The following is a 218,669-nucleotide window of genomic DNA, read 5'->3' as shown; positions in this document are numbered from 1 at the left end:
GGAATTTGACAATGTCGCCGATTGTGCAACCTCAGAGGTCACCATCACCGGCGGCGTCGGCAACGAAGCCTGTGGTTTGGGGTTCTCGCCAAACGGCACATCCGCGTTGGTCCGAAGCACAATTCCGAACAGTGCGGACAGCTTCTGGACGGCCACGTTCTCGACGCTGATGGAGAACGTCTCGGTCGATCTGGGTGACAACGGTTCAGACGCGGATCGGCTGTTCCTCAGTGCATTCGACGCCGCCAACACGCTGCTGGAAACCGTGACACTCGACATCTCGTCGAGCAGCGTGACCATGCACACGTTGACTCTTCTTTCCACGAACATTGCGAGCATCACGTTCGGTACGACCGGTGAGTTGGGTCTCGGCGGTATATATGCCGACAACCTGAGCTTCACTCAGGTCGCGGCAATACCGCTGCCAGCCGGCGGCTTGCTTCTGCTTGGTGGTTTGGCAGGGTTGATCGCAGCGCGGCGACGCCCGGCCTGAGACAGCGAAAACACGCCACGATGCTGAGCCTTCGGGCTCAGCATTTTTGTGTCTGCGGCCCTTCTTTTCGGCGTCAGGTGGCCCGCATTGTCCGGCAAGGGCGACGGGCGGAAATTGCGTTTCCAGACGACGACATCCCCCTCCCCAACCTTTGATCGCGTGTTCCGGATTCGCCAACCGCATCGACCATGCCGCTGTTTTGCATCCATTTTTTTCAGTAGCGGCTCTTTCGTCGGGCGGGCCCTTTGACTTGCATCGTCGATGCGCAACCGCCCCACCCAAGCAGATGCCCGCAAGATAAGGCGTCACCTCCGCCGTTGAACAGTCCCGCACCGGCGACCGACGCAGATTGCGCGCCCCCTCAATTCCTGACACCCTCGCGCTCATGACGACGCCCGTGACCTTGCCGCTTTGGCTCTTCCTGCTGATCCTGCTGTTCGCGGCGGTGACCTTCGCGTCGCACTTCCTGTTTCCCTCCGTCCGCTGGTTCCTGCGCCGCCGCCTCGAAAATGCCGTGGCCGAGCTAAACAAACGCCTCAAGAACCCGATCCAGCCGTTCAAACTCGCCCGCCGCATGGATACCGTCCGCCGCCTCGTTTACGACCCCGAGGTTGCGCAGGCGATCGTCGAACATGCCCGCGAAAAAGGCGTGCGTGAAGACGTCGCCGCCCAAACCGCCGAGCGTTACGCCCGTGAGATCGTGCCGGGCTTCTCCGCCTTCACCTACTTTGCCTTCGCCATTCGCGCCGCCCGCTTCCTGTCGCAATCCCTCTACCGGGTGCGCCTCACCAACCCAAATTCCGACGCGCTCGAAGCGATCCCCAACAGCGACACGGTCATCTTCGTGATGAACCACCGCTCCAACATGGATTATGTGCTGGTCACCTGGCTGGTGGCCGAACGCTCTGCGTTGGCCTATGCGGTCGGCGAATGGGCCCGCGTCTGGCCCCTGCGCACCCTCGTGCGCGCGCTCGGCGGATACTTCATCCGCCGCCGCCACAACAACCCGCTCTACCGCAAGGTGCTGGCCCGCTACGTGCAGATGGCGACCGAGGCGGGCGTGACCCAGGCCGTCTTCCCCGAGGGCGGGCTGTCGCGCACCGGTGGCCTGGGCAAGCCGAAACTGGGCCTTATCTCCTATATCCTCGACGGTTTCACGCCGGGCAAGTCGCGCAACGTCACCTTCGTGCCGGTCGCCATCAATTATGACCGCGTGATGGAGGACCGGAACCTGATCGCCGCCCAAAACGGCGGCACCGGCGGCTTCCGATTCTCGCTGCTGCCGATCTACCGCTACCTGCGCCGCCAGATCTGGCACCGCCTCACCGGCAAATTCCACCGCTATGGCTATGCCGCCGTCTCTTTCGGGGACCCCCTGTCGCTCAAGGATTTCCTGGCCGAGCCCCACGCCGACGACGCCGAAGCCCTGGGCCGCGCCCTCATGTCCCGTATCGCCGCCGTCACCCCCATCGTGCCCGTGCCCCTGGTGGCCCACGCCCTGAAGGGCGGCGCCCGCACGTCGCAGGCCCTCAAAGCCGCCGTTCAGGACCGCGTAGACCGGGCCTCGGCCCGGGACACAGGCATCCACCTCGCCCGCGAGGATCTGGATTACACCATCGAAGCCGGCCTGCGCGCCCTGATGGAACGCGGGTTCGTGGAGCGCTCGGGCGATGCCCTGACCGTGACCGAACGTGGCGTGTCCGTCGTCGACTACTACGCAGCCAGCGTGGCGCATCTGCTGGACGCAGAGGTGCGGGAGAACGCGGCCGAATGAAGGTCATTGAAGACTCCCCTCAACGGTTCGTCGTGACCAGCCGCCGAAAAATCATCGCCGATCTCGCAAGCCTGTTTTTTCTCAGCGTGGGCGCACTCATCGCCTATGCAATGACGCAGGAGAACATGCGCGATATCCTGAACGTGTTCGCGCTCTTTCTTGGTCTGCTTTTCAACGGGATCGGCGCATTCGGGCTATTCCATAATGCCTCTGACGAAGCCGTGTTGGATGCCACAACCCGGACCATAACGATCAAGCGGCACAGGCTGACAGGTCGTGACACCTTGGCGATCCCGTTCTCCGAGTTGGCGGATATCTTCGTCCACGAGGACGACGACATGCACACCATCGCCTTCTCTGTGAAGGGCCGCGACAACATCCTGCTGGAAACGGCCTTCAGCGGGAATCGGAAGGTGGCCCCCCTCGCGCGTCGCATGCGTGACTGGCTTGACGCACAAACAGCGCCATAAGACACACGCGCCCTAATGCGACATAAAATTACCCAAACTGCCAATTTCAGGTTGCATTATTGCGCGACCATTTATATCTCTCGCAACAGCAGCATTTGATTCCGCAGTGCGGCATCACGTGAAGGACACGTAACATGACGGAGAGCACAATGGCCCTGGACGCCCCCACCGCCCCCTACGACGCGCCGATGAAGGACCTCTACGAGATGGGCGAAATGCCCCCCATGGGCTACGTGCCGCCCAAGATGTACGCCTGGACCATCCGTCGTGAACGCCACGGCGAGCCAGACAAGGCGTTCGAGGTCGAGGTCGTCGATACCCCCGTGCTCGACAGCCACGAAGTGCTGGTCCTCGTGATGGCGGCGGGCGTGAACTACAACGGCGTCTGGGCGGGCCTCGGCCAGCCGATCTCTCCCTTCGACGGCCACGGCGCGGACTACCACATCGCGGGCTCCGACGCTTCCGGCATCGTCTGGGCCGTGGGCGACAAGGTGAAGCGCTGGAAAGTGGGCGACGAGGTTGTCGTTCACTGCAACCAGGACGACGGCGATGATGAGGAGTGTAACGGCGGCGATCCGATGTTCTCCACCTCCCAGCGCATTTGGGGGTATGAGACCCCCGACGGCTCCTTTGCGCAGTTCACCAACGTGCAGGCGCAGCAGCTTATGCCGCGCCCCAAGCACCTGACTTGGGAAGAAAGCGCCTGCTACACCCTGACGCTCGCCACCGCCTACCGGATGCTGTTCGGCCATGAACCCCACGATCTCAAGCCCGGCCAGAACGTCCTGATCTGGGGCGCGTCCGGTGGCCTCGGCTCCTACGCGATCCAACTGGCCAACACGGCGGGCGCCAATGCCATCGCGGTGATTTCCGATGAGACCAAGCGCGATTTCGTCCTGGGCCTCGGCGCCAAGGGCGTCATCAACCGCAAGGATTTCAACTGCTGGGGCCAACTGCCCACCGTGAACACGCCGGAATATGCCGAGTGGTTCAAGGAAGCCCGCAAATTCGGCAAGGCGATCTGGGACATCACCGGCAAGGGCGTGAACGTCGACATGGTGTTCGAGCATCCCGGCGAGGCGACCTTCCCGGTGTCGACCCTGGTATGCAAGAAGGGCGGCATGGTCGTGATCTGCGCCGGCACCACCGGCTTCAACTGCACCTTCGACGTGCGCTACATGTGGATGCACCAGAAGCGCCTTCAGGGCTCCCACTTCGCGCACCTGAAACAAGCCTCTGCCGCGAACCAGTTGATGGTGCAACAGCGCCTCGACCCCTGCATGTCCGAGGTTTTCCCCTGGGAAGAGCTTCCCGGCGCGCACACCAAAATGCTCCGAAATGAGCACAAGCCCGGCAACATGTCCGTGCTGGTCCAAGCCCCGCGCACAGGCCTGCGGACGCTGGAAGACGTGCTGGAGGCCGGGCCGAAGGGCTAATTCCACACGACCACATCTAACCCCAAGACTGACCTGCGCCGAAGACACTCGGCGCAGGTTTTTTTTTGCTCTCCGGTTTATTTTCCCAACGTGGTCGGTAAACTCACCTCAAATAAAACAGTGAGCGTCTTGATTTGGAAATCATCTACGTTGTTGCCGTCGCGGGATGCACAATCGTCATCTACTTTCTACTTGATCGCGGCAGTAAAAAGAGTCCGCCACCCTCGGATCACGTCCCATCAGACCATCGCGCGCGCAAGCCGACATTCCATCATGCACCAACGCCGACGCCTTCACAGGCAAAGCGTCCCACGCCACGTGCGCCTACGGCAAGGCATGACCATTTCTCTGAAAAAACAGCGACGCCGGTTCCGCAACCCACTTTCCTGAAAGGAAAAGCCTATATCGTCGATGGGGACACGCTCCGCATCCAGAAAACCCAGATCCGTCTTTTTGGGGTCGACGCGCTTGAAATGAACCACCCCTTTGGCAAGAAGGCCAAGTGGGCCATGTTTGAATTGTGTAAAAATCAGATCGTGACGGCGGAGATTACGGAAATCGATGACCATGGGCGAACTGTTGCGAAATGCACGTTGAGCGACGGGCGTGATTTGTCCGCTGAATTGGTGAAACAGGGCCTTGCTCTGGATTGGGCAAAATATTCGGGCGGCATTTACCGCGCTATGGAAACACCGGACGCACGCAAGAAACTCTGGCTGGCCGATGCTCGGCAAAAAGGGCGGATGCATGTGTGGGAAGCGTTTGACGCCAAAAAGAGAGCAAAGGCGGCCGGCGGTTCGACATGACGGGAGCGCCGTCAACCTTTCCTTAACCCTGCCACAGCATAACCATCCCCGCTGCAGCAACAGGACGGTACGCTCCTGATCATAGACCACCCCGACGTCCCTGTCCTCAAGTAGCCGAAAGGCGATAGGACATTGAAAGAACGGGTGCAGACCAGGTTGCCAGATCACAAGCTTAACGGGGGCAGAACCCCCTATGGCCGCCGGGTCTAACCACCCCGGCGCACGCAAACCGCTCCGCCTCTCGGCGGCGCCGCCACTTCTATGCTTCCACGGATGCCCGGATCGCCCGGATATTCTCGCCATAAGGCGCCGGATCATCCACCGATCCGCCCCGGAACACAGCCGAGCCTGCCACAAGCACATCCGCGCCCGCCCGGGCCACCAGCGGAGCCGTCTTCGCGTCCACGCCGCCGTCGATCTCGATATGCACCTCCCGGTCGCCGATCATCTTGCGCAGGGTGTCGATCTTCGACGTCATGTCGATGAACGACTGCCCGCCGAAACCGGGGTTCACCGTCATCACGCAAACCAGGTCACACATGTCCAACACATGGGCGATGGAGGACGCGGGCGTGCCGGGGTTCAGCGCGACACCGGCCTTCATCCCCGCGCCTCGAATGGCCTGCAACGTGCGGTGAATGTGGGGCCCGGCCTCCACATGCGCGGTCAGCACATCCGCCCCCGCATCGGCATAGGCGTCGATATAGGCATCGACCGGAGAGATCATCAGATGCACGTCCATCACCGTGCTCACGTGCTTGCGCAGCGCCTTCACCATCGGCGGGCCAAACGTCAGGTTGGGCACGAAATGCCCGTCCATCACGTCAATGTGGATCCAGTCCGCGCCCTGGGCCTCCACCGCGCGAACCTCCGCCCCGAAGTTGGCGAAATCGGCGGCAAGGATGGATGGGGCGATCTTGATGGAACGGTCGAATGGCATGGCAGCACCTCCTGTTTGCGGGTCCGCTGGACCCTGCACGGCTGTTTGCGGCCCTGTTAGCCCCTGCCCTGCCCCTTGGCAAACCCCACCGTCGCGCGCACTGTCCGCAGCATCGTAACCCGGAGGCCATTGATGACCGCACAATATCTCACTGCCCTTGCCCTTGTCGCGATCGGCGGGGCCTGCATCGCCACGCAGGCGGTGGTCAACGGAAGGCTCAGCACACATGTCGGTGATCCTGTCACGGCGACGGCGATCTCGTTCATAGTGGCCGCGATATTGCTAAGCGTCATTGTCGTGGCGCGGGGCACGGTGCCCTCTGCGGCGGCCCTGTCCACCGTGCCGTGGTGGGCCTGGATCGGTGGGGCGCTTGGCGCGTTCTACGTGTTTTCCACCGTCGCATCGGTCGGCACGTTGGGCGTGCTGACCCTGATGGCAGCGCTGATCTTCGGCCAGGTGTTGACGGCACTGATCCTGGATGCTGTCGGCGCCTTCGGCCTACAGGTGCGCGACATCAGCTGGACGCGGATCCTCGCCGTGGTGATGGTGGCGGGCGGGCTTTTGTTATCACGGGTTTGATTTTTGACCGTTTGGTCAAGCTTGCCTTTTGCGCGGCCCCATGGGACGCTGCGTCGACACCAGAAAAGGCCCCGGTGATGCAGCAGACCACAACCGCCCCGCCCCTGCACAACGACCAGCTTCCCCAAGTCCACCTGCCCCGCAACGCAGGCATGGATCTGGATATGGATCTTGTGGCGCGCGTGCAGGCCAATACCTCGGCGATTGAACGCCGCGCGGCGACCCTGCCGGGGCGGCGCACCGTCAAGAAGGCCTATCAGGCCGCGTGGCTGGCGAAGGCCGTGACCTGCATCGACCTGACGACGCTCTCGGGCGACGACACGCCGGGCCGCGTCCGGCGGCTTTGCGCCAAAGCCCGACAGCCGGTGCGCGCCGATATCCTTGACGCGCTCGGCCTGCCCGCCATCACCACCGGGGCGGTCTGCGTCTACCACGAGATGATCGAAACCGCGGTCGAGGCGTTGGAGGGCACCGGCATTCCCGTGGCCGCCGTCTCTACCGGGTTTCCGGCGGGCCTGTCGCCGTTCCACCTGCGGGTGGCCGAGATCGAGGAGAGCGTGAAGGCGGGCGCCGCCGAGATCGACATCGTGATCTCTCGCCGCCACGTGCTGACGGGCGACTGGCAGGCGCTTTACGACGAGATGCGCACCTTCCGCGCCGCCTGCGGCGAGGCGCACGTCAAGGCGATCCTGGCCACCGGAGAGCTGGGGACGCTTCGCAATGTCGCCCGCGCCAGCCTGATCTGCATGATGGCGGGCGCCGATTTCATCAAGACCTCCACCGGTAAGGAAAGCGTCAACGCCACCCTGCCCGTGTCCCTCACCATGCTGCGCGCGATCCGCCAGTACGAGGCACTGACCGGCTTCAAGGTCGGCTACAAACCGGCGGGCGGGATCAGCAAGGCCAAGGATGCGCTCGTCTACCTATCCCTGATGAAAGAGGAACTCGGCAACCGCTGGCTGCAACCCGACCTCTTCCGCTTCGGCGCGTCCTCCCTTCTGGGCGATATCGAACGGCAATTGGAACACCACGTCACCGGAGCTTATTCGGCCGGATATCGGCACGGAATTGGCTGACGCGAACCGCAACTTGCTTCTGGGTCTGGATTTATGAACACCGAATGGATCATTGTCATCACACTTGCCGCCATCCTTGGCATCGTGGCACGGCGGATGAGATCTACCATGAAGGCCGCGACCTCCGCCTTTTCGGAAGCGGAGTTGGAGGAATACCGTGCGCTCAACAAGTCCACGGCCCAGGATGTGGCCAACATACCGGACAAGTTCGGCCCCCTGCGTGACGCCGCAAAGGCGGTGACCAAACTCTATTACATCGCAATGAGTGTCACGGTTTGTGCCATCGTGCTTTACGTGTTCATTTGACCCATGGCCATCGACCTCAACCTCATCCTGCTGATCATCGTCGTCGTCACCTGCATGTGGCTGATGCTGCGTGTCTCGCGCCCCCTGCGCGCGGAAGCCGCCAAGCTGACCGTGGATCAGGCCCGCACCTTCCACCAGAAGTACCGCAACAAGGCCAACCGCGCCGACATGCCGCCCGAGTTCCGCGCCGTGGCCGAGGCCAGCGACCGCGCCCGCCCCGTTACCATCGCCGCCTGCGCCGCCAGTGCGGCCTCCATCGCCGCCTACATCTTCATCGGGGGATAACCCATGACCACCGCAGAGATTTTCGAAACCATGGACTACGGCCCCGCCCCTGAAAGCGCGTCCGAGGCGCATGCCTGGCTGGCCGATCGTGGCGGCATCGCGGGCCCGTTCATCGGCGGCAAATGGGGGCCGCTGCGCGATGATTTCGCCTCCAACAACCCCGCCACGGGCGAGAAGCTGGCAGGCGTCACCAAGACCACGGCAGAAGAGGTGGAAGCCGCCGTAAAAGCCGCCCGCCGCGCGCAGTCCGCCTGGGAGAAGGACCATACCAAACGTGCCCGCGTGCTCTATGCCATCGCGCGGGTGATGCAGAAACATTCCCGCCTGTTGGCGACGATGGAGACGCTGGACAACGGCAAACCGATCCGTGAGGCCCGCGACATCGATATCCCGCTGGCGATCCGCCATTTCTACTACCACGCGGGCCTCGCGCAACTGCTGCCCACGGAAATGCCCGGCCATTCGGCGCTTGGCGTTTGTGGCCAGATCATCCCCTGGAACTTCCCGCTCTTGATGCTGGCCTGGAAGATCGCGCCCGCGCTGGCGGCGGGCAACACGGTGGTGCTGAAGCCCGCTGAATACACCTCGCTGTCGGCCATGGTCTTCGCCGAGATCTGTACGGAGGCAGGCGTGCCACCGGGCGTGGTGAACATCATCACCGGCGATGGCGACACAGGTGCCGCCCTGGTGGCCGCCGACGTCGACAAGATCGCCTTCACCGGCTCCACCGATGTGGGCCGCCTGATCCGCGAACAGACCGCAGGCACGGGCAAGAGCCTGACATTGGAGTTGGGCGGAAAATCCCCCTACATCGTCTTCGACGACGCCGACATCGACTCTGCCATCGAAGGCCTCGTGGACGCGATCTGGTTCAATCAGGGCCAGGTCTGCTGCGCGGGCTCGCGCCTGTTGGTGCAGGAAAACATCGCCGATGATTTCCACGCGCGGCTGTGCGCCCGCATGGCGACGCTCCGCATCGGCGACCCAATGGACAAATGCATCGATGTGGGCGCCATCGTGGACCCGGTGCAACACGCCGCCATCACGCGCCTGGTCAGCGCGTCGGACGGCGAGATCTACCACGCCCCCGGCCCGATCCCCGAGGGCGGCTGCTTCTATCCACCAACGCTGATCACCGGGCTGCATACGGCCTCGCCCCTGATGCAAGAGGAAATCTTCGGGCCGGTCCTCGTCTCCACCACCTTCCGCACGCCTGCGGAGGCCGTCGAAGTGGCCAACAACACGCGCTACGGCCTGGCGGCGACCCTGTGGACGGAAAACGTGAACCTCGCGCTGGATATCGCGCCCAAGCTGGTGGCCGGTGTGGTTTGGGTGAACGCCACGAACCTCTTCGATGCGGCGGCCCCCTTCGGCGGCGTCCGCGAAAGCGGCTTCGGGCGTGAAGGCGGATGGGAAGGCCTTGGCGCTTACCTGAAGAGCGACGCGAAACTGACGGCGGCAAAGGCCATCGCAGTGCCGGAGGCACCCGCGACGTCCGCAGTCGCGGACCTCGACCGGACCGCGAAAATGTATATCGGCGGCAAGCAGGCGCGGCCCGATGGGGGCTATTCAACGGCCCACTACTCGCGCAAGGGCGTGCTTCTGGGGCATACCGGCCAAGGCAACCGCAAGGACATCCGCAACGCGGTGGAGGCCGCGCGCGGGGCCGCCAAATGGAGCGGGTCCACGGGGCATCTGCGGGCGCAGATCCTCTATTACCTGGCCGAGAACCTGTCGGCGCGCGCGGATGAATTCGCCGACCGGATCGGCACCTCCATCGGCACCTCGCACGGCAAGGCCACGGCAGAGGTGACGGCCACCATCGACCAGCTGTTCACCGCAGCCGCCTGGGCCGACAAGTTCGACGGGTCCACCAAGGGCGTCCCGCTGCGGGGCGTGGCGCTGGCCATGAAAGAGCCTGTCGGCATCGTCGGCGCCCTCGCGCCCGACGACGCGCCCCTCCTCGCGTCTACGACGCTCCTCGCAGCGGCGCTGGCGATGGGCAACCGGATCGTGCTGGCACCGTCACAGGCAGCCCCCCTGGTGATGACGGACCTCTACCAGGTGCTGGAAACGTCAGATGTCCCCGCGGGCGTCGTCAATATCGTGACCGGAAACCACATGGACCTCGCGCCGACATTGGCTGGGCATATGGAGGTCGACGCGCTTTGGGCGTTCTCGCCGCACGTGGATCCGACAGCGCTTGAGAAGGCCTCTGCCAACAACCTCAAACGCACCTGGACAAACACCGGCGGCAACCCCGACTGGACCGCCCCCAACCTGCGCCCTTTCCTTGACGCGGGAACGGAGACCAAAACCATCTGGATCCCCTACGGCGAATAGCCCCCCGGAACCCGCGTCACCGCTCGGTCCCGGGGCGCACCGCTCCGTCCTTCATCTTGCCAAATACAACTCAAACCCCAGGCCTGGCCCCCGCGCAGGCGTCGCCAATCCGGGTGCCCGCCTGCGTTACCGCCCGCTGAGCCGATCCTTGAGCTTTGCCCACCGCACAGCCGTGCCATCGACGAGAGGCGCGATCACGCGGTCCTCGAACCGCTCCCACATACGCCAGATCAAGAAGATCAGCGCCGCCAGGATCAGCAGGATCACGATATTGGTCCAGGGGATCAGGCGAACGTCCGGGCCATCGACCGGGCGCACGGACACGGCATTGGGGTAGGCCGTCGGGAAATGCAGCCTCCAGCCGTAATGGGTTATGGCAACCCACTGCGGGTCCGCCGCGGTCGACACCAGGTTCGTTGCCTCTGCCTGCAAATCCGCCGTATCCAGTTTGAAGTAGGGCGGCCAGCCAAAGCCGGTATCCTCGTTGCGATAGACCATGACGCGGCCGGGCTCGGTGACCTCTCCGGCGGCGTTCACCTCGTCAGGGAACACGGTGTTGATGAACCGGATATCGCGATTGCTTCCGGCGGCGGCAAGCGCGCCCCCCTCGCCATCAGCATAGAACCAGCGGTTCCACGAGGTGAATTCCTCGCGCACCGATTCAGTGCCGGTAATCCGAACGATGTCGCGCTGCGGCAGCGTGTAGTGGGCGAAGGCCCCAAGAATCGACAACACGATCAGCAGAATGATAATCCGGGGCCAGCGCATCGGCAGCTTTCCTTCAGTTGCTCAGCCAGACAAAGGCCACGAGTCCGACCAAAGGCATGACATAGACGCCCAGAACCAGCCAGACCCTTATGCGAGAGACCTTGAGGCCAAGACGCTCATCCACCCAGGCATCGCGGTCGCCGGGGCGACCCTCTCGCACCCAGTCCTCTTCCAACGTCATCCGCGCGCCGGACCGAAGGTAGAAGAACAGGCAGATGTAGACGACGCTCAACGCCACCATCATGATGATCGCAACCCGGCCCAATCCAAGCATCTTTCGCGTCTCCCTATTTGCGCTTTGCTACATATAGGCCATGGCGCGGGTGAATGGCAGGGCTTGCGGCGACTTCGCGCGGGGGCCAAGCTGCGCCCATGTCTGACACCGCCCTTCTTGCTGCCGTTGCAGCCCGCCGGGACGCGCTGATCGCGCTGACCCAGGACCTGATCCGTTTCCCGACCCTGAACCCACCGGGGCTGCAGTATCTTGAGATCTGCGAATACCTGGCCGACCGCCTGCGCGCCCAGGGCTTCACGGTGGAGATGATCCGCGCCCACGGGGCAATCGCCGACAGTGACACCTATCCGCGCTGGAACATGGTCGCTCGGCTGGAGCGGGGGCCCGGGGAATGTGTGCATTTCAACAGCCACCACGATGTCGTCGCCGTGGGCCACGGCTGGACCCGTGATCCGTTTGGCGGCGAATTGGACGGCGACAGGATCTACGGGCGCGGGGCCTGCGACATGAAGGGCGGGCTGGCGGCCAGCATCATCGCGGCCGAGGCCTTCATCGCCACCCACCCCGACTTCAACGGCGCGATCGAGATTTCAGCGACGGCGGACGAGGAATCGGGCGGCTATGGCGGTGTCGCCTATCTGGCCGAGCAGGGGTATTTCCATCCCGACAGGGTGCAGCACGTCATCATCCCCGAACCGCTCAACAAGGATCGCATCTGCCTGGGTCATCGCGGCGTCTGGTGGGCCGAGATCGAGACCCACGGCCGCATTGCCCACGGCTCCATGCCGTTCCTTGGCGATTGCGCCGTGCGCCATATGGGTGCCGTTCTGGCGGAAATGGAGGCGTCGCTTTTCCCCCTTCTCGCCACCAAACGCACCGACATGCCCGTGGTGCCCGAGGGCGCGAAACAATCGACGATGAACATCAATGCAATCCACGGCGGGGAACCGGTGCAGGAGGCCGATTACACCGGCCTGCCCGCCGCCTGCGTGCCGGATCGCTGCAAGATCACCATCGACCGCCGCTACCTGATTGAAGAAAATGAGGGCGAGGTGCGGGCCGAGATCATCGCCGTGCTGGAGAAGGTGAAGGCAGAGCGCCCCGATTTCCACTACGAGTTGAACGAGCTATGGAGCGTCTCGCCCACGATGACGGACCGCAACGCGCCGGTGGTGAAAACGGTAGAGGCCGCAATTTCCAAAGTGTTGGAAACGCAGGCAGAATTCGTCGTATCGCCCGGCACCTACGACCAGAAACACATCGACCGGATCGGCACGCTGAAGAACTGCATCGCGTATGGGCCGGGTATCCTGGACCTTGCGCATCAACCCGACGAATGGGTCGGTGTCCAGGACATGGAGGACAGCGCCAAGGTCATGGCGCTGACGCTGGCGGAGCTTCTTTTATAAGAAGTTACGCGTATTCCGCAAAGCCAAGGTGCCGCAAGGCGCGGGCGGCAAGGTGGCTGGCCGCTTCGTCACCCGCGATCAACAACTCATTGAGCTGTTTAACCAAGGGGCTCAAGGTCTTGGCCGAGGCCTGATCCTGAATGAAAGCTGCAATCTTCTCTCTGTCGATCGACAGAATCTCTTCCGGACTTGGCATGGGTAATCCCTCCCCCAACAAAGTGACCGTCGCGCTTGGGAAAAAGTTAACCCGATTCTCTCCCTCCGTCTTTCGTTTTGTAACGAAACTGAAACGAATTTGACTTACCCACAGGCCTCGCCCAAATTCCGGGCACCTTGTGCGGTTCGGGCGTTGGCCGCTAAACATCGGACGCACAAAAAGAATTGGATCGCCCCCGATGTCAGAGTCCAAGACCTTCGATCACCTTCTGCTTGGCGTTGGCGCGATGAAGGCGGGCACGACGTGGATCTTCGACGCGCTGCATCGGCATCCCGACATCCACTTTTGCCGCGAGAAAGAGATCCATTACCTTTACGCGCAGCATGTGAACCCCGGCATCCTGTCCGATCACGCAAGGATGCGGCGGGCGCGGGGCTACCTGCATTTCGACCCCGACCGCTCGTCCATGCCGGTGCTGCAAAAGCGGGTGGAATGGACGGCGAACTGGCTGAAAGGCCCGGTCAACGACGCCTGGTTCAACAGCCTGTTCCTGCACAAGGGCGCGGCGACATGGGTTGCGGATTTCTCAAACATGGGCGCCCTGGTGCCCGAAGAAGGGTGGGCGAAGCTGCATGCCCGCACGGCCAAGCTGCGCGTCGTCTACACCCTGCGCGAGCCGTTGGATCGCCTCTGGAGCCACGTGAGGTTCCACCTGAAGATGCAAGACGCCAGCGAGAAGCTTCAGGAATGGACCCTGGATGAGTTGGAGGACCACGTGCGCCGGGGCGCCGACTACCTGCAACATAACGACTACGCCGCCGCGATCACGCGGATGCAGGCCGCACTGCCGCCGGAATGCCTGCACATCGACGTCTTCGACCGCATCCCGTCCGCGCCCCGCGCCTTCATCGCGGATATCGAGCGGTTTCTGGAGGTCACGCCCTTTGATCTGCCCGACGCGATCATCGAACGCGTGGTCAACCCCTCCCCCTCGCACCCGATGCCCGAAGGCTTCGCCGAGAGGTTTGCCGAGGATGTCGCCCAGCAGATCGAGGGGCTGCGCGCGTTGGGCGTCACGGTGCCCGACAGCTGGGGGTAACTTTTCAGTAGGCGTCCCGCCTTCCCTGCGGCACAATGGGGGAAAATCGACCTCAGGGAGAGAGATCATGACCAAAGCCCTTCACTTGGGCGCCGCTGTGCTGGCGCTGACCGCCGGTGCCGCCATGGCGCAGCAGACCTCCATCACCATCGGGATGCAGCTGGAGCCGCCGATGCTGGACCCCACGGGCGGTGCTGCCGCCGCGATTGACGAGGTGGTCTATTCCAACGTGTTCGAGGGGCTGACCCGGTTTGCCGCCGACGGATCGGTTATTCCGGGCCTCGCGGGGACGTGGGAAATTTCCGAGGATGGCACGGTCTACACCTTCACCTTGCGCGACGGCGTGTCCTTCCATGACGGTGCGGCAATGACAGCCGACGACGTGGTCTTCAGCCTCGACCGCGCGCGCGCGGAGGGATCGACCAATGCGCAAGCCGCGCTGTTCGAAAATATCGTCAGTGTAGAAGCGATGGACGACCTGACAGTCGTCGTCACTTTGGACGGACCCGACGGCGCGTTCCTTTTTGACATGGCATGGGGCGACGCGGTGATCGTGGACCCGGCCTCCGCCGAGACCAACGCAACCAACCCCATCGGCACCGGGGCCTTCGCCTTCGGCGAGTGGCGTCAGGGCGACAGCATCACCCTGACCCGCAACGACAATTACTGGGGCGAGCCCGCCGCGCTAACCGACGTCACCTTCCGTTTCATCAGCGATCCCAACGCCGCGTTGGCGGCGATGATGGCGGGCGATGTGGACGCCTTCCCGGTGTTTCCCGCGCCTGAAAACCTCGCGCAGTTCGAGGCAGACCCCCGCTTCAACGTCATCGTCGGATCGACCGAAGGCGAGACGATCCTTGCGATGAACAACCAGACGCTGACAGACCCCCGCGTCCGCCAAGCCATTACCCATGCAATCAACCGCCAGGACATCATCGACGGCGCGATGTTCGGCTACGGCACGCCCATCGGCACCCACTTTGCCCCCCACAACCCGGATTATGTGGATCTGACCGCGCAATCGGCCTTCGACCCCGAGCGCGCCCGCGAATTGCTGGCCGAGGCGGGCGCCGAGGACCTGACCCTGCGCCTGATGCTGCCGCCGCCGTCCTACGCGCGGCGCGGCGGGGAAATCATCGCCAGCCAGCTGCGCGATGTGGGCATCAATACCGAGATCACCAACCTCGAATGGGCCGGCTGGCTGGAGCAGGTGTTTCGCGGCTACGACTTTGACCTGACCATCGTCAGCCACACAGAGCCCGCCGACATCAACATCTACGCCCGCCCCGAATACTACTTCCAGTACGACAACGCCGAGTTCCAGGCCCTGATGGAAGAGCTTTCCGTCACCACCGACCCGGCCGAGCGCACGCGCATCAACCAGGAAGCGCAGCGGATGATCGCGGACGATTACGTCAACGCCTATCTGTTCCAACTGGCGAAAACCGGCGTGGCCAACGCCAATATCGAGGGCCTGTGGGAAAACTCACCGACACAGGCCACCGATCTGACGGCGGTGCGCTGGACCCAATAAGACCCGCGCCGGGGGCCGCGCGCCCCCGGCCCGCTTGCCTCCGGTGTCCCTCGGGGCTTGCCCCCGCTTCTGCACGCCGATGCCAAGACGCGGCACCGGAGCCGCACCGCCGCTGCTTCCACCTTTCCGCAAACGTTGAGCAGTCGCCGCATCATGGATAAGATCAGCGCCGTTTTGCTATGTCATGGGGGTGTCATTTCGGCAGTGTAGCCCCAAGGGTGAACATGATCTTACCAAGGAATTCGCCATGATGCTGACCTCCCGCCTCTCGACCGCTACGGCGTTGGTGCTTTGCCTGACCGCCCCCGCCTTTGCCGAGACCTTTATGGTGACAAATTTCGCGCCCACGGGGCCGGGGTCGTTGCAGGCGGCGCTGGACGCGGCGGGGGCGTCGAATGAACGTTCGGTGATCTTGGTGACTGAAGCGGACGGCACGATCACGACGCCGACGGGCCTGCGCTATGAGGGCGCGGCCCCCGTGGTGATCATGGGCAACGGCGTCACCATCGCCTCGCCCAACGATGTGACCCTGCTGACGGCCATCGGCCCGCAGGTCCTGGCAATCTTCGCCACGCAGTTCACCGGGCCGGGCGGCTATTCGATCGCCGATCAGGGCACGGCGGCGGGCCGGGGCATCTTCCTTGACGTGGCCGAGGACGCGGCGGGCGTGGTCAGCCTTGTGCTGACCAATGTGGCCGTCTCGGGCGTGGCGGGGCATGGCGTCCACGTCTCGGACTGCACGCTGGCAGAGGCCTGCGGCGGCGGCGAAGGCGGCGCGGGGGAAGGCTCGGACGCATCGATCCGGGTGGAATTGAACCGCGTGCGCATCGCGGACGTGGGCCAGGGCAGTTTCGACGCCGACGGCTTGCGCGTCGACGAACGCGGCCCCGGCAGCATCGACCTGACCGGCGTCAATTTCCAGGCCACCGGCGTGGGCGCCGACGGAATCGAGTTGGACGAGGGCCAGGAAGGCGACGTGACCGTCGACATGATCCGCGCTGATTTCATCGAGAACGGCACCTATTGCGACCCCGCCGTGCTGGAGGCGTATCTGCCGGAACAATCGGAAGGCGAATTTCAGGAACTCGAGATCGCCGTCGTCGACCTGCCGCAACCCAGCCCCGACACGCCCGACATGAGCTGTTTCGAGTTGGAGCTGGACATCTTTGAGGACGGCAGCGTCGAGGCATATGAATATTCGATCGACGTGGACGACGGGTTGGACATCGACGAAGCGGGCCCCGGCAGCATCATCGCGACCTTCTCCATCGGGCAGATGCTGGCCAACTTCGACGAAGGCTTCGACTTCGACGAGGCCGGTCCCGGCGACATCGACGTGGTTTTCACCGGCATCATCGCCAACGGCAACATCGACGACGCGATCAAGCTGAGCGAGGCAGGGCCGGGCAGCGTGTACGTGACGGCGACGACGGTGGAAGCGTCCTCCAACGGCGGCATCGGAATCGTCGCCGAGGAGGAGGACCGGGGCGATCTGTTCATGGCGCTGATCAGCTCGGCCACCGCCGGGAACGACGGCGGCGAATTGGGCGTGGAAGCGGTGCAGGACGACGAGGGCGTGGGCAACGTCTACGTCATCGACAGTGAAATCGCCGACGGGATCGAAACCGACGGCGCGACGATCGACGCGGATTAACGGGCGTTGCGCCGGGGGACCGCCCCCCGGCGCGGTCTTCTAGCCCACGACGTTGAAATCGGGGCCATAGGGGTAGCCGGTGATGTTCTCGGCCCCGTCCTCGGTCACGATCAGGATGTCATGTTCGCGGTAGCCCCCCGCGCCGGGCTGGCCTTCGGGGATGGTCAGCATCGGCTCCATGGAGATCACCATGCCGGGCTCCAGCACCGTGTCGATGTCTTCGCGCAACTCCAGCCCCGCCTCACGCCCGTAGTAGTGGCTGAGCACGCCGAAGGAATGGCCGTAGCCGAAGGAGCGGTATTGCAGCAGGTCTTTTTCCGCGAACAGCGCGTTCACGCCGTGGGTGATCTGGGCGCAGGACGCGCCCGGTTTGATCAGGGAAATCCCCAACTCATGGGCGGCGATATTGGCCTCCCAGATCTTGAGGGAGGCGGCGTCGACCTCTTCCACGAACAGCGTCCGTTCCAGCGCCGTGTAGTAGCCCGAGATCATCGGGAAGGTATTGAGCGACAGGATATCACCCCGGCCAAGCGCCCGCGCGGTGACGGGGTTATGGGCACCGTCAGTGTTGAGGCCGGACTGGAACCAGACCCAGGTGTCGCGGTATTCGGCGTCGGGGAATTCATCGGCGATGTGCAATTCCATCGCGTCCCGGCCCGCCATGCAAACGTCAATTTCCCGCGCCCCTGCGCGCACGGCGTCCCGGATCGCATAGCCGCCCACGTCCGCCGTGGCCGCCCCCGCGCGGATCAACGCGCGCTCCGCATCGGATTTCATCATCCGCTGGACCATGGTGGCGGGCGCGATATCGACCGTGCTGGCGGGCTTGAGGAAGTCGCCCATCAGCCCGAATTGCGCCAGTGACATGTGATCGCCCTCGTACCCCACGGCGCGGCCCTCCCCGGCGACGTGGCGAATGGTGCGCCAATAATTGTTCCGCTCCCAATCGGTGTAGGTCAGCGCCTCGTGGGCGCAGCGGCGCCAGGGCTGGCCCGCGTCGATGCCCGCGCTGATCACCACGCTGCGGTCGGCGGTAACGACCAGCCCGTAAGGCCGCCCGAACGCGCAATAAAGGAAGCCCGAATAATAGGCGATGTTGTGCATCGAGGTCAGCACGGCCACCTCCACGCCGTCCCGCGCCATGATCGCGCGAAGCCCACGCAGGCGCGTGTCGTATTCGGCCAGATCGAACGGCAAAGCCGCCTTGGTGCCGTTGTGCATTTCATAGAACTGGGGGCGCTGCATGGCGGACCCTCCTTTTTACAAGAGGCCCGGGCGTGCAGGGCAGTATGGCCTATGGGAGCGACGCCATCGTCCCAGCCGTGACAAAGCCATAGCCAAAAACGCGCCGCCCTGGCAAGGGCTATGGCCCATCGCCCGCTGTCGGCTTAACGTCATCCCATGACCCGCTACCTCCTCTTTCGCGCCCTGTCGTTGAGCCTCAGCCTGATCGTGGCCAGCGCCGTGATCTTCGCGGTGATCGAGGTCATTCCCGGCGACCCCGCCGCCTTCATGTTGGGCCTTAACGCGACCGATGAGGCGATCGCAAACCTGCGCGCCGAACTGGGGTTGGAGGGCGGCCTGATCCCGCGCTACGTCAGTTGGGTCACCGGGATGCTGCAAGGCGATTTCGGCACGTCCTACAATTACCGCGTGCCGGTGGCCGAGTTGATCGCGGACCGGATCTGGGTTTCGGTCCCACTGGCGGTTCTGGCACTGATCCTGTCGACGCTGATCGCCGTGCCGGTGGGCGTTCTGGCCGCCGCCAACCGGGGCCGCGCGGGCGATTACGCGACGATGGGTGTCACGCAACTGGGCATCGCGGTGCCGAATTTCTGGTTCGCCATGGTCCTTGTGCTGCTGTTCGCGGTGCAGCGCCCGTGGTTCCCCTCGGGCGGTTTCGCGGGCTGGGATGATCCCTGGGCGGCGCTGCGGTCCCTGACCCTGCCCGCGATCGCCCTGGCCCTGCCGCAGGCCGCCATCCTGGCGCGCGTCATGCGCTCGGCCCTGATCGAGACGCTGGACCAGGACTACATCCGCACCGCCCGCGCCAAGGGCCTTTCGCAGCGCCAAAGCATCCTGCGCCATGCGCTTCGCAACGCGCTGATCCCGGTTCTCACGATCATCGGGCTACAGTTCAGCTTCCTGCTGGCGGGCGCCATCATCATCGAGAATGTCTTCTACATTCCGGGTCTGGGGCGGCTGATCTTCCAGGGCATCACCCAGCGCGATCTGATCGTGGTGGAAAGCGTCACCATGCTGCTGGTCTTCGCCGTGATCGTCGTGACCTTCCTGGTGGACATCGCCTATACCCTCGTGGACCCAAGGCTGCGCCGATCATGAGACATGTGCCTTTTGCCCTTATCTTCGGCACGATCATCACCGCGTTTTTCATCGCCGTGGCCCTGCTGTCGCTGGTCTGGACGCCCTATGACACCGCCAGTCTGCGGATCCCGGACCGCTTGCTTCCAAGCTCTGCCGCCCATTGGTTCGGCACCGATCAATTCGGGCGTGACCTGTTGTCGATGTTGATGGAGGGCACCCAGACCTCCATCGCCGTGGCGCTGTTGGCGGTGGGCATCGGGGTATGCGTCGGCGTGCCCCTGGGCCTTGCGGCGGCGGCATCTCACAATTCGGGGCGCGCGTCCCTGCTGGACGAGCTGATCATGCGCGGCAACGACCTGATCTTCGCCTTCCCCTCGCTGGTGATCGCGATCCTGATCACGGCGATCTACGGCCCCTCTGCCACCAACGCGATCCTGGCCATCGGCATCTTCAACATCCCCGTCTTCGCCCGTGTCGCCCGGGGCGGCGCGCTGCCGATCTGGACGCTGGATTACATTCTGGCCGCACGCACCGCCGGAAAAACCCGCGCCCGCATCAGCGCGGAGCATATCCTGCCCAACATCGCCAACCTGTTGATCGTGCAGGCCACGATCCAGTTCTCCCTGGGGATTCTGGCCGAAGCGGGCCTGTCCTACGTCGGCCTTGGCGCGCAGCCGCCCACGGCGTCCCTTGGCAAGATGCTGGCCGATGCGCAGACGATGATCTATTCCCACGCGCACCTGGCGCTGCTGCCGGGGCTGTCGATCGTGCTGCTGGTTCTGGGCCTGAACCTGATGGGCGACGGCTTGCGCGACGCGCTGGACCCGCGCCTGCGGCGGGCCCGGGAAGGATCAGGCAAATGATCGACGTGGACGGCCTTGGCCTGCACATCGGGCGCACGCAGATCCTGAACGGGGTCTCGTTCTCCATCGCCCCGCGTGAGATCTTTGGACTGGTCGGCGAAAGCGGTTCGGGCAAGTCGATGACCGCGCTGGCGCTGATGGGGCTGTTGCCCGGGCGCGCGGTGACCGATGGTGCGGCGCATCTTGACGGCGTGGACATGCTCGCGCTGGATGAACCGGACCTGCAAAAGGTGCGTGGCAACGACATCGCGATGATCTTTCAAGAGCCGATGACCGCCCTCAACCCGGTGCAGACCATCGGCGATCAGGTGGCCGAAACGCTGCTGATCCACCGCGCGGCACCCCGCGCGGAGGCAATGCGCATCGCCCGCGACCGACTGGATCGCGTTGGTCTGAGGCACATCGCGCTGGACCGCTACCCGCACGAGTTGTCGGGCGGCCAGCGACAGCGCGTCTGCATCGCCAGCGCCATCGCGCTGCACCCCCGCCTGTTGATCGCGGATGAGCCGACGACGGCACTGGATGTCACCACGCAGGCGCAGATCCTTGATTTGCTTAGGGAATTGGTGGCCGAAGAAAACATGTCCCTGCTGCTGATAACCCACGATCTGGCCGTTGTCTCGGACATGGCGGACCGTATTGCGGTCATGCAAAAGGGCCAGATTGTCGAGCAAGGGCCAACCGCGCAGGTCCTGCGCGACAAGGCCCACCCCTACACCCGCGCGCTGTTTGCTGCCTCGTCCCACCAGCCCGAGCGCGCGGCAGAGGCCACGGACGACGCGATCCTCTCGGTCCAGAACGTCCACCGCCATTACCCCGGCCCCCGCCAAGGGTTCCACCGCGGCGCGCCCGTCACGGCCGTCAACGGCGTTTCCTTCGCGGTACGGCGGGGGGAAAGCCTGGGGCTGGTGGGCGAGAGCGGCTGCGGGAAATCCACCCTGACCCGCGCCATTCTGGGCCTTGATCCCGTGACCTCGGGGACCATCACGCTGAATGGCCACGACGTCTCGCCGACCATGCCCCGCGCCCTGCGCGCTGATGTGCAGGTGGTGTTCCAGGACCCTTACGGCAGCTTCAACCCGCGCTGGCGCGTGGATCGGATCGTGACCGAGCCGTTCCACCTGCTCGACACCAAGCCCGAGAGGGGCCCCGCCGTGGCCGAGGCCCTGCGCGCCGTGCGCCTGTCGCCCGAGGATGCGCAGAAATACCCCCACGAGTTTTCCGGCGGGCAGCGTCAGCGCATCGCCATCGCGAGGGCGTTGATCACCCGGCCCAAACTGCTGGTGCTGGATGAGGCAGTCAGCGCGCTGGATGTCTCTGTCCGGGCGCAGATCCTTGATCTGCTGGCTGATCTTCAGACGGATTTCGGCCTCAGCTTCCTGTTCATCTCCCATGATCTGACCGTCGTGCGCGCGATCACCGACCGCGTTTTGGTCATGCAGGCGGGTGAGATCGTCGAACAAGGCACGACCGAGGCCGTGTTCACGGACCCGCAACACCCCTACACCAAGACCCTTCTGACCGCCGCCCCCCGGCTGCCCGACACTCTCGGAGACCGCAATGCAACCATGGTTTGACCCCTCCCTCCTGTTCATCAACGGCACCTGGCGCGCCTGTGCCAGCGGAGAGACCCTGCCCGTCATCAACCCCTCCACCGGCGAGGAATTCGCGCGCATCGCGCGGGGCGGGGGCGCGGATGTGGACGCAGCCGTCGAAGCCGCTTCAGCCGCGTTGGCAGGCCCATGGGGCGCCCTGACCGCCGCCGAGCGGGGGCGCATCCTGTTGCGTCTGAGCCACCTGGTTCTGGACCACGCCGAGGCATTGGCCGAGATGGAAGCCACAGACGTCGGCAAACCCCTGACCCAGGCCAAAGCCGATGTCATCGCCTTAGCGCGATACTGCGAGTTCTACGGCGGGGCCGCCGACAAGTTGACCGGTCAGACGATCCCCTTCCAGCAGGGCTACACCGTCTACACCCTGCGCGAGCCGCACGGGGTCACGGGCCACATCATCCCGTGGAACTACCCGATGCAGATCATCGGGCGCTCTATCGGGGCGGCGCTGGCCACCGGCAACGCCTGTGTCCTGAAACCCGCCGAGGACGCCTGCCTGACGGCGCTGGCCTTCGCCGACCTCGCCCATCAAGCGGGCCTGCCTGCGGGGGCGTTGAACGTTGTGCCGGGTCTGGGGACAGAGGCGGGCGCGGCGCTGACCGCCCACCCGGACGTGCGGCATCTGTCGTTCACCGGCTCCGTCGCCACGGGCAAGCGCGTGCAGATCGCGGCCGCCGAGAACATCGTCCCCGTCACGCTGGAGTTGGGCGGCAAATCCCCGCAGATCGTGTTTGCGGATGCGGATCTGGACAAGGCCCTGCCGTTTCTGGTGAACGCCGGGATCCAGAACGCGGGCCAGACCTGCTCGGCGGGTTCCCGCATCCTGGTGCAGCGCGAGATCCACGATCAGCTGGCCGCGCGCCTCAGCGCCGAGATCAGCGCCCTCACCATCGCCCCTGCGATGGAGGATGCCCGCCTCGGCCCGCTGGTCTCGGCCCGGCAAAAGGCCATCGTCGAGGGCTTTCTGGCGCAAGCCACGCCGGACCAGATCCTTGCCCAGGCCTCCGTGCCCGAAGGCCTGCCCGAGGGTGGCAATTACGTCGCGCCCACGCTGATCGGGAACATCGCCCCGGATCACCCGCTGGCCCAGAACGAGATCTTCGGGCCCGTGCAGGTGTTGATCCCGTTTGACGATGAAGACGACGCGGTGCAGATCGCCAACGGCACGAAATACGGGCTTGTCGCCAGCGTCTGGAGCGCCGATGGCGGCCGCCAGATGCGGCTGGCCAAGCGGCTGCACGCGGGCCAGGTGTTCCTGAACAACTATGGCGCGGCGGGCGGGGTTGAATTGCCCTTTGGCGGCGTCGGCCATTCGGGCCACGGGCGGGAAAAGGGGTTCGAGGCGATGTATGCGTTCACCACCCTCAAGACGGTCGCGGCGCATCACGGCTGAAGGTGGTGCGGGGGGCAAGGTCGCCATGGGGGGCCAGCCCCCCAACCCCCGGAGTTGTACGGGCAAGATGAAGGCGCTCACACACCTGATCGGGCATGGACGGACCGAGGGGGCGCGGTTAACCTTGATATTGGGTAAAGGGAGATCGGGGCGGAATGGGCAAGTTTCCAACGTTTTTTCTGCTGCTGGTCATGGCGGCCCTGGCAGCGGCGCTGTTTGGCGCGTTGCACAACCAGTTGAGCTACACCGTGGGGCCCACGTATTTCACCGAATTCAAGTTCATCCAGTTCAACATCGGTGAGGCGCTGTCGCCCCGCGTTGGGGCGGCTGTGGTGGGCGTGCTGGCCAGTTGGTGGATGGGGCCCTTGATCGGCCTGCCCGCGTTTCTTTATGGCCTTTTTGCCGTGCCGAACGCGCGCAGCTATCTTGGGGCTGGGTTGGGCGCTGTCTTTCTTGTCATTCTGCTGGCCACCTTCGGCGCACTGGCGGGGTTGTTGGGCGGGTTGGTCGCCGACAGCACGGGGCTGCTGGACGAGATGATCCGCTTTCCCAATGGTCCGACACGTCAGGACCTGCTGCGCGCGGGGTTCATGCACGACGCCAGCTACATTGCGGGCGCGCTTGGGCTGATCGCCGCGTTTTTCCCGATGCGCCATGCGCGCAAGATAGATACGGCCCGTGCCCGGAAGGAGGCTTCTGATGCGACTTGAAGGAAAAACCGCCATCGTGACCGGGGCTGCATCCGGCTTCGGCGCAGGCATCGCACGGATTTTCGCGCGCGAGGGGGCCTCTGTGATGGTGGCCGACCTTAACGAGGCGGCCGCGAGCGCCATTGCCGATGAAATCGGCGGGGCGGCGATCCGCACGGATGTATCAAAGGGGGCGGATGTGGCGGCCATGGCACAGGCCGCGATGGACCGATGGGGGCGGATCGACATCGTGGTGAACAACGCAGGGATCACCCATCTGCCGACGCCGCTGGAGGAGGTCAGCGAAGAAGAGTTCGACCGGGTGCTGGCCGTCAACGCCAAGTCCGTCTACCTGACCGCACGCGAGATCGTGCCGCACATGAAGGCGGCGCGGGCGGGCGCGATCCTGAACATCGCCTCTACCGCCGGGCTGTCGCCGCGCCCGAACCTGAACTGGTACAACGCGTCCAAGGGCTGGATGATCACGGCCACGAAGACCATGGCAGTAGAACTGGCGCCCTTCGGCATCCGGGTGAACGCGTTGTGTCCCGTGGCGGGCGAGACGCCGCTGCTGGCGAGCTTCATGGGCGAAGACACGCCGGAAATCCGCGCCAAGTTCCTGGCGACGATCCCCCTGGGGCGCTTCAGCCAGCCCGAGGACATGGGCGAGGCGGCGGCGTTCCTATGCTCGGACGCGGCCTCGATGATCACCGGCGTGGCGCTGGAAGTGGACGGGGGGCGATGCATATGAAGGCGATCAATCTTGCGGAGAAGCTGGCGCAATTCAACAACCACTGGAGCCCGAAGATCGTGGGCGCGTTCAACGGCCACGATCTGATGGTCGTGAAGGTAGAAGGCGAGTTCGTCTGGCATTCGCACCCTGACACGGACGATCTGTTTCTGGTTCTGAAAGGCGAGATCGATATCGAGATGCGCGACGGCACGGTGACGCTTCGCGAAGGAGAGATGTTCGTGGTGCCTGCGGGAGTGGAACATCGCCCCGTCGCACGGTCCGAGGCGCATCTGCTGCTGATCGAGCCCGCGGGCACGCCGAACACGGGCGACCCCGCGACCGCCGTTGTAAAGGACACGCTGTGACCCGCATCACGCGCCAGGATCTGCCTGCTGATATCGCCGTCTTTGCCGGTGACTTCGCCAGCCAGCCGCTGGTCTTCGCACATCTGCTGGACGTCGCACCGGGGTTGGACCTGACCCATGTGGAGGTGATCCAGCGCAGCCATGGCCTGCGTCTGGGGGCATATTTCGAGGGCGCGACGGTGGCGTCGCTTGCCGCGAAGGGCCGCACCCTCGTCCTGATCCTGCCTGCGGCCCATGAGGGCGTGGCCTGCCCCGTGGTACAGACCGCGCATCTGACGCCCCTGGGCAGCTTCCGCGGGACCGTCCCGCACCTGAGCGCCACGCCATGATGGTGCCGGGGCCGCGCAATTTGATCACCGATGTGGCGGGCCTGCGGGTGGGCAATGCCCAGGACGACGGCATCAAGACCGGGGCGACCGTGCTGGTCGGGGACGCGCCATTCGTGGCGGGCGTCCATGTCATGGGCGGGGCACCGGGCACGCGCGAAACGGACCTGCTGGCCCCCGACAAGACGGTGCAACAGGCCGATGCGCTGGTACTGTCGGGGGGATCGGCCTTTGGCCTCGACGCGGCCTCTGGCGTAGCGGACGGATTGCGCACGCAGGGGCGCGGCTTTGCGGTCGGGGATCAGGTGGTGCCGATCGTGCCCGCCGCGATCCTGTTCGACCTGATCAATGGCGGCGACAAGACCTGGACGGAAAACCCCTACAAAGCGCTGGGGCGCGCGGCCTTGGCAAACGCGGACATGGATTTCGCGCTTGGCAGCGTCGGTGCGGGCACCGGCGCGCTGATCGCGGATCTCAAGGGGGGGCTCGGCTCGGCTTCTTTGCGGGTGGGGCCCTATACCGTGGGCGCGCTGGTGGCGGTGAACGCGCTGGGGCGCGTCACGGTGGGGGACAGCAAGCATTTCTGGGCGGCTCCGTTCGAGATGGGGAAAGAGTTCGGCGGCCGCGGGCCCGCACCAACCTTTGACCCCCACGTCATGCCGCCCGTCAAAGGCAGGGCGCAGAACACGACGATCGCGATTGTTGCCACGGATGCCGCGCTGACTCAGGCCCAGGCCACCCGCATGGCCGTGGCCGCCCACGATGGCATGGCCCGCGCGATCTACCCCAGCCACACGCCGATGGACGGCGACCTTGTGTTTGCGGCGGCGATGGGGACGGTTGAGGGAGAGGCCGATACGCTGATGCTTGGGCACGCGGCGGCGATTTGCCTGTCGCGTGCCATCGCGCGGGGGGTGTTCGAGGCGACGCCCTCAGCCACCGACCCTCTCCCGACCTACCGCGCCACCTTTGGGTAGGGCAAACCGCCCACTGCCGATGTCCCACGAAAAAAGGCCCCGCCGTTTCCGCCAGGGCCTTCCAATTCCGTGACACACGCTTAGTGCAGCTGGCGCCCGACCTCGTCGATCGCTTCATCGATCATCTTGTTCTGATCGGCAGCGCTGGTGCCACCCGCAATAACCTCGGCCGCGGCAGCCACGGCCGCAGAGGCGGCGCTGTCGCGCACGGCCCGGCTGGCTTTCGCCTCGGCCGATGCGATCTGATCCTCGGCCGCCGCAAGACGGCGGGTGATCGAGCGTTCGATCTCGGCTTTCGCCTGCTGTGCCGCCGTTTCAGCGTTCACACGGGCCTCGGTCACGATGCGGGCAGATTGCTCTTCCACTTCGCGGGCCTTGCGCTCGTAGGAGGCGAGAAGCGTTTGCGCCTCTTCGCGCAGCGCGCGGGCCTCGTCCAGTTCGGACCGGATGCCCTCGGCGCGCTGATCCAGCATGCCGCCCAACATCTTCGGCACGCCGAAGTAGAACAGGATCGCAAGGAACAACAGGAAGCCCAGAAGGACGACCCAATCGGTGTTGCCCAAGGACGGATCGAACAGACCGTGGGGGCTGTCATAGGCTTCTGCGGCAAGCGCGGGCGAGGCCGCGAGGGTGAGAAGGATGGTCAAATAACGCATGGTCTTACCCTCTCACTCGGTTCGCAACGGCGCTGGCGATGGCGGCGGCGTCCACATCCTTGCCCGGCCCGAGGGCGCGGACGATCTCGGTCGCGACATCACGGGCGACTTCTTCTGCCGTGGCCATGGCGCTTGCCTCGATCTCGGCGATGCGGGCTTCCCCTTCGGCGGCGCGGGCCGCGATCTGGGCGTCAGCCTTGTCGATCTCGACCTGCAAGGACGCCTGGATTTCCTCGCGGGTTTCCTGGGCGATCTTGGAGGCCTCTGCCCGGGCGTTGGCCAGCGCAGCGTTATAATTCTCTTCGGCTTCCGCGGCCTGACGCTTCAGGTCTTCGGCGGTGGCCAAGTCGTTGGTCAGCGTGCCCTGACGCTCGGCGATGACCGAGGAAATCCGCGGCAGCGCGATCTTGGCGAGGATGAAGTAGATCGCCAGAAGCGTAAGCACCAACCAGAAAACCTGATTGTCGAATGTCGCGATGTCCAGCTGCGGCATGCCAGCCGCATCGGTCGCACCGTGGTCCGTGCCGATGGCAACCTCAAGGCCGGCCTCAAGCCCGCCATGGGCGTCATCGCCGTGGCCTGCATTTTCGGCTTCGTCAGCCATGGTGTTCCTCCAACCGGATTTGGGGTTTTACGGTGGCGCGCTACCCGTGGATAGCGCGCCGAACGTAAGGATCGTCTATTCGCATTTTGGCCCCATCGGGGACCGGGGGTCTAGGTCTTAGACAGCGAACATCAGCAGCAGGGCGACGAGGAAGGCGAAGATGCCCAGTGCCTCGGCGAACGCGATGCCGATGAAGAGAGTTGCGGTCTGGCCAGCAGCCGCAGACGGGTTGCGCAGGGCGCCGGCGAGGAAGTTGCCAGCAACATGGCCCACACCGATAGCGGCGGCACCAGAACCGATGGCGGCCAGGCCGGCACCGATGAATTGACCCATTTGTGCGATATCGCCTTCCATGATGTATCTCCTTACGATTTTATTTTGGAAGTTGGTTCTCTCGGACCGGGCAGCGCGCCCGGTCTGAATTAGTGAGCGGGGTGAAGCGCGTCCTTCAAGTAAACGCACGTCAGGATTGTGAAAACGTAGGCCTGGATGGCCGACACGAGGACTTCAAGGCCGTAGATTGCGACCACGCCAATGATCGGCGCGATACCCGCAAGGCCAAGGGCACCCGCGAAACCGGCGAACACTTTCAGAACCGCGTGACCTGCCATGACGTTGCCTGCCAGACGAATGGAGTGGCTGACGGGGCGCACGAAGTAGGAAATCAGCTCGATGATGGCCAGGATCGGGCGCAGCACCAGCGGCGCTGAGGACACCCAGAAAAGACCAAGGAACCCGATGCCGTTCTTCACGAAGCCCAGGATCGTGACCGTCAAGAACACCGCCATGGCCAACACGGCCGTTACGGCGATGTGAGATGTCGTGGTGAAGCTGGTGGGGATCAGGCCCAGGAAGTTGGCGAAGAGGATGTAGAGGAATAGCGTGAAGATGTAGGGGAAGTAGGGCAGCGCGTCCTTGCCTGCCACGTCTTCCACCATCTGGCGCACGAAGCCGTAGGCCAGTTCCGCCATCGACTGGCTGCGCGACGGGATCACCGCCCGGCCGCGTGTGCCCCAGACCATCAGCGCGATGACGCAGAGGACCGACAGCGCCATCCAGAGCGTTGCATTGGTGATCGTGAACATGCCCACCGGGCCGTCACCAAACAGCGGCGACACCACGAACTGGTCCATCGGGTGGATCGCCAGACCGCCGGTGTAGTCGTCGAGGTAGGCGGCGATGAAGCCCAGAACGGCAAGGCCGATCAGAACAAAGGCGACCATGCGGCCTGCGCCGCCTTTTGCGTCCGTGTTGGTGCTTTCAGTCGCCATCCCGCGTCCCCGTTTCCTGTCCTGCGCCCGATTTCACGTCGGCGCGCGTCTTCTGTGCTTCGCGCTCCAGCGCGTCTCGCTGAAGTTCATTGGCCGAGCGGATCATCGTCTTGATCCCGGCAATGAGCCCCAAAATGACAAACACGACCATCAGCCACGGTGTGGTGCCCAACAGCGTGTCGAGCCCGTAGCCTATGCCGAAGCCAATGCCCAATCCGGCCACCAGCTCGATCACCATCCGCCACGCCAGTTGCGCTTGGGAGTGATGCTCTTCCGCCTTCGTGCGGTTTGGGTTGGCCCGGGACTTTGCCGCCGCGATCCGCGCTTCTAACGCGGCCATGCGGTCTTCGTCGCTTTGGGCCATCACCATCTCGCCTCCGGTGGGAAGGTTGCGCGGAAGCTAGGCCGGGTGAGCGGCAGAGTCAACGCGGGATGAAGCCCTTTAAGATGCTGTTATATATGGCTATTTTTCAGGGACCACCTCCAAGCGCCGCCCGATGCTGCACAACAGCATATTCAACCAAACGGTTGACGATTGCGCGTCGTGCCCCCTACTGGCCCCATGGCCCTGTCTTACAAACCCTCGCTCGACACGACTTTTGCGGCCCTGGCCGACCCGACGCGGCGGGCAATCCTGTCGATGCTGCTGGAGGATGACATGGCCGTCACCGATGTGGCCGAACCGTTCGAGATGTCGCTTGCCGCGATCTCCAAGCACCTGGGCGTGCTGACGGCGGCGGGCCTGATCACGCAGGAAAAGCGGGGCCGGGTGAAGTGGTGCAAGTTGGAGCCCGACGCGCTGAAGGTGGCTTCTGTCTGGATGCAGGGGTTTGGGCAATTCGAACCCGTCGACGTGGACGCGTTCGAACGCTGGCTCGGACAAGAGGGCCTGTCCGAGGTGGATGGTGTCGACGACGGGACCGCGCCCTAAGGCCGTACGACCCCGGTGGCGTCAGGCGATGCCCGCAAGGCGCAGGACGGCAAGGACGACAACAATGAGGCCGATGATAGTAAGTATTCCACGCATTGCGGACGCTCCTTTTGATACGATCTACTAGGACAACGAAGCTGAACACGCCCCGGTTCCCTGCGCGGGCGGATTGAATCCCGACGGGGCCGCCCCCTGGCCCGATTTGCGCCCTTTGACCTGCGTCCACGTCCGCGCGCTACAGAAAGGAACTTACCATGGCCCGCACCCTTGCCTTGTTGATGTCACTCGCAGCCGCCCCTGCCTTTGCGCAGGCCACCTGCGAGGCGCCCACCGGCCCGATCGAGACCTGCCTTGTGGGGGCCTGGGTCGGGTCCTCCACCATCCCCGATGCGCTGCAACGCGCGATGAATTCGATGCCCGACGCCGTGCGCGCCAATTTCAGCAGCATCGGTGCGCCGGTCGGCATGATCATCTACGACGACGGCTTCTTCGAGACGTTCCCCCTGGGCGTCGAGGGCGCGGCCCAGTTCCAGGACAGTGACGGGGATCTGACGACATTCGAGATGACCGGCCAGACCGTCACCACCGCAGGCTACATCAGCGCCATCGGCGGCACGCTGGACCTGTGCTACCTGCCCGGCGCACAAGGCAACCTGAACGGAGAGATGACAGTCACCACCGATGGCACCAGCACCACCGTGCCGCTGTTCGCCATACCGGAAAACACCTTCAACCCGGTGATCACCTATACCTGTATCGGGGACAACCTGGTGCAGAACGTGGCCCTGCCCGCGCCCATCGGCACCATCACCTACGATCTGATCCGTGTGCCGCTGGCGGCTTTCCCCTTCGCGCGCGGCGCGCCGGCGGAATGACTTAGGCCGCCTTCAGCACGGCACGGATATACTTGGCGGCACTGCGGCAATGGCTCGGCCCCGCCGCCTCGGCATAGCGCCCCCGGGTCCAACCTGTCCCGCCGGGCATCGCCCCGCCATAAAGCGTGGCGTCATCCGCCGCCGCGATCCACGCCCGCAACCGCGCCTGTTCGCGCGCCAGCCAATCGCGGGCCTCGGTCCACGAAAGATCCGCGTAGCGCGCCCTCAGGCCCGCATTATACGGCTTGAGCTGGTTCCACTTCACCCCGTGGTCCGGCATCTGCGCCGCCTCCCCCTCGTCCAGCCACTGGAAAAACAGCCCGACCCAATGGGCCCGGTGGCACAGGATATCGCGGACCGATGGGTCTTCGCCCTGGGGCGCACAGGCGATGTCTTCCGGCACCTTGTCCAGAAGCGCGCTCAGCTTGGCCCATTCGCGGTCGGTCACGGCCAGAAGGTCCTTGTGGGTGGTGGCAGCGGGCATGGCGGGTCTCCTTTCGGACACCCTACCCGACCGGGCGACGCCCGACCTTGATCCGCCTCAATCCTTGAGCAGCATCAAAAGCGCCGTGATCGTCAACGCAACACCCACCAGCACCAGGCCCGCCGGGACGGGCTGGCCCAGGGCGATCTCCCACAAGATCACCCACGACGGCGTCAAGTAGGTGTAGGCCATCACCTTGGACGACGGCAGCCTGAGCGAGGCGAACTGGATCAAAAACACCGTGGCCGCGCTGGCGAAAACGGCGGTGTAGGCGATCGCGATCCAGACCATGGGGCGCAAGCCTGCCCAATCAGCCGCCGCGATCTCACCCATCCCCCAGATCGTGATGACGCCCGCACAGGCGACCAGCGTCAGGAACGAGAACACCAACACCGGCTCGCCCCGGTTCAGCACCCGCACCAAGGGCGTGTAGAGTGCGTGGCCGATGCAGCCGACAAAGTAGATCGCCTCGCCGCGCCCCACCTCGAACGCCATCAACGCCGACAGGTCGGCGCGGAAAATCACCCAAGCCGCCCCAGCCGCCCCGATCGCCAAAGCCGCCGCAATGCGCGGGCTGACGACCTGGCGCAGCAACAGCCAGCCAAAAAACGCGCTCATCACCGGGGTCAGCGTGAACACAGCCGCGGCCGAGACCGGCGGCGCCGTCTTCAACCCCTCGAACATCAGCACGAAATAGAACGCGAAAATACCGCCCAGTACCAGATACCGCCACGGCGCGCCCAAAGCCGCGCGTGGCACGCCGCCGCGCGCGAAAACCACTGCCCCCATGATCAGGGCCGCAATCCCGAACCGCACCGCGTTCAGGGCCGTCGGGGCCAATTCGTCCGCCACCTGACCGCCAAGCGAGAACGACCCCGCCACCAGCGCCGAGAACACCAGCATCGCCAGATGTCCCCCGCGCGCCGAGCCGATGGCCGCCGTCACCACGAACGACGCTCCGACTTCATCTTGCCCAGAAAACTCCGGGGGAGGTCGCGCCCCCTGGGGCGCGGGCGGGGGCAGCGCCCCCTACCGACCTCGACCCCATGGGATCGCGTCACACCACATCCCAGGTCTTCACCTGCTCCTTGAGGTGACGCACGAACGTCTGAACCTTTGCGGTACGATGCAGGTCCATGTGCGTGACAAGCCAGATCTTTGCGGTCCAGTCCTCCAACGGGGGCAAGACCTCGACCAGATCGGCGGTGCGCTCCCGGTCCCAGGACGCTACGAAACCGATGCCGATGCCCGCCACGACCGCCTCTTTCGCGGCTGACATGGAGGACGCCCGGAAATAGATCGACGACGTGGGCACCGTGTCCGCCAGCCACTTGAAATAGGGGGCGCGGGGCGTCTCTTCGGTAGAGCCCACGAAACGATGATCGGCCAGGTTGTCCCCGGTCAGGACCCCGAAACGCTCCACATACCCTTTGCTGGCCACCAGCCGCAGGGTTTGGGTGAAGAAGGGCTGCACGATGTTGTCGGGCTGATCGGGCAATTTGCCCGCGCGGATCGCCACGTGGGCCTCGCCGTATTCCAACCGGAACAGACGTGTATCGCTTACCAGCCGCACCCTCAGGTCGGTGTGGCGTTCCTGGAATAGACCAATGGTGGGCACCAGAAGCGGCGAAAGCGCGTCAAGCGACGTCACGATCAACTCGCCCGTCACCTCATCGCCCCGGCCCTTGATCCGGCCCGCAAGCTGGGTGAACTGGTCGTCAGTCTGGCCGGCCACGGCCAGCAAGTCCTGGCCCGCCTCTGTCGCCGTGTACCCGCGCGCATGGCGTTGGAACAGCTTTGCACCAAGCCGCTGCTCCAGCGCGTCGATATGGCGGATCACCGTTGCGTGGTGCACGCCCAGGGCTTCGGCAGCGCCGGAAACGGTGCCGACTTTCGCAACCTGGAAAGCGGTGCGCACTTCATCCCAATTGTCCATCGGCTTTTTGTGCGCTCCATCACCAATTCCAGCGTTACGGCCACAATGCGTGCATGGCTCCGCAAAAGCAATGGGTCGCTGGTCTGTGCATTTACGCGCAGAACATTCGCAAAATCACAGATTGTGTGAACCAAAGTGAAGGTCCACATCGATTTCTATCGACTTCACTGACGCAACAGGATCCAACCCCCATGACCCATATTCTTCGCATCGACGCCTCCGCCCGCCGGGCGGGCTCTGTCTCCCGCGATCTGACGGACCAGATCATCACACAGATGGGCGCCGCCACTGTCACCACCCGTGACCTTGCCACAGGCATCCCGCTACTTGAGGAGGCGTGGATCGGTGCCAACTTCACGCCTGCCGACCAACGCACGCCCGAACAAGCCGCGACGCTGGCCTTGTCCGATACGCTGGTGGCCGAGATCAAGGCCGCTGACACGCTGGTGATCGGCGTGCCGATCTACAATTTCGGCGTCCCCGCCGCCCTGAAAGCCTGGGTGGATCAGGTCGCCCGCGCGGGCGTCACCTTCCAGTATTCCGAGACCGGGCCAAAGGGCCTGCTGGAAGGCAAACGCGCGGTGTTGGTCATTGCATCGGGCGGCACGGAATCGGGTTCTGACATCGATTTCGCCACCAACTACATGCGCCATGTGCTGGGGTTCATCGGCATCACCGCCATCGATGTCGTAACAGCCGACCGCCTGATGGTTGACGCAGACGCGGCGATGAAAACCGCCCAAGACCAAATCGGCGCGCTGGCGGCGTAGTCCACCCATGGCGGCGGCGCGGGGGACCTGTCGTTCCCCGCGCTTTGCGCTCTGCATCTCGTATGCTAGCGTCGAGGCCATGCGCATCTTCGCTCTCATCGCCCTCTGCCTCGCGACGCCGGCCAGCGCGCAGACCTGCACCTTGGAATTCACCATCGAGGTCACCCAGGGCGTGGGCTTGATCCGCCCGGGCACGGAACTGCCCGGATCGGCGGAATTCGTGACCAGCGGTCAGACGTTTCGGCAAGAAGGCGGCACGATGGCCCATTACGCGACCGGTCAGATGACCATCGGTGACGGGATCACCGGCGAGATCTGGACGCTTATCACCACCTCGCGCGGGTCGGCGGCCGATCTGGTGGGCGTCTATGCCCATGACGTCGAAGGCTTCTCTTTCGCGGGTCAGGATTTTGACGGCCCGATGGCCCTGACCCTGTTTGGCCCGCCCGGCACGCGCCCCACCGCGACGCCCCCGGTCATGCAGGTCGAATGGGACGAGATGAATCTGCGCCGTGCGTTCATGCTCCATGCCGATGGAGATATGCTGGCGGGCGATGTGATTGACCTGACGGTCGAGTGTATCTGAGGGTGCGTCCCCGAACCGGATGGACCGCCCGCAGACCCGATAGGCCGGGCGTCCGAATGATTGACTCCCCCCGCGTTTGCCCCTATCCCCCGCCACAATAGCCGGAAAGCCAAGCTTCCCGGTCCCGCGCGCGTTCGTAGGATCGCCCCCCGTCAGCGAGTTTCGCCCACGGGGGTTGTTTTGCATTTGACGCCCGCCTGGGACTTGGGGATTTGGCCGCAAAGCCCCACTTCATGGGTTTGACCGGATCGTAGAAAAGGGGCCGCGCCCATGTTTGAGAACCTCTCTGAACGCCTTTCCGGCGTCTTCGACCGCCTCACCAAGCAGGGTGCGTTGTCCGAGGATGACGTCCGCACCGCCCTGCGCGAAGTGCGCGTGGCCCTGCTGGAGGCCGATGTTTCCCTGCCCGTCGCGCGCAGCTTCATCAAGAACGTGGAGAAGAAGGCCACGGGCGCTGCTGTCACCAAGTCGATCACGCCCGGCCAACAGGTCGTCAAGATCGTCCATGACGAGCTGATCGCCACCCTGCGTGGTGAGGGCGACCCCGGCGCGTTGAAGATCGACAATCCCCCCGCGCCGATCCTGATGGTCGGCCTGCAAGGCTCGGGCAAGACGACGACGACGGCCAAGCTTGCGAAGCGGTTGAAAGAGCGTGAGGGCAAGAAGGTGTTGATGGCGTCGCTTGACACCAACCGCCCGGCGGCGATGGAGCAGTTGGCCATTCTGGGTATGCAGATCGGCGTTGACACCCTGCCGATTGTCCCCGGCGAGGACCCCGTGCAAATCGCCAAGCGCGCCAAGACGCAGGCCTCGCTGGCGGGCTACGATGTCTATATGCTCGACACGGCGGGCCGGTTGCACATCGACGCGGAACTGATCGCGCAGGCGGCGGCGGTACGCGACGTGGCCAACCCGCGTGAGACGCTTCTGGTCGTCGACGGTCTGACCGGTCAGGACGCGGTGAACGTCGCCACGGAATTCGACGACAAGATCGGCGTCACCGGCGTCGTGCTGACGCGGATGGACGGCGACGGGCGCGGCGGTGCGGCGCTGTCGATGCGCGAGATCACCGGCAAGCCGATCCGCTTCGTCGGCCTCGGCGAGAAGATGGACGCCATCGAAACGTTCGAGCCGGAACGCATCGCGGGCCGCATCCTTGGCATGGGCGACATCGTGGCGCTGGTCGAGAAGGCGCAGGAAACCCTGGAGGCCGAACAGGCCGAGCGCATGATGAAGCGCTTCCAGAAGGGTCAGTTCAACATGAACGACCTGAAGGGGCAGCTGGACCAGATGCAGAAGATGGGCGGCATGCAGGGCATGATGGGTATGATGCCCGGCATGGCCAAGATGTCGAAGCAGATCGAAGAGGCCGGTTTTGACGACAAGACCATCGTCCGTCAGATCGCCTTGATCCAGTCCATGACCAAACGCGAGCGCGCCAATCCCGCCCTGCTGCAGGCCTCGCGCAAGAAGCGCATCGCCAAGGGCGCGGGTCAAGAGGTGTCTGACCTCAACAAGCTGCTGAAGATGCACCGCCAGATGGCGGACGCGATGAAGAAGATGGGCAAGATGGGCAAGAAAGGCCTGATGCGCGGCGGCCTCGGCGCGCTCATGGGCAAGGGTGGCGGCATGCCTGCGGGCATGGGCGACATGGGCGGCATGGACGCACGCGCGCTGGAGAAGGCGGCCAAGCAGATGGGCGCAGGCGGCGGTTTGCCGGGCCTGGGCGGCCCCGGTGGTTTGGGCGGCGACCTGAGCGGGCTGGGCAAGAAGAAGTGACAGCCGTGCACCTGCACATATCAACCCAATCCACAGGGTTATCCGCAGCACCATGCGTGGACTATTGCACTTTGGCGATATCTGTCGAGGTGCGGCCATGACCCTTCACCTTGTGGATAACTTCACGCTCACGACCGAGCGTCTGACCCTGTGCCCTGCCGTGGCGGCGGACCTTGTCGACTATCGCCGTTTCTACGCCGTATCCGACGTGTTGGTCGGGAACTATCGCGGCGGACGCAGCGACGCCGAGGTGGCGGGCATCCTTGACCGCAATATCACCCATTGGGCGAACAAGGGTTTCGGGGTATTCTCCGTGCGTCGGACCGGCGACGGCGCCTTCGTGGGTGGCGCGGGCCTCGCGCACCCCGATGATTGGCCAAGCCACGAATTGACCTGGTGGCTGATGCCCGACGCACGCGGGACCGGCTACGCGACCGAGGCGAGCCGCGCGATCATCGAGTGGGCCTACACGGTGCTTGGCTGGCCGCGGGTCGAGACCCACATGCGCGATGGCAACTCGGCAGCCCACGCGCTTGCCAAACGCCTCGGCGGTACGCTTGACCGGCGCGTGGTCTTCCCCGATGGCGTCACGCGCGACGTCTATCTTCTGCCCCGGCAGGTGTCGGCATGATGATGATCCCCACCCTCCTGTCCGAGCGCCTGACGCTCCGCGCGCCCTCCCTCGGGGATTTCGAGGCCATCGCCGCCTTCCGCGCGTCGGACCGCGCGGCCTTCGTCGGCGGCCCCTCGACCGAGGCGCAAAGCTGGCAATACCTTGCCGCGATGATCGGCCATTGGCACCTGCGCGGCTATGGCCGCTGGATCGTGGCCGAGACCGGGAATGAAGACGTGGCCCTTGGCATTGTCGGCCCGCTCTGCCCCGTCGACTGGCCCGAGCCCGAGATCGCGTGGACGATGTTCGAGGCCGGCGAAGGCGAGGGATACGCCTACGAGGCGACCCTGCTGGCGCGCGATTTCGCCTACCAGACGCTGGACTGGACGACCGCCGCAAGCTTCGTGAACGCTGCGAATAGCCGCTCCATCGCGCTGGCCGAAAAGCTTGGTTGCCACCGCGAAGGGTCGTTTGAACACGGTGTCTTTGGGACCATGGACATCTGGCGCCACCCCTCCCCCGAGGAGGTGCTGGCATGATCCCCGTGTTGCACACAGAGCGGCTGACCCTGCGCGGCCCCGAGGCAGCGGACTGGCCCGCTTTCCGCGATTACTTCGCAAGCGAGCGGGCTGCCTACACCGGCGGGCCGAAGGACGAAAAACAGGCGTGGATGGTCTTCGCCGCCGAGTTCGGCCACTGGGCCCTGCATGGCTTCGGCATGTGGACGGTGACGCTGGAGGGTACGCCGATAGGGCTTGTCGGCTGCTGGTATCCGGCGGGCTGGCCCGAGAAGGAAATCGGCTGGCTGATCTGGGACGGATATGAGGGCAAGGGCTACGCGTTCGAGGCGGCGCGCGCCGTCCGCATGCAATGCTATGGCCCGCTCGGATGGTCCACCGCCGTCAGCTACATCCACCGCGACAACGCCCGCTCCATCGCGCTGGCCGAGCGTCTTGGCTGCACCCGCGATGCGGAAGCACTCCACCCCAACCCCGATGCGCTGGTCTTCCGGCACCCGGCCCCGGCGGAGGTCGCGGCATGACAACGCTCACCACAGATCGCCTGACCCTGCGCCCCGTCAGCGCCGCCGATTGGCCCCTCTATGAGCGTTGGCACGGCGACGATGCCAGCAAGGCGTGGGACGCGTTCACCGGCGACATCGGCCACTGGGTCGTGAAGGGCTTCGGCTGGTTCATCGCCCGCAAAGGCGACACGGCGGTGGGCAATGTCGCCGTGCATTACCGCCCCGAACACGCCGATCTGGAACTGGCATGGAACACCTATGACGGCCACCGCGGCGCGGGCTACGCGCCCGAGGCCGCGCGCGCCGTACGCGACTGGGCGATTGCCCATGTGCATGCGCCCCGCCTTGTCAGCTACATCACCCGAACCAACACCGCGTCCCAGCGCGTGGCCCAGAAGCTGGGGGCCGTGCCTACGGGCCAAGCCGCAGCTCATAGTGCCACCTGCGACGTCTGGGACCACCTATGGAGAGCATCATGACCCAAGACACCGCCGCCCGCGCGGCCGAGATCTTGCGCGGCCACCGCGAAAGCATCGACCGCCTTGATGCGATCCTGATCTACACCCTGGGTGAGCGGTTCAAGCACACCCAAGCGGTCGGCCGCCTCAAGGCCGAACACGACCTTCCCCCGTCCGATCCGTCGCGTGAAGCGACCCAGATCGCGCGGTTAGAAGATTTGGCAAACCGGGCCGATCTGGACCCGGAATTCGCCAAAAAACTCCTGCGCTTCGTCATCGATGAAGTCATTCGACACCACGAACAACACCAATCCTGAGGGCCAGAGCCCGATCAAATTCACTAGGAGAAACTACACAATGGCCATGAAAATTCGTCTCGCCCGCGGCGGCTCCAAGAAGCGTCCGTTCTACCGCATCGTCGCCTCCGACAGCCGCATGCCCCGCGACGGCCGCTTCATCGAGAAGCTCGGCACCTACAACCCCCTTCTGCCCAAGGACAGCGAAGAGCGCGTGAAAATGGACATGGAGCGCGTGCAGCATTGGCTGGACCAGGGCGCACAGCCCACCGACCGCGTGAGCCGCTTCCTGGAAGCCGCTGGCGTCACGCCCAAGAAAGAGCGCGCCAACATGAAGAAAGCGCAGCCCGGCAAGAAAGCCGTCGAGCGTGCCGAAGAGAAAGCCGCCAAGGCAGCCGCCGCCGCTGAGGCCGCCGCCGCCCCGGCAGAGGCCCCGGCAGAAGAGCCTGCAGCAGCCGAAGAAGCCGCCGCAGAAGAGTAAGCCCACGTGCTGGGGCTTCTTGGCCTTGGCGTCACCATCGGGCTGGTCCTGATGGTGGCCTCCGGGCGAAAGACGATCCGCTGGCTGGGGGCGGGGCTTTGCGCCCTGTCCCTGCCGGCCCTTATCGGCATGACTGTCGTCCTGCGCCTCTCATCTCGTCCGCCCCCTTTGCCAGAGGTCCGCGGCCCCCAGACCCATACCGTCACCTGACACCGGAGGTTCCCATGGCCAATCCCGACCACGTTTGTGTTGGCGCGATCTCCGGATCGTTTGGTGTGCGCGGCGAAGTGCGCCTGAAAAGCTTCTGCGCCGAGCCGTCTGACATCGCCTCCTACGGCCCCCTCTCGACCGAGGATGGCGCGGCCTCCTATACCGTCGAACTGACGCGCCCGGTGAAATCCGGCTATGCGGCGATGCTGTCGGGCGTGAAAACCAAGGAAGACGCCGACGCCCTGCGCGGCGTTCGGCTTTACGCCCCCCGCGCGGCCCTGCCGTCACTTCCCGATGATGAATTCTACCACGCCGACCTTGTCGGCCTTACGGTCCTCGACACCGGCGGTGAGATCCTGGGCAAGATCGCCTCGGTGGCCAATCACGGCGCAGGCGACATCATCGAGATCAGCGGACCGGGCCTTGGCTCTGGCCTCCTGGTCCCCTTCACGCTGGCCGCCGTTCCCACCGTGGACCTCGCCGCGGGCCGGGCAATCGTCGACATGCCCGAGGGGCTGATCGGCGGCGAAAAACCGGACACGCCCAGCACCCCGCCACTGGGCCAGGACTTCGACTAGGGCACACCCAGTCTCCACGGGGGTCCCTTTCATCTTGCCTGAAAACTCTGGGGGTCCAAGGGGGTAAAACCCCCTTGCTCTGGCGACGCCGCAGGCGGCGCAATCCCTCACGCCAACCGCTCACGCCAATCCCTCACGTCAACCGCTCAGGCCAACCGCTTACGCCTACCGTTTAGGCCCGAATGCGCCAGCCGGTCTTGAAGATCCAGCCGATCACCAAGATGCAGGTCCCCGTGAAGCCCAGGATCGCCACGATGGACCACCCCAGTGCCACGTCGGCCACCCCGAAGAAGCTCCACCGAAACCCCGAGATCAGGTAGACCACCGGGTTGAACAGCGTCACCGTTTGCCAGGATTCAGGCAGCATCGAGATGGAGTAGAACGCCCCCCCAAGGAACACGAGGGGCGTGACGGCCAGCAGCGGGATCAGCTGCAACTGCTCGAAATTCTGCGCCCAGATGCCGATGATGAAGCCAAACAGGCTGAAGCTCAGGCAGGTGAGGACAAGGAACGTCAGCATCCACAGGGGATGCATGATCTGCAAATCCACAAAGAAGAACGCGGTGCCGAGGATGATCAACCCGATCGTGAAACTCTTGGTCGCCGCCGCCAGCACGTAGCCCGCCGTGATCTCCAGAAAGCTCGCGGGCGCGGACAGCAGCTCGTAGATCGTGCCGATGAACTTGGGGAAGTAGATGCCGAAGCTGGCGTTGGAAATCGACTGGGTCAACACCGTTAGCATGATCAGGCCCGGCACGATGAACGCGCCATAGCTGACGCCTTCGACCTGGTCGATGCGCGACCCGATCGCCGTGCCGAACACGATGAAGTAAAGTGACGTGGACAGGACCGGCGAGACGATGGATTGCGCCAGCGTGCGGAACGTGCGCGCCATCTCGAAGACGTAGATGGACCGAATGGCTTGAAGGTTCATGCGCCCTCTCCTTCCTTGACGAGGCCCACGAAGATTTCCTCCAGGCTGCTCTGCTTGGTTTCCACGTCGGACACGTGCAAGCCCTCGGCCTGCAAGGCGGTCAGAAGCCGGACGATCCCGGTGCGCTCTGCGCGCGTGTCATAGCGGTAGATCAGGCGGGTGCCGCCCGGCTCCAGCTCCAGATCGAAGCTGGTCAGCGCCGCGGGAACGGTATCGACGGCATCGGTCAGATCAAGGCGCAATTCCTTCTGGCCCATCCGCGCCATCAGGTCGCCCTTCTCTTCCACCAGCAGGATACGGCCCTTGTTGATCACGCCAACCCGGTCGGCCATCGCCTCGGCCTCTTCGATGTAATGGGTTGTCAGGATGATCGTGACGCCGCTGTCGCTGAGGTCGCGCACGATTTCCCACATGTCGCGGCGCAATTCCACGTCGACACCTGCCGTCGGCTCATCCAGGAACAGCACGCGCGGCTCGTGGGACAGCGCCTTTGCGATCAGCACCCGCCGTTTCATGCCGCCCGACAGCGTACGGATCGCGTCGTCCTTCTTGTCCCACAAAGACAGCTGCCGCAGGATTTTTTCCAGATAGGCATCGTCGCGCGGCTTCCCGAACAACCCGCGCGAAAAACGGACCGTGTTGATCACCTTTTCAAACGGCTCCAGATTGATCTCTTGTGGCACGAGGCCAATCAGCTTGCGCGCCTCGCGGTAGTTTTCCTGCGTGTCGTGCCCCCCCACGGACACCGTGCCAGATGTGGGTTGCACGATCCCGCAGATCGTTGAAATCAGGGTGGTTTTCCCCGCACCATTGGGGCCGAGCAGGGCCAGGATCTCGCCCTCGTTGATCTCCAGCGACACCGCATCCAGCGCCGTGAAGCCGCCGTCGTAGGTCTTGGTCAGGCGATCAACTGATAGGATGGATGTCATGGGAGGCCTCCTTGCGCGAGCGAGCAATCTAGGGCGCTACACCGCGTGCCACAAGGTGCACCTATGCGATACATCTGCGCGCAAACGCACGGACTGCGGGTTTCTCTCCGTTTGGCGTCCAGCCCCCGGGGCTTACACAGACAGCCTCACTTGCCTCTGCATAGGAATTTCAGAATGCTTTTCGTTTATGCCGCCGTCGGCGCCGTCGTTTCCGTCATCACCCTGCTTGTCATGCGCGCCATGAAGGCCAGAGACGAGAAGTAATTGATCGCCCCCGCCCGCCCGCGTAGACGGGCGGGATGACACACCCTCCTGCCAAACCCCCCCCCTCCAGATCTCATGGACGGCTGTCCCAATCGGCCAGCCTGAAACCGCGCGAGTTGATGACCGACCGCCCCCGCCTTGCCAAAGCCTGGTGCGCCAAGGTCATCACGCTTTTCCCGGAGACGTTCCCCGGCGTCCTTGGCGCGTCCCTGACGGGCAAGGCCCTGCAAAAGGGCCTGTGGGCCTTGGAGACGGTGGATTTGCGCACCTTTGGTGTCGGCAAGCATCGGCAGGTGGACGACACCCCCGCCGGCGGCGGCGCGGGTCTGGTCCTGAAGCCCGACGTCATGGCGCGCGCGCTGGATATGGCCGGGGCTGGCACGCCTGCGGATCGGGCCGAGTGGCCGATTGTCTATTTGACGCCACGCGGCAAACCCTTCACCCAAGCCGATGCCGAGCGGTTCGCGGGATGCAAAGGCATGACGCTGGTCTGCGGCCGCTTCGAAGGCCTCGACCAACGGGTGATTGACCACTACGGCATGGAAGAAATCTGCGTCGGTGACGCCGTGCTCACGGGCGGAGAGATCGCCGCGCAACTGGTCCTCGACGCCACCACCCGCCTGATCCCCGGCGTGTTGGGCAATGCGGAGTCGACACAAGAAGAGAGCTTCTCCGACGGCCTGCTCGAACACCCCCAATACACCAAGCCTGCCAACTGGCGCGGGCATGAGATCCCACCGGTGTTGCTGTCAGGTGACCACGGGAAAGTCGCGGCGTGGCGGAAAGAACAGGCCGAGGCGCTGACCCAGGCGCGGCGACCGGATTTATGGGCGGCACACACACCAAGTGCTGAAACGGATCAGTAAGTGCAGTGCGGGACTTTTTTCTTGGCTCTACCGTCGCACTCACCTGATGCGGCAGTCTGTGCGCCTCGAAAATGATAGCAATTGGAAAAGCACTATCAACGACTATGGGGAAGTTCTCTGGGTTCTGGGAATCGTAGTGTTAGAAATCCGGGCCACAGAGGACATCAAAAAGCGCGCATTTTGGCAGACGTCGTTCACAATGTTCCCGCCAATATAGCAGCTAGGAGGCCCAATAATGAAATCAAAGTTACGATGATGGAAATTGCACAACGACACGGCGCAGAGGGCTACTTTGAACGGCTATTCAAAACGGCAGAGTCCAAGTGAGGCAGACCTAGGGCCAAATGCCCTGTGCGGCGCCAGACTCCCATGCCTTAACCCCTTGCCCCACACCCCCACCGCGCTTATACGCGGCCTGTTCGCGGTTGGAATCAGCCTGTGGACCTTGGTGCTATGGGTGATCCGCGAAGTTTCGGCGCGGGCGATAGCCTCGGCACCACCCAACGAATGAAGCATGCGCCACCTCTGGCGGGCATCTGTCGCGAGACACATGGACCCGGTCGAAAATCAGAGCTCTAGGGCAGACGAAAAATCAAGCGGTCAAACCGCGATACATAAGGAGCGTTTCAGATGAACCTGATCGCAGAACTGGAAGCCGAGCAAGTCGCAGCGCTCGGCCACGACATTCCGGATTTCAAGGCGGGCGACACCGTTCGCGTCGGCTTCCGGGTGACGGAAGGCACACGTACCCGTGTGCAGAACTACGAAGGCGTCTGCATCGCGCGCAAGAACGGCCACGGCATCGCCGGGTCCTTCACCGTGCGCAAGATCTCCTTCGGTGAGGGCGTGGAGCGTGTGTTCCCCCTGCATTCCACCAACATCGACAGCATCACCGTTGTCCGCCGTGGCCGTGTGCGTCGCGCCAAGCTGTACTACCTGCGCACCCGTCGCGGTAAGTCTGCGCGTATCGCCGAGGACACCACCTACAAGCCGCGCAAAAGCGCATCTGCATAAGGAGATCACGAGATGAAAAAGGACCTGCATCCCGAGTACCACGTGATCAACGTGAAGATGACCAACGGTGACATCGTTGAAATGCGCTCGATCTGGGGCGCTGAAGGCGACACGCTGGCGCTCGACATCGACCCCACGGTGCACCCCGCCTGGACCGGCGGCGGCGCCCGTCTTCTGGACACCGGCGGCCGTGTGTCGAAGTTCAAGAAAAAGTACGAAGGTCTGGGCTTCTAAAAGCCTTTGGACATGTCGGAATGAAAGCGCCGCTCCCTCCGGGGGCGGCGTTTTTTGTTGTGCTGGCGGGCGTCATTGTCAGACGCCGCGCGTGGGGCGATGTGGGGATTGAGTTGTATCTGGCAAGATGAAGGGAGGCGGAGCGCGCGGCGGCTGGCGTCAGGCCTCGCCTTGGCGGCAGGCCGTTGCGATCGCCGCCAAGTGGCGCATATCGGTGCCGCAGCATCCGCCGAGAACGCGGATCTGTGTGAACCTCTGGCGCAGGGCCGAGAGTTGCTGTCCAAGTTCCGCCGGGTTGCCGTCGTCGAGCGTTTCGGCGTTGTCCAGTTCTTCGTGGCTACAGCGCGAGGCATTGGCGACCAGACCGCCGATGCGGTCCATCCAGGGGGCTGCGTGGAGGGTATCGGTGAAGTGATCGGGGTGGGCACAGTTGATCATGTAGTAGGCGGGGGTGCCATCGGTCTTCGCGTCGACCTGGGTTATGGCATCGGGCAGGGTCATGCCGGTGGGCAGGCGGCCGTCGCGTTCGACGGTGAAGGCGATGACAACGGGGAGGTCATGGGCCCTGGCCGCGTGCGCGATGCCGATGGCCTCTGCCGCGTAGGCCAGCGTGTAGGCGCTGACCATGTCGGGCGGTGTCTGCGCCACGGCGGCGATTTGCTCGGCGTGGTAGGCTTCCGCCTCGGGCACGGTCATCTGCGCGTCCGGCGCATAGGCATCCGAGCGGGGGCCAATGTTGAGGCTGAGGCAGAGGGGCACGTCCGGGGCCCCGGCTTTCGCCTCTGCCATACCGGCCACGGCATCGCGGTTGATCTGCGCCAGGTGCTCTGGCCCGTAGCCCAGGGGCGCCGCACGGTCGCGGTTCGCGACCCAGGTGGGGCTTTCCAGGATGACGCCATGGCCGGACCTGCGCCCCAAGGCGATCATGTCGTCATAGTAGCGGCGCAGAAGGGCGCGCCCCGCAGGTGTTTCCACCATCGGGAAAGAGGCAAATCCCGGCAACTCATGGCCGTGGGTGAAGATCAGGTCCGTCTCCATGCCAAGGTAGGCGAGAAACAGGTCCGGTGTCGCGGGCAAGCCCCTCATGCGGCGAAGCCCTGAACCGGGGCCGCCTTGGCAAACAGCGGACGGCGCGTGGCCGCCGCGCGGCGGGCCTCCTGCTTGGCGCCGCTGCGCATCAGGCACAGAAGCCACGTCAGTTCCAACAGGTCCCGCTGCGCCTTCGACCCACCCAAGCGCGCGTGGTCGGCCATCACCGGCGTCAGATCCTGCACCGCACCCGCCCAGTCGCCGCGCGCCACTGCGCCCCAGGCCCGCGCCACAGGCTGCACCAGTTCGGCCGCATAGCCCTTGGAGGCTTCGGTGAGTTTGGCCAATGCCGCCCCCTCGCCCGCCATCGCATGGGCCAGCGCCGCGTGCATATCGGCGAAGCTTTGCGTCGGGTTGGGGAAATACTGCGTCGCATAGGCGCTGAGCTTGCGCCAATCTTCGGCCTCCACCGCCGCCCCGGCCATCTCTGCCCGCCAAAGCAGCGCCGCCCCGTCGGTCAACACATTGATCGGCAAGGCGTGGCTCGCCTCAGGGGCAATATCGCGGCGGTAATGGCCCCACATCGCGTCCCAATCGCCGTCCTGCAACGCCCAAAGCGCCTGATGCCATGACAAATGCCCGTGCAGCACCGCCTCGGGCGCGTAGCCGTCCATCCAATCGTCCAGATAGGCGCGCCCCTCTGCGGTGCGCCCCTCCTCATACAGGGCGTGGGCCTTGAAGTGAGAGCCGTTTGCATTGGCGTTGTTGCGGGCCAGCGACGCCTCCATCATCTCCAACGCGGCACCCGTCTGGCCCACTTCCGTCAGGGACAGCGCATGCATCGACCCCATCCACCAATCGTCGCCATAGTGCGGCAGCAGCGCGCCGGTGTAGGCCAGCAGCGCCGCCTCGCGCCCCGGTTCGCCGGAAAACCCGATCAGCCCGAAGATATTGGTGCAGACCTGCGCCACCATGGCGTCGCGGGGGTGGTCCAGCACGTGGGCCTCCACCGCCGCGCGCGCCTCAACCGGTTTGCCTGCGAACAGCAGGTCGAACATGGCGATATGGGCTTTCTCGCGCTCTGACACGCCGTCTGCCAGCGCCGTGGCGCGTGCCATCAGTGGCTTGATCGCGCCCATGTCGCCCGCATACATCGCCGCACGGGCCGCGCCCACATGGGCCAGCGCAAAGCCCTCATCCGCCGCAATGGCCTCCGCGAAGGCGGCTTGCGCGCCCTCGGTCGCGGCCAGAATGTGGTCCACACCCACGTCGTAGGCGGTGGCCGCAGCTGCGCTGGATGTGCTCAAGGTGTTCCCATAGCGGTCCTGCTGCATACCCGTGCCCTCCTGCGCGTTGCGGCAAAAGGGTCGCACGGACAAGGCGATCCGTCCAGCAAACTCGGCTTTGCGCTTAACAATGCCGTCGCGCGCGGCCTATATACGTGCAGGACGGCCCAATTGAAACGAGGCCGCACGGCAGCAAAGCGGGACACAGGCATGGCGCATATCATTGTTCTCGGGAACGAGAAGGGCGGTTCAGGCAAATCCACCACTTCCATGCACATCGCGACGGCGCTTGCGCGCTTGGGCCATGTGGTCGGCGGGCTTGATCTGGACCTGCGGCAGCGCAGCTTCCATCGCTACCTCGACAACCGCCGCGCCACGGCCGAGCGCAAGGGGCTGGACCTTGCCTGCCCGCTGATCCTCGACCTACCCGATGCCTCGCCCGAGGATCTGCCCGAAGGCGTCAACATCTACGACCACCGCCTGTCCGCCGCCGTGGCCGAGCAGGAAAGCCGCTGCGATTTCATCGTCATCGACTGCCCCGGCAGCCACACGCGCCTGTCCCAGGTCGCCCACAGCCTTGCCGATACCCTCGTGACGCCCCTGAACGACAGCTTCGTGGATTTCGACCTTCTGGCGAAGATCGACCCGGAAACCTATGCCCTCAAAGGTCCGTCGGTCTATTCCGAGATGGTCTGGCACGCCCGCCAATTGCGCGCGAAAGCAGGCCTGCAACCCACCGATTGGGTCGTGGTTCGCAATCGCCTGCCCGCGCAACAGATGCACAACAAGGCCAAGATGGGCCGCGCGCTGGAGGAACTCTCCAAGCGCATCGGCTTCCGCGTCGCCCCCGGCTTCTCCGAGCGGGTCATCTTCCGCGAGCTTTTCCCCACCGGCATGACCCTGCTGGACCTGCGCGACATGGGGGTGGAACGAATGAACATCTCCAACGTCGCCGCCCGCCAGGAATTGCGCGATCTGATCACCGCCCTGAACCTGCCCGGCGTCACGCCAGACTTCTAGACGCTTGCGCCTTCCCTACCCGACCGCGTATGCGATGGCGGCACGCAGGGCGTCGGAGGGAAGACATGCGCAAGGTTCTGGATCGGTTAGTACGACCTTTTGGGCTAAAGGTCATCAAGGCCCATCAGGCCGAGATGGTATATCAGCACGACTACAGCGGCGGCTATGACGAGTATCGTGCCACTCAAATCCATCACAACAAGCGCAAGTTGGAAAATGTCTGGGCCGATGACATCACCCTGTCTGCGATCGCCGCTGACCTGAAAGCCCACGGTCTTGGGGCGACGGGCGTGTGCCACGGCGCGCGCAACGGGTACGAGGTGGAATGGCTCCGCAAGGAATTGGATGGCGACGTTATCGGCACCGACATCTCGGACACCGCGACGCAGTTCCCCAACATGCATGTCTGGGATTTTCAGGACGTGAACCCGGAGTGGGCCAACAAGTTCGACTTCATCTACACCAATTCGCTGGATCAGGCGATGGAGCCACAACGCGCCCTCGAGTCGTGGGTGCAACAACTGACGCCCAAGGGCCGCATCTATATCGAACACACCATGGCCCATTCGCCCTCTGGTGCGGGTGAAATGGACCCGTTCGGAGCCCATCCCATGGCCATGCCCTACCTGTTGTTCACCTGGGGCCGTGGCCTCTACAAGCTGGCCGATATCCTTGAGGTGGGCGAGAAGCAGAACAACCGCATGAAGGCCTGGGTGTTCGTGGTGGAACGCGCCTAGTCGTAGCGCAGCTCGGTCGCCTTGCCGCGGAAGATCACGTAGGCCAGAACGGAATACCCGGCGATCACCGGCACCACGAAGCAGGCACCCACAAGGATGATCAGCAGGCTTTCGGGCGCGGCGGCGGCCTCGTAGATCGTCAGCCGCTCGGGCACCACGTAGGGGTAGAAGCTGTAGGCCAGCCCCACATAAGCCAGTGAAAACAACCCCGTCGCCACCGCAAACGGTTGCCACGACCGCACATCGCCCGCGAACGGCATTTGCCGCACCATCCGCCAGAGCCACGCGACCAAAAGGCCCGAGATGATCGGGATCGGCGCCAGCCATAGCGCCTCGGGAAACTGCAACCAGCGGTCAAAGATCCGCACCGACACCAGCGGCGTCGCCAAGGATACCGCGCCGATGCCAAGGATCACGCCCCAAAGGCTTTCGCGCGCCCACCGGACCGCGCGTATCTGCAACATGCCCTCCGTCTTGTGGATCAACCACGTCGCGCCAATGAAGCTGTATCCCACCGTCAGGAACACGGCCGTGAGGCCTGCGAAGGCGTAGGTGGCCCATGTCTGCTCCAACCCCATGATGTAAAGCCCCAGCATGAAGCCTTGGGACAAGGCCGTCATGGTAGAGCCCACGAAGAACAGGTTGTTCCACAACGCCTTGTGTTTCGCATGGGCCTTGGCCCGGAACTCAAACGCCACGCCGCGCAGGATCAACCCGATCAGCATGAGGAACACCGGCAGGTACAGCGCCGTCAGGATCATCCCGTGGGCCGTGGGGAAGGCCACCAGAAGCAGCCCCACCGCCAGCACCAGCCACGTCTCGTTGGCGTCCCAGAACGGCCCGATGGAGCCGATCATGCGGTCCTTTTCCACATCTCCGGCGAAGGGAAACAGGATGCCGACGCCAAGGTCGAAGCCGTCCAGCACCACGTAAACAAGGATCGAGAACCCCATCAGCGAGGCAAACGCCCAGGGCAGCCACTCGGCGGGGTTTGCGAAATCAGGGAACATCAGATCACTCCGCCGGTTGCAGCATGGCGACCTGCGCCTTGCCCGAATGGGACATGTCGATCGCGCGGCCATCGTCGCCCCGCGCGGCCTTGCGCGCGAGGTAGACGATAACGCTGATATAGGCGAACAGCAGCAGGCCGTAGACCACGAGGTAGCCAATCAGCGTCCCGGCGACCATCGGTGCGGGCACATCGGCCACGGCCATCTCGGTCGTCATCACGCCCTGCACCAGCCACGGCTGGCGGCCGATCTCGGTCGTGTACCAGCCCGCCAGCGTGGCAACCCAGCCGCTGAAGGCCATCGGCACCAGCGCCCAGAAGAACGGCTTGGGCAGGCCCTCCACCGCCAGCCAATGGCCGGCAGCCGGGTCGACATGCATCCGGCGGCGCTTCCACATCATGAAGACCGTGGCCCACGACAACAGCAGCATCGCGACGCCCGTGCCGATCATCGTGCGGAACGACCAGAACACCGGCAGGACGGGCGGATGCATCACCGTGCCATCCTCGGCCACGAAGTCGTTCAGGCCCTGCACGACGCCGCCCGCATGGTGCGTCAGGATGATCGAGGCGAGGTTGGGGATCGCCACCTCGAACCGGTTCTCGCGCGCCGCCTCGTCGGGGATCGCGAACAGCAGAAGCGGCTGGTTCGGGCCGGTTTCCCAGATCCCTTCCATCGCGGCGATCTTCTGGGGCTGATGCTCCAGCGTGTTCAACCCGTGCATATCGCCCATGTAGATCTGCACCGGGATCAGGCAGGCGCCGATGGTCACGCCCACCTTCAACGCCGTGCGCGCATCGCGCGACCGATCGCCGATCAACCAGCGGAACGCCGAGACGCCCGCGATCAGGAACGCCACCGTCAGGCCGCTTGCCAGCAGCATGTGGGCAAAGCGGTAGGGCATGGAGGGGTTGAAGATGATTGCCCACCAATCGGTGGCAAAGGCCACGCCGTCCACCATCTCGAACCCCTGCGGCGTGTGCATCCAACTGTTGAGCACGATGATCCAGAACGCCGACACGGTCGTGCCGAACGCCACAAGGAACGTCGCCAGCATGTGCAACCAAGCGGGCACGCGAGAGAACCCGAACAGCATGATGCCGACGAAGGCGGCTTCCAAGAAGAACGCTGTCAGCACCTCGTAGGCCAGAAGCGGCCCCGCGATATTGCCGACGGTTTCCATGAAGCCCGGCCAGTTAGTGCCGAACTGGAACGACATGGTAATGCCGCTGACCACGCCCATGGCGAACGACAGGGCGAAGACCTTCACCCAGAAGCGGTAGATGTTCATCCACTTCTCGTCGCCGGTCTGCGCAAAGCGCACCCGGAAGAACAGCAGCACCCACCCCAGTGCGATCGTGATCGTCGGGAACAGGATGTGAAACGAGATATTGGCCGCGAATTGAATGCGGCTGAGAATGAGGGCGTCGAGGGCTTCCATATTCTGTGTCCTCTTACTTGCGTTTGGTCAGGGCGAAAGCGCCGCTGGTCTTGTCGATCAACCCGGCAATCTTGCTGCCCAGGGTCATCATCTTCACAAGCCGTTCGGTCTCCAGCTTCTCCATGTCGTCGTAGAAGCCGGTCATCAGCTCGATCATTTCGCGAAGTTCGGCGATGCGCGCCTCGGCGTAGTCGTCGCCTTTGGGCCCGGTCATCTCCAACTCGCGCAGCTTGGTCAGGGTCGGGTCGATCTCGCGCTTCTTGCGCTCGGCGATGAGGATGCGGGTGATTTCCCACAGATCCTCGGGCGTGGTGAAATAGTCGCGGCGGTCACCGGGGACATGGCGCAACCGCACGAGGTTCCAGGCCTGCAACTCCTTCAGCCCCATCGAGGTGTTCGAGCGGCTGACCCCCAGCCCATCGGTGATCTGCTCCGCGTTCAGCGGCTTGGACGACAGGAAAAGCAGGGCATAGATCTGCCCCACGGTGCGGTTGATCCCCCACCGGCTGCCCATTTCGCCAAAGTGCAGGACGAACTCCTGCTGTAGATTCGTAAGGTTCATGTGCCACCTTCTCGCGTCGGACATCAGTCATGTCGGACATTTCAGTAATTTCTGAAATTGAAGTAACTCTTGCAGGTGCAAAGGCAACGCAGATCGGTGCGACATTCTGGTCCCGTGCCGGTTTAGGGGCGTTTAACAACGTTTAAGGCGCCTCTTAAGGACGTACAAGACCGGGTCCGGCCATAACGGGTGCATCAGATCACATCCAATAAGGACCCCGTCCCATGGCCACGCTTTCAACCAACACCACCCAGATTTCCGCCCGCCCCTTGCTTGCCGCCCTCGCGCGTCTGGCCCAAAACCTCAAGCCGACGCCCAAAACGGCGCAACAGCTTCTTGCCGCCCAAAGCCGCCACGAAGCGGCCCGCGCCCGCGTCGATCATCTGCTGCGTTAGTCTGGAAACCCGCAACCCGTCAGCGCGTCACAGATCAGCGCGTGATAGGCTGCACTGTGCTGCGGACGCGTGCTTCGGAACGTTGAAACCGACATATCAGGCACTCTGCGGCGCAACCAATCCGCCATCTCCTGCGCCTCTTTGCGCCGCCCCAGCGCCCAATAGGCACCGATCAACCCGATCTGGTTGGACGCGAATTCCGGATACTCCGCCCGCGCCTGTTCGTACAAAAGCACGGCCGCCTCCAGATCGCCCTTCTGCATCAGGGCATTGGCGATGCCGCAGTTGATGACCGCGATATGGGGGTGCAGCGGGCTCAACCGCTTGGCGCGCTCAAGGCTGGCAATCGCGGCATCGTCCTGGTTCATGTAGACATGGACCCAACCCAGCAGCATTGCGACCGTGCCCGAGTTGGGGTTCAGAACTTCGGCACGCTGCAAGGCGGCCAGACCCTCCTCATAGGCGCGCCCGATATAGGCGATGTAATGGCCCGCATAGCACAGAGCCAACGGGTCATTGGTTCCCGAATCCAGCACCTGCCGCGCTTGTGGCAATGCGGCCTGCGCCTTCTCAAACGTCCAGAACCGCGTCGCAAAGGCCGCCGTATGGGCGTAACAGACCAACGCTTTCGCCTGTAGGTAGTCTGGATCAAGTTCCAACGCGCGGTGCAGCAAATCCAACCCATCGATCAAGTTGTGTGAGGCGTTCAGTTTCCAGACCATGGGGGCCGCGCGCAGGCACAGCTCATAGGCGCTCAGGCTGGCTGTTGGTTTGCCTGTGGCACGCACCGCCTCCGCCCAGATCAGCTTCGGCTCCAACGCGCCCGCCACGCTTTCGGCCACCCGGTCCTGGAGGTCGAAAATATCGCCCATCTCACCGTCAAAACGGTCCTGCCAGATCATACGGCCCGTCTCGGCCTCCACCAGTTGGGTGAAGATCCTGATCCGGTCGCCCGCCGCCTGAATGCTGCCCTCCAGCACATAGCGCACGCCCAATTCCCGGCCGACCTCCGCCAGATCCACCGCGCGGCCCTTGTAGGTGAAGGTAGAGGTCGAGGACGTCACGAAGAACGACCCCACCCGCCCCAGGGCCGAGGTGATCTCGGTGACGATGCCGTCCACCAGATATTCCTTGTCGGCGCTGCCGGTGAGGTTCGCGAAGGGCAGAACCGCCAGCGAAGGGATGGCGGGCACCGCTGGCCCCTCCACCACCACGGGCGCGGCACCCATGGTCAACCGATAGCCGACGCCCGGCACCGTCTTGATCGCCTCGCGCCCCAGCGCCTTGCGCAACCCGGTGATCTGCACCGACAGGTTGCCCTCTTCCACCACCATGCCCTGCCAGACATGGTCCAAAAGCTCCGCCTTGGACACGACGCGGTCCGCGTTGGCGTGCAGGTAGGCCAGCACATCGAACGCCCTCGCCCCAAGCACCACGTCTTCCCCGTCAAGCGTTACGCGCCGTTGGTCCTCGAATACCTCAAGCTTCATTTGCCGGGGCCGCCGCGTTGCACAAAGGGTCCCGCCAGCGATGCATGGCAAGGGGAGGCCTGTCAAACTTGATCGCTACCCTGCCGCCGCCAGGGCCAGACCATCGACCACCGCCGTGAAAGCGTTGGAGCGCAAGACCGTCGCGCGTCTGCACGTCACCTGCGCCTCCTCGGCGATGAACCCCATCAGGCTGGAGCCGCCCACAAGGATGATCCGCCCGATGTCCTCGCCATCGACCCCGGCCTGGGCCAGCGTCTCGGCCATCGCGTCGCGCAGCAGGTCCCGCGTGGGCGCCAGGACGGCGTTCAACCCGCCGCGGTCCAGCGCCACGTGCATACCCCGTTCCACCATGCCCATGTCGATCGCGGCACCCGCCCCGCCGTCGTTTGCAGCGATCTTTCCGCGTTCCACCGCGAAGGCCAGTTCGTGGCCCAACTCCAGCTCCAGCACCTCTTTGAAACGGTCCATGGCGGCCTTGTCGACCGCGTGGCGGGCCATGTCGGCAACCAGGCGGCGGGTGTCCTGGGTGTAGAGGAACGGGATCTGCGCCCAGGTCGACAGCTCCACGTAGGGCGCGCGGGGCACCGGCAGAAGGCCCGCGCCCATCGTGCGGCGCAGCTTTCCGCCAAGGCCCAACACCGGCATCGCGTGGGCCATGGAGACGGCATGGTCAAAGTCCGTGCCCCCCAGACGGATGCCATGGCTGGCCAGAATGCGGAACCCATTGCCCCCGCCCTCGAACACCGAGAAATCCGAGGTGCCGCCGCCGGTATCCACGATCAGGCCCATGCCCCCGCCCATTCCCTGGCAGGCAATCGCGGCGGCCTCTGGCTCGGGCAGGAAATCCACGTGGTCGAACCCGGCGGCATGATAGCAGCCCCGCAGGTCAGCCTCTGCCTGCGCATCGCGGGAGGGATCGTCGCTGTGGAAATGCACCGGACGGCCCGACAGGGCGTGGGTAAGGACAAGGCCGGTCTGCGCCTCCGCGCGCGCGCGGATCACCGACAGGAACGCCGTGATCACCTCGGCCACCGATCGCCTGCGCCCGCTGATCAACCGCGTCTCATGGACCAGCGGCACGCCAAGGATGCTCTTGAGCGCCCGCATGTAACGCCCCTCTTCCCCATCGATCAGCGCCTGCGCGGCGCTTGTGCCGATCTGCATCCGTCCGCCGCCTTCGGGGAAGAACACCGCCGTCGGCAGGGTCGCTTCACCGTCCTCGACCGCGATGCGCACCAATGCGCCATCCCGGATCAGGGCGGCGGCAGAATTGGAGGTTCCGAAATCCACGGCCAAGGTGGCGGGCTTGGTGGCGGGCTGGATCACAGGAGGTCTCGAACGTCAGGGATGGGCCAAGCGGCGTAGCCGAGTTTCCGTGATCCCGCAACCCGGCCCGCAACCCGACCCGCCCCTTGTTCAATGGGCCTCGAAGAAACTGATAACCGCCTGCGCAATCATGGCGTGCTCTGCGCGCCGTGCATCGGTGCCGTCTTCGCAGACCATCGTATCATCCGGCTCTTCTTCCCGCAGGATGTCCAATCCCTGCGCCGTGCAAACCCCAAGGAAGTCAAAATGCGCGAGGGTCTCGGGCTCCAGATACGGCGTGCCCTCCGGTAACATCTCGACCAAGGCGCGAGATTCCAGATCAAGATTCAGGCCCGAGTTCGCAATCGGCGCGCCGATCACCAGCATCGGCGTCTCGATGGTGGCGAAGCTTTCGGGCGCAAACGCCTGCGTGCCGCCAAGGTCGAACACCGCGATCCCGGCAAGGCGCGGATCGGAGCAATCCTGTGCAATGGTCACGCGATCCGCCTCGGACTGCGCCACGTCCCACATCGAAAGGATGCCGCAGACCAGGTCATCGGCGCCGTCAGCGCAAAAGGCATCGATCCGCGCCGGGTCATAGCGCGCACCCGCCAGCATCACTGCCGTCAGACCGCCCAACGAGTGGCCCGCCATGTAGATCCGATCCGGGTCCACCTGCGGGCCGACCGCAGCGTCAGCAAGGATATGATCGATGGTCCGGGTGATGTCCCGAGGCCGCTCCCACATCTCGCGGGCATCGTCGGGGTCGCGCAGGAAGGTGGAGGTGCCGGGGTGGTCGATGGCGGCCACGATATAGCCCGCCTGGGACAGCTCGGCTGCCAGCCACGCCTGATTGCGGGCGTTGCCGTACATGCCGTGCGACAGGACAACCAGCGGCCTCAGCCCCTCGGCAGGGGCGGCATGGGGGATCACGCGAATGGCTTCCCACACAGCATTGCCGTGGGCGCGGACCAGGCCGTCCTCGGCCTCGGTCGGATACCACAGGAAACCGTCCAGCGGGCGGGCGTCATCGGCAACGCGCAGCTCCATCAGGCCGGTGCGGAACACCTCGGTGCCGTGGGCGGCGGTTGAAAAGGCGGCGGCGGCAAGAACGGCGGCGGTAAGGATTGGCGTTTGGCTCAGCATTGGGTAGTCTCCGGGATTGGGTGGATGATGGCGCTGAATGTCACCACATTCCCCTTGAAAACAACGGGTTGAGCCCTCGCATCGCGTCCCGGATCCTGATGCAGGACACCCCTGGCGCGATAAAGGACACCCCCGCGCGCGATTAAGGACACGAAGCGACCCATGCAGGCCCTGCCGCTCCCGATCCTCAGCTTCGTCCTGTCCGCTGCCGCCTGCGTGATGATCTGGCGGCTAGAGGTCGGCAGCGCCCTTGCGCGCGGCCTGTTCACCGCCGTCTTCGCCCTGATCGCCGCCACAACGCTGCTGACCGGCCTGCGCTTCGGCTATGGCGTCGAAAGCTTCGCGCCCGTGCAACGGGTGGTCCCGCTTTTCATCGGGCCGCTGATCTATCTGGGCTTCCTCGCCTACACCCGCCCGCCTGCGCAAATGCGCCGCCCCATCGTGCTGCATCTGTCGATTTGGGCCATCGTGGCGGTCCTGCCGCAGGTCATACCCTCCGTCCGGGTCGGCTATGATGCGGCCATTGCGGTCAGCTATCTGGTCGCCGCCATCGGAATTCTGCAGATATGGAGGCGCGGGGCCGACGCGCTGGCGCTGGCCCCGTTGGAGCTGACACGCGGCTTGCGGGTGTGGATGCTGGTGGCCGCGTCGATGCTGGCGGTGATGTTGGTCTTCGACGCGGCCATCGCCGTCAGCTTCGCCACCGGTCAGCGGGAGGAGGCTTTGACGCTGATCTCGGCGGGCTCTGTCGTTTCGGCCCTGGGCCTGCTGGCCGCGATCATCAGCTTTTCCAATCGCCGCACGCCCGAGGCCGCAATCAGCCCGCCCCCCGCCGCCCCAACCGCCACCGTCCCGGATGAGGCCAGGCAACTAGAGCACCGCACCAAAGAGCTGTTGGTCGACACGCGGCTGTTCCTTGATACCGACCTGACGCTGGACCGTTTGGCCAAGCGCCTGCATGTCCCCGCCCGCGCCCTGTCGGAGGCGATCAACCAGACCCAGAATATGAACGTCTCGCAATACGTGAACAGCTTTCGCCTGACCCACGCCGCGCAGTTGCTGGCGACGACGGATCTGACCGTCACCCAAGTGACCGAACACTCCGGCTTCCTCACCCGATCCAATTTCTACCGAGAGTTCGAGCGCGTCTTCGCCATGTCCCCAACGGCATATCGCAAGGCGAAGAAGTCCTAATCCGACACCCACTCAAAGGCATCGCCCTTGGCACGGATCCGCCCGATGGACGGCAGCTGGAAGTGCGTCCCCAGGATGCGCGCGCCGCTGTCCGACACCGTCTCCAACAAGTGCCTGCGCGAGGTTACGGCCTGTTCTGCATCAGCATCATAGACGAAATGCCATTCGGGATAGGCGCATTGCGGCGTGATGTGCAGCGCGTCGCCGGTGATCACTGCCTCTTGCCCGCACGACCGGATGCGCACGCTGACGTGGCCGGGTGTGTGCCCCGGTGTCGGGATCAGGTCGATCAGATCACCAAGCTTGTGATCCGCCGTGACCTGCTCGGCCTGACCCGCCGCGATCACCGGCAGAATGCTTTCGGCGTAAGAGGCGTGGGGCTCGGGCATAGCCTCGTACATGGCGATATCCGCGCCGGGCATCAGGTAGCGGGCGTTGGGGAAGGTCGGCACCCAGCGCCCGTCGACCTTTTGCGTGTTCCAGCCGATGTGATCGGCATGCAGATGCGTGCACATGACGTAATCCACATCGTCCGGCCCGATCCCCGCCGCCATCAGCGCCGCCATGAACCGCCCATCCGCGCGCATGTGCCAATCCGGGAAGGTGGCGGTCTTGTGGTTGCCGACACAGGCGTCGACCAGCACGATCGCGTCGGGCGTCTTCAGCACGAACCCCTGCACCGGCAGGATCACCCGGCCCGTGTCCGCCTGGATCACGCCGGGGGCCAAGGCCTCGATCACCTCGGCCACGTCCTCACCCGCCGTGGGGAACAGCGACGTCGCCTCCCGGAAAGGGCCGTTCATCTCCAGAATACGCCAGACCTCGACGTCACCGATTTTGCACAGCATGCGCGCGCTCCCTTGGTTGAGGGGTCAGGCTACACCGGAATGCCGCGCGGGCAAGTGTTCGCCTTCGCGGACCACGCCGCTTATGGTGTTGGCAACCGCTTCGATTCCAAGGACTCACCCCCATGTCGCTTAATCCCCTGACCCTTGGCGCCCTTGTCGCCGATGCCGCCGCCATGGGCCTGCACTGGATCTACGACCAGCAACAGATCGCCCGCGTCGCCCCGCACGAGCCCGAGTTCCGCCAGCCCTCGCTCGCCCATTACGACAACGTCAAAGGCTACTACGCCCATCCCACGCGCCGCTCCGGCGACCAGTCGCAATACGGAGAGCAGGTCCTTGTGATGCACCGCTCGCTTGTGGACGGGGCCTATGACCACGCGGCTTACGCCCGCGCCTTCCACAACCATTTCGGCTATGGCGGGGCCTATGTGGGCTACATTGACCGCGCCACCCGTGAAAGCCTCAACAACGCCATCGGGGTGGAGGATCTGACGACCGCCAAGGGATCAGACGATGTGCAACTGCCCGCCATCGCCAAACTGCCGCCGCTGGTCGCCGCGATGCTGGACGCCCCGGATAAGGCGTTTTTCGCCGCCGTCGACAGCGCCGTCGCCGTCACCAACGAGAACGAGACATCGCGTGAATATGGCCGCATCGCCGCCGCCATGATGCGCGCCGCAGGGCGCGGCGCGTCCGCCGAAGAGGTCGTTGCCGCAGGCCGTGCGCAAGCCGGGTCCGAGGCCGCCGCCCTGATCGATGAGGCGGCGGGAATGACAGGCACCTCCTCCAACCCCGTGGCCGAACACTTTGGCATGGCCTGCTATCTGACGTCAGGCCTCCCCGTGGTCGTGCACAACATCCTGTTGTCCCAAAGCTTCGCCGAGGCCGTGCGCCGCAACATCTACGCCGGCGGCGACACCTGCGGCCGCGCGATCCTTCTGGGCGCCGTCATGGGTGCGTTGCATGGGGAAGGGACCGAAACGGGCATCCCGCAAAAATGGGTGGGGTATCTGACGGCGGATCTCAGCGGCTGACCCAACTAGCCTTTCAGATCGCCTTGGTGACGACCAAAAGCACGACCAACGCCACAAGGCACAAACCCGCAGGAAATACGTACCGTGTCGCCTTGTCCGGGTGCGACCCGTTTTCCCACGCCTTGCGGCGCAAGCGTCCTGTGATCATCCCGTGAAGACCCGACAGGATCAACACCAGAAAGATCTTCGCCGACAACCAGGGTTGGCCGAACCAGCCCCCCTGGATCGCGATGGTCAAGCCGAACACCCAGACCAGCAACATCGCGGGCGTTGTGACCCGGCGATCAAAGGCGGTGATCGCGGGAAGCGCCGCGGGCGACGGGGTGCGCAGGCTCATGGCGGCCACGGTCATGCCTGCAATCCAGACAATCACCGAGACGATGTGAACGGTTTTTGCGATGTCATAAAGCGTCATGTGTCCTCACCTGCGAACCCTCGGGCCAGCCATCTTTCGTTGACGAACCCCGCGAACGGGATCATCGCCCCCAGAACCAGCCGACCCGCCCCCCAGCCGTTGACCAGCCCTTCCGCCCAGGATCGGATCACGATCCAGATGAAAAACAGGAAGACGATCCCGTGGATCGGCCCCATGATCGAGGTCGCGGCGGGGATATCAGCCAGTCGTTTGAGCGGCATGGCGATGCAGATCAGCGACGCCAGCGTGACCGCCTCTGCGAAGGCAGCATAGCGCAGCTCTTGCGCGCCGGTCATTCCACCTCGCGCAGCATAGCTTCAATATGGGACACGCGCTTTTCCAAGTCCCGGTTCTGTTCGGTCAGGGCGGTCAGTCGGACGTCGATGTCCGTACTCCGCGCCGCTTCGGCCCGGTCGCGCAACAACTGCGCGCCGTATTTCATGGCAAAGATCACCAGGATCACCAGGAGGATGATAATCGTCATGGTGAATGGCATCGTGCTGCGCTCAAGCATCAAAGTCTCCATCTTTTCGGGTGGCAGGGGACTCGGACCCTGCTTGTGTGTCGGCAATCGCCGCAGGTGTCAGGGGGAGATCGAAGGACACGATCTGGAAAAAGTTGGCAGACTTGCCGTTGTCCGCCGTGCCCGTCTTGCTGGTCACAAGTTGCGCGTCCTCCAGCTTGCGCAAGTGCATTTTCAGCAAAGGGCGGCTGATACCCGCCGCGCGGGCAAGCTCGCTCACGTAGTGCGGGCCGTGCTGATGAAGGCGGGCCACGATCCACAAACGCACCGGATTGGCCAAGGCCTGTAGCTGAGGAAGGAGTGTGTCAGAACGGATCATACCTGCGCATCCTATTGCGTCATATTTTTCTTACATGTTATATTTTTCTTACGCAATAAATCTTTGACACCCAAGCAACAAAAAAGGCCCCACCGTTTCCAGTGGGGCCTTCTTCAATTCTGTGGCCTAAGCTCAGTCGTCCTGCTTCAGCGCCGCGCCAAGGATATCGCCCAGCGATGCACCGGAGTCAGAGGAGCCGAACTGTTCCACGGCCTCTTTCTCTTCCGCGATCTCACGCGCCTTGATCGACAGACCCAGACGGCGGGACTTGGCGTCGATGTTGGTGACGCGGACGTCCAGCTTGTCGCCAACCTGGAAACGCTCGGGGCGCTGCTCGGACCGGTCACGCGACAGGTCGGAACGACGGATGAAGGACTTCATGCCTTCGTAATCCACCTCGATGCCGCCCTCTTCGATCGCCGTCACTTCGACGGTGATGATCGAGCCGCGCTTGACGCCTTCGATGGTCTCGCCGAAGGGATCGCCGTCAACTGCCTTGATGGACAGCGAAATGCGCTCCTTGTCGGTGTCGACCTCGGTGACGACGGCCTTCACGATGTCGCCCTTGCGGAACTCACCGATCATGTCTTCGCCACGGCCTTCCCACGTCAGGTCGGACAGGTGGACCATGCCGTCGATCTCGCCTTCAAGACCCACGAACAGACCAAACTCGGTGATGTTCTTGACTTCACCTTCAACCTGCGTGCCCTCGGGATGGCTCTCGGCGAACACTTCCCAGGGGTTGCGCTGGGTTTGCTTGAGGCCAAGCGAGACGCGACGCTTCACGGTGTCGATCTCCAGCACCATCACTTCAACTTCCTGCGAAGTGGAAACGATCTTGCCCGGATGTACGTTCTTCTTGGTCCAGGACATCTCGGACACGTGCACGAGGCCCTCAACACCGGCTTCCAGCTCAACAAACGCACCGTAATCGGTGATGTTCGTCACGCGGCCCGTGTGGACGGTATCCAGCGCGTACTTGGCCGCGACGGCATCCCACGGGTCGTCCTGCAACTGCTTCATGCCAAGGCTGATGCGGTGCGTCTCTTTGTTGACCTTGATCACCTGCACCTTGACGGTCTCGCCAATGGTCAGGATCTCCTTGGGGTCGTTGACGCGGCGCCATGCCATGTCGGTCACGTGCAGCAGGCCGTCCACACCGCCCAGGTCGACGAAGGCGCCGTACTCAGTGATGTTCTTGACCACGCCGTCCACGACGTCGCCCTCGTTCAGCTTGCCGATCACCTCGGCGCGCTGCTCGGCACGGGACTCTTCAAGGATCGCACGGCGCGAGACAACGATGTTGCCCCGGCGACGGTCCATCTTCAGGATCTGGAACGGCTGCTTGAGGCCCATCAGCGGACCCGCATCGCGGACGGGACGGACATCGACCTGCGAACCCGGCAAGAACGCAACCGCGCCACCCAGATCCACGGTGAAACCACCCTTCACGCGGCCAAAGATCGCGCCTTCGACACGGTCTTCTGCGGCATAGGCCTTCTCCAGACGGTCCCAGGCGGCTTCGCGGCGGGCCATTTCGTGCGACAGCACGGCCTCGCCCCGGGCGTTCTCGACGTTGCGCAAGAACACTTCGACCTGGTCACCCACATTGATGTTGGGTGCTTCGCCGGGATTCGCAAATTCTTTAAGCTCGACACGGCCTTCCATCTTGTAGCCGACGTCGATGATGGCTTGGCCCGCTTCGATTGCGATAACCTTGCCCATGACCACCGAGCCTTCGTCCGGCGTGTCGATTTCGAAGCTTTCGTTAAGGAGGGCTTCGAATTCCTCCATTGATGCTGTTGCCATGTGGCGTCTGTTTCCTATCAATTTGATGCTGGCCGCGCGGTTGTCTCCGCCGGTCTTGGTTTATTTGCCCTACCGCGCTTCGCGCTACTTGAGGGCGGTTGGTCGTCTTATTGCGCTACCGCCCTTCGGGCTACTTGAGCGCGGGAAATCCCCTGTGGTGCCGCCGAAAACGAAAGAAGGTGGGAACGCATCCCACCTGCCTGATCCTCCGCCCCCGGTTTATACACCGCCTTGGGCTGGCGCGCGTATAGCCGGGGTTTTCCTTGTTTGCAAGGGGCGCGGGACTCTCGCGTAGCCGGTCCAGCGTCGTCGCGCGGGGCGGCGATCCACGCCAAGTCGCTAGGCACTTTATGGCAGCCAAACACACTCCGCCCGGACGGCAACGCGAGACGCTAGCAAAATCGCCCGTTGCCCGGCAGGCTCTTTTGCAGCGCAAAAGATGCCGAGAGGGGCCCCGAGGGGGGCGAGACGGCCCCTAACGGCAGATTTGACAAAGCCAAATCGCCTGACAGGCAATGGATGGACCGGCGGCCCAAGGGCCTTGGTTCCGGTCCGGGTGAGCTAGCCAGCGACGAGGCTATGGACGTGATCGAGCATGGATTGGTGCCTGGGGATGTACCAAGGGGCGAGGCTAAACACTATTGCAGTCGTGTTGAGCAAATCGCCAAGCCGAAGTTGTGCAGGAAGGCGATATCTTTGTTCGGATAGTTCGCTCAATTCCATGCAATGACGTGCAACGAAATGTTCCATCGCGGGACGGATATGTTTCTCCACATCGTTTTCCCAGTCTTCACCAACGGCAGCCTGCCGAACATTCCTCTCAATTTCTTCGCCAATATCAGGATGGATACGTGCGCGAAGGAGGGCTTCGTTGGCTGCAAATCGTGGTCCATCAACAGCGTTCACAAACCCCAACCAAACCAACAACGGCACATCCACTGGCAACCCCTGATACGCCCGCACCGCCAATTCCACCCGCAACAACACCCCCTTGATCTGCCGCATCGACAGCCCGCTCAGTGGCGCGAGATCCGCCGCCACCTGAGCCGCACGCTCAATCGTAAACTCCGGCCCCTCGCCGAACGGTACGTCCGGCTTCGGCAACTCCATCGCAAAGGCCCGTGCCGCCTCGGCAATCTTCTCCTCCGGCGCGGGCAACGTCAGCCGCATGTCCACGAACTTGTCCAAATACGGCTCCCGCGCCGCGTCGTCCTTCTCGTCGTGCCACCCCACAAACCGATGCGCCGCGATGCGCTCCAGATGCTCGGCGTTCACCATGAGCACGAAGACATAGCCCTTCTCATCGAACACCAGCTTCATCGATTCCAATAACTGAATCGCATAGTCGGGGTGGCAGCGGTCCAATTCGTCAATCAGGATCACCACGCGCTTATTGGGTTTCCCCTCGGTCAAAGCCTCCAGCAGGCCCTTGAGCTGCGCGGGCAACTCCTGCCGCGCCTTCTCTGCCGCCAATTGCGCGCCGATCATCTTCTTGGCGGCTTTCGACAACCCTTCGCCCGCGCCCTCGACCAGATCGTCCAACAAGTCCGGCGTGTCATCATCAGTTAGAATGCCGTCCGCCGCCTCGATCACGCCGTCCACGGCCTTACCCATGACCATGCCGCCAACGGACCGCGCTGCAACCCCGCCCCACTTCTTGGTTTCGTCCCAGAATTTTTTGGCCCGCGCGCCATCAGGCTCCCCCAATGCCCCCACCAACGCCCCGATGAACGTCACCACCGGATCGCCCGAGTGGTCCGACTGCCGCGCGTCAATCTCCACCACGACCTCGCCCGCCTCGCGCAATTGCCCGGCCCAACGCTTGCGAAAGAACGTCTTGCCCCGTCCGAACCCAGCCTCGATGGAGATGACCTTCGGCCCCTCCATCGACTGCACCAGCTTGGTGAAGGTCTCTCCCAGGGCCTCAAACCCCAGGTGGTCGTCATCAAAGGTTTTCTTAGTCATACCGCGCCCCGCATGTCGTCTGGATGGCCGACGAAATTACGAAGACCAAGACGCCTCAGGCAAGCCCCGCGCCAGTCTGCCTTTGAGGTCTTTAGACCCCCTGAAAAGTCGTCAACAAAAGGTTAAGAAAACTAATTTATATAATCAAATCAATACTTAGCAACCATGCTCAACCTTGAGCACCCCTGCTCGCAGGACGCCGAATTACGCCGCCTCACGCATTTTTTCTGGACTGAACGGCGGCAATCGCGGCCGCAATCGCAGCCTCCGCAGACATTTCGCTGGTGTCGAGCGTCAGGGCATCGTCGGCGGCGATCATCGGCGCCGTGGCGCGTTCCGTGTCGCGGGCATCGCGGGCGCGGACATCGGCCAGAACGGTGTCGTATTCGGCCTCAAGCCCGCGACCCATCAGCTCGTCCAAGCGGCGCTTCGCGCGCACTTCGGCGCTGGCGGTCACGAACAGCTTCACCTCGGCACGGGGGCAGATGACGGTGCCGATGTCGCGCCCGTCCAGAACCGCGCCGCCGATGCGGTGGGCAAAGGCGCGCTGGAACGCCAGCAGGGCATCGCGCACCTCGGGGATCACCGCGACCTTGGAGGCGGCCTGCGCCACATCGGGCGCGCGCAGGGCGTCGGGATCGGCCAGATCCTCGGGCGTCAGGGCAAGGGCGGCATCTTCGGCCCGCTCGCCCCGCAACATGCGCGCCCCCACGGCACGGTACAAAAGCCCCGTATCCAGATGTGCAAACCCGAAGTGATCGGCGACCGCGCGCCCGATCGTTCCCTTGCCCGCCGCGGCGGGCCCATCAATGGCGACTGTAAACCTCATGGACGCTTGGTTGTCACAAATATGGCCCCCAGTGCAATCGCGCTGATTATCAAAAATCCATATTTCGCCACCGTTGCCTGACTGGCCGCGACAATCATCTCGTCCGTCGGCGCCGCGTGCAGCAGGATCGCGGCCACGCGCGCGTTCTCCAACAGATCCGTCGCCAGATAGGCGACGGGCAGGATCGCCAGCGCCCTCCAGGGTCCGGACGCGCGGCGCAGCATCAGCCATGACAGAAGCGCCGCCAAACAGATCGGGAAGATCGTATCGAGCAGACGCACATCAGCCAAGTAGACCTGCCGCGCCTCATCCGAGAGGGCGCTTAGAAAGGCCTGCCCTTCCGCCGCCGTGTAGCCGAAAAAGCGCGAGTCGAAAGGGTGGAGGCCCCCGGCGCCGGGGATCAGCTCCACATACCAAAGCCAGGCCAAGCCGCTGTAAAGAATGCCCGTCAACAGCGCGAGGCCCTTGATTGCGCGTGTGCCGGTCATGGCAACACGCGTGCCGTCATGACGTGATACGCCCCACGGGGGCAGGCTCCGCTCCGTTCGGTCATGGCTATCGCTCCCGCTGTGCGCAACGCCCATCCTGCGAGGCGACGCGGAAAGCGTCAAGGAGCGGTGGGATCAGGCGAAGCCGCGTCATCGGGCGCAGCGCTGGCGTCCATCTCTTGGCGCACCTCACGACGCAGCGCGCGCGACGGCGGGCAGACCTCTTGCATGAACGTCCACAAGTGCCCGGCCAGTTGTTCCTGCTCCATCCCGTAGAGAATGAACTGCCCCTCGCGCTTGCGCCAGATCAAGCCCGCCGATTCGAGGATCGACGAATGAATGTTGAATAGAGGAAGTGCAAGGGATGGCCGACGGAGGAATGCTGAAAGCGACGGATCGCGTGCCCCCCTGCGAGGCAGCTCTGCCGTTGCAGGGCGCGTCGTTTGGGCCCCCACGAAATCCCTGTGGTTCAGCTCCATGGCGCTGGCCGGGATCATCGGCGTGGTGGCCTTCCCGTCATGGGCGGTGGCGGGCGTGACCTTCGTCCTGATGCTGCTGACGCTGTGCCTTGGGCATTCCGTCGGCATGCACCGCTTACTGATCCACCGTAGCTTCGCCGCCCCGCGCTGGCTGGAATACACGCTGGTCTATCTCGGCACGTTGGTCGACATGGCGGGCCCCATCGGGATGTTCCACATCCACGAGATGCGCGAGCAGCAGCAGCAACAACCCGATTGCCATTCCTTCGCCAAACATGACGTGGGCTTCTGGTGCGATGCCCTGTGGCAGATGCATTGTGCACAGCGCCTGGACCATCCGCCCGCGCTGCACATCGAGGACCGCGTGACGAACGACCCGTTCTACCGCTGGCTGGAGGCCACATGGCGCCGGCAGCAGCTTCCCCTGGCGACACTTCTGTTCGCCATCGGCGGCGTGCGACGTGAAGGGCCCCGCGTCCGAGCCCGCCCGCGACGGTCTGGCGCGCGTCCCGGTAGATGCAAGCAACCACCACGCCCACACCATCGCGGCAGAGTAACACCCCCCGGCGCGCCTTCCGGTCAGCGGTTCGAAAGCTCCAGCCGCGCGCCAAGCGCCTTCATGAGCGGCTCGAAAATCGGGAAAGAGGTGGCGATGGGGCCGCAATCATCGATGGTGATGCCCTTCTGGCTGGCAAAGCCCGCGCAGAGGAACGACATCGCGATGCGGTGGTCCAGATGGGTGGCAACGGTCGCGCCGCCCGCCACACCGCCGGGGCCACGCCCGTGAACGATCCACCAATCGGGGCCATCCTCAACCTCGATACCATTAAGGCGTAAGCCGTCCGCCATGGCGGCGATCCGGTCGCTTTCCTTCACCCGCAACTCCTTGACGCCCCGCATCACCGTTTGCCCTTCGGCATTGGCCGCAACGATCGACAGGATAGGATATTCGTCAATCATGCTCGCGGCGCGCTCTGGCGGTACCTCGATGCCCTTCATGTTGGGCGAGAAACGCGCGCGCAAATCTGCCACCGGTTCACCGCCCTCTTCACGCGGGTTCTCGTAGGTCAGGTCCGCGCCCATGTCTCGCAGGGTCTCGAACAGACCCGCCCGCGTTGGGTTGAGGCCGATGTTGGGCACCAACACGTCTGACCCTTCTGTGATCAGCGCCGCGCAAACCGGGAAGGCGGCCGAACTGGGATCGCGCGGCACCGCGATGACCTGCGGGCGCAATTCTGGCTGGCCCTGCAACGTGATCACCCGGCCCTCATCCGTCACCTCGGTGGAGATCGTCGCACCGAAGCCTGCCAGCATCCGTTCACTGTGGTCGCGCGTGGCTTCCGCCTCGATCACCACGGTCTCACCGGGGGCATTCAAACCGGCCAGCAATACCGCGGATTTGACCTGCGCCGAGGGCACCGGCGTCGCATAGCGCACCGGCATCGGCTGCGCCGCACCGACCAAGGTCATGGGCAAGCGGCCCTGCGCGCGTCCATAGGCTTGCGTGCCAAACAGCGCCAACGGATCCGTGACCCGCGCCATGGGGCGCGAGCGCAAAGACGCATCGCCGGTGAACGTCACGGAAATCGGCGTCGTGGCCATCGCGCCCATCAACAAGCGCACCCCGGTGCCCGAATTACCGCAATCGAGCACGTCTTCCGGCTCTGCAAAGCCACCGACGCCGACACCATGGATCGACCAGGTTCCGTCATCCTCGCGCGTGACCTGCGCCCCGAACGCCCGCATGGCACTGGCCGTGTCCAACACGTCCTGCCCCTCCAGAAGCCCCGTCACGCGGGTCTCGCCAACGGCCATGGCGCCGAAGATCAAAGACCGGTGCGAGATCGACTTGTCGCCCGGCACCTCCGCCACGCCCTTCAGGGCTCCCCCCTTGCGGGATGTCATCGGTTTGGGATCACCATGGCTGGACATATCCGTCTCTCCCTCTCGTGTGGCAAGGCGTCAAGCCCACTTACCTATCGGCCTGATACCTTCGACGCCAAGGGGCGTCCACTCCCCAAACGGGCTTTCAGCTCTCCCCGGCCCCGAAGGCCACCGACCTGCGCCAAAACCGTGGGCAAAGGTGTGATAAGGGGTTAACGGGGTCTTAACAGATTCTATTTTTCGCTATTTTTCCGTGGCTTACGTCCTTGCTCAAGCTTGAGCAGCCCAGTCTAGCCGCGCGTTTTTCGAAACGTCATGTAATGGGGCGCCCGGCCCTCGCGCAGCGCCTTCTGCTCGTAGCGGGTCGACAACCAGTCGCCCCAAGGCTCCCGCCAATCCTGCGCGGTCTCGGCCAACCACTCGAACCCTGCCTTCGGGACCTCTTCCATGGTCTGGCGCACGTAGTCCTTGATGTCCGTCGCGACCCTGAATTTTGCCCCCTCTTTCAACACCCGGTGAAGCGGCTCCAGATGCTCCGCCGTCACGAAGCGACGACGATGGTGGCGCGCCTTGGGCCAGGGGTCAGGATACAGCAGGAACGCCTTTGAGATTGACCCTTCCGGCAAGACATCAAACAAATCGCGCGCGTCGCCCGGATAGACGGCAAGGTTCGAAACCCCCGCTTCCCGGATCTTCCCAAGCAGCATGGCGACACCATTGATGTACGGCTCACACCCGATGATCGCGACGTCCGGATTGCTGGCAGCCTGATGCACCATATGCTCGCCGCCGCCAAAGCCGACCTCCAGCCACACATCCTTGCCGCCGAACCGCTTGTCGAGGTCCAACGGTACCCGGTCAGGGTTCACGTCCCAATCAACCGCGCCGGGCGACAGGCGTGCCAAATCCTCTGCCAGATAACGTTCTTGGCTATCGCGGAGGTCATGGCCCTTGCGGCGGCCATAGAAATTGCGGTGCGGGCGGTTGGGATGCGGGTCAGTCATGATGGCGGCGGAGTAGCTTGATCCTGTCCCCGGCTCAAGCCTCACCGCGCAAGCGGCGCGCCTCCAAACGCGCCCGTAGCCACAAAGCGCCTGTGAAGAACCCGAATGCCACGACAATGTATCCGACATGCAGCAGCCAGAACTGCCCGTCACTCAGGCGCAATTCAGGCCGATCGCTGCGCATCCCCAACCCGGTCCAGATAATGAAAACGCTCAACAGAACCGAGGCAGGGAACGCGATACGCAGCGCCTCGCCCCATCCCATCATACGGGCTTCCCGCCGCGCGAACAAACGCCCCACAGCTACTGTCGGGACAATCGCCCAAACCAGAAGCGCAACGCCGCCGCCGAACCCGTTCCCGAAGCGCGAGCCCCAGCCATCGGCTATCGTCACCAGGAACAGATAGATCACCAACAGAACCGTTGAAAGAAAAAGCCCCAGCACATGGCGCAATCCATAGCGCCAGAGCTGGGGCTTCTCTTGTTCCACCACCGAATGTAGCCGCGCTTAAAGCGCCGCCTTGATCGCGTCGGCCAGATCGATCTTTTCCCACGAGAAGCCGCCGTCGGCCTCAGGGGCGCGGCCAAAGTGGCCGTAGGCCGCCGTGCGCGCGTAGATCGGGCGGTTCATGCCAAGGTGCGTGCGGATCCCGCGCGGCGTCAGGTCCATGACCTCGGCCAGGGCGCGCTCGATCTCGGCTTCGTGGACCTGCCCGGTCTGATGCGTGTCGCAATAGATCGACAGCGGCTTGGCAACGCCGATGGCATAGCTCAGCTGGATCGTGCAGCGATGCGCCAGGCCCGCAGCCACCACGTTCTTCGCCAGATAGCGCGCGGCATAAGCCGCCGAGCGGTCCACCTTGGTCGGATCCTTGCCCGAGAACGCACCGCCCCCATGGGGCGCGGCACCGCCGTAAGTGTCCACGATGATCTTGCGGCCCGTCAGGCCCGCGTCGCCATCGGGCCCGCCAATGACGAACTTGCCCGTGGGGTTCACGTGCCATTCGGTATCGGCGGAAATCCAACCCTCGGGCAATTCCTCGCGGATGTAAGGCTCCACGATTGCGCGCACGTCCGCCGATGTCAGCGACTCGTCCAGATGCTGGGTCGACAGAACGATAGAGCTGACACCCACAGGCATCCCGTCCACGTAGCGCACCGATAGCTGAGATTTCGCATCTGGGCCAAGGACCGCCTGCTCACCCGATTTGCGCACATCCGCCAACCGCTTGAGAATTGCGTGGGCGTAGTGGATCGGGGCGGGCATCAACTCGGGCGTCTCGGCCACGGCATAACCAAACATGATACCCTGGTCGCCAGCGCCTTCATCCTTGTTGTCGGCCGCATCGACGCCTTGTGCGATGTGGGCGGATTGCTCGTGCAGCAGGTTGGTGATTTCCACCGTCTCGTGGTGAAACTTGTCCTGCTCGTAGCCGATTTCCTTGATGCAGGCGCGCACGATGGGGTCCACTTTGCCCATGTATTCGTGCAACTTGTCCTGATCGCTCAACCCCACTTCACCGCCGATGACAACGCGGTTGGTGGTGGCGAAGGTCTCACACGCGACGCGCGCTTCGGGCTCTTCGGACAGGAATGCATCGAGGATTGCGTCGGAAATCCGGTCGCAGACCTTATCGGGGTGGCCCTCGGACACGGATTCCGAGGTGAACAGGTAGTTATTACGCGCCATGGGGAGTGCTCCATTAATATTTCCCCCACGCCAGGAAGCCGTTGTGGAGGGGTTATCCGCCGCTTACGCGCCTTTCACGCCGCAATCAATGGGGCGAACGGGCGCGCGCGACGGCTAGTCCGGACAATGTGACAAATATCGCAAGAATCAGCGCTGGCAGGTCGCCTGTTCGGGCATAAAGCGTTGGCGGCAAGGCAGGTGGCAGACGGGCGTCAAGGGTACCCTGGGTGTCCATTGGCAGGGAATGGGTCACCTCGCCCCGCGCATCGATCACAGCCGAGACGCCCGTGTTGGCGGCCCGGATCAGGGGCAAGCCCTGTTCCGCCGCGCGCAGGCGCGCCAGCGCGAGGTGTTGGTAGGGCATGGCGAAACTGCCGAACCAGGCATCATTGGTAACCTGCACCATCCAATCAGGGCGGGCGACCGCACGGATGTAGCCCGGAAAAATCGCCTCGTAGCAAATCATCGGGAAGGCGCGCCCAAGCGGGCCCAGATCCATCACGCCCGGACCCTCCCCCGGACGATACCCCCCCGACAGCTGCTGAGCGAGGCCTTGCAGGCCAAGGGCCTCCGCCCGTCCGCGCAGGGGCAGGTATTCGCCGAAGGGCACAAGGTGGTGCTTATCGTAAACGCTGGCGATACCGCCATCCGCCGCCAGATACGCCAGCATGTTGCGTGGCTCCAGCCCCGCATAGCGTTGACCGCCGATCAACACCTCGGCCCCGCCAGCGGCCTCCGCGATCCGCGCGCGCGCGAGGTCGGAGCGGTCCAGGATCTCGGGCAGGCTGGTCTCGGGCCAGATCACCAGATCCGGTGCGCCAAGCGGCCCCGGCGCGCTGGCCGTGAGTGTCAGGCCACGCTCAAAGAACACCGGGACCATGTCGCGCTGCCATTTCAGATGCTGGGGGGCATTGATCTGCACGATACGCAAAACGGGGGCTTCCGCCGCGGGCGCGGGCGCGGGGGCGGCCATGGGGACAAGGCCAAGAGCCAGCCCGAAGGCAAGCGGCACCCCCGCCCACGTCGGCCCCTTGTAGAGGTAGATCACGGCAGAGGCTGCCGACACAAACAGGACCAGTAGCGTCAATCCATGCGGACCCACATGGGCCGACAGGGCCAGCGCCTGGCTGTCGATCAAGCCGTGGCCGGGCTGCGCCCATGGCAGTCCCGTGAAGATGTGACCGCGAAGCGCCTCCAAAAGAGTCAATAGCCCGGCAAAGACCCACGCGCGCCCGGGGCCTTCGCTGACCCGTGCCGCGGCCCATCCGGCCAGCCCCCAGAACAGCGCCAAGCCCCCCGCCAACAGGACGAGGGCGAAGGGGGCCATCCAGCCCGTTACGGCGGCATCCACGAAAAACGGTTGCACGATCCAATGCATCGAGACGCCAAACCACCCCACGCCAGCGGCCCACGCCCGCCAAGCCGCGCCGCGCGGCGTCTCGGCCGTGGCCACAAGCGCCGCGATCAGCGCGAAGGCAGCAAAGATCGCGTACCACGCATTGAACGGCGGCAAGGCCAACGCCGCCACGCCCCCCGCGAAGACCGCCAGCGCGCGGGCCTGCCAGCGACCGAGTGATGTCACTCAGCGGCCTCGGACGGCAGCCGAACGCGCAGGCGCTTGATGCGGCGGGGATCTGCATCGATCACCTCGAACTCCACGCCTGAGGGATGTGGCACGACCTCTCCCCGCGCAGGCACGCGGCCCGTCAGAAGGAATACGAGGCCGCCAAGGGTGTCGACCTCTTCCTCTTCCTCCTCATCAACCAGATCCAGCCCGATCTCGGATTCGAATTCATCAAGCGGCGCGCGTGCCAGCGCCAGAAAGGCGCCATCTTCTTCCTTGATCCAAGGCTGCGCCTCTTCGATGTCGTGTTCATCCTCGATCTCGCCAATGACCTGTTCGATCAGATCCTCGATGGTCAGCAGACCGTCCACACCGCCGTATTCGTCGATCACCAGCGCCATGTGGATCCGATCCGCCTGCATCTTGGTCAGCAGCACACCGATGGGCATCGAGGGCGGCACATAAAGCACGGGCCGCAAGCTTTCGGACAGGATGAAGGGCTCATCGCCGCCGTTGAACCCATAGCTCAACGCGATGTCCTTGAGGTGGACCAGGCCAATAGGCTCGTCCAGCGTCCCGTCGTAGACCGGCAGGCGCGTCAGGCCGCTGTCGCGAAACACCTGCACCAGATCGGGCAGGTTTGTATCACTGGCAACCGAGGTGATCTCGGCCCGTGGAATCGCCACATCCTCCACCCGCATCCGTCGCAGGTTGGAGATGCCGGGCAACCGGGGGCCGAGCGTTTGAGGGGTAGATGGATCATCGGGCAGAACCTCGTCATCGGGGTCTGTCCCCGACGTTTCGGCGCCGAAAAAACGGGCGAAAAACCCGGGCCTCTGGGCCGGGGAATCTTCGTCGGTCTCATATTCGCTGGGTGGCGCGCCACGCGCCGCGGGAGACGACGGATCAGGGTTTGAGCTCATGGCTCCTTTCCAAAAGTAAAACCGGGCCGAAATCGCCCCTACACATTCAATATGGGTCAGGGACCCCTAGTCTGGCAAGTATCCGCGTCTCTGTCGCCTCCATTAGCGTGGCGTCCGGGTCGGTTTCGTGGTCGAAACCAAGACAATGCAACAGGCCATGCACAAGCAAATGGGTCACGTGATCGGCAAACGGTTTGCCGCCGTCGCGCGCCTCGCGCGCGCAGGTTTCATAGGCCAGCGCCAGATCGCCGAGTTCTTCCAGAAGGCCAGCAAGATCAGGCATCGTGCCGGGAACGTCCGGCGCGCGGTCCTCGGTGGGCCAACTTAGCACGTTTGTCGCCGTGGGCTTGCCGCGGAATTCGGTGTTCAGCGTGGCGATGCGGACATCGTCGCAGGCCAGGATCGAGAGCGCGAAGGCATCAGGATCAAGCGACAGATCCCGCAATGCCTCGGTGAAAGCCGCTTGCGCCAGCCCCTCAAGATCAAGCGCGTCCCACTGCGGCGCTTCTGTCAGAATATCGATCTCCATGGCGCGGACTTAGGGCGCTGCGGTGGTTTGCGCAACGCATCTTACGGAAGGAATGCGGACCAAATCGAAACAAACGCCCCAATTTGACCACATTGTTTCGCCATCGTCGGGGATCAAACAAGAATCAAAACGTGCGAGGCAGGCCCATGAACACGACAGGCATATTAATGGACATGAGTCGCGCCATCGCAGACTTTCAGCATCTTGAGCTGTTCTTGGCCCTCACCGTCATTGGATGGATTTCCGTATCGTGGCTGCTGCGCAAACGCGAGAAAGACAACTAAACCCTCGACACCAAGGCCCCTTCTAGCCGCATGTGGCTAGCCGACAGGTCCGTCCTTGTCGTAGGCCTGAATGATCTTGGCGACCATGTGGTGACGCACGACGTCCTTGGCGGTGAAGTAGTTGAAGCCGATCCCGGGCACATCCTTGAGAATGCGTTCCGCATCGGACAGGCCCGAGGTCACGCCACGCGGCAGGTCCACCTGCGTGCGGTCCCCGGTAATTACCATGCGGGACCCCTGCCCCAACCGCGTCAGGAACATCTTCATCTGCATCGAGGTCGCATTCTGCGCCTCGTCCAGCACCACATAGGCGTTCGACAGAGTCCGACCGCGCATGAAAGCCAGCGGCGCGATCTCGATGGTCTTTTCCTCAATCAGCTTCGCCAATTGCTTGCCCGGCAGAAAGTCATTCAGCGCGTCATAGAGCGGCTGCATGTAGGGATCGACCTTGTCCTTCATGTCGCCGGGAAGGAAGCCGAGGCGCTCACCAGCTTCAACCGCCGGTCGGCTCAGAATGATCTTGTCGACATGACCGCTCATCATCTGGTTCACGGCAACGGCGACGGCGATATAGGTCTTGCCTGTGCCGGCGGGCCCGATGCCAAAAGCCAATTCGTTGTCATACAGCGCACGGACGTAGTCCTGCTGCGCCTTGGTGCGCGGCTCGACCGTTTTCTTGCGGGTACCGATCTCCAGCGTGCCGCCCTTGAACATCTCGATCTGGTCACCGTCGCGCACGCCCGTTCCAGCCGCCGATCCGCCCATCCGCACGGCCGCGTCGATATCACCGGGTTCCACCTGCTTGCCCTGCTCCAACCTCTCGTAAAGGCCCTGAAGGACCTCGGCTGCGCGGTCACGCGCCTCGCCCAGGATCGCCAGGATATTTCCGCGCCGATTGATCTGGACCGAGACCAACTGCTCGACCTGCGCCAGGTTGCGGTCGTATTCGCCGCAAAGTTCGATTAGCAGCCGATTGTCAGAAAACTCTATGGTTCGCTCAAGGGATTCGGGGGCAACAGACGGGGCGCTGGACGGGTCCGAGGGGGGCAGCGTGTTGATTGCCAAAGACTTCTCCGGTTGGGCTGAGGCGTCCCGGACCACCCGAGGCGCGCGATGGATCGAGTCTGGCGTCAGGGCGGGGTGTTGTCCACACACCAAAGAGGTCTGTCACCAATATTTCGTATGCATGGGCCCAATGGACCACCAACCCTGCCCCCTTTTAACGCAAAACGGGCGACCCAAGGGCCACCCGTTCGCAAACAACTGGTGCGCGGTCAGTTGCGGATGCGCGGCACGCGATCCGCAATGCCCGGGCTCCCCGATGAGTAATCGCCGATGATCGAGCCGCGCGGCGCGGGTTCGGTGCAGACCGGCAGACCCGAGCGCGGGTCCAGACGGCGCGACCAATAACCTTCAAGGCCGTCGTCGATCATCCAGATATGGCAGCCATCGGGATCGATATAAATGCCCGCCTCAAGCCGCGAAAGCGATCCCGCATCCCGACCCCGGTCTTCACCGATGGCGACCACCGGCGGCTCGCCATTGGGACCGACGCGGGCAGGGCCCACGCCTTCGAAGTTCTCTACACAGCCCATCAAGGCCAGAGGTGCCGCGATCAGCAAAGGAAGTTTAAACATGTTCATCTTGTAGTCCCTTCCTCCGCCTTAGCGGTAGCACACGATTTCGACGCGGCGGTTGCGCTGCATGTTCGCAGCCGAATCGTTCGGTGCGACGGGGCGACGCTCGCCATATCCGATTTCACGGGCGATGCGCGCCCCGACGGAACGGGCTACGTTGGCCACGGCAGCGGCACGACGCTCGCTCAGGCGCATATTGTATTCGTCCGAGGCGCGGCTGTCGGTGTGGCCGTAGATGGCGTAGGCATAGGCCCCGGCCTGCGTGAAGAACTGTTGCAGGTACTGACGGCCGGAGCCGGTCAGACGTGCGCTGTCAGTGTGGAACATAGTGTCGGTGTTCGCGACGCCGCATGGGTTCACATCCAGGCAAACCGGCATCCCGTTCTCGGGGTTCACGCGGCCTTCCATGTAGCCTTCGATGCCACCGTCGGCGACCCAGTGCAGACACCCGTCGGGGTCAACCCAAAGGCCCGGCTAAACTTGCCCGCTTACGATAATCTGCTGCTGTGCGGCCGCCGGAGTCGAGGTGGCCATAAACGCCCCCGCAACCAGGGCGGCAACGCCAAGCGTGCTAATCATTCCCCGCGTCAAACCGCGTGTCAGAGCGTCAATCACTCGTGCATCCCCCTTAGTTCCGAATCCCAAAGACACGTGCTGCGCGGAGGGCTTCGATCAATTGATTCCTGCGTCATTCCGGCCAGCTTGCAGCGCTGATTCAGAAAACGTGTATATTTCAGAAGGATAGCAACTTATCCCATGTTGGGAAGAGGTTTATTGGTGCCGGAGTTGCGGATTCGGAAACAGCAGGCGGGCGATTCGTCCATTTTTGCCTATTGGGTAATGAAACGCGCTAGAGGTAGTCCTGCCAAGCTCGCATTTTTTTGCGCTAATGTCTTTAAACACGAGACGATCAGGCGAATCGGTTCCGTTTGTTTCTGCCGTTTGCGAATCTAGACCAGCCCAGAATTCGTGATGGCGCCAACGTGTTAACGGCCTGTTCAGCTTTGGGCACATCCGCAGTCAAATGCGGATCTCTGCCCTCGGGGGCGCGCACTTCTGCTTGCGCCTGCCGCAATGCGCGCGCGGTCGACCGTCCGGACCGCGCCGGTAAGGCCTAGACCAGCCGTCCGGTCAGCGAGTTCGTCATGCTTTCGACAATCTCGACCTCGGCGATCTGCCCGCGCAGGGTGTCAGGGCCATCCGCGTGGACCGAGTGCAGGTAGTCGGATTTGCCGATCATCTGGCCGGGATTGCGGCCCGGCTTTTCGAACAGCACCTTCACGCGACGTCCCACCATCGCGTCCTGTGCCGCGCGCTGCTGGGTCGTCAAAAGCGCTTGCAAGCGTTGAAGGCGTTCACCCGCTTCGGCGTCACTGACCTGCCCCTTGCGTTCTGCCGCAGGTGTGCCGGGACGGGCGGAGTATTTGAACGAATAGGCGGTGCCATAGCCGACCGTTTCGACCAGATCCAAAGTCGCCTGAAAGTCTTCTTCCGTTTCGCCGGGGAAGCCGACGATGAAGTCACCGGACAGGTGCAAATCTGGCCTTGCGGCGCGGATACGCTCGATCAGGCGAATGTATTGATCCGCCGTATGCTTGCGATTCATCGCCTTGAGGATCTTGTCGCTGCCCGCCTGCACGGGCAGGTGCAGATACGGCATCAACTCAGGGCAATCGCCATGGGCTGCGATCAGGTCGTCTTCCATGTCGTTGGGGTGCGAGGTGGTGAAACGCAGACGATCCAACCCGTCGATCTTCGCCATCTCGCGGATCAGGCGCGCAAGGCCCCAGGTGCCGTCCGGCCCCGCGCCATGATAGGCATTCACGTTCTGCCCCAGCAGGGTAATCTCGCGAACGCCACGATCCACCAGGTCGCGGGCCTCGGCCATCAGACGCTCGGCGGGACGCGAAACCTCTGCCCCGCGCGTGTAGGGGACCACGCAGAAGGCACAAAACTTGTCGCAGCCTTCCTGCACAGTCAGGAACGCCGTCGGGCCGCGCGTCGCGCGGGATTTCGGCAATTTCAGGAATTTGTCTTCCTCGGGGAAATCCGTATCCAGCGCCTTTTCACCCGCGTTCACCGCCTCCATCATCTTCGGCAAGCGGTGGTAGGTCTGCGGCCCCACGACCAGATCGACCAGCGGCTGACGGCGCATGATCTCTTCCCCCTCGGCCTGCGCCACACAGCCCGCCACGCCGATCTTGAGGTCCGGGTTCGCGTCGCGCAGGGGCCGCAGGCGCCCCAGCTCGGAATACATCTTCTCTGCCGCTTTCTCGCGGATGTGGCAGGTGTTGAGCAGGATCATATCCGCGCCCTCGGGGGTGCTGACCTGTTCATACCCCTCAGCGCCCAAAGCCTCGGCCATGCGCTCACTGTCATAGACGTTCATCTGACAGCCATAGGTCTTAACGAACAGCTTCTTGGTCATCGGGGGATGCCTCACGCGGGATCAAGGAAATCGCAACGGATGGGGTCTATCGTGCGGGGGCCTCCGGTTCAACCGATGGCGCGATTGCAAAATCCGGCGCAGGCAGGCATCTTGTGTTGAAAATTCGAGCAGCATCCAAAGATGAACTTCGACAGCCTCTCCAGTTTCAAAGCCGCCCCCGACGCGAGCTTCGCAAAAGGCCCCTTCGCCATCCTGATCGCGGAGGACCGGGTGGAGCTTGCCTCGAGCCTTGATCACCTGCATTCGCTGGCCTTCAAGGCGATCTTCATCCTCGCCCCCGATGAGGTGGCGGTGCCCGACGCCCCCAAGGGAGCCAAATGCCTGCAACACATTATCCGCCACCCGTCCCGCCAGCTCGGCGCCACGCAAGCCGTGGTAAATGCCTTGATCGAAAAGGTGCCCGGCCAGTGGATCCATTACTGCTACAATGGCGAATACCTGTTCTATCCGTTCTGCGAGGATCGCACGATCGGCGAATTGGTCACCTGGGTGATGGAGGAACGGCGCGAGTCGGTGCTGACCTATGTCGTGGATCTCTATGCGGGCGACCTGAGCGCGCATCCCAATGCCGTCGACCTGGACGGCGCGCTTCTCGACAGTTCGGGCTACTACGCCGAGACGCGGCGCGGCGGGCCGGAACTGGATGAAGTGATGGAACGTCAGCTGAATTTCTACGGCGGCCTGCGCTGGCGGTTCGAGGAACACGTCGCCAAACCCAAACGCAAGATCGACCGCGTGGGACTGTTCCGCGCCGCGCCGGGCCTGACCCTGCGCGAGGATCACACGCTGTCCGATGAAGAACTGAACACCTACGCCTGCCCCTGGCACCATTCGCTGTCGGCCTCGATCTGCTCATTCCGGGTGGCCAAGGCGCTGCGCACCAACCCCGGATCGCGCCACGACATTCCAGATTTCCGCTGGCACAAATCCACCCAATTCCACTGGTCCTCCATGCAGTTGATGGAGTTGGGCCTGATGGAACCGGGGCAATGGTTCTGACCCCAAAGCCCCCAAAACCAGACCAGTTTTACCGCGAATTCTAAGGATTTCGCGTGATCGTCCTAAACTGACGTTAGCCATTTTGGTCCAGCTCTCTGATCGACCTTAAATTCGATCAGGACGGTTCAATGGCGACCAATGGAAACGATTCCATCACGGGTGCATCAGGCAATGACAACAACAACTGTCTCGACGGCGATGATACGATCATTGGCAACAGCGGTGACGATACGCTGGATGGCGACGCCGGAGATGACTCGCTTGTCGGCAATTCCGGGACGAAAGACATCAAGGGCGGTACCAGCAACGACACCATAGATGGCGGCAGTGACAACGACAAACTGGAGGGCGAAGATCGCGATGACGTCATTTTCGGCGGCTACGGCGATGACGAAATCAAGGGGGGCGATGGCAATGACACCATCGACGGCGGCGGCGGTAGCGACAAGATCGAAGGCGGCAACGGCGCGGACCTGATTGATGGCGGTGACGGCGACGACACCATCACGGGCCAAGGCAACGATATGATCGAAGGCGGGGCTGGCCACGACAAGATCTCGGTCGGGTCCGATAGTGCCACGGTCTACGGCGACGAAGGCCACGATACGATCACCGGCGGTTCAGGGAATGACCGTCTTTTCGGGGGCGACGACGACGACAGCATAAAAGGGGGAAGCGGCGATGACACCATCATCGGTGGCGACGGCGACGATTACATCGAAACCGGGTCTGGCAACGATGTGGTGGAGGCCGGAGCTGGCGACGATACGATCAAGGCCGGGTCGGGAAATGAGACGTTCGTGTACCGCGATGGCCACGGAAGTGATGTGATAAACGGCTTCGGATCGAACGACGTGATCGCCTTTGATATGGCCGAGATCAGCAGCTATCAGGACATGTTGGACCGGATGTCCGGCGGCGACAACACGCTGATTACCTTCGACAACGGTGAAACGCTGCAGCTGAGCGGGTTCGAGCGCGACGACGTCAACGCGTCCAACTTCTCGTTCTCCGCAGGCCCCGTTTTCTTTCTGGCAGGCACCTTGATGCTGACCGAACGCGGCGGGGTCGCGATCGAAGACCTGCGCCCCGACGATATTCTCTGGACCAAGGACCACGGCTGGCAGGCCCTGCGTCTCGTGGTGCGCGAAACCATGGTGTTCAAGACCCGCGACGACAAGGCCAAGCCGATCCTGATCCCGGCCGGGGCACTGGGGGAAAATCAACCGCAAACCGACCTCATCCTGTCGCCGCAACACCGTGTCCTTCAGGTGATCGAAGAGACCGGGGAAGAGGTTCTGGTCCCCGCCATCAAGCTGATTGGCCACAAGGGCATACGCCGGATGCGCGGCAAGAAACGGGCCGAATACCTCAACGTCGTGATGGAGCGTCATTCCGTCATTCAGGCCGCCGGGTGTTGGGTCGAAAGCCTGCTTGTCACGTCGCGCAGTCTGTCGCGGCAAACCAAGGCCGCCCGGCGCATGTTGGATCATGCCATCGGCATGGAGCCCGCCCGCCGGATCGAGCGTAAGGGCGTGCGTCCCCGCCGCCTGAAGTCCGCCTGAACGAAAAAGGCGACCCCTGTGGGGGCCGCCTTTCGGGTGTCGTGTCAGGCCATCAGGCTTCGACAGTGTCCGCTTCGATCGCGCGGGTACCACTGGTGCCGATCTCGATCCGGCGCGGCTTCAGCGCTTCGGGCACTTCGCGCACAAGGTCGATGTGCAGCATTCCGTGCTCGGCCACGGCCTGTGTCACCCGGACATGGTCGGCCAGTTGGAAGCGCTTCTCGAAGGCACGTGTGGCAATGCCACGATGCAGATAGGTGCGCGCGTCCTCGTCCTTCTCACGCTTGGCGGAAATCACAAGCTGATGCTCGCGCTGTTCCACGTTCAGGTCCGCGTCCGAAAACCCGGCCACGGCCACCGAGATCCGGTAGGAATTCTCGTCCAGCTTTTCGATGTTGTAGGGCGGGTAGGTCGATTGGCCGGCGTCTTGCGTCAAGACGCGGTCCAGCATGTCTGCCACACGGTCAAAGCCGACAGTGGCACGGTAGAGCGGGGAAAAATCATAGGTTCGCATGGGTCATCCTCCATTGAGCGATAACGATATGAGGGGCCGCCCTGACCATCAGGCGCAGGCCCTGTTACGGGTGTCGGCCCGCTAGGCGGCACCGACAGGATGAATTTGGGAAGGCAGAAAGCGGGTTTCAAGCCCTTGGCGATCAGGGCCGAATAAACCGCGCGCCAATGTCAGATCGCGCGTCGCCACCCCGGTTCAGCAGCGACAGGCCGCCGCCCGTCGCCCGCACCGCACCGCCTTGGTACTGCGCCATAAGCGTGGACAGGTGGTCATCCAAGGTCACCGCAAGCGAGACATCATCATCACCCGATTGTGCGCTGGCCGAGATCACCGCAACCACCTCGGCGCGCCCCTGATTGACCCGCAGCACCGGCGAGCCCGAGGCCCCCGACACCACTTCACAGCTAAGCGATCGAACCGAATCCTGCCTTTCCAGGATTTCGCACCCCTCTTCGATGGAGGCGTAGTCTTCCCGGTCGCGCCCGTAGGACACAACCGTTACCCGCCCCTCGCGCCACGCTGTCTGCGCCACCGAGATGGGCGTGATGGACGCCATCGAGATCGGCATCGCCAACTCCAGCAGGGCGACATCGCGACCGATCATCTCGAAATCAGGGCCCGCTTCCGGCCGATAGTCTGGTAGGATCATGATCCGGCGGACACCGCGGATCGCTTCCGCACGACCGTTGCGCAGCCCCGCCAGAAACGTCAAATCAGCCGGCTCGAAGGCGCGGGATGTGGCGGGGTGATACACGCAATGGGCCGCGGTCAGAACAAGATTCTCACGAATAAGCGTGGCCGAACAAAAAGAAACGCCCGAATCCAGGCGCCCAACGGCGCGCCAGACCTGCGCCTCGGTGCCGGGGGTCAATGCCCGAAGGTTGCCGTGCCCTTCCGAAAGCTGCACCTGTGGCAGGCCCTGCGCCTGCACCGCGCCGGGACCGCCAAGTGCGACCCCCAGAAAACAAAGAATTCCCGCGACAAACGCCCGCTTCATGGATGACCCTCCTGACATGGTGCCACGGAGGTACCTGGGAAGCAGGGCAAGAATATGACCATGGGCCGCCAACACCCGCCCCGCAGGCGCGGAGGCGGGCGGGGTGGCTGGGTGGGACGCCCGCCTGCGCGCCTGCCCCTCCTTGGCCCCTAACGCAGCATCGGCACCAAGGGCTCGTCCCGGTCGCGGTCCAGTGCCGCCGGACGCGGACCACCCGTCGCCCAATCCAGCAACTCCACCGTGTGGACAATCGGCACATCCGTGCCGCCGCCGATCTGCATCATGCAGCCGATGTTCCCGGCCGAGATGATGTCGGGTCGCGTGGCTTCCAACGTCTGCACCTTGCGCTCTTTCAACTGCCCCGAAATCTCAGGCTGCATCAGGTTGTAGGTCCCCGCCGACCCGCAACACAGGTGGCTATCGGCAGGCTCCAACACCTTGAACCCGGCGCGCTTCAACAGGTCCTTGGGATAGGTCTTGATCTGCTGCCCATGCTGGAGCGAACAGGCCGCGTGATACGCCACGTGCACCCCCTCACCGTTTTTCTGCACCACGTCCTCGGGCATCAGGTCGATCAGCACTTCGCTGATGTCCTTGGCCAATCCCGCCACGACTGCCGCGTCCTCCGCCAGCGCCGCATCCTCTCGGAACATATGGCCATAGTCCTTCACCGTCGTGCCGCAGCCCGAGGTGTTGATCACGATCGCGTCCAACCCCTCGCCGCGCATTTCCTTGGCCCAGGCGCGAATATTCTTCGCCGCCGTCCCGTGGCTTTCCTCGGTCTTGCCCATGTGGTGCGTCAACGCCCCACAACACCCTGCGCCCTCGGCGACGACAACCTCGGCGCCAAGCCGCGTCAGGACCCGGATCGTCGCATCGTTGATATCCGTGTTCAGCGCCTTTTGGGCACAGCCCGTCATCAGCGCCACACGCATCTTCTTGTCCTTGGCCGGAAACGTCTGCGGATCGTCATTGCGACTGACCGGAGGGATATAATCCGGTGCCATCTCCAGCATCGCCCGCAGACGCGCGTCGGGCATCAGGCGCGCGAAGGGACGCCCGATCTTGGCCCCCAGAAGCGCCAGCCGGAACCGCGTGGGATACGGCAGGATCTGCGCCAGGGTCCACCGCAAGACACGCTCGAACCTCGGGCGTTTGTAAGTCTGCTCGATATACTCGCGCGCGTGATCGACCAGGTGCATGTAGTGCACCCCCGAGGGGCAGGTCGTCATGCACGCCAGACATGACAGGCAACGGTCGATGTGCTTCACTGTCTTCTCGTCGGCAGGCCGGTTGTTCTCCAGCATATCCTTGATCAGGTAGATTCGCCCGCGCGGGCTATCCAACTCGTCCCCCAGAACCTGGTAGGTTGGGCAAGTTGCGGTGCAGAACCCACAATGGACGCAAGACCGCAGAATCTCGTTGGAGCGCGCGGTGGCTGGGTCTTTCAACTGCTCTGGCGTGAAGGTGGTTTGCATGTCAGGCAGCTCCCATCAGGCCGGGGTTCAGAATGGCGCGGGGGTCGAACTTTGCCCGCAACCCCTTTGCCAACAGGGCAACGCCGGGCGTTTCCGGCTGGAAAGGGATGACGCGTGACAGGACGGCATCAGGCGCCTTGAACAGCGTGGCATGACCACCGCCATGGGCCGTGACGCCCGTTTGGATCGCTTCGTGCATCTCCACGATCTGCGCATCATCTATCCCGGTGCCCATCCGCAGCCATGCAAGGCCACCCGCCCAATCGTATTGCACGTCCAAGCCGCCCCCCAGCGCAGGCATCAGCCCAGACATCAGGTCTGACGGCTTCATCGACACACGCCACACGGCGCTTGTGCCATCGGCGAAATCCGTCACATCGCGCAGGCGCCGCCACAGGGCCGCGGATTGCGCAGGATCGGATATCACCTCGATCTCACCCAATTTACCCAAAAGCGCGCGCAGCTTCTCGGTGCGGTATTGCACCGAGACCTCCAGCCCCTCCAGGCGCAGGAACACCCCTTCACCAGGGATCGCCGCCGCGCCAGAAACCTCGAACGGCGACATCATCGCCTGAGTCATCACCTCCAGCGCGTCCGCGTCACGCACGACGACTGTTGCACCGTCCAGCTTCGGCAGCACCTTCAGCGCCACCTCAGACATCACACCCAAGGTGCCGTAGGACCCGGCCATCAGCTTCACCAGGTCGTAGCCCGTGACGTTCTTCATCACCCGGCCCCCATTCTTCAACACGTCGCCGCGCCCATCCACGAACCGCACACCCAAAAGGGAATCCCGGCAGGCGCCCGCCTGCAAACGCCGCGGGCCAGAGGCATTTGCCGCCACCACGCCGCCAATGGTCGACGCGCCGTCGCGTCCCAGAAGCGCCCGCATATCCGTGGGCTCGAAGGCCAGCATCTGTCCCTCAGCCGACAAGGCGGCCTCGATATCATCCAAAGGCGTGCCCGCCTTCGCAACCAACGTCAAAGCACCGGGGTCGTACATTTCGATCCCGACAAGCTCGGACAGCGACAGGACTTCCCCTGCACGTGCCGCGCCGATGGAACGCGTCCCGCCGCCCACCACCCGCAACGCACCCGAGGCACCGGCCACCGCATCGCTCAATTCAGCCTCATTGGCAGGGCTCAACATCTTGCCCGCTCCTTCATCTTGCAAGTACAACTCTCGGGGGGTCTGGGGGGATGAAATCCCCCCAGCGCGGTCGACGCCGTCAGGCGGCGAAATCCCGCTCGCGCCGGGTGCGCGATGTCTCCAACGGGAACACCTTGGCAGGGTTCAGTAGCCATGTGGGGTCGAACACATCCTTCACCCACATCTGCGCTTCCATGTCCGCCGGCGTGAACTGTGCCCCCATCAGGTCACGCTTCTCGACGCCCACGCCGTGCTCTCCGGTCAGGCAACCGCCGACCTCAACGCAGAGCGTCAGGATATCGGCGCCGCATTGCTCGCACAGTTCCAGATCACCGGGCTTGTTGGCATCGAACATGATTAGCGGATGCATGTTGCCATCGCCCGCGTGGAACACGTTACCGACCTTCAACCCGTATTTGTCGCCGATGTCCTTGATGCCCTTGAGCACGCGGGGCAGTTCGCCCACCGGGATCGTCCCGTCAAGGCACATGTAATCGGCCACCTGACCGACCGCGCCGAACGCGCTCTTGCGGCCAAGCCAGATCCGCGCAGCCTCTTCCGCCGTCTCCGCCTCGCGCAGTTCCACCGGGTTGTGAGACCGCGCGATCTGCTTGATCAGCCCAAGCTGCGCGTCGATTTCAGCGGACGAGCCTTCGACCTCCACAATCAGCACCGCCTCACAGTCGGGGTAGCCCGCCTTGGCATAGTTCTCGGCGATCTCAAGGATCGGACGGTCCATGAACTCGATCGCCACGGGCAAAACACCCGCCTTGATGATGTCGGACACACATGCGCCCGCCACTTCGTTGCTGTCGAAACCGATCAGAACGGGTCGCGCGCCTTCGGGCTTGCGCAAGATGCGCAGGGTGGCTTCGGTCACGACGCCCAACTGGCCTTCGCTGCCGCAGATCAGACCCAGAAGGTCATAACCGCCGCTATCAAGGTACGCGCCGCCGATCTTCAGGATCTCGCCCTCCATCGTCACCATGGTGACACCCAGAAGGTTGTTGGTCGTTACACCGTACTTCAGGCAATGGGCCCCGCCCGAGTTCATCGCGATATTGCCCGCGATGGCACAGGCCAACTGAGATGACGGGTCGGGCGCATAGAAGAAATCCTCGGATTCCACGGCGCCGGTAACGCTTAGGTTGGTGCGGCCGGACTGCACCCGGATGATCCGGTTCTCATAGTCCGTCTCCAGCACCTGGTTCAGCCGCGCCACGCCCAGGATCACGGAGTCCGCCGTCGGCAGCGCGCCGCCGGCCAGCGACGTCCCCGACCCCCGAGGGACAACCGGCACCCCTTCCTGATGGCAGATCTTCAGCACCGCCGCGACCTCTGCCGTCGTCGCCGGAAGGACAACCGCAAGGGGCGGGCACTTATAGGCGGTCAGGGCGTCGCATTCGTAGGCCTTGGTCTGCGTCGCGTCATCAATCACCGCCGTCTTGGGAAGCACGCTTGCCAACCGTTCCACGATCCGCGCTTTCCGGTTCAAGATCCCGGCGTCAGGTGTTGGCATTTCCATCGACGTATCCTCCCTTGCGGCGGGCAAATCCCACTAATTGGTAAAATAATATAACCAATATGGAAATTAGGCAATTGTTTTTGCCGCGGCGCAATGTGGCATCTTGCGGCGCTACGCGATCCTGACCAGAAGGTGTCCCATGGAATGGGTCAAAGTCTTACATCTGTTGTGTGTTTTCGGGTGGATGACCGGTATCTTCGCCACCCCCCGCGCGATCATTTTCTGGAAGCGAGAGTGGGAGGCCCAAGGCACCTTCGGTCCCACAGGTGATCTGACGATCCGCATCTACCGCTTCTCGCTCGGGCTTGGCGTGATCGCGATTCTCTCGGGATTGTATCTGGCCTACCTCTGGGGCTGGCCCACGTGGTCGTTGGTGAAAATCTGTGTCGTGCTGTTGTTGGCGGCGCATTATGGCTGGACCGGGCGGCTGGTGCTCAGGGCCCGCAAAGGCATTTTCACCGAGAGCGACCGCTGGCTACGCGTCTTCAACGAGATCAGCGTCTTTGGTGCCATCGGCGTGCTGATCCTTGTGGTTTACAAGCCGTTCTGACCCCTCACGCAATCGTGGATAGCACCTCGCACGGGGGCACGTATTGTGGCGGCATGAAACGTTACATCATCCCATTGCTGCTTGTCGCCTCTCCTGCGCTCTCAGACCCCGCCCAAGTCGTGGGCATCGAGGCCACTCCCGGCGCCACCGGCTGGCGCTTCGACGTCACGATCGCCCATGGCGACACCGGGTGGGATGACTACGCCGACGGATGGCGGGTCGAACTGGCCGATGGGACTGTGATCGGCGACCGCCCCCTGGCACATCCCCATGTTCAGGAGCAACCGTTCACCCGCTCGACCTCCGGCATCTCGATCCCCGAGGGCACACCACGGGTCTTCATCCGCGCACGCACCAAGGTTGAGGGATGGGCCGAGGATACGACCGTTTTCGCCCTGCCCGACACCTAGCCTGACGTCCCATGGATACGCGGGTTTGGGGGAGCGCGAGGGGGTTTCCCCCTCGCCACCGTCGCGCGTGCCGAAGGCACGGCGAAACCTCTACTGACGGCCTTCGCGCAGCCAGCCCGCCAGCATCAGCCCCGCCGCCAGAAGCAGGAAGACCCAGGCCTGAATGAACGGCGTCACTGTCACATCTGTCGTGATGTAAGCCTCTCGCGTCGTCAGCCCCAGCCACCCGCGCCCATGCGCAGTGCGCCCTTCAGAGACGCGTCGCAGATCAGGCAAACCGTCTTCCAGCCGCACAGAGCGCCCGCCTTCGGCCTCCAGTAGCGGATCAATCTGCTCCGCCCCCGCAATCGTCACTTCGAATTCGCGCGGCGCGGCGGGCCCCAGCGCGATGACACGCTCCAGATCACCTTCCACCAAGCGGTAGAGGCCCTGTTCCTCGCCCTCGATCTCGGCAGTGAATGCGCCCGGCGCGGTCTCCTCCAGCAGCACTTCCAACTGTTCGCCATCGGGTGTCGTGACGATCACGCTGCCCACTTCATCGGCCAATGTCCGGCGGGTGATCGTGATGGTCTGACCATCGACTTCAGCTACCAGCGCCTCTTCCTCTAGATCCGGCTCACCCATCATCCAGTGGGCCAAGCGACGCAGCAGTTCCAACTGCGGCCCCCCGCCTTCATAGCCACGGTCCCATAACCACGCATGATCCGAGGCCAGCAGCGCCACGCGCCCCTGCCCCACGCGATCCAGCATCAACAAGGGCGCGCCGTCGACGCCCTCCATCACGGTCTGCCCGCCCTGCTCGGTCAACTCGATCTGGCGCAGCCAGCGGCCCCAAGGGTCCTCACTGCCGGGAAGCGGCGTATGCTCGCCTTCCAGCCCCGTCGTCACCGGGTGGCGCGCGCCCAAGGTGCTGATCATTGGCACGTAAGGCTCTTCGATTACCCGCGCCGTGGGCCGGCCCGGCAGGATGTCCGCCAAGGGTGTGCGATAGAGGGACGAGGCGCCTGCGAAATCAGGGCCAGCCGCCAGCAAAAGGGCGCCGCCGTCTTCCACGTACCGGCGAATGTTGTCGATATAGACCATCGGCAGGATACCCCGCCGTTGGTAGCGGTCGAAGATGATCAGATCGAAGTCGTCCACCCGCTCCATGAACAGCTCCCGCGTCGGGAATGCGATCAGGGACAATTCAGACACGGGCACGCCGTCCTGGCGGTCGGGCGGCCGAAGAATGGTGAAATGCACCAGATCGACAGAGGGGTCGGACTTCAAAAGGTTCCGCCATGTCCGCTGGCCGGGGTGCGGCTCCCCGGATACCAGCAGCACGCGCAGGCGGTCGCGGATGCCATTGATCTGGACCACGGCGGCGTTGTTGCGCGTGGTCAGTTCGCCGTCGGCCTCGGGTACGGTGAACTGGATCACGTTCTGGCCCGCGTGCTCCAATGTCAGGGGCAACTCCAGGCTTTCACCCACGGGAACCACATAGGTCTGGGGCGCGCCCCCATCGACGGCAATCACGATCTGCGAGCGGCCTTCCAGCCCCGCAGGCACCGCGCCTTGATCTTCAAGGCGGATCGTCAGCAAAAGCTCTTCCCCGATGATCCCGAAGGCGGGCGCCGTTTCCACCACAAGGCGGCGGTCCCAGTCCATCTCACGCCCGGTGATCAGCGCATGGATCGGCACGGGCATGTCGGGCACCAGTTCTGGATCATGGAGCCGTCCGTCGGTGATCACCAAGGCCCCGGCGATGCGCGCGCGCGGCTCTTCCGCCATCAGGCGTTGCAACTCGGACATCAACAGTGTGCCCGAGTTATCATCTGCGTCGCCCACGCGGGCAATCCGCGTTTCCATCCCCAGTGCTTCGACCTCGGCCTCCAGCGCGGCCAACGCCTCTGCCGTTTGGTCGGGGCGATCCGAGATCCGCTGGCTGGCGCTTTCATCAACGACAAGCAAGACGATGTCCGACAGGGGTTCCCGGTCTTCGGTTTGCAGGGACGGGTTGATCAGCGCCGCCAAAAGCGCGGCCCCCGCCAAAAGGCGATAGGGCCAGCCCGAAAGGCCACGCCAGATCGACAGCGCGATGATCAAGACCAACGCCGCGCCAAGCCCATAGATCACGGGCCACGCCAGATGCGGGTCAAAAAGGATTTGGCTGGCCATGTTCATTGCCCCAACCGATCAAGCAAGGCAGGCACATGGACCTGGTCGGATTTGTAGTTTCCGCTGAGGACATGCATCACCAGATTGACCCCGAACCGCAGCGCGATCTCGCGCTGGCGCTCTCCGGTTTGGCCACGGCCCACGGGATAGAGGGGCCGCCCCCGTTCATCCTGCGCCCATGCCGCCGCCCAATCATTGCCACCGATCAGAACCGGCGTGACACCGTCGTTGAGGTTGCGAAACGGCATGCCTTCGATCTGTTCCGCGTCTGGCGGCGCGGCCTCGACCCAGACATCGCGCGACATGTGGCGGCCGGGGAAGTCTTGCAGCAGGTAGAAGGTGCGCGTCAGAACGTGATCCTCGGGGATCGGCTCCAGCGGCGGAATGTCGAGCGGCGCTGCGATCACCTGAAGGCGGCGGCCTTCGGGTGTGCCCGAACCAAAACCGCCCACATGGGCGTCACGGGTGTCAAACACGATCATGCCGCCCCCGCGCAGATAATCGTTCAAGCGGCGGTAGGCATTGGCCGAGGGGATCTCTTGGCCCGGCGTGATCGGCCAATAGATCATCGGGAAGAACGCCAGTTCATCCAGTTCCAGATCCACACCGATGGGCGGTGCGGGTTCCACTGACGTCCGCTGAAAAAGCGTGTTCGACAAGCCCTGAAGCCCCGCGCGAGAGGTCTCGTCCACTTCTGCGTCACCGGTCAGCACATAGGCCAGCGTGGCCTCTGACGTGGCCAGAAGCGCCAGTTCCTCCGCCGGGGTCATCTGTGCGTCAACGGGAGCTGAGACGACAAGAACCGCCGCAAGAACGGCGGCGCTGCGCGCCAGCCCGCCCAGGCGTCCCGCCAGCCAAAGCGCCGCGATGGCGTCGATCAACAACAGCACCAAGGCACCTGTCAGGAAACTTGCCATCAGATACGTGGGCAGCGTCACCGACATCCCCTCGACCGGCACATCAGCGGGCCATTCCGCCGCCACAAGCCCGGCGTCCTGCGCCATGACATTGCGCGCCAAGCGGCGATCTTCGCCCGAATAGAGCCCCGGCAAAACCTCTGCCGACAAGGGCGCAGAGGCCAGCACCTCGCCCGCCACGCCGGGCCGCGTGCCCGCGTCGCGCAACACGCCGAAGCCGTCCAAGACCTCTTCCGGTGTCCAGATCGTCCCCTCCAGATCCTCAGCGTCGGGTGCCACGGGGCGCGTGGAAATCGCCAAGCGCTCCAACATCTGCACGAACAGCCCCGACAGGGGCAGCGTCGACCATTCCGCATTCGCCGTGACGTGGAACAGGATGACAGAGCCCTGGCCCAGATTGGACCGTGTCACCAAGGGCGTTCCGTCCGACAGCGAGGCAATCGTGCGCTCACTCAAACTCGGGTCAGGCTGCGCCACGACCTGGCTTGAGACCTGCACATCGCCCGGCACCGCTAGCCCGAAAAAAGGAGAGCCTTCCTCGAACGGACGAAGGTCTTTCGGCTCACCCCACGACATTGCGCCGCCCACGGTGCGGCCACCGACGCGCAAGCGCACAGGCATCAGCGGCCCGGCTTCATCGCGCGCGAGGTCCGAGGCCGCCATGCGCGGCCCGGCAAAACGCACCAGCAGGCCGCCGTTTTCCACCCAAGCGATCAAGCCGGACTCTTCCTCGGGCGAGAGGGTCGCGATATCGGCCAGCATGATCACATCTGGGCTGGCCACAAGGATATCGCTCAACGTGCCCTCCATCAGGTCTGCGGTCGGCTCCAACGCCTGGCGCAGGTAATGCAGCGGCGACAAAAGCGCCTGCTGCTCATCATCCGCGCCCGCCGCGATCAGCGCGACCTGACGACGTTGCAGGGCATCATCCGTCAGGGCGATTGCGCCCGCGTGACGTTCACCGGACACCTCGAACCGGGTGATACGGTTGCGCAGTTCCGGTGGCAGGTCGAATTCGACCTGGGCTACCGTCTCTCCGGCATCAAAGGTCGCAGACCCGCGGGCAAGATCGCGGGGCAGGCCAGCAGGGTCGAGGCCATGGGCCACGATCGTGACCTCGCGCGGGGTCTCTGCGCCAAGGCGCGAGACATCGCCGCGCACCATGCCGTCCTCAAACCGGGGCGGTGCCAGCGCGATCAACTCGCGGTCGCCCTGGAACACCGACAACGGGCCAAGTTCGGCCAGCGCGTCCGCCACATCCTCGCGATCGACGTAGGCGACACCGTCGGAAAACCAGAAAACCTCCGCCGGGCCTTCCAACGTGGCCGCCCACGCAGCGGCGGCGGTCATATCGGGGCCGTAAGGCGCAGGTTCCAGCGTCGGCACCCGCGGCGCCAAGGCGTTGGCCGCCTGAAACGACGGGGCACCCGGCGGCGGGTTCGTCAACTGCACAAGGGCCACTTCACGACCCGCCCTGGCGGCGTCGTCCAGCAACACGCCGACCCGGTCCAACCGCGCAGGCCAATCCCGTGCCGAGGCCCACGAGCCGTCCATCACGATCAACAAGGGCCCGTCGCCCGCTGCCCGTTGCTCTTGCGGGTTCAGCACGGGGCCCGCAAATCCGATGATTGCCGCCGCAATCGCGGCCATCCGCAACAGCAACAGCCACCAAGGCGTCTTGTCGGTCTGGCTTTCGTCGTCCGTCAGCCCCAGCAGAAGCGCGATCCCCGGAAACCGGCGCTTGATCGGGGCGGGTGGCACGGCGCGCAGCAGCCACCACAACAGCGGCAGCGCGATCAGCGCCAGCAGAAGAAGCGGCGAGGCAAATCCGACAGAGCTCAACATCAGCGACGCTCCAACGCTTGATAGAGCCACAGGAGCGTGGGTTCAGCGGGCGCATCGGTATGATGGACATGGAACCGCCACCCCGTGCGTCGGGTCATCTCCCGCAAGGCATCTTTGCGCGCGGCCAGGCGCGACAGGTACTCTTCGCGCAGGGACCGTGCCTTCAACGTCTCAAACCGGATCGTACCAGACATGCTTTCGAACAGGGTACGCCCGTCGAAGGGGAAAGCCTCTTCATCCGGGTCTAGGATCTGCACCAAGGCGCCTTCGACGCCGCGATCTGCCGCGCGGCCCAGAACAGTTTCGATCGCCGCCGGGTCCCCCAGGAAATCGCTGAAGAATACCGCACGCGCGCCCGCAGGCATGACCTGCGGCTTGGGGGCGCCGTATTCCGGGCGATCCACGCCATCCATCAGGGCCGTTGCCATGCGCAATAATTGCGCCTGCCCGCCGCGGGGCGGTTCCGCCAGATGCGTCAGGCCAACGCGTTCTCCGCCACGCACAGCAATGATTGCCAACGCCATCGCAAGCGTCTGCGCCCGGCGCAACTTGGAGGGACGCGATTTCGCGCCCGCATAGGTCATCGACGCCGCATCATCCACGCCGATCATCACCGATTGCGCGGCCTGCCATTCGGTTTGACGCAGGAAATGCCCGTCCGACCGCGCAGAACGCCGCCAGTCGATGGACCGATAGCTGTCCCCCTGTTCGGCCGGGCGATACTGCCAGAATTCATCCCCCGTCCCTGCCCGTTTACGGCCATGCACCCCAAGAAGAACCGTCGCGGCCAGATGCTGTGCATCGGCCATCAGCGGCGGAAGCGAGGCCGCAACGGCCTCGGACCTGGATCGCAGAGAGTCAGGCGAGTGGCGGGAAAGTTCGTTCAAGCCGCAGCCTCGATCCGGGTGACGCGGGCGGTGACCTCGTCGATCACCTGCTCCAGCTCTGCCCCTTCCGCGCGGGCCGAGAAGGACAGTGCCATTCGGTGACCCAGAACCGGACGGGCCAGCGCCGCGACATCCTCGACCGAGGGCGCAAGGCGCCCGTCCAGCAACGCGCGGGCGCGCGCGGTCAGCATCAAGGCCTGCGCTGCGCGGGGGCCGGGGCCCCAAGCGACGGTGCGCTTGACGATATCCGGCGCATCGGCCTCGTGCGGGCGGCAGGCGCGGACGAGATCAAGGATCACCTCGACAATCGCCTCGCCCACCGGCATCTGCCGCACCACATTCTGGGCGCGGATCAACTCTTGCGGGGTAAAGACCTCTTTCGCCGCGGCCTGGTCCATGCCGGTGGTGGCAATCAGAATCCCCCGCTCGGTGTCGCGGTCCGGGTAGGGCACGTCAATTTTCACAAGGAAGCGGTCCAACTGCGCTTCGGGAAGCGGATAGGTCCCCTCCTGCTCGATCGGGTTCTGGGTCGCCAGCACGTGGAACGGCGCGGGCAGCGGACGATGTTCCCCCGCGATCGTCACTTCCTTTTCCTGCATCGCCTGCAAAAGCGCCGATTGCGTCCGGGGCGAGGCGCGGTTGATCTCATCGGCCATCAAGAGCTGACAAAAAACCGGCCCCTCAAGGAACCGGAAATTGCGGCTGCCATCGTCCGCCGTCTCCAACACCTCTGATCCGAGGATATCCGCAGGCATCAGGTCCGGGGTGAACTGCACGCGGTTGGCCGACAGGCCCATGACCGTCGACAGCGTGTCCACCAACAGCGTCTTGCCCAGGCCCGGCAGACCCATAAGCAGCGCGTGACCGCCCGACAGCATCGCCGACAGCGCCAGCTCCACCACCTCTTCCTGCCCGATGATCCGCTGCGCGATCGAGGTCTTCGCCTCGCCCAGTTTCGCGCCGAGCGCTTCAATCTCAGCGACAAGGGATTCGGTGTCGGCCATGGCAATGCTCCACGTGAGTGTTAAATATAGCTACACAGGTAACAGACCTATTCCTCTGACCACAAATGGCAAAAGGGAATGAGGGACAAAAGATCGTGACCAGGGGGTCGCGACTTGTGAAAAACCGTAACCGAAAGGGTCAGAAGGACATCATCGCCATGACACCCGCCACCGATCAATTGCTTAAAGCCGCGCAAGATGCCGCAAAACAAGGCAAACTTCCGCCCGTTCACCTGTGGAATCCGGATTTTTGCGGCGATCTGGACATGGAGATCCGTCGCGACGGGACGTGGTTTTATGAGGGCACGCCGATTGGCCGGAAACCGCTGGTGCGTTTGTTCTCGACGATCCTGAAGCGCGAGGGGGACAAGTATTTCCTTGTGACGCCGGTGGAGAAAGTCGGAATACGCGTCGTCGATGCGCCTTTCGTGGCCGTCGATATCGAGCAAACCGATGATGGCATCACCTTCACCACCAACGTCGGCGATACTGTGACAGCGGGCGAGGGCCATGCGATCCGTGTCGAACGCGACGCGGGTGGAGAACCCTCCCCCTACGTTCATATCCGGGCGGGCCTTGAGGCGTTGATCGACCGCAAAAGCTTCTACCGCCTCGTGGATATGGGTGAGGCGCACGATCTCGACGGCACGCCTATGTTCGGCGTCTGGTCACGCGGTTGCTTCTTCCCGATCATCCCGATGGCCGAGCTGGAAATTTAATTTGAAATCCCTGACACGCTCCTGACACGACGCTGTCAGGAGGGGTCCGTTAGACCACCTTCATCAACATAGGAATGAAGGAAAAAACCCATGTCCAACCCTGCTCAAAACTGCGGCTGCTGGTTCGAAATCGCGGTCAGCGATCTGGATGCCTCCATGGCTTTCTACGGCGCGGTCCTGCAACAGGATCTCAGCATCGACAACACCGGCCCGAACCCGATGGTTATGCTGCCGTTCAACGATGACACCCCCGGCATTGGCGGGCATCTCTACCCCGGCAAGCCGTCCCGCGAAGGCGCCACCATACATCTGGTTGTGGGAGACAGCCTTGATGCGGCGCGCGAACGGATCATCGCGGCGGGCGGTGAAGTGGAAAGCCCCGACATTCAGATCCCGCCGGGCAACTTCTTTTATGCCCGTGACATCGACGGCAACTCGCTCGGCATGTTCAAGTTCAACGGGTGATCCTACTATCCGCCCGGCGCGATGCTGTCCCGTTCGCGCCGGGCTCCCCTTTCATCTTGCCAAATACAACTCATTCCCGCCACCGGCCCCGCGCGCCATGCTCGCCTTGCGCGCGGGGCCCTTCCCCCCTCTCTCCCTGCGAGGTAGCCTCGTCCCATGCGCCGTGTTGACCGCCTCTTCCGACTGATCGACCGTTTGCGTCCCGGCAAGCTGACCACCGCCCGCGCCCTGGCCGAGGCGATGGAGGTGTCCGAGCGTACGATCTACCGCGATATCGCCCACTTGCAGGGCTCGGGCGTGCCAATCGATGGCGAGGCAGGCCTGGGCTACATGATGCGCGACGGCTACAACCTGCCGCCACTGATGTTTACCGAAGAGGAAATCGTCGCGCTGGGCGTCGGCGCACGGATGCTGCAGACCTGGGGCGGCACCTCGATGGCGCGCGGGGCGGGAAGCGCGCTCGACAAGATCACCGCCGTTTTGCCGGACGCCACCCGCACGCGGGCCGAGCGTCTGCGGTTCGAGGCCTGGACGACAAATCCGCTCGACACCAGAACCCGCGCCACCATCGACACCGTCGAGGCCGCAATCCAGGCGCCCGAACGCCTCGCAATCGACTACCGTGATGACAAGGGGGCCGCCACGGAACGCATTCTACGCCCCTTGGGCCTTTGGTTCTGGGGCTCGGTCTGGACCCTCGTCGCATGGTGTGAATTGCGCCAAGCCTTCCGGATGTTTCGTCTCGACCGGATCCTTGACGCCCGCAGCCTGGGATCTTTCATCCCGGAACCCGACCAAACGTTGGAACACTTCTACGAAACGCAGTTCGATCAGAACCATCGTAGTATGAGAGGCCCTTGCAGGGAGTGAGGCGAGACGGGCCTTGCCCCGCTTCAACGCAAGATGGCGCGGATAACAGCCTTACCAAACGATCCGGGCCGCAGGTCGCGGTCAGCCCGAGACCAATGCGGCCTCGGCAACGCCGTTCAAGACCTTCTCTGCCGTCGCCAAGCCGTCAACAACCCCGTCGAAACGGGGCAGGCTTTGCATCACGGCCTTGTCGTTGAGGACATTGCCACTCAGGACAATGCCAATATCCGGGCGTAATCCGCGAAGCTCCTCCACAAGCATGTGCAATGCGGGGGCAGAATGGCGACCAGCGCAGCTGAGCGCGATGACCGTGCGGTCATCCTTTGCAATTCTCCGGCACAACTCCCCATGCTCCATACCGATCAGAAGACCCACATCCCACCCCATCCTGCGGAAATGATCGGCGGCCATGATGACGCCCAGGGTGTGTGCCTCGCCGGGGACAGCGGCAAAGAGCGCGCCGCCCTCGGACGGTCCGGCCTTGGCCTTGTGCGTCGAAGGAATACTGCGCAGAATCGATTGAATCCGGGCGGTTGCCATTGTGACATCGGCAAATTGCAATGCATCACGTTCCCACCGCTCTCCCAATTCGCGGGCAGCGGGGGCCAGATGTTCCAGACACAGATCCGGCACACCCACGCCTGCTTTCAACAGCTCAGCGATCCGCGCTTCGGCCACCGAATGATCCGTATCAGCAAGGGCACTGGCCAATTCCGAGATATGGGGCGACGGGGTCTGACCCAGGGTTTGCTGCCGCGCGGCGGTGTCGCGCGATTCCGCTACCACTTTGGCCATGGCTTGGCGGGCAAGATGAAGAATGGGATCTTCCGCAAGGCAGTCTCGAACGGCCGAAGATAGCTCTTGTATATCAGGGCGACGTTCGAAGTTGGCTTGATTGATCATGGTCGATCTCCCCTTGACCTCAGCACATGAACGCTTCTGGTCAGAAGAAGCATCGGCCCCATGCAGTCTATCACTGTATACCACGGCTTTCATTCCGAGTGTCAATAAAAGCTTACACTACATGGGAGGTCAACTTGACATTTCCCGCAGGCCATTGGCCGGGGAAACCTCTGCAACCGTTTGATTTGCAAGGCTTAGGGCTACACCATGGTACCCATGCGCTTTCGCGAAATTTTCGCCCGCCACGCTTTTCAGGTCTTCGGACCCGCTGCCCGTGGGGGTACCCTCTGCCAACCCCGCAAGCACCCGCAACGTGGCTGAGACACAGATCCCCGGCCCGGCTAAACGCCACCGCCCGTCGAAGCGAGTTCTTCTATATTGCCCCCTTGCGGCTGCGGATGCGGTTCCCAATACTACCGCAATCAAGGGAGCTCAGCACATGACGGACATCTCAGGATTCGATCTCAACAAGATCGACGCCGCCTTCATCGAGGATCCCTATTCGACGTTGGCAGCCTTGCGCCGCGCAGCACCGGTGCATCGCAACGCAGACGGGTCGGTTTTCCTGACGCGCCATGACGATTGCCTCGCCACCTACAGGGCCCCCGACATGCTGTCGGACAAGACCGAGGCCTTCGGGAAGAAATTCGGCGAATGCCCTCTGAAGCTCCACCACACGACGTCGCTGATCTTCAACGACCCCCCTTACCACACGGTCGTGCGCAAACTGATCGCCGGGGCTTTCACACCGCGGAAACTGAAAGAAATGGAACGCGCGATCGAGCGGATCGTGGCGCGCCTGCTGGACCGGGTCGAGGATCTTGGCGAGCTGGACTTGATCGCCGATTTCGCGATGATGCTGCCGACGGAGATCATCTCTATCATGCTTGGCGTGCCCGAAGCCTACCGCACCCAGTTGAGGGGGTATTCCACCGCTATTCTCGGTGCGCTTGACCCGGTGGTGTCGCAAGCCCAGATGGACGCTGGTAACCGCGCCGTTGTGGAATTCGGCGCGATCCTGGACGAGTTGATCAACCACCGCCGCGCGCACCCCGATGCAGCCGCCGAAGGAGAAGTGCTGGAGGCGCTGATTTTTGGAGAGCATGACGGCCGAACCCTGACCCAGGAAGAGCTGATCCAGAATTGTATCTTCCTGCTCAACGCCGGGCACGAAACGACGACCTCCTTCGTCGGCAATGCCATTTCACTGCTGATGTGCAATCCGGAAGAGCATCGCCGCCTCAAGGAGGACCCCTCCCTGATCGGCACGACGGTGGAGGAAACTCTGCGGATGGAAAGCCCGCTGCAGATCGGCAATCGGTTGGCCAGTGAGGACGTCACCCTGCCCTCCGGCACCTTGGTGCGCAAAGGCACCTACATCCACACCTCCATTGCCGCCGCCAACCGCGATCCCGAGGTCTTTTCCAACCCAGACCGCCTGGATATCAGCCGAAAACCCAATCCGCACATCGCCTTCATCACCGGCATCCACGTCTGCCTTGGCGCGTCGCTGGCGCGAATGGAGGGAAAGATCGCCTTGGGCGACTTCGTGCAGCGCTTTCCGCGACTTGCCCAAAACGGCCCCGGGAAACGGCTCGGCCTTGCACGGTTTCGCGGATGGACGTCACTGCCGATCCGCGTGCGGTAAACAGACCCTCGCAAGGGTCTGAACAGGCTTTTGCAAAAGCCTGGTAACCAAAGCCTTGCAAGGCTTTGGAAAATTCCTTGCAAGGAATTTTCAGCCCTTGGCGCGCCAATCCGTCAGCGCCATTCCGGCAGCAGCACATTCCGCCAACACCGGGCTGACCGCCCAAACCACCGGATCCTGAGCCTCCAGCAGGCGCAGTTTTTCCACTATTTCCACAACGCCCCATGCATCCGCAAAGTGCATCAAGCCACCGCGCCAACGGGGGAAGCCATACCCGAACACCGTGACAAGATCGATGTCAGCGGCAGAGTGCGCGATGCCTTCACCCAGGATATTCGCCGCCTCATTGATCATCGCCAGCAGCAACCGCTCGCGCACGACATCATCGGGAATCTCCGCACGAGTGACCCCCGCGAAATGGGCTTCCTCCGCGATCAGATCCTCGATCAGAGGGTCCACAACCTTGCCGCCGCCACCGGGATAGCGATACCAGCCGACACTGGTCTTCCGACCCAAGCGCCCCTCATTCACCATCCGGTCGGCGATCGGAACATAGCGCCGCTTCGGGTCACGCGTGGCGTCCTGCCTGCGGCGGTTGGCGAACCCAATGTCGAGACCCGAGAGGTCACCGACCTCGTAGGGTCCCATGGCGTAGCCAAAGGCCTCCATCACCTCGTCAACCTCCCAAGGCACGGCGCCATCCATCAGCAGGAAGTCCGCCTCTTCGCGGTAGCGGCTGAAAATACGATTGCCGATAAAGCCATCGCAAACACCGGCCAGAACAGGCACCTTCTTCAGTAATTTGGCAAGGCCAAAGCCCATCGCCAAAGCCCGGTCGCCGGTTTGCGCACCCTGGACGATCTCCAGCAGACGCATGATGTGCGCGGGGGCAAAGAAGTGCAGGCCCAACACGCGGGACGGGTCCTTCGTGCCTGCGGCAACCTCATCAATGTCCAGATAGGACGTGTTGGTCGCCAGAATGGTGTCGGCGGGCAGGGCTGCATCGAGTTTGGCGAAGATCTCTTTCTTAACCTCCATCGCCTCAAACGCCGCCTCAATGGCAAGGCTCGACCCGGAGGCCGCCCCGTAATCGTCGGTGATCACCAGCCGCGCGCGCAACACCTCAGCGCTGCTGTCGTCCAACCGCCCCCGCTTGAGCCCCGCCACGATCAACCGTTCGACATTTTCCGTCGCCCGCGCAACACCATCGGCGTCTGTTTCCAGCAATACCACGGACAGTCCGACCGACAGGCAGGCGTAGGCGATACCCGCCCCCATTGTGCCGCCGCCGACCACCGCGACCTGAGTGATCTGGGGCGCGGCGGGCAAATCCGCAGGCGCCTTCGCCGCCCGCTCGCTGAAAAACATATGCCGTAGGGCACGAGACTGGTCACCGCTTTTCAGATCCAGAAACGTGGCCCGCTCCAGCGCCATGGCCTCCGCGAAGTCCAGCCCCAGACCGGCCTCCATTACCTCCACCGCGCGGTGCGGCGCGATCTGCCCCGGCGACCGCTTCGCCAGATTTTCCCGGACCGCTGAGAACGCGGCCACGTCCATCTCGGGCGCCGGGAGTTCCCACGTCGGCACCACGCAAAGCAGTTCTTCCGTATTGACCATATCAGCGGCCTCCACCGGATCGTCTTCAACGGCATGAACCAAGCCCGCCGCCAAAGCCGCCTTGGCGCCCATTGGCTTGCCGAAGGCGATCAACTCCAACGCCGTCTCCAACCCACAAAGCCGCATCGCGCGCTGGGTGCCGCCCGCGCCGGGGATCACACCAAGCGTGACCTCGGGCAGGCCGATCTGCGCCCCTGGCCCCATGATGCGCATTCGGCACGCCAGCGCGATCTCGGCCCCGCCGCCCAGTGCCACGCCGTTAATCGCGGCGATCCACGGCACGAACGACCGCTCGATCGCGTCGAGCACATCGGGCAAATACGGCTCCAGTGGCGGGCCGTCGAATTCCTTAGCGTCGGCACCGGCCGCAAAGGCTCGCCCTGCACCGGTCACGATCACCCGGTCGAGGTTCAGCCCCTCGGCCCATGCCACCGCCTCCAGCAACCCTTGCCGCATCTCGCGTCCAATGGCGTTCACCGGCGGATTGTCGAGGGTGACGAAGCCCGTCAGACCGTCTTGGATACAGCGAACGCTCATGGCATGTCCTTTGGAATGAATCGGTTGCGATCGATCAACGCCAACAGTGCGGCAAGCGACGCGGAAACACCTTGCCCGCCGGTGTCCAGAACCGCATCGGCGCGGGCGTACTCGGTCTCTCGGCTGGTCAGGATCAGGCGCAATTGCGCCATCGCTTGCGGGTTGCCTTCCATCGGGCGCGTGTCGCCCTGTGCGCGCACCCGGGCCATGTGTTCTTCCGGCGAGGCCTTGAGCCACACCGTGTGAAACCGGTCCAGCAGGCGTTCAAAAGTCTGTGAATCACCAACGATTCCGCCCGCTACCGCAACCACCACGCGGTCCTGCTCGGCCACGATCTTGTTGAGGGCGTCGGCCTCCAGCTGCCGATACCCCTCGGGACCATAAAGCCCCATGATTTCGCTGATCGGCATGCCACCCGCCGCCTCGATGGCGCGGTTCAACTCGATGAAGGGTACGTCCAGCGCCTTGGCCGCCGCCGCGCCAAGGGTCGACTTTCCCGCACCCCGCAAACCGATCAGGCATACCCGCCCGGCCTTCGTCGCCGCCCCGGACAAAAGCGTGCGGACCTGCGCTTGCGTGGCCAGATCGGCACCCACGAAAGCCTCTGCCATGCGCCGGGCTTCGGCGGTCAAGTCACCGGGGGAAATGAGCATTTCCATCGAAACGCCCAACGCCTCGGCGACCCGAAACAACAGCCCGATGGAAATGTTGCCCTCGCCCCCTTCCAACTGCGCAAGGTAGCGCGGCGATACGCCCGAGACCTCGGACAACACGCGCCGCGACATGCCCCGTGCCGTACGCGCACCGCGCACGCGGTCGCCGACGCGACCCTGCAACGCAAGGATGGAAGCATCTAACGCGACAGGGGGATGGCGGTCTTCGCTGGACATGGCGCTACGCCTTTTCGATGGCCGGAATATGGGGTTCGATCAACGCACGCAGGTGCTCCGGTGCCGCTTGGGACTTGAACTGATCCGCGATGATGAAAACGCAGGTGAACGCGCCCTCGAAGCAGGTCACACCATCCTGCACGCCATCGACACGGAAGGTGATCGACTTGGTACCGAGACGGGTGGGCCAGACGTGACACTTGAGGATATGGCGCGGCGTCACCGGAGATCTGAAATCCATCTCCAGCCGCACGAAGGGGGTGCCAACATTGGTGTCCAGTTCCAGATGATACCAGCCGCCGGGACCGTGAATTTCGGACCACCAGGCATCAATCGCGTCCAGCGCGAACCATGGCAAGCGCCCGGTGTAGGCAATCTTGGCGGGATCACAATCGCCCCAGGTGACGCGAACATCATGGACGAAGGCCGAGCCAGGGCGCGCGGACATCAGGCCGCCCGCGCTTTGAGCTGTGCAATCACATCATGGGCCCAAGGGATGCCCAGATCCTCTGGCAGATCCGGCGACGAGGCATCGTGAACGCAGCGTTCGCCGATCATGGTTGCGCCTTGTTCCAACAACTTCTCCATCAGCGTTTTGGAGCCGAAGGCGAAAGTCTCAGCGAAGACCATGTCGCCCAGGCCGTAGATTGCGAAACGGACGTGGGACAGATCAATGCCCTTCTCCACGATCGCATCATAGAAGGGTTGCGCGGTCACTGGCAGGTCGCCGTTGCCATAGGTGGACGAGACGAAAAAGTAGAACGTGTCGGCGTCCAGCGTGGTCGGGTCAACATCGCCAAGCGACGTGATCTCACACTCAAACGCATCGCCCAGATCATCGCGGATATCCTCGCACAGCATCTCGGCAGAGCCCGTCTCCGTGCCAAACAGAAAGTGTAACTTCATCAGGGTCAGTCCTTGTCTCAACGGGCAGGTCCCGGGCCAAGGCCCGGTCCACGACAGGGCGGTCGAGGGTCACCCCAACCGCCCCATACCTCATGCCATGTGCAGTTTGACGTACTCGAAATCGCCCGGCTTGTTGTCGATGCCGACCTTGGGCGGCGCGATCCAGCTGGCGTATTTTCCGGGCTCATAGCAGGGCACCATCAGCGATTGGATGAACGCGCCGTCATCGGCCGTTGGCAACCACTCAAGGGCGCGCGCGTCCCAATCGGCCTGACTGATCAAGTTGCCCTCCGGGTCCGCCTTGATCGCCGCAAAGACACCAATCTGACGGTGGAACGCCTGATCCGGCAGCTTGAGTTCAAACTCGATCCCCGTGCGCTGGATCATCTTGTTCCACCGGCGCAGACCACCGGATGCGTCACGAATGTAATCATCGCGCAGGCGCATGTTGATCGCGGTCAGCGCCGGCACTTCCTTGTCGAGGATCTTGCCATCCTCGATCAGTTTCACCGTGTAAGTGGCATCGGTCAGGCGGTGATCATCGTCGATCCGCATCTCCATGTACCGGCCTTTGACGCCTGCGTTGAACGCATTGGCGGCGTTGGTCGAGACCTCCTGCCCGAACAGATCAAGCGACAGCGAGTAGTGCATGTTCAGCTTTTTCTGGATCGTCGGCAGATCGATCACACCCAAATTCCGCACGCGACCGATGTCATAAGGGTCGGTGATCCCCGCCTCCACCATAGCCTCGCAGGTGCGTTGCACGATCCGGCCCACGCCGGTTTCGCCCACGAACATGTGGTGCGCTTCTTCTGTCAGCATGAAGCGGCAGGTACGCGACAGCGGGTCGAAGCCCGATTGCGCAAGGCTTTCCAGCTGCATCTTGCCATCGCGGTCGGTGAAATAGGTGAACATGAAGAAGCTCAGCCAATCCGGCGTTTCCTCGTTGAAGGCGCCCAGCATCCGCGGCGCTTCTTCGGACCCGGAGGACCGGCGCAGCATATCGTCCGCCTCTTCGCGGCCGTCCTTGCCGAAGTATTTCTGCAGCAGATAGACCATCGCCCAGAGGTGGCGGCCTTCTTCGACGTTCACCTGGAACAGGTTGCGCATGTCGTAAAGCGACGGCGCGGTAAGGCCCAGGAACCGCTGCTGCTCCACGCTGCCCGGCTCGGTATCGCCCTGAATGACGATCAGGCGCTTGAGCATGTTGCGGTATTCGCCCGGGACCTCCTGCCACGCGGGCTGACCTGCATGTTCGCCACACGGGATGGTACGACCGTCCACTTCAGGGGCAAGCAAGACGCCCCAGCGATACTCGGGCATCTTCACGTAGTCGAATTTGGCCCATCCCTTGGGGTCCACGGATACGGCGGTGCGCAGGTAGACCATACTCTCCTGGAAGTTCTGCGGGATCAGCTTGTTCCACCAATCAAGGTAGCCGGGGTGCCACTTTTCCAGCGCCTTGAGAACCTTCCGGTCCTTCCCAAGACCCACGTTGTTGGGAATTAGCGTGTCGTATTCTACGTCCAAAGCACTCATCTGATGTCTCCTGTTGAAACCCGGACCTTGGCCCGGTCTACATTTGTGACGACCCGTAGACCGGGCCCTGGCTAGAGGCGCTTCACACGCGCTCCATGTTGTAATCACCGCGGATGCCGCTGCCGTATCGCTGCAACGCACCGTTCTCACCCACCGCGTTGGGGCGGTTGAAAATCCAGTTCTGCCAAGCGGTCAGGCGCCCGAAGATCCGTGTCTCCATCGTTTCGGGACCGGCAAAGCGCAGGTTCGCCTCCATGCCCGTCATTGCATCGGGGCTGAAGGATGCCCGCTCTTCCAGAATGATGCGGACCTCATCCTCCCAATCGATGTCGTCCATAATCATCGTCACAAGCCCCATCCCGTCAGCCTCCTCCGCTTCCAGCGCCTCGCCGATCTGCTCGCGCATCGCCTCCACCGCTTCCGGCTGCGCCAGAAAGCGCGTCTGTAGCCGGGTCAGGCCGTTGCCCATCGGATATGTGCCAAAGTTGTCCTCGGTCAGCGTGATCGTCGCCATCGGGCGATTATCGCCCTCGAACTCGTCTTCCATCATGTAGCTGCGGTCCGAGGCCCAGATCAGCTCGGCCAACACGCCCGCGAAACAGCTGCCGTGTTCTACCAGCGTCACGAGGCTGCGCGACGTCACATCCAACCGCTTCAACGTCCGCTTCCAGTAGGTCCGGATTTCCGATGCCAGCCAATGGTCGCCACCGTCGCGCAAGACCGCCTCATGGGCCGCCAACAGCTCTGGATCACCCTGCGTGCGCAGGGTCCACAAGCCGCATTCCATTTCATTGAGGCGCAGATGCAGGATCGCATCCTCGAATTCACGCGCCAGCCGCAGCAAATAGGCCTGATCGCCCTGCGCGTGCAGCGCCTCCATATCGGCAGGTGCCGCGTCAGATGGCCCCTTCAGCGTGATCACCGCCGTGCGCGCCGCGCGATCGACGCTGACCTCCACGAACCCGTAGGCGATCGAGCCATCTTCCGCCACGGTCCGCTCCAACGGCCCCAGGGTGATGCCCGTTGCGTCGCGCGGATCCGCGGCGGCGAACTCCGCCGCGCGTGCCGCGACGACCTCGTCAAACCTCGAATTGGGTACAACTTCGTCCACAAGCCGCCAATCGACGGCCCGCTTGCCCTTCACGCCTTCTTCCGTGGCGCAGAACACATCCGCCAGATCACGGCGCACCATGCGCTTGTCGGTGACCCGCGTCAGCCCGCCAGTGCCGGGCAAGACCGCCAGCAATGGCACCTCTGGCAAGGAAACAGACGACGTCGCATCATCCACCAGCATGATGTGGTTGCACGCCAGGGCCAACTCATACCCGCCGCCCGCGCAGGCGCCCTTGATGGCTGCCACGTATTTCTGGCCGGATTCCTCTTCGGCCGCTTCGTAGGCGTTGCGCGTCTCGTTAGTGAATTTGCAGAAGTTGACCTTGTGGGAATGAGCCGCACCACCGAGCATTCGGATATTCGCCCCGGCGCAAAACACCTTGTCCTTGCCGGATTGCATGACCACGACGCGCACCTCGGGATGCTCGAAGCGCATCCGTTGCACGATATCGTTCAGCTCGATATCCACGCCCAGATCGTAGGAATTCAGCTTCAACTGGTAGCCGTCGAACAGCCCCCCATCCTCGTCCACATCCATCGTCAAAGTGGCAACGGGGCCGTCGTACGTGACGGACCAATGGCGGTATTTCGACGGATCGGTCCGGAAATCGATGACCTTGGACATGCGTGCGCTCTCCCTATGCATGTACGCAGAATAGCGCCAAGGGCGCGTCAAGCAAGCGGTATAATGCTAATTTTTTGCCCCAATTGGTTGATTTATGCGATATTATGCACAAATTCTACGACCCGACCCAGAACTGCCCCTGGCTGCTCCAAATGCGGCACATGGCGGCATCCCTCCAGAATCAGCGCCTCGGCCCCGGCACGCTTCTGCGCGGCCTCAACCTGCGCCAGCGTCCCGTATTGGTCATCGCGCCCTTGGATCACCAAGGTCGGTGCCGTGATTCCGTCCAGCGCGGCCTCTACGTTCCAATCCTTGAAATCCGGCGAAAGCCAGGCATCCGCCCAACCGCGAAACGTCGCTACCGGATCGCGATGATATTTGCCCATCCGCTGCGCCAAACCCGAGGCATCGAACCCCGCATTCGCCCGCGCAATCTCGGTCAGTCCCATCTCTTCGGTGAAAAAATGCGGCGCAATCAAAACAGCGCCGAAAACATCCTCACGCAAAAGCGTTCCCGCCGCGATCGCGGCAATCGTGGCCCCGTCCGAATGCCCCACCAAGACCGGGTGTGTCAGGCCGAAGGCGGCCACGACCTCTGCCAATACCCCCGCCTCTTGCGTCATCCAATCCAGCGGACGCGGGAGATCATCCGGGTCAGAAAACCCATACCCCGCCCTCGAATAGGCCATCACAGGCAGCCCCGTGGCCCGGTGCAGCGCCTCCGGAAACCCTTTCCACAGCGCCACACAGCCCAATCCTTCATGAAGCAGCACAATCGTGCGCCCATCGCGCGGCAGCGCGCCCCAACAGCGATATTCCAGCCGCTTGCCGCCCGCCTCGACCGCGCCTGCCGACCAGTCAGGCACGCAGCTTGAACCGCTGGATCTTGCCCGTGGCGGTCTTCGGCAGATCGTCAACGACCTCCACCCAGCGCGGGTACTTCCACATCCCGATCTTGTCTTTCACGAACTCTTTCAGGGCGTCCGCTTCCGGCGGGTCAGCACCCTCTTTAAGCACCACGAAGGCCGCCGGCTTGTCCAATCCCGCGTCATCGGCCCTCGCCACCACTGCTGCCTCCAAGACACTGGGATGGTCGATCAGCGCGCTTTCCACTTCGAACGGCGACACCCAGATGCCCGAAACCTTGAACATGTCGTCCGTGCGTCCGCAGTAGGTGTAGCGCCCGTCATGGCGCTCGTACTTGTCGCCGGTCCGCGTCCAGAACCCCTCGAACGTGGACTGAGATTTCGCGCGCCGGTTCCAATACCCCTCTGCCGAGGACGGACCGCGCACCAGCAACTCTCCGACCTCTCCATCAGCGACTTCCTCGTCATGTTCGTCCACCAGCCGAAGATCATAGCCCGGCACCGCCTCTCCGCTCGTGCCGTAAAGGCACGCGCCTGGTCGATTCGACAGGAAGATGTGCAGCATCTCGGTCGAGCCGACACCGTCCACGATCTCAACCCCCGTCAGCCGTTCCCACCCCTCGCCCACGTCTCTTGGCAAGGCCTCCCCCGCCGACGTGCAAAGTCGGAGCGTATGTTGCGGTGTGCCATCCGCCGCCTGCACCATCGCCGCAAACAGCGTCGGCACGGCGCAGAGGATGCTTGGCTCAAGCCGCGCCATGATGTCATAGACCGCGGCTGGCGTGGGCCGACCGCCGAAAAGCACCGTCGTGGCGCCCACCGACTGCGGAAACGACACCGCGTTCCCCAGCCCGTAGGCGAAGAACATCTTGGCGACCGAATAGACCACGTCATCCTCGCGAATGCCCAGGACCTGATCACCAAAGGTGTCGCAGGTCGCCTTCAGGGCCCCATGCACATGGCGCACCCCCTTGGGCTGCCCGGTCGAGCCAGATGAATAAAGCCAAAACGCCAGTTCATCCTCGTGGGCCTCTACCGTTTCCTCGACCGGTGCGCCGTCGGTGAACACCCGGTAGCTTTCCGTCCCCTCTGGCGCGTCTCCGATCACAAGGATCACGCGCAAGAACCGGTTGTCGCGCGTGGCAGGCTCCACGATCTCCCACATCTCTTCACTGACGACCAGAATGGACGCCCGGCTGTCGTTCAGAATGGTTTCATAGACATCTGCTGACAAAAGCGTGTTCAGCGGCACTGGGATCGCGCCCATCTTCATCGCACCCCAAAAGACCACCGGCCATTCGATCTGATCGCGCACGATCATCGCGATCCGCTCTTCGCGCCGCACCCCGTGCCGCCCTAGTGCGCCGGCGAAACGCCCCGCTTCCTCATGTAGCAGCCCATACGTCAGCGTGCGCTGCTTGCCATCGGCCTCGACAAACGCAGCCTTGTCGCTGCGCCCCTCGGCGATATGCCGATCCACGAAATACTCCGCTGCGTTTCCCATGTCTCTCCTCCCAGATCTTCCATGCCCCACGGCGTCCCTACCCGAGCGCTAGGCAACCCTGAGCACGACGGCCATCGCCGAGTCCCCTGCCGCGCAACCCTGAAACAGGCCTACGCCACCGCCGCGCACGGCCAATTCTTCTATAAGTTCAATCATCGCGCGCAGGCCCGTCGGCCCCTGCGGATGCCCCCAGATCAGCGAAGACCCAAAGTTGTTCATGCCCCGCCAATCGAGCCCGAAGGCACGCGCAAACGCAATGTCATTCACGGCAAACGGGTTATGCGACTTGATCGCGTCGACCCCCTCGATCCCGATGCCCGCCCGCTTTAGCGCCACGGCGGCAGCCTTGATCGGCGCGGCGGGCATGAAGCCCTTTTCCTCACGCGCCTGCCTCACGGCCAGCACCTCTACCACCGGTCCATCGGAAATCTCCTTAGCCCGCGAGCGGTCGGCAACCACCACCATCCCGGCATTGCCATCGGCGGGATGTGTCTGCCCTGCAAAAGTGATCGTTCCCCCCGGCACCACCGGCTTCAGGCGCGCCAGCTTCTCGGCGTCCAGCGGCTCCACACCCTCGTCAGTCTCCAGCGTCGCAACCGTCTTGCGGAACCGCGCATCCGGCACTTCCAGCACCGGCATATACCGCCGCTGAAACGCCCGGTCGTCCGCCAGCGCGTCGTCATATTGCGCACGCCTGCACGCCACGAGGTCATGCTGCTCGGATGTCTCGATCCCCTCGCGCGCTGCTACGTTCTCTCCGGTCTGGATCATCCCGTTGCACGCCCATGGATCATGACCGAAGTTATCCATCACGACATCTTCTTTCTGCCCCGTACCACCGGGCGCGGAGGGCGCCGGAAAATACACGTGCGGCCCGTTCGAGCATCGGTCCCCCGACACGATCAAAGCCTGCTGAGCGCCTTGCGCGATCTCTCCCACCGCCGTCGCGATCAGCCGCGCGCCCGTGGCGCAGGCTTGCGATACCATCGGCGCGGCCAGCCCTTCAGCGCCCAACATCGCAGTGAACCATGGGCCGCCAAAGAAACTGCCCTTCTGGATCACCGTCTGCCCAAAGGCCGCAAAATCGAAGCTTTCTGCCGCAATCCCGATCCGAGCCAGTTCCCCGCGGCCCACATGGGCCGCGAACTCGACCGAGTTGAGATGCGCCAACGTGCCCTGCCAGCGTGCAAACGGCGTCGCCCAATAGGCGCCGTATGGAATGAATGCCATCAGGTTTCTCCTACCAGATACACGCCCTCGCCACCTGCGTAGAGCCGCTCGACCAGATCCGCACGACGGGACTTGATCCGCGCGAAATTCAAATTCCCCTTCGCGGTGATTTCTCCGTCCGCAAGGCTTGGGGGTTCCGCCATCACCACGACCCGTGCCACCCGCGCGGCCGAGCCGCCTTGTAGCGTGCCCAATCGTTGCGCGGCGACCTCGGCGGCACCCTCACGGCCTGGCAAAGGCACAATCAAAGCGCCCAATTCGCTGTGCCCTTCGCCCACCAGCACCACATCTTGCGCCACGCCTTTCAGCACGTTGAGCACCTCCAACCGCAGCGCCGCTGCGCGCACCCAGGTGCCCGTCATCAGCTTGAAGTCCTCTCCGATCCGCCCATCGAACTTCAGGCCCAGGTTCATGTCAGCCGGGTCCACGAAGGCCATCGCGTCCCCGGTGCGGAAGTACCCTTCCGCATCAAAGGCCTCCGCCGTCTTGTCGGCATCTCCCAGGTATCCCTTGAAGATCGATGGGCCCTTTACCCGCACCTCATAACGGTCCTCCACCGGGATCAGCTTCACGTGGACACCGGGCAAAGGCACCCCAACGACGCCAGAGCGATCCGTGGGCGCGTGCTGCAGCAAAGCAGCAGGGGCCGTCTCCGTCAGGCCCCAGCTAGAGGTGAACAGCGGCATTTCCCCCCGCACCTCTAGCGCCATCTTTTCCAGATCCGCCCACACGTCCTGCGGCAGGCTCGCGCCCGCGTAGAACAACATATCGAGATCTTGGAAAAACGCCTGCGCAAAGCCCTTGTCCGCCAGCATCGCGTCGCGTAGCGCCGCAAATCCGACCGGGACGTTGAAGCTGATCGTGCCCTGTTTCAGGCGGTTGTTCTCGATCGTCTTGCCCACCAGCGCAGGCGCCGGCTTGCCGCCATCAATGTAAAGCGCGCCGCCATTTGCGAGCACCAGATTGAAATTGTGCGAGCCGCCAAAGACGTGGTTCCACGGCAGCCAATCCACCAGAACCGGAGGACGCTCTCGCACGAACGGCAGGCACGCAGAGATCTGCGCCTGGTTGACGCACATCATCCGGTGCGTGGTCATCACCCCCTTCGGCGCCGAGGTGCTGCCGCTGGTCATCAGGATCTTCGCGACCGTGTCCGGCCCGACGTCTGCCTCTATCGTGCCGCCAACCCGCGCCAATTCGTGCAGGCTCTGCCCCGTCAGCGGCGTCGCCGCGCGCAGCGCCGCGCGCGACATCACGTCCGCCAGGACGGCGCCATCCTCTGCGAAGACAGCCGCAGGCTGGATGAGGGACGCGATATGATCCAACTGCGCCCGCGCAGCGGGGATCGCCGCATATTGCTCGGCCACCGGCACCACCGGTGCGCCCACGTAAAAGCACGCCAAGGCCAATAATCCATGCGCAACCGAGTTGCCGCTGATCACCATGACCGGGCGTCCCGGCCCCAACCCCATATCTGCCAGGCCCACCGCAATCGCGCGCGCCGTGTCGCGGGCTTCGGCATAGCTGACCTCGCGCCATCCCTCGCCAGAGCGTTCCGCCAGAAACACCGCCTCCGGCGTGGCCTCGGCCCAATGCTCCAACCAATCGGTCACACGCTCTGCCACGGGGCCCAGGTCGGGCCGGGCACGCAGCACGATGGCACCGTCGTTCCGGTCCTCCCGGATCACGTCATGTGGTTGATATTTCCCCAACGTCCGGGCCCTCCCAAGCCTCTTCGTCCAATGCGTGGAGGCCGTTTTCCTCCACCCGCCGCAGCGCCGCGATCAATGCCGTGCGCTCCTGCGCCGACATCCCCCGCGTCAGCCGCGCATCATAGGTCCGCAGCGCGTCCCCCGCCTCGGTTAGCCGCGCCAGCCCGGCCGCTGTCACCGTCAGCCGATACACGCGCCGGTCCGCCCCGTCGCGCGCCCGTGCGATCCACCCTGCGCGCTGCACTTCATCGAGGATCTGCACCAGGTTGGGCCGTTCGATCGCCAGCACCTCCGCCAGATCCGACTGCCGAATGCCCGCGTTGTTCGCGATCACCGACAGCGCCGAAAACGTCGTGCGCCGCAGATCGAAGCGCCCCAGAAGCTGCGCTACCCCGCCCACAAGCGCCGAGTTTGCGCGCTTCACGCCGTAGCCCACCAACGCGCGCAGTTCCGCATCACGCTCTTTCATCCGAAATCAGGTGCGCGCTTTTCAAGGAACGCACGAAACCCCTCCTTCGCGTCGGGCGAGGTCTGGGCCATGGCCGTGCACAGCGCCTCGGTGAAAAAGCCCTCCTCCGGTGCCATCGCGTTGATCCTGGCGACCCCGTGAATGGCGAAGTAATTCGACATTCGGGCGTTGCTGGCGATCTGTTCCGCCAGTTCTCTCGCCTTCGCCAGCGGATCCTCGGCCACGTAGTGACACAGGCCAAGTGTCAGACCCTCCTCGGCACCGTAGGAACGACCGGTTAGCATCATCTCGGTCAGCCGATCCGGCCCGATGATCTTGCCCACGCGCACCGTCGCCCCCCCCCCCACAAAGAAGCCGCGCTTGCCTTCGGGCAGTTGGAACTTCACGTCCGGCCCCGCGACGCGCACATGGCAGGACGAGGCCACCTCCAGCCCGCCGCCGATCACCGCACCGCCCATCGCCGTCACGATGGGAAGCCCGCCGAATTGCACCCGCTCCAGCGCCCGATGCCAGCCACGCGAATGAGCCATGCCTTCCGCCGGGTCACGTTCCACCTGCTCCGCCAGATCGAGGCCGGCGCAGAAATGCCCGCCCGCCCCCGTCAGGATGATCACCCGCACGCCTTCGGGCGGGGCGTCGCAAAACCCGGACAACTCCGCGATCAATGCGTCATTCATCGCATTGCGCTTGTCTGGACGGTTCAGGGTCAGGGTCGCCACGCGACCGTCGATGGCAATATCAAGGCTCATTTCGGCGGCAACCTTGTTGCGCCGTCCAACCGGATGACTTCGCCGTTCAGGTAGGGGTTTTCCGCTATGCTGGCGACCAATTGCCCAAACTCCGCTGGATGTCCGAGGCGCGCAGGGAACGGCACATTGGCCACGATAGCCGCTGTTGTTTCGTCAGGCAGGCTCTCCATCATCGGCGTGTTGAACAACCCCGGCGCGATGGCGTTGACCCGAATGCCGGGCCGCGCCAATTCTCGCGCCAAAGGCAAACACATCGACGCAATCGCCCCCTTCGACGCCGCATAAGCCGATTGCCCCACCTGCCCGTCCTGATAGGCCGCGCTGGCCGTGTTCACCACGACGCCCCGCTCGCCCGTGTCCAGCGGCGGCAGGTCCATCATCGCCTGCACGGCATAGGTCATCACGTTGTAGGTACCGAACAGATTAACCTCGATCACCTTGCGGAACGTATCGAGTGAGGTCTTCCCCTCGCGCCCCACGATCCGCGCGGCAAGGCCAACACCCGCGCAATTCACGCAGATCCGCGCCGCTTGCCCGAAACGCGCCATGACGCTGGTCACTGCCGTCGCCGCATGCTCGGCGTCAGTGACGTCGCATTGTTGAGAGTAGCCGCCGATCTCTGCCGCGACCTCGCGGGCACGGTCCCCGTTGAAGTCGAGCACCGCCACATCACAGCCCCGTTCCGCCAGATACCGCGCCGTGGCCTCTCCCAGTCCGCTGGCACCGCCGGTGACAATCGCCACCTGTCCTTCAAGCTGCATGACGTCCTCCCTCCGTACGCTGTCTCCGCCGTCGGCGAGACGCGCGCCGGTTGATTCAAACCGATTCTACAAAATCATTATACCATATAATCATTATCACCACGTGATAAACATCAACGTGATCACTGGGAAGGCCACCAACAGCACCACCCGCAGCAGGTCCGAGGCGACGAAGAACAGCACCGCCTTGTAGGTGGCCGTCATCTTCGTGGTCCGATCCATCGCGTTGATAATGAACAGGTTCATGCCCACAGGCGGCGTGATCAGGCCGACTTCCACAACGATCAGCACGAGGATGCCGAACCAGATCGCGATCAACTCGGTGTTGATCCGGTTCAGCGCGCCCGCGTTCACCCGGCGCAATTCCAATGCGCGGATCTGGTCTCGGGTCAGTTCTTCGCCCGCAGCGAGCGCCTGGAACGCCCCGTCAAGCGCCACGATATCGGCATCGAAATGTACGCGGATGGCGTCGAACTGCACGGTCTGGGCCAGCGTCAGATCCACCCCGTCACGATAGCTTGCCAGAAGGCCCTCTATGCCCTGCGCGGTCATCTCCGGCACCGCCAGCAGCGCTTCCATCGCGCGTGCGCCATGCAGGTCGACCATCGAGACAAAGCCGAAATCGAGACCCTGCATCACCGGCCAGAAGATCGGGATCGTCAACAGGATCATCGACAGGCTGTCCATGAAGCAACCAAGGATCAGATAGAAAACCAAGATCATGATCAGGATCGTGTAGGGGCTGAAACCGCTGCTCCCGACCCATTCCGCGATGCCTTGGGGCACCTGTGTCAGCGCAAGGAAGCCGTTGTAGAACGCCGCGCCAAGAATGATGAAAAAGATCATCGCCGTGGCGCGCGCGGTGACAGTGAACGACTCCACCAATGTCACGCGCGTCAGCCCGCCGTTGAACCAGGCGATCAATCCGGTGCCCAACGCCCCTACCGCAGCCCCTTCGGTGGGCGTGAACCAGCCCGCGTAAATGCCACCGACAACGGCACCGAACACCACCAACACCGGCCAGATCTTGACCATGGATGCGAAGCGCTCGGCGTAGGGAACCCTCGGCATGATGCCGCCCCTCTCGGGAAACAGGCGCACATAGATTGAAATCGCCAGAACATATCCCAGGGCCGCGATGACGCCGGGGATGAAGGCTGCGAGGAACAGTTTGGCGATGTTCTGCTCGACCAGGATCGCATAGATCACCAGCACGATGGAGGGCGGGATCAGGATGCCCAGCGTGCCACCCGCGGCCAGAACCGCCGTGGAAAATCCGCCGTCATAACCGTAGCGCCGCATCTCGGGTAGGGCCACACGGCCCATGGTGGCGGCGGTGGCCAGCGACGAGCCGCAGATCGCCCCGAACCCCGCGCAGGCCCCCACGGCCGCCATCGCCACGCCGCCCTTGCGGTGGCCCAACCAGCCCTCAGCCGCTTTGAAAAGCGCCTGGGACATACCGCCCAAGGTCGCGAAATGCCCCATCAGCAGGAACATCGGGATGATGGATAGCGAATAGCTTGAGAACGTCGTGAACGTCTCAGACTTCAACCGGCCGAAGGGCACTTGTGTGCCGTCGGTCACAAGGACCAATCCGATCAGGCCAGTCACGAACATCGACAAGCCAATCGGCACCCGCAGGAAGATCATCGTCAGCAAAAGCGGGAACGACAGGATCCCGATCAGTTGGTCGCTCAATGCTCTGCCCCTAATTCAGCGGGCAGGATCGTGCGCTTGGTGATCGTCTCGATCACCCGTACGATCGCCAGATAGCTTGACACGATAGCCGCCAACGCGGCCCCCACCAAGCCAATCGCGTAGGAATACCAGACCGGAAGCTGCAGCTCCAACGTCGTCTGTCCCGAGTTGAATTTCGTCATCATACCGCCGTAAAGCTGCACCGCGATCAGGATCAGGACGGCGGCGAAGATCACCTCTGTCACGGCGCGCAACACCCGGTTGGTGCCTTCCGACATGGCCGAGGTGAAGATGTCCACGGTCGCATGGCCACCGGTGATCTGGCAGATCGGCAGGAACGCGAAAACGACGAAACCGATGCCTGCCTCGATCAACTCAAAGGTGCCAAGAAGCGGGCCGACGCCCGCATCGATCATCCATTGCCCCAGACCCGCGAGGATCTGCGCATCGACCATCCAATGAAACAATCGGTCCAGCATCCGCATCAAGACGCCATAGACCGTCAAGCCAATGACGATCGACAGCATGGCCCCCCCCAGGATCGCCATGACACGAGACAGATACGTAAATGCGCGGTGCATGACCCCTCCCCGGGCGCTGCAAGTCAAAGGGCCGCAGCAGATGCTTTGCCACGGCCCCGTTGATCAGCCCTTACTGGGCGCAATCGCCCGACATCAGCTCACGCGCGCGGTCAATCAGCGCCTGGCCGTCCATACCGTTGCCGGCCAGATCAGCGATCCAGCTGGCATAGATCGGCTCGACGATGGGCATCCAGGTCGACTCGGCCGTTTCCTGGTCAATGGTGATGATGTTGTTGCCCAACTCCACCGCGATTTCCCGTGCCGGACCATCCGCGTCCGATTGTGTGCCACCCGCGAAGATCGAGAATTCGAGACCGGAATTCTCGTCGAGGATTTGCTGGAGATCTTCCGGCATGGCCTCATAGGCCTCGTTGTTCATCGCCAGCACGAAGGTCAGGTTGTACAGTGCGGGACCTTCGAATTCGGTGTGGTTCTCGACCAGCTCCGACACGCGCAGCGCGGCGGTGACTTCCCACGGGATCGTGGTGCCATCAATCGTACCGCGCGACAGGGCCTCGGACACCGCCGGCACCGGCATACCCACGGGCGTCGCCCCCGTCAGTTCCAACAATTGGTTCACAAGGCGAGAGCCGCCCCGGATCTGCATGCCCTCAAGGTCGGATGGGACCTCGACCGGATCAGCCGTGTGGAACATACCGGGGCCGTGGACCCAGGTGCCAAGCAGGTGCACGGAGGAGAACTCCTCCTGCATGCTTTCCTCGTACATCGTCCAATAAGCGCAGGACGCGGCGCGCGCGTCTGCAACCATGAACGGCAGTTCAAACACCTCGGTCGACGGGAAGCGGCCCGGCGTATAGCCGACCACGGTCCAGACGATATCGGCCACGCCGTCGATTGCCTGGTCCATCAATTCAGGCGGGGAGCCTCCCAACTGCATCGAGGGGTAGCGCTCGATCTCGATACGACCGCCCGAGGCCTCTTCGACCTGATCGGCCCACACGTCCAGCACCAGCGACGGCACGTTGGCCTGCGCCGGCAAGAACTGGTGCAGGCGCAATGTGACCTCCTGGGCCATCGCGCCAGAGGCCACCATGGCCCCCACCGCAACGGTGCCAAGCGCCGTCATAAGGGTTTTCTTCGTCATGTTGATCTTCCTCCCATTGGTTCTTCGGTGACGGTTTGTCCGCCTGGTTCCCGAAACTTGCGCAGCCAAACCTCCCTGACTCAACTGCGCGCTAAATAGATATGGAGCATAATAGTTATATCATGTCACCAATTTTACTCGATTTCTGCTCGAGTCCCTCGCAGTACGCCCGTTACTTCCGAACAAATCTCGTTCTTCCTGAACAAAAGAAAGCGCACTTATCATTGTCGCGCTTGCCGTGCTGCCAGAGGACCCGATAGAATCACTTCCATGAGTGAAATCTACACGATGCCGGGTCATCTGATACGGCGTTTGCAACAAATCTCGATTTCGGTCTTCTCGGACCGAATGCGCGCGCTGGGTCACGACCTGACCGCGCCGCAGTTTGCGACGCTGGCGGTTCTGGCGCGCGCCCCGGGCATCGATCAGGCGACACTGGCGGGGATGATTGCCCATGACCGCCCGACGATTGGCGGCGTGGTCGAGAGGTTGGAGGCCAAGGGCCTTGTCACCCGCCATCAGAACGAAAAAGATCGCCGCGCCAAAGTCTTGGCTCTTACAGACGAAGGGGCCGCCCTGTTCCAGCACCTGCTTCCCTACGTCCGTGACATCCAGCCCGACATCTTGCCCGGCCTGACCGAGTCCGAGCGTACCGAGTTCATTCGCCTCGCCGCCAAGGTGGCCGAGGCGGGCAATGCAAGCGCCCGCGCGCCATTGGTCTCGAAGCCCGCTCACGACGCCACCTGAAGCCATTCCTGCGTTGTCGGTCCAAGGCTCTCCAATATCCCGTGTACCGTCGCGCGGCAGGCAATCTCGGCCCGTGTCTCACCCAAGGCCATCTCCGCCGCAGGGTTCGACCGTAGGATCAACCGCCGCCAGCCGTGCAACACCAGCACCCGCAGCGCCAAGCGATCCAGCGGGTCGTCGGGCAAGGCCCCGATCGCGGCGACCGCTGCCTCCAGCGCCAAGAACTCGCGTTCGCATCCCGCCTCTGCCACCACATCGCGCACCCATCCCGGCAGGCCCCTCGGGCCCGGTGCCGTCACCAGCCAAGCCTTCGGCATGTCCTCCACCGGCCCGAACGCCAGCGCAAAACTGCGCGAGATCGCAACAGCCGAGACGCTGTCGGGCAGCACCGTCAACCCATCCGGCATGTCCGGTGGCATCCCCACCAGATGCCACCCGCCCGAGCCCGCCGCCGGGCCATAAATCCGCCCCGCCACGCGCCATGTCTGCGCAAGCGCCGACGCCGAGAGGCGGTGAAATCCCACCCGTCCGTCGCGGCGGCTTTCCACCCAGCCATCCCGCTTCAACCGGTGCAACGCCACCCGCATCGCTTGCGGCTGCAATCCGACGCGCTCCACCAGGGCCGACAGCGCGATGCCCGAAACCTCGACCGCTTGCTCCTGGCTCACGTCCCCAAGGCATGACACCAGAACCGACCACAGCTTCAATGGCGCTTGCGCCTCCAGGGCCTCGGCCAATTGGCGGACAGGGTCGCTCACTTGGCCACCATCGTAAGCAATTCGTATTCTGCAACGGCCTCACCATCCTGATTAGACACCGCCGCGTGCCATCGCACCTCGCCGTAGTCTTCATTCCGAGACTTCCGGTCCATCACCGTCAGGTCAACTGTGATGCTATCGCCAGGCACGACAGGCTTCAGGAACCGCAGGTTATCAAGGCCCGTATTCGCCAAGACAGGGCCCTCCGCCGGTTCCACAAACAGCCCCGCCGCAAACGACAGGATCAGGTAGCCGTGCGCCACGCGCCCCGGAAAGAACGGATTCCGCTTGGCGGCGTCCTCGTCCATATGGGCGTAAAATGTGTCGCCGGTGAAGCGCGCAAAGGTCTCCACATCCTCCAGCGTGATCGTGCGGGCCTCGGTCCGCAACGTCCGCCCCAAGGCCAGATCACCGAATTTCAGCGTGAACGGATGCGGCTTGGCCTCAACCTTGGACGCCCCCGGCACCCAACGCCCCGTTACGGCCGAGATCATGGAAGGCGAGCCCTGTACCGCCACCCGGTGCATGTAATGCTTCACCGCCCGGATGCCCCCCAGCTCTTCCCCACCGCCAGCCCGTCCCGGCCCGCCATGAGTCAAATGCGGCATCGGCGCGCCGTGGCCCGTGGCCTCGCGACCCGTGTCACGGTCATTGATATAGACCCGCCCGTGCCACGCGCCGATCCCCAGCGCGACGTCTCGCGCGACGTCGCTATCGTGGGTGAAAAGCGATGCCACCAGCGACCCTTGCCCTTTGTTGGCCAATGCAACCGCATGGCCCAGATCGCGATAACCCATCACCGTCGACACTGGTCCAAAGGCCTCTGTCCCGTGCACGGCCTCTGCCCCATCCGGGTCCGCACAGTGGAATAGCTTGGGAGAGAAGAAGGCGCCACGGTCCATCCCGTGCTCTCCTTCGAACACGCATTCCGCTTCGGTGCCAATCAGCGCGGCCTTCTCCAACACGTCATCCCTTTGCGACGCCGAGACGACAGGCCCCATCCGTGTGGCCTTGTCCCGTGGGTCGCCCACCACCAGCCCCGACAACTGCGAGGACAGCCGCTCAATGAGCGGTTGGAGGAGGGGTTGCGGCACCAACACCCGCCGGATGGCGGTGCACTTTTGGCCCGCCTTGGTGGTCATCTCGCGGACCACTTCTTTCACCATCAGGTCGAACTCCGGGCTTTCTGCCGTCACATCCGTTCCCATGATCGAGGCATTCAGCGAATCCTGCTCTGCCGTGAACGGCACGCCCCTTGGCAAGGCGTTCTGCACCACCTCCGCCGTCGCGGCAGAGCCGGTGAACGTCACCGCATCCTGCGGCCCCAAATGGCTCAACCCATCGCCCACCCCGCCGCAGATCAACTGCAATGCGCCATCCGGCAACACGCCCGCGTCCAGCATGAGCCGCACGCATAGCTCCGTCACATGGCACGTGGCCGTCGCCGGTTTCACGATGCTTGCCACCCCCGCCAGTAGCGCGGGGGCGATCTTTTCCAACATGCCCCAGACCGGGAAATTGAAGGCATTGATGTGCAGCGCCACGCCCAGCCGCGGTGTATAGATATGCTGCCCCCCGAAGGCACCGGTGCGTCCGAGGCTTTCGAACCCGCCATCAAGCAGCACATGCCCCTCGGGCATCTCTCGGCGCCCCTTGGATGCGAAAACGAACAGCGTCCCGATGCCCCCGTCCACGTCAAACCCGTGGTCCGCCTGGGTCGCCCCGGTGGTGAACGACAGGTCATAGAGCGCCTGTTTGTTCGCATTCAGATGCAGCGCCAGCGCCTTCAACATCCGCGCCCGGTCGTGGAAATCCATTGCCCGCAAGGCAGGCCCGCCAACCTCCCGCGCGTAGCCGATCATGCCTTCCACATCGAGATTTTCATTTCCCGCCAAGGCGATGACCTGCCCGGTCGCGGCATCGGCCACTTCTCGTGCGCCTGCACCAGCGGGCACCCATAGGCCTTTTGCGAAGCTGCTGACATGTTGCATGATCTTCCCCTCCCGAAAAATCTTGTAACACTTTGCGGTATCGGTAAGGATCGCGCAACACCGATGTTGGGAGGCATCACATGCGCTCAGGTAGCGACGCGATCGCGCGACTGAAAAAATGACCACAAGTTCCATGACACCGAAGGACCGCGCCCAGAAAAGCGCCGCGGCCATGTGGGAGGGGGACCGTGCCTCGACCTGGGTCGGCATGGAGATCACCCATATCGATGAGGGTACCGCCACTCTTTCCCTCAGGATTCGCGAAGACCACTGCAACGGTCACGGCATCGGCCACGGCGGCGTCACGTTCATGCTTGCCGACAGCGCTTTCGCCTTCGCGTGCAATTCGCGCAACGCAGCCACGGTCGCGCAACACAACACGATCAGTTTCCTCGCCCCGGTTCGCTTGGGCGACACACTCACCGCCACCGCCGTCGAAACGACGCTCAAGGGCCGCTCCGGCATCACCGACGTCACCGTCACCAATCAAACCGGCGACACGGTCGCCCTGTTCCGAGGTGCCTCCCGCGCCATCGGTGGCACCCTGTTCGAGGAATAGATCATGCGCGACCTCACCCCGCCCCGCGACACGCTGGACCCGATCGAAGTGGCCTCCCGCGACGAAATCAGCGCCTTGCAACTCTCGCGTCTCAAGTGGTCGCTCGCCCATGCTTACGACAATGTGCCGTTCTACCGCGCACAATTCGACAACCATGGCGTGCACCCCTCGGACCTGCACAGCCTCACGGACCTTGCCAAGTTTCCCTTCACGGTGAAATCTGACCTGCGCGACAATTACCCCTTCGGCATGTTCGCCGTCCCCCGCGACCAGATCACCCGCATCCACGCGTCATCGGGGACAACCGGCAAGCCCACGGTCGTGGGCTACACGGCCAATGATATCGAGATGTGGTCCAACATGGTCGCCCGCTCCATGCGCGCCTCCGGCACCCGGCCCTGCGACCTTGTCCATATCGCTTATGGCTACGGCCTTTTCACTGGCGGCCTCGGCGCACACTACGGGGCCGAGAAACTGGGCTGCTCCGTTGTGCCCGTCTCGGGCGGGATGACCGCGCGCCAGGTCACCCTGATCGAGGATTTCCGCCCCACCACCATCATGGTTACGCCGTCCTACATGCTGAACCTGCTGGAGGAATTTCACCGCCAGGGCATCGACCCGCGCAGTACCTCCCTTGAAGTCGGTATCTTTGGGGCAGAGCCCTGGACCAACAAGATGCGGTCCGAGGTCGAAGCAGCCTTCGACATGCACGCCGTCGACATCTACGGCCTGTCCGAAGTCATGGGCCCCGGCGTCGCCAACGAATGCGTGGAGACCAAGGACGGGTTGCACATCTGGGAAGACAACTTCTACCCCGAGGTCATCGACCCCCAGACGGGCGAGCCCGTGGAAGACGGCGAGATAGGCGAACTGGTCTTCACCACGCTCACCAAGGAAGGCATGCCGATCATCCGCTACCGCACCCGTGACCTCACCCGCCTTCTGCCCGGCACCGCGCGGTCGATGCGACGGATGGAGAAAGTCACCGGCCGTTCCGACGACATGATCATCCTGCGCGGCGTCAACGTTTTCCCGACCCAGATCGAAGAGCAGGTGCTGACCGTCGACGGCCTCGCCCCCTACTACCAGATCGAGCTGGTCAAGGACGGCCAGATGGACGCCATGAAGGTCCATGTCGAAAGCCTGCCCGAGCATGGCGACGGCGAGTCGCAGGCTGTGCAGGCCGCCACGCTGGCGCACCGGATCAAGGAGGTGGTCGGCGTCTCGGCCAAGGTCGTTGTCGCGGTGCCGGGCACGGTCGAACGCAGCCAGGGCAAGGCGCGCCGGGTCATTGACAAGCGCCCCTAGGGCGTCGCCCCGGCAAGGACGGGCCGACCGACCGGGGGATTTCATCCCCCGGACCCCCTGAGAGTTTTTCCAGCAAGATGAAAGAGAGCGTTACGTTACCAATATTTTCAATTGAGCTAGCAGCGGTAACATTATGTGGACGAGATTGCTGGAATCTGATAGATGCGAGCGTCGAATGGGAGGACTTACATGTACGCGCAAATGGTGAAATCCGAGGCTACCTCCGACGATCCGGAATTGCTTGCCGCCTTCCAGGCCCGCATCGATGCGGGCGAAAAGATTGAACCCAAGGACTGGATGCCTGAAGGCTATCGCAAGACGCTGATCCGCCAGATCGGCCAGCACGCGCATTCGGAAATCGTGGGCCAACTGCCCGAAGGGAACTGGATCACCCGGGCGCCCACGTTGGAGCGCAAGGCGATCTTGCTGGCCAAGGTGCAGGACGAGGCCGGGCACGGCCTCTACCTCTATTGCGCAGCGGAAACGCTGGGGATTTCCCGCGATGAGATGACGGAAATGCTGCTGGACGGACGGATGAAATATTCGTCTATCTTCGCCTATCCGACCTTGACTTGGGCTGACATGGGTGCCGTGGGCTGGCTGGTCGATGGCGCCGCCATCATGAACCAGGTGCCGCTTCAGCGCACATCCTTTGGGCCGTATTCACGGGCCATGATCCGGGTTTGCAAAGAGGAATCCTTCCACCAGCGCCAGGGCTTCGACGTCATGATGAAGATGTGCGCCGGCACGGACGCGCAAAAACGCATGGCGCAAGACGCGCTCAACCGTCTGTGGTTCCCGTCCCTGATGATGTTCGGCCCCTCTGACAAGGACAGCGTTCATTCCAGCCAGTCCATGGCGTGGAAAATCAAGATGAACACCAACGACGAGTTGCGCCAGAAGTTCGTGGATCAAACCGTACCTCAGGCCGAATACCTCGGCCTGACGATCCCGGACGAAACGCTGAAGTGGAACGACAAAAAGAAAGGCTACGATTTCGCCGAGCCTGATTGGGAAGAATTCTTCGATGTCCTCAAGGGCAATGGCCCCTGCTCCACCGATCGCATCGCCACCCGCCAGAAGGCCTGGGACGACGGGGCTTGGGTGCGCGAAGCGATGAACGCCCACGCCGACAAGAAAGCCGCCGCCAAGGTTGCTGCGGAATTATCCACGCGCCTCATACCAACTGGCAGTTGGCCGAGGTGAATATCGCGCGCCTCAAAGCGCCCGCGGGTGATCCTCTGGTCGCGCCCTTCATTGACGCGCTGGAACGCGTGAACACCATCGCGGAACGCATCGACGGTTTCATTTGGCGCTACACAGACGACAGCGGCAATGCGACCGACACGCAGGTGGCGACAGACCCGCTGGTGATTTTCAATGCCTCCACATGGCGCGATGCGCAGGCACTGGAAACCTTCGTCTGGGGCACCATCCACAAGCAATTCTACCACCGCCGGGCCGAGTGGTTCGAAGCGCTCGGATCCATGCATTTCGCCATGTGGTGGGTGCCACCCGGCACCTACGTCACCCCGGCCGACGCCATGGCGCGCCTGGCGCATCTGGACGCCCACGGGCCAAGCGACACCGCGTTCGGTTGGGCCGACGTCCCCGGTGCAACCCGCTGGCATGCCAAGCGATGCGCCCCCCTTACCGCTGCGGAGTAAACCATGACTGACAGTTCCAAATCCGATCGGCGCGAATGGCCCCTGTGGGAAATCTTCATCCGGGGACAGCACGGCGCCTCGCACCGCCATGTCGGATCGCTTCACGCGCCCGACGCCGAAATGGCAATCCTGAACGCCCGCGACGTCTACACCCGCCGAAAGGAAGGCATCTCCATCTGGGCCGTGCCCGCGAACGCGATTGCCGCCTCCAGCCCCTCCAAGAAGGGCCCGATGTATGACCCGGCCGAAGACAAGGCCTACCGTCATCCCACCTTCTTCAACATCCCAAAAGAAGTGGGCCCGATGTGATGGAGTTTTTTTCCGTCCTACCGCTTCGCTTCTGGAGGACGCAGCTTTCAGTCCCACCGCTTCGCTACTTGAGGACGCAGCTTTCAGTCCTACCGCTTCGCTACGTGAGGACATGATGCCAAATACCGACACAGCTCTTTTCGAGTTTCTGCTGCGGATGGGTGACAACACCCTGATCCTGGGCCATCGCCTGTCGGAATGGTGCGGCAAGGGCCCGATCCTGGAAGAGGACATCGCCCTGGCCAACACCGCGTTGGACTTTATCGGCCAGACGCAAATGTGGCTTGGCCTTGCCGGTGAAGTTGAGGGCGCGGGCCGGTCCGCCGACGATCTGGCAATGCTTCGCGACGCCTGGGATTTTCGCTGTTGCCTTCTGGTGCAGCAACCCAATGGCCACTTCGGCCAAACCATGATGCGGCAATTCCTATTTGATCACTGGCACTTGGGCGCCCTTCGCGCCCTCAAGGCCAGCACCCATGACCAGATCGCCGCCATTGCCGCGAAGGCGGAAAAGGAAGTCACCTACCAAGCCGAGCGCTCTGCCGATCTGGTGATCCGCCTGGGCGACGGTACCGAGGAAAGCCACGCCAAGATGCAGGGCGCGCTGGACTTGCTCTACCCCTACGTCGGGGAACTCTTCACGCCGAACACAGCACTTCCCGGCATCGCCCCTGATCCGTCCGCCCTGCGCGCGGCCTATGATGCCGCCACCGGGGCAGTGCTGTCAGAGTCCACGCTATGCGTCCCCGAAAGCCGCTTCGCCCACCAAGGCGGCCTCACCGGCGCTCGTCATTCCGAGCATCTGGGCCATCTTCTGACGCAGATGCAGTGGCTGCAACGCGCCTATCCCGGCGCCTCATGGTGAGGCCCTCCACCGAGCAGATCTGGGATTGGCTCGATGCTATTCCCGACCCGGAAATCCCCGTGATCTCTGTGGTCGACCTTGGAATCGTCCGCGATGTGCAATGGCGCGGCGACACCCTCGAAGTCACCCTGACGCCCACATATTCCGGCTGTCCCGCAACCGCTGTAATCGAGATGTCGGTGACGCAGGCGTTGCACGGGAACGGCATCGACACCCTTACGCTGAAGCGGCAGATCGCGCCGCCCTGGACCACCGATTGGCTGTCGGAAAAGGGCCGCGCCAAGCTGGAGGAATACGGCATCGCCCCGCCCAATCCGGCGGGCGGCCCGGCCCAATGCCCACGCTGTCACTCCACAAACCTCGAACGGATCAGCCAGTTCGGCTCTACCCCCTGCAAGGCCCAATGGCGCTGCAAGGACTGCCTGGAACCCTTCGACTATTTCAAGTGTATCTGAATGGCCAAATTCATCCCCCTCACTGTCACGGGTATCCACCGCACCACCGCCGATGCGGTCTCGGTCCGGTTGGTCCCGAAAGACGGCTCCACGCTGCCGTTCACGCAAGGGCAGTATCTCACCTTCCGGCAAGTGATCGACGGCGTGGAACTGCGGCGCGCCTATTCAATCAGTGCGGGCGTTGCCGACGGCACGCTGGAGGTTGGGATCAAGCGCGTCGCGGGGGGCGCCTTTTCCACCTGGGCCAATGAGACGCTGGCCATCGGCGACACCGTCGAAGCGCTTTCCCCAATGGGAAGCTTCCATACCCCGCTGAATCCGGATGCACGAAACCACTACCTGGGCTTCGCCATCGGCTCTGGGATCACACCGATCTTGTCCATCCTGCGCAGCACCCTCGCCGTGGAGCCCAAAAGCCGGTTCACCCTGATCTACGCCAATCGCACCGCCCGTGACGTCATGTTTCGGGAGGAGTTGGAGGACCTCAAGAACGAGAACCTCACGCGCCTCACGATCGTCCATATCCTCAAGAACGACCCCACGGGCATCGACCTCTTCACCGGCCGCATCGACGCGGCGAAGCTGGACGCCATGTTTGCCCAGTGGGTTGATGTCGACACAGCCGATGCCGCCTTCATCTGCGGGCCGGAACCTGCGATGGAAACCATCGCGGACCGCCTCGCCCACCACGGAATGGCCCGCGACGCCATCAAATATGAGCTTTTCGCGGCGGCCACCCAACAAGGCCGTCTCCCGCAAAGCCATGCGCCCGAAGATGCCGCCACTCAAACGACTGCGACGATCATCGTGGACGGGACCGCGCAAGAGGTCGCCGTCGCCCCCGGTGAGACCCTCCTTGCCGCCGCCCTGCGTGCGGGCCTTGATGCGCCCTACGCGTGCCAGGCCGGTGTCTGCTCGACCTGCATGTGCAAGGTGACGGAGGGCGAGGCACAGATGATCACCAACCATGCGTTAGAGGATTATGAGGTTGCCCAAGGCATGGTCCTCAGCTGTCAGGCTCTGCCCATCGGGGACAAGATCACGGTCGAATACCTCGACCACTGATGCGCGCCCTGCCCCTCTCCGTTGCAAAAATATACATACGACGGCGACGTCCGCACCACCGTTTCAGACAGCTTCCAGCGCCACCGCAATCCCCTGCCCCACGCCGATACACATGGTGGCCAAGGCCCGTTTGCCGCCGCGCAGGCGCATCTCCAATGCGGCTGTCCCGGTGATCCGAGCGCCCGACATCCCCAAGGGATGTCCCAGCGCAATCGCCCCACCATTGGGGTTCACGCGCGCATCATCGTCGGCGATCCCAAGTCCCCGCATCACGGCAAGTCCCTGGGCGGCAAACGCCTCGTTCAATTCAATCACGTCGAAATCCGCAATCGTCAGCTCCAGCCGCGCCATCAGCTTTTGCGATGCCGGTAACGGCCCGATCCCCATGACCCGTGGCGCCACGCCAGCCACGGCCCCGCCAAGCACGCGCGCGATCGGTGTCAGCCCATGCTTCACCGCCGCCGCCTCGGACGCGATGATCAGCCCCGCCGCGCCATCGTTGACGCCCGAGGCGTTGCCCGCCGTGACGCTGCCGCCCTCTCGGAACGGCGCCCGCAGTTTGGCCAGTGCCGCGACATCCGTCGCAGGCCGGGGATGTTCATCCTCTGCCACCACGACCGGATCGCCCTTGCGGCGAGGCATGGTCACCGGCGTGATCTCTTCCGCCAGCCGACCAGAGGCCATCGCGGCGCCCGCCTTGGCCTGGGACCGGGCGGCAAACGCATCCTGATCGACGCGCGACACCCCGTAGTCCTCGGCGACATTCTCCGCCGTTTCCGGCATGGAATCGATGCCATATTGCGCCTTCATCACCGGGTTCACGAAGCGCCAGCCGATGGTTGTGTCATAAATCTCGGCCTTGCGAGAAAAGGCCGCATCGGCCTTGGGCACCACGAAAGGCGCGCGCGACATGGACTCCACACCGCCCGCAATCATCAACTCGGCCTCTCCGGCCTTGATCGCGCGGGCCGCCGCAATCACTGCGTCCATCCCCGAGCCGCACAGGCGATTGATCGTCGTGCCCGGCACGGCCTCGGGCAGCCCCGCCAGCAGCGCCGACATGCGCGCCACATTGCGGTTATCCTCTCCCGCCTGATTGGCGCAGCCGAAGTAGATATCCTCGACAGCTGCCCAGTCGACGCCTGGATTGCGCGCCATCAGCGCAGCCAGGGGGACCGCCCCCAGATCATCGGCGCGCACCCCCGCCAACGCCCCCCCGAACCGCCCGATGGGCGTGCGGATATAGTCGCAAATGAAGGCCTCGGCCATGGCATATCTCCCGTTGGTTACGATATGATATCAGGCGAGGGAAAGTGGGAAAAGCGTTACTAAACGATCTCGAACAATCAAATTCCGGTAACGCAAATCCACGATCACGACAATAAAACCGCCATCACGCGCGCCACGCCGACGGCCACCAGTTCCGCGTCTCCGCGCGCTTCGACATTCAGGCGCACCATCGGTTCCGTGTTGGAGCGGCGCAGATTGAATCGCCAGGTGCCGAAATCGAAACTGTCTCCGTCCAGATGATCAATGGCCCGCGCCTCGCCCTCGAACGCCGCGCGGACGCGATCCACGGCGGCTTGCGGGTCCTCAAGGGTGAAGTTGATTTCGCCAGAGGACGGGAAGGCCGCCTTCCGATCGGCCACAAGATCGGCCAGCGCGCCGCCACGACTGACAAGGTTCGCCACCAGCACCCAGAGAATCATGCCGCTATCGCAGCACACGAAGTCGCGAAAATAGTGATGGGCCGACATCTCGCCGCCGTAGACGGCGTCTTCATCGCGCAGCGCTTGCTTGATGAAGGTATGGCCGGTGCGGGTCTGCACACTGCGCCCGCCCGCCCGCGCCACGATGTCTTGCGTGTTCCAGATCACCCGGCCGTCATGGATGATTGTCGCACCGGGTTCCTGAATCAGAAAGGCCTTGGCCAGAAGGCCCACGACATATTCGCCGTCGATGAAGGCGCCGGTGTGGTCGAAGAAAAAGCACCGGTCGAAATCCCCATCCCACGCCACCCCGAAATCCGCGCCAAAGGCCCGGACCGCATCGGCCGTCGCGGGGCGGTTTTCGGGCAATAGAGGATTCGGAATGCTTTGCGGAAAGGTGCCATCGGGGGTGTGGAACAGACGCTCGAATGTCGGGGGACGCCAAGGGCGGCCAGACGTGCCGCGATGGCGTCAAACGTTGGCGCCGCCGCACCGTGACCTGCGTTGACCAGAATTCTCAGGGGCTTGAGGGTGGGTACATCGGCAAAGCCACAGATCCGCGCCACGTAAGCTGCGCGGGCCTCCTCGGCGATATCGGACAAGGTACCGCGCTCAGGTGCCGCCTCAAAGGCTCTTGCCTCGGCCAGCGTCTTGATCTGCGCCAGCCCGGTCGCCTGCCCCACCGGAGCAGAACCCGTACGCACCATCTTCATCCCATTGTAATCAATCGGCTTGTGCGAGGCGGTGACGCAAATCCCCCCATCCGCGCCGAAATGCGAGGTGGCGAAGTACATCTCTTCCGTGCCCGACAACCCAAGGTCAAGCACGCTGCAACCTTTGTCCGTCAAACCCCGCGCCACATGCGCGGCCAAGCACGACCGTCTTCGCGTCCAGAGCCTGCGCAAAGGCACGGCCAATGCGATAGGCGACGTCTTCATCCAGATCGACACCAAGCCGCCCGCGAATGTCATAGGCCTTGAAGCAAGTAAGCGGCTTCAGCCCTTGGCCCCTTGGCCGCGGGCATAGACATCGTCGAAGCGGGTAATGTCGTCTTCACCCAGATAGGCACCGGTCTGCACCTCGATCAGGGTCAGGTTCATCTTGCCGGGGTTCTCTAGCCGATGCTTCGCGCCAAGCGGAATGTAGACGGACTGGTTCTCGGAAACTGTGCTGACGGTGTCAGTCAATCGTGACTTTCGCGGTGCCTTCCACGACAATCCAATGCTCTGCCCGGTGGTGATGGCTTTGCAGGCTAAGCGACGCATCGGGATGGACCACGATGCGCTTCACTTGAAACCGGGCACCGATGACGAGGCTTTCGTACCACCCCCACGGGCGGCAATCGCGGGGCAGGTTCTCGGCTTGATCGACGGCGTTCTTCTTCAGGACGCTGACAGCGTGGCTTACCTCTTGCGCGCGGTCCTTGTGGACAACAAGAACCGCATCCGGCATCGCCACGGCAATGATGTCCTTCAGGCCAAGACCCACCATGTGCTGCGCCTCGCTTGTGGCTTGCAAGAGCGAGCCTTCGCAATCGATCGCCGTCGCAGGCCCCGCCGTGACGGTGCCTGAGGCATCGGCATCCGCCTCTGTCCAGATCGCCGGCCAATTGCCAAGGTCCGACCAGGCCCCGGCATAGGGGACTACCGTCAGGTTGGCGGCACGTTCCATCACTGCGCGGTCGATGGAAATGTCGGGAAGCGCGTCCCACGGCGCGGGGGCGAGGCGTGTGAAGCCCAGATCCTGCTCTGCGTCCTCGAACGCGGCGCGCACGGGGCCCAGGACCTCGGGCGCGAGGAATGCAAAGGCTTCCAGGATAACAGAGGTCGAGAACAGGAAGATACCCGCGTTCCAAAGGTGGAGCCCATCCGCCAGAAGCGCCTCGGCACGAACTTGGTCGGGCTTCTCCACGAAACTCCGCAAGGGTTGGGGCACCGGAGCGAAATCTTGCGTCGGGTGGCTCAACTCCAACCAACCATAGCCGGTTTCCGCCCGGTCGGGCCGGGTGCCGAAGGCCACAAGCCGCCCGTCAAGCGCGGCAGGAACTGCCGTTTCTATCGTTGCGCGAAGACGCCCGGCGTCCGGGATCACGTGATCGGAGGGCGCGACAAGCATCAACGCCCCCGGCGTTTGCGCATCCAGCGCCACAGCTGGTGCACAAATCGCGGCAGCGGTATTCTTGGCGGAAGGCTCAGTCAGGATGTCGCCCGGCACGACCTTGATTGCGTCTAACTACTGTTGAGCAATGAACCGGAAGTCTGCCCCCGTCACGATGCAAGGCGCGGCAAATCCGGCGCCGGACAAGCGCCGCGCAGACGCCTGATAAAGGCTCTCCTCCCCTGTCAGTTCCGCGAATTGCTTGGGATAGGACTTCCGCGACAGAGGCCAAAGGCGGGTGCCTGACCCTCCAGAGAGAAGGACGGGGTGAATGATCCGTCTCATGTCGTCTCTTTCCGGGGCAGGCGCAGCGTGAAGGGCTTGGAGGATTGGACACATTTCGCCCATTCCGGGCCAAGCCTACCCAACGCGCCCCCCAAACGTCCATCGGCTTGTTTCGCCCCCCCGCGTGAAGACCCGGCATCCCCAAGTTGTGCCAAAGGACGGGCCGGGCGACGTCAGAATCTCGCAGCGGCCCCCTTCCCGCAACCGGCCCATGATCTTGTCGCAGGAGCATCGGATCGTTGTCAAAAGGTGTGAACTTGTGTGGGGCTTCTGCCGTGAAGGCTGTATGGAAAGGGGAAGTGATGGTGTGTCGGGAATCGCCTGCACACTAGATGGAGGGTGTTTGATGGTCACGCTGCAAACTCTGCTTGCATGCATGTGTGTAATTGTCTTGGGGGCGTGCGGGTCGGCGTATGTGTCGCCGGACGTGTCTGGTTTTGGGGGGGACGACGGGGTTCAGGTGGTGGATCTGTCGCCTGCGGTTGTGACCCATGCGAACCGCTCGGCCTATCAGCCGCAGGATCTGCCGGCGGCGTTTTCGCGGATTGCGGGCGGGACCACTGGCCCGCGCGGGGCGGCGCGGCTGCCGGATCCGGTGTTCGACGCCCAAGCCCGCCCCGGCGCGGTGGAATTGCGGGTGCCGCCCGCGGTCAACCCCGGCTCCTACCGGATCGGCGTCGGCGATGTGCTGCTGCTGGCCACGCCGCGCGGCGAATCGACCGTTGAGGAACTCGCCGGGCTGGTCGCCGCCCAGAACCAGCGCCAAGGCTATACCGTGCAGGACGACGGCGACATTGCGATCCCCGACGTGGGCCGCATCACCGTGGGCGACATGACCCTCGCCGAGGCCGAAGACGCCATTTTTGAACGCCTGATCGCCGCCCGCATCGACCCCTCGTTCAGCCTGGAAGTGGCCGAGTTCAACTCCCAGCGGATCTCGGTGGGCGGCGCGGTGCGCAACCCGGGCGTGGTGCCCGTGGGCATGACGCCGGTCTACCTGGCCGAGGTTCTGGCCTCGGCGGGCGGGCTCGACATCACCTCGGACGACTTCGCCGTGATCCGCATCTACCGCGACGGCAATCTTTACCAAATCCCAACTTCGGACCTCTATTCCGACCAGGGCCTGCAGCGCATCCGCCTGGTCGACGGCGACAGCCTGTTCGTCGACACCGCCTATGATTTCGACCAGGCCCAGGCCTATTTCGAAGAGGTCATCGCGCGGGCCGAGTACACGCAGAGTGCGCGCGCCAATGCCATCGCCGAGTTGCAGACCGAGGTCTCGATCCGCCGGGGCGCCCTGGAAGAAAGCCGCCAGAACTTCCGCGACCGCGTCGAGTTCGGGGCCGAGGGCGGAGAGTTCGTCTATATCGCAGGCGAAGTGACCACGCCCGGCCGGTTCGAGTTGCCGTTCGAGAACCGCGCGGTCCTGGCCGACGCCCTGTTCGACGCGGGCGGCTGGAGCGCCAGCACCGGCAACCCGTCGCAGATCTACCTGATGCGCGCGCAGGAGAATTCCTCCTACGCCAGCACGGTGACGGCCTACCGGCTGGACGGCTCGAACGCGGCCAACCTGGTGCTGGCGACGCGGCTGGAACTGCGCCCCGGCGATGTGGTGTTCGTGGCCGAACAGCCGGTGACGCGGTGGAGCCGGGTGATCAACCAGATCACGCCGACGGTGATCAACCTTGGCGCGGCGGCGGTGAACTGACAAGCGCACCCCCAAAAGTGGGAACCGGTTTTGGGATCAGGTGCGCGTAATCAAAAGGCTGCACCCCCAAAAGTGGGAACCGGTTTTGGGATCAGGTGCGCGTAATCAAAAGGCTGCACCCCCAAAAGTGGGAGCCGGTTTTGGGATCAGGTGCGCGCAATAAAAAGGCTGCCCCCCCAAAAGTGGGAACCGGTTTTGGGACCCGGTGCGCGCAACCCAAAAGCCGCCCCCAGCGCCCCGCACACCAGACACGAAAAAGCCCCGGCCGGATCACACCCGGCGGGGCTTTTTTGTCAGTCACCGGTCCGCCGTCTGGCGGCAGGCGGCTTAGTTGGTGCCGTCGCTGCTGGACGCTGCGGCCGCGATGATCACGGCAACCGTGCCGAGCCCGATCAGAAGGCCGGTTTGCGCCACCATGGTGCCGACGGTGACGTCGGTGGCGGGCGCTGTGGTCACGGGCGTGATGCCCTGGGCCGTGGCAGAGGTGCCAAGAGCGGCGATAAATGCGGTCGTCAGAAGGACTTTTTTCATGGCGAAGCTCCAAATGGGTTTAATTTCTAGTGCATTCGTAGCGCAGGACCCCTGCCCTGACAATCTGTCTTTGCGGGCTGTGTTTGGGGCTACGTTTGGGAACAGGGCAGCGCTCGACACAGATGGGCCTTCGGTCGGGAGGCTTGCAAGGCAGGCAAGACCGCCGCCTCAGCGAAAACCAAAAAATGCCCATCAGAAGCAACCGCATCGAGCAATACGCCCCGACAGCAAAGACATCAGGACTGACGAAACCCTCAAATTTGGAAAATGGCGGACTGGGGAGGATTCGAACCCCCGACCCCTTGATTCGTAGTCAAGTACTCTATCCAGCTGAGCTACCAATCCGCGTGGGGTGCGTTTAACCCCGCTACTTCGTCAGTGCAAGGGGCAATCAAGCCGCCATGCCGCCGGGAAGGAATAGGGCGAAGGTCGTTCCCTCCGGTCCCGTGCCCAGCAGCTTCAACTGGCCACCATGTCCGCGCAGGATCTCGGCGCAGATCGCCAGGCCCAGGCCCGATCCCCCGACCTTGTCGGTGGACGAGAACGGCTTGAACAACCCTTGTTCAGAGCCTTTTGGCAGGCCGGGACCTGTGTCGATGACCTCGATACACCAGCCACCTTCATGCTCGAACCCCCGCACCGTCACTTCGCCGGGCTTGCCCGTCGCCGTGATCGCCTGACGCGCGTTGCGCACCAGATTGGACAGCACCCGGTGCAACTGCTCGGGGTCGGCACGCACGACCATGCCTGGCTCGATATCTGCGTCATAGCTGACCTCTCCATCACCTTGGGCAAGGTTATCGTTGTCGAGAACGTCGTCGACCAACGGCTCCAACGTCACGCGGTCAAGCTTGGGCGCGGGTTCTTCAGCGCGGCCAAAGGCCAACGTCGCCTCGGTCAGATTGATGGCACGCGACAGCGAATTGATCAGCTTGGGCGCGATGCGCTTCACCGTGGGATCACTGCTCAATTCTAGCCGGTCCGCGACCAGTGTCGCGACCGAGAGCATATTGCGCAGATCATGGCTGATCTTGGCGACAGCCTCGCCCAATTGCGCCAGCCGTTCACGCTGCCGCAGCAGCGAGGTCAGTTGGGTTTGCATGCTCTGCAAGGCCTCTTCCGCGTCGCGTAATTCCCTGACCGAGCCGCGCGGGGTGATGATGCGGTTCGCATCATCGGGCGCTTCCGCGTAGCTCATCATCGCGCCAACGACACGTTTAATCGGGTTCACCATCAAGATCCGCACGGCCACGAACAACAACAGCGCCGTAAAGATGGAGATCATCGCCGACAGCAGCAGAACCCTCAGGCCGTAGTCGATCATCGCCATACGCAAAGGCGCGGTTTCCATGGTGACTTCGATCAGCAGGCCCGCCTGGCGCACCGGTTCACCGATCACACGGATGTTCTGCTCGTCGGTCTCAAACAGTCGGATGGAGGCGTCGCGAATCAACTCCCAGGCCGAGGCATCACGCAGATCGAACGTCGCCGTAATCGGCTCCATCCCATCGGTGGACAGAATCAACTGCCGCACCGCATCGCGGCGCAACACGACGTTCAGAACCTCTGCATTCTCAAGCAGTTCATATTCCAGGTCATCGTCGATCATCCCATCGGTCGCCAACAGGGCCAGCGACGCGATCTGTGCCCGTTCCAGTCGGGCCAGAAGGTATTCCTCACGGAACCGCGCGATGGAGGGGACGAAAATGAATACCTCTGCCAGCATCACGAAGATGACGGTGAGCATCAAGAATCGACCGGAAAGTGTGTTTGCCACCGGGGGCTCCCTCTTGTGCCCGATGTCCGGGCAATACCTCTTTTAGGGCCGACCGAACCTTTGCACAAACCCGACGACCTTCTTGACCATCGGGCTGTCGAAAAGCTTCGGTGTGAAGTAGGCGCTGGCGGCGCGCTTGTTGACTTCCCCCAGTGTCGGATAGGGCGTGATCATATTGGCGACCGCGCTCATCTTCAGCTTGTTTGCAATCGCAAGCGACCAGACCCCGATGAGTTCCCCCGCCTGGGCCCCCACGATCGTCGCACCCACGGGTTTGCCCTCCACAACCATGACTTTCACGAAGCCCGTGGTCTGTTCCGTCGCTATGCCGCGATCATTGTGCGCAAATTCTGCCTTGGCGATGAAGACCTTGTCGCCGTGCTGATCCTTTGCCTCGGCCTCGGTCAGGCCGACCTGCGCCAGTTCTGGTGACGTGTAGGTGGCCCAGGGAATGTGATCCGTGCGCGCCTTGGCGGGCAGGCCAAACAGCATCGGGCGGATGATAACGCCCGCGTGGTAGCCCGCCACGTGGGTGAACTGCGCACCGCCAGCGACGTCGCCCACGGCATAGACACGGGCATTGGTGGACCGAAGATCGTCGCCTACCGTCACACCGCCCCGGTCGAACGCGACGCCTGCCTTGTGCAGGTCCAGCGTGTCGACGTTTACCTGCCGCCCCACGGCGATCAGAAGGTGAGAGCCCTCAAACGAGGCGCCGTCCTCCGTCTCGACCTTGATCACCCCGTCCAAGCCGCTGACTTGCGCGGCGGTGGCACCTTCCACAATCTCGACCCCCTCTCGGCGCAGGGTCTCCAGCACAATCGCCGCAGCCTCCGGGTCATCCTTGCCCATGGCCTTCGCGCCTTCCAACACCGTGACACGGCTGCCAAGACGCCGATGGGCCTGCGCCATTTCCATGCCAATGGGGCCGCCACCGATAATGATCAGGTGATCGGGCTTTTCGCGGAGGTCAAAGATCGTCTCGTTGGTGTGGTAATCCACGGTATCAAGGCCAGAGATCGGCGGCACGAACGGGCGAGACCCTGTGGCGATCACAAACCGACGCGCCTTGATGACGTCATCACCGGCCTGCACCTCGGTGTGTGAGATGAATTTGCCGAATTCACGGATCACCTGCACGCCCTGGCCTTCGAACCGTTCCTGCGAATCGACCGGCTCGATCTCTTCGATCACCGCGCGGACGTGGTCCTTGGCGGCCGCGTAATCCGGCGCGGGGTCGTGGCCCGCCACGCCGAAGGCCGCCTCTGCTGTCTGATGTGCCTTGTGGCCTGCCGCCAGCAGCGCCTTGGACGGCACGCAGCCATAGTTCAGACAATCGCCGCCCATCAGATGGCCTTCGAGCAAGACAACCTTCGCCCCCATCTGCACAGCACCCGCCGCAACGGACAGCCCGCCAGAGCCTGCGCCGATCACGCAGATGTCGGTTTCAATGATCGCCATGATTATAGTCCCTTCTTGCCGCGCACGGCCTTCAAGATGACCGGCAGGGACGCCAATGCACAAAGACCCAATATAGGGAACAACACCTGAGGCTCGAAAATGATCCCGAGGTTGGGTGTTTCTCCACGCTCGAAGACCTCGCCCAATCCCGCGCCGACGGAAGTGTAGACAACCGCGCCGGGAAGAATGCCAAGGAAGGTAGAGATCACGTAGCGGCGAAGCGGCACCTCGAAGAACGCGGGTAGCAGGTTCGCGATGAAGAACGGCACGGCAGGAACAAGGCGTAGAAGAAACAGGGCAGACCACTGATTCTCATCAATCGCGTCCTTGAACTTCTTGGTGACGCCTTCCGCCCCCTCCAGTTTCGCGCCAAGCTTGGCGCCGACGCTCGTCTGCGCGGCAAGGAAAATCGCGGTGGCCCCTGCGGTCGCGCCAAGCACGTTGTAGAAGGCCCCGGGGAAGGTTGCGAAAAGGAACCCACCCGTCAGCGTGGCAATCGTCGCACCGGGCAACGAGAACGCCACGATCAACGCATAAGCCAAGATGAAGACTGCGGTGGTCAGCAGGTAATTCGCATCGCGGAAGGCGATCAGCGCGTCTCGGTTGTCGGCCAACGCCTGAAAGCTGAGGTAGTCGCGAAACAGCCACCAGCCCACGCCTGCGCCGATAATCACGGCAAGCAGCGGAAGATAGCGGGTGAATTGTGCATTCGACGGCTGGTTCACGCTGTCCGACATGGTTTGGATCCCTTGTGCTTGAGTTGAACCCTAATTGCGGCATCTTGGCGACCGGGGATATCCCTCCTCACGGTTGCTTGATACAGCGTGACGCAGGTAAGGGTTTTCGTGACCCTCCGCGCGGTGTTCCGTAACAATCGCCGACCCAAGTGTTACAAGTAGGCCGCTTTCACATGGAAAAGATCTTTGTCAGCGCATGTTTGATGGGGGCTCGCGTCCGCTATGACGGGCGGGCCAAGACACTGGAAGATCAACTGCTGGCGACCTGGCGCGCCGAAGGGCGGTTGCTGACACTGTGCCCCGAAATGGCCGCGGGTCTTCCCTCCCCCCGCCCCCCGGCCGAGATCGCGCCCGGCGCGACGGCAGAGGCCGTGCTGAAAGGGCGCGCGGGGATCTTCGACAAAAACGGCCTCGACATGACGCATGAATTCACGACTGGCGCGAATCTGGCGCTGGAACTGGCGCAGAGCCATGACTGTCGCTTTGCCCTGTTGGCCGATGGCAGCCCGTCGTGCGGGTCCACGTTCGTCTATTCGGGTGATTTTGATGGCCAACGCCACGAAGGCCAAGGTGTGGTTGCTGCACGGTTGCGCGCCGCTGGCGTTGCGGTATACGCGCCGTCGCAACTGCGCGATCTGGCCTTTGCTTTGGAAGAGGCAGAAAATACCTCTGCCTAAGGGCGTGGCTCGTTGTTGACAGCGGCCCTGCACTTGCCTATCCCGCAGGCTTCAAGACGGATTCCTGCCGTTAGAGGTGCGCATACGGCGCCCTCCGGCCAAGATTGACGGAGCGAGACCCATGTCGAAGCGGACATTCCAACCCTCGAACCTCGTGCGCAAGCACCGCCACGGCTTCCGTGCGCGTATGGCCACCAAAGCGGGCCGCAAGATCCTGAACGCCCGCCGTGCGCGCGGTCGGAAATCGCTCAGCGCCTGATCGTTGTGCAAATGGCACCGCAATCGCCTCCGCCGAGCAATGCCTCGCCGGGGGCTTTTTGTGCTAAGCGTCCCCTGGTGACACTTACGAAACGCGCTGACTTCCTGCTGGCTGCCCGTGCTGCACGCGTTCCAACGCCCGCGTTTCTTCTGCAAGCCCGCAAGCGCAACGATGATGATGCCACGGACGCGATTCGCGTGGGCTTCACCTGCTCGAAAAAGGTCGGCAATGCGGTCGCCCGCAATCGCGCCAAGCGCCGCTTGCGCGAAATCGCCCGCGCCGTGTTGCCGGTTGAGGGAAAAGACGGCTGGGATTACGTTCTGATCGGCCGCAAGGACGCCACGGCGACGCATGATTTCAGGGCGATGCAAGCGGATCTGTATCGCGCGCTTGGAAAGGCGCATGGATGAAGACGTCGATGAATCCCGCGGCCTTCGTGATCTCTCTGCCGATCCGATTCTATCGTCTGGTAATTTCGCCGATGATCGCCTCGAATTGCCGTTTCACGCCGACCTGCTCGACCTACGCGATGGAGGCCTTGCGCAAACACGGCGCGATCAAAGGCACTTGGCTTGCGACCCGGCGCATCGCGCGATGCCACCCTTGGGGCGGCTCGGGCATCGATAACGTCCCGGAATAGCGGCGCTTACCGCGTCAGTGTCGCTCAAAGGTGATGATCACCTCGCCAATGGGCACGCCAAAGCGGCTCATATAGGCCCGGTTCAGGACGCGATCATCGCTCAGCATCCACATCCAGTCGTCAAACGTCACGCGCAGTGGAGATCGGTCCGGTAGGGGCAGATCGATCGTGTACTGCCAGTTGAACGTATCGCCGCGCTCTTGACCATTGGCCACGCCGATCACACCCGGCGCCGTACCTTGCCACCCGCCACTTCCGGTCTGTTGCAAGGTCCAGATGCGTTGTTCCGTACTGCCGTCATCGTAACGAAAATCTTCAACTAAGCTAAGGGTTTGTCCGTTCCACGTGCCGCGAATATCGACTTCGAAACGCCGCCTGACCTCGCCGAGTACATCCTGGAATTGCCCATAGGCCGTGAGCTCTCCTTGGAAGAACTCCTCTAGGTGCAGCTCCCGCCCCGACAAAGTTGGATCGTTCAGTGACGGGCGGCCGCAGGCCGCAAGTCCAACCAACGCGCAGAAGATCAGGAAACGTCTCATCATGGCGCAAAGGTAACGCGGCGCAGGCGCCAGGCAAGCCTTCAGGCGTTGGTACGGACAAATCACTCAGGGGTGGCAGGGTTAACCTCCTGTTTGGAGTCCATCAGCTATCCCTGCCCTACGACGTAGTGAGGAACGGAGTTGAAGGGCGACATGGCAGATACCAAGGCAACTGGTGCACAAAGGACGCCTCATGGCGTACTATCCATGATCATACAACGACTCCGCTTGGCGCTTGGCCGGATCGAAGTTCTGGCACTTTTCCCGTTGATCGCCCTCAGCGCAACTTGGTTCGGGTTTGATGATCTGTCGCTGATCACTGCTGTGGGTCTGTCTGTGCTGCTGGCCATTGGGAGTCTCGGCTCCCGCACGGAAGAGCTTGGCGCGACATCCAACCATACAACGGCCAACGGACGCGGCGCGCTCATCGCCATGCTTGATCGGGTCGCCGGTCAGGCAGGCCGCGATACGGCCTTCATCCTGTTACAGATCGATGATTGGGCCACCCAGCACGACCGTTGGGGACACGACACCTGTGAAGAGCTTGCGTCGCGCGTCGAAGAACGGCTGCAATCCGCCCTTCGCAATGGAGATTTACTGACACGCCTGGGCGATTCCCGCTTTGGCATCGTCCTGGCGCCGCTGTCCTCTGCCCGCCTCGGGCTGCGCGATACGATCGCCGCCCGACTTGCCGAGGCGGTCGCCGATCCCCTGCCTATGCGTGGAACGGCGTTGAGGCTAACTGCCTCCATCGGTCATTCGGCCATGATCCGGCACGGCGTTGACCCGGCGGATACAACCTTCAAGGCCGCAGAAGCCGCCCTTGCGGAGGCCGTGTTGAACGGCCCCAACGCGGTGCGCGCCTACGCCCCCGGCATGGGCCGCGCCCGTGCCCTGCAATGCAGCCTGAGCGAAGAGGTGGAGGCCGCGATCCACGACGGCGCCATCACCGCCTGGTTCCAACCCCAAGTTTATGCCCGCACCGGGACAGTATCGGGCGTGGAAACCTTGGCCCGATGGCAGCACCCGAAACATGGCCTGCTGGGGCCGAAAGAATTCTTTCCGGCTGTCGAAGCCTCCGGTCATATGCCCCTTCTGGGACAAACGATCCTCCATCAAGCCCTCAAGGCGCTGCAGGAGTGGGACACGATGCAAGTCCATGTCCCGATGGTCTCGATAAACTTTTCAGCGGGCGAGCTGCGCGACTTGAAACTTGCGACGATCCTTTCGCAGGAAGTTGATCGTTACGGCTTGGCCGCGGACCGCGTCGTCATCGAGATCCTCGAAGAAGTCGCCACGAGGGTTGAGGATGACGCGATCGTGGCCACGCTTCAGGCGATCCGGGATGCGGGCCATCGACTGGACCTTGAGGGTTTCGGGCTTGGCGTGTCCTCCCTTCCCACGTTGCAAAGGTTTGGCATCACCCGTGTGAAGATTGACCGCAGCTTCATTCTGGACATCGACGTCGCGGAAAACAAACGACAATCTGTTTCGGCGATCATTGCGATGGCCAACGCCATGGGCATCGAAACCCTGGCAAACGGGGTTGAGACCCCGAATGAAAAAGAGGCCATGATCAGCCTGGGGTGCGATTATCTACAGGGGTTCGGCGTGGCCCGCCCCATGGGCCTGGAGAATGTCGTTGATTGGATCCGTACCCATGGCGGCTCTGGCAAGACAATCCACCTTGATGATCGCCGCGCATAGGCCCAGACCGTCCTGACCGTTAAGCCCATGGGCCAACCACGGCAATTCAGCTCTCGCCTTGGAACGTGGTTCACTTCCGGCGCAATCCGTCCCGCCGGAAACGGTCAGCAACAAGGCTCCACCCTCGGGGTCCGTTGACGACCCGCTGCCTGCGCGTCGTTGCACCGTGTCACAGCGCGCCCATCTGCCGCAAAATCAAGGGTCGCTGCCCGCACCGCTCCCGACCCGCGCCCATTTCGCCTCTTGACCTTTCAACCCCCAGTCTGTTGAACCCCCATGGATTGGCCACACCGCGTAAACACCGGTGTTTGTGCCTTATTCGCAAGGACCCTGACAGAGGAAGACCGCCAAGATGGACGATCAGAACAGAAACCTGATCCTGGCCACAGGCCTCAGCTTTGTTGTAATCCTCGTGTGGTTCCTTCTGTTCCCACCGCCAGAGGTCGTGGAGGACCCCAACGCCGTAGCCCCTGTGGCCGAAACCGGCGGCAGCCTGACCGACACCGATATCGCGTTGACCCCGCCCGTGACGGAAATCGGCACACCCGCCGGGGCCGAGAACGCGACCCCCACGGAAGTGGCCCTGTCCGAGGCCGCGCGGATCGACATCGAGACGCCTTCCGTCGAAGGCTCTATCTCCTTGCTCGGCGGTCGCATCGATGACCTGTCGCTGCGCAATTACTTCACCGAAGTGGGTGGCGATGAGATCGTTCGCCTGCTTTCACCCGTGGGATCCGATGATCCCTATTACGCGCTCTACGGTTGGACGCCCTCGGGCGATCTTGGCTACGAGGATGTCCCGACCTCTGACACCCCGTGGGAGCTTGAGTCCGGCACCACCCTTACGCCCGACACCCCCATCACGCTGGCTTGGGACAACGGCAGCGGTTTGATATTCCGCCGCACCATCGCCATCGACGACCGCTTCATGTTCGAAGTGACCCAGTCGGTCGAAAACACCGGCACCGCCGACGTGAACCTTGCGCCCTACGGGATCGTCGCCCGCCACGGCTTGCCGTCGGATCTGCAGAACTTCTTCATTCTTCACGAAGGTGTGGTCCGCAAAGCTGATGGTGAATTGTCCGAGATTGACTACTCTGACATGCCTGACCTCGATGTCGTCTCCCGCGAGGGGGTCCCCGCCGAGGTGATCGAGGTGGAGGCCAACGGCTGGATCGGCTTCACTGACAAATACTGGATGACGACCCTTATCCCCGGCGAAGACCAACCCTTCGTCTCGGTCATCAAATACGTCCCCTCCGCAGACATCTACCAAACGGAAGCGCGCCTGCCCTACATGGCCATCGCCGCCGGTGAAACAGTCGAGGTCACGACGCAGCTGTTCGCTGGCGCCAAGGAAGCCGAGACGATCCGTGACTATGAAAACGCCGAGCCCGGCCTGATCCGCGGCCTTTTCGGCGCGGAACAGGACCCGACCCGCGGCGAAGTTTCGCGCTTCATCGACAGCATTGACTGGGGTTGGTTCTACTTCCTGACCAAGCCGCTGTTCTGGCTGTTGCATTGGCTCAACGCCACCATCGGCAACATGGGCCTCGCAATCATCGCGCTGACCCTGATCGTCAAGGCCGTTCTGTTCCCGCTCGCCTACCGCTCCTACGTATCGATGGCGAAGATGAAAGAGCTTCAACCCGAGATTGAGAAGCTGAAAGAATCCGCCGGCGACAACCGCGAAAAGCTCCAGAAAGGCATGATGGAGCTTTACAAGAAGAACAAGGTGAACCCGGCGGGCGGCTGCCTGCCGATCCTGTTGCAGATCCCGATCTTCTTCTCGCTCTACAAGGTGATCTTCGTCACGCTGGAACTGCGCCACGCCCCGTTCTTCGGCTGGCTCAATGACCTGTCCGCACCCGACAGCTCATCAATCCTGAACCTCTACGGCCTGCTGCCCATCGCGGCGCCCGAGCCCGAATCGATCATGGCGCTGATCTTCATTGGCATCCTGCCGCTGTTGCTCGGCATTTCCATGTGGCTCCAGCAGAAGCTGAACCCGGCGCCCACCGACGCCATGCAAGCACAGATCTTCGCGTGGTTGCCGTGGGTGTTCATGTTCATGTTGGGCAGCTTCGCGTCCGGCCTGCTGGTCTACTGGATCGCAAACAACACGCTGACCTTTACCCAGCAATACCTGATCATGCGCAGCCAGGGGTTCAAACCGGATGTTTTCGGCAACATCCGCTCAAGCTTCAAGAAGAAGCCCAAGGAAGATAAGTGACCCCGGAATTGGGTATTGGGGCGCTGCACCAGATCTGGCGCTATCCGGTCAAGGGCATCGGGGCCGAACGGCTTCGCGCTATTGATCTGGCGCCGGGCATGCCCCTGCCGCTGGACCGCGCTTGGGCGGTGTTGGAAGAGGGCGGCGATGCGTCCGAGGGGTGGCGATCGTGCCGGAATTTCCTGCGCGGCGCCAAGGGCCCATCCTTGATGGCAGTGACCTGCCGCGTGGACGGGGACGTGATTCACTTCAGCCACCCCGACCGGCCCGATATCAGCGTTCTCCCCGGACATGATGATACGGCCCTTTTCGACTGGCTCGCACCGATCTACCCCGAGGCCCGGCCCAAGGCCGTCGCCTTGGTGAAATCCCCGCCCGAGGGCATGTCTGACGCGCCCTTCGCGTCGATATCCATCCTCAACGCATCATCCCTGCGCGCCCTTGGCCAGAAACTTGGCCAACCTCTTGATGAGCGGCGTTTTCGCGGCAACCTCTGGATCGATGGCTTTGCCCCCTGGGAGGAATTCGACCTCGTTGGGAAAACGCTGGAGATCGGAGGCGCGCATCTGGAAATCATCGAGCGTATCACCCGCTGCCGCGCGACCGAGGCTAATCCCGAAACCGGAAAACGCGACGCCAACACGTTGCGGGCTTTGGAGGACGGCTGGGGCCATCAGGATTTCGGCGTCTACGCCATGGTGCGCACCGGCGGCACCATAAAGGCGGGCGACGTTGTCACGGTCCCATGACCGGACCGGACCCCAACACCCTCGCCCCGATGCTGCCCACATACGCGGGCACCGTCTTCCTCAAGCCCTTGGCCAAGGGACGGGAAAACGTCACCGTGGGCGTGTTCACCTACTATGATGATCAGGACGAGACCCGCGATTTCTTCACCCGCAACGTGCTCCACCACTACGATTTCATCGGCGATCACCTGCATATCGGCCCCTTCTGCGCCATCGCCCACGGCGTGCGCATCTTCATGAACGGCGGCACCCATGCAATGGATGGGTTTTCAACATTCCCGTTCAACATCTTCGGCCACGGCTGGGAAGAGGGCTTCGACCCCGCAACCTGGACCGCCGGACACAAGGGCGACACGAGGATCGGCGCAGATGTCTGGATCGGCAATTCCGCCGCGATCATGCCCGGCGTCACGATCGGGCCGGGCGCGATCATCGCGGCCAACGCCACCGTGACCCGCGACGTGCCCGCCTACACCATTGCTGCCGGCAACCCGGCGCAGCCCGTCAAGACGCGCTTCGATGACGCGACAATCGCACGCCTTCTGGATGTCGCGTGGTGGGACTGGCCCACCGACAAGATCACTCGTAATCTCAACGCGATCCGCGGCGCAGACCTGCCCGCTTTGGAGGCCGCGACATGAACACCTTACCCTTTCCCCTCGCTGAAGAGCCCGACGCGATTACCGCCGAGAGGGGCCGCAAGCTATTTGCGGGCAATACCGACTTCCTCAAAGGGGTCGTCGCGATGGACGGGCTTCCCCCCGCCGACCGGATCGAGGTCTGTTTCGCAGGCCGATCCAACGTGGGCAAATCCACGCTGATCAACGCACTGACGGGCCGCAAAGGCCTTGCGCGGGCGTCGAATACACCGGGCCGCACGCAGGAAATCAACTATTTCACCCTGCTCGACAGCCACTACCTCGTGGACCTGCCCGGTTATGGCTATGCCGAGGCGCCCCTGCACGTCGTCCGGCAATGGCAGGCCCTGCTGAAATCCTATCTCCAGGGTCGCGCCACCCTGCGGCGCGCTTTCGTGCTGATCGACGCGCGCCACGGCGTAAAGGCCGTCGATGAAGAGATCATGAAGCTGCTCGACATCTCCGCCGTCCCCTTTCAGACCGTCCTGACAAAGTCCGACAAGGTGAAGGGCCGCGACCGCGACGCCTCTCTTGCCCGCACCCGTGCCGCGCTTGCCAAACACCCCGCCGCCTACCCCGAAATAATCCTGACCTCGTCCGAGAAAGGCGACGGCATCCCCACCCTGCGCGCCACAATCGCCACGATCGAGGCCTGATCCCTCCTTCCCCGTTCCGGAAATATCCCGGGGGGTTGGGGGGCTGGCCCCCCAAGGCGCTTCACACCCGCGCCCCGGCCCCGTAACGTGACGCGACTCCCCTACCGGCCCAAAGCGCATGAAAACCCAAATGACTCGCGACTACCTCGCCACCGCCCGCACCCTCTCCGAGGCTCTGCCCTACCTGCAACGTTTCAACGACGCCGTCGTTGTGGTGAAATTCGGCGGCAATGCCATGGGCGACGACGCCGAGATGGCCTCCTTCGCCCGCGACATGGTTCTGTTGCGGCAAGTGGGCGTGAATCCCGTTGTCGTGCATGGCGGGGGCCCAATGATCAACGAGATGCTCGCCAAACTGGGCATTGAAAGCTCTTTCAAGAACGGCAAGCGCGTCACGGACGCCGCCACGGTCGAAGTGGTGGAGATGGTCCTTTCGGGCCGCGTCAACAAGCGCATCGTGCAGGCCATCAACGCCGAGGGCGGCAAGGCCGTCGGCCTTTCGGGCAAGGATGCCAACCTGATCACTTGCGTGCCCGCCGACCCCGAATTGGGCTTCGTGGGGGAGCCGTCAAAGATCGACCCCAGCGTGATCAACAACCTTTTCGAGGATGACATGATCCCGGTCATCGCGCCGCTGGGACAGGGCAAGAACGGAGAGACCTACAATATCAACGGGGATACCGCCGCGGGCGCTATCGCGGCGGCCTTGAAGGCCGACCGCCTGCTGCTGCTCACCAATGTTTCCGGCGTGAAAAACGCGAACGGCGATGTCGTGACCGAGCTGACGACCGCTGATATCGATGCAATGACCGCTGACGGCACCATCGGCGGCGGCATGATCCCCAAGACCGAGACCGCCGTCGCCGCCGTTCGTGCGGGCGTCCGCGCCTGCACCATCGTCGATGGGCGTGTCGCCAACGCCGTGCTGTTGGAACTCTTTACCGAACACGGCGCTGGCTCGATGATCAGGGCGTGACCCATGGATTATGAAACGATCACCGCACATGCCGCGCCCCATCGGTTGGGGATCGTGGGGGCGTTCCACCCCGATGCCAAGGACTCCGTCCCGGAAGGGACCGGCACCCTGGTCCTGCTGGCACCTAAGGATCCGGACTTCTGGACTTTTTTCCAGACCCAGCCCGAGGCGTATGATGACCTCCCCGACCCTCTCGACCGCTGGTCAACCCGCGCCGTCTCGGACATCGCAGGGCGGCTGGATGCCCTGCCGCTCTTTCCCTTTGGCGGCCCTCCATGGCACCCGTTCATCGCGTGGGCGCGAAAATCCGGCAGCATCCATGCAAGTCCCGTGTCGCTGTTGGTGCACAACGACCAAGGCCTGATGATCTCGTTCCGCGGCGCACTGGCCTTGAAGGAAACGATTTCCCTCACGCCACCCCGCCTTTCGCCCTGCCTTCTCTGTGCGGCCCCGTGCGAGGATGCCTGCCCCGTCAATGCGCTGTCAGAAGACGGCTACGACACCGCCGCCTGCCACGCCTTCCTTGATACCCCCGCCGGCGCCGACTGCATGCAGAACGGCTGCAAGGCCCGCCGCGCCTGCCCCGTCAGCCAGGACTTTGGCCGCAACCCGGTACAATCGGCCTACCACATGGCGCAATTCCACAGATGAGCCGCATCGTCATCCTCATCCGTCATTGTAAATCAGACTGGGACGGCAGTACCGACGACCATGATCGCCCCCTCAGCGCGCGTGGGAACCGCGCCGCGCCGCGCATCGGCGCGTTCCTGTCGCAGCACGGGCTGGTGCCGGACGTGGCCCTGTGCTCGGACGCCATGCGCACCCGCCAGACATGGGCCGCTGTCGCCGCTCACCTGCCCGGCGCACCCCCGCCTAACCTGAGTGCCGCGCTCTACCTGGCCGAGCCTGAGGTGATGCTGAAAGCCCTCCAGGCCACCACCGCACCGACCGTGGCGATGATCGCCCACAACCCCGGCACAGCGGCCTTGGCCTGGGCGCTGACCCAGACGCCCCCCGCGGACAGCCGCTTCGCCACCTACCCCACCGGCGCCACCACAGTTCTGCAGTTCGACGGCGCGATCGCGCCCGGTGCAGGCCACCTGCTTCACTTCATCGTTCCGCGCGACCTTGATGATCCGGCCTAACCTCGCCCCGCTTTGCTCCATGAAAATGCAAAAGAAAAACCGCCCGCATCAAACGACACGGGCGGCGATCATGCTGTAGACCGGGCCTTGGCCCACGTTCTGTTCAGTGCCCGAGGATCTGGCTCAGGAACAGCTGCGTGCGCTCGGACTGCGGGTTCGTGAAGAACTCTTCCGGCTCATTCTGCTCCACGATCTGTCCGGCATCCATGAAGATCACGCGGTTGGCCACCTGCCGCGCAAAACCCATCTCGTGGGTGACGCAAATCATCGTCATGCCCTCTTCGGCCAGTTGGATCATCGTATCCAGAACCTCTTTGATCATCTCGGGGTCCAGCGCCGAGGTTGGCTCGTCAAACAGCATGATGCGCGGCTTCATGCACAACGACCGCGCAATCGCCACACGCTGCTGCTGACCGCCCGACAACTGGCCGGGGTACTTGTCGGCCTGCTCGGGGATCTTCACCTTCTCAAGGAAGTGCATCGCCGTCTCTTCGGCCTCGCGCTTGGGCGTCTTGCGCACCCAGATCGGGGCCAGCGTGCAGTTCTCCAGGATCGTCAGATGCGGGAACAGGTTGAAGTGCTGGAACACCATCCCCACCTCGGACCGGATCCGGTCGATGTTCTTCAGGTCATTGGACAGCAGCGTGCCATCCACGGTGATAGAGCCCTGCTGGTGTTCTTCCAGCGCGTTGATGCAGCGGATCAGTGTCGACTTGCCCGAGCCCGAGGGGCCGCAGACCACGATCCGCTCGCCCCGGTTCACCGTCAGATTGATGTCCTTGAGCACGTGGAACGTTCCGTACCACTTGTTCATCCCGTCAATCTCAATCGCCACCTCATCCGAGACGGCCATTTTCGACCGATCGATTTCGCGTTGTTCGGCAGTGTTAGCCATGGGTTTTCTCCTCAGCGTTGGCCCGATTAACGGTGGCCGGTAGCGAGCTTGCGCTCAAGATATTGCGAATACTGGGACATGCCGTAGCAAAAGACGAAGAAACACGCCCCGATGAAGATGAAGATCTCCCAGTAGACCCCGTTCCAGTCGGTGTCCGCCCGGATCGAGTTCGAGAACCCGATGGGATCCAGCAGGCCAATGAAGACCACCAGGACAGTGTCCTTGAACAGGCCGATGAACGTGGAGACGATGCCGGGGATCGATATCTTCAGCGCCTGCGGCAGAACGATCAGGCGCATCGACTGGGCGTAGTTCAGCCCCAGGCTGTCCGCGCCTTCGTACTGCCCCCGTGGCAAAGCCGCGAGGCCGCCCCGGATCACCTCGGCCATGTAGGCCGACGCGAACAAGGTCACCATGATCACCACCCGCAGAACCAGGTCAAAGGTCGTGCCCGGCGGCAGGAAGTAGTTCAGCAACAAGGACGCCGTGATCAGCCAGACGATCAGGGGCACGCCCCGGATGACCTCGATGAAGGCGACCGAGACCATCTTCAGCAGGATCAGGTCCGATTGCCGTCCAAGGGCCAGCAATATGCCCAGGGGGAAGGACAGAACGATACCCGACACACCCAGGATCAGCGCCAGAAGAAAGCCCCCGATTTCCCGGCTTTGAACGGGCGGCAGACCCACGCGGCCAAGGACCGCGTAGATCGAGTCCATCCGCTCTTCCGCCGAGCGCAAGGCATCCTCCGCCGCGGCCAGGGCCACTTCGTCCCCCGCCGCATTGGCCACGTTTTCCCGCAACTCGGGCAAGGCCTCGATCAAGGCAGGCAACGTCTGATAGCTTTCCAACAGACGGATACCGTCGTTGAGTTCGGCCGTCACGACGGTAAGGGCCCGTGCTGCGGATGACTGCTGGTTGCGCAGGTCGGTCAATGTGCGCTGATACGCCAACAGTTCATCTTGCAAGGCGGACACATCGCTGACGCCTTCCATGATCCGGGACACGACGGCATCACGGTCGGCAACGATTTCGGCTACTTGCGCGTCGATGCTTTCGACCAGTGCTTCAGCCGTGGCCACCTCTTCGGGCAGGATGGCAAGGTTCGCCTCCAAATCGGCGACAGCGGCGTCATACCGTGGAGCGCCAACTGCGGCGTTGAGCCGGGAGTTGATGGCATCGATGGCAAACATCCACCATAGGACCGTCGCCAGGATCGCAAGACCCACAGCCAAGCCCGCGAAGACAACCCCAGAGGCAATGCGATAGACAAGGTAGCCCACGACGAAGCTGGCCACGACCAGGATCGGCACCCAGATCGATCCGCCCCAGATCAGCCAGACAGCGATGAATGGATAAAGGATCGAGAAGATCATCAGCTGACGCGGCACCCAGTCAGAGAACAGGATCGGCGCAAGCGCGACAGCCATCAGCACGAAGGTCAGGACCGGGCGCCAATAGTATTCCTGCGGATAGAAACCGAAGACCAATTGGCTCCAACGGTCTTCGATCACGGCCCAACAAGCGCCGGAATGGCTATCGCCGCCGAAAGCGCCCAGAACGGTCCGGCATTCCGCGAGAGAGCCCGCGTTCCATACGCCGCCAAGCATCCACGGCACGATACCGTTCAGGACATACGCGATGAAAAGGACCGAAAGGATGGTCATGATGCTGTTCGGGATAGAGGAGAACAAGTTCTCCCGAATCCACCTTACGGCGCCAGCTTGCGCGATGGGCGCAGGCTGTTCTGTCAGCATCTCTGTGCGCACAAAGGGCTGAGTTGGAGTTGCGGTTTCGGAATGGACTTCACTCATTTCACCGCTCCTGCAATTTGACAGAGTTGTTGTAGAGGTTCATGACCGCCGAGATCAGCAACGACAGGGCCAGGTAGAAGAGGCCCATCAACAAGATGCCCTCCAATTCTCGGCCCGTCTGATTGATCGTGATCCCCCCAAGGGTTGCGCGGACATCCATATAGCCCACGGCAATCGCCAATGAAGAGTTCTTGGTCAGGTTCAGATACTGCGAGATCAGCGGCGGGATGATCACCCGCAAGGCCTGCGGCAGGATGACAAGGTTCATCGTCCGGTTGGGACGCAATCCCAGCGCGAAGGCCGCCTCGGTCTGGCCTCTGGACACCGACAGGATACCAGCGCGCACGATCTCGGCGATGAAGGCGCCGGTATAAAGCGACAGGGCAAACCACAGGGCGATCAGCGAGTTGCGCAACTGCACCCCGCCTTCAAAGTTGAAACCGGCCAGTTGCGGGCGTTCGAACTGCAAGGGGCGGCCGCGGTCAACCGTATCGGTCAGGGCCGCCATTTCGACCCCCTCGACGGTACCGGGGAAGCTGGCGGCAACGGTTGGCGAGACAGCGGCAAGAATACAATCGCCGGACTGAACGGCTTCCAGCAACTCGGCCTCTGTCGACACGCGCACGATGTTGGCCCGCTGACCAATCTCGCGCAGCGCACTGGACAGGTTCACACCGGCTGTCGACGGCAGCGCGCAGATCGAGGGGTTGCCGTTGGCTTCCACATAGCTTTCCAGCGTCATGCCCTGCTCGGCCCCTACGGCCAACAGCGGATACTGATCGCGAGAAATGGCAGCCGAATATGCGAAGTAGACAACCAACACCGGGACGAAAAACAGACCCAATGAGACCCAGAAGACCGGCAGGATGGCGCCCGTCGCCTCTTGGCGCTTGCGGGCAAAGCGGCGGAAGGCCCAGATACCTGCCAGCGATACAATAAACACACTGACAAGCAGAAACGCACCGTCGCCCCAGACCGGCGCTGGAATGAAGATGCCGCGGTTGGTGATTGCCACGGACTCGCCAAGCAGCATCGACGCTTCGGGGTCCGCGCCGCGGAAGTCTCTTGGGGACGGTGTGCTTTCGGTCATGACCGCAAAGATCACGATGATCCACAAAAGCAGGGGAATGTTGCGGAAGCCCTCGACGTAGACGGACATCAGCCGCGACACGATCCAGTTTTTCGACAGGCGCAGAACGCCTGCGATCACGCCAAGGATGGTGGCGACGATACAGCCAAGGAAGGCGACCAACAGGGTGTTGAGAATCCCGACAAGCGCGGCGCGCCCATGGGTGGATTCGTTGGAATATTCGATCAGGCGTTGGTTGATGTCATAGCCCGCGCGGCTGCCCAGGAACCCGAAGTCGAAGTCCTTTCCAAGCGCGCTGAGGTTGATGACCACATTTCGCGCCAGAAAGACGAACGCTGCCACGATCAGTATGAACGCAATCACCTGGATCGTGATGGAGCGGTAGCGCGTGTCATACAGCAGCTGGCTGATATGAAACGACTCGCGCGGCGGATCTGAAAGCGTCGCCATATATGTCCCCTGTCGGAAGGATTTGCGCGATCCCTATGAGGCGGCCCAGTTTTGTCGGGTCCTGCCAAAAACGGTCGAGAAGTGCGCAGAATTAGGTGGATATGGAAAGGGCGCGAACTTCCGTTCGCGCCCCCCAAAGTCAGGATTTAGCGGAAGGGCGGTGCATAGAGCAGGCCGCCGTCGGTCCACTGAGCGTTCAGGCCACGGGCCAGACCGATCGGAGTGGATTCGCCGATGTTGCCTTCGAAGATCTCACCGTAGTTACCGCCAGCCGCGATCGCGTTGGCTGCCCAGTCGGCGTCGAGGCCAAGCATGGCACCCAGTTCACCTTCCGTGCCCAGCAGGCGACGGATCTCGGGGTTCTCGGTGGTGTTACCGATTTCGCCGACGTTGGCAGAGGTCACGCCCAGCTCTTCAGCTGCGATCAGCGCGTTCAGCGTCCAGCGGACGATGTCGCCCCACTCGTTGTCGCCGTGACGGACCAGCGGGCCGAGCGGCTCTTTGGACACGATCTCGGGCAGCACGACGTGTGCAGAGGGATCTTCAAACGTGGCGCGCGTTGCGGCCAGACCGGAGGCATCCGTCGTGTAAACGTCGCAGGCACCGGCAAGGTACTGCTGCTGTGCTTCTGCGTTGGTCTCGATCGGCACGGGCTCGTAGCTCATGTTGTTCGAGGCGAAGAAGTCGGCCAGGTTCAGTTCGGTCGTGGTGCCGGTCTGGATGCAGACAGTTGCGCCATCCAGCTCGAGCGCGCTTGAGACGCCAAGTTCACGGGGGACCATGAAGCCCTGACCGTCGTAGTAGTTGATGCCGACGAATTCGAACGACAGGTCAACATCGCGCGAGAAGGTCCAGGTGGTGTTACGTGCCAGCATGTCGATCTCGCCGGAAGCCAGCGCGGTGAAGCGGGTCTGGCCGGTCGTCGGAACGAATTCAACCGCGTTGGCGTCGCCCAGAACGGCGGCGGCGACTGCGCGGCAGACGCCGACGTCAAAGCCTTGCCATTCGCCGTTGGCATCGGGTGCCGCGAAACCGGTCAGACCGGTCGTCACACCACAGTTCAGCGTGCCGCGCTCTTGCACTTCGGCCAGAGTCTGTGCGGACGCGAAGCCAGCAACCAAGCTGGCTGCGGCGACTGTGCCGAAAAATACGGATTTGTTCATGTTTACCTCTTCCTGTGGAACCGCCCGCCAGGAGCATCTTTACGTGTCCTGCCAAGCATTGGCATATGCCACGAGAGCCTGTTGAACCCTCGTATGCGACAAATTGGGCAAATCCTGTGCATAAGGTCAAGGGCAAGACGCCGGGAAAACGGGCCTGAAACGGTTCGTTCTTGCCTATGCGTTCAGCGATTGCCGCGGAATTGCGCAACATAGGCGGGGGTTAGTCGCACAAGCAGTCATTTGTCGAAGCACAGACTCCAAAAATGCTCGGCATGCAACAATTGTGCCTCTTTGATCGCGGCGGCCTCTTCGGCTTCCTCGTCCGCGCCCCATTGCTCGATCTGCCACGCCTCATCGATTCGGCTCAAACGCCAAGCGTCCTTGGCCGAAATGCGTCCCTTCGCGACCGCAAGCCCCAGCACCAAAGACCCCGTAAGCGTGACCAGATCATGCATCGCCGTCATCGGAAACGGCGCGATCTGTTGCAGGGCCCGGTCCATTGCCGCCATGGCGGCGGCAGGCTGGCTGATCCACATCACGCCCACGCGCGGCTCCAGGCGGGCATCCAGTGCCTCGGCGGCCCAATCCAACATCGGATCCCAAGCCTCCGCATGACGTTGCGTTAACTCTGGCGGACCTTCGGCGCGGTAGCACAAAAGATCGGTATCGCCGTAGCCCAACAGCATCTCGGCCACCTCGGCCAGTTGCGGTGTCACCCGCTCGATCGCGGAATTCGCGGACCGTGTGTGGGGCATCGTCAGGGGTTGGATCTCATCCTCCTGCGCGTTCCATTCCGCCGCCACGGCCTCGGCCAAGGCACGGGTCGGCAGCACCAAAGGTGCCTTGCCGGGCGTGTTCACACCGCGCCCGTCCAGCAGCACGCGAAAGCCGCCGTCTGCCTCCGCTACCGTGGCCTCTTTCCAGAACCGTTTCGCTTTCCACTCGGTCATGGGACCTCCCACAGGGTTGCAAGAGCGGCGGGCATTTCCGTGAACGCGCCAAGGATCTGCACCGCGCCCGCATCGGTCAGCGCGTCATTTGCGTGATAGCCCCAACTCACGCCAAGCCCGCGCACCCCGGCACCGCGCGCCATTTCCATGTCATAGCTGGTGTCGCCGACCATCACGGCATCTCTTGCATCAACGCCCGTCTCGGCCAGGCAGGTCTTCACCATCGAGGGATGCGGTTTGGAGGGGTGGTGATCGGCCACCTGAAGGGTCTGGAACAGACGCTCCCACCCATTCACCTCGATCAGATGATCCAGACCCCGCCGGGATTTCCCCGTCGCGACGCCCAACACCACGTCATCGCGCGCCGCCAGATCGGCAAGCACCTCGGCCGCCCCGGGGTAGAGCGGCGAATGCGCCTGACCCGTCTTGCGCAGGTCCATGAAGGTGTCCTTGTACGCTTGCGTCAGGCTGTCCCGCTTGTCGGCATGATCCGGCACAAGACGCACGAAGGCTTCGGGCAGGGACAGGCCGACAATAGACAGCACCGCCTCACGCCCCGGGGCCGGCAGGTCGTGGGCCTTGAAGGCCCCATCCATCGACGCGAGGATATGGCCTTGGCTATCCACCAGCGTGCCATCAACATCGAAAATCACCAGTTTCAGGGTCAAAACGCATCATCCTCGAACGGGTCGGCGGGCGCATCGCGGGGGTCCCACCCAAGCGTCTCCCAGGTCTTCGCCATATGCGACGACAGGGGGGCCACCAGATTGATCTGAGCCCCCGTCATCGGGTGCCGGAAGTTGAGCGAGCGGGCGTGTAGATGCAACTTGCGACTGATGTCGCCGCCCAACTGCGCCCCCCAGCCATCGCCAAGGTTTTCTTGCCCGCTACCGCCATACTTCCCGTCGCCAATGATCGGATGCCCGATCTCGGCCATATGTGCGCGCAACTGGTGCGTCCGACCGGTGATCGGCACAAGCGCGCACCAGCTGACCCGCCCCGCGAGGTTCGAAAGGACTGCGTAATCCGTCTCAGCCCTCTTGGCACCTTCCACATGGGGAATGTCCGCGACCGGAACAGCGCGCATCTTCTCGTTCTCGCCGCCCCGCCCATGGCCCGGCGCCTTCACGAGGCCCAGCTTGATCGTCCCCATCCGTGGCAGGGGTGAGCCCGCAACAGCGGCCCAATAGATCTTCCGGGTAGAGCGCAGCCGGAATGCGTCAGTCAGCGCCTTTGCCCCCATGCGCGTGCGCGCCAACAACAGAACACCCGAAGTGTCCTTGTCCAGTCGGTGCACAAGACGCGGTTTATCCTCGAACCCGAACTTCAGGGCCTCGGCCAAGCCATCCACATGGCGCGCCTGCCCGGTGCCCCCTTGGGTCGGCAATCCGGCAGGTTTGTTGATCGCGATGATATGGTCATCACGATAGATGACGGCCTTTCGGATCATCTCGGCATCGGCATCGCTGATCCGCGCGTCGCGGTTCACCCAGCTTGCGGGGTCTGCCTTGGGGTCGGCCGTGTCAGGCAACGGCGGCACACGAACCATCTGGCCGACCTCCAGCCGCGTGTTGGACTTCACCCGTCCGCCATCGACGCGGATTTCACCCTTGCGGCACATCTTCTCGATCCGGCCCTGGGGCACATGGGGGAAGAGGCGGCGGAACCAGCGGTCAAGCCGTTGATCGCCATCGTCCGGCCCCACTTCCAACGTTTGAACACCACTCATGCGAATACCCCGCGCGCAAGCCAGAGGCCCGCCATCAATCCAGCGATGGACAAGCCCACCGAAAGCGCCACGTATAGCGCCGCTTGCCCCACGTCGCCCCGTTCATACAGCGTCACGGTTTCCAGCGAAAACGCCGAGAACGTCGTGAAGCCACCCAGCAGCCCCGTCATCACCAGCGGCGACAAATGCGTCAGGCCCCGGTGCGCGGCCGCAACAACGAAAACGCCCATCAGGAACGAACCCACGACATTGACCGTCAGGATCGGCAAGGGAAACGCGCCATGGCCGAACACACGGATCATCCCGATACCGGTGAGGTATCGCAGCACGGCGCCGAGGGCGCCACCAAGGGCAACTTGCAGGACAGCAATCATAGGGCGGGGGATGCGCGCGGGCGGCGCGATTGTCAACTTGGCGCTTGCGCGCGGCCCCCTCCTCGGCCCCGCGCCTTTCCAAGGCGCAAGCCCTCCTCGCAGCATTCAGCGCTTGCGCTTCTCTCGCAAGTTCTCAAACCACTCGACCCGCTTCTTCAGATCCCGCTCAAACCCGCGCTCTTTGGGTTCATAGAACTTCGGGCGGGACATCGTTTCGGGAAAGTAATTCGCCCCGGAAAACCCGTCTTCGCTGTCGTGGTCGTACTCATACCCTTTGCCGTAGCCCTGATCCTTCATCATCGAGGTCGGCGCGTTCAGGATGTTCTTCGGTGGCATCGCAGAGCCGGTGGATTTCGCACTCGCCCGCGCGGCCTGGTAGGCCACGTAGGAGGCGTTCGATTTCGGGGCCAGCGCAAGGTAAGTGACGGCCTGGCTCAGCGCCAACTCGCCCTCCGGCGAGCCGAGGCGCTCGTAGATTTCCCACGCCTCAAGGCAGAACCGTTGCGCTTGCGGGTCGGCAAGGCCGATGTCCTCCACCGCCATCCGGGTGATGCGACGTGCCAGATAGCGGGGGTCTTCGCCGCCCTCCAGCATGCGCGCAAACCAGTAAAGCGCCGCATCCGGGTCAGACCCGCGCACCGATTTGTGCAGCGCCGAGATCAGGTTGTAATGGGCCTCGCCCGACTTGTCGTATTGCGCCGCGCGCCGTTGCAGGCGGGCGCCCAAGTGCTCAACGGTCAACTGCTTGTCGACCTTCCAGGCCGCCACCTGCTCGGCCAGATTCAGCATCGCCCGCCCGTCACCATCGGCCATGTCCCGCAACGCTTGACGCGCCTCGGGGCGGAGCGGCATGGGATGATGCAGCTCCAATTCCGCGTGGGCCAGGATCTGCTCCAGCGCGACGTCGTCCAGTCGCTCCAGCACCATCACCTGGCTGCGCGACATGACGGCCGCATTCAGCTCGAACGAAGGGTTTTCCGTCGTTGCGCCCACCAGAAGGATCGTTCCGTCCTCCATGTGGGGCAGGAAGCCGTCCTGCTGCGCCTTGTTGAAACGGTGGATCTCGTCCACGAACAAAAGCGTCCCCTGGCCGTTGGCATGGCGGATCTTGGCCGTCTCGAACACCTTTCGCAGGTCCGGCATGCCAGTGAAGATGGCACTGATCTGGACAAATGCCAGATCCGTCTCGTCCGCCAGAAGCCGGGCGATGGTGGTCTTGCCGACACCGGGCGGCCCCCAAAAGATCAGCGACGTCAGGGCGCCACTGTCCAGCATGACCCGAAGCGCGCCTTCGGGACCCAGCAGATGCTCTTGCCCGACGACATCATCCAGCGATTGCGGCCGCAGACGGTCCGCGAGGGGACGCGGACCGCGTGGGGTTTCAGAGGCGCTTGCGCCAGTGTCGAACAAATCGGCCATAGGGCCGAGATACCGTTAATGCATCTTCGACGCCATGGTCACGAAGTAGCAACGGTGCGCGACGCCACCGATCTTCATGATCGGGCCGCCTGCCTCCATATCGATACCCAAACGGCGACCAAGGCGCGGGATGCCGATGGGCAAAAGGCCCAGAAGCGTCGTCGCGCCAAGCTCGCGGGCAGAGCGGACCATGTGCCCCATCAGCGACAGCTGCACCTCGCGGCGAATGTCCGTTTCAACGCCTTCGGCCACGAACAGGCGGTTGGCATCCCAGATATGCGGCGCAATCGGGGCATCCTCGTCCAGCAGATTGGCCGGGATCGCGTCCAGCAGCCCGCGCTGTGCATCGCGCACCATGTAGCTGTAAATGCCACACGACGCCGTCGTCGGCGTCAAGCGCACACCGGCCAATACCCGTCCACCATCGTGGACACAGACCCACCGGCTTTGGGCGGTATCGTACTGATCGAACTCCATGTCCCCTTCGGACGGGATCTCCCAGCCCATCTCCTCGATGAACGTACGATGACGCGCCTTCAGCATGTTGGTGAAAAGCGGTCCGTGGGAGTGGAAATTCTCGAAAGAGAGGGTCGTCATTTGCATGTAGGCCTCCTGTAAGGTGAGTCGTGAAAATCGACGCACCGCCAAGGTGGCACTCATGCGGGCGCTGCGGCCCTTCCCCTCAAATCAATCCGTATTCCTTGGCCCTCTGCACGGCTTCTGCCGTGGTTCGGGCCATCAGTTTTTGACGAGCAGACGTCAAACGCGCCTTGAAGGCACTTTCGGATATGCCGAGCTTCGCGGCAGCAGCAGCATGGCGGTCCCCCTCCGCGATGCACTTAAGAGCGTCGGCTTGCGCTTTGGACAAGCGGGCCGGCGGTTCCGACAGATCGTGCATGCGGTGCACGATCCGGTAGACATGCTCCATCTCATCGTCACCAAACTCGCGGTCTGCGCGGCTGGCCCCTGCGATGGTGCGTGAAGACATCGGTCCGATGGATGCAATCATCCCGTACTTGAGCCCGTAATCGGCTGATTCCTGCAAAATCCCGAAAGGATCCGGCAGCCCGATCTGGCTCCAACGTCGGGTTCCCGTGTGGCTTAACCCCCAGGCAAGCGTCGGGTCCCGCAGACCGTAGAGTTTGGACGTGTATACCTCCTGCCAGACATCTGGATATGTGTTCACCATGATCAATGGCGAGACGTAACGAATGTGGAGACCAACGGCGAAACCGGCTGGTGCCGCCAACGAAAGCTCGTGCAGCAGCAAGTCGAGAACCGGCGCTTTTGTCATAGACCCCACCAAATAGACATGTCGAATTAGATAGGTTGCCACAAAGGGGGTCAAGATTGATTATCAACCCGTTAGCAAACAGGTGAGACTGATGGATAAAAGGATCGACCCTGATCTTTTTGCGCGTCTCATGAGGCTTTCTCCTGACGCGCGCACCGATATTCTGGAATACCTCGGCCAGACGCCTTTGGCGTCGGAAGAAATCTTGCGCCTGTCCGAGTTCGTGCCCGCCAACACGTCTGCCCCCGCGCCAAAGTCCTGACAGCCCCTGGGACATCCAACGAAAAAGGCCCCGCGCACATGCGAAGGGCCTTTCGATATTCTGTTGCGTGAGGTGCGCGGATTATTCCGCGTCGGCTTCGGCCTCAAGGCGTGCGCGGTCTGCGGCGCCCTTGGCGTCGACGTCGCGGTCGACGAATTCGATGATCGCCATCGGCGCCATGTCACCATAGCGGAAACCCGCCTTCATGATGCGCACATAGCCGCCCTGACGCTCGGCATAGCGAGGCCCGAGCACATCGAACAGCTTGGCGACGTCCTTGTCCTGCTTCAGTTGCGAGGCCGCTTGACGACGCGCGTGCAGGTCGCCACGTTTGGCGAGCGTGATCATCTTCTCGATGATCGGACGCAGTTCCTTGGCTTTGGGCAGGGTCGTCTTGATCTGCTCGTGCTCGATGATCGAGCCGCACATGTTCGAGAACATCGCTTTGCGGTGTTCGTGGGTCCGGTTCAGGCGGCGGTATCCGCGGGCGTGACGCATGTCATTTCTCCAAATAGAAGCCCTCTACGGGCGATTTTGCTTTGTCTGGGGACCCATGCGTTTGCGGGACCCTCTCCTTGGGTAAAGCTGAGCATGCGCTCAGCGAAACCGTTCTGTTCCCCGGCAAGATCCGGGCACTTGTGCGGGCAGAGGTCACCCCCCGCCCACAAATTCATCAAAAGTTGTCTTCGTACTTCTTGGCCAGTTCCTCGATGTTGTCGGGCGGCCAATCGACGATATCCATGCCAAGGTGCAGGCCCATGCCGGACAGCACTTCCTTGATCTCGTTCAAGGACTTGCGGCCGAAGTTCGGCGTGCGCAGCATCTCTGCCTCGGTCTTCTGGATCAGATCACCGATGTAGACGATGTTGTCGTTCTTAAGGCAGTTCGCGGACCGGACGGACAGCTCCAGCTCATCAACCTTCTTCAGCAGAAGCGGGTTGAATTCCAGATCGTCTTCGTCGTCCTGACGGGTAGCAGACTCGGGCTCATCGAAGTTCACGAAGATCGACAGCTGGTCCTGGATGATCCGCGCGGCGTAAGCCACGGCATCGTCCGGCGTAAGGGACCCGTCGGTTTCCAGCTTCAGCGTCAGCTTGTCATAGTCCAGCACCTGGCCCTCACGGGTGGGCTGCACGTCATAGGACACCTTCTTGACCGGCGAATAGATCGCGTCGATCGGCATCAAGCCAATCGGTGCGTCTTCCGGGCGGTTCTTGTCGGCAGCGACGTAGCCTTTGCCGGTGTTGACCGTCAGCTCGATGTACAGATCGGCGCCATCGTCGAGGTGGCAGATCACATGATCCTTGTTCAGGACCTCGATGCCTGCGGACTCAGAGATGTCACCCGCCGTCACGACCCGGGGGCCCTTGGCAGAGATGGAAACGCGCTTGGGGCCTTCGGCCTCCATGCGGATCGCCACACCTTTGAGGTTCAGCACGATGTCGGTGACATCTTCACGCACGCCAGCAACGCTGGAAAACTCGTGCAGCACGCCGTCGATTTGCACCGATGTGATGGCCGCGCCTTGCAGCGAGGACATCAGAACACGCCGCAGCGCGTTACCAAGCGTCAGACCAAAGCCCCGCTCCAACGGCTCGGCCACAACGGTAGCCTTGCGCGCAGGATCATTGCCCGGCTGGACGACCAGCTGGGTGGGTTTGATCAGCTCTTGCCAATTTTTATGGATCATACGTCCCTCCATTCTTGTGTCGGGGGGATCCGTCCCGGACACGCTCGAGGTTCAAAATGACGTCACCCCACGCCGTTTGGAACGACGCAGGGAGAAGTAGAGAAATCTGCTTAGACGCGGCGGCGCTTGGGCGGACGGCAGCCGTTGTGCGCCATAGGCGTCACGTCACGGATGGAAGAAATCTGGAAACCCAGGGCCGCCAGGGCGCGCAAGGCGCTTTCACGACCCGAACCGGGACCCTGAACCTCGACATCCAGCGTGCGGACGCCGTGGTCCTGAGCCTTCTTGCCTGCATCCTCTGCCGCCATCTGGGCGGCGAAGGGTGTGGATTTCCTGCTGCCCTTGAAGCCCATCGTGCCGGCGGACGACCACGAAATGGCGTTCCCCTGCACGTCGGAAATCAGGATCTTGGTGTTGTTGAACGAAGAGTTCACATGAGCAACGCCAGCGGCGATGTTCTTGGAGACTTTCTTCTTTGCGGGGCGACGATCGCGAGCCATGCTATCAGCCCTCCCTTATTTCTTCTTGCCGGCAATGGCCTTCGCGGGGCCTTTGCGCGTGCGAGCGTTGGTGTGGGTACGCTGGCCGCGAACGGGCAGGTTGCGACGGTGACGCAGGCCGCGGTAGCAACCCAGGTCCATCAGACGCTTGATGTTCATCTGCGTTTCACGACGCAGGTCACCCTCGACGGCATAGTTGGCGTCGATGTGCTCGCGGATGGCGAGGACTTCGGCGTCAGACAGCTCGTTCACGCGGCGCGTGACGTCGATACCGACAGCTTCGCAGATCGCAGCAGCAGAGGTGTGGCCAATTCCGGTGACATAGGTCAGCGCGATCGGAACGCGCTTGGCGGTGGGGATGTTGACCCCGGCAATACGTGCCATGTGTGGCATATCCTTTTCGTTGCGAGCCCGTCATGCCAGGCCCTTTTTTCACAACGTAAGCCCGGGCATTTCGCGCCGGGCTTGCGAGGTAATCATTCGGGATCAAATGCGCACCTGATTCCCGTCAAGGTGCGGGATTTATGCCCCATTGATCGAAAGGTCAATAGGCTGCGTCCGGCGCGCGAATTACGCGTCCAGAACGCCCGCAATGCTGGCGGCAACCTCGTCGATCTCACCCAGGCCGGGGACCCAGCTCAACTGCCCTTTGGCATGGTAGTAACCGATCAGCGGCGAGGTCTTTTTGTAGTATTCCATCAGCCGGATCTTCAGGCTTTCCTCATTGTCGTCGGCGCGCACGGGTTGCCCTGCGGCTTCCGCCTCTTTGGCGCGGTTGACGATCCGGCCAACCAGCGCCTCGTCGTTCACTTCCATCGCAATGACATGATCAAGCGTCTGGCCCACCTCGGCCAGCAGGTCCGCCAGTGCATCGGCCTGCGCCAAGGTCCGGGGAAAACCGTCGAAGATGAAACCCGAACCGCCCTTTTCCAACTGCTCACGGATCAGGCCGATGACGATCTCGTCGGTCACAAGCTCTCCGCGATCCATGACGCCGGCCACGAGATTTCCCATCTCAGTCCCGCTGGTACGGGCAGCGCGCAGCATGTCGCCGGTGGAAAGTTGCACCATACCGCGTTTCTCAACGAGGATAGCAGCTTGGGTGCCTTTGCCCGCTCCGGGCGGTCCAAGTAGAATGATGTTCATCGGCGCGCGGGTCCCTTCCGTGGTTTCTTCGATCCACCCTTGCGACCGCGCAGCTGGGACTTTTCCAACAGGCCTTCGTACTGGTGAGCCAGCAAATGAGACTGGATTTGTTGCACCGTGTCCATCCCCACCGACACAATGATCAGGATCGAGGTGCCGCCGAAGTAGGCGGTGATCGACAGGTTGGTGCGCACGATCTCGGGCATCATGCAGACAAGCGCCAGGTAACCGGCGCCCAGAACCAGGATGCGCCGCACCACGTATTCCAGGTATTCCGCCGTCCGCGCACCGGGGCGAATGCCCGGAATGAACCCGTTCTGGTTCTTCAGGTTGTCGGCCACATCCTCGGTCTTGAACGACACGTTGAGGGTGTAGAAGTAGGTGAAGAAGATGATCATCGAAGCGAAGAACACCAGGTAGAGCGGCTGGCCGGGACCAAAGTTCGCCAGGATCCAGCTTAGCACCGGGCCATTGCCCTCTGTCCCGCCGAAGGTGGTCAGCGTCGTGGGCAGCAACAGCAGCGACGAGGCGAAGATCGCCGGGATCACGCCCGCCGGGTTCACCTTGATCGGCAGGTGGCTGGAGCCGCCATCATAGACCTTCATGCCGACTTGGCGGCGCGGGTACTGAATGTGGATTTTCCTCAGCGATCGCTCCATGAAGACCACGAAGAACAGCGTCGCGATCAGCATCAGGATCACACCCAGAATGGCAGGTGTGCTCAGCGCGCCGGACCGGCCCGTCTCGAAGAACTGCGCCAGGGCGGCCGGGATCTCGGCGATGATGCCGACGAAAATGATCAGGGAGATACCGTTACCAATGCCCCGGTTGGTGATCTGCTCACCCAACCACATCAGGAACATGGTGCCGCCGACCAGCGTGATCACGCAGGCGGCGCGGAAGAACCAGCCCGGATCGGTGGCAAGGCCGCCTGATTCCATGCTGACCGCAAGGCCGTAGGCCTGCGCCGTGGCCAAAGCCACCGTACCATAGCGGGTGTACTGGTTCAGCTTCTTGCGCCCGCTCTCGCCCTCTTTCTTCAGCGCCTCCATCGCCGGCACCATGGCCGACATCAGCTGCACGATGATCGAGGCCGAGATATAGGGCATGATACCCAGCGCAAAGACACCCATGCGCGACAGCGCGCCGCCGGTGAACATGTTCAGCACGCCGCCAAGGCCTGCCGCCGCGCTTTCGAAGAAGGCGCGCAGCTCGACCGGGTCGATGCCGGGCACAGGAATATAGGTGCCGATGCGATAAATGATCAGAAGGCCCAGAGTGAACCAGATGCGCTGTTTAAGCTCGGTTGCCTTACCGAACGATTTCCAGCTCATGTTGGCGGCCATTTGCTCCGCTGCTGACGACATGCTGTTCCACCCAATATGCGCATAGCCGTAAGGCGCCCAATGACGGGTGCCCCAGCGGCGCGAGAAAACCTTAAGAAGTGATGTAGGCGGAGAGGTCCCCGCCCACAACCGTTACGCGGGCCAAAAGCCCGTGATGGGTTACTCAGCCGCAGCCGGGGTTGCGACGTTCAGCGCGCCACCGGCGGCTGCAACGGCGTCAATCGCGGCCTTGGAGGCGCCCGTGACGGTGATGTTCAGCTTGCCCGAAACTTCGCCCTTGGCCAGCACGCGAATGCCATCCAGTTTGCGACGCACCAAACCGGATGCGATCAGCGCGTCCTCGGTGATGTCGGCCTTGCCGTCCAGCTTGCCCGCGTCGATGAACTTTTGGATCAGGCCCAGGTTCACAACGGCAAACTTCTTGCGGTTGGGCTTGTTGAAGCCACGCTTCGGCAGACGCTGGTAGAGCGGCATCTGGCCACCCTCGTAGGCGTTGATCGCCACACCCGAACGGGACTTCTGACCCTTGATACCCCGGCCACCCATTTTACCGGTGCCGGAACCCGGACCACGGCCAACGCGCTTGCGGCGTTTGGTTGCGCCTGGATTATCACTGAGTTCATGCAGTTTCATGTCGCTTCTCCTCTGCCGGATGCGGCCCCCAGCGACGGGAGCGGCCGACCACGGCGTTTGCAATACATCTATGGCCCCGATTGAGGCCACCGGGGGCGTATATGCCCGAGTCCCCATTGGCGCAACATCTTTTGCGCAACGCGTCGTGCCCATGGCCGCACGTGGCCAAGTGCCAACGCATCAGCGGGCCGCCCCCGGGCCACCACGGCACGTTCAGCCACCTCTCAGGCGCGGCGCGATAAAGTCCTCCGTCTCCAGCAACTGGGCAATGCTGGCGTGCGGCAAGCGAAGGGCTTCCAACGCCTCACGCTCATCCTTGAACACCTCCACCTGGATACCTTCCGCCAGTTCCGCGAGGATCTGGTACATGCGACCAAGGCCAAACAGCGTGTCCTGCGGCGAGTATATGACAGTATGGGTTTTCACCACGACCGATGGCACCTGTTCGTTCACCCGCCGCAGCATGGACCGCATAAGATTTGGGTCCCCCTCGAATGTCGTAACCAGCGATTGGTCGATCAATTCGCGCCGTCCGGGGCGGTAATTGGCGTCGCCAACGTATCGGGCGAAATTTGCTGTAAACTGGTCGAAGTCGACCGCACCAAACCATCGCGCATAGACAAGGTCGCGGTCCAGACAGGTAGAAAACTCGATCGGCAAGGGCAAAATCCGTCTTTTGAATAACCAAACCATCATAGTGCACCCTGCTGAAATCACGAGAGCCCCGACCCTTTGAGCCCAAGGCTTTTCAGGGCGAGCTTGAATGCGCTGCGGTTTCACCGCGCTCTTCGATGGTGTCGGCCTGCTACGGGATCTTGTTGAACTTGCCGCGCACAGACGGCGTATCCTCCGGCGCGCGGGTCTTGTGCGTCTTGTTCAGGCCCAGGCCGATCAGCCTCTCGCAACATCGGCTCGGCGTCACGTCAGCGCTGCATCGATCCAAACTAGCATAACCGGCGCGACCTTTGAGGACATCTTCTCAGCAATGCGGTGAATGCCCGGCACCCTACGTGCGGCGGGCTGGTCGCGCCCACAGCCTAAGCATCGCCCTCCCTCAAGGCATTACATCGGCCCCATACCGCCGTGTCTTCTGTGGAAGGCCAATAGTCGAGGTCTAGCCGGTCCGCATCGCGCGGGACGGACGACCTGGCCTCGCGGCCAAGAAGTTTTCGGTTGCCAGCAAGTCCGCGAAGCTTTCATGGCCAAGTCCCAGCGAGGCCAATGCGTCGCGTTCCACCCGGAACACATCAATGCGCGCGCCACCGGCGATTTCCATCATCGTTTGAACCATCCGGGTCACACCGAAAACGACATCACCGGGCGCATAGACGGCCGACACACTTTCATCGATGCTATGGTCGCCCGTGCCGGTCTTTTCCCGAACCATCGCCCGCAACAGCCCGTAATCCATATCGATTTCGGTGATACGGGACGCATCCACCAGCCGTGGCCGCCCCGGGCGATAATTCTCATCGTTTCGGACCGCAGCCAGACCGCCCATGACCGTGTCGAAATCAACGACCCCGGTCCATTTCATATAGATGATATCGCGGTCAATGCAGGTTTGAAATTCAACATTCAAAATACGTACTCCTGACGAAATAGGCTAGACGTCGATCGGTAAAACGACCCGTTGCTATACATGTATACCACTGATAGCATCAAAAGGACACAAAAAACCCCGACTTCGCAGCCGGGGTTCCTGTTGTTTTCGAACGATTTACTTTTGTAACGTTGCGTCACTCACGCTCTTCGATGATTTCCACAAGGTGCGGGATCTTGTTGACCATGCCGCGCACAGAGGGGGTATCCTCCAGCTCGCGGGTCTTGTGCATCTTGTTCAGGCCCAGGCCGATCAGCGTCTTGCGCTGGATCTCGGGGCGACGGATCGGGGAACCGATCTGCTTAACGACGATAGTTGCCATGGTTTAGGCCTCCTCGGTATCGGACGCGACGGGGGCATCGTCACGCTTGGGCAGGATGTCGGCGACTTTCTTGCCACGACGCGATGCCACCTGACGGGGGCTCGACTCGTTGCGCAAACCGTCCAGCGTGGCGCGGATCATGTTGTAGGGGTTCTGGGAACCAGTCGACTTCGACACAACGTCCTTCACGCCCAACATCTCGAACACGGCGCGCATCGGGCCACCGGCGATGATGCCCGTACCTTCAGGTGCTGTGCGCATCACGACCTTGCCGGCACCGTGATGGCCTTTGACGTCGTGGTGCAACGTGCGGCCTTCCTTCAGCGGCACACGGATCAGCTGGCGCTTGGCCTGCTCGGTCGCCTTGCGGATCGCCTCGGGGACCTCTTTGGCCTTACCCTTGCCGAAACCCACGCGGCCACGCTGGTCGCCGACAACCACGAGGGCTGCGAAACCAAAGCGCTTACCGCCTTTTACCGTCTTGGACACACGGTTGATCGCGACCAGACGGTCTGCAAATTCCGGCGTTTCTTCTTCGCGGTTGCGGCCGCGGCCGCGTCCCCGGTTCTCACGTTCTGCCATGTGGCAAATCCTTTTATTCACAGACGCATGTCGCGTCGATTATCTCAACCGCAGTGGACCCGAAGGCCCCTCGGTCATCGGTAAACCGGGCCAAGGCCCGGTCTACTCAAGTCTTTAGAACTTCAAGCCACCTTCACGCGCGGCGTCGGCCAAAGCCTTCACACGCCCGTGGAACAGGAAGCCGCCCCGGTCGAAGTAACACTCTTCGACACCGGCCTTCTTCGCCCGCTCAGCAATCGCAACGCCTACCTTGGCCGAAGCCTCGACGTTGTTCTTGCCGACCACACCCAGCGACGGCTCCAGCGAAGAGGCCGAAGCCAAAGTCACGCCATTGAGGTCGTCGATAAGTTGGACAGAGATGTTCTTGTTCGAACGATGAACCGACAGACGCGCGCGTCCGTTGGCCATTTTCCGCATTTTGTTCCGGTTGCGCAGGCGGCGCTTCTGGAACAGCTCTCGTTTGCTTAGTGCCATTGTGCCAGCCCTTACTTCTTCTTGCCTTCCTTACGGAAGATATACTCGCCCTTGTAGCGGATGCCTTTGCCCTTGTAGGGCTCCGGCGCGCGCCATTCGCGAATGTTTGCTGCGACTTGACCAACAAGCTGCTGGTCGGTTCCCTCGATCACGACTTCGGTGTTCTTGGGGCACACAACCGTGACGCCCTCCGGAACGGTGAAGTCGACGTCGTGCGAATATCCCAGCGACAGCTTCAGGACATTGCCCTGCATCTGCGCGCGATAACCCACACCCTGGATCTCAAGCTCTTTCTTGAAACCGTCGGTGACGCCGGTGACGAGGTTCTGCACCATAGTGCGGGACATGCCCCACTGTTGACGCGCGCGCTTGGACTTGCCACGCGGTGTCACAGAGATTGCATTATCCTCGACCGCCAGTGTGACGTCGTCGGTTGCCTTGAAGCTGCGGGTACCCTTGGGGCCCTTCACTTCGATGGTCTGACCTGACACGGAAGCTTCTACGCCTCCGGGCAGCTCGACCGGTTTTTTACCAATACGAGACATTGCCAGATCTCCTTAGAAGATTGTGCAAAGCACTTCGCCGCCAACATTGTTGGAGCGAGCACTTGCATCGGACATAACGCCCTTCGAGGTGGACACGATCGACACACCCAGGCCCTGACGGACCTGCGGGATGTCACCCACGCTCATGTAGACGCGACGGCCGGGTTTCGACACGCGCTTGAGTTCACGAATGACAGGGGTGCCTTCGTAATACTTGAGGCTGATCTCGAAGGCCGGGTGGCCATCTTTACCAGTCGTTGCCTCGTAACCGCGGATGTAGCCTTCGTCCGCCAGCACATCCAGAACGCGGGCGCGCTGCTTGGAGGCCGGGGTCTCGACTGTGGACTTTCCGCGCATCTGGGAGTTCCGGATGCGGGTCAGCATATCACCGATAGGATCATTCATAATCTATCGCTCCCTTACCAGCTCGACTTGACCATGCCGGGGATCTGACCAACAGAGGCCAGATCACGCAGCTTGATCCGCGACATTTTCAGCTTGCGGTAGTACGCCTTCGGGCGACCGGTCAGCTGGCAACGGTTGTGAAGACGGGTGGCCGAGCTATCGCGGGGCAATTTCGCCAGCTTGAGGCGTGCCTTGAAGCGCTCTTCCATCGGCTTCTGTTCATCGGTTGCGATCTCTTTGAGCGCAGCGCGTTTGGTGGCGTATTTTGCCACAAGACGCTGACGCTTAAGCTCGCGTTGGACCATGGAGACTTTTGCCATGTGTTCGTTCCTTTCGCGTCAGGCGTTGAAGGGCATGTTGAAGTGCTTCAGAAGCGACTTCGCCTCGGCGTCGGTATTCGCCGTTGTGACAATGATGATATCCATGCCCCAGTTCACATCGACCTTGTCGAAGTTGATCTCGGGGAACACGATATGCTCCTTCATGCCCATGGCAAAGTTGCCACGACCATCGAAGGACGGCTTCACACCCCGGAAGTCCCGAATACGGGGCATCGCGATTGTGGTCAGACGATCAAGGAAGTCATACATGCGGTCGCCGCGCAGGGTCACTTTCGCGCCCACGGGATGGTCTTCACGCAGACGGAAGCCAGCGATGGACTTCTTGGCCTTCGTGACGACGGCGTGCTGACCTGCGATGGCAGTCAGGTCTTCCTGAGCCGACTTCGCTTTCTTGGTGTCACGCACGGACTCGGCACCGGATCCGATGTTGAGAACGATCTTCTCAAGACGCGGGATCTGCATGTCGTTCTTGTAGCCGAATTCCTCTTTCAGCGCAGCTTTGATCTCTGCGGCGAATTTGGCCTTCAGGCGCGGGGTATAATTGGCTGTGTCCAACATCAGATCACGTCCCCCGTGGTCTTGGCGACGCGCACCTTCTTGCCGTCTTCGATCTTGAAGCCGACACGGGTCGCTTTGCCGTTTGCATCCAGAAGCGCCAGGTTCGACAGTTGGATCGGCATCGGCTGAGGGATGCGACCGCCTTGGTTCGACTGGCTCTGCTTGGTGTGACGGATGGCGATGTTCACGCCTTCCACGATTGCCTTGCCGGCAGAGGGGTTAACCGAGGCGATCTCGCCCTGCTTACCCTTGTCCTTGCCGGCCAGCACGACGACCTTGTCGCCCTTTTTCAACTTGGCAGCCATCTTACAGCACCTCCGGGGCGAGTGAGATGATTTTCATGAAGTTCTTGGCGCGCAGCTCGCGAACAACCGGCCCGAAGATACGGGTGCCCATGGGCTCGTTGTTGTTGTTGAGGATAACGGCGGCGTTGCGGTCGAACCGGATGGCGGTGCCATCTTCGCGACGAACTTCCTTGGCGGTGCGAACAACGACGGCCTTACGGACGTCACCCTTCTTCACACGACCACGCGGAATGGCTTCCTTCACCGAGACGACGATAACGTCACCCACGGAGGCGTACTTACGCTTGGAACCACCCAGAACCTTGATGCACTGAACACGGCGTGCGCCGCTGTTGTCAGCAACATCCAGATTAGTCTGCATCTGGATCATTTGGTTTCTCCCGACGTCCCGGACCGGCTGAGGTGCACATTGGCCCGGGGGTTTCGATTAGTCTTGGAAGCGACAGCCTTAGCCGACGATCACTTCCCAGCGTTTGGATTTGGAAACCGGGGCGCATTCCTGAATGCGGACCTGGTCACCGGTCTTGAAAGTGTTCTGCGGATCGTGAGCCCGGTACTTCTTGGACTTACGGATCGTCTTCTGCATGACCGGGTGCTTAAAGCGGCGCTCCACGGATACGGTCACGGTCTGCTCGTTGGCGTCGCTGGTCACGGTGCCGGTCAGGATGCGTTTGGGCATAAATCAGGCCTCCGCTGCGGCAGCGGCCGCTTTTTCGTTCAGGATGGTCTTGACCCGCGCGGCGTCGCGGCGAACCTGACGCATACGGGCGGTGTTTTCGATTTGGCCGGTGGCCTGTTGGAAGCGCAGGTTGAACGCTTCCTTTTTCAGGGCCGTCAGTTCATCGCGAAGCTGATCCGGCGTCTTGTCACGCAGTTCTTGGGCGCTCATGCGCAGTTCCTTTCAACATCACCAGACGGCCCCGAGCCATAGTCGCAGGGTCACCGTGATTCTGATGGAGTTCGGTGAATGAGTGCGCCGTATAGGACTGACAGCCCGCGTTCGCAAGTAATAACTCGGACCAAGGCGCTCGCGTTGTCCAAGCGCAGGCCCAAGGGGGGCAGGCACCGCGTCTACTGCCCTGCGCCATGCAAGGTAAACGGACTGTTTCCCGACACTCACATTGACCCGCCTCACAGCTCGCGGGAACGCTGATAAATATGGTCTGGGGGGTCATATATCATTCTTTTTGCTTGTTTTGTTAGGCGCCGCCGCAGGTCTGGCGCTGGGTGAGGCCTTTTCCGACGACGGTACCGATACGTCAGGCGACACGCCCGTCGGTGACGAGGACACGGGCGAGATCGTCAGGGTCGATACCGCCCTCGGCTTTATCGGATCAGACGAGGCGGATGTCTTCACCTTCGATCCCGAAGCGCGCGGCGCCGTGGTCACATCGATCGACGCAGGTGCAGGCGATGACATCATCGACCTTGCGTCGCTTTTCGGCGATCCGGCGCTTGTTGGCTCAGACGTCCAGGGCGGCGCGGGCGATGACCTGATCGAAGTGCAGGGTGATCTGCCAACCCAGGACGTGCAGATCATCGTGAGTGCGACCGGGCTGACCTGGGGCGATGTCACCTTCTCGGACCAAGCCCCTGCCACATTGACGGTGGCCTGAGCCCGGGCCGCCCTTCCCTTCCCAGCCATCCCGCGCCACACTCTTCGCAAACTGGAAGAGGCGCGCGCCCGTGAATGACGACTCCAAGACCCTCAAGAAGCTCGACACCCTGATCCGCCACACCCGGCAGAACACCCTGATGACCGAGCGCCTCCTCGCCCATCAGGTCTTCCAATCCCTGCCCGACGACAAGACCGTCACCTTTCCCCACCGGGGCGAGACGATCCGCTTTCATGTTCCCGACGGCTGGCTCGATGCCGTGCAGCGCATCATCATGCTCAACCGCACCTTCTACGAGGCCGCTCTACTGGAGCGGGTGCGCGAGCGGGTCAGCCCCGGCACCACCTTCGTCGATGCGGGCGCCAATATCGGCAACCACACCGTCTATTTCCTCAAACTCTGCCGCGCCGCCCATGTCCATGCGTTCGAGCCGATGCCCCACATGCAAGCCATTCTGCAACGCAACGCGGACCTCAACGGCACGGATAGAGTGACGGTGCATCCCTTCGGTCTTGGCGCCACCGCCTCCACCGCCGATGTGGAAATCTTCAACCCCGCCAACCTCGGCTCTACCACCCTGCGCGCCAGCCTCAACGCGGGCACTGACGGGGCCATTCCCATTCGCCCGCTGGACGCCTTTGACCTGCAAGACGTGGGGTTCATCAAGATCGACGTCGAAGGCATGCAAGACGCCGTCCTGTCCGGCGCGCGCGACACCATTGCCCGGTGCAAACCGGACCTGGTGATCGAGGCCTTTCAGCGCGGCGATGAGCGTGAGAAGACAGAGGCCGTGCTGGCCGACATGGGCTACCGCGTGGACGAGATCATCGGGCACAACATCTGGGCCGTGCCCGCCTGAGGGCGCGTCACTTGGGCTTGCGCAACATCTCGATCGCCACAGACTCGGTCGAGAAGCAGATGTAGCGATAATCGTCGTCTTTCAACGTCTCTTGCAGGGCCTTGTATTCATGGTGGCGCCAGCCGGGGTAGCCGTAAAGCTCATCGAACAGGATCACACTGCCCTTGCGCAGCCGCGACTTGATCGCGCCCATCGCGTAGGCAGTCGGCGTGTAGGTATCCATATCCATATGAACAAAGGCAAAGGGCCGCTTGCCGGTATCTTTCAGGTAGCCCGGCAGCGTGTCCTGCACCCAGCCTTTGACCAGCGTCACGTTGTCGGGCACCGGCGGCAGGTCCCCCGATTGCGAGAACGCGCCCGCCTCTCGCCCCGATTGGATGCCGGTCCAATCCTCTTCCAACCCCTCGAAACTGTCGAAGCCGGTCATCTCCAGGCCATGGGGCTTCAACGCCTCTCCGAACAGGCGACATCCTTCGCCCCCTGCAACGCCAAGCTCCACATACAGGCCGTCGGCCATCTCGTTGCGGATCGCCCGCTTGATCGCATACTCGCGGTTCTTGTCCTTGTTCCGGAACAGCATCGACTGTTCCATATGCTCTTTGAAATGCTCAAAACTCTCCACCTTGGAGGCTTCCGTAAGGTACCCGATGGGATTTCCGCCTGCCATTCGCCTGCTCCGCCTGATAAACGGGTTCGCGCCCGCGTTTTCGTTGCGGCGTACTCAACACGCAGTTGGGCCTTCAATCAAGGGCGGTGCTATTCCCAGCGGTAATTGAAGCTGACGCTGATGCGGTCGTCTTCATCCATGTTCATTGGCACTTCGTGGCGCAGCCAGGATTCCCACAGCAGCACGTCACCGGCCTCGGGGCCGGGGTAGACGAAGGCGCGCAACTCTTCGCGGGCGCCCACTTTCCGCGTCGGCGCGGCCATCATCATCGCATGGCGCGGGTCCTCCAACTTGATGGAGCGTGCGCCCGGTGGCACCTGCACATAGGTCGTGCCCGAAATCACCGAATGGGGATGGATGTGGCTGGAATGCGTCCCGCCTTCGGGCAGGATGTTGATCCAGATGTCTTCCAACACCAACTTGCGCCCGTCCAGATCGAACTCCAGATCCTCCGCGAAGGCCGCCACATGGGCGTCAAGCGCCGTGACGATGTCGGCGAAGATCGGGAACCGCCACGGCAAATCCGTGAGCGACGCATAAGAGGTGTAGCCGGGAAACCCGTTCTCCTCGCACCAATCCTGGCCCGCGCCGTCATCCTCGGCGATCGAGATGCAGCTATCGGCCAGTTCGTCAGGGTCAACGGCGGGACCAAGCTCTGCCAGCTTGGCGTGGTAAAGGCGGGTCACGAAGAGGGATTTGATCAAGGCCATGGCGCGGGTTGTAGGGCGGGGGTCCGCCCACTGCAACGGTTTGGAAACTTCTTGGCGCTATGCCGTTGGGGCAGACCTTAACGCGAGGCTTGGCCAGAATGGCGCTTCAGATCTTTCGGGCGACAGCCCTTCTCCTTGGCTTGTGGGCCGGAGCGCTTGTTGGAATGGCCCGGGCAGACGTGGCGCCGCTGACGACGATGGTCGCGGCACCCCTTTTCGGCGGGGCGACGGCGGGCGGCCCCACGCCCGCCTCCTCCTCTGGCTCGCTCTTTGCGGGCAATGGAACCGGGTTCTTCGCCCCCCTGCCCCCGCGTGCCCGGGCGGAACCTGCGGTGCCGCGCGCTCTGGGTTCCCAAGGGGTCGCTCCTGACAATCCCGTCGCGCAACTGCTGTCCCTCATCGCCCGGGTCGAGGCAGGCCGCGAGGGCTATGACGCCGTCCAGCACGGCGCGCGCATCCGCCCCCCTGCGCCCCCCACGCAGATGACACTGGGCGAGATCTACACCTGGATCGCCGAGACCCCCGGCCAACCCCACGCCATTGGCCGCTACCAGTTCATCCCCCCCACCCTGCGCCGCGTGGCAGGCCTTCGGGGCTACGGCCCCGAGACGCGCTTCACGCCCGCGGTGCAAGACAGCCTCGCCCTGATCCTCCTGGAAGACGCAGGCCTGCGCACGTTCGAGGCGGGCACCATGCCCCGCACCCGCTTCATGCGAAACCTCGCCCGCATCTGGGCGGGCCTGCCGCTCCCCAACGGACAGTCGTTCTACGAGGGCTACGCCGGCAACCGCGCCGCCATGTCCTGGGCCGAGTTCAGCGGCGGCATGGCGCAGATCTGGCCAGCGGGGTAGGCTGAGCACGCCCCGGTTTAGGTCTGGGCGGGAACCGGAAAGTGGAGACCATGCCGAACCATGTCAGTCTCGATGCGGCCGCAGGTCTTCTTGTCCGGTCACGACGCATCGCCGTCGTCGGTGTCTCGGGAGCGGGCAAATCGACGCTCTCACAGAATATCGTCGCTCGCCTTGGCCTGCGTTATGTCTCGCTCGACCGCGACGTGCGCTGGCTTCCGGGGTGGGAGGTACGCCCCCGTGACGCGCAGCGCCGCCTACACGATGGTTTCGTCGCAGAAGAGAATTGGGTGATCGACGGCACCACGATCGGGTTGATGGACACACGCCTGTCGCGCGCCGATCTGCTGATCTGGCTGCGCGTGCCCCGGCGGATCGCCCTGACAGGGGTGTTGCGCCGCGTGCTGAGCAGCTACGGCCAAACGCGGCCCGACATGGCCCCGGGCTGCCCAGAACAATTTCCCGATCGGGAATTCCTGAATTGGATCTGGACCTTCGAAAAACGCCAATGCCCCCGCCTGTTCAGTGCGATCGACCAGCACGCGCCAGACCTGCCGGTCGTGACATTGACCTCGCGCGCCGATGCCGCCCGCTTGCTGGCAATGCTCAATGAAGAAAGCCCCCGGCGCTAACCGGGGGCTTCTTAAATCGCGTTTCGTCCGACGCGGTTTGCGCGTCCTTCGACCTTACCAGTCTTCGCGCACCACGGTGCGGGTCTTGACCGGAAGCTTCATCGCGGCGAGGCGCAGCGCCTCACGGGCGATGTCTTCGTTCACGCCGTCGATCTCGAACATGATGCGGCCGGGCTTCACTTTGCAGGCCCAGAAGTCGACCGACCCTTTACCCTTACCCATACGCACTTCGACGGGCTTGGAGGTGACGGGCGTGTCCGGGAAAATCCGGATCCAGACGCGACCCTGACGCTTCATGTGACGCGTCATGGCCCGACGGGCGGCTTCGATCTGGCGCGCAGTCACGCGCTCTGGCTGCAGAGCTTTCAAGCCGTAGGTGCCGAACGTGAGGTCCGAACCGCCTTTGGCTTCGCCGCGAATGCGGCCCTTCTGCATCTTGCGGAACTTTGTCCGTTTAGGTTGCAACATTTGTCAGACCCTCTCAGCGATCACGGCGCGGGCGCGAGGCCCCACCGCTTTCCTGAAGCTCCTGCTGGCGACGGTCATGGGCAGACGGGTCATGCTCCATGATTTCACCTTTGAAGATCCAGGTCTTGATACCGATGATGCCATAGGCAGTCTTCGCCTCGGCATGTGCATAGTCGATGTCGGCGCGAAGGGTGTGAAGCGGCACGCGGCCCTCACGATACCATTCGGTCCGCGCAATCTCGGCGCCGCCAAGACGACCCGCGACGTTCACCCGGATGCCGAGCGAGCCCATCCGCATGGCGTTTTGAACCGCCCGCTTCATGGCACGACGGAACGACACACGACGCTCCAGCTGTTGCGCGATGCTTTCGGCAACCAGACGTGCATCCAGCTCGGGCTTGCGGATCTCAACGATGTTGAGGTGCAATTCGCTGTCCGTGATCTCGGAAAGGGCTTTGCGCAGGCCTTCGATGTCTGCACCCTTCTTGCCGATGATCACACCCGGACGTGCCGAATGAATGGTCACGCGGCACTTCTTGTGCGGACGCTCAATGATGATCTTCGAAATACCGGCATCGCCAGCAGGACGCTTGTCGCGCTTTGCGACAAAATCCCACCAACCATTCTTGATGTAATCGCGGATCTTGATGTCTTCCAGCAGCAGGTCACCATAGTCCTTGGTGTCTGCGTACCAGCGGCTGTCCCAGGTCCGGTTGACCTGGAGACGCATACCGATGGGGTTAACTTTATGTCCCATTACGAAGTCTCCTCGACCTGGCGAACCTTGATCGTCAATTCAGCGAACGGCTTGAGAATCTTGCCGAACCGGCCACGGGCACGCGGACGTCCACGCTTCATGGTCAGGTTCTTGCCAACCCAGGCTTCCACGACGACAAGCTCGTCGACGTCCAGACCGTGGTTGTTCTCGGCGTTTGCGATGGCCGACTGAAGGCACTTCTTCACGTCAACGGCGATGCGCTTCTTGGAGAAGGTCAGGTCCGTCAGGGCCTTTTCAACCTTCTGGCCACGGATCAGGCCAGCAACAAGGTTCAGCTTCTGCGGGCTGGTCTTCAGCATCCGCAGTTTGGCCATCGCCTCATTGTCCGCAACGCGGCGGGGGTTCTTATCCTTGCTCATTTGCGCTTCGCCTTCTTGTCGGCGGCGTGACCATAGTAGGTCCGCGTGGGCGAGTATTCCCCGAACTTCTGACCGATCATGTCTTCGGTGACGTTGACCGGAATATGCTTGCGGCCATTGTAGACACCGAACGTCAGACCGACGAACTGCGGGAGGATGGTAGAGCGGCGCGACCAGATCTTGATGACCTCGTTGCGACCAGACTCTTTGGACTTTTCGGCCTTCTTGAGGACATAGCTGTCAACAAAAGGACCTTTCCAGACTGAGCGGCTCATATCTTAGCGGCCTTTCTTCTTGGCGTGACGCGAGCGGATGATCAGCTTCTGCGACGCCTTGTTCTTGTCGCGGGTGCGACGGCCCTTGGTGTCCTTACCCCATGGGGTAACAGGTGTACGACCACCGGACGTCCGGCCCTCACCACCACCATGGGGGTGATCGATCGGGTTCATGGCAACACCACGCACCGACGGACGCTTGCCCATGTGGCGGACACGGCCCGCTTTACCAAGGTTCTGGTTCGAGTTGTCGGGGTTGGACACGGCACCAACGGTGGCCATGCACTCCTGACGCACGAGGCGCAATTCGCCCGAGCTCAGGCGGATCTGAGCGTAGCCGCCATCACGACCCACGAACTGAGCGTAGGTGCCAGCGGCGCGGGCAATCTGCCCACCCTTGCCGGGCTTCAGCTCGATGTTGTGGACGATCGTACCGATCGGCAGGCCCGAGAACGGCATTGCGTTGCCCGGCTTGATGTCGGCCTTGGCCGACGCGATGATCTTGTCACCCACGCCAAGGCGCTGGGGTGCCAGAACGTAGTTCTGTTCGCCATCCTCATAGCGCACCAGCGCGATGAAGGCGGTCCGGTTCGGGTCATATTCGATCCGCTCGACCGTGGCCGAGATGTCGAATTTCTTCCGCTTGAAGTCCACGATGCGGTAAAGGCGCTTTGCCCCACCACCAATGCGACGTGCCGTGATCCGTCCGGTGTTGTTCCGTCCGCCCTTCTTCGTCAAACCCTGCGTGAGGGCCTTGACGGGACGACCTTTCCAAAGCTCCGAACGGTCGATCAGTACCAGCCCACGCTGGCCCGGCGTCGTCGGCTTATACGACTTGAGTGCCATGTTCACTGTCTTCCGTTTGCTTGACGGGCCCGCTTGTGGCTGACCCGGATGTTATAGGCCCCCGTAGGTGCCCGGTTAGATGCGGCTGTTCGGTGAAACCAAACGACCAAAAACAGAGCCCCGGACGAATCCGGGGCTGTGCCGATGGGGTCTGTTAGGGGGTGTGGGGGTGGGGGTCAAGGATGAGTTGTTGGCATTGCAGGCTACAAACCCATCCAAGACCTAGAGTGATGCTCGGCGCATCTTGCGTTTCAGACGTTGTGCTATTCTATGAGGGCATGCTCATAGACATTTTCGCCCGGCGTTACGAAGATAGACCACTTCGCGAGAGCTATGAACAACACGATAATCGACTTCTCGTTCAAGCGTTTCGTATTCTCTCCGAGGACATCTGTCCATACTACAAAGATGGCAAGGAATTCCCCTACGGAGTAACTTTTTGGATCGATCTGCACAGCCAGCTGTCACGCGAGCTTGGCGTGACAGAACTCTCACCGATTTGGTACTCTTACAACACGAAGTGGAACGGGAAGGATCACGTCCAGACGGGTAAGCATACCATGATCCACGTTTGCGAAAGTTGGATGTTAGCGCCAGTTTCGGCTTCGCCAGATGTCCACATCAAAGAGCGGCTAAGCTTGGTTGAATTGGGATTCCGACAGAAAGAAGAAGAAATCACCGCTAGAAACTCATCCCCGATCACTGACGCTGAACGCCTAATTGCGTCACTTTCTGACAGTAAGTTGAGAGTTCCAGGGGGCCCTCATGCGGGAGCGCGCGCATGGCGTGAGGCCCAAACGGCAGATTTTCGAAAGAACGTCGATGAGTTGAACACCCGGCTCCGCCAAGCAGGATATCGTTTGAACTACCACAACGGCTTTATACAGATCGCATCAGATGACTTAGTTCAGTTGGAAGTCGAAACTCCGTTTTGGCAACTGATCTCTGATCCTCTTTGGAAGAACATCGATTTAGACATGAAGGAAGCGCTGGACCGTCGAGATAGCGATGGTCGAGATCCTGCATTCTATGCTGCAAGAGCTTTAGAAAGCGCAATCAAGATTGTCTCCGAACGAAATGGCTGGACGCATTGCGGTGAAAAAGGAGCACACGGCTTAATCAACAACCTTGCCTCAAGTAAGAATGGCTTCTTGGAACCTTGGGAAGGCAACGTACTGAAAGATTTCTTCACCCACGTTCGAAATCCGTTTGGACACGGACCCGGTGGGGCAGACATGCCAGAACTGTCGCGACCGCAAACACAATGGGCGATAGAATTTAGTATGAGTTGGATCAAAAATCTGATCCTCCGACTATAGCGCTCACCGGAAGAACCACTCGGTCCAATGTAACGAATGCTTGTCTTCATCAAACAACAGGCGGCAGCCCAAACCCCTTAAAGTTCCTGATGAAGTGAGTTAGGTCCCAGACCGAACTATCCAACCCGCCCCCCCCAAAAAAAAAGCCCCGACCACTTCACAGCAGCCGGGGCTCTCAATCTCAACCGTAAGCGCTCTAACTTACAGGCCGGTGCTCACGTCGATCGTGTTGCCCTCTTCAAGCGTCACGTAGGCCTTCTTCACGTCTTTCCGCGTGCCCAACTGGCCCCGGAAACGCTTGACCTTGCCCTTGGTGATGGACGTATTCACGGCCTTCACCTTCACACCAAAGACGGCCTCGACGGCCTCTTTGATCTGCGGCTTGTTGGCAGCGATATCGACTTCGAAGGCCACGACGCCATTCTCGGACGCCATCGTGGTTTTCTCGGTGACCAGCGGCTTGCGGATCACGTCGTAATGTTTTGCGTCAGCGCTCATTTCAACCGAGCCTCCAGTGCTTCGACACCCGCCTTCGTGATCACCAACGTGTCACGCTTGAGGATGTCATAGACGTTCGCGCCCATGGACGGCAGCACATCGAGACCCTCGATGTTGCGTGCGGCCTGGGCGAAGTTTGCGTCCACGTCCGACCCGTCGATGATCAGCGCACGCTTCCAACCCATCTCCTTCACCTGCTTGGCGAGGGCAGAGGTCTTGGCGTCGTCCATGGCGATGGACTCGATGATCACCAGGCGGCCTTCTGCGGCCTTGGCGGACAGTGCGTGCTTGAGCCCCAGCTTGCGGAACTTCTTCGTCAGCTCGTGACCGTGGCTGCGCGGCGTCGGGCCCTTGTAGACACCACCCCCGCGGAAGATCGGAGCAGAACGCGCGCCGTGGCGTGCGCCACCCGTGCCCTTCTGGCGATAGATCTTCTTCGTGGAATAGCTGACCTCACGGCGCGTCTTCACCTTGTGGGTGCCGGCCTGCGCGTTGTTGCGCTGCCAGCGAACGACGCGGTGCAGGATGTCGGCGCGTGGCTCAAGGCCGAACAGCGCCTCGTCCAGGTCGACCGAACCAGCTTTGCCGCCGTCGAGTTTGATAACGTCGAGTTTCATGCCTCGTCATCCTTCTGCTCAGCTGCTGCGTCGGCCCCATCATCGGTGGCGGGGGTCTCGGCTTCAGCGGCTTCCATGGCGGCCTGCTCGGCTGCTGCGGCTTCTGCGGCGGCGGCTTCTGCTTCGGCTGCGGCGGTTGCTGCGGCTTCTTCAGCTGCTTTCGCGGCTTCAGCGGCGGCGGATGCCAGGGCCGCGGGCAGAATGGCGGCGTCCGGGAACGGCTTCTTGACCGCGTCCTTGACCGTCACCCAACCGCCCTTCGATCCGGGAACAGCGCCCTTGATCATGATCAGACCACGGTCGGTATCGGTGCGCACAACCTGAAGGTTCTGCGTCGTCACCTTTGCCGCACCCATGTGACCTGCCATCTTCTTGCCTTTGAAGACGCGGCCGGGGTCCTGACACTGACCGGTAGAGCCGTGCGACCGGTGCGAGATCGACACACCGTGCGACGCGCGCAGACCACCAAAGTTGTGCCGCTTCATGGCACCCTGGAAGCCTTTACCGATCGAGGTGCCCGTGACGTCCACGTACTGGCCCTCGAAGTAATGGTCGGCGATGATTTCCTCGCCCACATCGATCAGGTTGTCGGGGTCGACGCGGAATTCCACAAGCTTGCGCTTGGGCTCCACGTTGGCCTTTGCGAAGTGACCGCGCATGGGCGCGCTCGTCCGCTTGGCCTTCGCCGTGCCCGCACCCAACTGAACGGCAGAGTAGCCGTCGCTGTCGGATGTTTTCTTGGCAACAACCTGCAATTTATCCAATTGAAGAACGGTCACAGGGATCTGCTTGCCGTCTTCCATGAAGAGGCGGGTCATCCCGACCTTCTTCGCGATCACACCAGAGCGCAACATATCAGGTAGCCCTCCTTAAACCTTGATCTCGACATCCACGCCAGCCGCGAGGTCGAGCTTCATCAGCGCGTCCACGGTCTGGGGGGTCGGATCAACAATGTCCAAAAGACGCTTGTGCGTCCGGATTTCCCACTGATCGCGGGACTTCTTGTCCACGTGCGGGCCACGGAGAACCGTGAACTTTTCGATCTTGTTGGGAAGCGGGATGGGCCCGCGAACCTGTGCGCCTGTGCGCTTGGCGGTGTTCACGATTTCCTGCGTGGAAGCATCGAGAACCCGGTAGTCAAACGCCTTCAGGCGAATGCGGATATTCTGGCTAGTAACTGCCATTCTATCACCCTTCAGATAGGGTCTAGATCGGAGAGGAGGACAGCGGCTCATCCGGCACCCTCATCGCGTCTTTATTTCTGGGCGCCGTGGTGGCGCTCCGATCCAACGAAAGAGGGCGCACGCATCGGTGCACCCCGTTGGATAGCGCGCGTATAGGCGGAGTCGGAGCGGGGGGCAAGGAGATTTCGAAAACCACCGTGTTTACGAAATCAGTGCGCAAGGTCATGTCGCTTGCGACGTGACAGCGGCACCCGGGTGCAGATGTTGCGTCGTTGAGTGAGGCTCTGAATGGCAGCCAAATCAGGGCAATAAATGAAGGCCGTCCTGCATCAGCCAAATCGCCGAGTCCAGAACAGGCATGTCGTTAGAGCGGCGGCAGTGCCGCTGGTAACTCACATGGCCCGTGCTCTACCGCAGCAATGTCACTCTATCTCAATATGGAAAATCTCGAACCCGTCGCAAAGCTCAGAGCCAACGACCGCTATTTCTCGGTCTGACAGACATGCTCGTACAGTACCCGGAAATTCATAGCTCTTTCGTTCGCACGCGCAAGAGCTGACGTTTGGAAGTGGCGGGCCTCAGGGTTGATAGCGGCCTCGATGTCAAGATCATGTCCCAAAATTGCGACGGTTACGCTCGCAGAGCGGAGATACTGAAAAAAGATCGTGCGCGTATCGGCGGCCGCCAGAGCCGGGCGGTACCAATTGTGGATGTAGACAGTGCCATCTGAGCGGGCCGCCAAGCCGCCAACTGATGGGTCGTCCGTAGCGGCAACGATGGTCAAATCGGTACATTGTAGCGGATACACGTGCCTTTCTGGAGCGACCGGGCGAAGCGTCCGACGTCTCCATGCACACGCAGCACGACGAGAAGGGCAACCCGGAATCCCACACCGTGAATGTGACGACGTGCAACAAGGATGACGAAGTCATCTCGAGCACGAGCATCACGAACAACGCTGATGGCACCCGAACGGAAACGACGACCAGCGCCGACGGCAGCCGGGTCCAGAAGACATTCGACAAGGACGGCAAGCTGGTCAGCACGACAGAATATCCCGCCTCCGACGATGAGGCGAAAGATACCCCGGAGGAAGGCAACGGCGAATTTTGGGATGTGGACATCATCTACGGCGATCATCCGGACATGGTTCAGTCGTCGGACATGGTCGCGGATTTGAAGATGGCGATGGAGATGGATCCCGCGCTGGAAATGTACGTCGATCACTTCGATTTCATCATGTAACCGCCGCCGGGACCCGGGATCGCGCGCCTGCCCCCTCCTCCGTCTCAGCGCGTCGGTGACGCGCCAATCCGTCCTCGCAGCGGTTTTGCGTGGGCGGTTAATGGGAGGTTAACGGAATCGGGAATTTGTTTTTCTTCAATGGCTTATGGACTTGCTCAAGCTTGAGCAGGTTTGAGCAGGCACAAAAAAGGCCCCCACTGGTTGGCGGGGGCCTTTCTTTATCTCAACCGTGCGGGTCGGCAGGTTTTGGCTCACCAAAACCGCCTTTTCCCGCCGTTCGCAAAAATTATTCAATAATTTTTGCAACCACACCAGCACCAACGGTCCGGCCACCCTCGCGGATAGCGAAGCGCAGGCCGTCTTCCATCGCGATCGGGGCGATCAGCTCGACGTTGAACTTCAGGTTGTCGCCCGGCATCACCATCTCGGTGCCCGCGGGCAGCTCGACCGTGCCCGTCACGTCCGTCGTGCGGAAGTAGAACTGCGGGCGGTAGTTGGCGAAGAACGGCGTGTGACGGCCCCCCTCTTCCTTGGTCAGGATATACGCCTCGGCCTCGAACTTCGTGTGCGGCGTGACGGAACCGGGCTTGACCAGAACCTGGCCACGCTCAACGCCTTCACGGTCCACACCACGCAGCAGCGCGCCGATGTTGTCGCCCGCCTCACCACGATCCAGCAGCTTGCGGAACATTTCCACGCCCGTGCAGGTCGTCTTCGAGGTGTCGCGGATGCCCACGATCTCGATCTCGTCGCCGACGTTGATCACGCCACGCTCGACGCGACCGGTCACAACCGTACCGCGACCCGAGATCGAGAACACGTCCTCGATCGGCATCAGGAACGGCTGGTCCACGGCGCGCGCGGGCGTCGGGATGTACTCGTCCACGGCCTTCATCAGCGCGGTGATGGAGTCCTTGCCGATCGCATCATCGCGGTCTTCCAGGGCGGCCAGCGCCGAGCCGGGGATCACGGGGATGTCGTCGCCGGGGTAGTCGTAGGAGGACAGCAGCTCGCGGATCTCCATTTCCACCAGTTCCAGCAGTTCCTCGTCGTCCACCTGGTCGACCTTGTTCATGTAGACGACCATGTAGGGGATGCCGACCTGACGGCCGAGCAGGATGTGCTCACGCGTCTGGGGCATCGGGCCGTCGGCCGCGTTCACGACCAGGATCGCGCCGTCCATCTGGGCGGCACCGGTGATCATGTTCTTCACGTAGTCGGCGTGGCCGGGGCAGTCGACGTGCGCGTAGTGGCGCGTGTCCGTCTCGTACTCCACGTGCGCCGTCGAGATCGTGATCCCGCGCGCGCGCTCCTCAGGGGCCGAGTCGATCGACGCGTAGTCCTGAAAATCGCCATACTGCTTCGTGATCGCCGCCGTCAGCGTCGTCTTGCCGTGGTCAACGTGCCCAATCGTGCCGATGTTCACATGCGGCTTAGAGCGTTCAAACTTTTCCTTTGCCATGATGGCCTCCTTGAAGTGTCTCGCGCATCCATTCGGATGCGCATGGGTGGGGCGGGCGGGAAATCCGCCCCGCCGCTTAGGCGTATTTCGCTTGGATCTCGTCCGAGATGTTCTGCGGAACGGGCTCGTAGTGGTCGAACTGCATCGAGAACTGCGCGCGGCCCGAAGACATGGAGCGCAGCGTGTTGATGTAGCCGAACATGTTGGCCAGAGGCACGAAGGCGTCGATCGCGATGGCGTTGCCGCGCGTATCCTGACCCTGCACCTGACCACGACGCGACGTCAGATCGCCGATGATGCCACCGGTGTAATCTTCCGGCGTGATCACCTCGACCTTCATGATCGGCTCCAGCAGTTTGGCGCCCGCTTTCCGCATCCCTTCACGCATGCCCATCCGAGCTGCGATTTCGAACGCGAGAACCGAGGAGTCCACGTCGTGGAACTTGCCGTCCAGCAGTTGCACCTTGAAGTCGATCACGGGGAAGCCCGCAAGCGGACCGCTGTCCATGACGGACTTGATGCCCTTCTCGACGCCGGGGATGTATTCCTTCGGCACCGCGCCACCAACGATCTTCGACTCGAACGAGTACCCTTCGCCCGGCTCGGTCGGCTGGATGAGCAGCTTGACCTCGGCGTACTGACCCGAACCACCCGACTGCTTCTTGTGCGTGTAGGTGTGCTCGACCTCGTGGCCGATGGTCTCCCGGTAGGCCACCTGCGGCGCACCGATGTTGGCTTCGACCTTGAACTCGCGCTTCATGCGGTCGACGAGGATGTCGAGGTGAAGTTCGCCCATGCCACGCATGATGGTCTGGCCGGACTCGAGGTCCGTTTCGACGCGGAACGAAGGATCTTCTGCCGACAGACGCTGCAGCGCCATCGCCATCTTCTCCTGGTCGGCCTTCGTCTTGGGCTCGACCGCGATCTCGATCACCGGCTCGGGGAACGTCATGGTTTCCAGAACGACGGGGTCGTTCTTGTCGCACAGCGTGTCACCGGTCGTGGTGTTCTTCAGGCCACCCAGCGCGATGATGTCGCCGGCGAATGCCTCTTCGATCTCTTCGCGGTTGTTGGAGTGCATCATCATCATCCGACCGACACGCTCGTTGTTGCCTTTGGTCGAGTTGATCATGTTGTCGCCCTTACGCAGCTGACCGGAGTAGATCCGGACAAACGTGAGGGAGCCCACGAAGGGGTCGTTCATGATTTTGAACGCAAGACCCGAGAACGCCATGTCGTCGTCGGCGCGGCGGGGGATGTTACGGGTTTCCGTCTCATCGCCGGGCTTGAAGCCCATGTAATCAACCACGTCGAGCGGGCTCGGCAGGTAATCGACCACGGCGTTCAGCAGGGGCTGTACACCTTTGTTCTTGAACGCCGAGCCACCCAGGACCGGCACGAAGGCCATGGCGAGCGTGCCCTTGCGCAGCAGGGCGCGCAGGGTCGGCACGTCAGGCTCGGCACCATCCATGAGGTAGTTTTCCATGGCGTCGTCGTCCATTTCGACGGCAGCCTCGATCATCTTGGCACGCCACTCGTTGGCCATGTCCTGAAGCTCGGCACGGATCGGCGCCTTGATCCAGGATGCACCCAGATCTTCGCCTTGCCACAGCCACTCTTCCATGGTCACGAGGTCGATCAGACCTTCCAGCTCGGTCTCTGCGCCGATCGGGATACCGACGGGCACGGCGCGGGCGCCGGTGCGGTCCTCGATCATGCGAACGCAGTTGAAGAAGTCCGCGCCGATCTTGTCCATCTTGTTGACGAACACCATCCGAGGAACCTTGTAACGGTCGGCCTGGCGCCACACCGTTTCGGTCTGCGGCTCCACACCGGCGTTGGCGTCCAGCACGCAAACGGCGCCGTCAAGAACGGCCAGCGAACGCTCGACTTCAATGGTGAAGTCAACGTGGCCGGGGGTGTCGATGATGTTCAGACGGTGCTTTTCGGAATCGGGCTCTGTGCCGTTTTCGGTCCGCTCCCAGAATGTCGTGGTGGCAGCCGAGGTGATCGTGATGCCCCGCTCCTGCTCCTGCTCCATCCAGTCCATGGTGGCCGCACCATCGTGCACCTCACCAATGTTGTGGGATTTGCCTGTGTAGTACAGAATCCGCTCGGAACAGGTGGTCTTGCCCGCATCGATGTGGGCCATGATTCCGAAGTTCCGGTAGCGCTCGAGGGGATAATCGCGTGCCATGGGGGTGTCCTAAGACTAAAGTTTGAAACGTTTTGTGACCCCCGATACGGGGATCACGGGTTCGCTTACCAGCGGTAGTGGCTGAACGCACGGTTGGCGTCGGCCATCTTGTGGGTGTCTTCGCGCTTCTTCACAGCGGAACCACGCATGTTGACGGCATCGACCAACTCACCGGCCAGACGCTCTTCCATGGTATTCTCATTGCGCGAGCGGGACGCGTTGATCAGCCAACGAATGGCCAATGCTTCACGACGCTCGGGGCGCACATCGACGGGCACCTGGTAGGTGGCACCCCCCACACGGCGAGAGCGAACCTCGACCGCGGGTTTGATGTTTTCGAGGGCTTCGTGGAACACTTCCACGGGGGCCCGCTTCAACTTGCCTTCAACACGATCAAAGGCGTTGTAAACAATCCGCTCAGCGACGGCTTTCTTGCCGTCGATCATCAGGTTGTTCATGAATTTGGTCAGGACCATATCGCCAAACTTGGCGTCGGGCAGGACCTGGCGTTTTTCGGCGGCGTGACGACGCGACATCGCTCAATCCTCTTCTTATTTGGGGCGCTTGGCGCCGTACTTCGAACGACGCTGGCGACGGTCTTTGACGCCTTGCGTATCGAGTACACCGCGAAGGATGTGGTAACGCACACCGGGAAGGTCTTTCACACGACCGCCACGGATCAGGACAACAGAGTGCTCCTGAAGGTTGTGGCTTTCACCGGGGATGTAGCTGATGACCTCGAAGCCATTGGTCAGACGCACCTTGGCGACTTTCCGCATGGCCGAGTTCGGCTTCTTCGGCGTGGTGGTATAGACGCGCGTGCAGACGCCGCGCTTCTGCGGGCAGCCTTCCATGTGCTGGGACTTGGAGCGCTTTACTTTGGGCTGCCGCGGCTTGCGGATCAGCTGTTGAATCGTTGGCATGGGGTCTCCCCGGTTTGCTCATCTTCACATCTGGCGCCCCATGCGCGGCCAAACCGCACGGACAACACCAAAACCGCGAGTGTCCCTTCCCTACCTGGAGGACGCCGCGGTCGAATTTCCAGAGGATCAAGGCGATCAAATTGCCCGGATCGTGGCCACTCAGAACTGTAGTTTGGCATTACGGGACACAAGGTGCGTCCTAGCCAGATGCGCGCCGTATAGGCGGAGTCTCGGGGGGTGTCAACAGCACCCACCCCCTAGCGGGCCAGCGCCTTCCATTCAGCCTGGAACGCAGGAAAATCAATGGCGAAGCGACGCTCGATCATGGGCGCAATATCCTCGTCCTTGAACGGGATCGGTTGGCCCGCCCCGAAGGGCGTCTTGGCGTCGTTATGGGCGTGATCGCCGCGGATGAACATCAGGCTGTCGGTCAGGTTCACGAAGGGCACCCTTGCCCAGATCTTGTGGTGCGGGAAGTCCATCACGATGGCCTCGTCGTCGGGCTTGAGGTAGATCGCCAATCCCGCCGACCAGCAGTGCGTGTTCAGCAGGTGCGGTTTGATCGACCCGTCCTCCTGCGCCTCCAGCACCATGCCTTTGCCGTGGTCCAGCGCCACGCGCCCGTGAAAATTCGCCAACCGCGCAACCTTGCCCCAGCCGCGGCGCAGTTGGTGCACGTAGTCGACCGCGACGGCGTCATCGTCATCCAGCCGGAACTCTGCCACCACGGCCCGGTTGAGGTCCCGCCCGCCCCACATCACATCCCGGCAAATGGCCCGATGATCGCCCGGCTCGCGCCAATGGGCCTTGACCTGCGGCACATCCGCGATCGCTGCCTCAACGCGGGACCGCCACGGATCGGGGAAGTCCTCCCCCAACAGCAGGTGCAGGGTGAAATCCTTGTCCGATTGCGCGCGCAAGGGCGGCAGGAAGATATGCTCGAACCACAATGTCCGCTCGTCCAGCCGCTGACGCGCATAAAGCGCCGCGCGCCGCTCTTCCAGGCTGGTGTGGTATTTCTTGAATCCCCCCGTACAGGGGAACGAGAACCGGCACAGCCCCTGGATCAGAACGCCCTCAGCCATCTTTCACCTGCCTTTCCCGGATCAGCGTGAACACCCCCGTCGCCACCACGATCGCCCCGCCTGTCAACGCCAGCGCATTGGGAAACTCGGCGAAGAACACCCACCCCAGGACCAGCGCGAAGACAAGTGAGGTATAGCGGAACGGCGCGGTCACGGCGACCTCTCCGACGCGCATGACGAGGATGGAAAAGACATAGCCGCCGATGATGAAGCACGACGCCAACGTCAATAGGGCGAAGTGTGTCGCGCTGGGGCGCACCCACTCCTCTGTCACCGACATCACGCCCCCAAACAGGCAGATCGCAAGTGCGGTGACGACCGCGATGGTCATCGACGGCAACCCGTCTGAAAAGCTGCGGGTCACAAGGTCCCTTCCCGCGACAAGGACAACCGTGATCAGCGCCAGAAGCGAGTAGATGTTGAACCCCGCCGCCCCCGGCTGGACGATCAGCAAGACACCGAAGGCCCCGACGCATATGGCGCTAAGCCTGCGCCAGCCGACGGGTTCCCGGAAAAAGAGCAGCGCACCAAGGGTCACGGCCAGCGGCAGCGCCGACAGGATCGCGGTGGCATTGGCGATCTGCATGTTCACCAGCGCGGTCAGGAACGTCACCATGGCGATGATCTCGAACAGGGTGCGCAGCGCCAGCTTGCCCCGATCCCCGCGCGGGATGCGGAAGCTCAACTTGCCAAAGGCCGCTACCGTCGCCGTCAGCATCACCGTCGTCAGAAGCCCGCGCAGAAAGACGATCTGGAACAGCGGCAAATCCTCGGCAAGCAGTTTCACGACGGTGTCGTTCAACGTGAAGGCGGCCATGGATCCCATCATGAAAAGGGACCCCTTGAGGTTCGGGGTCATTCCGCCTCGCCGTCCACATCGTCGTCCATCTCGGCCCGCGCCGCTGCCGCCAGCTTCCGCGCCATGCCCGAGCCCTCTTCCTGCAACTTCTTCATCATCGGCAGAAGCCGCTTGGGGTTCAGCCCGAAGCGTTCGCGAAACAGTTTGCGCGCCTGCCAATCGGGCAGTTGCCGCGCGCCGGGCGGGATGGAACGGTCACTGTCGTTATGGCCATGCAGCGTGCGCACGAACATGTATTCGTGCGGGTCGATCCAGCAGCGCGCATTGCACGCCAGCTTGCGGTGGTTCCAGCGGTAGATGTTATGCTGGCTGTCGGGGTGGTGGATCATCGCGGCGGCCAGCCCAAGGGGCTGCGGTTCCGAGTAGTCCCAGAACTGGTCTTCGTCGCGCTTCATGTCCCAATAGATGCCGCGGTGGAAACACACGGCGGCGGGCACATCTTTCGTGGCCCACCCCAGCTTGATCAGGGTGTCAGACACCTCTCGCGTCCGTTCAATATAGTCGATCCCGACGGCGTCGTCGTCATCCAGCCGGAAACCCGTGATGAAATCGGCCTCTTCATCGTCAAGGCCGCGCCGGAACGCGCGGCGGGTAGAGTTCAGCGGACCGGCAGCTTCCAGCGTGGCGATGCGCAGGAATGGATATTTTTCCGCCAGCCGCTTCAAACGCTTGCGGAAATGGAACGGCATCGTGTCGCCGATCAGGGCGACGAGCACGAAATCAGGGTCTGTCTGCACGGCCAGCGACGGCAGGCAAATATTCTCGAAATAGGCAAAACGGCGTTGCATGCGACCCGGCGCATAGAGCGTCTTCGCGGCCTCTTCAGCGCCGCCTTTCAACGTGCGAAAACCCGCATCACCGAGGTAGGAGAAACGGCACACGCCGATGATCTTGTTCACAACGCCCATGAAACGCCCCTACCCGCCCGATATGGCAGAAGTTAGGCCAATTGGCTTCAATGGGGAATCCCCCATGGGTCAGGCAAGGGCTTGGCGCAGGAACCCGGCAAGGTCCTTGCCGTCGATATCCCCAAACGTGCGCAGCTTCACATGCCGGCGTGCCTTGCCCTTCCCCTCCAGATGACCACCCGGATCGCGCAGGCTGGCCCCTTCCGAGAATTCGACCGACACGTGGTCCTTGTAGATGAAGACGCCCCCCACGAAGGCCTTGGGCTGCGCGGGGTCGGGGACCATGACCTCTCCGCCGTACTTGGGGTCAAAGCCCACGCCGGGCGCGATCTGGGTCGCAAGGGCTTTGACGGCGGCGGCGATGTCGCCAAGCTCATCCATTGTCGTCCACCGTGGTCCAAACCGCCATCTCTGTCCCGCCGGGTTCACGGAACTGGAACCGCCGCCCGCCGGGGAACTCGAATATCTCCTGCGTAATCTCGGCCCCTGCGGCCTTCACCCGCGCCAGCATGGCCTCCAGATCATCGGCCTTGAGGACCGGCAGCGGCGCACGCAAGGGCCCACGTTCCACCCCGCCCCCAAGGCCCGCGCCCTGGATGTCCTTATAGTCGGGGCCATAGTCGACATAGCTCCATCCGAAAGCCTCGGTGAAGAAGGCTTGGGTCTTCTCCAATTCAGGCGAGGTGAACTCGATGTAGTCAATCGGGGTGTTGGCATCTGACATCATGGACCACTCCGTTGCCGTGGGACTGCCAACGTAGCCGAGGCCGCCCCCACTGCAAAGGCGTCGTGCAAACCCGTGCCTTCGCCGCATTTCCGCTAGGCGGTCGACGCAGTTTTGCCCCGTATCGGTGATAGGCCCCATGCCGTGACCAAGGACGGAGGCGACGCCCATGTTGGATTCCAGCGATATGCCCTTGCTGATCTGCGGCGTCATGTTCGCGGGGGTGCTGTCGCTTGCTGCAAGCAGCGGGTCGCCACCCGGTCCCGCCCTCACCTTGGATGAGACACGATTTCCCCTGATCCCGGTTGCAGAAGATCCCGGTGGGGAGCCCCTGCAAACCGATGTGCCGACGCAGATCGTCGACGTGGCGGCGGGGTTTCAGGCCGAATTGCTTTTCGCGTATGCGCTGGACGGCGTGGTCGTGTCCCGGCGCGTGTTCCGGGGGCGCGGGGTGAACCAGATCTCACCGCTTGATCTGGGCATTGTCTGGGGCGATCTGGCCGAGGGCGATGCGATCGACAGCATGCGCTTCACCGCCGGGCGGCGGGTGCTGCATTCCCGAACCGACGATATCAGCGCCCTTCCACAGGATTGGGCACGCCACATCACGAATAACCATCTTATCCCGGCCTCCGATACGGTCCGCGAGGCGCTTCTGGCTGTTGAGATTGGGCAGCGCGTCCGGATTACCGGCTTCCTGGTCAATGTCACCGGCGAGACCACGTCCCCTTGGCGCTCGTCGATCACGCGCGACGACGGCTCGATCGTCAGCGGCTGCGAGATCATCCTGGTGCGCGGGGTCGAGGTGATCGGCTAACCCCCTTGCAACAGAAAACGCCCCGCTGTTTCCAACGGGGCGCTTCCAGATTTCAAAACGACAGCCTTATTCGGCGGCGTCGCCTGTGGTCTCTTCTTCCGGCACGGGTGCGGCCAGGGCTGCAGCGGCTTCCGCCTCTGCCTGCGCCGCATCGATGACGACTTGGTCACGCGACTTCGCGATCCGCTCCACGTCGTGGGTGGCCCCACCGGTACCCGCCGGGATCAGACGACCCACGATGACGTTCTCTTTCAGGCCAACCAGTTTGTCCCGCTTGCCCTGAACCGAGGCCTCGGTCAGCACGCGCGTGGTTTCCTGGAAGGACGCGGCAGAGATGAAGCTGCGGGTTTGCAGCGACGCCTTGGTGATGCCCAACAAGATCGGCTCACCCTGTGCCGGACGACGACCGTCACGGACGGCCTTCGCATTGGCGGCGTCGAACTCGGCCTTGTCCACGTGCTCACCTTTCAGCAGCGTGGTCTCGCCCGAATCCTGGATCTCCCACTTCTGAAGCATCTGACGAACGATAACCTCAATGTGCTTATCGTTGATCTTCACGCCCTGAAGTCGGTACACATCCTGCACTTCGTCGATCATGTAGTCGGCCAAAGCCTCCACACCCAACACCGCAAGGATGTCGTGGGGCGCGGGGTTGCCGTCCATGATGTAGTCACCCACCTGCACGAAGTCGCCTTCAGCCACAGGAATGTGCTTGCCCTTGGGCACCATGTATTCGACGGGCTCCAGGCTTTCGTCCGCAGGAACAATGCCGATCCGGCGCTTGTTCTTGAAGTCACGGCCGAATTTCACGTAGCCATCGATTTCCGCGATGATGGCGTGGTCCTTGGGACGACGCGCCTCGAAAAGTTCGGCCACACGCGGCAGACCACCGGTAATGTCCTTCGTCTTCGCCCCTTCACGGGGGATACGCGCGATCACATCACCGGCTTTGACCGACTGACCTTCTTCGATGGACAAAATCGCATCCACCGACATCGTGTACGTGACCGGGTTTCCCTGGTCGTTGCGCATCGGTTCGCCATCTTCACCCACGATGATGATCTCGGGCTTCAGCTCATTGCCCTTGGGGGCCGTGCGCCAATCCGAGACGATCTTCTGGGTCATGCCGGTCGCATCGTCCGTCTCATCCCGGATCGAGATGCCCGAGATCAGGTCCACGAACTTCGCCGTACCGGCGGCTTCCGCGATGATCGGCAGGGTGTAGGGATCCCATTCGAACAGACGGTCGCCACGGGTCACCATCGCACCATCTTCGACAAGCACGTTGGTACCGTAGCCAAGCTTGAACGACGCGCGCTCAGAACCCTGCTCGTCCATGATCGCCAGGACCATGTTGCGGCCCATGACCACGTTCTCGCCAGCCGCGTTCTTCAGCAGGTTGGCGTTGCGCAGTTCGACCTTACCGTCGACGTTGACCTCCTGGAACGACTGCTGACCACCCTGGGCCACGCCGCCGATGTGGAACGTCCGCATCGTCAGCTGTGTGCCAGGCTCACCAATCGATTGCGCCGCGATGATGCCCACGGCCTCGCCGGTGTTCACCTTCGTGCCGCGTGCAAGGTCACGACCATAGCAGGTCGCGCAGACACCCTCTTCCGCTTCACAGGTCAGCGGCGAGCGCATCTGCATCGTCGTGACACCAGCGGCTTCCACCGCATCGGCCTTCCGCTCGTCGATCAACTCACCCTTGGCGACGATGATCTCATCCGTTCCCGGAATGAACACGTCTTCGCCAGCGGTCCGGCCCAGAATACGCTCGGCCAGGGACGCCACGACTTCACCGTCGTTCACGGCCGCTTCCGCCTTGATCGTCAGTTCAGTACCGCAATCGTCCATACGCACGATGCAGTCCTGCGCCACGTCCACCAGGCGCCGCGTCAGATAGCCCGAGTTCGCCGTCTTCAACGCCGTATCCGACAGACCCTTACGGGCCCCGTGGGTAGAGTTGAAGTATTCAAGAACGGTCAGACCTTCCTTGAAGTTCGAGATGATCGGCGTTTCGATGATTTCACCGTTCGGCTTGGCCATCAGGCCGCGCATGCCGCCCAACTGCTTCATCTGCGTGACAGAGCCACGCGCACCGGAGTGGGCCATCATGTAGACCGAGTTAGGCTCCATCTCAGCGCCATTCTCGTCGCGCTTGGAGGCCGAGATCGTGCCCATCATGGCGTCGGTGACCTTGTCATTCACCTTCGACCACGCATCGATGACCTTGTTGTACTTTTCGCCCTGGGTAATCAGGCCGTCCATGTACTGCTGCTCGAACTCTTTCACCTGATCGCGGGCTTCGCCAACAAGATCCCACTTGGTGTCGGGGATGACCATGTCGTCCTTGCCGAACGAAATGCCCGCCTTGAACGCTTCGCGGAAACCCATGGTCATGATCTGGTCACAGAAGATGACCGACTCTTTCTGACCGCAATAACGGTAGACGGTGTCGATGACCTGCTGCACCTCTTTCTTGCGCAGAAGACGGTTCACCAGATCAAACGGCGCTTTCGCGTTCAGCGGAAGCAACGCCCCCAGCAGCACACGACCGGGCGTGGTCTCGTAGCGGACCATGATCTCGTTGCCCTCTTCATCGATCTGCGGCAAGCGTGCCGTGATCTTGGAGTGCAGGTGGATCTCACCGGCGTCCAGCGCGTGGCGCACTTCGTCCACGTCGGCAAAGATCATGCCTTCGCCTTTCATGCCCTCGCGGGCCAGCGTGACGTAGTAGAGACCCAGGATCATGTCCTGCGACGGAACAATGATCGGCGCGCCGTTGGCGGGCGACAGAACGTTGTTCGTCGACATCATCAAGACGCGGGCTTCAAGCTGTGCTTCGAGGCTCAGCGGCACGTGCACAGCCATCTGGTCGCCGTCGAAGTCGGCGTTGAAGGCGGAACAGACCAGCGGGTGAAGCTGGATCGCCTTGCCTTCGATCAGCACGGGCTCGAACGCCTGGATGCCAAGACGGTGCAGCGTGGGCGCACGGTTCAGCAGAACCGGATGCTCACGGATGACCTCATCAAGGATATCCCACACTTCGGGACGCTCTTTTTCGACCAGCTTCTTGGCTTGCTTCACGGTGGAAGACAGACCTTTGGCCTCAAGACGCGAATAGATGAACGGCTTGAACAGCTCCAACGCCATCTTCTTCGGCAAGCCACACTGGTGGAGCTTCAACTCTGGACCGGTCACAATGACCGAACGACCCGAGAAGTCGACGCGCTTACCCAAAAGGTTCTGGCGGAAACGACCCTGCTTGCCTTTCAGCATGTCAGACAGCGATTTCAGCGGGCGCTTGTTGGCACCCGTGATCACGCGGCCCCGACGGCCGTTGTCGAACAAGGCGTCGACGGATTCCTGCAACATCCGCTTTTCGTTGCGGATGATGATGTCCGGCGCGCGCAGCTCAATCAGACGCTTCAGGCGGTTGTTCCGGTTGATCACACGACGGTACAGATCGTTGAGGTCAGACGTCGCAAAACGGCCCCCATCCAGCGGCACCAGCGGGCGCAGTTCTGGCGGGATCACGGGCACGACGGTCATCACCATCCACTCGGGCCGGTTACCGGACTCGAGGAAGGATTCAACGATCTTCAGACGCTTGATGATCTTCTTCGGCTTCAACTCGCCGGTGGCCTCCTTGAGGTCCTCGCGCAGTTGGTTGGCCTCGGACTCGAGGTCAATCGCGGCCAGCATCTCGCGGATCGCTTCCGCACCAATGTTGGCCTGGAACGCATCGGCGCCGTAAGCGTCCTGGGCGTCCATGAACTCCTCTTCGCCCATCAACTGACCGTATTGCAGGTCCGTGAGGCCGGGTTCGATCACGACGTAGTTCTCGAAGTAGAGGATCCGCTCAAGATCACGCAGGGTCATGTCCAGCATCAGGCCGATGCGCGACGGCAACGACTTGAGGAACCAGATGTGCGCAACGGGGGCGGCCAGTTCGATGTGGCCCATCCGCTCACGACGGACCTTTTGCAGCGTGACTTCCACACCACATTTCTCGCAGACAACGCCGCGATACTTCATCCGCTTGTACTTGCCGCACAGGCATTCATAGTCCTTGATCGGCCCGAAGATACGGGCACAGAACAGGCCGTCCCGCTCGGGCTTGAACGTGCGGTAGTTGATCGTTTCGGGCTTTTTGATCTCCCCGTAGGACCACGACAGGATCCGCTCGGGCGAAGCGAGCGAGACCTTGATCTCATCAAACGCCTTGGGCGGCGTCAGCGGGTTGAACGGGTTGTTTGTCAGTTCCTGGTTCATTTCAAATCCTTGAAAATAAGGGCGCGTAAGGGACGGGGGCGACGCGATCGCCGCCCCGGGCAGGCATTGGGCGAATTACTCCGCCGCGATGCCGCCTTCTTCGTCCTCCGCATCCAGGAGTTCCATGTTGAGGCCCAATCCGCGGACCTCCTTGACGAGAACGTTGAACGATTCCGGGACACCGGCCTCGAAGTTGTCCTCACCCTTCACGATGCTTTCGTAGACCTTGGTCCGGCCCGCGACGTCATCCGACTTCACCGTCAGCATTTCCTGCAAGGTGTAGGCGGCGCCGTAAGCTTCAAGCGCCCAGACCTCCATCTCACCGAAGCGCTGACCACCGAACTGCGCCTTACCACCCAGCGGCTGCTGCGTAACGAGGCTGTACGGACCCGTGGACCGGGCGTGGATCTTGTCGTCGACCAGGTGGTGTAGTTTCAGCAGGTATTTGACACCGACTGTGACCTCCCGGGCGAACTTCTCGCCGGTGCGGCCATCAAACAACTCCGACTGACCGCTGGTGGAGAAGCCCGCGCGGATCAGCGCATCGTTCACATCCGCTTCCTTCGCGCCGTCAAAGACGGGCGTTGCAATCGGAACACCTTTGGTCACGTTGCCCGCAGCCTCAAGAAGGCTTTCCTCATCGCGCGAAGCGAAGGCGTCCTCATAGACGTCGTCACCATAGGCGATTTTCAGGGCATCGCGCACCGGGGTCATGTCGCCAGAGCGGCGATATTCGTCCAGTGCCTCGTCAATCTTCAGGCCCATGCCGCGTGCGGCCCAACCCATGTGGGTTTCTAGGATCTGACCCACGTTCATGCGCGACGGCACACCCAGCGGGTTCAGCACGAAATCAACCGGCGTGCCATCCGCAAGGAACGGCATGTCCTCCATCGGGACCACCTTCGAGATCACACCCTTGTTGCCGTGACGACCGGCCATCTTGTCGCCGGGCTGCAACTTGCGCTTCACGGCGATGAAGACCTTGACCATCTTCATCACACCCGGGGGCAGATCGTCGCCGCGACGGACCTTCTCCACCTTGTCCTCGAACCGGTGATCCAGCGCGCGTTTCTGCGTGTCGAACTGCTGGTTCAGGGCTTCGATGTGGGCCGCGTCCTGCTCGTCTTCCAGGGCAAGCTGCCACCACTGACCGCGGGACAATTGACCGTCCAGCAGATCGGCGTCGATGACCGTGTTGGGCTTCACGCCCTTGGGGCCTTTGACGGCGGTCTTGCCTTCGATCATGCCGCGCAGACGGGCGTAGATGTTCCGCTCCAGGATCACCAACTCGTCGTCACGGTCACGGGCCAGGCGCTCCACCTCTTCCCGCTCGATCTGGAGGGCACGTTCGTCCTTCTCCACACCGTGGCGGTTGAAGACGCGCACTTCCACGATCGTGCCATAATCACCCGGCTTCACCCGCAGCGACGTGTCACGAACGTCCGAGGCTTTCTCACCAAAGATGGCGCGCAGAAGCTTTTCTTCCGGCGTCATCGGGGACTCACCCTTCGGCGTGATCTTACCCACAAGGATATCGCCCGGCTCCACTTCGGCACCGATATAGACGATGCCCGCCTCGTCAAGGTTGCGCAGCGCTTCCTCACCGACGTTGGGAATGTCACGGGTGATCTCTTCCGGCCCAAGCTTCGTGTCACGGGCGGCGACTTCGAATTCCTCGATGTGGATCGAGGTGAAGACGTCATCGCGCGAAATCCGCTCGGAGATCAGGATCGAGTCCTCGTAGTTGTAGCCGTTCCACGGCATGAACGCGACGATCACGTTCTTACCCAGCGCCAACTCACCGATATCGGTGGAGGGGCCGTCAGCGATAACCTCACCTTTGCCGATCTTGTCACCCACCTTCACCAGCGGACGCTGGTTGATGCAGGTGTTTTGGTTGGACCGCTGGAACTTGCGCAGGCGGTAGATGTCTACGCCCGCGTCGCCCAACTCCAGATCTTCCGTGGCCCGGATAACGATCCGCTGTGCATCGACCTGGTCGATGACACCGCCCCGCTTTGCCATGATCGCAGCGCCCGAGTCCTTGGCCACGACGGCCTCGATCCCGGTGCCCACAAACGGCGCGTCCGCTTGAAGAAGCGGCACAGCCTGGCGTTGCATGTTCGATCCCATGAGCGCGCGGTTGGCGTCGTCGTTCTCAAGGAACGGGATCAGCGATGCAGCAACGGAAACCAACTGCTTGGGGCTGACGTCGATCAGGTCGATCGCCTCACGGGGGTTCAGCGTGTATTCGCCGGACATCCGCGTGTTGACCATGTCGTTGACGAAACGGCCGTTCTCATCAAGGTTCGCGTTCGCCTGGGCAACCGTGTGGCGCATTTCCTCGGTCGCGGACATGTAGACCACGTCGTCGGACACCACAGCGTCGTTCACACGGCGATAGGGCGTCTCGATGAAGCCGTACTTGTTCACGCGGGCGTATGTGGCCAGCGAGTTGATCAGGCCGATGTTCGGGCCTTCCGGCGTTTCAATCGGGCACATGCGGCCATAGTGGGTCGGGTGCACGTCGCGCACCTCGAAGCCCGCACGTTCGCGTGTCAGACCACCAGGCCCAAGCGCGGACAGGCGACGCTTGTGCGTCACTTCCGACAGCGGGTTCGTTTGGTCCATGAACTGCGACAACTGCGAAGAGCCAAAGAATTCACGCACAGCCGCCGCAGCGGGCTTGGCGTTGATCAGATCTTGCGGCATGACCGTGTCGATCTCGACCGAGGACATACGCTCCTTGATCGCGCGCTCCATGCGCAGCAGGCCAACGCGGTACTGGTTCTCCATCAACTCCCCAACAGACCGCACGCGGCGGTTGCCCAGGTGGTCGATGTCGTCGATATCGCCGCGCCCGTCGCGCAGTTCCACCAAGGCCTTGATGCAGGAGATGATGTCTTCCTTGCGCAGGGTGCGCATGGTGTCTTCCGCGTCCAGATCCAGACGCATGTTCATCTTCACCCGGCCCACGGCGGACAGGTCATACCGCTCAGAGTCGAAGAACAGCTGGTCGAACAGGTTCGACGCCGCTTCAACGGTGGGCGGCTCGCCCGGACGCATCACGCGGTAGATGTCCATCAACGCGCTTTCACGGTTGAGGTTCTTGTCCACGGCCAGCGTGTTGCGCATGTAGGGGCCGACATTGACGTTATCGATGTCGAGGGTTGGAATATCCGTGATACCCGCATCGATCAGCTCTTTCAGCGTCCCGCCGCTGACTTCGCCGTCCTTGCCGATTTCCCACGTCAACTCATCACCGGCTTCGACGTAAATCGCACCGGTTTCCTCGTTGATGATATCCTTGGCCGCAAAGCGCCCGATGATGCCGTCGAACGGCACCAGGAGGTTCTCGATCGAACCCTCGTCGATCCACTTCTTGACCGCGCGCGGCGTTACCTTCTTGCCTGCCTCGGCGATCACTTCGCCGGTGGCAGCGTCCACAAGGTCCGTGGTCGGGCGGGTGCCGCGCACACGCTCGGGGAAGAACTTCGTCGACCAGCCCTTGTCCTTCACCATCGTGTAGGTGACGGTGTCGTAATAGGCATCCATGATGCCTTCCTGGTCCAGACCCAGCGCATAAAGCAGGGTGGTCACAGGCAGCTTGCGACGGCGGTCGATGCGCGAGAAAACGATGTCTTTCGCGTCAAACTCGAAGTCCAGCCAGGAACCGCGGTAAGGGATAATGCGGCAGGCGAACAGCAGCTTGCCCGAAGAGTGGGTCTTGCCCTTGTCGTGATCGAAGAACACGCCGGGAGAGCGGTGCATCTGGGATACGATCACACGCTCGGTGCCGTTCACGACGAACGTACCGTTGGGCGTCATCAGGGGCATGTCGCCCATGAACACGTCCTGTTCCTTGATGTCCTTGACCGACTTGGCGCCTGTATCCTCATCGATATCGAACACGATCAGCCGCAGCGTTACCTTCAAGGGCGCGGCATAGGTGAGGTCGCGCTGCTGGCACTCCTCAACATCGAACTTCGGCGTCTCAAGCTCGTATTTGACGAATTCGAGGATCGCGGTTTCGTTGAAATCCTTGATCGGGAAAACCGACTGGAAGACACCCTTGATGCCTTCGCCGTCCATCGGCTCCAACTGATCGCCTGATTTCAGGAACAGGTCATAGGATGACTTCTGCACCTCGATCAGGTTCGGCATCTCCAGCACTTCGCGGATTTTGCCATAGAATTTGCGGATACGTTTCTGGCCTGCGTAAGTTTGCGGCATGTGCGTGCGCACCTTTCTCTCTCGCGCGGCACCCTCGCCGCCGGGACCTCGGCGGAGCGCTCGCAAGAATTAGGACGTAGCGGATCAATCTGTCTGCCGTCCCACCGGCAAAGCACGATCCGTTTGCTATCGCCTTGGAAAACGCCCCCGCTGCGAGGCTCTTTCCAAGACGAGTTTAGCTGGACCCGGAATTTCCCCCGGACCCAGCCAATTCGTTACCCCATCAACCGGGGCGCTAGACCAATTAGGCCAGCTCGACCTCGGCGCCAGCTGCTTCCAGCTTGGCTTTGACTTCTTCGGCTTCCGCCTTGTCGACGCCTTCTTTGATCTTGCCACCGGCTTCGACCAGGTCTTTTGCTTCTTTCAGGCCAAGGCCCGTGATGCCGCGAACTTCCTTGATCACGTTGATCTTGGAGGCGCCGGCGTTCTTCAGAACGACGTCGAATTCGGTCTGCTCTTCAGCAGCGGCACCGCCACCATCTGCAGGGCCAGCCATCATCACGGCGCCGCCAGCGGCGGGCTCGATGCCGTATTCGTCTTTCAGGATGGTCTTCAGTTCCTGGGCTTCCAGGAGGGTCAGACCAACGATCTCTTCTGCGAGTTTCTTCAGATCAGCCATTTGCTTTTTCCGTATGTAAGTATGTGTTCCAACGCCACAAGGGGCAGGTTCTCAACGGGTGCTTACGCCGCCTTCTCTTCGATAGTCGAAAGGATGGAAGCGATATTCGAGGCAGGCGCGCCAATGGCACCGGCGATGTTGGAGGCAGGTGCGCCGATGCAACCAACGATCGAAGCAATAAGCTCCTCGCGGGAAGGCATCTTCGCAACGGCTTTAACACCATCGGCATCCAGGATGTTTTCGCCCATCGCACCGCCAAGGATGACGTATTTGTCATTCTCTTTGGCAAACTCGTCCGCAGCTTTCGCAGCCGCGACCGGGTCTTCCGAATAGGCAAGAACAGTCATGCCCGTCATCAGGTCCGCGATGCCAGAGGCAGGCGTTCCATCAAGGGCAATCTTGGCGAGCTTGTTCTTGGCAACACGCACGGCCCCGCCTGCGTCGCGAACGCGACCGCGCAGATCTTGCATGTTAGCAACCGTGAGGCCCTGGTAGTGTGCAACTACCACGACGCCAGAGCTTTCAAAGATCTGGCCGAGTTCCTCGACCACTTTCTCTTTCTGGGCTCTATCCACAGGTTTTCTCCAACTTGGCGACCCTAAAACATTTAGGGCCAACCGCTCTATTAACCGGATCGCTCCGGCGGTTTTTGGTCCGCAATACAACGGAACCGAACACCGCCAAGCGCTCAACGGGTTGAGCGTTCAACAAAGTCTGATCCCATCTCGGGCAGGAATTAACGGGATTTTAAGGCCCCAACCCACCGTCTCGGACGAAACGCAAAAGAGCGTCCGACGAATCGCACGCTCTGCTGCATGGGCGTCACTAAACGGATCGGTGCAGTTTGCCAAGGGCCGCAGAGAGGAAAATGGCCTCAACCTGCCGTTTGGGTTAGGCTGACCGCCTACGTAAGGCACCAAGCCCCAAAAGCGCGCCAACAAGAAGAAGGGCTGCACCAGGCAGCGGGATAGGTGCGGCTGTCAGCGTATAGTTGTAGTTGCTTGCAAGATCTGCCGATTGTTGCCCGTTGGCGCGTTCAAAGCCCCAAAGCCCGCTCGCCGGAGTCGTCGACGGTTCTGCGAACCCGGCAATTTCCGAGACCCGCAGCACGGTCACAAAGGGATCCCCCGGAGACGCTACGTCATCAAAGAATGTGCCCGAGAATGCCGTGATCTCGTTCAGATCAAGCAATCCATCCATATCCAGATCATCGAATGCGATGGTGAAGTCCGTGAACCCGAATTGGGCCGTGCCTTCTGCCGAAAGAACATACGCAACAGTCGAAGCCTGAGCAGACCCCGTTGCAAGGGCAAGCGCCCCAGCGGCACAAATCGTTCGGAAAAGTGACATGTGACATCCCCCCAAAAAAATGGGGACTATCACTATCGTGAGACGGAGCCTCGGTGAAGAGGGCTCCGCACCCATCTCCTGATATCACGCCTTGTGATTTCAAAAGGACCCATCGCCCGCCCAAAAACATGAAAAAGGCGCCCCGGTCTGGGGCGCCCTTCTGAATTCTGAACCGCGGAGGCTTAGTTGCCCGTCGCGTTGTCGATGTTCAAAGATACGCCCGGCCCCATGGTGGAGGTCAGGTTGATCTTCTGCATGTACGATCCCTTGGCACCCGTAGGCTTCGCCTTGGAGACGGCATCCACGAAGGCGCGGATGTTCTCGACCAGCTGCGCCTCGGTGAACGAGACTTTGCCGACGCCCGCGTGCACCACGCCGGCCTTCTCGGCCTTGAACTGGACCTGACCGCCCTTGGCGGCTTCAACGGCCTCTTTGACGTCCATGGTCACCGTGCCGATCTTCGGGTTCGGCATCAGGTTCCGGGGGCCAAGCACCTTACCCAGACGACCCACGATGGGCATCATGTCGGGCGTGGCGATGCAGCGATCAAACTCGATGGTGCCGCCCTGGACGGTTTCCATCAGATCCTCGGCACCGACGATATCCGCGCCAGCCGCCGTGGCTTCATCGGCCTTGGGGCCGCGGGCGAACACGGCCACACGGACCGTCTTGCCGGTGCCGTTGGGCAGGTTCACCGTGCCGCGGACCATCTGGTCGGCGTGGCGCGGGTCAACACCCAGCTTCATCGCGATCTCGATGGTTTCATCGAACTTGGTCTTGGAGTTGCCCTTCAGAAGCGCGACGGCCTCTTCAACGGACAGGTTCTCTTTGCCTTCAACGGCTGCTTTTGCAGCGGCGAAGCGTTTTCCCATTTTACCCATGGTTTAGCCTTTCACCTCGATGCCCATCGACTTGGCGGAACCAAGGATGATCTTCATTGCTGCTTCCACGTCGTTTGCGGACAGATCGACCATCTTCGCTTCTGCGATCTCGCGCAGTTGCTTGGGCGTGATCGTGGCAATGGTCTCACGACCGGGAAGCTCTGCGCCACGGGGGCGGTTACGCTTGCCGACGTTCTTCAGGCCAGCGGCTTTTTTCAGGTAGTAAGACGCGGGCGGCGTCTTGATGTCCATCGTGAAGGACTTGTCCTGGTAGTACTGGATGACGGTCGGGCACGGCGCGCCCTGCTCCATCTCCTGCGTCTTGGCGTTGAACGCCTTGCAGAATTCCATGATGTTGATGCCGCGCTGACCCAGCGCAGGGCCCACGGGGGGGCTTGGGTTCGCTTGACCTGCAGGGATCTGCAGCTTCATCGAGCCGACGAGTTTCTTGGCCATGGGGCCTCTCCTTTATCCAACGGCCCCGCAACGCGAAGGGGACCTATGTGGCCGTGGTCTGGTCCGACGATCGCGATCGCCTCGCCTCCCACGGATTATGCCGGGGCGGAACATACCCGCACCCGGAAGCCCGGCGTTTAAGATGGAATCAGATGGTTGGCAATGGAAAATCCAAAGCCTGCCGGTGTCAGGCCCGGGGCTTGCGCCGCGCCCCTGCCGCCGCGCCCGCCAGACCCAACGCCGACAGCAACAGCACCGCACCCGCAGGTAGCGGGACAGCCGCAGGAAGCGCCTCCAAGGTCAGGCGCAGGCTTGCTTGGGTCACGTTGAAATCGCCCAGTCGTGCGCTCACACCGAAATCAAGGTAGCCGTCTCGCAGCATCCGGTCGAAAAAGAACGTGGGGATCTCCCGTGTCAGGAGGCCGCGATTGGGGAAAAAACCGTAGGCCGTCGTGCGGATCCGCTCCAGATCCCTCTCACACCTCGTGTAGGTCGCGCTCACGACAACGCACGTGCCTCCCACAGTGCGGAGGTAGGTGTTGTCTTGGAAAACGCTGCGGAGACTGGCGATCTCTGCGCCAAACACCCGCAGCTCCGCGATCTCCAACGGATCACTCCGATACACGAAGCGGGTCCGTTCAAAGTAGGCCGTGTGCATGGATGGCGTTGTCGGCGTATAGGTATTGCGCACGTTCCTGTAGCCGTTGAACCCCGAGATGCTGTCGATTGACGAACCGCCATCCTCATCCCGCAGCCCAAGGTCAATCGTGGCGCTGGTGATCGCGTGGTCTGCCAGAATGGCGTTCAGGTCGACGCGCTGCGATATCGGAGTGCCTTCGGTGACATAGCCGGTGTTGAGGTTCAGCGTGACCGTTGTGGCCTGTACTGTCGTGGCGGCTGCCACGAACCCAAGGATCAGGGCGAATTTCTTAAACATGGCGGGGCCTCTTTATTCCACCTGCGCAACAAGCGTCGCAGCAGGGCGCTATCGTTTCCAAAAAACAAATAAACCGACGGTTCCCGCCATTTAATTTACGCCATCTAACCCAAGACCACCTTAAATCTAAAGAAAATTTTCGAAAAACAGTCTGTCTCCTGATTGGACTTCCCCAACGAAAAAGGCCGCCCCAACCGGAGCGGCCCATCCAATCCCACAAACAGGGACCCTTACATCTGCTTGGTCACCTGCGTGAACTCCAGCTCGACCGGCGTCGCGCGGCCGAAGATGGAGACCGTCACCTTCAGGCGCTGATTCTCTTCGTCGACTTCCTCGACCATGCCGTCGAAATCCTCGAACGGGCCGTCGCTGACCTTCACCTTCTCCCCCACATCGTAGGTGATGGTGGAACGCGGCGCGGCTTCGCCCTCTTCCACGCGGTTGAGGATCGCGTTCACCTCTTCATCGCGCATCGGCATCGGGCGGCCCTGGGGCCCGAGGAACCCCGTGACCCGCTGGATCGACGAGATCACGTGGTAGCCCACGTCCGTCATCTCCATGCGTACCAGAACGTAGCCGGGCATGAAGCGGCGGGGCACGGTGACCTTCTTGCCGCGACGGATCTCGATCACTTCCTCTTCGGGAACCAGCACTTCCTCGATCACGTCTTCCAGGCCCTTTTCGGCCACGGCGGTCCTGATCTGCTCGGCAATGCGTTTTTCAAAGTTCGACAGGACCGAGACCGAATACCAGCGCTTCGCCATGAGTGCGTTCCGTTTATTAGCAGGCCCACAGGCGGGGCCGAATGTTTCAACCGGGCCAGAATCGGCCCTCTCCCCATTACCACATCCCAGCGGTGCGCGCTGTCAGATGCTGTGAAGTAGGGGGATGTTGGCGGATTACGCGCCAGGGCCGGGGAAATCAAGCCCCGGCAACACCTGTCAGCCGAAAGAGGTCAACAACAGCTCAAGCGCGGTGCGGATCACGAAATCAACGCCGAAAAAGAAGATCGCGGCCACGACAGCCATCACGAAGACCATCGCCGTGGTGGTGATCACCTCGCGGCGGGACGGCCAGACAACCTTCGCCACTTCAGAGCGGGTCTGCTGCAAAAACTGGAACGGATTCGTCATGGCGTGGTCACTTCCTTGGATCAGGGTGGCATATACGCATGGGAACCGGGTCATGCAAGGAGGCTTACGCAGGTGACAGCGATCCTGATTCTGGGGGCCGCCGTGTGGCGGGACGGCCCCTCGCCCACGCTGATGCGCCGCACGTTGCACGCGGCGACCCTGTTTCATGCGGGCCGGGGCGACGTGGTGATCCCCTGCGGTGGCACGGGGCAATTCCCACCGTCCGAGGCCGCGGCGATGGCGGCTATACTGCGCCAAGCCGGCGTGCCACAGGATGCGATCCGGCTGGAAGATACCTCTACGAATACCGGCGAAAACATCCGCAACGCGGCGGCCATGTTGGGCGACGCGCGCGATGTGCTGATCGTGTCGGACGCCTTCCACCTGCCCCGCGCCCGCCTGATCGCCCGGCGCGAGGGGCTGCGCGTGACCACCAGCGCACCGCCACTGAAAGGCGCGCGGCTATGGCCGCAAATCAAGGGCTGGCTGCGCGAAGTGCCGGGGGTGATCGCCGTCTTGCTTCGCATTCGTTAGCGGTAGACGTCGACCTCGACCCACTGACCTCGGGGCAAGGCGGCGTAGGCTCGGACAACCACAGTTGCACCCCCACGCATAATATCCGCAGCCGCCTGGGCCGAGATATAGCCTTCGCGAACGTAAGTCTCGATCAGCGCGCGGTCGTCGGCATCGGCAAACAGCGGATCCCACTCGTCGCCTGCTTGCCGAATGCCAAAGCGATGATAATTCGCACGGTCCTGTCGCAACACCTGCCACGGGGCACTCAGACGGGCACCGTTGGAGTTATGAAGATCAGCTTCACCGATGAACGCGACATATTCCGCAACCGGGGCCGGCGCAGCAGCGGATTGGGCAATGGCAATTGCGGGCATAAGGAAAAGCGCCAACGCGGCCGCGCTAAGTTCCAAACGCACTACTCCATGGTGTTCCGGCGCAAGCTATTGCAACGCCCGGTCAAGTGAAACACGATCGGCAGGATGGTCTGGCAGGGGCGGAGAGACTCGAACTCCCGGCCGTCGGATTTGGAATCCGGTGCTCTACCAACTGAGCTACGCCCCTAGACCGACGCAGGGAGTAGGCCGGATTTCCGCCCATGTCCAGCCCGTCAAAAGCCCGTGCCTACGGAAATCCATACTCTTACTTCGCAAAAATCCCGTGTTACGATCCTTGAGGTTACCCCTTCTGGAGAAAACCCCTTATGCGATCCCTTATTTTAACCCTTTCCCTCGCCCTTGCCCTGCCCCTGATGCCCACGATGGCCACGGCCGATAGCCACAGCTGCAACCAATTGCGCCAAAACGTCGTGAACCACGTTCCCCCCGTGTCGCACAACCTGCCCTACGGCGCGCTGTCTTGCGCGGCCATCAGCGAATTGCACCTGCTGCTAATCCGGGGCGGCTCGTATTCCAACCACTACCTGACCCAGCAAATCGAAGCGGTCTTCCGCCGCGAAGGCCTGATCCGGTAAACCGTCCTCGCAGCGGTTTTGCGTGGGCGGTTAATGGGAGGTTAACGGAATCGGGAATTTGTTTTTCTTCAATGGCTTATGGACTTGCTCAAGCTTGAGCAGGTTTGAGCAGGCACAAAAAAGGCCCCCACTGGTTGGCGGGGGCCTTTCTTTATCTCAACCGTGCGGGTCGGCAGGTTTTGGCTCACCAAAACCGCCTTTTCCCGCCGTTCGCAAAAATTATTCAATAATTTTTGCAACCACACCAGCACCAACGGTCCGGCCACCCTCGCGGATAGCGAAGCGCAGGCCGTCTTCCATCGCGATCGGGGCGATCAGCTCGACGTTGAACTTCAGGTTGTCGCCCGGCATCACCATCTCGGTGCCCGCGGGCAGCTCGACCGTGCCCGTCACGTCCGTCGTGCGGAAGTAGAACTGCGGGCGGTAGTTGGCGAAGAACGGCGTGTGACGGCCCCCCTCTTCCTTGGTCAGGATATACGCCTCGGCCTCGAACTTCGTGTGCGGCGTGACGGAACCGGGCTTGACCAGAACCTGGCCACGCTCAACGCCTTCACGGTCCACACCACGCAGCAGCGCGCCGATGTTGTCGCCCGCCTCACCACGATCCAGCAGCTTGCGGAACATTTCCACGCCCGTGCAGGTCGTCTTCGAGGTGTCGCGGATGCCCACGATCTCGATCTCGTCGCCGACGTTGATCACGCCACGCTCGACGCGACCGGTCACAACCGTACCGCGACCCGAGATCGAGAACACGTCCTCGATCGGCATCAGGAACGGCTGGTCCACGGCGCGCGCGGGCGTCGGGATGTACTCGTCCACGGCCTTCATCAGCGCGGTGATGGAGTCCTTGCCGATCGCATCATCGCGGTCTTCCAGGGCGGCCAGCGCCGAGCCGGGGATCACGGGGATGTCGTCGCCGGGGTAGTCGTAGGAGGACAGCAGCTCGCGGATCTCCATTTCCACCAGTTCCAGCAGTTCCTCGTCGTCCACCTGGTCGACCTTGTTCATGTAGACGACCATGTAGGGGATGCCGACCTGACGGCCGAGCAGGATGTGCTCACGCGTCTGGGGCATCGGGCCGTCGGCCGCGTTCACGACCAGGATCGCGCCGTCCATCTGGGCGGCACCGGTGATCATGTTCTTCACGTAGTCGGCGTGGCCGGGGCAGTCGACGTGCGCGTAGTGGCGCGTGTCCGTCTCGTACTCCACGTGCGCCGTCGAGATCGTGATCCCGCGCGCGCGCTCCTCAGGGGCCGAGTCGATCGACGCGTAGTCCTGAAAATCGCCATACTGCTTCGTGATCGCCGCCGTCAGCGTCGTCTTGCCGTGGTCAACGTGCCCAATCGTGCCGATGTTCACATGCGGCTTAGAGCGTTCAAACTTTTCCTTTGCCATGGGATGGCACCTCGCACTTGGGTCTGCATCTCCGATGGGGGCGCAAACACGTTTCATCATCGCGGGCGAGGTATGCGGGATGGCCCCGAAAATCAAGCCACCAAAATCAAGCGGTCAGTTGCCGGAGACCTCCGGGCAAGGCGCCGTTGCCGTCGGGACACATTCCGCCGCAGCGGCCTCGATGGCGGCTTCGGCTTCGGCGGCTTCAGCCAACGCTTCCACGCCACTTACGGCGGCGACGGCGTCAGCGGCGGAAATGCTGAACCACTCGGGGTTTTCCAACATGAACAACTGAATGCGCCGCGCGGCGTTGCGCGCCAGGACCTGCATCTGCTCCGTGCGGTTGCGCGCGATGCCAGAGCCCACCAGCATCGTCTCGGGCGAGGTACCTTCAAAGACGATGATCTGCTCGGCTTCGTCGTGGAGTTTGCGGCCCAACTCATCATCCCAGATGTTCACCGACAGCACCAGAATGGAGCGGGGGCTGAGCACGATGGGAATGCCCGGAGGTGCCAGTGCATAGCCGTCCACGGCGACGCCGATATGATAGAGGCGATCGCCCTCATAGCCGCGGAAACGACGGTCGATTTCCGACTCGAGGATCGCAACCCATTCCTCGGGGGTGGCGTTCCGCGAGGGCGGAACCTGCTGCATGGCGTCGGCCACCACGATGTTGTGCGCCAGGCGGAAGTCGCCCATCGGCGGCAGCTCTTCGTCGAGCGGATCCCCTGCGGCACAGGCAACAAGTGTGGCGATCAGGGCAAGAGGGGCAAAACGGGACATGAAGCGGGCCGGTCGAAACATCGGTCGGTCTCCTGAGAAAATGATTCCGGCAGAACCTAGGGTTGAGGGGCTGGTTGGTAAAGGCGTTGGTTGACCGGATGAAGCGAAGTGTTACTAAAAGGCCCGCTCGGCGGCTTTCCGCCCCAGCCTGTCGAAAGTGCCCCGATGTCCACCCCCTCCCCTGATCCTCGTTCAATTCCCGCAATGTCCGGCTTCGAGATCGGTGCCTATCTGCGGGACGTGGCCGCGAACGTCGAGGCCCCCCATTGCATCGTGGAAATCGGCCCCTGGCTTGGCGCGAACACCGCCCAGATGGGGGCCGGCACAGTCGGCCAGAAGCGGCCCGCCACGATCCATGCGTATGACATGTTTCAGGCCCGCAGTGATGAGGTGCGCAAGGCGGCGGCCATGGGCATCACGATTGCCAAGGGCGAGGACACGCGACCCCTGGTCCGCAAGCTGATCGAACCTTTCGGTGGGACGGTCGAGTTGCACAAGGGCGACATCATGGACATCACCTGGGACGGCACGCCGATCGGCCTCTACGTCGATGACGCCGCCAAGACACCGACGCATTTCTACAACATGATTGCGACCTTCGCGCCGTCCTTCGTACCCGGCATGACCACCGTCGTTCTGATGGATTACCGCTTCTGGGAGGATCGCCCGACATGGCGTGCCCGCAAGCGGTTTCGGGTGCAGCAGAACCTTGTGGAGCGGTTCCCGGACTCGTTCGAAGAGATCCACAATGACGTCTTCGACGGCACCGTCATGGCCGCATTCCGGTTCGTGAAAGCGTTCCCGATGGGGATGATCAACGCACAAGCGAAGGTCCGCCGGGCGCTTGATCTGCTACCCTTCTAGGACCTAATTGAACCGATTGTCGCGGGGAAAGCCGCGCGGGGCCATGCGACCGGCAGAGGCGCGCTTGGCAGTCCATTCAGTCAGCTCGGTCTCGGTCCTGGTGCGGCCTGCGGGGTCAAGCCACGTCAGACCCTCTTCCAACCGGAATGTCCGCGCGTCCGACAGGCCGCCATCCTTGAACTTCTGCAATCGCACGCCCTTGCCACGCCCCATTTCGGGCAGCTCTTCCAGCGGGAAGACCAGCAGCTTGCGGTTTTCCCCGACGACGGCGACATGGTCATCGGTGGCGGCAATCGCGCGGCAGACAAGGGCGGTCACACCCTCTTTGACGTTGAGCACCTGCTTGCCGGACCGGGTCTGCGCAAGGATGTCTTCCTCGGGCACGAGGAACCCGTCGCCCGCGCTGGAGGCCATGAGGCGCTTGGCGCCGGGCTTGTGAACGAACAGGTCGACGATCTGCACCTCGTTGGGCAGGTCGACCATAAGGCGCAGAGGTTCCCCCAAGCCGCGCCCACCAGGCAACCCGTTGGCGCCCAACGTGTAGACCCGACCTTGAGATCCAAGGATCAGCAACTTGTCCGTGGTTTCCGCATGGATCGCAAAACGCGGGCCGTCGCCGTCGCGGAACTTCATCTCGGCGCTGAGGTCCACATGGCCCTTCATGGCGCGGATCCAGCCCATCTGGGAACAGACGATTGTGACCGGCTCGCGTTCGATCATCGCCTCAAGGGACACTTCTTCGACGCTGCCCGCCTCGGCGAATTGCGTGCGCCGCGCGCCACCATCGACCTTGGCGCCAAACTTCTTGCGCACCTCGCGCAGTTCATCGGAAATGCGGGCCCATTGCAGATCTTCTTCCGCCAGCAGGTCCTCCAGGTTCGCGCGTTCCTCCATCAGGCGGTCGCGCTCGGCCTGCAACTCCATCTCTTCCAGGCGGCGCAAGCTGCGCAGGCGCATGTTTAGGATCGCTTCGACCTGAACCTCGGTCAGTTCGCCCTCGCCGGGGGCGGGGGTCTTGTAGTCGGCCTCGGACGTCGCGCGGACGAAATCCTGCCCCCAATCCTCGCGCATCAACGCGGCCTTGGGGCTGTCGTCGTAGCGGATGATGTCGATCACACGATCGAGGTTGAGGAACGCGATCAGGAAGCCTTCAAGGACCTCCAGCCGGTGATCGATCTGCGCCATCCGGTGGCGGGAGCGGCGCAGCAGCACGTCCTGTCGATGATCGAGGAAAGCGCGCAGCACCTCTTTCAACGAACAGACCTTGGGCGTGCGCCCGTCGATCAGCACGTTCATGTTGAGGCTGAACCGGTTCTCAAGATCGGATTGGCGGAAGAGCGCGGCCATCAACACGTCGGGGTCGACGGTCTTGGCGCGGGGTTCCAGCACGATGCGGATGTCGTCGGCGGATTCGTCACGGACATCGGCGAGGATCGGCACCTTCTTGAGCTGGATCAGCTCGGCCAGTTTCTCGATCAGCTTGGACTTCTGCACCTGGTAGGGGATCTCGGTGACGATGATCTGCCACTGGCCGCGCCCGAGGTCTTCGATCTCGTACTTCGCCCGGACGCGGAAGCCACCTTTGCCGGTGCGATAGGTCTCAGCCATGCTTTCGCGCGGTTCCACGATCACGCCGCCGGTCGGGAAATCGGGGCCCAGGACGTAGTTCAACAACGTCTCGTCCCGCGCGTCGGGCGTCTTGATGAGGTGCAGACAGGCCGCGATCAATTCATCAAGGTTGTGGGGCGGGATGTTGGTGGCCATGCCGACGGCGATACCGCTGGAGCCATTGGCCAACAGGTTCGGCACCTGTGCGGGCAGAACCTCGGGCTCTTGCAGGGTGCCGTCGTAGTTGTCGCGGAAGTTGACGGCATCCTCGGACAGGCCTTCCAGCAGCGCCTCGGCCATCGCGGTCATGCGGGCTTCGGTGTAGCGGGCGGCGGCGGGGTTATCGCCGTCGATGTTGCCGAAATTGCCTTGACCATCGACCAACGGGTAGCGGATCACGAAATCCTGCGCGAGGCGCGCCATGGCGTCATAAATCGCGGCGTCCCCGTGGGGGTGGTAGTTGCCCATCACGTCGCCGGAGATCTTCGCGGATTTGCGGAAGCCCCCGTTGGACGCCAACCGCAGTTCGCGCATCGCGTAAAGGATCCGGCGGTGGACGGGCTTGAGGCCATCGCGGGCATCCGGCAGGGCGCGGTGCATGATTGTAGAAAGCGCATACTGAAGGTAGCGCGAGCCGATTGCGCGGCTCAACGGCTCCGAGACGTTACGGCTCTCGGGGCTGGCATCTTGTGTGTCATCATCACTGCTCATCTAGATCATGTGCTTACCCGGCGCGCGGGCGCCGAACAAGGAACAAAAATCACAGTTAACTGCTTGTTTTGAGCGAATCGGGTATTGTCGAATCGGGGAATTGCCTAAGCGCCCGACTCTCTGAAGGCTTTGTTACGCGAAGGGGCGACATGATCCGCCTGACAGTCACGTTGATCGTGGCCATATACATTGTACTGATCGTCGTGCCCGATGCGGACCACGGCGAGAATGTCACTGTGACCCGGTCCACGGGGCAAAACTGGCTGGTCGCCATGATCTCGGACGCCGAGGGCACGGCGCAGCAGCGCCCGCCCCGCGATCGCGAGCCTTCGGCGCGCGCCTTGCGGTCCACGCTGACCGAAGGATTGGTTGAAACCGCCGACGGCTTCGCGCTGGATACCGCTACCGGTGAGCGGCTGGACATCGTCGCCGTCATCAACCCGGTCGACCTTCTGCCCCAAGGGGACGAAACGCAGACGACGGTCGCCAATGTATCGGTCGCGACGTCGCCCACGCCTGTTGCGGAAGGCGCGCCCACAACCGGCCCGGCCCAGATTTGGCGCGTGGCCGCCAATGCGGTGAATTTCCGGGAAGGCCCCTCCACCAATACGCGGGTTCTGACGTCACTGACCTGGGGCGAAGAGGTCGAGTTTCTGGCCGAAGCGCCGGACAACTGGGCCCGTTTGCGCGTGCTCAGCAGTGGGGTCGAGGGCTACATGGCAGCCCAATTTCTGGAACCCGCGAACTGATCCGCTTGCGCCGGGGCGCTGCCTTGTCCTAGGCAGGCACAACCGCACGCAAGGGGGTTTTCGTGACACGATCCATCCTGATCACCGGATGCTCATCAGGCATCGGCCATGTCGCGGCCCACACGCTGCACGCGCGTGGCTGGCGCGTCTTCGCCTGCGTGCGCCGCGACGAAGATCGCACCCGGCTGGAAGCCGAAGGACTTGAAAGCGGCATCCTGGACATGAGCGACACGGCCAGTATCGAAGCCGGTCTTGCGGATGTGCTGGAGCGGACCGGCGGCACGCTGAACGCGCTGTTCAACAACGCAGGCTTCGGTCTGCCCGGCGCGGTCGAGGACCTGCCTACCGACGGCCTGCGCGCCACCTTCGAGACCAACGTTTTCGGCCTTCATCACCTGACCCGCGCCGTGATCCCGGTGATGCGCAAGCAAGGTCACGGGCGCATTGTCCAGCACTCCTCCGGTTTCGGGCGGCATGTGGCGCGGTGGCGGGGGGCCTACAACGCCTCCAAGCACGCGCTTGAGGGGCTGACGGACACCCTGCGGCTGGAGATGCGCGGCACCGGCATCCATGTCAGCACCTTGAACACCGGCCCCGTGACGTCAAAGTTCCGCGTCAACTCGATCCCGCAGTTCGAGCGCTGGATCGATTGGGAAAACTCCGCCGATCCTGACCGCTACCGACGCCAATTGCTGCCCTTCCTCTACGAGACCTCGAGCCCTGCGCCGTTCCAACGCGAGCCCGACGCCGTGGTCCGTCGCCTGATCCACGCGATTGAATCCCCCAATCCGCGCCCGCGTTACCACATCACCCCTGCCACCCACATCGCGGAGGGCCTTGCGCGCCTGCTGCCGCAGCGGATGATCGATGCGATTGCCGCGCGTATCTAGCCTTTTGCCCGAAGCCCCCTACCTCCCTCCAAGCAATAATCCGGAGACGACATGACAAACGACCCCCTACTTATCGCTGGACTGGTGGCTTGCCTTGCCGTTCTGGTGATCCTGCTCATGGGCATCAACTCGTTCCGCAAGGGCGGCGCAGAGGGCGCGAAGCGGTCCAACAAGCTGATGCAATGGCGCCTTGGCGCGCAACTTCTGGCCATCATCCTGCTGCTGGCCTTCGTCTATTTCCGTCGACAGTCTGGGGGCTAAGCAACAATGGTTGTTCTGAACAAAATCTACACGCGCACTGGTGACGCCGGGGAAACCGCCCTGGGCGACGGCAGCCGTGTGGCGAAGTATTCCCCGCGTGTCGAGGCCTACGGCACCGTGGATGAGCTGAACGCGACCCTTGGGGTGGCACGCCTGCATGCCGAGGGGCAAATGGCCGAGCGCATCGCGATGATCCAGAACGACCTGTTCGATCTGGGCGCTGACCTTTGCACGCCGAACATGGAAATGGATGCGGATCGCGAATATCCGCCACTGCGCATGGCTGACGCGCAAGTCGACCGACTGGAAGCCGAGATCGACGAGATGAACCCGAACCTCGCGCCGCTGAGGTCGTTCATTCTACCCGGCGGCTCGCCTCTCGCCACGCATCTGCATATCTGCCGGACCGTCTGCCGCCGGGCCGAACGGTTGTCGGTAGAATTGGGGGGGGTGGAATCGGTGAACCCTGCGGGGGTCAAGTACCTCAACCGGTTATCGGATTGGTTCTTCGTCGCGGGCCGCATTGCCAACAACAATGGCAAGGATGACATCCTCTGGGTTCCCGGCGCGAACCGCTAGCGCGCGGCGGGACAAGACCCCGCGCCCTACAAGGGGGCGCGGATCCATGCGGGCGGATTGACGCGGTTGGCCGCGTTCAGGGCAACCGTGTTTTCGCGCCACGCGACCAGCCGCGACAGGAACCCGAGCCATTCGCGATCATTCGCCGCGAAGGCATAGCGATCCAGCAATATCTCAACCTCCGGATCAGCGAGCGCGTCTTCCAGCGCATGCCGGGCGCTTTCTTCCATGTACGCAAAGCTGTTGCAGAAGTTCGTGACCCCATTGTTCTTCTTTCCCGCCGGAAAGTTCGGAGCCCACCCCGCGACGGCAATCCAGAACGCAAGCTGTCGGCGCGGTGGGCCTTTCGCGATGCCCTCCAACACAGCCCCGAACCGGTCTGTGACCAGCGACAGGAATACCAGCGCATCACCCATGCGGGGCAGGTTCTTGGCGATACCAAGCTCCACACAATCCACAAGGAAATCGGCGATCTGCGTCCGTTGCGGCCCTGTCAGATCCTCCAGAAACCCTGAGCGGTAGAGGGGCAGATGCCAGTATTCCGGCTCCACGAAATCCCACGCCCGTCGATAGCTTCCCTCAACGTCCCGTTCCGCCAGGACCGCCTCGGCCAAGGCGTCGAGGACATGGAGGAAGATCCCGAACGCTTCAACCCGCGCCTCGGCACCGGTGTCGGGGGCCATCACCCCGGCCCCACCAAAGTACGACGAGACCTGTCGCGGTTTAAACGCAGGCACCGGAATGGTCGTCAGCGCCTGGTAGGCGTCATCATCGATACAATTCGAACAACCACACACAAGACGCAAATCACCAAGGGGCGCATCCGGCAGATGCGTTCTAAGCGCGACGCGATGGGCCTTGATGCGCGCGCGCAGATCGGCCACGTCTCGCTTCTTGTATCCGGTTTTCACAGCCATCGTGCCTGCAAGTTTGCCCCCGACTCAATGAACCCGGCAAGACACGAACTTGTCACGTTCACGGAGTGGTCACAGTTTGTTTCCAGAACATTCTGGAATTCTTAACCATTTTGCGGCTACGCTTCTAATATGGCACATCTTCGATCCAATCGAGCGTACAGCCGGGCCGAGTATCTCTCGGACGCTGTGGTGCACGGATTGGGTATCGGGGGCGCGTTGATCGCGGGGCCTGTCCTGATCACCCTGGCTGCTGTCTGGATCGGCGATCCAACATTGGTGGGCGCGCTGGCGATCTACACGGTCACGCTTCTGGCGATGTGGGTCTGCTCGGCGCTTTATAACCTTGTGCAAAGCGAACACCTGACACCGCGGTTTCGGCGCTTCGATCAATCGGCGATCTACTTCAAGATCGCTGGCACCTACACGCCGTTCATTGCCTTGGCCTCGGGCTCGGTCGGGTTTTTCGCAGGCATCTGGACGGTGGCGCTGGCGGGCGCCTCGGTGATCCTGTTTTCAAAACGCTCCTACATCTGGCTGGCGATCGCGCTCTATCTCAGCCTGGGATGGGCGGGCGCCGTGGCTGGCGGACCGCTGATGGCGGGCATCACGCCCATGGCCATGTCACTGCTGATTGCGGGCGGTTTATGCTATTCCTTCGGCATCATTTTCCTGATGTGGAGCAAGCTGCCGTTCCACAACACGATCTGGCATATTTGCGTTCTCGCGGGCACGTCGATCTGCTACGCGGCGATCGTCGCGGAAATCCTTCACAACTCTCATATCGTGTGACGCGGCGTAGCTGACCCTGCCCGCGTCGATTTTGGCCTGTTTTCCGATCCCAGTTGGGGCTATCTCTGCACGCAAGAATGTTGCTTGGCTCCGATCTGAACAGGATTGGCCAAAGAGGTTAGGAGAACGCCATGAAGGTCTTAGTGCCCGTAAAGCGCGTGATCGACTACAACGTGAAGGTTCGTGTAAAAGCGGACGGGTCCGGGGTCGATCTTGCCAACGTGAAAATGTCGATGAACCCCTTCGACGAAATCGCCGTCGAAGAGGCGATCCGCCTGAAGGAAGCGGGCAAGGCCGAAGAGGTCGTCGCCGTCTCCATCGGGGTGAAGCAAAGCCAGGAAACCCTGCGCACGGCGCTTGCCATGGGCGCGGATCGCGCGATCCTTGTCGTCGCCACCGACGACGTCCACACGGACATCGAGCCGCTGGCCGTCGCCAAGATCCTCAAGGCGGTCATCGATGAAGAGCAGCCCGGCCTCGTGTTGGCCGGCAAGCAGGCCATCGACAACGACATGAACGCCACCGGCCAGATGCTTTCGGCGCTTCTGGGCTGGTCCCAAGGCACCTTCGCATCTGAGTTGGAGATTGACGGCGACACCGCCAAGGTCACCCGCGAAGTGGATGGCGGTTTGCAGACCATCGATGTGAAGATGCCCGCCATCATTACCGTCGACCTGCGCCTGAATGAGCCGCGCTATGCTTCGCTGCCCAACATCATGAAGGCAAAGAAGAAGCCGTTGGACGAGAAAACCGCCGCCGATTACGGCGTCGACGTCACGCCGCGCCTCGCCATCGTCTCCACCACCGAGCCCGAGGCCCGCGCCGCAGGTGTCAAGGTCGCCTCGGTGGATGAACTTCTGACGAAACTCAAAGATGAAGCGGGGGTCCTGTAATGAATGTTCTTCTCCTTGCCGAAGTAACCGATGGCGCACTGGCGATGGACGCCACCGCCAAGGCCGTCACCGCCGCCGCGATGTTGGGCGACGTGACGGTGCTGGCCTGTGGTGCGTCCGCCAAAGCCGCCGCAGATGAGGCCGCGACGATCACGGGCGTATCCAAGGTGCTCTGCGCTGAAGACGCGTCGCTGGGGCACCGCCTGGCGGAACCCACCGCGGCATTGATCGTCAGCCTTGCCGGGGACTATTCGCACATCGTGGCGCCCGCTACGACGGACGCGAAAAACGTCATGCCTCGCGTCGCGGCTTTGCTGGACGTCATGGTAATCTCGGACGCCTCCGCCGTTGTGGATGCCGACACGTTCGAACGCCCGATCTATGCGGGTAACGCGATCCAGACGGTGAAATCGGCGGATGCCGTGAAGGTCGTGACCTTCCGGACCTCCACCTTCGACGCCGCCGCAACCGGAGGCTCCGCCCCCGTCGAGATGATCGGCGCCGCTGCGGATCCCGGCCTTTCAACCTGGGTCGAAGACAAGGTCGCCGCAAGCGATCGGCCCGAGCTGACATCCGCAGGGATCGTCGTCTCTGGCGGGCGCGGCGTGGGCTCGGAAGAGCAATTCGCCCTGATCGAAGGCCTCGCCGACAAACTGGGGGCCGCCGTTGGTGCGTCCCGCGCGGCGGTCGATTCGGGCTATGCCCCGAACGACTGGCAAGTGGGCCAGACCGGCAAGGTCGTGGCGCCGGATCTTTACGTCGCCGTCGGCATCTCGGGCGCGATCCAGCACTTGGCCGGCATGAAAGACAGCAAGGTCATCGTCGCCATCAACAAGGACGAAGAAGCGCCGATCTTCCAGGTCGCCGACTACGGCCTTGTGGCTGACTTGTTCGACGCGGTGCCGGAGTTGACAGCCAAACTCTGAGCCCTCGCCGATACGTTGCAGTAAGCCCCGCCGGATCCGTTCCGTTGCGGGGCTTTTTGTTGCCCGATTCTAGAAACCCAGATGCGCCAGCAGACTTTCCGTCGCCATCCGGTGCAATTCCGGCCCGGGCAGCAAGCGCGCGGCGGCCTCTTCCCTCGGGCCGAAATACTTGCCTTCAATGGCCTCCGCTTCATCGGCCTCCTCGGGGGCCGCAATCGTCAGGGAGGCGGCATCAGGGCGGACTTCATCCAGCATCTTCGAACTCACGAAAAGGGGGGACTGCGCCAGACTCGCATCCTCTGGATCATCGGGTTTGCTGTTTGACAACCAAAGCAGATGCACCGGCACGGCAAGGCCTTTGAGGTAGCGCCGCATCCGGGCCACCCAGGCCTGTTCAAGCTCTGTCCGGACGATCTCGAACCGATCCTCAGAGGCATCGCGCAGATGGCTCAGCATGTGGCGCGTGAAGTGGAATTCGGTAAAGTCGACCCGGGGATATATGGTCCGCAGCATGGCACTGGCCGAGACGAAGCGGTCATTGCGCCGTGGATGCACGGAATATAACCGGTTCGTCATGTTGTGCGCGCTGGTGATTTGCATCACCACCGCCTCTGCCTCAGCCACTGCCGCGGCAATCGCATGATCGTTCATCATCACGTCGAGGCCTGCATTGACCACGCCCAGGTTAAGCACCGGGATATCCAGCGCGCGGTCCAATTGCGTCGCGTAGGGCGCATCGATGAACCGGCCGAAGGTCTCGGACGATCCGATGCAAACGATCCCCGGCCCGGAGTCCGCGTTCAACGGCCCGCGAAATCGCAGGACGGATCCAGCAAGCGCCGACGGTTGATAGTCCAAGGGCATACGCCCGCGTTGTTCAAAACTCATAATCCTCGTTCCCTAGAAAGAGACTCACCCGTCCCGACCCTAGGCATCAGAGTGTTGACCCTTTCCTAACCTTCTGTTTTGTAATATTTTTATCTAAATTTTTGATCTTCCGCCGCAGCCTGCCCCTTGTCACGGCTTTGGCTTGTGCCCACCCGGCGGCCAAGCCTATTCTACCGCCAACCAATCGCGCCGGAGGGATACCCCATGGAGATCGAAAGCATCGGAATCGTCGGCGCCGGCCAGATGGGCAATGGCATCGCCCACGTCTGTGCCTTGGCGGGCTACGACGTCATCATGTCCGATGTCAGCCAGGAGGCTTTGGACAATGCGGTGGCGTTGATCGACCGCAACCTGACGCGTCAGGTCAGCCGCGAGAAGATCAGCCAAGCCGACAAGGACACCGCCATGGGCCGGATCAGCACCACGCTGACCCTGGCGGACATCGGCCCCACCGACCTGATCATCGAAGCCGCGACCGAGCGGGAGACTGTGAAGCAAGCCATCTTCGAAGACCTGCTGCCGCATATCAAACCGACCACAATCCTGACGTCGAACACCTCGTCGATCTCGATCACCCGGCTCGCCTCGCGCACGGACCGCCCCGAGAAATTCATGGGCTTCCACTTCATGAACCCCGTCCCGGTGATGCAACTGGTCGAGCTGATCCGCGGCATCGCCACCGATGAGCCCACCTTCAAGGCTTGCAAGTCCGTCG

At 62.7% G+C, this 218,669-nt stretch carries 239 protein-coding genes, 2 tRNA genes, 3 pseudogenes and 1 riboswitch (2 of these 245 cut by a window edge); of the genes and pseudogenes, 93 read left to right on the top strand and 151 right to left on the bottom strand.

Going from position 1 to position 218,669, the window contains the following annotated elements:
• The 5 genes from KUL25_RS19165 to KUL25_RS19145 all read left to right on the top strand — a co-directional run.
• A protein-coding gene (locus KUL25_RS19165; RefSeq protein WP_257894358.1) for a hypothetical protein crosses the window boundary here: on the top strand, positions 1 to 493 show its 3' portion. It extends 77 nt beyond the left edge of the window; only the last 493 of its 570 coding nucleotides appear in the window; its start codon lies off the left edge, out of view; it ends in the stop codon at positions 491 to 493.
• 385 nt (positions 494 to 878) lie between these two features.
• Positions 879 to 2,267: a 1-acyl-sn-glycerol-3-phosphate acyltransferase gene (locus KUL25_RS19160; protein ID WP_257894357.1), complete on the top strand. Its 1,389-nt coding sequence runs from the start codon at positions 879 to 881 to the stop codon at positions 2,265 to 2,267.
• Positions 2,264 to 2,737, top strand: a complete 474-nt coding sequence (locus tag KUL25_RS19155) for a hypothetical protein (RefSeq protein WP_257894356.1) — start codon at positions 2,264 to 2,266, stop codon at positions 2,735 to 2,737. Before KUL25_RS19160 ends, KUL25_RS19155 begins: the two co-directional genes overlap by 4 nt.
• Before the next feature lie 149 nt (positions 2,738 to 2,886).
• Complete coding sequence (ccrA, locus tag KUL25_RS19150) at positions 2,887 to 4,173, top strand: crotonyl-CoA carboxylase/reductase (protein WP_257894904.1); 1,287 nt, start codon at positions 2,887 to 2,889, stop codon at positions 4,171 to 4,173.
• 134 nt (positions 4,174 to 4,307) lie between these two features.
• Positions 4,308 to 4,979, top strand: a complete 672-nt coding sequence (locus KUL25_RS19145; RefSeq protein ID WP_257894355.1) for a thermonuclease family protein — start codon at positions 4,308 to 4,310, stop codon at positions 4,977 to 4,979.
• Between the two features lie 259 nt (positions 4,980 to 5,238).
• Here the strand turns inward: KUL25_RS19145 and rpe are convergent, their stop codons facing one another.
• Entirely contained in the window at positions 5,239 to 5,919 is a 681-nt protein-coding gene (gene rpe, locus KUL25_RS19140) for a ribulose-phosphate 3-epimerase (RefSeq protein WP_257894354.1), read from the bottom strand.
• A 132-nt stretch (positions 5,920 to 6,051) separates the two neighbouring features.
• On the opposite strand from rpe, the gene KUL25_RS19135 reads away from it, so the two are divergent.
• The 5 genes from KUL25_RS19135 (at position 6,052) to KUL25_RS19115 (ending at position 10,508) form a co-directional block, all read left to right on the top strand.
• The gene (locus tag KUL25_RS19135; RefSeq protein ID WP_257894353.1) at positions 6,052 to 6,498 is read left to right on the top strand and encodes a DMT family transporter; all 447 of its coding nucleotides are present in this window, start codon (positions 6,052 to 6,054) and stop codon (positions 6,496 to 6,498) included.
• A 77-nt stretch (positions 6,499 to 6,575) separates the two neighbouring features.
• Positions 6,576 to 7,574: a deoxyribose-phosphate aldolase gene (gene deoC / locus KUL25_RS19130; protein WP_068354633.1), complete on the top strand. Its 999-nt coding sequence runs from the start codon at positions 6,576 to 6,578 to the stop codon at positions 7,572 to 7,574.
• A gap of 33 nt (positions 7,575 to 7,607) precedes the next feature.
• Complete coding sequence (locus KUL25_RS19125; RefSeq protein WP_257894352.1) at positions 7,608 to 7,880, top strand: hypothetical protein; 273 nt, start codon at positions 7,608 to 7,610, stop codon at positions 7,878 to 7,880.
• A 3-nt stretch (positions 7,881 to 7,883) separates the two neighbouring features.
• The gene (locus KUL25_RS19120; protein WP_257894351.1) at positions 7,884 to 8,165 is read left to right on the top strand and encodes a hypothetical protein; all 282 of its coding nucleotides are present in this window, start codon (positions 7,884 to 7,886) and stop codon (positions 8,163 to 8,165) included.
• 3 nt (positions 8,166 to 8,168) lie between these two features.
• Positions 8,169 to 10,508, top strand: a complete 2,340-nt coding sequence (locus KUL25_RS19115) for an aldehyde dehydrogenase family protein (protein WP_257894350.1) — start codon at positions 8,169 to 8,171, stop codon at positions 10,506 to 10,508.
• A 126-nt stretch (positions 10,509 to 10,634) separates the two neighbouring features.
• On the opposite strand, the gene KUL25_RS19110 is transcribed toward KUL25_RS19115, so the two are convergent.
• Entirely contained in the window at positions 10,635 to 11,276 is a 642-nt protein-coding gene (locus KUL25_RS19110; RefSeq protein ID WP_257894349.1) for a DUF1523 family protein, read from the bottom strand.
• 13 nt (positions 11,277 to 11,289) lie between these two features.
• The gene (locus tag KUL25_RS19105; protein ID WP_068354586.1) at positions 11,290 to 11,550 is read right to left on the bottom strand and encodes a hypothetical protein; all 261 of its coding nucleotides are present in this window, start codon (positions 11,548 to 11,550) and stop codon (positions 11,290 to 11,292) included.
• A gap of 98 nt (positions 11,551 to 11,648) precedes the next feature.
• Here KUL25_RS19105 and KUL25_RS19100 point away from each other — a divergent pair, with 98 nt between their 5' ends.
• The gene (locus KUL25_RS19100) at positions 11,649 to 12,920 is read left to right on the top strand and encodes an acetylornithine deacetylase/succinyl-diaminopimelate desuccinylase family protein (protein ID WP_257894348.1); all 1,272 of its coding nucleotides are present in this window, start codon (positions 11,649 to 11,651) and stop codon (positions 12,918 to 12,920) included.
• Between the two features lie 4 nt (positions 12,921 to 12,924).
• On the opposite strand, the gene KUL25_RS19095 is transcribed toward KUL25_RS19100, so the two are convergent.
• Positions 12,925 to 13,116 carry a hypothetical protein gene (locus KUL25_RS19095; protein ID WP_257894347.1) on the bottom strand — a complete coding sequence of 64 codons (192 nt, stop codon included), beginning with the start codon at positions 13,114 to 13,116 and terminating at the stop codon, positions 12,925 to 12,927.
• A gap of 199 nt (positions 13,117 to 13,315) precedes the next feature.
• On the opposite strand from KUL25_RS19095, the gene KUL25_RS19090 reads away from it, so the two are divergent.
• The 3 genes from KUL25_RS19090 (at position 13,316) to KUL25_RS19080 (ending at position 17,364) form a co-directional block, all read left to right on the top strand.
• Positions 13,316 to 14,176, top strand: coding sequence for a sulfotransferase (locus tag KUL25_RS19090; protein ID WP_257894346.1), 861 nt, complete (start codon positions 13,316 to 13,318; stop codon positions 14,174 to 14,176).
• A gap of 67 nt (positions 14,177 to 14,243) precedes the next feature.
• Entirely contained in the window at positions 14,244 to 15,710 is a 1,467-nt protein-coding gene (locus tag KUL25_RS19085) for an ABC transporter substrate-binding protein (RefSeq protein WP_257894345.1), read from the top strand.
• 247 nt (positions 15,711 to 15,957) lie between these two features.
• Positions 15,958 to 17,364: a hypothetical protein gene (locus KUL25_RS19080; protein WP_257894344.1), complete on the top strand. Its 1,407-nt coding sequence runs from the start codon at positions 15,958 to 15,960 to the stop codon at positions 17,362 to 17,364.
• Between the two features lie 39 nt (positions 17,365 to 17,403).
• Here KUL25_RS19080 and KUL25_RS19075 read toward each other — a convergent pair whose 3' ends face one another.
• A complete protein-coding gene (locus KUL25_RS19075) occupies positions 17,404 to 18,609 on the bottom strand; it encodes an aminopeptidase P family protein (protein WP_257894343.1) in 1,206 nt (401 codons plus the stop codon).
• 156 nt (positions 18,610 to 18,765) lie between these two features.
• Between KUL25_RS19075 and KUL25_RS19070 the strand changes: the two genes are divergently transcribed.
• The 9 genes from KUL25_RS19070 (at position 18,766) to KUL25_RS19030 (ending at position 26,648) form a co-directional block, all read left to right on the top strand.
• Complete coding sequence (locus KUL25_RS19070) at positions 18,766 to 19,707, top strand: ABC transporter permease (RefSeq protein ID WP_257894342.1); 942 nt, start codon at positions 18,766 to 18,768, stop codon at positions 19,705 to 19,707.
• On the top strand, positions 19,704 to 20,552 hold the full coding sequence (locus KUL25_RS19065) for an ABC transporter permease (protein WP_282563183.1): 849 nt from the start codon (positions 19,704 to 19,706) through the stop codon (positions 20,550 to 20,552). The genes KUL25_RS19070 and KUL25_RS19065 overlap by 4 nt, the downstream gene beginning before the upstream one ends.
• Complete coding sequence (locus tag KUL25_RS19060; protein ID WP_257894341.1) at positions 20,549 to 22,129, top strand: ABC transporter ATP-binding protein; 1,581 nt, start codon at positions 20,549 to 20,551, stop codon at positions 22,127 to 22,129. The genes KUL25_RS19065 and KUL25_RS19060 overlap by 4 nt, the downstream gene beginning before the upstream one ends.
• The gene (locus tag KUL25_RS19055; RefSeq protein WP_257894340.1) at positions 22,113 to 23,558 is read left to right on the top strand and encodes an aldehyde dehydrogenase family protein; all 1,446 of its coding nucleotides are present in this window, start codon (positions 22,113 to 22,115) and stop codon (positions 23,556 to 23,558) included. The genes KUL25_RS19060 and KUL25_RS19055 overlap by 17 nt, the downstream gene beginning before the upstream one ends.
• A 155-nt stretch (positions 23,559 to 23,713) precedes the next feature.
• Positions 23,714 to 24,268 (top strand): hypothetical protein, encoded by a 555-nt coding sequence (locus tag KUL25_RS19050; RefSeq protein WP_257894339.1) that lies wholly within the window; start codon positions 23,714 to 23,716, stop codon positions 24,266 to 24,268.
• Complete coding sequence (locus KUL25_RS19045) at positions 24,258 to 24,998, top strand: glucose 1-dehydrogenase (protein ID WP_257894338.1); 741 nt, start codon at positions 24,258 to 24,260, stop codon at positions 24,996 to 24,998. The genes KUL25_RS19050 and KUL25_RS19045 overlap by 11 nt, the downstream gene beginning before the upstream one ends.
• Positions 24,995 to 25,345, top strand: coding sequence for a cupin domain-containing protein (locus KUL25_RS19040; RefSeq protein WP_257894337.1), 351 nt, complete (start codon positions 24,995 to 24,997; stop codon positions 25,343 to 25,345). The genes KUL25_RS19045 and KUL25_RS19040 overlap by 4 nt, the downstream gene beginning before the upstream one ends.
• A complete protein-coding gene (locus tag KUL25_RS19035) occupies positions 25,342 to 25,674 on the top strand; it encodes a hypothetical protein (protein ID WP_257894336.1) in 333 nt (110 codons plus the stop codon). The genes KUL25_RS19040 and KUL25_RS19035 overlap by 4 nt, the downstream gene beginning before the upstream one ends.
• The gene (locus KUL25_RS19030) at positions 25,674 to 26,648 is read left to right on the top strand and encodes a P1 family peptidase (RefSeq protein WP_257894902.1); all 975 of its coding nucleotides are present in this window, start codon (positions 25,674 to 25,676) and stop codon (positions 26,646 to 26,648) included. Before KUL25_RS19035 ends, KUL25_RS19030 begins: the two co-directional genes overlap by 1 nt.
• 80 nt (positions 26,649 to 26,728) lie before the next feature.
• Here KUL25_RS19030 and KUL25_RS19025 read toward each other — a convergent pair whose 3' ends face one another.
• From KUL25_RS19025 to KUL25_RS19005, 5 genes are all read right to left on the bottom strand, one after another.
• Positions 26,729 to 27,304 (bottom strand): F0F1 ATP synthase subunit B, encoded by a 576-nt coding sequence (locus tag KUL25_RS19025; RefSeq protein WP_257894335.1) that lies wholly within the window; start codon positions 27,302 to 27,304, stop codon positions 26,729 to 26,731.
• A 4-nt stretch (positions 27,305 to 27,308) separates the two neighbouring features.
• On the bottom strand, positions 27,309 to 27,908 hold the full coding sequence (locus KUL25_RS19020; protein WP_257894334.1) for a F0F1 ATP synthase subunit B': 600 nt from the start codon (positions 27,906 to 27,908) through the stop codon (positions 27,309 to 27,311).
• Positions 27,909 to 28,025: 117 nt separating this feature from the next.
• Complete coding sequence (locus tag KUL25_RS19015) at positions 28,026 to 28,262, bottom strand: F0F1 ATP synthase subunit C (protein ID WP_011453893.1); 237 nt, start codon at positions 28,260 to 28,262, stop codon at positions 28,026 to 28,028.
• Between the two features lie 68 nt (positions 28,263 to 28,330).
• Positions 28,331 to 29,179: a F0F1 ATP synthase subunit A gene (locus KUL25_RS19010; protein ID WP_257894333.1), complete on the bottom strand. Its 849-nt coding sequence runs from the start codon at positions 29,177 to 29,179 to the stop codon at positions 28,331 to 28,333.
• On the bottom strand, positions 29,169 to 29,543 hold the full coding sequence (locus KUL25_RS19005; RefSeq protein ID WP_257894332.1) for an AtpZ/AtpI family protein: 375 nt from the start codon (positions 29,541 to 29,543) through the stop codon (positions 29,169 to 29,171). Before KUL25_RS19005 ends, KUL25_RS19010 begins: the two co-directional genes overlap by 11 nt.
• 198 nt (positions 29,544 to 29,741) lie before the next feature.
• Between KUL25_RS19005 and KUL25_RS19000 the strand changes: the two genes are divergently transcribed.
• Together KUL25_RS19000 and KUL25_RS18995 are read left to right on the top strand one after the other, a co-directional pair.
• Positions 29,742 to 30,110 carry an ArsR/SmtB family transcription factor gene (locus tag KUL25_RS19000; RefSeq protein ID WP_257894331.1) on the top strand — a complete coding sequence of 123 codons (369 nt, stop codon included), beginning with the start codon at positions 29,742 to 29,744 and terminating at the stop codon, positions 30,108 to 30,110.
• A 254-nt stretch (positions 30,111 to 30,364) separates the two neighbouring features.
• Positions 30,365 to 30,985: a hypothetical protein gene (locus KUL25_RS18995; protein ID WP_257894330.1), complete on the top strand. Its 621-nt coding sequence runs from the start codon at positions 30,365 to 30,367 to the stop codon at positions 30,983 to 30,985.
• Between the two features lies 1 nt (position 30,986).
• Here KUL25_RS18995 and KUL25_RS18990 read toward each other — a convergent pair whose 3' ends face one another.
• The 3 genes from KUL25_RS18990 to KUL25_RS18980 all read right to left on the bottom strand — a co-directional run bounded on the left by KUL25_RS18990 (position 30,987) and on the right by KUL25_RS18980 (position 33,405).
• Positions 30,987 to 31,469, bottom strand: a complete 483-nt coding sequence (locus KUL25_RS18990; RefSeq protein WP_257894329.1) for a ClbS/DfsB family four-helix bundle protein — start codon at positions 31,467 to 31,469, stop codon at positions 30,987 to 30,989.
• 57 nt (positions 31,470 to 31,526) lie between these two features.
• Positions 31,527 to 32,372, bottom strand: a complete 846-nt coding sequence (locus KUL25_RS18985) for a DMT family transporter (RefSeq protein ID WP_257894901.1) — start codon at positions 32,370 to 32,372, stop codon at positions 31,527 to 31,529.
• Positions 32,373 to 32,526: 154 nt separating this feature from the next.
• Complete coding sequence (locus KUL25_RS18980) at positions 32,527 to 33,405, bottom strand: LysR family transcriptional regulator (protein WP_257894328.1); 879 nt, start codon at positions 33,403 to 33,405, stop codon at positions 32,527 to 32,529.
• Positions 33,406 to 33,596: 191 nt separating this feature from the next.
• On the opposite strand from KUL25_RS18980, the gene KUL25_RS18975 reads away from it, so the two are divergent.
• The 11 genes from KUL25_RS18975 to rimM all read left to right on the top strand — a co-directional run bounded on the left by KUL25_RS18975 (position 33,597) and on the right by rimM (position 40,200).
• Complete coding sequence (locus KUL25_RS18975) at positions 33,597 to 34,175, top strand: FMN-dependent NADH-azoreductase (protein ID WP_257894327.1); 579 nt, start codon at positions 33,597 to 33,599, stop codon at positions 34,173 to 34,175.
• 79 nt (positions 34,176 to 34,254) lie between these two features.
• A complete protein-coding gene (locus KUL25_RS18970) occupies positions 34,255 to 34,761 on the top strand; it encodes a hypothetical protein (protein ID WP_257894326.1) in 507 nt (168 codons plus the stop codon).
• A 270-nt stretch (positions 34,762 to 35,031) separates the two neighbouring features.
• A complete protein-coding gene (ffh, locus tag KUL25_RS18965; RefSeq protein ID WP_068364022.1) occupies positions 35,032 to 36,540 on the top strand; it encodes a signal recognition particle protein in 1,509 nt (502 codons plus the stop codon).
• A gap of 97 nt (positions 36,541 to 36,637) precedes the next feature.
• A complete protein-coding gene (locus KUL25_RS18960) occupies positions 36,638 to 37,171 on the top strand; it encodes a GNAT family N-acetyltransferase (RefSeq protein ID WP_257894325.1) in 534 nt (177 codons plus the stop codon).
• Entirely contained in the window at positions 37,168 to 37,692 is a 525-nt protein-coding gene (locus KUL25_RS18955; RefSeq protein WP_257894324.1) for a GNAT family N-acetyltransferase, read from the top strand. The genes KUL25_RS18960 and KUL25_RS18955 overlap by 4 nt, the downstream gene beginning before the upstream one ends.
• The gene (locus KUL25_RS18950) at positions 37,689 to 38,195 is read left to right on the top strand and encodes a GNAT family N-acetyltransferase (RefSeq protein WP_257894323.1); all 507 of its coding nucleotides are present in this window, start codon (positions 37,689 to 37,691) and stop codon (positions 38,193 to 38,195) included. Before KUL25_RS18955 ends, KUL25_RS18950 begins: the two co-directional genes overlap by 4 nt.
• Positions 38,192 to 38,656 (top strand): GNAT family N-acetyltransferase, encoded by a 465-nt coding sequence (locus KUL25_RS18945; RefSeq protein ID WP_257894322.1) that lies wholly within the window; start codon positions 38,192 to 38,194, stop codon positions 38,654 to 38,656. Before KUL25_RS18950 ends, KUL25_RS18945 begins: the two co-directional genes overlap by 4 nt.
• Positions 38,653 to 38,952 (top strand): chorismate mutase, encoded by a 300-nt coding sequence (locus KUL25_RS18940; RefSeq protein ID WP_257894321.1) that lies wholly within the window; start codon positions 38,653 to 38,655, stop codon positions 38,950 to 38,952. Before KUL25_RS18945 ends, KUL25_RS18940 begins: the two co-directional genes overlap by 4 nt.
• Positions 38,953 to 38,992: 40 nt before the next feature.
• A complete protein-coding gene (gene rpsP, locus KUL25_RS18935) occupies positions 38,993 to 39,412 on the top strand; it encodes a 30S ribosomal protein S16 (RefSeq protein ID WP_257894320.1) in 420 nt (139 codons plus the stop codon).
• A 6-nt stretch (positions 39,413 to 39,418) separates the two neighbouring features.
• Complete coding sequence (locus KUL25_RS18930; protein WP_257894319.1) at positions 39,419 to 39,622, top strand: hypothetical protein; 204 nt, start codon at positions 39,419 to 39,421, stop codon at positions 39,620 to 39,622.
• A 14-nt stretch (positions 39,623 to 39,636) separates the two neighbouring features.
• On the top strand, positions 39,637 to 40,200 hold the full coding sequence (gene rimM, locus KUL25_RS18925) for a ribosome maturation factor RimM (RefSeq protein ID WP_257894318.1): 564 nt from the start codon (positions 39,637 to 39,639) through the stop codon (positions 40,198 to 40,200).
• A gap of 172 nt (positions 40,201 to 40,372) precedes the next feature.
• Here rimM and KUL25_RS18920 read toward each other — a convergent pair whose 3' ends face one another.
• Together KUL25_RS18920 and KUL25_RS18915 are read right to left on the bottom strand one after the other, a co-directional pair.
• A complete protein-coding gene (locus KUL25_RS18920; protein WP_068364006.1) occupies positions 40,373 to 41,134 on the bottom strand; it encodes an ABC transporter permease in 762 nt (253 codons plus the stop codon).
• Positions 41,131 to 42,063 (bottom strand): ABC transporter ATP-binding protein, encoded by a 933-nt coding sequence (locus KUL25_RS18915; protein ID WP_257894317.1) that lies wholly within the window; start codon positions 42,061 to 42,063, stop codon positions 41,131 to 41,133. Before KUL25_RS18915 ends, KUL25_RS18920 begins: the two co-directional genes overlap by 4 nt.
• Positions 42,064 to 42,362: 299 nt before the next feature.
• Between KUL25_RS18915 and trmD the strand changes: the two genes are divergently transcribed.
• The 3 genes from trmD to rpmE all read left to right on the top strand — a co-directional run bounded on the left by trmD (position 42,363) and on the right by rpmE (position 44,441).
• Positions 42,363 to 43,193 (top strand): tRNA (guanosine(37)-N1)-methyltransferase TrmD, encoded by an 831-nt coding sequence (gene trmD, locus KUL25_RS18910; protein WP_257894316.1) that lies wholly within the window; start codon positions 42,363 to 42,365, stop codon positions 43,191 to 43,193.
• Positions 43,194 to 43,823: 630 nt separating this feature from the next.
• Entirely contained in the window at positions 43,824 to 44,207 is a 384-nt protein-coding gene (rplS, locus tag KUL25_RS18905; RefSeq protein WP_257894315.1) for a 50S ribosomal protein L19, read from the top strand.
• A gap of 12 nt (positions 44,208 to 44,219) precedes the next feature.
• The gene (gene rpmE / locus KUL25_RS18900; RefSeq protein WP_068363886.1) at positions 44,220 to 44,441 is read left to right on the top strand and encodes a 50S ribosomal protein L31; all 222 of its coding nucleotides are present in this window, start codon (positions 44,220 to 44,222) and stop codon (positions 44,439 to 44,441) included.
• A gap of 159 nt (positions 44,442 to 44,600) precedes the next feature.
• Here rpmE and KUL25_RS18895 read toward each other — a convergent pair whose 3' ends face one another.
• A complete protein-coding gene (locus KUL25_RS18895) occupies positions 44,601 to 45,527 on the bottom strand; it encodes a homocysteine S-methyltransferase family protein (RefSeq protein WP_257894314.1) in 927 nt (308 codons plus the stop codon).
• Positions 45,524 to 46,804 (bottom strand): tetratricopeptide repeat protein, encoded by a 1,281-nt coding sequence (locus KUL25_RS18890; RefSeq protein ID WP_257894313.1) that lies wholly within the window; start codon positions 46,802 to 46,804, stop codon positions 45,524 to 45,526. Before KUL25_RS18890 ends, KUL25_RS18895 begins: the two co-directional genes overlap by 4 nt.
• Before the next feature lie 162 nt (positions 46,805 to 46,966).
• On the opposite strand from KUL25_RS18890, the gene KUL25_RS18885 reads away from it, so the two are divergent.
• Both KUL25_RS18885 and KUL25_RS18880 read left to right on the top strand, forming a co-directional pair.
• Positions 46,967 to 47,776, top strand: coding sequence for a division plane positioning ATPase MipZ (locus KUL25_RS18885; protein ID WP_257894312.1), 810 nt, complete (start codon positions 46,967 to 46,969; stop codon positions 47,774 to 47,776).
• A gap of 65 nt (positions 47,777 to 47,841) precedes the next feature.
• Positions 47,842 to 48,513: a methyltransferase domain-containing protein gene (locus KUL25_RS18880; protein WP_257894311.1), complete on the top strand. Its 672-nt coding sequence runs from the start codon at positions 47,842 to 47,844 to the stop codon at positions 48,511 to 48,513.
• Here the strand turns inward: KUL25_RS18880 and KUL25_RS18875 are convergent.
• Genes KUL25_RS18875 through KUL25_RS18865 form a run of 3 tightly spaced genes read right to left on the bottom strand, consistent with a single transcriptional unit; the run spans position 48,510 to position 51,526 of the window.
• Positions 48,510 to 49,523 (bottom strand): cytochrome d ubiquinol oxidase subunit II, encoded by a 1,014-nt coding sequence (locus KUL25_RS18875; protein WP_257894310.1) that lies wholly within the window; start codon positions 49,521 to 49,523, stop codon positions 48,510 to 48,512. The two genes, KUL25_RS18880 and KUL25_RS18875, sit on opposite strands and share 4 nt — an antisense overlap.
• A 4-nt stretch (positions 49,524 to 49,527) precedes the next feature.
• Complete coding sequence (locus tag KUL25_RS18870) at positions 49,528 to 50,964, bottom strand: cytochrome ubiquinol oxidase subunit I (RefSeq protein WP_257894309.1); 1,437 nt, start codon at positions 50,962 to 50,964, stop codon at positions 49,528 to 49,530.
• A 13-nt stretch (positions 50,965 to 50,977) separates the two neighbouring features.
• Positions 50,978 to 51,526, bottom strand: a complete 549-nt coding sequence (locus KUL25_RS18865) for a GbsR/MarR family transcriptional regulator (RefSeq protein ID WP_257894308.1) — start codon at positions 51,524 to 51,526, stop codon at positions 50,978 to 50,980.
• 224 nt (positions 51,527 to 51,750) lie between these two features.
• Between KUL25_RS18865 and KUL25_RS18860 the strand changes: the two genes are divergently transcribed.
• Positions 51,751 to 51,921 (top strand): hypothetical protein, encoded by a 171-nt coding sequence (locus tag KUL25_RS18860; RefSeq protein ID WP_257894307.1) that lies wholly within the window; start codon positions 51,751 to 51,753, stop codon positions 51,919 to 51,921.
• Here the strand turns inward: KUL25_RS18860 and KUL25_RS18855 are convergent.
• The 3 genes from KUL25_RS18855 to KUL25_RS18845 all read right to left on the bottom strand — a co-directional run bounded on the left by KUL25_RS18855 (position 51,918) and on the right by KUL25_RS18845 (position 55,862).
• Positions 51,918 to 53,411: a winged helix-turn-helix domain-containing tetratricopeptide repeat protein gene (locus KUL25_RS18855; protein ID WP_257894306.1), complete on the bottom strand. Its 1,494-nt coding sequence runs from the start codon at positions 53,409 to 53,411 to the stop codon at positions 51,918 to 51,920. The two genes, KUL25_RS18860 and KUL25_RS18855, sit on opposite strands and share 4 nt — an antisense overlap.
• Positions 53,412 to 53,486: 75 nt before the next feature.
• Positions 53,487 to 54,737, bottom strand: coding sequence for an Hsp70 family protein (locus tag KUL25_RS18850; RefSeq protein ID WP_257894305.1), 1,251 nt, complete (start codon positions 54,735 to 54,737; stop codon positions 53,487 to 53,489).
• Positions 54,738 to 54,827: 90 nt separating this feature from the next.
• Positions 54,828 to 55,862 carry an alpha/beta hydrolase family protein gene (locus tag KUL25_RS18845; protein ID WP_257894304.1) on the bottom strand — a complete coding sequence of 345 codons (1,035 nt, stop codon included), beginning with the start codon at positions 55,860 to 55,862 and terminating at the stop codon, positions 54,828 to 54,830.
• Positions 55,863 to 56,024: 162 nt separating this feature from the next.
• Here KUL25_RS18845 and KUL25_RS18840 point away from each other — a divergent pair, with 162 nt between their 5' ends.
• Entirely contained in the window at positions 56,025 to 57,056 is a 1,032-nt protein-coding gene (locus KUL25_RS18840) for a helix-turn-helix domain-containing protein (RefSeq protein ID WP_257894303.1), read from the top strand.
• On the opposite strand, the gene KUL25_RS18835 is transcribed toward KUL25_RS18840, so the two are convergent.
• Complete coding sequence (locus KUL25_RS18835; RefSeq protein WP_257894302.1) at positions 57,053 to 57,904, bottom strand: MBL fold metallo-hydrolase; 852 nt, start codon at positions 57,902 to 57,904, stop codon at positions 57,053 to 57,055. The genes KUL25_RS18840 and KUL25_RS18835 overlap by 4 nt on opposite strands.
• 122 nt (positions 57,905 to 58,026) lie before the next feature.
• Between KUL25_RS18835 and KUL25_RS18830 the strand changes: the two genes are divergently transcribed.
• A complete protein-coding gene (locus KUL25_RS18830; RefSeq protein WP_257894301.1) occupies positions 58,027 to 58,938 on the top strand; it encodes an ADP-ribosylglycohydrolase family protein in 912 nt (303 codons plus the stop codon).
• A gap of 13 nt (positions 58,939 to 58,951) precedes the next feature.
• Here the strand turns inward: KUL25_RS18830 and KUL25_RS18825 are convergent, their stop codons facing one another.
• The 21 genes from KUL25_RS18825 to miaB form a co-directional block, all read right to left on the bottom strand.
• A complete protein-coding gene (locus tag KUL25_RS18825; RefSeq protein ID WP_257894300.1) occupies positions 58,952 to 59,353 on the bottom strand; it encodes a CopD family protein in 402 nt (133 codons plus the stop codon).
• Positions 59,350 to 59,649: a DUF3817 domain-containing protein gene (locus KUL25_RS18820; protein WP_257894299.1), complete on the bottom strand. Its 300-nt coding sequence runs from the start codon at positions 59,647 to 59,649 to the stop codon at positions 59,350 to 59,352. The genes KUL25_RS18825 and KUL25_RS18820 overlap by 4 nt, the downstream gene beginning before the upstream one ends.
• Entirely contained in the window at positions 59,646 to 59,867 is a 222-nt protein-coding gene (locus KUL25_RS18815) for a hypothetical protein (protein ID WP_257894298.1), read from the bottom strand. The genes KUL25_RS18820 and KUL25_RS18815 overlap by 4 nt, the downstream gene beginning before the upstream one ends.
• Positions 59,860 to 60,195, bottom strand: coding sequence for an ArsR/SmtB family transcription factor (locus tag KUL25_RS18810; RefSeq protein ID WP_257894297.1), 336 nt, complete (start codon positions 60,193 to 60,195; stop codon positions 59,860 to 59,862). Before KUL25_RS18810 ends, KUL25_RS18815 begins: the two co-directional genes overlap by 8 nt.
• A gap of 132 nt (positions 60,196 to 60,327) precedes the next feature.
• Positions 60,328 to 62,004 carry a 30S ribosomal protein S1 gene (rpsA, locus tag KUL25_RS18805; RefSeq protein WP_257894296.1) on the bottom strand — a complete coding sequence of 559 codons (1,677 nt, stop codon included), beginning with the start codon at positions 62,002 to 62,004 and terminating at the stop codon, positions 60,328 to 60,330.
• 561 nt (positions 62,005 to 62,565) lie between these two features.
• Complete coding sequence (locus tag KUL25_RS18800; RefSeq protein ID WP_257894295.1) at positions 62,566 to 63,969, bottom strand: KAP family P-loop NTPase fold protein; 1,404 nt, start codon at positions 63,967 to 63,969, stop codon at positions 62,566 to 62,568.
• A gap of 214 nt (positions 63,970 to 64,183) precedes the next feature.
• Complete coding sequence (locus tag KUL25_RS18795) at positions 64,184 to 64,798, bottom strand: (d)CMP kinase (RefSeq protein ID WP_257894294.1); 615 nt, start codon at positions 64,796 to 64,798, stop codon at positions 64,184 to 64,186.
• Positions 64,795 to 65,286 (bottom strand): hypothetical protein, encoded by a 492-nt coding sequence (locus KUL25_RS18790; RefSeq protein ID WP_257894293.1) that lies wholly within the window; start codon positions 65,284 to 65,286, stop codon positions 64,795 to 64,797. The genes KUL25_RS18795 and KUL25_RS18790 overlap by 4 nt, the downstream gene beginning before the upstream one ends.
• 119 nt (positions 65,287 to 65,405) lie before the next feature.
• On the bottom strand, positions 65,406 to 65,873 hold the full coding sequence (locus tag KUL25_RS18785) for a hypothetical protein (protein WP_257894292.1): 468 nt from the start codon (positions 65,871 to 65,873) through the stop codon (positions 65,406 to 65,408).
• Positions 65,874 to 65,880: 7 nt separating this feature from the next.
• Positions 65,881 to 66,102 (bottom strand): hypothetical protein, encoded by a 222-nt coding sequence (locus KUL25_RS18780; RefSeq protein ID WP_257894291.1) that lies wholly within the window; start codon positions 66,100 to 66,102, stop codon positions 65,881 to 65,883.
• Between the two features lie 242 nt (positions 66,103 to 66,344).
• Positions 66,345 to 67,697, bottom strand: a complete 1,353-nt coding sequence (gene aroA, locus KUL25_RS18775) for a 3-phosphoshikimate 1-carboxyvinyltransferase (protein ID WP_257894290.1) — start codon at positions 67,695 to 67,697, stop codon at positions 66,345 to 66,347.
• A gap of 242 nt (positions 67,698 to 67,939) precedes the next feature.
• Positions 67,940 to 68,653 (bottom strand): tRNA (guanosine(46)-N7)-methyltransferase TrmB, encoded by a 714-nt coding sequence (gene trmB / locus KUL25_RS18770; RefSeq protein WP_257894289.1) that lies wholly within the window; start codon positions 68,651 to 68,653, stop codon positions 67,940 to 67,942.
• A gap of 34 nt (positions 68,654 to 68,687) precedes the next feature.
• Entirely contained in the window at positions 68,688 to 69,143 is a 456-nt protein-coding gene (locus KUL25_RS18765; RefSeq protein WP_257894288.1) for a hypothetical protein, read from the bottom strand.
• Positions 69,144 to 69,161: 18 nt separating this feature from the next.
• On the bottom strand, positions 69,162 to 70,343 hold the full coding sequence (gene metK / locus KUL25_RS18760; RefSeq protein ID WP_068363961.1) for a methionine adenosyltransferase: 1,182 nt from the start codon (positions 70,341 to 70,343) through the stop codon (positions 69,162 to 69,164).
• A 6-nt stretch (positions 70,344 to 70,349) separates the two neighbouring features.
• A riboswitch (SAM-SAH riboswitch) is annotated at positions 70,350 to 70,396 on the bottom strand.
• A gap of 32 nt (positions 70,397 to 70,428) precedes the next feature.
• Positions 70,429 to 71,925: an apolipoprotein N-acyltransferase gene (lnt, locus tag KUL25_RS18755; protein ID WP_257894287.1), complete on the bottom strand. Its 1,497-nt coding sequence runs from the start codon at positions 71,923 to 71,925 to the stop codon at positions 70,429 to 70,431.
• Positions 71,922 to 72,830: a transporter associated domain-containing protein gene (locus KUL25_RS18750; RefSeq protein WP_068363966.1), complete on the bottom strand. Its 909-nt coding sequence runs from the start codon at positions 72,828 to 72,830 to the stop codon at positions 71,922 to 71,924. The genes lnt and KUL25_RS18750 overlap by 4 nt, the downstream gene beginning before the upstream one ends.
• 46 nt (positions 72,831 to 72,876) lie before the next feature.
• On the bottom strand, positions 72,877 to 73,359 hold the full coding sequence (gene ybeY / locus KUL25_RS18745) for an rRNA maturation RNase YbeY (protein WP_257894286.1): 483 nt from the start codon (positions 73,357 to 73,359) through the stop codon (positions 72,877 to 72,879).
• A gap of 320 nt (positions 73,360 to 73,679) precedes the next feature.
• Positions 73,680 to 74,708, bottom strand: a complete 1,029-nt coding sequence (locus KUL25_RS18740) for a PhoH family protein (protein ID WP_427854461.1) — start codon at positions 74,706 to 74,708, stop codon at positions 73,680 to 73,682.
• Between the two features lie 209 nt (positions 74,709 to 74,917).
• Entirely contained in the window at positions 74,918 to 75,280 is a 363-nt protein-coding gene (locus KUL25_RS18735) for a hypothetical protein (RefSeq protein ID WP_257894285.1), read from the bottom strand.
• Between the two features lie 27 nt (positions 75,281 to 75,307).
• Positions 75,308 to 75,607, bottom strand: a complete 300-nt coding sequence (locus KUL25_RS18730) for an OmpA family protein (protein WP_257894284.1) — start codon at positions 75,605 to 75,607, stop codon at positions 75,308 to 75,310.
• A 787-nt stretch (positions 75,608 to 76,394) separates the two neighbouring features.
• Positions 76,395 to 77,708: a tRNA (N6-isopentenyl adenosine(37)-C2)-methylthiotransferase MiaB gene (gene miaB / locus KUL25_RS18725; RefSeq protein ID WP_257894283.1), complete on the bottom strand. Its 1,314-nt coding sequence runs from the start codon at positions 77,706 to 77,708 to the stop codon at positions 76,395 to 76,397.
• A gap of 141 nt (positions 77,709 to 77,849) precedes the next feature.
• Here miaB and KUL25_RS18720 point away from each other — a divergent pair, with 141 nt between their 5' ends.
• Together KUL25_RS18720 and KUL25_RS18715 are read left to right on the top strand one after the other, a co-directional pair.
• Complete coding sequence (locus KUL25_RS18720; protein WP_257894282.1) at positions 77,850 to 78,728, top strand: hypothetical protein; 879 nt, start codon at positions 77,850 to 77,852, stop codon at positions 78,726 to 78,728.
• Positions 78,729 to 78,856: 128 nt separating this feature from the next.
• Positions 78,857 to 80,293: a Hint domain-containing protein gene (locus tag KUL25_RS18715; protein WP_257894281.1), complete on the top strand. Its 1,437-nt coding sequence runs from the start codon at positions 78,857 to 78,859 to the stop codon at positions 80,291 to 80,293.
• Between the two features lie 52 nt (positions 80,294 to 80,345).
• Here the strand turns inward: KUL25_RS18715 and KUL25_RS18710 are convergent, their stop codons facing one another.
• The 5 genes from KUL25_RS18710 to KUL25_RS18690 form a co-directional block, all read right to left on the bottom strand.
• The gene (locus KUL25_RS18710; protein ID WP_257894280.1) at positions 80,346 to 80,807 is read right to left on the bottom strand and encodes an Hsp20 family protein; all 462 of its coding nucleotides are present in this window, start codon (positions 80,805 to 80,807) and stop codon (positions 80,346 to 80,348) included.
• A 142-nt stretch (positions 80,808 to 80,949) separates the two neighbouring features.
• A complete protein-coding gene (locus KUL25_RS18705) occupies positions 80,950 to 81,804 on the bottom strand; it encodes a trypsin-like serine peptidase (protein ID WP_257894279.1) in 855 nt (284 codons plus the stop codon).
• 149 nt (positions 81,805 to 81,953) lie between these two features.
• Positions 81,954 to 83,282, bottom strand: a complete 1,329-nt coding sequence (gene glcF / locus KUL25_RS18700) for a glycolate oxidase subunit GlcF (protein ID WP_257894278.1) — start codon at positions 83,280 to 83,282, stop codon at positions 81,954 to 81,956.
• Position 83,283: 1 nt separating this feature from the next.
• Positions 83,284 to 84,429: an FAD-binding protein gene (locus KUL25_RS18695; protein WP_257894899.1), complete on the bottom strand. Its 1,146-nt coding sequence runs from the start codon at positions 84,427 to 84,429 to the stop codon at positions 83,284 to 83,286.
• An 82-nt stretch (positions 84,430 to 84,511) separates the two neighbouring features.
• Positions 84,512 to 85,957 (bottom strand): FAD-linked oxidase C-terminal domain-containing protein, encoded by a 1,446-nt coding sequence (locus KUL25_RS18690; protein WP_257894277.1) that lies wholly within the window; start codon positions 85,955 to 85,957, stop codon positions 84,512 to 84,514.
• Between the two features lie 139 nt (positions 85,958 to 86,096).
• Between KUL25_RS18690 and KUL25_RS18685 the strand changes: the two genes are divergently transcribed.
• Complete coding sequence (locus tag KUL25_RS18685; protein ID WP_068358345.1) at positions 86,097 to 86,507, top strand: CopD family protein; 411 nt, start codon at positions 86,097 to 86,099, stop codon at positions 86,505 to 86,507.
• 53 nt (positions 86,508 to 86,560) lie between these two features.
• The gene (locus KUL25_RS18680) at positions 86,561 to 86,917 is read left to right on the top strand and encodes a hypothetical protein (protein ID WP_257894276.1); all 357 of its coding nucleotides are present in this window, start codon (positions 86,561 to 86,563) and stop codon (positions 86,915 to 86,917) included.
• Positions 86,918 to 87,007: 90 nt separating this feature from the next.
• Here KUL25_RS18680 and KUL25_RS18675 read toward each other — a convergent pair whose 3' ends face one another.
• From KUL25_RS18675 to KUL25_RS18660, 4 genes are read right to left on the bottom strand one after another with little or no spacing between them, the layout of a single operon-like run.
• Positions 87,008 to 89,074, bottom strand: coding sequence for a hypothetical protein (locus KUL25_RS18675; protein WP_257894275.1), 2,067 nt, complete (start codon positions 89,072 to 89,074; stop codon positions 87,008 to 87,010).
• 2 nt (positions 89,075 to 89,076) lie between these two features.
• Positions 89,077 to 91,836 (bottom strand): DUF4159 domain-containing protein, encoded by a 2,760-nt coding sequence (locus tag KUL25_RS18670; RefSeq protein WP_257894274.1) that lies wholly within the window; start codon positions 91,834 to 91,836, stop codon positions 89,077 to 89,079.
• Positions 91,836 to 92,723, bottom strand: a complete 888-nt coding sequence (locus KUL25_RS18665) for a DUF58 domain-containing protein (protein ID WP_257894273.1) — start codon at positions 92,721 to 92,723, stop codon at positions 91,836 to 91,838. Before KUL25_RS18665 ends, KUL25_RS18670 begins: the two co-directional genes overlap by 1 nt.
• Positions 92,720 to 93,727, bottom strand: a complete 1,008-nt coding sequence (locus tag KUL25_RS18660; protein ID WP_257894272.1) for an AAA family ATPase — start codon at positions 93,725 to 93,727, stop codon at positions 92,720 to 92,722. The genes KUL25_RS18665 and KUL25_RS18660 overlap by 4 nt, the downstream gene beginning before the upstream one ends.
• 158 nt (positions 93,728 to 93,885) lie before the next feature.
• Here KUL25_RS18660 and KUL25_RS18655 point away from each other — a divergent pair, with 158 nt between their 5' ends.
• The 3 genes from KUL25_RS18655 to KUL25_RS18645 all read left to right on the top strand — a co-directional run bounded on the left by KUL25_RS18655 (position 93,886) and on the right by KUL25_RS18645 (position 95,781).
• The gene (locus tag KUL25_RS18655) at positions 93,886 to 94,446 is read left to right on the top strand and encodes a DUF1285 domain-containing protein (protein WP_257894271.1); all 561 of its coding nucleotides are present in this window, start codon (positions 93,886 to 93,888) and stop codon (positions 94,444 to 94,446) included.
• A gap of 90 nt (positions 94,447 to 94,536) precedes the next feature.
• The gene (locus KUL25_RS18650) at positions 94,537 to 94,911 is read left to right on the top strand and encodes a VOC family protein (protein WP_257894270.1); all 375 of its coding nucleotides are present in this window, start codon (positions 94,537 to 94,539) and stop codon (positions 94,909 to 94,911) included.
• A gap of 156 nt (positions 94,912 to 95,067) precedes the next feature.
• A complete protein-coding gene (locus tag KUL25_RS18645; protein ID WP_257894269.1) occupies positions 95,068 to 95,781 on the top strand; it encodes a helix-turn-helix transcriptional regulator in 714 nt (237 codons plus the stop codon).
• Positions 95,782 to 95,862: 81 nt separating this feature from the next.
• On the opposite strand, the gene KUL25_RS18640 is transcribed toward KUL25_RS18645, so the two are convergent.
• Positions 95,863 to 96,576, bottom strand: a complete 714-nt coding sequence (locus KUL25_RS18640) for a cobalamin B12-binding domain-containing protein (protein WP_257894268.1) — start codon at positions 96,574 to 96,576, stop codon at positions 95,863 to 95,865.
• Between the two features lie 547 nt (positions 96,577 to 97,123).
• Between KUL25_RS18640 and KUL25_RS18635 the strand changes: the two genes are divergently transcribed.
• Positions 97,124 to 98,332, top strand: a complete 1,209-nt coding sequence (locus tag KUL25_RS18635; RefSeq protein WP_257894267.1) for a cytochrome P450 — start codon at positions 97,124 to 97,126, stop codon at positions 98,330 to 98,332.
• 90 nt (positions 98,333 to 98,422) lie between these two features.
• Here the strand turns inward: KUL25_RS18635 and KUL25_RS18630 are convergent, their stop codons facing one another.
• The 16 genes from KUL25_RS18630 to KUL25_RS18555 form a co-directional block, all read right to left on the bottom strand.
• Complete coding sequence (locus tag KUL25_RS18630; protein ID WP_257894266.1) at positions 98,423 to 100,486, bottom strand: 3-hydroxyacyl-CoA dehydrogenase NAD-binding domain-containing protein; 2,064 nt, start codon at positions 100,484 to 100,486, stop codon at positions 98,423 to 98,425.
• On the bottom strand, positions 100,483 to 101,376 hold the full coding sequence (locus KUL25_RS18625; protein WP_257894265.1) for a helix-turn-helix transcriptional regulator: 894 nt from the start codon (positions 101,374 to 101,376) through the stop codon (positions 100,483 to 100,485). The genes KUL25_RS18630 and KUL25_RS18625 overlap by 4 nt, the downstream gene beginning before the upstream one ends.
• 4 nt (positions 101,377 to 101,380) lie before the next feature.
• Positions 101,381 to 101,824, bottom strand: a complete 444-nt coding sequence (locus KUL25_RS18620) for an acyl-CoA thioesterase (RefSeq protein WP_257894264.1) — start codon at positions 101,822 to 101,824, stop codon at positions 101,381 to 101,383.
• Positions 101,824 to 102,282: a flavodoxin domain-containing protein gene (locus KUL25_RS18615; protein ID WP_257894263.1), complete on the bottom strand. Its 459-nt coding sequence runs from the start codon at positions 102,280 to 102,282 to the stop codon at positions 101,824 to 101,826. The genes KUL25_RS18620 and KUL25_RS18615 overlap by 1 nt, the downstream gene beginning before the upstream one ends.
• Before the next feature lie 90 nt (positions 102,283 to 102,372).
• A complete protein-coding gene (boxB, locus tag KUL25_RS18610; RefSeq protein ID WP_257894262.1) occupies positions 102,373 to 103,821 on the bottom strand; it encodes a benzoyl-CoA 2,3-epoxidase subunit BoxB in 1,449 nt (482 codons plus the stop codon).
• Positions 103,822 to 103,903: 82 nt separating this feature from the next.
• On the bottom strand, positions 103,904 to 105,559 hold the full coding sequence (boxC, locus tag KUL25_RS18605) for a 2,3-epoxybenzoyl-CoA dihydrolase (protein ID WP_257894261.1): 1,656 nt from the start codon (positions 105,557 to 105,559) through the stop codon (positions 103,904 to 103,906).
• Between the two features lie 92 nt (positions 105,560 to 105,651).
• Positions 105,652 to 106,425, bottom strand: coding sequence for an alpha/beta fold hydrolase (locus tag KUL25_RS18600; RefSeq protein WP_257894260.1), 774 nt, complete (start codon positions 106,423 to 106,425; stop codon positions 105,652 to 105,654).
• Complete coding sequence (locus tag KUL25_RS18595) at positions 106,418 to 107,929, bottom strand: benzoate-CoA ligase family protein (RefSeq protein WP_257894259.1); 1,512 nt, start codon at positions 107,927 to 107,929, stop codon at positions 106,418 to 106,420. Before KUL25_RS18595 ends, KUL25_RS18600 begins: the two co-directional genes overlap by 8 nt.
• A 48-nt stretch (positions 107,930 to 107,977) precedes the next feature.
• The gene (locus KUL25_RS18590; RefSeq protein WP_257894258.1) at positions 107,978 to 109,159 is read right to left on the bottom strand and encodes a thiolase family protein; all 1,182 of its coding nucleotides are present in this window, start codon (positions 109,157 to 109,159) and stop codon (positions 107,978 to 107,980) included.
• Positions 109,159 to 110,871: a feruloyl-CoA synthase gene (locus tag KUL25_RS18585; RefSeq protein ID WP_257894257.1), complete on the bottom strand. Its 1,713-nt coding sequence runs from the start codon at positions 110,869 to 110,871 to the stop codon at positions 109,159 to 109,161. The genes KUL25_RS18590 and KUL25_RS18585 overlap by 1 nt, the downstream gene beginning before the upstream one ends.
• Complete coding sequence (locus KUL25_RS18580) at positions 110,849 to 111,340, bottom strand: MarR family winged helix-turn-helix transcriptional regulator (protein ID WP_257894256.1); 492 nt, start codon at positions 111,338 to 111,340, stop codon at positions 110,849 to 110,851. The genes KUL25_RS18585 and KUL25_RS18580 overlap by 23 nt, the downstream gene beginning before the upstream one ends.
• Positions 111,337 to 112,089 carry a crotonase/enoyl-CoA hydratase family protein gene (locus KUL25_RS18575; RefSeq protein ID WP_257894255.1) on the bottom strand — a complete coding sequence of 251 codons (753 nt, stop codon included), beginning with the start codon at positions 112,087 to 112,089 and terminating at the stop codon, positions 111,337 to 111,339. Before KUL25_RS18575 ends, KUL25_RS18580 begins: the two co-directional genes overlap by 4 nt.
• Positions 112,086 to 112,850 (bottom strand): SDR family NAD(P)-dependent oxidoreductase, encoded by a 765-nt coding sequence (locus KUL25_RS18570; protein WP_257894254.1) that lies wholly within the window; start codon positions 112,848 to 112,850, stop codon positions 112,086 to 112,088. Before KUL25_RS18570 ends, KUL25_RS18575 begins: the two co-directional genes overlap by 4 nt.
• Before the next feature lie 96 nt (positions 112,851 to 112,946).
• Entirely contained in the window at positions 112,947 to 114,548 is a 1,602-nt protein-coding gene (locus tag KUL25_RS18565; RefSeq protein WP_257894253.1) for a TRAP transporter large permease, read from the bottom strand.
• Positions 114,545 to 115,129: a TRAP transporter small permease gene (locus KUL25_RS18560; protein ID WP_257894252.1), complete on the bottom strand. Its 585-nt coding sequence runs from the start codon at positions 115,127 to 115,129 to the stop codon at positions 114,545 to 114,547. The genes KUL25_RS18565 and KUL25_RS18560 overlap by 4 nt, the downstream gene beginning before the upstream one ends.
• A gap of 70 nt (positions 115,130 to 115,199) precedes the next feature.
• Entirely contained in the window at positions 115,200 to 116,234 is a 1,035-nt protein-coding gene (locus KUL25_RS18555) for a TRAP transporter substrate-binding protein (protein ID WP_257894251.1), read from the bottom strand.
• A 270-nt stretch (positions 116,235 to 116,504) separates the two neighbouring features.
• Here KUL25_RS18555 and KUL25_RS18550 point away from each other — a divergent pair, with 270 nt between their 5' ends.
• Entirely contained in the window at positions 116,505 to 116,981 is a 477-nt protein-coding gene (locus KUL25_RS18550) for a MarR family winged helix-turn-helix transcriptional regulator (protein WP_257894250.1), read from the top strand.
• Here the strand turns inward: KUL25_RS18550 and KUL25_RS18545 are convergent.
• The gene (locus KUL25_RS18545) at positions 116,966 to 117,739 is read right to left on the bottom strand and encodes a hypothetical protein (RefSeq protein ID WP_257894249.1); all 774 of its coding nucleotides are present in this window, start codon (positions 117,737 to 117,739) and stop codon (positions 116,966 to 116,968) included. The genes KUL25_RS18550 and KUL25_RS18545 overlap by 16 nt on opposite strands.
• Positions 117,736 to 119,730, bottom strand: a complete 1,995-nt coding sequence (gene paaZ / locus KUL25_RS18540; RefSeq protein ID WP_257894248.1) for a phenylacetic acid degradation bifunctional protein PaaZ — start codon at positions 119,728 to 119,730, stop codon at positions 117,736 to 117,738. The genes KUL25_RS18545 and paaZ overlap by 4 nt, the downstream gene beginning before the upstream one ends.
• Positions 119,731 to 119,863: 133 nt before the next feature.
• Between paaZ and paaI the strand changes: the two genes are divergently transcribed.
• The 8 genes from paaI (at position 119,864) to KUL25_RS18500 (ending at position 125,958) form a co-directional block, all read left to right on the top strand.
• A complete protein-coding gene (gene paaI, locus KUL25_RS18535; protein ID WP_257894247.1) occupies positions 119,864 to 120,289 on the top strand; it encodes a hydroxyphenylacetyl-CoA thioesterase PaaI in 426 nt (141 codons plus the stop codon).
• A 3-nt stretch (positions 120,290 to 120,292) separates the two neighbouring features.
• Entirely contained in the window at positions 120,293 to 121,597 is a 1,305-nt protein-coding gene (gene paaK / locus KUL25_RS18530) for a phenylacetate--CoA ligase PaaK (RefSeq protein ID WP_257894246.1), read from the top strand.
• Between the two features lie 189 nt (positions 121,598 to 121,786).
• Positions 121,787 to 122,803: a 1,2-phenylacetyl-CoA epoxidase subunit PaaA gene (gene paaA, locus KUL25_RS18525; RefSeq protein ID WP_257894245.1), complete on the top strand. Its 1,017-nt coding sequence runs from the start codon at positions 121,787 to 121,789 to the stop codon at positions 122,801 to 122,803.
• Complete coding sequence (locus KUL25_RS18520) at positions 122,800 to 123,264, top strand: DUF3291 domain-containing protein (RefSeq protein ID WP_345791025.1); 465 nt, start codon at positions 122,800 to 122,802, stop codon at positions 123,262 to 123,264. The genes paaA and KUL25_RS18520 overlap by 4 nt, the downstream gene beginning before the upstream one ends.
• A gap of 3 nt (positions 123,265 to 123,267) precedes the next feature.
• Entirely contained in the window at positions 123,268 to 123,573 is a 306-nt protein-coding gene (paaB, locus tag KUL25_RS18515; protein ID WP_068358244.1) for a 1,2-phenylacetyl-CoA epoxidase subunit PaaB, read from the top strand.
• Between the two features lie 112 nt (positions 123,574 to 123,685).
• On the top strand, positions 123,686 to 124,438 hold the full coding sequence (gene paaC, locus KUL25_RS18510) for a 1,2-phenylacetyl-CoA epoxidase subunit PaaC (RefSeq protein WP_427854457.1): 753 nt from the start codon (positions 123,686 to 123,688) through the stop codon (positions 124,436 to 124,438).
• Positions 124,432 to 124,893 carry a 1,2-phenylacetyl-CoA epoxidase subunit PaaD gene (gene paaD / locus KUL25_RS18505; protein ID WP_257894242.1) on the top strand — a complete coding sequence of 154 codons (462 nt, stop codon included), beginning with the start codon at positions 124,432 to 124,434 and terminating at the stop codon, positions 124,891 to 124,893. Before paaC ends, paaD begins: the two co-directional genes overlap by 7 nt.
• Positions 124,894 to 125,958: a ferredoxin--NADP reductase gene (locus KUL25_RS18500; protein WP_257894241.1), complete on the top strand. Its 1,065-nt coding sequence runs from the start codon at positions 124,894 to 124,896 to the stop codon at positions 125,956 to 125,958. It begins immediately after the preceding gene.
• Between the two features lie 63 nt (positions 125,959 to 126,021).
• Here the strand turns inward: KUL25_RS18500 and pcaF are convergent, their stop codons facing one another.
• The 3 genes and pseudogenes from pcaF to KUL25_RS18485 form a co-directional block, all read right to left on the bottom strand.
• On the bottom strand, positions 126,022 to 127,227 hold the full coding sequence (pcaF, locus tag KUL25_RS18495; protein WP_257894240.1) for a 3-oxoadipyl-CoA thiolase: 1,206 nt from the start codon (positions 127,225 to 127,227) through the stop codon (positions 126,022 to 126,024).
• A 104-nt stretch (positions 127,228 to 127,331) separates the two neighbouring features.
• Positions 127,332 to 128,666 (bottom strand): annotated as a pseudogene (locus tag KUL25_RS21875) (phosphohexomutase domain-containing protein).
• Positions 128,663 to 130,109, bottom strand: a pseudogene (locus tag KUL25_RS18485) (mannose-1-phosphate guanylyltransferase/mannose-6-phosphate isomerase). The pseudogenes KUL25_RS21875 and KUL25_RS18485 overlap by 4 nt, the downstream one beginning before the upstream one ends.
• 427 nt (positions 130,110 to 130,536) lie before the next feature.
• Between KUL25_RS18485 and KUL25_RS18480 the strand changes: the two are divergent.
• Positions 130,537 to 131,817 carry a polysaccharide biosynthesis/export family protein gene (locus tag KUL25_RS18480; protein ID WP_257893078.1) on the top strand — a complete coding sequence of 427 codons (1,281 nt, stop codon included), beginning with the start codon at positions 130,537 to 130,539 and terminating at the stop codon, positions 131,815 to 131,817.
• A 327-nt stretch (positions 131,818 to 132,144) separates the two neighbouring features.
• On the opposite strand, the gene KUL25_RS18475 is transcribed toward KUL25_RS18480, so the two are convergent.
• The 5 genes from KUL25_RS18475 to KUL25_RS18455 all read right to left on the bottom strand — a co-directional run bounded on the left by KUL25_RS18475 (position 132,145) and on the right by KUL25_RS18455 (position 136,323).
• The gene (locus KUL25_RS18475) at positions 132,145 to 132,348 is read right to left on the bottom strand and encodes a hypothetical protein (RefSeq protein ID WP_257893077.1); all 204 of its coding nucleotides are present in this window, start codon (positions 132,346 to 132,348) and stop codon (positions 132,145 to 132,147) included.
• Between the two features lie 268 nt (positions 132,349 to 132,616).
• Positions 132,617 to 132,693, bottom strand: a tRNA-Arg gene (locus KUL25_RS18470).
• 46 nt (positions 132,694 to 132,739) lie between these two features.
• Positions 132,740 to 134,095, bottom strand: coding sequence for a sensor histidine kinase (locus KUL25_RS18465; protein WP_257894239.1), 1,356 nt, complete (start codon positions 134,093 to 134,095; stop codon positions 132,740 to 132,742).
• Between the two features lie 72 nt (positions 134,096 to 134,167).
• Positions 134,168 to 135,586: a dihydrolipoyl dehydrogenase family protein gene (locus KUL25_RS18460; RefSeq protein WP_257894238.1), complete on the bottom strand. Its 1,419-nt coding sequence runs from the start codon at positions 135,584 to 135,586 to the stop codon at positions 134,168 to 134,170.
• A gap of 2 nt (positions 135,587 to 135,588) precedes the next feature.
• Positions 135,589 to 136,323: a TVP38/TMEM64 family protein gene (locus KUL25_RS18455; protein WP_257894237.1), complete on the bottom strand. Its 735-nt coding sequence runs from the start codon at positions 136,321 to 136,323 to the stop codon at positions 135,589 to 135,591.
• Between the two features lie 173 nt (positions 136,324 to 136,496).
• Between KUL25_RS18455 and KUL25_RS18450 the strand changes: the two genes are divergently transcribed.
• From KUL25_RS18450 to yidD, 4 genes are all read left to right on the top strand, one after another.
• The gene (locus KUL25_RS18450; RefSeq protein WP_257894236.1) at positions 136,497 to 137,000 is read left to right on the top strand and encodes a 2-thiouracil desulfurase family protein; all 504 of its coding nucleotides are present in this window, start codon (positions 136,497 to 136,499) and stop codon (positions 136,998 to 137,000) included.
• Positions 137,001 to 137,121: 121 nt separating this feature from the next.
• Entirely contained in the window at positions 137,122 to 137,259 is a 138-nt protein-coding gene (rpmH, locus tag KUL25_RS18445; protein ID WP_011453767.1) for a 50S ribosomal protein L34, read from the top strand.
• Positions 137,260 to 137,270: 11 nt separating this feature from the next.
• Complete coding sequence (rnpA, locus tag KUL25_RS18440) at positions 137,271 to 137,669, top strand: ribonuclease P protein component (RefSeq protein WP_257894235.1); 399 nt, start codon at positions 137,271 to 137,273, stop codon at positions 137,667 to 137,669.
• An 8-nt stretch (positions 137,670 to 137,677) separates the two neighbouring features.
• The gene (gene yidD, locus KUL25_RS18435) at positions 137,678 to 137,899 is read left to right on the top strand and encodes a membrane protein insertion efficiency factor YidD (protein ID WP_257894898.1); all 222 of its coding nucleotides are present in this window, start codon (positions 137,678 to 137,680) and stop codon (positions 137,897 to 137,899) included.
• 14 nt (positions 137,900 to 137,913) lie between these two features.
• On the opposite strand, the gene KUL25_RS18430 is transcribed toward yidD, so the two are convergent.
• Positions 137,914 to 138,441, bottom strand: a complete 528-nt coding sequence (locus KUL25_RS18430; protein WP_257894234.1) for a DUF3833 domain-containing protein — start codon at positions 138,439 to 138,441, stop codon at positions 137,914 to 137,916.
• 204 nt (positions 138,442 to 138,645) lie between these two features.
• Between KUL25_RS18430 and KUL25_RS18425 the strand changes: the two genes are divergently transcribed.
• From KUL25_RS18425 to KUL25_RS18390, 8 genes are all read left to right on the top strand, one after another.
• On the top strand, positions 138,646 to 140,145 hold the full coding sequence (locus KUL25_RS18425) for a bifunctional diguanylate cyclase/phosphodiesterase (protein ID WP_257894233.1): 1,500 nt from the start codon (positions 138,646 to 138,648) through the stop codon (positions 140,143 to 140,145).
• A gap of 352 nt (positions 140,146 to 140,497) precedes the next feature.
• On the top strand, positions 140,498 to 142,378 hold the full coding sequence (gene yidC, locus KUL25_RS18420) for a membrane protein insertase YidC (RefSeq protein ID WP_257894232.1): 1,881 nt from the start codon (positions 140,498 to 140,500) through the stop codon (positions 142,376 to 142,378).
• The gene (locus tag KUL25_RS18415; protein ID WP_257894231.1) at positions 142,375 to 143,127 is read left to right on the top strand and encodes an MOSC domain-containing protein; all 753 of its coding nucleotides are present in this window, start codon (positions 142,375 to 142,377) and stop codon (positions 143,125 to 143,127) included. Before yidC ends, KUL25_RS18415 begins: the two co-directional genes overlap by 4 nt.
• Positions 143,124 to 143,768: a CatB-related O-acetyltransferase gene (locus tag KUL25_RS18410; RefSeq protein WP_257894230.1), complete on the top strand. Its 645-nt coding sequence runs from the start codon at positions 143,124 to 143,126 to the stop codon at positions 143,766 to 143,768. The genes KUL25_RS18415 and KUL25_RS18410 overlap by 4 nt, the downstream gene beginning before the upstream one ends.
• The gene (gene yihA / locus KUL25_RS18405; RefSeq protein ID WP_257894229.1) at positions 143,765 to 144,421 is read left to right on the top strand and encodes a ribosome biogenesis GTP-binding protein YihA/YsxC; all 657 of its coding nucleotides are present in this window, start codon (positions 143,765 to 143,767) and stop codon (positions 144,419 to 144,421) included. The genes KUL25_RS18410 and yihA overlap by 4 nt, the downstream gene beginning before the upstream one ends.
• A gap of 118 nt (positions 144,422 to 144,539) precedes the next feature.
• Positions 144,540 to 145,397, top strand: a complete 858-nt coding sequence (argB, locus tag KUL25_RS18400) for an acetylglutamate kinase (protein WP_257894228.1) — start codon at positions 144,540 to 144,542, stop codon at positions 145,395 to 145,397.
• 3 nt (positions 145,398 to 145,400) lie between these two features.
• A complete protein-coding gene (locus tag KUL25_RS18395; protein ID WP_257894227.1) occupies positions 145,401 to 146,048 on the top strand; it encodes a ferredoxin in 648 nt (215 codons plus the stop codon).
• Complete coding sequence (locus KUL25_RS18390) at positions 146,045 to 146,542, top strand: SixA phosphatase family protein (RefSeq protein WP_257894226.1); 498 nt, start codon at positions 146,045 to 146,047, stop codon at positions 146,540 to 146,542. Before KUL25_RS18395 ends, KUL25_RS18390 begins: the two co-directional genes overlap by 4 nt.
• 103 nt (positions 146,543 to 146,645) lie before the next feature.
• On the opposite strand, the gene KUL25_RS18385 is transcribed toward KUL25_RS18390, so the two are convergent.
• The 11 genes from KUL25_RS18385 to KUL25_RS18335 all read right to left on the bottom strand — a co-directional run bounded on the left by KUL25_RS18385 (position 146,646) and on the right by KUL25_RS18335 (position 157,720).
• Positions 146,646 to 147,437, bottom strand: a complete 792-nt coding sequence (locus tag KUL25_RS18385) for an amino acid ABC transporter ATP-binding protein (RefSeq protein ID WP_282563181.1) — start codon at positions 147,435 to 147,437, stop codon at positions 146,646 to 146,648.
• Positions 147,438 to 147,463: 26 nt separating this feature from the next.
• On the bottom strand, positions 147,464 to 149,104 hold the full coding sequence (locus KUL25_RS18380; RefSeq protein WP_257894225.1) for an amino acid ABC transporter permease: 1,641 nt from the start codon (positions 149,102 to 149,104) through the stop codon (positions 147,464 to 147,466).
• 148 nt (positions 149,105 to 149,252) lie between these two features.
• Positions 149,253 to 150,791 carry an amino acid ABC transporter permease gene (locus KUL25_RS18375; RefSeq protein ID WP_257894224.1) on the bottom strand — a complete coding sequence of 513 codons (1,539 nt, stop codon included), beginning with the start codon at positions 150,789 to 150,791 and terminating at the stop codon, positions 149,253 to 149,255.
• A 146-nt stretch (positions 150,792 to 150,937) separates the two neighbouring features.
• Positions 150,938 to 151,954, bottom strand: coding sequence for an amino acid ABC transporter substrate-binding protein (locus KUL25_RS18370; protein ID WP_257894223.1), 1,017 nt, complete (start codon positions 151,952 to 151,954; stop codon positions 150,938 to 150,940).
• A gap of 236 nt (positions 151,955 to 152,190) precedes the next feature.
• Complete coding sequence (locus tag KUL25_RS18365; RefSeq protein ID WP_257894222.1) at positions 152,191 to 152,904, bottom strand: ATP12 family chaperone protein; 714 nt, start codon at positions 152,902 to 152,904, stop codon at positions 152,191 to 152,193.
• Positions 152,901 to 153,572 carry an HAD-IA family hydrolase gene (locus tag KUL25_RS18360; RefSeq protein WP_257894221.1) on the bottom strand — a complete coding sequence of 224 codons (672 nt, stop codon included), beginning with the start codon at positions 153,570 to 153,572 and terminating at the stop codon, positions 152,901 to 152,903. Before KUL25_RS18360 ends, KUL25_RS18365 begins: the two co-directional genes overlap by 4 nt.
• Positions 153,569 to 154,633, bottom strand: a complete 1,065-nt coding sequence (locus tag KUL25_RS18355; RefSeq protein WP_257894220.1) for an RluA family pseudouridine synthase — start codon at positions 154,631 to 154,633, stop codon at positions 153,569 to 153,571. Before KUL25_RS18355 ends, KUL25_RS18360 begins: the two co-directional genes overlap by 4 nt.
• Positions 154,630 to 155,007, bottom strand: coding sequence for a fluoride efflux transporter CrcB (gene crcB / locus KUL25_RS18350; RefSeq protein WP_257894219.1), 378 nt, complete (start codon positions 155,005 to 155,007; stop codon positions 154,630 to 154,632). Before crcB ends, KUL25_RS18355 begins: the two co-directional genes overlap by 4 nt.
• Positions 155,008 to 155,112: 105 nt before the next feature.
• Entirely contained in the window at positions 155,113 to 156,426 is a 1,314-nt protein-coding gene (locus tag KUL25_RS18345; RefSeq protein WP_257894218.1) for a replication-associated recombination protein A, read from the bottom strand.
• Between the two features lie 15 nt (positions 156,427 to 156,441).
• Positions 156,442 to 157,023: an acyl-homoserine-lactone synthase gene (locus KUL25_RS18340; RefSeq protein ID WP_345791006.1), complete on the bottom strand. Its 582-nt coding sequence runs from the start codon at positions 157,021 to 157,023 to the stop codon at positions 156,442 to 156,444.
• A gap of 85 nt (positions 157,024 to 157,108) precedes the next feature.
• Positions 157,109 to 157,720: a helix-turn-helix transcriptional regulator gene (locus tag KUL25_RS18335; protein WP_257894216.1), complete on the bottom strand. Its 612-nt coding sequence runs from the start codon at positions 157,718 to 157,720 to the stop codon at positions 157,109 to 157,111.
• A gap of 130 nt (positions 157,721 to 157,850) precedes the next feature.
• Here KUL25_RS18335 and KUL25_RS18330 point away from each other — a divergent pair, with 130 nt between their 5' ends.
• Entirely contained in the window at positions 157,851 to 157,982 is a 132-nt protein-coding gene (locus KUL25_RS18330) for a hypothetical protein (protein ID WP_257894215.1), read from the top strand.
• Between the two features lie 81 nt (positions 157,983 to 158,063).
• Here the strand turns inward: KUL25_RS18330 and rplQ are convergent, their stop codons facing one another.
• The 21 genes and pseudogenes from rplQ to rpmC all read right to left on the bottom strand — a co-directional run bounded on the left by rplQ (position 158,064) and on the right by rpmC (position 169,321).
• Positions 158,064 to 158,480, bottom strand: a complete 417-nt coding sequence (gene rplQ / locus KUL25_RS18325; protein WP_068361121.1) for a 50S ribosomal protein L17 — start codon at positions 158,478 to 158,480, stop codon at positions 158,064 to 158,066.
• Between the two features lie 175 nt (positions 158,481 to 158,655).
• Positions 158,656 to 159,672 (bottom strand): DNA-directed RNA polymerase subunit alpha, encoded by a 1,017-nt coding sequence (locus KUL25_RS18320; RefSeq protein ID WP_068361117.1) that lies wholly within the window; start codon positions 159,670 to 159,672, stop codon positions 158,656 to 158,658.
• Positions 159,673 to 159,782: 110 nt separating this feature from the next.
• Complete coding sequence (gene rpsK / locus KUL25_RS18315) at positions 159,783 to 160,172, bottom strand: 30S ribosomal protein S11 (protein WP_257894214.1); 390 nt, start codon at positions 160,170 to 160,172, stop codon at positions 159,783 to 159,785.
• Positions 160,173 to 160,187: 15 nt separating this feature from the next.
• A complete protein-coding gene (gene rpsM / locus KUL25_RS18310) occupies positions 160,188 to 160,556 on the bottom strand; it encodes a 30S ribosomal protein S13 (RefSeq protein ID WP_011453740.1) in 369 nt (122 codons plus the stop codon).
• 186 nt (positions 160,557 to 160,742) lie between these two features.
• The gene (locus KUL25_RS18305) at positions 160,743 to 161,318 is read right to left on the bottom strand and encodes an adenylate kinase (RefSeq protein WP_257894213.1); all 576 of its coding nucleotides are present in this window, start codon (positions 161,316 to 161,318) and stop codon (positions 160,743 to 160,745) included.
• Entirely contained in the window at positions 161,315 to 162,685 is a 1,371-nt protein-coding gene (secY, locus tag KUL25_RS18300; RefSeq protein WP_257894212.1) for a preprotein translocase subunit SecY, read from the bottom strand. Before secY ends, KUL25_RS18305 begins: the two co-directional genes overlap by 4 nt.
• A 138-nt stretch (positions 162,686 to 162,823) precedes the next feature.
• Positions 162,824 to 163,297 (bottom strand): 50S ribosomal protein L15, encoded by a 474-nt coding sequence (gene rplO, locus KUL25_RS18295; RefSeq protein ID WP_068361109.1) that lies wholly within the window; start codon positions 163,295 to 163,297, stop codon positions 162,824 to 162,826.
• Positions 163,298 to 163,510: 213 nt separating this feature from the next.
• On the bottom strand, positions 163,511 to 163,957 hold the full coding sequence (locus tag KUL25_RS18290; protein ID WP_257894211.1) for a hypothetical protein: 447 nt from the start codon (positions 163,955 to 163,957) through the stop codon (positions 163,511 to 163,513).
• A gap of 145 nt (positions 163,958 to 164,102) precedes the next feature.
• Positions 164,103 to 164,192: pseudogene (locus tag KUL25_RS18285) on the bottom strand (uL30 family ribosomal protein); the annotation flags it as partial.
• 219 nt (positions 164,193 to 164,411) lie between these two features.
• Positions 164,412 to 164,879 carry a hypothetical protein gene (locus KUL25_RS18280; RefSeq protein ID WP_257894210.1) on the bottom strand — a complete coding sequence of 156 codons (468 nt, stop codon included), beginning with the start codon at positions 164,877 to 164,879 and terminating at the stop codon, positions 164,412 to 164,414.
• 157 nt (positions 164,880 to 165,036) lie between these two features.
• Complete coding sequence (rpmD, locus tag KUL25_RS18275; RefSeq protein ID WP_068361103.1) at positions 165,037 to 165,222, bottom strand: 50S ribosomal protein L30; 186 nt, start codon at positions 165,220 to 165,222, stop codon at positions 165,037 to 165,039.
• Positions 165,223 to 165,225: 3 nt separating this feature from the next.
• Positions 165,226 to 165,804, bottom strand: a complete 579-nt coding sequence (rpsE, locus tag KUL25_RS18270; RefSeq protein ID WP_257894209.1) for a 30S ribosomal protein S5 — start codon at positions 165,802 to 165,804, stop codon at positions 165,226 to 165,228.
• Between the two features lie 114 nt (positions 165,805 to 165,918).
• Positions 165,919 to 166,278, bottom strand: coding sequence for a 50S ribosomal protein L18 (gene rplR / locus KUL25_RS18265; RefSeq protein WP_068361099.1), 360 nt, complete (start codon positions 166,276 to 166,278; stop codon positions 165,919 to 165,921).
• Positions 166,279 to 166,289: 11 nt separating this feature from the next.
• A complete protein-coding gene (gene rplF / locus KUL25_RS18260) occupies positions 166,290 to 166,823 on the bottom strand; it encodes a 50S ribosomal protein L6 (RefSeq protein WP_257894208.1) in 534 nt (177 codons plus the stop codon).
• Between the two features lie 12 nt (positions 166,824 to 166,835).
• Positions 166,836 to 167,228 carry a 30S ribosomal protein S8 gene (gene rpsH / locus KUL25_RS18255; RefSeq protein ID WP_068361094.1) on the bottom strand — a complete coding sequence of 131 codons (393 nt, stop codon included), beginning with the start codon at positions 167,226 to 167,228 and terminating at the stop codon, positions 166,836 to 166,838.
• A gap of 14 nt (positions 167,229 to 167,242) precedes the next feature.
• Complete coding sequence (gene rpsN / locus KUL25_RS18250) at positions 167,243 to 167,548, bottom strand: 30S ribosomal protein S14 (protein WP_257894207.1); 306 nt, start codon at positions 167,546 to 167,548, stop codon at positions 167,243 to 167,245.
• A gap of 18 nt (positions 167,549 to 167,566) precedes the next feature.
• Positions 167,567 to 168,127 (bottom strand): 50S ribosomal protein L5, encoded by a 561-nt coding sequence (gene rplE / locus KUL25_RS18245; protein ID WP_068361088.1) that lies wholly within the window; start codon positions 168,125 to 168,127, stop codon positions 167,567 to 167,569.
• On the bottom strand, positions 168,127 to 168,432 hold the full coding sequence (gene rplX / locus KUL25_RS18240; RefSeq protein WP_068361085.1) for a 50S ribosomal protein L24: 306 nt from the start codon (positions 168,430 to 168,432) through the stop codon (positions 168,127 to 168,129). Before rplX ends, rplE begins: the two co-directional genes overlap by 1 nt.
• 1 nt (position 168,433) lies before the next feature.
• Positions 168,434 to 168,802 (bottom strand): 50S ribosomal protein L14, encoded by a 369-nt coding sequence (rplN, locus tag KUL25_RS18235; RefSeq protein WP_011453726.1) that lies wholly within the window; start codon positions 168,800 to 168,802, stop codon positions 168,434 to 168,436.
• Positions 168,803 to 168,880: 78 nt separating this feature from the next.
• Positions 168,881 to 169,111, bottom strand: coding sequence for a 30S ribosomal protein S17 (gene rpsQ / locus KUL25_RS18230; protein WP_068361079.1), 231 nt, complete (start codon positions 169,109 to 169,111; stop codon positions 168,881 to 168,883).
• 3 nt (positions 169,112 to 169,114) lie between these two features.
• On the bottom strand, positions 169,115 to 169,321 hold the full coding sequence (gene rpmC, locus KUL25_RS18225; RefSeq protein WP_068361076.1) for a 50S ribosomal protein L29: 207 nt from the start codon (positions 169,319 to 169,321) through the stop codon (positions 169,115 to 169,117).
• A 298-nt stretch (positions 169,322 to 169,619) separates the two neighbouring features.
• On the opposite strand from rpmC, the gene KUL25_RS18220 reads away from it, so the two are divergent.
• Together KUL25_RS18220 and KUL25_RS18215 are read left to right on the top strand one after the other, a co-directional pair.
• A complete protein-coding gene (locus tag KUL25_RS18220) occupies positions 169,620 to 170,048 on the top strand; it encodes a hypothetical protein (RefSeq protein ID WP_257894206.1) in 429 nt (142 codons plus the stop codon).
• A gap of 70 nt (positions 170,049 to 170,118) precedes the next feature.
• Positions 170,119 to 170,907, top strand: coding sequence for an FkbM family methyltransferase (locus tag KUL25_RS18215; protein WP_257894205.1), 789 nt, complete (start codon positions 170,119 to 170,121; stop codon positions 170,905 to 170,907).
• Between the two features lie 7 nt (positions 170,908 to 170,914).
• Here the strand turns inward: KUL25_RS18215 and KUL25_RS18210 are convergent, their stop codons facing one another.
• Together KUL25_RS18210 and KUL25_RS18205 are read right to left on the bottom strand one after the other, a co-directional pair.
• On the bottom strand, positions 170,915 to 171,574 hold the full coding sequence (locus tag KUL25_RS18210) for a class I SAM-dependent methyltransferase (RefSeq protein ID WP_082916680.1): 660 nt from the start codon (positions 171,572 to 171,574) through the stop codon (positions 170,915 to 170,917).
• Between the two features lie 89 nt (positions 171,575 to 171,663).
• Positions 171,664 to 172,284: a TIGR02466 family protein gene (locus KUL25_RS18205; RefSeq protein WP_257894204.1), complete on the bottom strand. Its 621-nt coding sequence runs from the start codon at positions 172,282 to 172,284 to the stop codon at positions 171,664 to 171,666.
• Positions 172,285 to 172,448: 164 nt separating this feature from the next.
• On the opposite strand from KUL25_RS18205, the gene KUL25_RS18200 reads away from it, so the two are divergent.
• Positions 172,449 to 173,135: a lysozyme family protein gene (locus KUL25_RS18200; protein ID WP_257894203.1), complete on the top strand. Its 687-nt coding sequence runs from the start codon at positions 172,449 to 172,451 to the stop codon at positions 173,133 to 173,135.
• Between the two features lie 50 nt (positions 173,136 to 173,185).
• Positions 173,186 to 173,764: an AAA family ATPase gene (locus tag KUL25_RS18195; RefSeq protein WP_257894202.1), complete on the top strand. Its 579-nt coding sequence runs from the start codon at positions 173,186 to 173,188 to the stop codon at positions 173,762 to 173,764.
• A gap of 54 nt (positions 173,765 to 173,818) precedes the next feature.
• Here the strand turns inward: KUL25_RS18195 and rplP are convergent, their stop codons facing one another.
• Genes rplP through rplB form a run of 5 tightly spaced genes read right to left on the bottom strand, consistent with a single transcriptional unit; the run spans position 173,819 to position 176,490 of the window.
• Positions 173,819 to 174,232 carry a 50S ribosomal protein L16 gene (rplP, locus tag KUL25_RS18190; RefSeq protein ID WP_219002450.1) on the bottom strand — a complete coding sequence of 138 codons (414 nt, stop codon included), beginning with the start codon at positions 174,230 to 174,232 and terminating at the stop codon, positions 173,819 to 173,821.
• Positions 174,233 to 174,245: 13 nt separating this feature from the next.
• The gene (rpsC, locus tag KUL25_RS18185; protein WP_257894201.1) at positions 174,246 to 174,989 is read right to left on the bottom strand and encodes a 30S ribosomal protein S3; all 744 of its coding nucleotides are present in this window, start codon (positions 174,987 to 174,989) and stop codon (positions 174,246 to 174,248) included.
• Positions 174,989 to 175,369 carry a 50S ribosomal protein L22 gene (gene rplV / locus KUL25_RS18180; RefSeq protein WP_068360998.1) on the bottom strand — a complete coding sequence of 127 codons (381 nt, stop codon included), beginning with the start codon at positions 175,367 to 175,369 and terminating at the stop codon, positions 174,989 to 174,991. The genes rpsC and rplV overlap by 1 nt, the downstream gene beginning before the upstream one ends.
• Positions 175,366 to 175,644, bottom strand: coding sequence for a 30S ribosomal protein S19 (gene rpsS / locus KUL25_RS18175; protein ID WP_011453714.1), 279 nt, complete (start codon positions 175,642 to 175,644; stop codon positions 175,366 to 175,368). The genes rplV and rpsS overlap by 4 nt, the downstream gene beginning before the upstream one ends.
• 3 nt (positions 175,645 to 175,647) lie before the next feature.
• A complete protein-coding gene (gene rplB, locus KUL25_RS18170; RefSeq protein WP_257894200.1) occupies positions 175,648 to 176,490 on the bottom strand; it encodes a 50S ribosomal protein L2 in 843 nt (280 codons plus the stop codon).
• A 278-nt stretch (positions 176,491 to 176,768) separates the two neighbouring features.
• Between rplB and KUL25_RS18165 the strand changes: the two genes are divergently transcribed.
• Complete coding sequence (locus tag KUL25_RS18165) at positions 176,769 to 177,809, top strand: AbiJ-NTD4 domain-containing protein (protein WP_257894199.1); 1,041 nt, start codon at positions 176,769 to 176,771, stop codon at positions 177,807 to 177,809.
• A gap of 201 nt (positions 177,810 to 178,010) precedes the next feature.
• Here KUL25_RS18165 and KUL25_RS18160 read toward each other — a convergent pair whose 3' ends face one another.
• The 4 genes from KUL25_RS18160 to rpsJ are packed head-to-tail and all read right to left on the bottom strand — an operon-like array spanning position 178,011 to position 180,108.
• Entirely contained in the window at positions 178,011 to 178,307 is a 297-nt protein-coding gene (locus KUL25_RS18160) for a 50S ribosomal protein L23 (protein ID WP_068361009.1), read from the bottom strand.
• Positions 178,304 to 178,924 carry a 50S ribosomal protein L4 gene (gene rplD / locus KUL25_RS18155; protein WP_068361011.1) on the bottom strand — a complete coding sequence of 207 codons (621 nt, stop codon included), beginning with the start codon at positions 178,922 to 178,924 and terminating at the stop codon, positions 178,304 to 178,306. The genes KUL25_RS18160 and rplD overlap by 4 nt, the downstream gene beginning before the upstream one ends.
• Positions 178,921 to 179,778 carry a 50S ribosomal protein L3 gene (gene rplC / locus KUL25_RS18150; RefSeq protein WP_257894198.1) on the bottom strand — a complete coding sequence of 286 codons (858 nt, stop codon included), beginning with the start codon at positions 179,776 to 179,778 and terminating at the stop codon, positions 178,921 to 178,923. Before rplC ends, rplD begins: the two co-directional genes overlap by 4 nt.
• A gap of 15 nt (positions 179,779 to 179,793) precedes the next feature.
• Entirely contained in the window at positions 179,794 to 180,108 is a 315-nt protein-coding gene (gene rpsJ / locus KUL25_RS18145; RefSeq protein WP_257894197.1) for a 30S ribosomal protein S10, read from the bottom strand.
• A gap of 849 nt (positions 180,109 to 180,957) precedes the next feature.
• On the opposite strand from rpsJ, the gene KUL25_RS18140 reads away from it, so the two are divergent.
• Positions 180,958 to 181,353, top strand: a complete 396-nt coding sequence (locus tag KUL25_RS18140; RefSeq protein WP_257894196.1) for a hypothetical protein — start codon at positions 180,958 to 180,960, stop codon at positions 181,351 to 181,353.
• Positions 181,354 to 181,639: 286 nt separating this feature from the next.
• Here the strand turns inward: KUL25_RS18140 and tuf (KUL25_RS18135) are convergent, their stop codons facing one another.
• The 9 genes from tuf (KUL25_RS18135) to KUL25_RS18095 all read right to left on the bottom strand — a co-directional run bounded on the left by tuf (KUL25_RS18135) (position 181,640) and on the right by KUL25_RS18095 (position 189,514).
• Positions 181,640 to 182,815 carry an elongation factor Tu gene (gene tuf / locus KUL25_RS18135; protein WP_257894177.1) on the bottom strand — a complete coding sequence of 392 codons (1,176 nt, stop codon included), beginning with the start codon at positions 182,813 to 182,815 and terminating at the stop codon, positions 181,640 to 181,642.
• 76 nt (positions 182,816 to 182,891) lie between these two features.
• Positions 182,892 to 185,012: an elongation factor G gene (gene fusA / locus KUL25_RS18130; protein ID WP_257894195.1), complete on the bottom strand. Its 2,121-nt coding sequence runs from the start codon at positions 185,010 to 185,012 to the stop codon at positions 182,892 to 182,894.
• A gap of 65 nt (positions 185,013 to 185,077) precedes the next feature.
• The gene (gene rpsG / locus KUL25_RS18125; protein WP_257894194.1) at positions 185,078 to 185,548 is read right to left on the bottom strand and encodes a 30S ribosomal protein S7; all 471 of its coding nucleotides are present in this window, start codon (positions 185,546 to 185,548) and stop codon (positions 185,078 to 185,080) included.
• 15 nt (positions 185,549 to 185,563) lie between these two features.
• Entirely contained in the window at positions 185,564 to 185,935 is a 372-nt protein-coding gene (rpsL, locus tag KUL25_RS18120; RefSeq protein WP_068356087.1) for a 30S ribosomal protein S12, read from the bottom strand.
• Between the two features lie 257 nt (positions 185,936 to 186,192).
• Positions 186,193 to 187,020 (bottom strand): putative rhamnosyl transferase, encoded by an 828-nt coding sequence (locus KUL25_RS18115; RefSeq protein ID WP_257894193.1) that lies wholly within the window; start codon positions 187,018 to 187,020, stop codon positions 186,193 to 186,195.
• Positions 187,013 to 187,879: a DMT family transporter gene (locus KUL25_RS18110; RefSeq protein WP_257894192.1), complete on the bottom strand. Its 867-nt coding sequence runs from the start codon at positions 187,877 to 187,879 to the stop codon at positions 187,013 to 187,015. The genes KUL25_RS18115 and KUL25_RS18110 overlap by 8 nt, the downstream gene beginning before the upstream one ends.
• A complete protein-coding gene (locus KUL25_RS18105) occupies positions 187,876 to 188,787 on the bottom strand; it encodes a putative rhamnosyl transferase (RefSeq protein ID WP_257894191.1) in 912 nt (303 codons plus the stop codon). Before KUL25_RS18105 ends, KUL25_RS18110 begins: the two co-directional genes overlap by 4 nt.
• 69 nt (positions 188,788 to 188,856) lie before the next feature.
• Positions 188,857 to 189,168 carry a DUF1801 domain-containing protein gene (locus tag KUL25_RS18100; protein ID WP_257894190.1) on the bottom strand — a complete coding sequence of 104 codons (312 nt, stop codon included), beginning with the start codon at positions 189,166 to 189,168 and terminating at the stop codon, positions 188,857 to 188,859.
• Positions 189,161 to 189,514: a VOC family protein gene (locus KUL25_RS18095; RefSeq protein WP_257894189.1), complete on the bottom strand. Its 354-nt coding sequence runs from the start codon at positions 189,512 to 189,514 to the stop codon at positions 189,161 to 189,163. Before KUL25_RS18095 ends, KUL25_RS18100 begins: the two co-directional genes overlap by 8 nt.
• A 166-nt stretch (positions 189,515 to 189,680) precedes the next feature.
• Between KUL25_RS18095 and KUL25_RS18090 the strand changes: the two genes are divergently transcribed.
• Complete coding sequence (locus KUL25_RS18090; RefSeq protein ID WP_257894188.1) at positions 189,681 to 190,328, top strand: hypothetical protein; 648 nt, start codon at positions 189,681 to 189,683, stop codon at positions 190,326 to 190,328.
• 66 nt (positions 190,329 to 190,394) lie between these two features.
• On the opposite strand, the gene rpoC is transcribed toward KUL25_RS18090, so the two are convergent.
• The 10 genes from rpoC to secE all read right to left on the bottom strand — a co-directional run bounded on the left by rpoC (position 190,395) and on the right by secE (position 204,215).
• Complete coding sequence (gene rpoC, locus KUL25_RS18085; protein ID WP_257894187.1) at positions 190,395 to 194,606, bottom strand: DNA-directed RNA polymerase subunit beta'; 4,212 nt, start codon at positions 194,604 to 194,606, stop codon at positions 190,395 to 190,397.
• A gap of 75 nt (positions 194,607 to 194,681) precedes the next feature.
• The gene (gene rpoB, locus KUL25_RS18080; protein ID WP_257894186.1) at positions 194,682 to 198,839 is read right to left on the bottom strand and encodes a DNA-directed RNA polymerase subunit beta; all 4,158 of its coding nucleotides are present in this window, start codon (positions 198,837 to 198,839) and stop codon (positions 194,682 to 194,684) included.
• Between the two features lie 244 nt (positions 198,840 to 199,083).
• A complete protein-coding gene (gene rplL / locus KUL25_RS18075) occupies positions 199,084 to 199,458 on the bottom strand; it encodes a 50S ribosomal protein L7/L12 (protein WP_068356056.1) in 375 nt (124 codons plus the stop codon).
• A 62-nt stretch (positions 199,459 to 199,520) separates the two neighbouring features.
• Complete coding sequence (rplJ, locus tag KUL25_RS18070; RefSeq protein WP_257894185.1) at positions 199,521 to 200,033, bottom strand: 50S ribosomal protein L10; 513 nt, start codon at positions 200,031 to 200,033, stop codon at positions 199,521 to 199,523.
• Between the two features lie 316 nt (positions 200,034 to 200,349).
• Positions 200,350 to 200,808, bottom strand: a complete 459-nt coding sequence (locus KUL25_RS18065; protein ID WP_257894184.1) for a hypothetical protein — start codon at positions 200,806 to 200,808, stop codon at positions 200,350 to 200,352.
• A gap of 182 nt (positions 200,809 to 200,990) precedes the next feature.
• Positions 200,991 to 201,689: a 50S ribosomal protein L1 gene (rplA, locus tag KUL25_RS18060; protein ID WP_257894183.1), complete on the bottom strand. Its 699-nt coding sequence runs from the start codon at positions 201,687 to 201,689 to the stop codon at positions 200,991 to 200,993.
• 3 nt (positions 201,690 to 201,692) lie between these two features.
• Positions 201,693 to 202,145, bottom strand: coding sequence for a 50S ribosomal protein L11 (gene rplK / locus KUL25_RS18055; RefSeq protein WP_257894182.1), 453 nt, complete (start codon positions 202,143 to 202,145; stop codon positions 201,693 to 201,695).
• Between the two features lie 187 nt (positions 202,146 to 202,332).
• Positions 202,333 to 203,082, bottom strand: coding sequence for a hypothetical protein (locus KUL25_RS18050; protein WP_257894181.1), 750 nt, complete (start codon positions 203,080 to 203,082; stop codon positions 202,333 to 202,335).
• A 230-nt stretch (positions 203,083 to 203,312) separates the two neighbouring features.
• Positions 203,313 to 203,846 carry a transcription termination/antitermination protein NusG gene (nusG, locus tag KUL25_RS18045; RefSeq protein WP_068356035.1) on the bottom strand — a complete coding sequence of 178 codons (534 nt, stop codon included), beginning with the start codon at positions 203,844 to 203,846 and terminating at the stop codon, positions 203,313 to 203,315.
• Positions 203,847 to 204,023: 177 nt separating this feature from the next.
• Positions 204,024 to 204,215 (bottom strand): preprotein translocase subunit SecE, encoded by a 192-nt coding sequence (secE, locus tag KUL25_RS18040; RefSeq protein ID WP_068356094.1) that lies wholly within the window; start codon positions 204,213 to 204,215, stop codon positions 204,024 to 204,026.
• Between the two features lie 72 nt (positions 204,216 to 204,287).
• Here secE and KUL25_RS18035 point away from each other — a divergent pair, with 72 nt between their 5' ends.
• Positions 204,288 to 204,749 carry a YdcF family protein gene (locus KUL25_RS18035; RefSeq protein ID WP_257894180.1) on the top strand — a complete coding sequence of 154 codons (462 nt, stop codon included), beginning with the start codon at positions 204,288 to 204,290 and terminating at the stop codon, positions 204,747 to 204,749.
• Here KUL25_RS18035 and KUL25_RS18030 read toward each other — a convergent pair.
• Both KUL25_RS18030 and KUL25_RS18025 read right to left on the bottom strand, forming a co-directional pair.
• Positions 204,746 to 205,147 (bottom strand): hypothetical protein, encoded by a 402-nt coding sequence (locus tag KUL25_RS18030; protein ID WP_257894179.1) that lies wholly within the window; start codon positions 205,145 to 205,147, stop codon positions 204,746 to 204,748. The genes KUL25_RS18035 and KUL25_RS18030 overlap by 4 nt on opposite strands.
• Positions 205,148 to 205,216: 69 nt before the next feature.
• Positions 205,217 to 205,292 (bottom strand) — tRNA-Trp (locus KUL25_RS18025).
• A gap of 139 nt (positions 205,293 to 205,431) precedes the next feature.
• On the opposite strand from KUL25_RS18025, the gene KUL25_RS18020 reads away from it, so the two are divergent.
• Positions 205,432 to 205,701 (top strand): hypothetical protein, encoded by a 270-nt coding sequence (locus KUL25_RS18020; protein WP_257894178.1) that lies wholly within the window; start codon positions 205,432 to 205,434, stop codon positions 205,699 to 205,701.
• 219 nt (positions 205,702 to 205,920) lie between these two features.
• Here the strand turns inward: KUL25_RS18020 and tuf (KUL25_RS18015) are convergent, their stop codons facing one another.
• Both tuf (KUL25_RS18015) and KUL25_RS18010 read right to left on the bottom strand, forming a co-directional pair.
• Complete coding sequence (gene tuf / locus KUL25_RS18015) at positions 205,921 to 207,096, bottom strand: elongation factor Tu (protein WP_257894177.1); 1,176 nt, start codon at positions 207,094 to 207,096, stop codon at positions 205,921 to 205,923.
• 114 nt (positions 207,097 to 207,210) lie between these two features.
• Entirely contained in the window at positions 207,211 to 207,900 is a 690-nt protein-coding gene (locus KUL25_RS18010; RefSeq protein ID WP_257894176.1) for a hypothetical protein, read from the bottom strand.
• 183 nt (positions 207,901 to 208,083) lie between these two features.
• Between KUL25_RS18010 and KUL25_RS18005 the strand changes: the two genes are divergently transcribed.
• Positions 208,084 to 208,743, top strand: a complete 660-nt coding sequence (locus KUL25_RS18005) for a class I SAM-dependent methyltransferase (protein ID WP_257894175.1) — start codon at positions 208,084 to 208,086, stop codon at positions 208,741 to 208,743.
• A 3-nt stretch (positions 208,744 to 208,746) separates the two neighbouring features.
• Here the strand turns inward: KUL25_RS18005 and parC are convergent, their stop codons facing one another.
• Positions 208,747 to 211,062 (bottom strand): DNA topoisomerase IV subunit A, encoded by a 2,316-nt coding sequence (gene parC, locus KUL25_RS18000; protein WP_257894174.1) that lies wholly within the window; start codon positions 211,060 to 211,062, stop codon positions 208,747 to 208,749.
• A gap of 149 nt (positions 211,063 to 211,211) precedes the next feature.
• Between parC and KUL25_RS17995 the strand changes: the two genes are divergently transcribed.
• From KUL25_RS17995 to KUL25_RS17980, 4 genes are all read left to right on the top strand, one after another.
• Positions 211,212 to 211,811: an SH3 domain-containing protein gene (locus tag KUL25_RS17995; RefSeq protein ID WP_257894173.1), complete on the top strand. Its 600-nt coding sequence runs from the start codon at positions 211,212 to 211,214 to the stop codon at positions 211,809 to 211,811.
• Between the two features lie 62 nt (positions 211,812 to 211,873).
• On the top strand, positions 211,874 to 212,701 hold the full coding sequence (locus KUL25_RS17990) for an SDR family NAD(P)-dependent oxidoreductase (RefSeq protein ID WP_257894172.1): 828 nt from the start codon (positions 211,874 to 211,876) through the stop codon (positions 212,699 to 212,701).
• Positions 212,702 to 212,752: 51 nt separating this feature from the next.
• Positions 212,753 to 212,962 (top strand): twin transmembrane helix small protein, encoded by a 210-nt coding sequence (locus tag KUL25_RS17985; protein WP_068364943.1) that lies wholly within the window; start codon positions 212,753 to 212,755, stop codon positions 212,960 to 212,962.
• 6 nt (positions 212,963 to 212,968) lie between these two features.
• Positions 212,969 to 213,541, top strand: a complete 573-nt coding sequence (locus tag KUL25_RS17980; protein ID WP_068364947.1) for a cob(I)yrinic acid a,c-diamide adenosyltransferase — start codon at positions 212,969 to 212,971, stop codon at positions 213,539 to 213,541.
• A gap of 26 nt (positions 213,542 to 213,567) precedes the next feature.
• On the opposite strand, the gene KUL25_RS17975 is transcribed toward KUL25_RS17980, so the two are convergent.
• Positions 213,568 to 214,458, bottom strand: coding sequence for a hypothetical protein (locus tag KUL25_RS17975; protein WP_257894171.1), 891 nt, complete (start codon positions 214,456 to 214,458; stop codon positions 213,568 to 213,570).
• A 129-nt stretch (positions 214,459 to 214,587) separates the two neighbouring features.
• On the opposite strand from KUL25_RS17975, the gene trhA reads away from it, so the two are divergent.
• From trhA to KUL25_RS17960, 3 genes are all read left to right on the top strand, one after another.
• Positions 214,588 to 215,247 carry a PAQR family membrane homeostasis protein TrhA gene (trhA, locus tag KUL25_RS17970; RefSeq protein WP_257894170.1) on the top strand — a complete coding sequence of 220 codons (660 nt, stop codon included), beginning with the start codon at positions 214,588 to 214,590 and terminating at the stop codon, positions 215,245 to 215,247.
• Between the two features lie 131 nt (positions 215,248 to 215,378).
• On the top strand, positions 215,379 to 216,140 hold the full coding sequence (locus KUL25_RS17965; protein WP_068364956.1) for an electron transfer flavoprotein subunit beta/FixA family protein: 762 nt from the start codon (positions 215,379 to 215,381) through the stop codon (positions 216,138 to 216,140).
• The gene (locus tag KUL25_RS17960) at positions 216,140 to 217,066 is read left to right on the top strand and encodes an electron transfer flavoprotein subunit alpha/FixB family protein (protein WP_257894169.1); all 927 of its coding nucleotides are present in this window, start codon (positions 216,140 to 216,142) and stop codon (positions 217,064 to 217,066) included. The genes KUL25_RS17965 and KUL25_RS17960 overlap by 1 nt, the downstream gene beginning before the upstream one ends.
• A gap of 69 nt (positions 217,067 to 217,135) precedes the next feature.
• On the opposite strand, the gene KUL25_RS17955 is transcribed toward KUL25_RS17960, so the two are convergent.
• Positions 217,136 to 217,954: a DUF6473 family protein gene (locus KUL25_RS17955; protein ID WP_257894168.1), complete on the bottom strand. Its 819-nt coding sequence runs from the start codon at positions 217,952 to 217,954 to the stop codon at positions 217,136 to 217,138.
• 204 nt (positions 217,955 to 218,158) lie between these two features.
• Here KUL25_RS17955 and KUL25_RS17950 point away from each other — a divergent pair, with 204 nt between their 5' ends.
• On the top strand, positions 218,159 to 218,669 hold the 5' portion of the coding sequence (locus KUL25_RS17950; RefSeq protein WP_068364964.1) for a 3-hydroxybutyryl-CoA dehydrogenase. The gene runs 368 nt beyond the window's last position; only the first 511 of its 879 coding nucleotides appear in the window; it begins with the start codon at positions 218,159 to 218,161; its stop codon lies beyond the right edge, outside the window.

This window comes from Gymnodinialimonas phycosphaerae, assembly GCF_019195455.1.
Lineage (GTDB): Bacteria > Pseudomonadota > Alphaproteobacteria > Rhodobacterales > Rhodobacteraceae > Gymnodinialimonas > Gymnodinialimonas phycosphaerae.
The sequence above is the reverse complement of the archived record's forward strand: the minus strand, read 5'-3'. Positions and strand labels throughout refer to the sequence as shown.

What these genes read in the sequence shown, in the direction of transcription:
- KUL25_RS18960 (WP_257894325.1), top strand. Translation starts at nt 36,638, where the DNA reads ATGACCCTTCACCTTGTGGATAACTTCACGCTCACGACCGAGCGTCTG.
- KUL25_RS18870 (WP_257894309.1), bottom strand. Translation starts at nt 50,964, where the DNA reads ATGGAAGCCCTCGACGCCCTCATTCTCAGCCGCATTCAATTCGCGGCC.
- KUL25_RS19070 (WP_257894342.1), top strand. Translation starts at nt 18,766, where the DNA reads ATGACCCGCTACCTCCTCTTTCGCGCCCTGTCGTTGAGCCTCAGCCTG.
- KUL25_RS18810 (WP_257894297.1), bottom strand. Translation starts at nt 60,195, where the DNA reads ATGATCCGTTCTGACACACTCCTTCCTCAGCTACAGGCCTTGGCCAAT.
- KUL25_RS18200 (WP_257894203.1), top strand. Translation starts at nt 172,449, where the DNA reads ATGGCCCGGGCAGACGTGGCGCCGCTGACGACGATGGTCGCGGCACCC.
- rpsK (WP_257894214.1), bottom strand. Translation starts at nt 160,172, where the DNA reads ATGGCTCGCGATCGTCGCCCCGCAAAGAAGAAAGTCTCCAAGAACATC.
- KUL25_RS18660 (WP_257894272.1), bottom strand. Translation starts at nt 93,727, where the DNA reads ATGGCCGACACCGAATCCCTTGTCGCTGAGATTGAAGCGCTCGGCGCG.
- rplX (WP_068361085.1), bottom strand. Translation starts at nt 168,432, where the DNA reads ATGGCTGCCAAGTTGAAAAAGGGCGACAAGGTCGTCGTGCTGGCCGGC.
- KUL25_RS19100 (WP_257894348.1), top strand. Translation starts at nt 11,649, where the DNA reads ATGTCTGACACCGCCCTTCTTGCTGCCGTTGCAGCCCGCCGGGACGCG.
- KUL25_RS18395 (WP_257894227.1), top strand. Translation starts at nt 145,401, where the DNA reads ATGGATTATGAAACGATCACCGCACATGCCGCGCCCCATCGGTTGGGG.
- rplV (WP_068360998.1), bottom strand. Translation starts at nt 175,369, where the DNA reads ATGAGCAAGGATAAGAACCCCCGCCGCGTTGCGGACAATGAGGCGATG.
- KUL25_RS18825 (WP_257894300.1), bottom strand. Translation starts at nt 59,353, where the DNA reads ATGACGCTTTATGACATCGCAAAAACCGTTCACATCGTCTCGGTGATT.
- rpsJ (WP_257894197.1), bottom strand. Translation starts at nt 180,108, where the DNA reads ATGGCAGTTACTAGCCAGAATATCCGCATTCGCCTGAAGGCGTTTGAC.
- rplS (WP_257894315.1), top strand. Translation starts at nt 43,824, where the DNA reads ATGAACCTGATCGCAGAACTGGAAGCCGAGCAAGTCGCAGCGCTCGGC.
- rpsP (WP_257894320.1), top strand. Translation starts at nt 38,993, where the DNA reads ATGGCCATGAAAATTCGTCTCGCCCGCGGCGGCTCCAAGAAGCGTCCG.
- rplP (WP_219002450.1), bottom strand. Translation starts at nt 174,232, where the DNA reads ATGTTGCAACCTAAACGGACAAAGTTCCGCAAGATGCAGAAGGGCCGC.
- tuf (WP_257894177.1), bottom strand. Translation starts at nt 207,096, where the DNA reads ATGGCAAAGGAAAAGTTTGAACGCTCTAAGCCGCATGTGAACATCGGC.
- KUL25_RS18330 (WP_257894215.1), top strand. Translation starts at nt 157,851, where the DNA reads ATGAGGCTTTCTCCTGACGCGCGCACCGATATTCTGGAATACCTCGGC.
- KUL25_RS18690 (WP_257894277.1), bottom strand. Translation starts at nt 85,957, where the DNA reads ATGGAAATGCCAACACCTGACGCCGGGATCTTGAACCGGAAAGCGCGG.
- glcF (WP_257894278.1), bottom strand. Translation starts at nt 83,282, where the DNA reads ATGCAAACCACCTTCACGCCAGAGCAGTTGAAAGACCCAGCCACCGCG.
- KUL25_RS17975 (WP_257894171.1), bottom strand. Translation starts at nt 214,458, where the DNA reads ATGGCTGTGAAAACCGGATACAAGAAGCGAGACGTGGCCGATCTGCGC.
- KUL25_RS18645 (WP_257894269.1), top strand. Translation starts at nt 95,068, where the DNA reads ATGCGCCGTGTTGACCGCCTCTTCCGACTGATCGACCGTTTGCGTCCC.
- rplA (WP_257894183.1), bottom strand. Translation starts at nt 201,689, where the DNA reads ATGGGTAAAATGGGAAAACGCTTCGCCGCTGCAAAAGCAGCCGTTGAA.
- KUL25_RS18100 (WP_257894190.1), bottom strand. Translation starts at nt 189,168, where the DNA reads ATGGATGAGCTTGGCGACATCGCCGCCGCCGTCAAAGCCCTTGCGACC.
- KUL25_RS19085 (WP_257894345.1), top strand. Translation starts at nt 14,244, where the DNA reads ATGACCAAAGCCCTTCACTTGGGCGCCGCTGTGCTGGCGCTGACCGCC.
- ybeY (WP_257894286.1), bottom strand. Translation starts at nt 73,359, where the DNA reads ATGGAGATCGATATTCTGACAGAAGCGCCGCAGTGGGACGCGCTTGAT.
- yidC (WP_257894232.1), top strand. Translation starts at nt 140,498, where the DNA reads ATGGACGATCAGAACAGAAACCTGATCCTGGCCACAGGCCTCAGCTTT.
- KUL25_RS18890 (WP_257894313.1), bottom strand. Translation starts at nt 46,804, where the DNA reads ATGCAGCAGGACCGCTATGGGAACACCTTGAGCACATCCAGCGCAGCT.
- KUL25_RS18785 (WP_257894292.1), bottom strand. Translation starts at nt 65,873, where the DNA reads ATGCCGACGGAATGCCCAAGGCACAGCGTCAGCAGCATCAGGACGAAG.
- KUL25_RS18005 (WP_257894175.1), top strand. Translation starts at nt 208,084, where the DNA reads ATGTCCGGCTTCGAGATCGGTGCCTATCTGCGGGACGTGGCCGCGAAC.
- KUL25_RS18780 (WP_257894291.1), bottom strand. Translation starts at nt 66,102, where the DNA reads ATGGTCCAGGCGCTGTGCACAATGCATCTGCCACAGGGCATCGCACCA.
- paaA (WP_257894245.1), top strand. Translation starts at nt 121,787, where the DNA reads ATGTACGCGCAAATGGTGAAATCCGAGGCTACCTCCGACGATCCGGAA.
- KUL25_RS18705 (WP_257894279.1), bottom strand. Translation starts at nt 81,804, where the DNA reads ATGAAGCGGGCGTTTGTCGCGGGAATTCTTTGTTTTCTGGGGGTCGCA.
- KUL25_RS18450 (WP_257894236.1), top strand. Translation starts at nt 136,497, where the DNA reads ATGGAAAAGATCTTTGTCAGCGCATGTTTGATGGGGGCTCGCGTCCGC.
- KUL25_RS19005 (WP_257894332.1), bottom strand. Translation starts at nt 29,543, where the DNA reads ATGGCCCAAAGCGACGAAGACCGCATGGCCGCGTTAGAAGCGCGGATC.
- KUL25_RS19000 (WP_257894331.1), top strand. Translation starts at nt 29,742, where the DNA reads ATGGCCCTGTCTTACAAACCCTCGCTCGACACGACTTTTGCGGCCCTG.
- KUL25_RS18680 (WP_257894276.1), top strand. Translation starts at nt 86,561, where the DNA reads ATGAAACGTTACATCATCCCATTGCTGCTTGTCGCCTCTCCTGCGCTC.
- KUL25_RS18335 (WP_257894216.1), bottom strand. Translation starts at nt 157,720, where the DNA reads ATGACAAAAGCGCCGGTTCTCGACTTGCTGCTGCACGAGCTTTCGTTG.
- KUL25_RS19115 (WP_257894350.1), top strand. Translation starts at nt 8,169, where the DNA reads ATGACCACCGCAGAGATTTTCGAAACCATGGACTACGGCCCCGCCCCT.
- KUL25_RS18840 (WP_257894303.1), top strand. Translation starts at nt 56,025, where the DNA reads ATGCAGGCCCTGCCGCTCCCGATCCTCAGCTTCGTCCTGTCCGCTGCC.
- KUL25_RS18575 (WP_257894255.1), bottom strand. Translation starts at nt 112,089, where the DNA reads ATGAGCCTTGATATTGCCATCGACGGTCGCGTGGCGACCCTGACCCTG.
- paaB (WP_068358244.1), top strand. Translation starts at nt 123,268, where the DNA reads ATGACTGACAGTTCCAAATCCGATCGGCGCGAATGGCCCCTGTGGGAA.
- rpmD (WP_068361103.1), bottom strand. Translation starts at nt 165,222, where the DNA reads ATGGCAACTATCGTCGTTAAGCAGATCGGTTCCCCGATCCGTCGCCCC.
- KUL25_RS18845 (WP_257894304.1), bottom strand. Translation starts at nt 55,862, where the DNA reads ATGCTGAGCCAAACGCCAATCCTTACCGCCGCCGTTCTTGCCGCCGCC.
- rpsE (WP_257894209.1), bottom strand. Translation starts at nt 165,804, where the DNA reads ATGGCAGAACGTGAGAACCGGGGACGCGGCCGCGGCCGCAACCGCGAA.
- boxC (WP_257894261.1), bottom strand. Translation starts at nt 105,559, where the DNA reads ATGTCCAAGGTCATCGATTTCCGGACCGATCCGTCGAAATACCGCCAT.
- aroA (WP_257894290.1), bottom strand. Translation starts at nt 67,697, where the DNA reads ATGTCCAGCCATGGTGATCCCAAACCGATGACATCCCGCAAGGGGGGA.
- KUL25_RS18425 (WP_257894233.1), top strand. Translation starts at nt 138,646, where the DNA reads ATGATCATACAACGACTCCGCTTGGCGCTTGGCCGGATCGAAGTTCTG.
- KUL25_RS18675 (WP_257894275.1), bottom strand. Translation starts at nt 89,074, where the DNA reads ATGGCCAGCCAAATCCTTTTTGACCCGCATCTGGCGTGGCCCGTGATC.
- rplD (WP_068361011.1), bottom strand. Translation starts at nt 178,924, where the DNA reads ATGAAACTCGACGTTATCAAACTCGACGGCGGCAAAGCTGGTTCGGTC.
- KUL25_RS18595 (WP_257894259.1), bottom strand. Translation starts at nt 107,929, where the DNA reads ATGGGAAACGCAGCGGAGTATTTCGTGGATCGGCATATCGCCGAGGGG.
- KUL25_RS18625 (WP_257894265.1), bottom strand. Translation starts at nt 101,376, where the DNA reads ATGTCCAGCGAAGACCGCCATCCCCCTGTCGCGTTAGATGCTTCCATC.
- KUL25_RS18010 (WP_257894176.1), bottom strand. Translation starts at nt 207,900, where the DNA reads ATGTTTCGACCGGCCCGCTTCATGTCCCGTTTTGCCCCTCTTGCCCTG.
- KUL25_RS19090 (WP_257894346.1), top strand. Translation starts at nt 13,316, where the DNA reads ATGTCAGAGTCCAAGACCTTCGATCACCTTCTGCTTGGCGTTGGCGCG.
- KUL25_RS19105 (WP_068354586.1), bottom strand. Translation starts at nt 11,550, where the DNA reads ATGCTTGGATTGGGCCGGGTTGCGATCATCATGATGGTGGCGTTGAGC.
- KUL25_RS18685 (WP_068358345.1), top strand. Translation starts at nt 86,097, where the DNA reads ATGGAATGGGTCAAAGTCTTACATCTGTTGTGTGTTTTCGGGTGGATG.
- rplL (WP_068356056.1), bottom strand. Translation starts at nt 199,458, where the DNA reads ATGGCTGATCTGAAGAAACTCGCAGAAGAGATCGTTGGTCTGACCCTC.
- KUL25_RS18640 (WP_257894268.1), bottom strand. Translation starts at nt 96,576, where the DNA reads ATGGCCAAAGTGGTAGCGGAATCGCGCGACACCGCCGCGCGGCAGCAA.
- KUL25_RS19040 (WP_257894337.1), top strand. Translation starts at nt 24,995, where the DNA reads ATGAAGGCGATCAATCTTGCGGAGAAGCTGGCGCAATTCAACAACCAC.
- KUL25_RS18555 (WP_257894251.1), bottom strand. Translation starts at nt 116,234, where the DNA reads ATGACGAAGAAAACCCTTATGACGGCGCTTGGCACCGTTGCGGTGGGG.
- KUL25_RS18105 (WP_257894191.1), bottom strand. Translation starts at nt 188,787, where the DNA reads ATGGGCGTTGTGAACAAGATCATCGGCGTGTGCCGTTTCTCCTACCTC.
- KUL25_RS18385 (WP_282563181.1), bottom strand. Translation starts at nt 147,437, where the DNA reads ATGGCTAACACTGCCGAACAACGCGAAATCGATCGGTCGAAAATGGCC.
- KUL25_RS18390 (WP_257894226.1), top strand. Translation starts at nt 146,045, where the DNA reads ATGAGCCGCATCGTCATCCTCATCCGTCATTGTAAATCAGACTGGGAC.
- ccrA (WP_257894904.1), top strand. Translation starts at nt 2,887, where the DNA reads ATGGCCCTGGACGCCCCCACCGCCCCCTACGACGCGCCGATGAAGGAC.
- KUL25_RS18795 (WP_257894294.1), bottom strand. Translation starts at nt 64,798, where the DNA reads ATGAGGTTTACAGTCGCCATTGATGGGCCCGCCGCGGCGGGCAAGGGA.
- rpsM (WP_011453740.1), bottom strand. Translation starts at nt 160,556, where the DNA reads ATGGCACGTATTGCCGGGGTCAACATCCCCACCGCCAAGCGCGTTCCG.
- KUL25_RS18615 (WP_257894263.1), bottom strand. Translation starts at nt 102,282, where the DNA reads ATGAAGTTACACTTTCTGTTTGGCACGGAGACGGGCTCTGCCGAGATG.
- KUL25_RS18590 (WP_257894258.1), bottom strand. Translation starts at nt 109,159, where the DNA reads ATGGCATTCATTCCATACGGCGCCTATTGGGCGACGCCGTTTGCACGC.
- KUL25_RS18560 (WP_257894252.1), bottom strand. Translation starts at nt 115,129, where the DNA reads ATGCACCGCGCATTTACGTATCTGTCTCGTGTCATGGCGATCCTGGGG.
- KUL25_RS18320 (WP_068361117.1), bottom strand. Translation starts at nt 159,672, where the DNA reads ATGATCCATAAAAATTGGCAAGAGCTGATCAAACCCACCCAGCTGGTC.
- KUL25_RS19095 (WP_257894347.1), bottom strand. Translation starts at nt 13,116, where the DNA reads ATGCCAAGTCCGGAAGAGATTCTGTCGATCGACAGAGAGAAGATTGCA.
- KUL25_RS18140 (WP_257894196.1), top strand. Translation starts at nt 180,958, where the DNA reads ATGCACACGCAGCACGACGAGAAGGGCAACCCGGAATCCCACACCGTG.
- rplN (WP_011453726.1), bottom strand. Translation starts at nt 168,802, where the DNA reads ATGATCCAGATGCAGACTAATCTGGATGTTGCTGACAACAGCGGCGCA.
- KUL25_RS18915 (WP_257894317.1), bottom strand. Translation starts at nt 42,063, where the DNA reads ATGACATCCATCCTATCAGTTGATCGCCTGACCAAGACCTACGACGGC.
- KUL25_RS17960 (WP_257894169.1), top strand. Translation starts at nt 216,140, where the DNA reads ATGAATGTTCTTCTCCTTGCCGAAGTAACCGATGGCGCACTGGCGATG.
- parC (WP_257894174.1), bottom strand. Translation starts at nt 211,062, where the DNA reads ATGAGCAGTGATGATGACACACAAGATGCCAGCCCCGAGAGCCGTAAC.
- KUL25_RS18375 (WP_257894224.1), bottom strand. Translation starts at nt 150,791, where the DNA reads ATGGCGACGCTTTCAGATCCGCCGCGCGAGTCGTTTCATATCAGCCAG.
- rpmH (WP_011453767.1), top strand. Translation starts at nt 137,122, where the DNA reads ATGTCGAAGCGGACATTCCAACCCTCGAACCTCGTGCGCAAGCACCGC.
- KUL25_RS18020 (WP_257894178.1), top strand. Translation starts at nt 205,432, where the DNA reads ATGCGATCCCTTATTTTAACCCTTTCCCTCGCCCTTGCCCTGCCCCTG.
- KUL25_RS18735 (WP_257894285.1), bottom strand. Translation starts at nt 75,280, where the DNA reads ATGTTTAAACTTCCTTTGCTGATCGCGGCACCTCTGGCCTTGATGGGC.
- KUL25_RS19125 (WP_257894352.1), top strand. Translation starts at nt 7,608, where the DNA reads ATGAACACCGAATGGATCATTGTCATCACACTTGCCGCCATCCTTGGC.
- KUL25_RS18430 (WP_257894234.1), bottom strand. Translation starts at nt 138,441, where the DNA reads ATGATGAGACGTTTCCTGATCTTCTGCGCGTTGGTTGGACTTGCGGCC.
- KUL25_RS18970 (WP_257894326.1), top strand. Translation starts at nt 34,255, where the DNA reads ATGCGCATCTTCGCTCTCATCGCCCTCTGCCTCGCGACGCCGGCCAGC.
- KUL25_RS18205 (WP_257894204.1), bottom strand. Translation starts at nt 172,284, where the DNA reads ATGGCCTTGATCAAATCCCTCTTCGTGACCCGCCTTTACCACGCCAAG.
- KUL25_RS18885 (WP_257894312.1), top strand. Translation starts at nt 46,967, where the DNA reads ATGGCGCATATCATTGTTCTCGGGAACGAGAAGGGCGGTTCAGGCAAA.
- KUL25_RS18380 (WP_257894225.1), bottom strand. Translation starts at nt 149,104, where the DNA reads ATGACCATCCTTTCGGTCCTTTTCATCGCGTATGTCCTGAACGGTATC.
- rplB (WP_257894200.1), bottom strand. Translation starts at nt 176,490, where the DNA reads ATGGCACTCAAGTCGTATAAGCCGACGACGCCGGGCCAGCGTGGGCTG.
- KUL25_RS18860 (WP_257894307.1), top strand. Translation starts at nt 51,751, where the DNA reads ATGGCCACGCTTTCAACCAACACCACCCAGATTTCCGCCCGCCCCTTG.
- KUL25_RS18570 (WP_257894254.1), bottom strand. Translation starts at nt 112,850, where the DNA reads ATGCAGCTTGAAGGACAGGTGGCGATTGTCACCGGCGGTGCCAGCGGA.
- KUL25_RS18465 (WP_257894239.1), bottom strand. Translation starts at nt 134,095, where the DNA reads ATGCTCACCGTCATCTTCGTGATGCTGGCAGAGGTATTCATTTTCGTC.
- KUL25_RS19015 (WP_011453893.1), bottom strand. Translation starts at nt 28,262, where the DNA reads ATGGAAGGCGATATCGCACAAATGGGTCAATTCATCGGTGCCGGCCTG.
- KUL25_RS18710 (WP_257894280.1), bottom strand. Translation starts at nt 80,807, where the DNA reads ATGCGAACCTATGATTTTTCCCCGCTCTACCGTGCCACTGTCGGCTTT.
- KUL25_RS19065 (WP_282563183.1), top strand. Translation starts at nt 19,704, where the DNA reads ATGAGACATGTGCCTTTTGCCCTTATCTTCGGCACGATCATCACCGCG.
- KUL25_RS18895 (WP_257894314.1), bottom strand. Translation starts at nt 45,527, where the DNA reads ATGAGGGGCTTGCCCGCGACACCGGACCTGTTTCTCGCCTACCTTGGC.
- rpe (WP_257894354.1), bottom strand. Translation starts at nt 5,919, where the DNA reads ATGCCATTCGACCGTTCCATCAAGATCGCCCCATCCATCCTTGCCGCC.
- KUL25_RS19055 (WP_257894340.1), top strand. Translation starts at nt 22,113, where the DNA reads ATGCAACCATGGTTTGACCCCTCCCTCCTGTTCATCAACGGCACCTGG.
- KUL25_RS18875 (WP_257894310.1), bottom strand. Translation starts at nt 49,523, where the DNA reads ATGTTCCCTGATTTCGCAAACCCCGCCGAGTGGCTGCCCTGGGCGTTT.
- KUL25_RS18880 (WP_257894311.1), top strand. Translation starts at nt 47,842, where the DNA reads ATGCGCAAGGTTCTGGATCGGTTAGTACGACCTTTTGGGCTAAAGGTC.
- fusA (WP_257894195.1), bottom strand. Translation starts at nt 185,012, where the DNA reads ATGGCACGCGATTATCCCCTCGAGCGCTACCGGAACTTCGGAATCATG.
- rplK (WP_257894182.1), bottom strand. Translation starts at nt 202,145, where the DNA reads ATGGCCAAGAAACTCGTCGGCTCGATGAAGCTGCAGATCCCTGCAGGT.
- KUL25_RS18655 (WP_257894271.1), top strand. Translation starts at nt 93,886, where the DNA reads ATGACACCCGCCACCGATCAATTGCTTAAAGCCGCGCAAGATGCCGCA.
- KUL25_RS18630 (WP_257894266.1), bottom strand. Translation starts at nt 100,486, where the DNA reads ATGAGCGTTCGCTGTATCCAAGACGGTCTGACGGGCTTCGTCACCCTC.
- rplO (WP_068361109.1), bottom strand. Translation starts at nt 163,297, where the DNA reads ATGAAACTGCATGAACTCAGTGATAATCCAGGCGCAACCAAACGCCGC.
- trhA (WP_257894170.1), top strand. Translation starts at nt 214,588, where the DNA reads ATGGCACATCTTCGATCCAATCGAGCGTACAGCCGGGCCGAGTATCTC.
- yihA (WP_257894229.1), top strand. Translation starts at nt 143,765, where the DNA reads ATGAACACCTTACCCTTTCCCCTCGCTGAAGAGCCCGACGCGATTACC.
- KUL25_RS18370 (WP_257894223.1), bottom strand. Translation starts at nt 151,954, where the DNA reads ATGAACAAATCCGTATTTTTCGGCACAGTCGCCGCAGCCAGCTTGGTT.
- KUL25_RS18355 (WP_257894220.1), bottom strand. Translation starts at nt 154,633, where the DNA reads ATGAGTGGTGTTCAAACGTTGGAAGTGGGGCCGGACGATGGCGATCAA.
- KUL25_RS19155 (WP_257894356.1), top strand. Translation starts at nt 2,264, where the DNA reads ATGAAGGTCATTGAAGACTCCCCTCAACGGTTCGTCGTGACCAGCCGC.
- paaC (WP_427854457.1), top strand. Translation starts at nt 123,686, where the DNA reads ATGATGCCAAATACCGACACAGCTCTTTTCGAGTTTCTGCTGCGGATG.
- rpoC (WP_257894187.1), bottom strand. Translation starts at nt 194,606, where the DNA reads ATGAACCAGGAACTGACAAACAACCCGTTCAACCCGCTGACGCCGCCC.
- KUL25_RS18990 (WP_257894329.1), bottom strand. Translation starts at nt 31,469, where the DNA reads ATGCCCGCTGCCACCACCCACAAGGACCTTCTGGCCGTGACCGACCGC.
- KUL25_RS18110 (WP_257894192.1), bottom strand. Translation starts at nt 187,879, where the DNA reads ATGACCCCGAACCTCAAGGGGTCCCTTTTCATGATGGGATCCATGGCC.
- KUL25_RS18985 (WP_257894901.1), bottom strand. Translation starts at nt 32,372, where the DNA reads ATGCTGGTGTTCTCGGCGCTGGTGGCGGGGTCGTTCTCGCTTGGCGGT.
- rpsL (WP_068356087.1), bottom strand. Translation starts at nt 185,935, where the DNA reads ATGCCAACGATTCAACAGCTGATCCGCAAGCCGCGGCAGCCCAAAGTA.
- KUL25_RS18550 (WP_257894250.1), top strand. Translation starts at nt 116,505, where the DNA reads ATGAGTGAAATCTACACGATGCCGGGTCATCTGATACGGCGTTTGCAA.
- KUL25_RS18065 (WP_257894184.1), bottom strand. Translation starts at nt 200,808, where the DNA reads ATGTCACTTTTCCGAACGATTTGTGCCGCTGGGGCGCTTGCCCTTGCA.
- KUL25_RS18410 (WP_257894230.1), top strand. Translation starts at nt 143,124, where the DNA reads ATGACCGGACCGGACCCCAACACCCTCGCCCCGATGCTGCCCACATAC.
- yidD (WP_257894898.1), top strand. Translation starts at nt 137,678, where the DNA reads ATGAATCCCGCGGCCTTCGTGATCTCTCTGCCGATCCGATTCTATCGT.
- tuf (WP_257894177.1), bottom strand. Translation starts at nt 182,815, where the DNA reads ATGGCAAAGGAAAAGTTTGAACGCTCTAAGCCGCATGTGAACATCGGC.
- KUL25_RS18865 (WP_257894308.1), bottom strand. Translation starts at nt 51,526, where the DNA reads ATGAACCTTACGAATCTACAGCAGGAGTTCGTCCTGCACTTTGGCGAA.
- KUL25_RS18365 (WP_257894222.1), bottom strand. Translation starts at nt 152,904, where the DNA reads ATGACCGAGTGGAAAGCGAAACGGTTCTGGAAAGAGGCCACGGTAGCG.
- KUL25_RS18115 (WP_257894193.1), bottom strand. Translation starts at nt 187,020, where the DNA reads ATGGCTGAGGGCGTTCTGATCCAGGGGCTGTGCCGGTTCTCGTTCCCC.
- KUL25_RS18995 (WP_257894330.1), top strand. Translation starts at nt 30,365, where the DNA reads ATGGCCCGCACCCTTGCCTTGTTGATGTCACTCGCAGCCGCCCCTGCC.
- KUL25_RS19120 (WP_257894351.1), top strand. Translation starts at nt 7,884, where the DNA reads ATGGCCATCGACCTCAACCTCATCCTGCTGATCATCGTCGTCGTCACC.
- rpsS (WP_011453714.1), bottom strand. Translation starts at nt 175,644, where the DNA reads ATGAGCCGCTCAGTCTGGAAAGGTCCTTTTGTTGACAGCTATGTCCTC.
- KUL25_RS18460 (WP_257894238.1), bottom strand. Translation starts at nt 135,586, where the DNA reads ATGGCGATCATTGAAACCGACATCTGCGTGATCGGCGCAGGCTCTGGC.
- KUL25_RS18720 (WP_257894282.1), top strand. Translation starts at nt 77,850, where the DNA reads ATGAACTTCGACAGCCTCTCCAGTTTCAAAGCCGCCCCCGACGCGAGC.
- KUL25_RS19060 (WP_257894341.1), top strand. Translation starts at nt 20,549, where the DNA reads ATGATCGACGTGGACGGCCTTGGCCTGCACATCGGGCGCACGCAGATC.
- pcaF (WP_257894240.1), bottom strand. Translation starts at nt 127,227, where the DNA reads ATGGCCGAGGCCTTCATTTGCGACTATATCCGCACGCCCATCGGGCGG.
- KUL25_RS18345 (WP_257894218.1), bottom strand. Translation starts at nt 156,426, where the DNA reads ATGGCCGATTTGTTCGACACTGGCGCAAGCGCCTCTGAAACCCCACGC.
- KUL25_RS18050 (WP_257894181.1), bottom strand. Translation starts at nt 203,082, where the DNA reads ATGTTTAAGAAATTCGCCCTGATCCTTGGGTTCGTGGCAGCCGCCACG.
- rpsN (WP_257894207.1), bottom strand. Translation starts at nt 167,548, where the DNA reads ATGGCAAAAGTCTCCATGGTCCAACGCGAGCTTAAGCGTCAGCGTCTT.
- paaK (WP_257894246.1), top strand. Translation starts at nt 120,293, where the DNA reads ATGCGCGACCTCACCCCGCCCCGCGACACGCTGGACCCGATCGAAGTG.
- KUL25_RS19135 (WP_257894353.1), top strand. Translation starts at nt 6,052, where the DNA reads ATGACCGCACAATATCTCACTGCCCTTGCCCTTGTCGCGATCGGCGGG.
- rpsQ (WP_068361079.1), bottom strand. Translation starts at nt 169,111, where the DNA reads ATGCCCAAACGCATCCTGACCGGCACCGTGACCAGCGACGCCAACGAG.
- KUL25_RS18195 (WP_257894202.1), top strand. Translation starts at nt 173,186, where the DNA reads ATGCCGAACCATGTCAGTCTCGATGCGGCCGCAGGTCTTCTTGTCCGG.
- KUL25_RS18940 (WP_257894321.1), top strand. Translation starts at nt 38,653, where the DNA reads ATGACCCAAGACACCGCCGCCCGCGCGGCCGAGATCTTGCGCGGCCAC.
- KUL25_RS18800 (WP_257894295.1), bottom strand. Translation starts at nt 63,969, where the DNA reads ATGACTAAGAAAACCTTTGATGACGACCACCTGGGGTTTGAGGCCCTG.
- KUL25_RS18920 (WP_068364006.1), bottom strand. Translation starts at nt 41,134, where the DNA reads ATGAACCTTCAAGCCATTCGGTCCATCTACGTCTTCGAGATGGCGCGC.
- KUL25_RS17980 (WP_068364947.1), top strand. Translation starts at nt 212,969, where the DNA reads ATGGTTGTTCTGAACAAAATCTACACGCGCACTGGTGACGCCGGGGAA.
- paaI (WP_257894247.1), top strand. Translation starts at nt 119,864, where the DNA reads ATGACACCGAAGGACCGCGCCCAGAAAAGCGCCGCGGCCATGTGGGAG.
- KUL25_RS19025 (WP_257894335.1), bottom strand. Translation starts at nt 27,304, where the DNA reads ATGCGTTATTTGACCATCCTTCTCACCCTCGCGGCCTCGCCCGCGCTT.
- KUL25_RS19050 (WP_257894339.1), top strand. Translation starts at nt 23,714, where the DNA reads ATGGGCAAGTTTCCAACGTTTTTTCTGCTGCTGGTCATGGCGGCCCTG.
- KUL25_RS18580 (WP_257894256.1), bottom strand. Translation starts at nt 111,340, where the DNA reads ATGAAAGAGCGTGATGCGGAACTGCGCGCGTTGGTGGGCTACGGCGTG.
- KUL25_RS17965 (WP_068364956.1), top strand. Translation starts at nt 215,379, where the DNA reads ATGAAGGTCTTAGTGCCCGTAAAGCGCGTGATCGACTACAACGTGAAG.
- KUL25_RS18820 (WP_257894299.1), bottom strand. Translation starts at nt 59,649, where the DNA reads ATGACCGGCGCGCAAGAGCTGCGCTATGCTGCCTTCGCAGAGGCGGTC.
- KUL25_RS18500 (WP_257894241.1), top strand. Translation starts at nt 124,894, where the DNA reads ATGGCCAAATTCATCCCCCTCACTGTCACGGGTATCCACCGCACCACC.
- rplF (WP_257894208.1), bottom strand. Translation starts at nt 166,823, where the DNA reads ATGTCTCGTATTGGTAAAAAACCGGTCGAGCTGCCCGGAGGCGTAGAA.
- ffh (WP_068364022.1), top strand. Translation starts at nt 35,032, where the DNA reads ATGTTTGAGAACCTCTCTGAACGCCTTTCCGGCGTCTTCGACCGCCTC.
- miaB (WP_257894283.1), bottom strand. Translation starts at nt 77,708, where the DNA reads ATGACCAAGAAGCTGTTCGTTAAGACCTATGGCTGTCAGATGAACGTC.
- rplE (WP_068361088.1), bottom strand. Translation starts at nt 168,127, where the DNA reads ATGTTGGACACAGCCAATTATACCCCGCGCCTGAAGGCCAAATTCGCC.
- KUL25_RS18950 (WP_257894323.1), top strand. Translation starts at nt 37,689, where the DNA reads ATGATCCCCGTGTTGCACACAGAGCGGCTGACCCTGCGCGGCCCCGAG.
- KUL25_RS19010 (WP_257894333.1), bottom strand. Translation starts at nt 29,179, where the DNA reads ATGGCGACTGAAAGCACCAACACGGACGCAAAAGGCGGCGCAGGCCGC.
- KUL25_RS18475 (WP_257893077.1), bottom strand. Translation starts at nt 132,348, where the DNA reads ATGAAAAAAGTCCTTCTGACGACCGCATTTATCGCCGCTCTTGGCACC.
- rpoB (WP_257894186.1), bottom strand. Translation starts at nt 198,839, where the DNA reads ATGCCGCAAACTTACGCAGGCCAGAAACGTATCCGCAAATTCTATGGC.
- KUL25_RS18090 (WP_257894188.1), top strand. Translation starts at nt 189,681, where the DNA reads ATGTTGGATTCCAGCGATATGCCCTTGCTGATCTGCGGCGTCATGTTC.
- KUL25_RS18955 (WP_257894324.1), top strand. Translation starts at nt 37,168, where the DNA reads ATGATGATGATCCCCACCCTCCTGTCCGAGCGCCTGACGCTCCGCGCG.
- argB (WP_257894228.1), top strand. Translation starts at nt 144,540, where the DNA reads ATGAAAACCCAAATGACTCGCGACTACCTCGCCACCGCCCGCACCCTC.
- KUL25_RS18340 (WP_345791006.1), bottom strand. Translation starts at nt 157,023, where the DNA reads ATGACGACCCTCTCTTTCGAGAATTTCCACTCCCACGGACCGCTTTTC.
- KUL25_RS17995 (WP_257894173.1), top strand. Translation starts at nt 211,212, where the DNA reads ATGATCCGCCTGACAGTCACGTTGATCGTGGCCATATACATTGTACTG.
- KUL25_RS18855 (WP_257894306.1), bottom strand. Translation starts at nt 53,411, where the DNA reads ATGAAGCTTGAGGTATTCGAGGACCAACGGCGCGTAACGCTTGACGGG.
- KUL25_RS19075 (WP_257894343.1), bottom strand. Translation starts at nt 18,609, where the DNA reads ATGCAGCGCCCCCAGTTCTATGAAATGCACAACGGCACCAAGGCGGCT.
- rplR (WP_068361099.1), bottom strand. Translation starts at nt 166,278, where the DNA reads ATGGCACTAAGCAAACGAGAGCTGTTCCAGAAGCGCCGCCTGCGCAAC.
- rimM (WP_257894318.1), top strand. Translation starts at nt 39,637, where the DNA reads ATGGCCAATCCCGACCACGTTTGTGTTGGCGCGATCTCCGGATCGTTT.
- KUL25_RS18160 (WP_068361009.1), bottom strand. Translation starts at nt 178,307, where the DNA reads ATGAGCGCTGACGCAAAACATTACGACGTGATCCGCAAGCCGCTGGTC.
- KUL25_RS18750 (WP_068363966.1), bottom strand. Translation starts at nt 72,830, where the DNA reads ATGAGCTCAAACCCTGATCCGTCGTCTCCCGCGGCGCGTGGCGCGCCA.
- KUL25_RS19020 (WP_257894334.1), bottom strand. Translation starts at nt 27,908, where the DNA reads ATGGCTGACGAAGCCGAAAATGCAGGCCACGGCGATGACGCCCATGGC.
- KUL25_RS19030 (WP_257894902.1), top strand. Translation starts at nt 25,674, where the DNA reads ATGGTGCCGGGGCCGCGCAATTTGATCACCGATGTGGCGGGCCTGCGG.
- KUL25_RS18715 (WP_257894281.1), top strand. Translation starts at nt 78,857, where the DNA reads ATGGCGACCAATGGAAACGATTCCATCACGGGTGCATCAGGCAATGAC.
- nusG (WP_068356035.1), bottom strand. Translation starts at nt 203,846, where the DNA reads ATGGCGAAGCGCTGGTATTCGGTCTCGGTCCTGTCGAACTTTGAAAAA.
- KUL25_RS19080 (WP_257894344.1), top strand. Translation starts at nt 15,958, where the DNA reads ATGATGCTGACCTCCCGCCTCTCGACCGCTACGGCGTTGGTGCTTTGC.
- deoC (WP_068354633.1), top strand. Translation starts at nt 6,576, where the DNA reads ATGCAGCAGACCACAACCGCCCCGCCCCTGCACAACGACCAGCTTCCC.
- rplC (WP_257894198.1), bottom strand. Translation starts at nt 179,778, where the DNA reads ATGTTGCGCTCTGGTGTGATCGCGAAGAAGGTCGGGATGACCCGCCTC.
- rpmC (WP_068361076.1), bottom strand. Translation starts at nt 169,321, where the DNA reads ATGAGCGCCCAAGAACTGCGTGACAAGACGCCGGATCAGCTTCGCGAT.
- rplQ (WP_068361121.1), bottom strand. Translation starts at nt 158,480, where the DNA reads ATGCGTCACGCCCGCGGATACCGCCGCCTGAACCGGACCCACGAACAC.
- trmB (WP_257894289.1), bottom strand. Translation starts at nt 68,653, where the DNA reads ATGACTGACCCGCATCCCAACCGCCCGCACCGCAATTTCTATGGCCGC.
- secY (WP_257894212.1), bottom strand. Translation starts at nt 162,685, where the DNA reads ATGTCGTCAGCAGCGGAGCAAATGGCCGCCAACATGAGCTGGAAATCG.
- KUL25_RS18305 (WP_257894213.1), bottom strand. Translation starts at nt 161,318, where the DNA reads ATGAACATCATTCTACTTGGACCGCCCGGAGCGGGCAAAGGCACCCAA.
- paaZ (WP_257894248.1), bottom strand. Translation starts at nt 119,730, where the DNA reads ATGCAACATGTCAGCAGCTTCGCAAAAGGCCTATGGGTGCCCGCTGGT.
- KUL25_RS19045 (WP_257894338.1), top strand. Translation starts at nt 24,258, where the DNA reads ATGCGACTTGAAGGAAAAACCGCCATCGTGACCGGGGCTGCATCCGGC.
- KUL25_RS18650 (WP_257894270.1), top strand. Translation starts at nt 94,537, where the DNA reads ATGTCCAACCCTGCTCAAAACTGCGGCTGCTGGTTCGAAATCGCGGTC.
- paaD (WP_257894242.1), top strand. Translation starts at nt 124,432, where the DNA reads ATGGTGAGGCCCTCCACCGAGCAGATCTGGGATTGGCTCGATGCTATT.
- KUL25_RS18620 (WP_257894264.1), bottom strand. Translation starts at nt 101,824, where the DNA reads ATGTCCGCGCGCCCTGGCTCGGCCTTCGTCCATGATGTTCGCGTCACC.
- KUL25_RS19110 (WP_257894349.1), bottom strand. Translation starts at nt 11,276, where the DNA reads ATGCGCTGGCCCCGGATTATCATTCTGCTGATCGTGTTGTCGATTCTT.
- rnpA (WP_257894235.1), top strand. Translation starts at nt 137,271, where the DNA reads ATGGCACCGCAATCGCCTCCGCCGAGCAATGCCTCGCCGGGGGCTTTT.
- crcB (WP_257894219.1), bottom strand. Translation starts at nt 155,007, where the DNA reads ATGATTGCTGTCCTGCAAGTTGCCCTTGGTGGCGCCCTCGGCGCCGTG.
- boxB (WP_257894262.1), bottom strand. Translation starts at nt 103,821, where the DNA reads ATGAGTGCTTTGGACGTAGAATACGACACGCTAATTCCCAACAACGTG.
- metK (WP_068363961.1), bottom strand. Translation starts at nt 70,343, where the DNA reads ATGGCGCGTAATAACTACCTGTTCACCTCGGAATCCGTGTCCGAGGGC.
- KUL25_RS18165 (WP_257894199.1), top strand. Translation starts at nt 176,769, where the DNA reads ATGCTCATAGACATTTTCGCCCGGCGTTACGAAGATAGACCACTTCGC.
- trmD (WP_257894316.1), top strand. Translation starts at nt 42,363, where the DNA reads ATGACACACCCTCCTGCCAAACCCCCCCCCTCCAGATCTCATGGACGG.
- KUL25_RS18210 (WP_082916680.1), bottom strand. Translation starts at nt 171,574, where the DNA reads ATGGCAGGCGGAAATCCCATCGGGTACCTTACGGAAGCCTCCAAGGTG.
- rpsH (WP_068361094.1), bottom strand. Translation starts at nt 167,228, where the DNA reads ATGAATGATCCTATCGGTGATATGCTGACCCGCATCCGGAACTCCCAG.
- secE (WP_068356094.1), bottom strand. Translation starts at nt 204,215, where the DNA reads ATGACGAATCCGTTCCAGTTTTTGCAGCAGACCCGCTCTGAAGTGGCG.
- KUL25_RS18975 (WP_257894327.1), top strand. Translation starts at nt 33,597, where the DNA reads ATGACCCATATTCTTCGCATCGACGCCTCCGCCCGCCGGGCGGGCTCT.
- rpsA (WP_257894296.1), bottom strand. Translation starts at nt 62,004, where the DNA reads ATGGCAACAGCATCAATGGAGGAATTCGAAGCCCTCCTTAACGAAAGC.
- KUL25_RS18815 (WP_257894298.1), bottom strand. Translation starts at nt 59,867, where the DNA reads ATGCTTGAGCGCAGCACGATGCCATTCACCATGACGATTATCATCCTC.
- KUL25_RS18670 (WP_257894274.1), bottom strand. Translation starts at nt 91,836, where the DNA reads ATGTTGAGCTCTGTCGGATTTGCCTCGCCGCTTCTTCTGCTGGCGCTG.
- KUL25_RS17955 (WP_257894168.1), bottom strand. Translation starts at nt 217,954, where the DNA reads ATGAGTTTTGAACAACGCGGGCGTATGCCCTTGGACTATCAACCGTCG.
- KUL25_RS18730 (WP_257894284.1), bottom strand. Translation starts at nt 75,607, where the DNA reads ATGTTCCACACTGACAGCGCACGTCTGACCGGCTCCGGCCGTCAGTAC.
- KUL25_RS18790 (WP_257894293.1), bottom strand. Translation starts at nt 65,286, where the DNA reads ATGACCGGCACACGCGCAATCAAGGGCCTCGCGCTGTTGACGGGCATT.
- rpsG (WP_257894194.1), bottom strand. Translation starts at nt 185,548, where the DNA reads ATGTCGCGTCGTCACGCCGCCGAAAAACGCCAGGTCCTGCCCGACGCC.
- KUL25_RS18830 (WP_257894301.1), top strand. Translation starts at nt 58,027, where the DNA reads ATGTCGCTTAATCCCCTGACCCTTGGCGCCCTTGTCGCCGATGCCGCC.
- KUL25_RS18635 (WP_257894267.1), top strand. Translation starts at nt 97,124, where the DNA reads ATGACGGACATCTCAGGATTCGATCTCAACAAGATCGACGCCGCCTTC.
- KUL25_RS17985 (WP_068364943.1), top strand. Translation starts at nt 212,753, where the DNA reads ATGACAAACGACCCCCTACTTATCGCTGGACTGGTGGCTTGCCTTGCC.
- KUL25_RS19160 (WP_257894357.1), top strand. Translation starts at nt 879, where the DNA reads ATGACGACGCCCGTGACCTTGCCGCTTTGGCTCTTCCTGCTGATCCTG.
- KUL25_RS18455 (WP_257894237.1), bottom strand. Translation starts at nt 136,323, where the DNA reads ATGTCGGACAGCGTGAACCAGCCGTCGAATGCACAATTCACCCGCTAT.
- rpmE (WP_068363886.1), top strand. Translation starts at nt 44,220, where the DNA reads ATGAAAAAGGACCTGCATCCCGAGTACCACGTGATCAACGTGAAGATG.
- KUL25_RS18945 (WP_257894322.1), top strand. Translation starts at nt 38,192, where the DNA reads ATGACAACGCTCACCACAGATCGCCTGACCCTGCGCCCCGTCAGCGCC.
- rpsC (WP_257894201.1), bottom strand. Translation starts at nt 174,989, where the DNA reads ATGGGACATAAAGTTAACCCCATCGGTATGCGTCTCCAGGTCAACCGG.
- KUL25_RS18835 (WP_257894302.1), bottom strand. Translation starts at nt 57,904, where the DNA reads ATGCTGTGCAAAATCGGTGACGTCGAGGTCTGGCGTATTCTGGAGATG.
- KUL25_RS18980 (WP_257894328.1), bottom strand. Translation starts at nt 33,405, where the DNA reads ATGGACAATTGGGATGAAGTGCGCACCGCTTTCCAGGTTGCGAAAGTC.
- KUL25_RS18095 (WP_257894189.1), bottom strand. Translation starts at nt 189,514, where the DNA reads ATGATGTCAGATGCCAACACCCCGATTGACTACATCGAGTTCACCTCG.